The organism is Agromyces allii (genome assembly GCF_009749385.1).
GTDB lineage: Bacteria > Actinomycetota > Actinomycetes > Actinomycetales > Microbacteriaceae > Agromyces > Agromyces allii.
Genome location: NZ_WBIN01000001.1, coordinates 343,452 through 549,743 on the forward strand (window position 1 = coordinate 343,452; position 206,292 = coordinate 549,743).

The following is a 206,292-nucleotide window of genomic DNA, read 5'->3' on the forward strand; positions in this document are numbered from 1 at the left end:
TCGGCTCGACGTAGTGCTTCTCGCCGACGTCGCCGTAGCAGAGGTGGAACCCGACCTCGACGTCGTCGGGCACGTGCGCGGCCTGTGCGACGGCACGCTCGATCACGCCCGCCCAGACGTCGTCGAACCACGGCAGGTATCCGGCACCGTCGCCCTTGAAGTAGCCGGCGTTCTCGATGTAGCCGAACTCGACCGCGCTGTCCCACTGGATCGCAAGCGCCGCATGCGGAATCGCCTCGAGGATCCGGTCGAGCTCGGCGAACAGCGCCGCCTCGTACACCGGCTCGAACCGGGCGCGGTCCTCGCTCACGATGAAGGCTCCCACGACTGCCGCGGGAGTCGGAAGCGACACCTGGAAGCGCGTCTCGGGCGCGATCGCACCCTCCGCGCGCAGACGGTCGAAGACGCCCCACGATTCGATCGCGGCATCCGCATAGCCGAGGTTCGGCAGCACGAGATCGGATGCCTCGACCCCGTCGCTGATGCGCAGCGGGCGCACGTCGAGCACGCCGCCGATGAGGTAACCGGGCTCGCCGACCCGCTCGAGGCCCTCCGTCGGGGCGAGACGGTTCGGCTGCCACGCGATCCAGTGGAAGCGCTCGCCGACCTCGCCGTCGGGGATCCGGCGGACCCGATCGCCGAGGATCTCGGCGGCCGAACGCATGGTGGTCTCGGCGTCGGGCAGGTTGATGCTGCCGACGAGGTGCACGCCCTGGGGCTTGGTCATGGGGATGCTCGCTTTCCTGCGGGCGCGGTCTCGACCGACGCCGTCGTCTCGGGAACCGCAGGCCGTGCCGGTGGGACCGGACGCGAGGCTTCGTTTCAACCTGCAGACGACTGAAACTCTGCCAGAGGGTTGGCCGTCCGGACAAACCGGATGTCGTCGCGCGACGCACACCGTCACACGGCGCGCGACCGGGGGGATCTCGCTTCGGTGCTCCCGCTGGGATTCGAACCCAGACTGCGGCGAGTTTAAGTCGCCTGCCTCTGCCGATTGGGCTACGGGAGCGCGACGCCGCCCGAAGGCGACGTCGCGTCATACCTGCTTCGCTGCGAGCCTACTTGGCGGCAGCAGCCTCTGCCTTGGGCTTCGACTCGGCCTTCGCCTTGGCGGGAGCCTTCTCGGCGGCCTTCGGCGCGGCGGGCGCCTCTGCCGGAGCCGCGGCGACCGCGGGCTTGGGACGAGCGGCGAACGCCTCGAACGCGGCGCGCGGCTGCTGGAGCGCGCTCAGCGAGACGAGGTCGCGACCAAGGAAGAAGTTGTTCACCCAGCCCCAGAACACGCGGAACTTGCGCTCCCAGCTCGGCATCGCGAGACCGTGGTAGCCGCGGTGCGCGAACCAGGCGATGAGGCCCTTGAGCGCGATCTTGCCCGACTGGAACACGCCCGAGCCGATGCCCAGACCCGCGACCGCGCCGAGGTTCTTGTGGAAGTACTGCTTCGGCTCCTCGCCGCGCAGGACGGCGACGATGTTCTTCGCGAGCAGCTTGCCCTGACGGACCGCGTGCTGCGCGTTCGGCACGCAGTAGCCGCCGACACCGCCGCCCGTGAGGTCGGGGACCGCCGAGATGTCGCCGGCAGCCCAGGCGTCGGCCACGATGTCGTCTTCGTCGCCCACGCGGAGGTCGGCGCGCGTCTTGATGCGGCCGCGCTCCTCGACCGGGAGGTCGCTCGTGCGGACGATCGCCGGGTTGGCCATGACGCCCGCGGTCCAGACGATGAGGTCGGACTCGAAGCTCTCACCGGTCGACAGCTCGATGACGCCGTCGACCGCGCTCTGCAGCTGCGTGTCGAGGTGGATCTCGGCACCGCGCTGCGCGAGGTGCTTGATGACCCAGTGGCTGGTCTCGAGCGAGACCTCGGGCATGATGCGGCCCATCGCCTCGATGAGGTGGAAGTGCGTGTCGTCGAACGAGAGCTGCGGGTAGAACTCGAGCAGCGAGCTCGCGAACGAACGCAGCTCGGCGAACACCTCGATGCCCGCGAATCCGCCGCCGACGACGACGAACGTGAGCAGACGGTCGCGCTCGGGACCGGCCGGGAGGTTCGAGGCCTTGTCGAAGTTCGTGAGCACGCGGTCGCGGATCGCGACGGCCTCCTCGATCGTCTTCAGGCCGATCGCGTTGTCGGCGATGCCCGGGATCGGGAACGTGCGCGAGACGGCGCCACCGGTGACGACGACGACGTCGTACTCGAACTGCCAGGACTCACCGACCTCGGGCGTGATGGTCGCCGACTTGGACGCGTGGTCGATGCCGGTCACCTTCGCGGTGACGACGTTCGTCTTCTTGAGGTGGCGACGCTGGGCGACGACCGCGTGACGCGGCTCGATCGAGCCGGCAGCGACCTCGGGAAGGAACGGCTGGTAGGTCATGTACGGCAGCGGGTCGACGATCGTGACCTCTGCCTCGCCGGCACGCAGCCACTTCTCGAGCTTCCACGCCGTGTAGAACCCCGCATAGCCACCGCCGACGATGAGAATCTTGGGCACGGTGAATGGACTCCTCAGTTTCTGATGGTTGCGATCACTGCTCGCGAGTGCGAGCGGCCCGCCTGGTATGCCGAGCGGCACCGATGCCCAACAGCGCTGCTAGCGTACCAAATCCCGCGACCAGTGAGAGCGGGAGGGTGATGTAGGCCAGGGTCCACGGAGTCGGCAGCAGGGTCTGCGTCTCGACGTCGACGGGCTGCGGAGGGTCGGCGATCGGCACGATCACCTGATCGTCGGGGGCATCCGTCTCGACCGGGGTGTCGGCCCGACGGTGCAGCGTGATCCACGCGGACAGGCTGCCCAGCGGGTTCTCGGCGACCGGATCGACCTTCGCCGTGAGCGACGCGACCGGGTCGATGATGCCCCAGCCGTACAGCGGACTCGGCACCTCGTGGCCGTTCGGATCCGCGGTCGCCATGAGGCGTTTGATGACGTTCGCCGCGTCGAGGTCCGGATACTCCGCCCGGATCAGCGCCACCAGGCCCGAGACGAGCGGCGCAGCACCGCTCGTGCCGCTCCACACCGCGTGCGACCCGTCGGGCAGGACGCCCACGAGGTCTTCGCTGGGCGCGGCGACGGCCAGCGTGATGCCCTGAGAACTCGCGTCGAAGCTCGCGTTCTTCTCCTTGTCGACGCCCGCGACCGCGACGACGCCCGGGATCGTCGCCGGCGCGCCGACCTCGCTCGTGCCGCTGCCGCGGTTGCCGGCGGCGGCGACCACCACGACGTCGTGCTCGAACGCGTACTGGAACGCCTCGTCCCAGCTCTCGGGCCAGGTCTGCGTGTTGCGCGTCAGGGACATGTTGATCACGTCGGCACCGTGGTCGACCGCCCACTTCACGGCCTCGGCGATCTGGTCGTCGTTCGACTTGTCGGCACCGGTCTCGACGCCGAACGCGACCGACACCGTGAGCAGGTCGGCCTCGGGCGCGACGCCGATCACGCCGTTGCCCGCGCCGGTTCCTCGGCCCGCGAGCAGCGAGGCCACCATGGTGCCGTGCGTCGGGTTGTCGCCGACCGGCGTCTGCCCGTCGGGAGTGCCGATGCCCGAGACATCCGTGCCTCCCTTGACGACGCCGCGCAGCTCGGCGACGTTGCCGTTCACGCCGGTGTCGATGACCGCGACCGTGACGCCCTTGCCCTTCGTGGTGTTCCACGCGGTCGTGAAGCCGTAGTCGGCCAGCCAGTACTGGTAGTCGCGCACGGTGTCGGCCTGCGCGGGAGCGGCCCCCGCGAGCGCCACGACGGCGCCCACGGCGACGGCTGCGACCAGCCGGGCGACCGTGCGTGCGGCGGTCACGCCGACTCGCGCCCGTCGGAGTCCGAGCCGCCGACTCCGCCGGACCCGGCGAGGCCGGCCGCCGCATCGACGTCGTCGACGCCGTAGTCGGGGCACTGGCACACGTCGGGCGACCACGTCGACCGCTCGAGCGCGATGTCGCCGATCGGGTTCGCGCCTGGACCCGCCGAGAGCGAGTGCGCGACGACCGCGTGCAGGCACTTCACACGCGTCGGCATGCCGCCCGCCGAGATGCCGACCAGCTCGGGCACCACGCCGAACGACTCGCGGTCGTCGAGGTAGTCGCGGTGCGCCTGCGCGTAGCCCTCGGCGACGGATGCGTCGGCCGCGAGCAGCTCGTTGCACTCGACCATGAGCTGGGCGGCCTCGAGGAAGGACATCGCCGACGTCGCCGCAGGATGCGACAGGTAGTAGAACGTCGGGAACGGCGTGCCGTCGGCGAGCCGCGGCGACGTGGCCACCACGGTCGGCGCACCGCACACGCAGCGAGCCGGAATGCCCACGACGTCGCGGGCCTGACGGCCGAGCTGGGCGGACACGATGCGGATGTCCCGCTCGGTCACGGGGTCGAACGGCGGTCGCGTCATCCGGCACCTCCTGCTGCGGGCGCGAGGCCCGCGGTCATCACGGAGGAGAGGATCGTGCTCATCCAGTCCCCCTTCGTTTCGGTCACGTCTGCCGAGACCTCGGTCGTGGCATCCGCCCTGGCCGCCTCGGATCGATCGTCGATGACGAGGTAGCTCACCTCGCCAGGCATCACGTACGTCAGCCGCTCGCGCGCCTGGGTCGTGATGAAGGTCTCGTCGTTCCAGCGCTCGCGCTCGTCGCGCAGGCGCTGCACCTCGGACTCCTGCTGCGAGACCGTGGCCTGCAACTCGGCGATCTTCTGGCGCTGTTCCGCGAGCTGCGCGATGGTCGGTGCGAGCACCACGAGCGCGAGCACGAGGACACCCATCATGATGAGCGAGAAACCTGAGAATCGGATGCCGCCGAGCCACCCGGCTGCGCTCCGCCCCGCGGAGGCGCGCGGCGGCGTGGGCTTGCCGGCCGGCTTCGCGCGCGACACGGCGGGTCGTGCGGAGGTCGTGCTCTTCGCCCGCGGCTTGGAGGCGGCGGGGGCGGGAGCGGACTTCGAGGCTGCGGCCTTCGACGGGCCGGCGGCCTTCGAGGTGTTCGCTGGCTTCGAGGTGTTCGCGGACTTCGAGGTGTTCGCGGACTTCGCCGCCGCTGAGGGCCTCGCCGTGGTCGCGGGTTTCGCCGGTCTCTTCGCCATCACCCCTCCTCACCTCACCCCGTGCATCGCCTGACCCCGGACGCGAACCGGCGGGGGCGGCCATTCGGCCACCCCCGCCAGTCTGTGCAGTCGGAGCCGATCAGGCCGTGAACCGCGGGAACGCCGAGCGACCCGCGAACACGCCGGACTCGCCGAGCTCTTCTTCGATCCTCAGGAGCTGATTGTACTTGGCGACGCGCTCGCTGCGGGCGGGCGCGCCAGCCTTGATCTGACCCGCGTTCGTCGCGACCACGAGGTCGGCGATCGTCGTGTCCTCGGTCTCGCCGGAGCGGTGCGACAGCATGGCCGTGTAGCCGGAGCGCTGCGCGAGGCTGACCGCGTCGAGCGTCTCGGTGAGCGTGCCGATCTGGTTGACCTTCACGAGCAGCGAGTTGGCGACGCCGCGACGGATGCCGTCGGCGAGCCGCTCGGGGTTGGTGACGAACAGGTCGTCGCCGACGAGCTGCACCTTCGAGCCGAGCGCCTCGGTGAGCGACTTCCAGTTGTCCCAGTCGTCTTCGGCGAGCGCGTCTTCGATCGTGACGATCGGGAAGTCGCGCACGAGCTCCTCGTAGTAGCCGATGAGCTGGTCGGCCGACCAGTCCTTCTGGTCGAGGCGGTAGACGCCGTCCTTGAAGAACTCGGTCGCCGCGACATCCAGACCCAGTGCGATGTCCTTGCCGGGGGTGAAGCCGGCCTTCTCGATCGCCTTGACGAGGAACTCGAGGCCCTCGCGGTTGCTCGGCAGGTCGGGCGCGAAGCCGCCCTCGTCGCCGAGGCCCGTGGCGTAGCCCGCCGCCTTCAGCTCGCCCCGGAGGGTGTGGTAGACCTCGGTGCCCCAGCGGAGGGACTCGGAGTAGGTCTCGGCGCCGATCGGCGCGAGGAAGAACTCCTGCATGTCGATGCCGTTGTCGGCGTGCTCGCCGCCGTTGATGACGTTGAACAGCGGAACGGGCAGCACGTGCGCGTTCGGGCCGCCGAGGTAGCGGAACAGGGGCAGGTCGGCCGAGTCGGCCGCGGCCTTCGCGACGGCGAGGCTCACGCCGAGGATCGCGTTGGCGCCGAGCTTGGACTTGTTCGGGGTGCCGTCGGCTTCGATGAGCGCGGCGTCGACGAGACGCTGGTCGCTCGCGTCGAGGTCTTCGACGGCCGGGCCGAGCACGTCGAGCACGCCGTCGACGGCCTTCAGCACGCCCTTGCCCAGGTACCGGCTCTTGTCGCCGTCGCGCAGCTCGTACGCTTCGAACGCACCGGTCGAGGCGCCCGAGGGCACCGCCGCACGGGCGAGGGAGCCGTCGTCGAGCAGGACCTCGACCTCGACGGTCGGGTTGCCGCGAGAATCCAGGATCTCGCGTGCGCCTACAGCTTCGATGAATGCCACAGTGAACTCCTCTGTGATGGGTATGTGCGGTGGACGACTCCGTCGTGATCCGCAGGCCAGTCTAGTGAGGCTCGCTCAGGCATGACGTTCCACGTCGCCCTCCGCGCTGCTCGCACGGGGCCTCGAGAAGTCGCAGATGGCGACTCCAAGGGCCGCATCATCGCCATCCGAGACTTCTCGAGGGGGTCAGCTGCCCCGACAGCGCAGTGCGATGACATCTCGAACTCGCGCGACGAAGTCGGCAGGGTCGACGAACAGGTCATGTGACGTCACCCGGATGACCGCCCATCCGGCGGCCTCGAAGTCGCGCTGCCGACGGATGTCGCGCTGCCACTGCGATCGACTCGTCCGGTGCCCGTCGCCCTCGTACTCGAGAACGATTCGCCAGCGCTCCCATTTGAGGTCGGGATGGAGGACCAGTCCGGCGCGTACCGGCGTCGGATCGTTCGCGATCGGCTCGGGGAGATGGTGCTCGACGAGCAGCAGCCGCGTGAGCGACTCGGGTCGAGACTCCGCTCCGACGCGAACGCGGAGCAACGCCCACGCGAGATTGCGTGCACCTCGCCCGCTGCCCCATGTCCGCACGGCACCACGGAGGTCGTCGAGCGTCGCCAGCGCCGACGCCCGGTTCCGGCCTCCGCGCCGCCCGGTCACGAGGGCGTCCCCGACGGCGCCGAGATCCTCCCGCCGCAGCGAAGCGGCGAGCTGACACCACACGATGGCGGGTGGCACGACGGGCAGCCCGTGGACGACGCGGATCGGAACCGCCGTGCGGGTCGTATGACCGGTCACGCCGCGGGAACGCGGTCGCGCCGAACCGATTCTGGCCAGGACGTGCACGGATCGCGAAGGGCTGGGAAGCGGAAGGCCGTACAGCCCCGCGGCGGTCTCGTGGCTGAAGGCATCGCCCTGTCGCAACAGTGGCTCGTAGGCACGACAGCGATCGAGCACGGCCTCGAGGTCGAGCCCGACGGCGCGCACCCCGGTGAACGGACGCTGCACGTCACGTCCGCGGAGTCGGCTTCGCGTCGCCTCGTGGAAGTGCACGTCGGAGGCGAGGAACGCGGCACCCTGCAGATGCGAGGGCAGCCTGGACGCGGGAACCATGCCATCGATGCTGCTGGACCCCCGCGATTCGCGGGCAAGCTCTCCACAGCCCCGCAACCCGACACCATCGAGACGTCGCAGATGGCGACAATCAGCGCACGGATGTCGCCATCTGCGACCTCTCGCGGAGAGGCCGGGCGGGCGGCGGGTCAGGCGGTGAGGTCGCGGAACGCGAGGGACGCGGCATCCGTCGTCTCGAGGGTCACGTTCGCGACGGCGTCGAAGCCGTCGGCCGTGACGCGCTCGAACAGGGCGCGTGCGTTCTTCACGCGGCGCTCGAAGCGCACGCGGGTTCCGGATGCCACGAGCTCGTGCTTGAGCTTCAGCAGCGTCGCGGGCTCCACGGCGGGGTCGTAGACCAGCACGACCGAGCGGGGGCGGCCCTCGTCGCGCACGGCGAGCAGGTCGACGATGCGCTCGAAGCCGATCGAGAAGCCGCACGCCGGCACGTCTTGGCCGAGGAAGCGGCCGATCATGCCGTCGTAGCGGCCGCCGCCGCCGAGGGAGTAGCCGAAGTCGGGGTGAGCGATCTCGAAGATCGTGCCCGTGTAGTAGCCCATGCCTCGCACGAGGGTCGGGTCGAACTCGATCTTCGCGTGCGGCATGGTCTGGCGCAGCGCGAGCAGGTCGGCGTACGCGTCGCGGTCGAGCCAGGTGGGCGGCGGCACGACGCCGTCGTACAGGTGCCAGTCGGCGGTGGTGAGCGCCTCGAGCTCGGCCGCGACATCCGCCCCGTCGTCGACGATGCCGAGGTCGCGGAGCTCGGCCGCGACTCCCCCGGTGCCGATCTTGTCGAGCTTGTCGATCGTGATGAGCGCGCGCTCGCGAAGCTCTTCTGCCACACCCCAGGAGCCGAGGATGCCCTGCAGGACTCGCCGGTCGTTGAGGCGGATCGTGCAGCCGCCGAGGCCGAGCGCGTCGAGCGTCGCGACCGTCGCGGTGAGCAGCTCGAGCTCGGCGAGCGGACCCGCCTCGCCGATGATGTCGATGTCGCACTGCACGAACTGGCGGTAGCGGCCCTTCTGCGGTCGCTCGGCGCGCCACACGGGCGCGATCTGGATCGAGCGGAACACCGGGGGCAGCGCCGCGCGGTGCGTCGCGTAGAACCGCGCGAGCGGCACGGTCAGGTCGTAGCGGAGGCCGAGGTCGGCGAGTGAGAGGGCGTCGCCTGATGTCGCGGCCGCCGTCAGGTCGTCGGGCGTGATGCCGCGCTTCATGACCGCGAACGCGAGCTTCTCGTTGTCGCCGCCGAGGCCGGCGTGCAGGCGGGACGCGTCTTCCATGACGGGCGTCTCGATCTCGTCGAAGCCGTGCGACGAGTAGACGCCACGGATCACGCCGAGCGCGTGCTCGCGACGGGCCTTCTCGGCGGGGAGGAAGTCGCGCATTCCGCGCGGAGGGGTGACGGTTGCGGCCATGCCGTCCATTCTTCCAGCACCGCGGCGCGGCTCACGAACCGTCGGCGCGGCTCACGAACCCGCGGCGACCTCGGCCGACCGCACCTCGTCCTCGAACGCGCGCACGGCTCCGCGCAGCGCGCGCTCGGCATCGAGGCCCTGCGCCTTCGCCGACGCGGCGAGCGCGAACAGCAGGTCGCCGAGCTCGGCCTCGGTCGCGGGAGCCGTGACGTCGCGCGCGGCATCCGACCCGACTCCGGCCTTCTCGGCCTTGGCGAGCACCTTCTGGGCGAGTGCGAGCGCGGGCATGCCGCGCGGCACGCCGTCGAGCACGCTCGTGCGGTGCGGCTTCTCCTCGGCCTTGAGATCCTCCCAGAACGCGACGACATCTTCTGCCGTCGACGCCTCGCGATCGCCGAACACGTGCGGATGCCGCGACACCATCTTCGCCGTCATGTGCCGTGCGACGTCGTCGATGTCGAAGCGCTCGCCGTCGGTGTGTACGGCGATGTCGGCGTGGAAGAGCACCTGGTAGAGCACGTCGCCGAGCTCCTCGATCATCTCGGCGCGGTCGCCCGACTCGATCGCGTCGATGAGCTCCCAGCTCTCCTCGACGAGGTACTGCACGAGGCTCTCGTGCGTCTGGTCGGCGTCCCACGGGCATCCGCCGGGCGCACGCAGCAGGGCGACCGTGGCGATGAGCTCGTCGAGCCCGGGATGGGGCGACTCGACCGAGGATGCGGCTGTGTGCGTCATCCGTTCAGCCTAGGCACGCGCCGCTCGATTCGACCACGGGTCGGGCGAACTCGGCGGCCGACGCGACACCCGGCTCAGTGGATCGCCGCGAGCGCGACGCCGACGGCGAGGAACAGCGAGCCGAACACGCGGTTCAGCACCGTCTGCCCGCGCGCCGACCTCGTCACCCGGCGGAACGACCGGGCCGCGACGGCGAAGAAGCCCCACATCACCGCGACGTCGACGAGGATCACGGTCGCGGCGACGACGAGGTACTGCGGCAGCAGCGGCTCGCCGGGGCGGATGAACTGCGGCAGGAACGCGAGGAAGAACACGATCGCCTTCGGGTTCAGCAGGTTCACGAGCAGACCCCGGCGGAACAGCGACCAGCCCGACTCGCCGGCGGGCGAATCGACGGTCGATGCGACATCCGCGCCGTCGTCGCCCTCGACCACGGGCTTCGCGAGGAACTGCCGGATGCCGAGGTAGACGAGGTAGGCCGCGCCCGCGTAGCGGATCGCGTCGAACGCGACCGGCGAGTTCGCGACGAGCACGCCGAGGCCGGCCGCGACGATCACGATGTGCACGACGAGGGCCGCCTGCTGCCCGAGGATGCCCCAGAACGCACGGCCGAGACCGACCTTCAGGGCGTTGCCCATGGTGTTGATCGCACCCGCTCCGGGGGTGAACGAGATGACCACGCTCGCCGCGAGCAACGCGACCCAGACCGAGAACGACACCGCACGAGTGTACGTGCCCGATAGGCTTCCACGAGGAGTGCCGGGAAGTCTGGTCGGCCGGCGGGAGACCGCCGCAATCGCCCCGTCGACGCCTGCACACCATCGCATCCGCGTCGCACTCATGATCGGAGTGCCCCATGAACGTCCTCAGGTCCGAACGCTGGGCGGCCGTGCTGCTGCTCGTGGCCGCGATCCTCGGGCTCGTGCTCGCAAACCTGCCGTTCGGCTCGAGCCTGATCGACCTGCTCGACGCGCACATCGACCTGCCATGGCTGGGGCTCGACCTCTCGGTCGGCCACTGGATCAGCGACGGCCTGCTCGCGGTGTTCTTCTTCATCGTCGCCGTCGAGTTGAAACGCGAACTCGTCATCGGCGAGCTGAACACGCTCTCGAAGGCGCTGCTGCCGGCCATCGCGGCGCTCGGCGGCGTGGTCGTGCCGGCGCTGATCTTCGTGGGTTTCACGGCCGGCACCGACACGGTCGGCGGCTGGCCGATCCCGACGGCGACCGACATCGCGTTCGCACTGGGCGTGCTCGCCGTGTTCGGCCGGTTCATCCCGACGCGGGTGCGCGTGTTCCTGCTCGCGCTCGCGGTGCTCGACGACCTCATCGCGATCCTCATCATCGCGTTCTTCTTCACGGCCGACGCGAGCATGGCGTACCTCGGGCTCGCCGTGATCGCGATCGCGCTCTTCGGGGCCGTGAGCCGCATGCTCAAGCCGCGTTCGGCGTGGATCCTCTCGCGTCGCCCGCAGTGGCCGATCATGGCGGTGCTGTGGGTGCTCGCCGTGCTGGCCTGGTACTTCATCCTCCAGTCGGGCGTGCACGCCACGATCGCCGGCGTCGCGCTCGGCTTCGTGATGGCGCGCCGGCCCGGCGGCCGCGCGGTGCATGGGCTCGAACCCGTGTCGAACGGCGTGATCCTGCCGCTGTTCGCGCTCTCGGCGGCGATGGTCGCGATCCCGCAGGTGGCCGTCAGCGAGCTCTCCCCCGCCTTCTGGGGCATCGTCGTCGGCCTGCCCGTCGGCAAGCTCGTCGGCATCATGCTCGCGGGCGGCCTCGGCCTGCTCGTCGCGAGGCGTCGAACGGGTGCGACACTCACGATCGGCGATCTCGCGATGGTCGGCGCGCTCGGCGGCATCGGCTTCACGGTCTCGCTGCTCATGAACGAACTCGCGTTCGCCGGCACCCCCGAGGTCGCCGACGAGGGCACGCTCGCCGTGCTGCTCGGTTCGGGCATCGCGATCGTGCTGGCCGGCATCGCCGTGACCGTGCGGTCGCGGCAGTACCGAGCCGAGGGTGCGGTCGGCGGCCCGGGCGGCCCGTTCTCACGCTGAGCGGATGCCGCGGGGCAGCCGCTCCCGGCTAGGCCGCGCCGCCCGCCGCGGGCGTCGCGCCCGTGGACTCGGCCGCTTCGGGCAGCGGGAAGATCGCGGTGATGAGGTTCGACACCCACTCGATGAGGTCGGCATCGGCCGGCATCTCGCCGCCGCGCACCGGGAACGGCACGAGGATCACGTCGCTTGCGGCCACGAGCTTCGCGCCGGGGTACATGCGCTCGAGGCGCACGCGCCGTGAATCGGGGATGTTCGCCGGGCCGATGCGGAGCTTGGTGCCCGTGGCGATCACGTCGGAGAGCCCGGCGAACTGGGCGAGCCGTCGGAGCCTCGAGACCGCGACGAGGTTCTGCACGGCCTCGGGCGGGGCGCCGTAGCGGTCGACGAGCTCGTCGAGCACCTGGCCGATCTGCTCGTCTTTCGCGGCCGGACCGCTCGCCGCGGAGAGCTTCTGGTACGCCTCGAGGCGCAGGCGCTCGGAGTCGACGTAGTCCTCGGGGATGTGCGCGTCGATGGGCAGCTCGAGCCGCAGCTCGGTCTGCCCCTCGGCCACGTCGCCGCGGAAGGTCGAGACGGCCTCGCCGATCATGCGCAGGTACAGGTCGAAGCCGACGCCGGCGATGTGCCCGGCCTGCTCGCCGCCGAGCAGGTTGCCCGCGCCGCGGATCTCGAGGTCTTTCAGCGCCACCTGCATGCCGGAGCCGAGGTCGTTGTTGGCCGCGATCGTCGAGAGTCGGTCGTGCGCGGTCTCGCTGAGCGGCTTCGCCGGGTCCCACAGGAAGTACGCGTAGGCGCGCTCGCGCCCACGGCCGACGCGGCCGCGCAGCTGGTGCAGCTGGCTGAGGCCGTACTTGTCGGCGCGGTCGATGATGATCGTGTTCGCGTTGGAGATGTCGAGCCCGGTCTCGATGATGGTCGTCGAGACGAGCACGTCGAACTTTCGCTCCCAGAAGTCGTTCACGATCTGCTCGAGCACATGCTCGTTGAGCTGGCCGTGCGCGACCGCGATGCGCGCCTCGGGCACGAGCTCCGACAGCTGCGCCGCGACCCGGTTGATCGACGAGACGCGGTTGTGCACGAAGAAGACCTGCCCCTCGCGGAGCATCTCGCGGCGGATGGCGGCCGCGACCTGCTGCTCGGAGTAGGGGCCGACGAAGGTGAGGATCGGGTGCCGGTCTTCGGGCGGGGTCGCGAGGGTGGACATCTCGCGGATGCCCGTGACGGCCATCTCGAGGGAACGCGGGATCGGCGTCGCGCTCATCGCGAGGATGTCGACGTTGGTCTTGAGCTTCTTCAGCGCGTCCTTGTGCTCGACGCCGAACCGCTGCTCCTCGTCGATGATGACGAGGCCCACGTCTTTGAACACCACCTTCTCGGTGAGGATGCGGTGCGTGCCGATGACCATGTCGACCGTGCCGTCGCCGAGGCCGGCGATGGTCTCGCGCGCCTCCTTGTCGGTCTGGAAGCGGCTGAGGGCGCGCACGTGCACGGGGAACCCGGCGAAGCGCTCGGTGAAGGTCTCGAGGTGCTGCTTCACGAGCAGCGTCGTCGGCACGAGCATCGCGACCTGCTTGCCGTCTTGGATGGCCTTGAACGCCGCACGCACCGCGACCTCGGTCTTGCCGAAGCCGACATCGCCCGCGAGCAGGCGGTCCATGGGGATCGGCCGCTCCATGTCGGCCTTGATCTCGTCGATGGTCTGCACCTGGTCGGGCGTCTCGGTGAACGGGAACGCCTCTTCGAGCTCGTGCTGCCACGGGGTGTCGGGGCCGAACGCGTGGCCCTTCGCCGCCATGCGCGCCGAGTAGAGCTTCACGAGCTCGACGGCGATGTCGCGCACGGCCTTGCGGGCGCGGCCCTTGGCCTGCGCCCAGTCGCTGCCGCCCATCTTGGAGAGCGAGGGAGCCTCGCCGCCGACGTACCGCGAGAGGAGGTCGAGCTGGTCGGTCGGCACGAACAGGCGGTCGCCCGCCTGGCCGCGCTTGGAGGCCGCGTACTCGAGCACGAGGTACTCGCGCACGGCCTTGGGCTGCTGGGCGATGCCCGCCCTGCGGCTCGGGCCGGTGGGGCGGCTGCCGGTCGCGACCTCGCGCTGCACCATCTCGACGAACCGGCCGATGCCGTGCGTCTGGTGCACGACGAAGTCGCCGGCCTTGAGCTGCAGGGGGTCGACGACGTTGCGCCGCCGCGGCGCGAGCTTGGCGCTGCGGCGCGCCTCGTAGCCTGCAGCGCGCCCGTAGAACTCGGCCTCGGAGAGGAGCCCCAGCTTGACCTCGGGCACCTCGAATCCACGTGCGGCGCCCGCGCGGACGAGGTACGCGACACCCGGCTCGAGCTCGTCGGGCACGGCCTCGACGGTGCGCGCCGCGAACCCGGCCTCGGAGAGCACGTCGCGGGCGCGTTCGACGAGCCCCTGGCCCTCGGATGCCACGACGAGGCTCCAGCCGTCGCGCAGGCGCTGCCCGACGTGCTCGACCGCACCCGCGACGTTGCCCGCGAAGCTCGGCATGGCGTCGGCCGCCACGCGCACGTACTCGGATGCGAGGCGGGACGCGGACTCGGCCGCCTCACCGCCGGCCGACGCCGCGACGACGGCCGCGGCATCGCCCATGTCGAAGTTCGTGAAGGTCCACCAGGCGCGGTTCGGGTCGGGTTCGCCCGGCGCGCTGAACAGCACGGCCTCACGGAACTCGCGCACCGTGAGGAAATCGCCCGAGGCGAGGTCGATCGGCGCGTCGGCGCCGGCCGTGGCCGCGCTCCAGGCCGCACCGAGGAACTCGCGGTTGGTCTCGGCGAGGCTGACGGCACGACCCGAGACGCGCTCGGGGTGGAGCACGGCGACGGCCGCGCCGACCGGCAGGTAGTGCGCGAACGAGACGAGGCGTTCGAGCAGCGCGGGCGCCAGCGACTCCATGCCCTCGACGGGGATGCCCTCGGCGACCTTCTCGAGCATGCCGGCCATGCTCGGGAACTCGTGCACCATCTCGCGGGCGCGCTGGCGCACCGACGGCGTGAGCAGCAGTTCACGGCTGGGCGCGAGCTCGACGCGCTCGATGACGTCGGGCAGCGAGCGCTGGTCGGCGACCGAGAACGCGCGGAGCTCTTCGACCTCGTCGCCGAAGAACTCGACGCGCACCGGGTGGTCGGCGGTCGGGGGGAACACGTCGAGGATGCCGCCGCGGAGGGCGAACTCGCCACGCCTCGAGACCATGTCGACGCGCGCGTACGCGAGGTCGACGAGCGTGCGCGAGATCTCGGGCAGGTCGTAGCCGCGACCGCCCGGCACGAGTTCGATGGGCGCGTGGGCGGTGAGGTTGTCGGCGAGCGGTTGCAGGGCGGCGCGCACCGAGGCGACCACGACAAGCGGATGCCGCGAGCCGGCCGCCTGCCAGTCGTGCATGCGTCGGAGGGCGTGCAGCCTGCGGCCGACGGTCTCGGCCGACGGGCTGAGGCGTTCGTGCGGCAGGGTCTCCCATGCGGGGAACTCGAGCACCTCTGCGCCGTCGAGGTACGGCGCGATCGCGGTGCGAACCTGTTCGCCCTCGCGGCTCGTCGCCGTGATGACGAGCAGCGCCGGCGCGAGCCCGGCCTCGGTGCGGCGCTGCAGCAGGCCGGCCAGCAGCGGCGCGTCGATGCCGTCGGGCGCCGAGAAGTCGGCGCTCCGCAGGGCTTCGCCCAGGGCGCGGTCGATCGTGGAGGCGCGCGAAAGCGCCGTGTTCAAGCCCTGCAGAATCACCATGCGAGTCTACGCGCGGCCTCCGACACGGCCGCCGCCCGGCCACGACGGGACGGCGGTCGGGTTACGGTCGGTGCCGCCCGATACGATGGGCGCCGCACCGAACCCCCTGGAGGACACCCCGTGATCACTGCCGCCGCCGACGGATCCGCCCTCGGAAATCCCGGCCCCGCCGGGTGGGCCTGGTACGTCGACGACGACCGCTGGGGCGCAGGTGGCTGGAAGCACGCGACGAACAACCAGGGCGAGCTGAAGGCCGTGCTCGAACTCTTCCGCGCGACCGCGCACCTCGACGACGAGCTCCTCGTGCTGTGCGACAGCCAGTACGTCATCAACTGCATCACCAAGTGGATGGCCGGCTGGAAGCGCAAGGGCTGGCGCAAGGCCGACGGCAAGCCCGTGCTGAACGTCGAGCTGCTGAAGGAGCTCGACGACGAGCTTGTCGGCCGCCGCTACCGCTTCGAATGGGTCAAGGGCCACGTCGGCCACCCGATGAACGAGGCCGCCGACACGCGCGCCCGCGCCGTCGCCGAGGCGTACCGCAGCGGCAAGCCGGTGCCGTCGGGCCCGGGCTGGCGCGACGAGGTCGGCGGGGCGGATGCCGCGGCATCCGCCGGACCGATCGACGACGTCGAACTCGAGCTCGACGCGGCATCCGTCATCGACGCGTCCGTGCCGGTCGTCGCCGACGCGGCCGCAGACGCCGACGACGACGCGCTGTTCTCGTTCGACGACGCGCCCGACGCCTGGCACCAGCTCACGGTCGAGCTCTCGACCGAGGAGCACGACCGGCTGCACCGACTCGCCCGCGCCGCCGGCACCTCGCCCGAGGAGTACCTGCGCAGCCTGATCTGATTCGGATGGGGCGTGCCGGTCGCCGGCACGCCGCCGCGAAGGGCGATCAGGCCGGCGAGTGGAACTTCTGCTGCGCCGCCACGAGACCCAGGTCGGCGATCGCCTCGACGGCGTCTGCGGCATCCGAGATCAGGTTGGGCAGCGTCGCACGCTCGGCGCCTGAGAAGTCCTTGAGCACGAAGTCGGCCGCGTCCTGGCGGCCGGGCGGGCGCCCGACACCGACGCGCACGCGCGTGAAGTCGACGTTGCCGGTGGCCTTCAGGATGTCGCGGAGGCCGTTGTGCCCGCCGTGCCCGCCGCCGGCCTTCAGTCGCACGGTGTCGAACGGGATGTCGAGCTCGTCGTGCACGACGATGAGCCGGTCGGGCTCGAGGCCGTAGAACTTGAGGAGCGCCGAGACCGGCCCGCCCGAGGTGTTCATGTACCCGTTCGACTTCGCGAGCACGAGCTTGGGGCCGCCGGGGCGCAGGAAGCCCTCGGCCACGCGCGACGGCGTCTTGTGCGTCTTGAAGCTCGCGCCGATGCGGTTCGCGAGCTCGTCGACGACCATCTGCCCGACGTTGTGCCGGTTGGCGGCGTACTGGGCTCCGGGATTGCCGAGGCCCACGACGAGCCAGGTGTTCGCGGCCACGGTGGGGTCTTCCTTCCGGCGGAGGCGGAACAGGTCGGTCAGGCCCATGCGGTCGTCTCCGTTCGTTGCTGGGCGAGCTCCGCTCGCGAGTCGGTGGGTGCCGGCGCTGCGCCCGGATGCGGGCGGTAAGTGGTGCTGCCTGCGCCCGAACGGGAACGGGCCCGCGGCCCGCATCCGAGCGTACCCGGATGCGATGCCGCAGGCCCGATCGGCGTGCGTGCGCTGAGATTACTCGGCGGCAGCCTCTTCGGAGGGAGCCTCGGCAGCAGCCTCGGTCTCGGCCTCTTCGGCCTCTTCGCCGAGGTCGGCCTTCTGCGGGGTGTGCACGTTGACGACGAGCGAGTCGCCGTCGGTGATGAGCGAGGCGCCCTTGGGCAGCTCGACGTCCTTGGCGTGGATCTGCGAGCCCTCTTCGAGGCCCTCGACCGAGACGACGACGCTCTCGGGGATGTGGGTCGCCTCGACCTCGAGGAGCAGGGTGTGCGAGTCGACGTCGGCGATGGTGCCGGCGGCGGTCTCGCCCTCGAGGTGCACGGGGACCTCGACCTGAACCTTCTCGCCCTTCTTGATGACGATGAGGTCCATGTGCTCGATGATCTGGTGCACGGGGTCCTTCTGGACGTCCTTGACGAGCACGAGCTGGCTCTTGCCCGCGATGTCGAGGTCGAGCACGGCGTTCGCCTTGCGGATGAGCAGCGCGACCTGGTGGCCGGGCAGCGTGACGTGCTGGGGCTCGGTGCCGTGGCCGTAGATCACGGCGGGGATCTTGCCCACGGCGCGGATCTTGCGGGCAGCGCCCTTGCCGAACGCCTCGCGGACGTCTGCGGTGACCTTGTTGTCGTCAGCCATGATGTTTCTCCTTGCGGGCGCAGTCGGCCCAGATCGTGTGTCTGATGTCTTCAACTCGAACGCCGCTGCATGCACGATGCGCGGATGCGTGAGGAAATAGCCGTGGAGCCTGCTCCCACCGCGTCGATCACGGATGCCGCATGCCGCCCGATCTCTCGGTTGGCCGGGGCATCCCTCGCCGAAGTTCGCAGGCAAGTCTACCCGATGTCGCGCGGCGCGGAATCGCCCGCGTCGCGACGCTCACTCGCCGGTGAAGTCGAGCAGCACCTTCGACGAGACGGAGGCGTCGGCTGCGACGCCGAACGCCTCGATCGCCCGGTCGGCGGGGAGCACGTGCGTGACGATGCCCGAGACGTCGAGCGAGCCGTCGGCGAGCGCCGCGATGACGTCGTCGAACTCGTCGGCGAAGCGGAACGAGCCGACGATCGTGAGCTCGCGCGTGATCGCGGTGGCCACGGCTGCGGGAACGTCGCCGGCGCGCTGGAGTCCGAGCAGCACCACGGTTCCGCCGCGGCGGGCGGCCTCGATCGCACTCGCGAGGCCGGGCACGGTGCCGCTCGACTCGACGACGACGTCGGCGTTCAGCTCGGCGACGGCCGCGGCATCCGTCGCCGGGAGCGTGCTCGCGCCGTGCTGCTCGGCGATCCGCCGCGGCAGGTCGTGCAGGTCGGTGGCGATGACCTCGGCGGCGCCGTGGTGGCGGGCCACGGCGACGACGAGCTGGCCGATGGGTCCGGCGCCGATGACGAGCACGCGCTTGCCGCGCACGTCGCCCGCGCGCTCGAGGCCGTGCCAGGCGACGGCGGCCGGTTCGGCGAGCGCGGCCACATCGAGGGGCAGGGCGTCGGGCACGGCGTGCAGCAGGCGTGCGGGCAGTGCGACGCGGCGGGCGAACCCGCCCTGCGTGTGCGGCAGGTGCAGCGCCGAGCCGAGGTAGCTCGACGCGGGCGCGAGGTTCGGGCGGTCTGCGGGCCAGGGCGTGCGCCCGTCGCCGTGCGGCGTGAGCGGGTGCACGGCGACGCGCGTGCCGGCCGCGGGGCCGGTTCCGTCGGCGGCGGCCACCACGACGGTGCCCGCGATCTCGTGGCCGAGCACCATGGGCTCGCGCAGCACCGAGGCGCCGGCGGCACCGTGGCGCCAGTAGTGCAGGTCGGAGCCGCACACGCCGCCGAAGGCGATCTCGAGCACCGCCTCGTCGGCTGCGGGCACGGGTTCGGGCAGCGCTTCGATGCGCAAGTCGTCGGCCGCGTGGGCGACGACGCCGAGGTTCGGCATGGGTCCTCCGAGTTCTGGGCGCCGGTCAGCGCGTTGGGGTGACGAGTCGCACGCCGGCGACCACGATCTCGACGACGGCGCCCGGATCGATGGGGGCCTGCGAGGTCGGGGCTCCGGTCATGACGACGTCGCCCGGGCCGAGCGTGGTCCACTCGGCGAGGTACGCGAGGCACGCACGCGGCGACGACGGCAGCGCGCGACTGCTGGTCGCGCCCGCGGGCACGCCGTCGACGAAGAACTCGAGCGACACGTCGTCGAGGTCGGCCCCGGTGTCGATCACCGGGCCGAGGGGCGTGTACCCCTCCCCCGCCTTGGGCTCGAAGTTGCGCGGGTCGACCGCCGCCCGGTCTGGGCTCGACAGGTCGTTCACCGCGGTGACGCCCAGCACGTACTCGTGCGCATTCTCGGCCGTGAGCCCGGTCGTCTCCCGGCCGATGACGAGCGCGATCTCGCCCTCGGCGACGGTCGTGCCCGCGTCGCGGCGCAGCGTCACGGGGACGCCGGATGCCACGACCGACCGCGGGCTCTTCAGCCACGCCTGCACGGGCGAGGCGTGCTCGGGCCCGTTCTGCGCGATGCCCACGACGACGAGCGGCGTGCACGGAGGGAGGAGCTCGCCGAGGATCGGGGCACCGGCGTCGACCGGTCCCCTCCCCTCGGCGAACGCGGTGTAGGGGTCCTCGATCGGCACCCAGCCGTCGACGGACTCCCGAACGTGGACCGGCCCGGCGGGCGTGGCGAGTCTGGCAATGCGCATCAGACCACCGCCGTCATGCCGCCGTCGACGTAGATCGTCTGGCCGTTCACGAAGTCGCTCGCGCTGCTCGCGAGGAAGACGAGGGCGCCGACGAGGTCGTCGACCTCGCCCCAGCGCCCGGCTGGGGTGCGCCCCCGCACCCACGCCGAGAACGTCTCGTCGGCGACGAGCGCCTGCGTGAGCTCGGTCGCGAAGTACCCGGGGGCGATCGCGTTGGCCTGCACGCCGTGCGGCGCGAGGTCGGCGCAGAGCCCCTTCGTCAGCATCACGATCGCCCCCTTCGTCGCCGCGTACGGCGCGATCGAGGGTCGGGCGAGCTGGGACTGCACACTGCCGATCTGGATGAGCTTGCCCGAACCGCGCTCGATCATGCCGCGGGCCACGCGCCGCGAGAGGTGGAACGCGCTCGAGAGGTTCGTCTCGACGAGCTCATGCCAGTCGGCGTCGCTGAACTCCGCGATCGGCGCCCGGCGCTGGATGCCGGCGTTGTTCACGACGATGTCGGGCGTGCCGAGCTCGGCCTCGACGGCGGCGATGCCCGCGTCGACCGCCGCGGCATCCGTCACGTCGAAGACGGCGCTGAGGGTGCGCGCGCCGGTCGCGGAGGCGATCTCGTCGGCCGTGCGCGCCGCCTTGGCCGCGTCGCGACCGTGCACGACGACCGTGGCGCCGGATGCCGCGAGGCCCGCGGCGAGCGCCCGCCCGAGGCCCTGGCTCGACCCCGTGACGAGCGCGGTGCGCCCGGTCAGGTCGAAGGCGGCGGGGCCGGTCACCACTGGATCGTCCGGATCGAGAGCGTGGTCGCGTCGACGTCGTCGCCGGATTCGGTGCTCGAGACCTTGATGGCGTCGTCGGTGCGGGTGAGGTCGCGGCGGAGCGTCTCGGGCACGAGGAACGTCGACGCCGTGGTGATGAGCGCGAGCACGACCATGTAGATCGCGAGCAGGATCCAGTTGCCGCCGCTCACGGCGATCAGGTAGGCGCCGAGCACACCGGCGACGCCGCCGGCCAGCACGGCCGAGAGCTCGCGCGCCATCGCGACGCCGAGGTAGCGGTGACGGTTGCCGAAGAGTTCGGGCAGCATGGCGCACTGCGGGCCGAGCATGGTGTTCACGGCGATGCCGATGCCGACCGCGACCGCGGCGATCGCGATGGGGTAGCTGCCGAGCGAGATGAGCCACCACGCGGGCACCGCGTAGAGCAGCATGAACACGGCGCCGAAGCGGTAGACCTTGCGGCGGCCGACGCGGTCGGAGATCGCCCCCGTGAGCGGAACGGTGAAGATGCCGAGCAGCGAGCCGAACGTGACGCCCCAGGTGAGCAGGCTCTTGTCGGCCTCGGGGCCGACGACCGACACGAAGAAGGCGAGCGCGAGCGCCTGGAACATGTACGAGCCGCCGTTCTCGGCCATGCGCAGGCCGATGCCCACGATGACGCCGGGCAGGCCCTTCGTGAAGATCTCCTTGACGGGCTTCTCGGCGATCTGCTCGTGCTTCTCGAGCTCGACGAAGGTCGGCGTCTCCTTCAGGCGCATGCGGATGAAGAGCGCGACGAGGATCAGCAGGAACGACGCGAGGAACGGCACGCGCCAGCCCCACGTGAGCAGCGCCTCCTCGGGCAGCAGCGTGATGAGGCTGAACACGAGCGCGGCGAGCAGCGTGCCGGCCTGGATGCCGATGAACGGCAGCGACGAGAAGAAGCCGCGGCGGCGCACGGGGGCGTACTCGGCCATCAGCACGGTCGAGCCGGCCTGTTCGGCACCCGCTCCGAACCCCTGCAGCAGGCGCATCGTGACGAGCAGGATCGGCGCCCAGATGCCGATGGCCTCGTAGGTCGGCAGCAGGCCGATGGCGGTCGAGGCGCCGCCCATGAGCATGATCGTGACGACGAGCACCCACTTGCGGCCGAGCCGGTCGCCGAGGCGCCCGAAGAAGAGGCCGCCGAACGGGCGGGCGAGGAACCCGACGCCGTAGGTGGCGAACGCGGCGACGGTGGCCATGGCCGGGTCGTCCTGGGGGAAGAACAGCACGTTGAAGATGAGCGCCGTCGAGAGCCCGTAGAGCGCGAAGTCGAAGTACTCGAGCGCACTGCCGATGCTCGACGCGTAGGTCGCGCGCTTGAGGTTCGCGGCGTACTCGGGATCGTCGTTCACCGCGGTGGGTGCGGGGGCGGTACCGGTCATGTCCCATCTCCTTTGATCGGCTCGCGGGTGTCGCGATGACGGCCACTGTATCAACGTGTTGTACGCAGTTCAACCCCTTGAACAAGATTCGAGCGAGCGGATGCCGGTGGCGCGCGTCCGGGCGCGACGAAGCACGCCGTGTCGCACGGCGTGAACGACGGTGGCCGGATGCCGCGTGCGGGCGTCAGCCCTCGGCGCTCCCCCGAGCGCGGCCCGTCAGCCCCGGCTGCGCCCGGCGCTCAGCGGGTTCGTGAGCCGGGCGGCGGCGTCGACGAGCGCGGCGGCGACCGACGCGACCCGGCCGGGCGTCGCCTCGGCGACCGGCAGCGCGACGCCGAGCGCGAGGCTCGGGTCGCTCGGCGCCCAGCCCTCGAGCGGCACGGCGACCCCGACGATGCCGGGGAAGGACTCCCCGTCGTCGAGCGCCCAGCCGCGATCGCGGGCCGCGGCGAGCTTCACGAGCAGGTCGGGGATGTCGCGGATGCTGCGATCGGTGAGCCGTGGGAACGGCGCCTGGTCGGCGAGGAGCGCCGTGACATCCGCATCGTCCATCGGCATGAGCAGGGCGTTGCCCGTGGCACTGAGGGCCGCCGGCAGACGCGACCCGAGGGGGGTGCCGAAGCGCACGCTGCGCGAGCCCTCGTGCCTGGCGAGGTAGAGCGCCTCGGTGTCATCGAGCATCGCGACCTGCACGACCTCGTGCACGAGCACGGGCGAGGTCTCGCAGACCGTGTAGAACTCGCGCACCTGGCTGAACTGCGACGCGTACGCCCCGCCGAGCTCGATCGTGCGGCGACCGAGCTGATAGCCCAGCGGCACGCGCTGCACCATCATGGCCGCCTCGAGCGCGAGGCAGAGGTTCGCGGTCGAGGACTTCGCGAGGCCGAGGCCGCTCGCGATCTCGGTGAGGGTCAGGGGCCCGGATGCCTCGGCCAGCAGCCCGAGGATGCGCAGGCTGCGCGTGACGGCGGGCGCGGGGTCGCGCCCCTGACGGTCGGCCTTCGCGTCGGACTCCTCGGACATGCCGCCCCTCTCGTCCGCGGGACCCGCGGGATCAGTAGAACTCGACCGTGTCGACCACGCTGCGCATCGGCAGGCCGTCGAGCAACCGGGAGGCGTCGTCGGCGAACCGCCGCGCGATGCGCTCCTCCTCCTTGCGCGAGAGCGCCGCGGTGTGCGGACTCACGAGCACCGACGGGTGCGACCACAGCGGCGATGCCGCCGAGAGCGGCTCGGACTCGAAGACGTCCAGTGCGGCGAAGCCGACCCGCCCGTCGTCGAGCGCCGTGGTGAGCGCCGCCTCGTCGATCACCGTACCGCGCCCGACGTTCGCGACGATGACGCCGGGCCTGACGGCGCGGAAGACGCGCTCGCCGAGGAGGTGATGCGTGGCCTCGGTGCCGGGCAGCGTCGCCACGATCGCGTCGACGTGGGCGACGGCGTCTTCGAGCTCGTCGATCGGGATGAGGCGGTCGACGCCCTCGACGGCGTCGCCGCTGCGCGTGGTGCCCCAGACCCGCGCGCCGAGCGCGCTGAAGCGTCGTGCGCACTCGGCGCCGATGCCGCCGAGGCCGACCACGAGCACCGTCATCTCGTCGAGTTGGCGCATCTCCCACCGCTCGGGCCACTCGCGTGCCTGCTGGTCCGCGGTGAGGCGCGGCAGGTGCTTCGCGCCGGCGAGCACGCCGAACAGGGCGAACTCGGCGAGCGGGCCGCCGTGCACGCCCGCGCTCGTGGTGAAGGCGACGCGGTCGAGCTGCTCGCGTTCGAGGCCGGCCGCCTTGACCTGGCTGCCCCCGCCCGCGGCCATCGTCATCACCCACCGGAGGTTCGGGTTCGCCTTCGCCGTGCGTGCGAGCGCCGCCGGGTCGACGTCGGGAATGCCGAAGAGCACCTCGGCGGAGTCGATCATGGCGTCGAACGCGGCCTGCTCGTCGGCCGTGCGCACGTGCTCCGGGTCGCCCGACCAGTCGGCGGGGCCGCGCATCGGATGCGTCAGGGAGTGGTCGCGCACGAGGTCGATGCGCGGCTCGAGCTCTTCGATGAGCCGGCAGTGCGCCTCGGAGAGCGGCACTGCGACCACGGCTCGCAGGCGGTTCTGGGTGTCGGGCATCCGGTCTTCCCCTTCATTGCGGTCTGGCGACCGAGCGGCGCGGGCCCACGGGCCCCTCCGGCGCGGTCAGCACCCCCAGCATAGCGGAAGTTCAGCATATTGAACCCTGTACGACAGGTTGACGCTGAGGTACACTGCTCGCATGTCCAACGCCGAACATCCCGTTCCAGCCGCCGTCACGCCGGGCGGCGCACCCGACGAGGCACCCGACGACGCCTTGATCGGCGTCATCGGACTCGGCTCCATGGGCGCGCCGATGGCCCGCCGCCTCCTCGCCGCCGGGCGCCGCGTCGTGATCACCGCCCGCCGCCCGCGGCCCGACCTCACCGACCTCGGAGCCGAATGGGCCGAGACCCCGCGCGAGCTCGGCCGCCGCGTCGACGCCGTGCTCGCGATGCTGCCCGACCTGCCGCAACTCGACGAGGTCCTCGACGGATCCGACGGGCTGCTGGCCGGCCTGCTCGAACGCGGCCGCGACGGAGACGGCGCGCGCGACGCCCTGCTGCTGGTCGGATCGACCTCGTCGGCGCCGCAGGTGCGCGACCTCGCCGAGCGGCTCGCCGCGGCATCCGATGGTCGCATCCACGTCGTCGACTGCCCGGTCTCGGGCGGAGAAGACGGCGCGAAGGCCGGAACGCTCTCGATCATGCTCGGCGGCGACGAGGCCGACGCGACTCGCGCCGCGACCCTGCTCTCGCCCTGCGGCACCCCCGTGCACCTCGGGCCGCTCGGCGCGGGCGAGGTCGCGAAGGCGTGCAACCAGCTCATCGTCTCGGCCACGATCCTCGCGCTCGGCGAGGCCGCCGTGCTCGCCGAGCGATCCGGGCTCGACCTCGAGGCGCTCTTCGGCCTGCTCGCCGGCGGCTACGCCGGATCGAACCTGCTCGCGAGCCGAAAGGACAAGCTCGTCACGGGCGACGACTCCCCCTCCGGCGTCGCCGAGTACATGGTCAAGGACCTGCGCTTCGCCGCCGAGGCCGCCGCGGCCACCGGCACCGACCCCGTGCTGCTCCCGACCCTGCGCGCGGCGTTCGACGAACTCGTCGAACGCGGACTCGGCGGCCGGGACATCTCCGTCGCCCGACGATTCATCGCCGAGCGGTCGCTGTGACCGCGTCGACGACGAGCGGTCGTCGACGACCTCTCAGCAACAGCGCGCAACGGTGAGCCTCGCTCACAGTACGCTTGAGACATCCCCACCCAACTTCACGAGGAGTGTGTTCGTGCCTGAAGCCGTAGCCAACATCGGAGTCGTGGGACTCGCCGTCATGGGGTCGAACCTCGCCCGCAACCTCGCGAGCCGCGAAGGCAACACGGTCGCCGTGTTCAACCGCTCCTACGAGCGCACCTCGACCCTGCTCGAAGAGCACCCCGAGGCCGGCTTCGTCGGCGCCTCGACCTACGACGAGTTCGTCGCCTCGCTCGCCAAGCCCCGCACCGCGATCATCATGGTGCAGGCCGGCAAGGGCACCGACGCCGTCATCTCCGAACTCGCGAGCCGTTTCGAGCCGGGCGACATCATCGTCGACGGCGGCAACGCGCTCTTCACCGACACCATCCGTCGCGAGAAGGCCGTGCGCGAGACCGGCATCAACTTCGTCGGCGCCGGCATCTCCGGCGGCGAAGAGGGCGCCCTCAACGGCCCCTCGATCATGCCCGGCGGCTCCGACGAGTCGTGGGTCACCCTCGGCCCGATCCTGAAGTCGATCGCCGCGGTCGCCGAGGGCGAGCCCTGCGTCACGCACATCGGCCACGACGGCGCCGGCCACTTCGTCAAGATGATCCACAACGGCATCGAGTACGCCGACATGCAGCTCATCGCCGAGGCCTACGACCTCATCCGCCGCGGCACGGGCAAGTCCCCCGCCGAGATCGCCGAGGTCTTCGCCGAGTGGAACAAGGGCGAACTCGAGTCCTACCTCATCGAGATCACCGCAGAGGTGCTCAAGCAGGTCGACGCCGAGACCGGCAAGCCCCTCGTCGACGTCATCCTCGACGAGGCGGGCTCGAAGGGCACCGGCGTCTGGACGGTGCAGACCGCCCTCAGCCTCGGCACCCCCGTCTCGAACATCGCCGAGGCCGTGTTCGCCCGCGGCCTGTCGTCGCACCCCGAGCAGCGCGCCGCCGCGAAGGGCCTCGCCGGCCCCGACGAGGCCGACCGCATCCCGGCCGACCAGGTCGACGCGTTCATCGAAGACGTGCGCCTCGCGCTCTACGCCTCGAAGATCGTCGCCTACTCGCAGGGCTTCGACGCGATCCGCGCCGGCGCCGTCGAGTACGACTGGAACATCGACCTCGGCGCCGTGTCGAAGATCTGGCGCGGCGGCTGCATCATCCGCGCGCAGTTCCTGAACCGCATCGCCGACGCCTACGACGAGACCCCGAACCTCGAGCTGCTGCTCTCGGCGCCGTACTTCGCCGAGGCGTTCACGCGCGCGCAGGCCGCCTGGCGCCGCGTCGTCGTGCGCTCGGTCGAGACCGGCATCCCGGCCCCGGCGTTCGGCTCGTCGCTCGCGTACTACGACGGCCTGCGCGCAGACCGCCTGCCGGCAGCGCTCGTGCAGGGCCAGCGCGACTTCTTCGGCGCGCACACCTACAAGCGCATCGACAAGGAGGGCGTGTTCCACACCCTCTGGTCGGGCGACCGCACCGAGATCGCCACGACTCCCTCGACGCACTGACCCGCCCTCGCGGGTAACCTTGGCCCCGGGCGGAAGCCCGGGGCCACGTGCGTTCCAGCCGGGCCGTCCCGGGCTCCGGCCGGACCGACGACGAGTGAGGGTGCATGCGCAAGCCGAACTGGCAGAGCGAGGGCGAAGACCCCGACTACCGCTTCACGCTGGCGAACGAACGCACCTTCCTCGCCTGGATCCGCACGGCGCTGGCGCTGCTCGCGGGCGGAGTGCTGCTCTTCGAGTTCGCCCAGCAGATCGGACCGCGCGTCGTCGTGCTGATCCTCGCGCTCGGACTCGCCGTCGTCGCAGCCGTGCTCGGCGGTCTCTCGTATGTCCGCTGGCGCGGCAACGAGATCGCCATGCGCACCGGCAGGCCGCTCCCCCGGAGCCTCGCGATCCCCCTCCTCTCGACCATCGCCCTCCTGGCGGCGGCCGTGATCGCCGTGCTGATCCTGGTCTCCGGCTGAGCCGCGCATGTCCGCCGACACGAGCGCAGCAGTGCCCCGCGATCCCGGGCTCCAACCCGAACGCACCTCGCTGGCCTGGAGCCGCACCGGGCTCGCGATCGCCGTGAACGCCGTGCTCGCGCTGCGCAGCGGGTTCAGCTCCGAACAGCCGGCCCTCGCCGTCGCCGGAGTCGCGCTCTTCGTGCTCGCCGCGGTCGCGGTCGCGCACGGCACCGTGCGTCGGCGACAGCTCGATGCCCGGCACGAGCCCGTGCCGCCCTCCCCCGTGGTGATGCTCGGCGTCGCCGCCACCGTCCTGCTCGCGGCCCTCGCGGGCATCATCTCCATCTCGATCGAGGCCACCCGATGACCGACGACCATCCCGAACTCGCGGGTTACGAGCCCGTCGACCCCCCCCGACGCCCCGGACGCCAGCGCGCCATGCGCATCGCGGTGATGCTGGCACTCGCCGGCATGGTGCTCCCGATCGTGCTGTCCACGTTCTCGGTCGCGACCTCGACCGCCCGTTCGTCCTGCGCGACGTTCGCACTCGCTGCCGCGGGCGCCACGGGCGGTGAGCTGTCGACGGATGCCCCGTTCGAGCTGTTCGCCGACGGCGGGCCGGGCTGGCAGTGCTACGTCACGACCGAGAACGGCTCGCGCCACCACATCGCCAACTTCGGCCTCTTCCCGGCCGCCCCGCGCTACGGCGTCGGCACGCCGACCTGATCGAGGTCGGAGCCCGCGAGGGGTCAGTCGGCGTCGCGGTGCGGTGCCTCAGCGCCCGCAACCTCGGTCTCGGGCTCGTGCTCGACCTCGGGCTCGGCCTCGAAGAACACGCGCTTGTAGGAGCGCCCGTCTGGCAGCGTCACGGTGCGGGCCTCGACGAGGCCGCGGTTCACGCGCTGGTAGATCGCGTTCGGCGTCACCCCGAGCCGTTTCGCAGCCTCGGAGACGCTCTCGCCCGGCAGGTCGGTTGGCACGCTCGACGGGCGTTCGCGCTTGCGACGCCGGCTCGCCTCCTGGCGGTCGGCGATCGTGTCGTCGTCGCCGGCCCAGCGGTACTTGGCCGCCGAGGCGCTGAGCCCGGCGGCGTCGGCGATGTCGTCCCAGCTCGCGCCGGTGTCGACCGCCTCGCGCGCGGCCTCGAGCGCGGCGGGGTCTGCCTCGAGCGCCGCCACGAGCGAGCGGATGCCGCGCAGCCGGTCGAGCGGCGGAACCCGGCCGGTCGATCCGTGCCCGCCGTCGAGGGCCGCGAGCGCCGCGAGGGCGGCCGCGGCATCCGGAGACAGGAACGACGACACGGGCGTGCTCCGGCTCAGCCGGCCTGGAGGCGGTTGCGCACCTCGCGGCGGAGCACCTTGCCGATGAGCGAACGCGGCAGTTCGTCGACCTCGACGATGCGCTTGGGCACCTTGTACGGCGTGAGTCGCTCGCGCGCGAACTCGCGGATCGCGGCCTCGTCGAGGCGCTGGCCGTCGGCGAGCACGACCGCGGCGACGACCTGCTCGCCCGAGTGCTCGTCGGGCAGGCCGACGACCGCGACGTCCTCGATGCCGGGGTAGGTGCGCAGCGCCTCCTCGACCTCGGTGGGCGCGACGTTGAAGCCGCCCGTGATGATGAGCTCCTTGATGCGGTCGACGACGTGCACGAAGCCCTCGGCGTCGATCGAGACGATGTCGCCCGTGCGGAACCAGGGGGTGCCGCCGTCGGGATCGGCGACGAACACGGCGTCGGTCTCTTCGGGCTTCTTCCAGTACCCCTGGAACACCTGCGGGCCGCGCACGACGAGCTCGCCCTCGCCGCCGGCCTCGACGTCGGCGGTGGGGTTCTCGGGGTCGACGACGCGGCACTCGGTCGACGGGAGCGGCAGGCCGATCGTGCCGGCCTTGCGATTGCCGGCGACCGGGTTCGCCGAGATGACGGGCGAGCACTCCGACAGGCCGTAGCCCTCGACGAGCACGCCACCGGTCGCGGCCTCCCAGGGTTCGACGACCGCGGGGGTGAGCGCCATCGCGCCCGAGATCGCGATCTGGATGCCCTCGAGCGAGACGCCCTTGGCCGCGGCCGCCTTGGTCAGGCGGTCGTAGATCGGCGGCACGGCGGGCAGGAAGGTCGGCGGACGCTTCTTGATGACCGGCAGCACGAGGTCGGGGTCGAACTTCGGGAACAGCACGAGGCGCGCGCCCATGCTCATCGCGAACGTGAGGCAGAGCGTGAGCCCGTAGGCGTGGAACATCGGCAGCACCGCGTAGACCACGCAGTTGCCGCGCTCGATCGTCGGCACCCAGGCGCGCGACTGCGCCGCATTCGCGAGCAGGTTGAGGTGGGTGAGCGTCGCACCCTTGGGCGAACCGGTGGTGCCGCTCGTGTACTGGATGAGCGCGACATCGGATGCCTCGGGGGCGACGATGTGCGCGTCGATGCGGTCGGCGTCGACGAGGTCGGCCCACGTCGCGGTGCCCTTCGCGCCCGAGGTCAGGGCCGCGCGGGACTCGCGGGCCTTGGCGATCGGCAGCTTGAGCGCGGTGCGCGTGAGGAACGGCATCGCCCGCGTGACGTCGACCGAGACGACGTGCTTGACGCCGAGGTCTGCGGGGAAGGCGAGGACCGTCTCGACGACGTTGTCCCATGCGATCGCGAACCGCGCGCCGTGGTCCTCGAACTGGTGTCGCAGCTCTCGGGGCGTGTAGAGCGGGTTGTGCTCGATGACGATCGCGCCGAGTCGCAGCACGGCGTAGAACGCGACGATGTGCTGCGGGCAGTTCGGCAGCACGATGGCCACCGTGTCGCCCTTCTGCACGCCGAGCAGGCGCAGCCCCTCGGCCGCGCGCTCGACCTGCTCGCCGAGCTCGGCGTAGGTGGTCTCACGGCCGAAGAACTCGAGGGCGACGCTCGCCGGGTGCTCGGCGACCGAGGTCGCGAGCAGGTCGTAGAGCGAGCCCTCCGGCAGTTCGAGGTCGTGGGGCACGCCTTCGGCGTACCCGGCGAGCCACGGTCGCGGGGTCGTGATCGTCATCGGAGGTTACGCAGCCCCGTCGAACATGCTCGTGACCGAGCCGTCTTCGAAGACCTCGTGGATGGCGCGGGCGAGCAGCGGCGCGATGGGCAGGACCGTGAGGCGGTCCCAGCGCTTGTCTTCGGGAACCGGCAGCGTGTCGGTCACGACGACGCGGTCGATGAAGTCGGACTGCAGGATCTCGGTCGCAGGCGGCGAGAACACGGCGTGCGTCGCGGCGACGACGACGCCGATGGCGCCGGCGTCCTTCAGGGCCTCGGCCGCCTTGACGATGGTGCGGCCGGTGTCGATGAGGTCGTCGACGAGCAGGCAGACGCGGCCCTTCACGTCGCCGACGATCTCGTGCACCGAGACCTGGTTCGGCACGAGGGGGTCGCGGCGCTTGTGGATGATCGCGAGGGGCACGCCGAGCTTGTCGCTCCAGATGTCGGCGACGCGCACGCGGCCCATATCGGGCGAGACGACCGTCAACGTCGACGGGTCGAGCGAGTTCTTGAACTCCTCGAGCAGCACGGGCATCGCGAAGAGGTGGTCGACGGGCCCGTCGAAGAAGCCCTGGATCTGGGCGGCGTGCAGGTCGATCGACATGATGCGGTCGGCGCCGGCCGCCTTGAAGAGGTCGGCGACCAGGCGCGCGGAGATGGGCTCGCGTCCGCGACCCTTCTTGTCTTGACGCGCGTAGGGGTAGAACGGCGCGACGACGGTGACGCGCTTGGCCGAGGCGCGCTTGAGCGCGTCGAGCATGATGAGCTGCTCCATGAGCCATTCGTTGATCGGCGCGGTGTGCGACTGGATCACGAACGCGTCGGAGCCGCGCACGCTCTCGTCGAAGCGCGCGTAGATCTCGCCGTTGGCGAAGGTGCGCGCGTCGGTCGGCACGAGCTCCGACCCGAGTTCGGCGGCGATCTGCTCCGCGAGCTCGGGGTGCGCGCGCCCCGAGACCAGCACGAGCCGCTTCGATCCGGTGGTTTCGATTCCCGACATGTGGTGTGTCCTCTCCACCTGCGTACGGCTGGTGCGTTTCAGTCGGCGTCGGAACCGGATGCCTCGGCCGCGGCATCGGCGGCGTCGGCCGCCGCTGAACCGGCCCGGTGCGTCTGGACCCACCCCTCGATGTTGCGTTGCGGTGCCACGTTCACGGCGAGCGCGCCGGACGGGACGTCTTTGCGGACGACGGTTCCGGCGGCCGTGTAGGCGCCGTCACCAATCCTAACGGGCGCGACGAACACCCCGTGAGACCCGGTGCGCACGTGCGACCCGACGTCGGAGTGGTGCTTGCGCACGCCGTCGTAGTTGGCGAAGATCGAGCCCGCGCCGATGTTGGAGTGCTCGCCGATGGTCGCGTCGCCGACGTACGAGAGGTGCGGCACCTTGCTGCCGGTGCCGATCTGCGCGTTCTTCGTCTCGACGAAGGCGCCGATCTTGCCGTCGGCGCCGAGCACGGTGCCGGGGCGCAGGAACGAGAACGGGCCGACGGTCGCGCCGGCGCCGATGACGGCGAGCGTCGCGTCGGTGCGGCGCACGTCGGCGTTCTCGCCGACCTCGCAGTCGGTGAGGGTCGTGTCGGGCCCGACGACCGCGCCGGTCTCGATGACCGTGGCGCCCTTCAGCTGGGTGCCGGGGCGGATCGTGACGTCTTGCGCGATGCGCACGGTGAGGTCGATCCACGTCGTGGTCGGGTCTTCGATCGTGACGCCGTTGAGCTGCCATCCGCGGATGATGAGGGCGTTCAGGCGCGCGGCCGTCTCGGAGAGCTGGGCGCGGTCGTTGATGCCGGCGACGAGCCACGGCTCGCTGACGGGCACGGCCTCGACCTCGGAACCCGCGGTGCGGAGCAGCTGGATCACGTCGGTGAGGTACTTCTCGCCCTGCGCGTTGTCGGTCGTGAGGTTCGCGAGCTGGTCGCGCAGCGCCGAGGCGCCGAACGCGTAGATGCCCGCGTTGATCTCGCCGATGCCGCGCTCGGCCTCGTTCGCGTCCTTCTGCTCGACGATGCGGTCGAACTGACCGGCGGTGTCGCGCACGATGCGACCGTAGCCGGTGGGGTCGTCGTAGAGGGCCGACATGACGGATGCCGCCGCGGCGCGGCCGCGGTGCAGTTCGAGGAATCCGGCGAGGGTGTCGGCGTTCAGCAGCGGCACGTCGCCGTTCAGCACGAGCACCTCGCCGTCGAAGTCGGCGGGGAGCGCCTCGAGCGCCTGTTCGACGGCGCGGCCGGTGCCGGGCATCTCGTCCTGGTCGACGATGCGCGTGCCGGGCAGCTCGGCCTCGACGGCGGCGGCGACCAGGTCGCGCTCGTGGCGCACGACGGCGATGACGTGGGCGGCGTCGAGCGCGCGGGCCGTGGCCAGCACGTGTCCGACGACGGGGGCGCCCGCGAGCGGGTGCAGCAGTTTCGGGGTCGAGGACTTCATGCGGGTGCCCTGGCCTGCGGCGAGCACGATGATGGCGAGCTTCTGGTCCATGCTCCGCCACCAGGATTCGAACCTGGACCGAACAGCTCCAAAGGCTGTCGTGCTGCCGTTACACTATGGCGGACCACCCGGGCGCGGGGCGCACGAGCGCCCTCCAGTCTGCCAGACGTGCCGCCGTGTTCGATGCGTCCGCCGCGGCACGCGCCCGGCCCGGTTCGCGCGATACTGGGTGGATGACGCATGCCGACGAGGTCGACCGCATCGTCGAGGACTGGGAGCGCGAACGCCCCGACCTCGACTTCGCACCCCTGCAGGTGCTCTCGCGCGTCGCCCGCCTCTCGAAGCACCTCGATCGGGCCAGGCGTCAGGCGTTCGCACGCTCCGAACTGGAGTCGAGCGAGTTCGACGTGCTCTCGGCGCTGCGCCGCGCGGGCTCGCCGTTCCGCCTCTCCCCCAAGCAGCTGCTGCAGCAGACCCTCGTCTCGAGCGGCACCATGACGAACCGCATCGACCGGCTCGTCGAGCGCGGTCTCGTGAGCCGTCAGACCGACCCGAACGACGGCCGCGGCATCCTCGTCGAGATGAGCCCGGCGGGTCTCGCCCGGGTCGACGCGGCGATCACGCGGCTCGTCGACGCTGAGTCCGAGCTGCTCTCGGGCCTTCCGGCGGGTGAGCAGAAGCGCCTCGCCGGGCTGCTCCGCAAGCTGAGTCTCGGCTTCGACTGAGCCCGAGTCGGCTGCCCGCGGCATCCGTCGGGCTTCGCCGTTCTCTCGTGTTGATAATGATTTTCATTAACGATAGCGTTCCCCGCATGATCACCGCTCGAAGACCGCACCGACTCCACTTCCTCACCGCCGCGCCCGCGCTCCTCGCCGTCGCCGCACTCGCCGCCTGCGCCTCGCCGTCCGGCGAAGACGGCGGCGCGTCCGCCGAGGCATCCGGCACCGCCCCGTCGTCGAACGCCGAGCGCGAGGTCGCGACGACGCGCATCGTCGCGGCCTACGACGGCGGCGTGCTCGTGCTCGAGGGCGACTCGCTCGAGCTCGTCGCCGACCTCCCGATCGACGGCTTCCTGCGCGTGAACCCGGCCGGCGACGGCCGACGCGTGCTCGTGTCGACCGACGATGCGTTCGAGGTGCTCGACACGGGTGTGCGCGTCGAGGCGCACAGCGACCACGACCACTACTACGCCACCGACCCTGGTCTCACCGGCCTGTCCTTCCCCGCCGAGCACCCCGGCCACGTCACGACGAACGCCGGCGTCACCGCGCTCTTCGCCGACGGCACGGGCGAGGCGCTGCTCTACGACGAGGGGGCGCTGCGCAACGCCGACGAGCCCGACGACGTCGACGCCGTCGTGCACGAGAGCGCCGAGGCGCACCACGGCGTGGTCGTGCCGCTCGCCGGCGGCGGCCTGCTCACGACGCTCGGCGACGAGAGCGCGCGCACCGGTGCCGCGGTCCTCGACGCGGCGGGAGCCGAACTCGCCCGCATCGAGACCTGCCCCGGCGTGCACGGTGCGGCGATCGCCGCCGACGACACCGTGGTGCTCGGCTGCGAGGACGGCGCGATCATCTGGAGCGACGGCGCGTTCGCCGAGGTGCAGGCGCCCGACGCCTACGGCCGCATCGGCAACCCGTCCGGCAGCGCCCTGTCGACCGTCGTGCTCGGCGACTACAAGGTCGACCCCGACGCCGAACTCGAGCGCCCGACGCGCGTGAGCCTCATCGACACCGAGTCCGCGACCCTCCGGCTGGTCGAGCTCGGCACGAGCTACACCTTCCGCTCGCTCGCTCGCGGGCCGAACGGCGAGGCGCTCGTGCTCGGCACCGACGGGGCGATCCACGTGCTCGACCCCGCGACGGGCGAGGTCGTCGAACGCATCGACGTGGTCGAGGCGTGGACCGAGCCGAGCGAGTGGCAGCAGCCCCGGCCGTCGCTCGAGGTGCACGGGCACCGCGCCTACGTGACCGATCCGGCGGCTTCCGCACTGCACGTCGTCGACCTCGGCACGGGAGCGATCACCGCGAGCGCCGAGCTGCCCCATGTGCCGAACGAGCTGTCGTCGGTCGGCGGCTGAACGAGTCGGGGGGGGGGGGGGGGGCGCCGGGGGCGGGCCCCCCGCGCCCCCCCCCCCGCTCGTGCCGGTCGAACGGCGCTCAGCGGCGCATGACCTTGCGAGCCAGCCAGTTGCCGAGGAACTGGACCACCTGCACGAGCAGGATGATGAGCAGCACCGCGGCCCAGGTCGCCGCGGGCTCGAACTGCCGGTAGCCGTAGACGAGGGCGAAGTTTCCGAGACCGCCGCCGCCGATGTACCCGGCGACCGCCGTCATGTCGACGATCGCGACGAGCACGAACGTGTAGCCGAGGATCAGCGGACCGAGCGCCTCGGGGATCACGACCGTGCGGAGGATGCGGAACGGCCCGGCGCCCATGGCCTTGGCCGCCTCGACGACACCGGGCGAGACGGTCACCAGGTTCTGCTCGACGATGCGCGCGATCGCGAAGGACGACGCGATCGAGAGCGTGAAGATGAGCGCGTCGTTGCCGATGCCCGTGCCGATCACGAGCCGGGCGAACGGTTGCGCGACCGCGATGAAGATGATGAACGGGATCGGTCGGAAGAAGTTGATGACCACGTTCAGCACCGTGAAGACCACGCGGCTGGCCAGCAGGCCGCCCGCACGCGTCGCGTAGAGCACGATGCCGAGGACAAGCCCCATGGCGCCACCGATGAGCAGCGTGAACGCCACCATGTAGAGCGTCTCGCCGGCGGCGGTCCAGAATTCGGGGCCGAGTTCGAACAGGCGATCCATCACGCCACCTCCGTCACGTCGATGCGTTCGCCGATCTTCGCGAGCGCCGCGTCGATCGCGGCCCCTTCGCCGCGCACCGCGAGGGTGAGGTGCCCGAACGCCCTGCCCTGGATGTCGTTGATGCCGCCGTACACGAGCTCGAATTCGATCCCTGCCGTCGCGAGGTCGACGAAGACCGAGGCCTGCGACGCGTCGCCGTCGCGGAACGAGAGCGTGACGATGCGCCCCTCGTGGCGCTCACGGAGCACCGCGAGCTCGGCGGGCGAGGGCACGCCCTTGACGACCGTCGAGACGAATCGCTGCGACGAGGCGTTCTGCGGGTCGGAGAACACGTCGAACACGTCGCCGTTCTCGATGACCCGGCCGCCGTCCATGACCGCGACCTTCGTGGCGATCGACTGGATGACGTCCATCTCGTGCGTGATGACGACGATCGTGACGCCGAACTCGCGGTTCACGCGCTTCAGCAGCGCGAGCACCTCCTGCGTCGTCTCGGGGTCGAGGGCGCTCGTGGCCTCGTCGGCGAGCAGCAGGCGCGGCGAGGTCGCGAGCGCCCGGGCGATGCCGACGCGCTGCTTCTGGCCGCCCGAGAGCTGCTCGGGGTAGCTGTTGGCCTTGTCGGTCAGGCCGACGAACTCGAGCATCTCGTCGACGCGCAGCCGGATCTCGGACTTCGTCCACCCGGCCACGGTGAGCGGGTAGGCGACGTTCTTCCACACGGTCTTCGACGTGAACAGGTTGAACTGCTGGAAGATCATGCCGATGCCGAGGCGGACGCCGCGGAGCTCGCGCTCGGGCATCGCCGTGAGTTCGCGGCCGTCGAACGTGATGCTGCCGGAGGTCGCCGGTTCGAGCGCGTTGATGAGGCGCACGAGCGTGGACTTGCCCGCGCCCGAGTAGCCGATGATGCCGTAGACGTCGCCCGGCTCGATGTCGAGGCTGACGGCGTCGACGGCGACGACGGGCGCGCCCGACCGGTCGGCGGGCGGATACGACTTCGTGACGTCGGTGAGGCTCACGAGGGCCATGGAGTGCTCCTTCCAGCACGCGCGAAGCGGGCGACGGCACCCCGTGGGGTTCCGTCGCCCGCTCGCGCGGACGATCCGCTCTCGCGGATGTCGATGATCAGCCCTTTGCGGCCTTCGTGTCGGCCTCGACCTTGGCGAGCGAGTCCTTCAGGTCGGCGACCGGGGTGACGACCGGAACGCCGGTGCCGCCCGAGGCCTCGACGAGGCCGGCCTGCACGTCGGCGTCGGTCTGGAAGATGTCGACGAGCTTGAGGTACGTCTCGTTGTTCGCGTCGTCGGCGCGCGTCGCGAAGATGTTCACGTACGGCAGCGCGTTCGGGTCGGTGGGGTCGTCCTTCGCGATGGCGTCGCTGAAGGTGAGGCCCGCGTCTTCGACGAAGTCGTTGTTGATGATCGCGGCGGCGACGTCGGGCAGCGAGGTCGGGGTGAGCGACGCCTCGAGCGCGGTGACCTTGACCTTCGACTTGGCCTCGTCGATGTCGGCGAGGTCGGAGAAGATCGTGCCGCCGCTCTTGAGCGTGATGAGGCCGGCCGACTGCAGCACGAGCAGGCCGCGGGCCTGGTTCGACGCGTCGTTCGGAACGGCGACGGTCTCGCCCTCCTTGATGTCGGCGACGTCGTCGTACTTCGTCGAGTAGAGGCCGAGCGGGTAGATCGCGGTCGAGCCGATGGGCGTGAGGTCTTCGCCGGCCGAGACGTTGTAGTCGGCGAGGTACACGATGTGCTGGAACTGGTTGAGGTCGAGCTCGCCCTCGGTCGTCGCGGGGTTCGGCTGCGCGTAGTCGGAGAAATCGACGATCTCGATGTCGATGCCGGCCTTCTCGGCGGCGGTCTCGAATGCGGCCCACTGGGGGTCGGCCTTGCCCACGACGCCGATCTTGATGACGTCGTCAGCCGAGGAGGCTTCGCCTGCGGAGGCGCAGGAGGCGAGGCCGAGCACGAGGGGGACGGCTGCGAGTGCGGCGATGAGCTTGGTGCGGCGGAGTGCCATGAGTGTTCCTTTCACGTCGGCGCGCGCGTTCTGATGCTGATGGCTGTGGAGCAGGCATGGCTCCGCCACGGTCGGTCACAGTGGGGGCTTCGATGCCGCGAACGCGGGCGCACTCCTACGCTAGGCGAAGATTCTTCTCTCGAATGCCGCCATGGACACGAAACGTCATAGATCCTGCGAGGTCAGGCTTCGAGAATCTCAGATACTTCGAGCCAGCGGGTTTCGAGGTCAGCGACGGATGCCTCGAGCGCGCGCAGTTCGTCGCCGAACGTCCCGAGGCCCGCGTAATCGGACTGATCGTGGCGGGCCAACTGCTCGTGCTTCGCGGCGATCTCGGACTGCAGCTTCTCGAGCTTGCGGTCGATCGCCGAGAGCTCCTTCTCGGCGGCACGCCGTTCGGCGCCCGCGAGGGCGGGTGCGGCCGGCGCGGACGGCTTCGCCGAGGAGGCGGCAGGCTCGGCGCCCGCCCCACCCGACGTCGAGGCCGGCGCTGCACCCGTCGACCCGGAATCGGCACGACGCGCGTCGGACGCATCGCTGCGGCGCGCGGCATCCGTCGCCTTGCGCAGTTCGAGGTACTGGTCGACGCCGCGGGGCAGGTCGCGCAGGTGCCCGTCGAGGATCGCGAGCTGGCGATCGGTGACGCGCTCGATGAGGTAGCGGTCGTGCGAGACGACGAGGAGCGTGCCCGGCCAGGTGTCGAGCAGGTCTTCGATGGCCGCGAGCATGTCGGTGTCGAGGTCGTTCGTCGGCTCGTCGAGGATGAGCACGTTCGGCTCCTGCAGCAGGATCAGCAGCAGCTGCAGGCGGCGCTTCTGCCCGCCCGAGAGGTTCTTCACGGGCGTCGAGAGCTGCGCGTTCGTGAACCCGAGCCGCTCGAGCAGCTGGCCGGGCGAGAGCTCCTTGCCCGCGACCTCGTAGCTCGTGCGCTGCTCGGCGACGACCGCGGAGACGCGCTGGTCGGCCCACTCGGCGAGCTCGGACAGCTCCTGGCTGAGCGTCGCGATGCGCACGGTCGTGCCGCGCTTGACCTTGCCGGCCGTGGGCTTCACGGCACCGGTCACGAGGCCGAGCAGCGTCGACTTGCCCGCGCCGTTCACGCCCAGGATGCCGGTGCGCTCACCGGGCGCGATGCGCCACTCGACGTCGCGCAGCACGGTCTTCGTCGCGGGAGTGCCCGCCGCGGCATCGGCCACGGGGTACTCGACGGACACGTCGATGAGGTCGACGACGTCTTTGCCGAGACGCGTGACCGCGAGCCGGTTCAGCTCGATCGGGTTGCGCACGGGCGGTTCGTTCTCGATGAGCTGGTTCGCCGCCTCGATGCGGAACTTCGGCTTCGACGTGCGCGCGGGCGCACCGCGACGCAGCCATGCGAGCTCCTTGCGCATGAGGTTCTGCCGCTTCGACTCGGAGGCCGCGGCCATGCGGTCCCGCTCGACGCGCTGCAGGATGTAGGCCGCGTAGCCGCCCTCGAAGGGCTCGACGATGCCGTCGTGCACCTCCCACGTCGCCGTGCAGACCTCGTCGAGGAACCAGCGGTCGTGGGTCACGACCACGAGCGCGCCCTGACCGGAGGCCCAGCGCTGCTTGAGGTGCCCGGCGAGCCAGGCGATGCCCTCGACGTCGAGGTGGTTCGTCGGCTCGTCGAGGAACACGACGTCCCAGTCGCCGACGAGCAGCGCGGCGAGCCCCACGCGGCGGCGCTGGCCGCCCGAGAGGCTCGAGATCTGCGCATGCCAGGGCACGTCGGCGAGCAGCCCGCCGATCACGTCGCGCACCTTCGCGTCGCCCGCCCACACGTGCTCGTCGATGCCGCCGACGACGGCCTCGGCGACCGTCTGGCCCGGGTCGACGACGTCGGCTTGATCGAGCATGCCGATGCGGATGCCGCGACGCATGGTCACGCGCCCGCCATCGGGTTCGATGCGGCCGGCCAGGAGCTTCAGCAGCGTGGACTTGCCGTCGCCGTTGCGGCCGACGACGCCGATGCGGTCGCCCTCGTCGATGCCGAGGGTGACCTCGTCGAAGACGGTGCGCGTCGGGAATTCGAGGTGCAGGCGCTCGGCGCCCAGAAGATGTGCCATGTCCCGTCGAGCCTAGTCGTCGAGCCTGAGCGTGCGTCGCGCACCAGCGCGGCGGGCGGCCGCGTGGGTCGGCGCGGCGCGGGCGCGTCAGTTCGGCAGCACCCGCGCGCCGTGCACCGCACCGTGCACGTGGATCGCGTGCAGCCGCGCGGCCGAGAGCGCGACCTGCAGCTCGAGCGCCGAGTCGGCGTCGGGGGCGAGGAACGCGATGGTCGGTCCGGAGCCAGACACGAGACCGGAGAGGGCGCCGTGCGACTCGCCCAGCTCGAGGATGCCGCCGAGCCCGGGCGCGAGCCGGAGCGCCGCCTCCTGGAGGTCGTTGTGCAGCGACTGCGCGAGCAGCACGGGGTCGCCGGCGCGGAGCGCCTGCAACACCTCGGCGTCGACGACGGGCGAGCGCGGCACGTTGCGGCCGTCTTCGGCGCGGATGCGGTCGAGCTCGCCGTAGACGCCGGGCGTCGAGAGCCCGAACTCGGCGACCGCGAGCACCCAGTGGAAGGATCCGGTGGCCAGCGCAGGGCTCAACCGGTCGCCGCGACCGGTGCCGATCGCGGTGCCGCCCGTGAGCGAGAACGGCACGTCGGCGCCGAGCTGCGCCGCGAGGGCGAGCAGGTCCTCCTTCGGCAGGGCCGTGCCCCAGAGGGCGTCGCACGCGACGAGGGTGGCCGCGGCATCCGCCGACCCACCGCCCATGCCGCCGGCGATCGGCACGTGCTTGTCGATCTCGAGCCGGACGCCGCCGGAGACGCCGGTCGCGCGGGCGAGCAGCTTCGCGGCGCGGATCGCGAGGTTGGAGCCGTCGGTCACGAGGCCCGACGTGTCGATGCTGCCGCCGAACGCGACGCTGAACTCGTCGTCGGGCCAGGCCCGGACGTCCTCGTAGAGCGACACGGCCTGATACGCGGTCGCGACGTCGTGGTAGCCGTCGGGCTGCACGTCGCCGACGCGCATGAAGACGTTGATCTTGCCGGGCGCGCGAACGTGCACGGCCTCTTCGGTCCACGCGATCGTCATCGGGTCACGCCTCTCCGGCGGCCCGGGCGATGCGCAGGAAGTCGTCGATCACGAGCTGCTCGCCACGGGACTCCGGCGAGACGCCGGCGCGTTCGAGCACCTCGCTCGCGGCCGCGGCCGACCCGCCGAGCACGCCCGAGAGCGACTGGCGGAGCATCTTGCGTCGCTGCTGGAACGCGGCGTCGATGATCGCGAACGTCGCCCGGCGCTCCTCGACGGTGCCGGGCTCGGTGCCGCGCTCGAAGCCGACGAGCACCGAGTCGACGTTCGGCACGGGCCAGAACACCATGCGCGAGACCTGGCCGGCCGTGCGCCAGGTGCCGTACCAGGCGGCCTTGAGGCTCGGCACGCCGTAGACCTTCGATCCGGGTTCGGCGGCGAGTCGGTGCCCGACCTCGGCCTGCACCATGACGATGCCCGACCGCAGCGAGTCGAAGTGCTCGAGCAGGTGCAGCAGCACCGGCACCGAGATGTTGTACGGCAGGTTCGCGACGAGCCGCACGGGCTCGCCCGGGAGTTCGGTGACGAGCAGCGCGTCTTGGGTGACGACGGTCAACGAGGTGCCCGGCTGCATGACGCCCGCGGTGTGCGGCAGCTGCGCGGCGAGGCGCTTGTCGATCTCGACGGCGATGACGTCGGCGCCGGCCTCGAGGAGTCCGAGCGTCAGCGACCCGAGACCGGGTCCGATCTCGAGCACGGTCTCGCCCGACTGCACGCCGGCGACCTGCACGATGCGACGCACGGTGTTGCCGTCGTGCACGAAGTTCTGGCCGAGCTTCTTGGTCGGCGTCACGTCGAGGAGCTCGGCGAGGTCGCGGATCTCGGCGGGCCCCAGCAGGCGCGCGATCGCGGGCGCCCCCTCGGCCTCGTGCCGGTGCGCGTTCACGCCTCGCACCTCATGCCGCGCACGCCGCGAACGCCGGACGCACCGGACGTGCCGCGGCCGATCGGTCGTTCACTCCCCCACACGGGCTTCATCCTCCCACGAGCCGTACACGCGGCGCGTGTTCGACGCGAGATCGGCGCAGAGCTCGTCGAGGTCGGCGCCGAGCACGTCGGCCATGAACCGCACCGTGTGCGGCACGAGGTACGGCGCGTTCGGTCGCCCGCGCAGGGGCGCCGGGGTGAGGTACGGGGCATCGGTCTCGACGAGGATGCGGTCGCGCGGTGCGACCCGCAGCGCGTCGCGCAGGTTCTCGGCGTTCTTGAACGTCACGTTGCCCGCGAACGAGAGGTACCAGCCCTCGGATGCCGCGAGCCGCGCCAGCTCCTCGCCACCCGAGAAGCAGTGGAACACCGTGCGTTCCGGTGCGCCGACGCGTCGCAGCGTCGCGACGACGTCGTCGTGCGCGTCGCGATCGTGGATCTGCATGGCCACGTCGTGCCGCTTGGCGATGTCGATGTGCGCCTCGAACGCCCGGAACTGCGCGGGTCGCCCGTCGGCCTCGGTGCGGAAGAAGTCGAGCCCGGTCTCGCCGACGGCGCGCACGCGCGGCTGCGCGGCGAGCTCGTCGATCACGGCGAGCGCGTCGTCGAGCGCGCCCGCAGCCTCGAGCTCGGGCGCCTCGTTGGGGTGCAGGGCGACGGCCGCCAGGAGGCGCGGCTCGCGCGCGGCCATCTCGGCCGACCAACGGCTCGTCGCGACATCCGTGCCGACCTGCACGGCACCGACCACGCCGACGGATGCCGCGCGCTCGAGGTGCTCGTGCACGCTCAGCGGCAGCGCGCCGTCGGCGATCTCGAGGTGGGTGTGGTTGTCGTAGACGCCGACCGCGAGCCCGTCGGGGACGGGCGGGTACTCGACCGGGCGGCCGCCGTCGGCGCGCGTGCGGAGGTGCTCTGAGCTCACCGGACGGAGCTCACTCTGCCGTTTCGATGCGCGGGAACAGCGCTTCGAGCGCCGCGACCTGCGTGCCGGGCTTCCAGGTGTTCGCCTGGTCGATGCGCTGCTCCTGCACGGTGCCCTCGGCGCCGAGCGCCGACCAGAGCTTCGCCGTGGCCTTGGGCAGCACGGGCGAGAGCAGCACGGCGAGCGTGCCGAGGCCGTGGTAGGCGGTGGCCAGCACGGTCTCGAGGCGTTCGCGATCGGCCGGGTCCTTGGCGAGGGCCCACGGCTCCTCGGACGTGATGTAGCCGTTCAGCGCGTCGACGAGCTCCCACGTCGCGGCGAGCGACTCGTGGATCGCGATGCGGTCGATGGCCGACCACGCGGAATCGGTCGCCTTCGCCTCGAGCGCGACGATCGCCTCGTCGGCCTCGGTACGGGCGCCCGCGGTCGGCACGGCGCCGTCGAAGTACCGCGTGATCATCGCGATCACGCGCGAGGCGAGGTTGCCGAAGCCGTTCGCGAGCTCGGCCTGGTAGCGCGCCGAGAGGTCCTCCCATGAGAACGAGCCGTCTTGGCCGAACGCGATCGCGCGCAGGAAGTAGTAGCGGAACGCGTCGGAGCCGAACACGTCGGTGATCTGCTCGGGCGCGATGCCCGTGAGCTTGGACTTCGACATCTTCTCGCCGCCGACGAGCAGCCAGCCGTGTCCGAAGACGCCGCGCGGCACCTCGAGCCCGGCGGCCATGAGCATCGCGGGCCAGATGACCGCGTGGAAGCGGAGGATGTCCTTGCCGACGACGTGCTGCGCGGGCCAGCGGCTCGCGAACGCCTCGTCGTCCTGGCCGTAGCCGGCGGCGGTGATGTAGTTCAGCAGCGCGTCGAACCACACGTACACGACGTGCGACTCGTCCCACGGGACCTTCACACCCCAGTCGAAGGTCGAGCGCGAGATCGACAGGTCGTCGAGGCCCTGCCGCACGAACGAGACGACCTCGTTGCGCGCCGACTCGGGCTGGACGAAATCGGGGCGCTCCTCGTAGAGGGCGAGCAGGCGCTCGGCGAACGCCGACATGCGGAAGAAGTAGTTCTTCTCGTGCAGGAGCTCGACCGGCTTGGAGTGGATCTCGCACACGAGCTGGCCCTCGTACTCGCCCGTTCCCGGAACGAGCTGCGACTCGGTCTTGTACTCCTCGCAGCCGACGCAGTAGTAGCCCTCGTACTCGCCCGTGTAGATGTGCCCCTCGTCGAAGAGGTGCTGCAGGAACCTCTGCACGTTCTCCTCGTGGCGCGCGTCGGTCGTGCGGATGAAGTCGTCGTTGGCGATGTCGACGGTCTCGAGCAGCGGCTTCCAGGCCTCGGCGACGAGCTTGTCGGCCCATTCCTTGGGGGTCACGCCGTTGGCCGTCGCGGTGCGCAGGATCTTCTGGCCGTGCTCGTCGGTGCCCGTGAGCATCCAGGTGCGCTCGCCCGCCTGGCGGTGCCAGCGCGCGAGCACGTCGGCGGCCACCTCCGTGTACGCGTGCCCGATGTGGGGCACGTCGTTGACGTAGAAGATGGGCGTGGTGACATAGAACGAGGAGGCATCGGCCATGCCCTCAATCCTACGGGCGAGCGGATGCCTCGACTGCCGCGTTACTCGCGCCCCAGGGCGTCGGCCTCCTCACGTCGGTGGGCCTCCCGTTCGGACGTCGCCCGCTCGTGCGCCTCGCGTCGGCGACGACGGACGCTGCCGTCGCCGATGGCCGACGGCACGGCCTCCTCGACGTCGACGTGGGCGTGGTCGGTCGCGACGCCCAGCGTGACGTCCTGTTCCTTCAGCTCGGGCACGACCACGCGCTGGTTGGGGTAGTCGACGACGCGCATGCCGAGCACGATCTTGCCCGGAGCCTCGCGCTTCTCGAGGGCGCGGTAGGCGTCGGCGACCCGGGCGAGCGGGAAGACGTCGGCGATGGGAAGGCGGATGCGCCTGGCCGACACGAGCGCCGCGACCCGGCTGAGCGCGACCACGTCGCCTGCAGGCGCGCGCACGGCGTCGTCGCGCTCGACGGCGTCCCAGTCGGTGAGCGTGAACACGCGTGACGGGTGCACGCCGAGTGCCCTCGCCTCGCCGGCCTCGCCGCCGAGGAAGTCGAGGAACACGCTCACCGGATGCGGGGCGAGCTCGCGCACCCGCCCGGCGAGGTCGGGCCCGTACGCCACGGGGATCACCCCGAACTGGCGCAGGAAGTCGAACCGCGCGTCGGGCGCCGTGCCGATGACGCTCGCCCCCCGGAGCCTGGCGAGCTGCGCGGCGAGGCAGCCGATGCCGCCGGCGGCCGCGGTGACGACGACGGTGTCGTTCGGTTGCAGGTTCAGCCCCTCGATCACGGTCCAGGCCGTGGTGCCCGCGGTGTAGAGCGATCCGGCGACCTCCCACGAGAGCGCGGGCGGGCGCTCGATGAGGTTCGCCACCGGCACGACGACGTGGGTCGCCTGGGCGCCGCGCTCGACGAACCCGAGCACCTCGTCGCCCCGCTCGAACCGGGAGACGCCCGGCCCGACCGCGATCACCTCGCCCGCGAGGTCGCGCCCCTGGCCGGATGGCGGTTCGACCCGCCAGCGCTCGGGGTGCTCGCCGCGACGGATCGCGCTCTCGACGGGATTGAGGCCGGCCGAGTACACCTCGACGAGCACCTCGCCCTCGCCGGGCTCGGGTGTGGGCATCTCGACGATCTCGAGCACCTCGGGTCCGCCGAACGTTGCGAACCTGACTTCGTGGGCCATGTCGCACCTCCCTGTGCGTGGTCCTCCCATTCTCCGCCAAATACCCCCGAAATGGTGACAGATGCTCGGGATTCCCAGACGCGGCCCAGTCTCGCGACGGCCCGCCCGCCCGTTCAGCTCGAGCGTGCGGCGAGCGCGGCCTCGTAGAGATCGCGCTTGCCGAGTCCGGTCTCGGCGGCCACGAGCGACGCGGCGTCCTTCAGACGGGTTCCGGATGCCGCGAGCTCGAGCACGCGGTCGAGGGCCGTCGTGGCATCCGGAGCCTGCTCCTCGGCCCCGGCGACGACGATGCAGATCTCGCCGCGGACGCCGGCCGCCGCCCACTCGGCGAGCTCGCCGAGCCCGCCGCGACGCACCTCCTCGTACAGCTTGGTGAGCTCGCGGCACACCGCCGCCTGACGGTCGGCGCCGAAGGCCTCGGCGAGCGCCGTGAGGCTGGCGGCCAGGCGCGACGGTCCCTCGAAGAACACGAGCGTCCGACGGTCGCCCGCGAGCTCGGCGAGGCGGCGCGACCGGTCGCCCGCCTTGCGCGGCAGGAACCCCTCGAACGAGAACCGGTCGGTCGGCAGTCCCGCCACGGCGAGCGCGGTGATGACCGCGCTCGGGCCGGGGATCGCCGTGACGTCGACGCCCGCGGCGACCGCGGCCTGCACGAGCGGGAACCCCGGATCGGAGACGGTCGGCATGCCGGCGTCGCTCAGCACGAGCAGGTCGGTGTCGCGCGCGAGCTCGACGAGCTCGGCGGCCTTCTGCCGTTCGTTGTGCTCGTGCAGCGCGATCAGGCGCGGCCGGTTGGCGATGCCGAGACCCGCGAGCAGGCGCTGGGTGACCCTCGTGTCCTCGGACGCCACGACGGTCGCCTCCTCGAGTGCTTCGCGCAGGCGCACCGACGCGTCGCCGAGGTTTCCGATGGGCGTCGCCGCGAGGATGATCATGCCCCCAGTCTCCCGCACCACGCGCTGTGGAGTGTCGCTTCACCGCCGCTCCGCGCGGGTTACTCTGGGGCGCATGACTTCAGGAGCGGATGCCGCGGGCGACCCCGACACCCGGCCCGTCGCCGCCGAGCAGCCCGCCGCGGCATCCGTCGCCCTCGAGATCGGCCCGGCGCCAGAGGGTGAGCTTTCTGCACCGGCCCGGCCGGAGGCCGAGGGCGACGCCGAAGGGGTCGCCGCTGCGTCCGGCGCCGACGCGATGCCCGACGCCGATACCGGCGTCGACGCCGAGGTCGACGCCGACGTCGAACCCGAGCCGGCGCCCGAGCCGCGCGGCACGCGCCTCGACGACTGGTGGGCGCGCACGCTCTCGACCCCGCGCCGCCGGGCGCTCTGGTACTGGGGCGGTCCGGCCATCGTCGTGCTGCTCGCCGCCGTCCTGCGCTTCTGGAACCTCGGGCATCCGCAGGCGATCGTGTTCGACGAGACGTACTACGTCAAAGACGCATGGACCCTCCTGAACAACGGGTACGAGTCGACCTGGCCCGATGGCGCCGACGAGCAGTTCGCGAACGGCGACACCGACATCTTCACCGACGACCCCGCGTACGTCGTGCACCCGCCGCTCGGCAAGTGGATGATCGCCCTCGGCATGGGGCTCGTCGGCGGCGCCGAGAGCGCGTTCTGGTGGCGGGCGACGACCGCCCTCGCGGGCACCGCGGCCGTGTTCATCCTCATGATGGTCGCGCGCAGGCTCTGGCCGTCGACGATCCTCGCGGTCATCGCCGGACTCCTCTTCGCCGTCGACGGCAACGCCATCGTGATGTCGCGCGTGGCGCTGCTCGACAACTGGGTCATGCTCTTCGCCCTGCTCGGGTTCTGGTTCGTGCTCCTCGATCGCGCCTGGGCTCGCGACCGCCTGCAGCAGGGCCTCGACGCGGCTCGCGCCTCCGGTTACGACCCGCACTACGGGCCCGCGCTCTGGGCGCGCCCGTGGGTGATCGCCGCGGGCGCCGCCTTCGGCGCGACGACCGCGGTGAAATGGTCGGGCCTGTGGTTCCTCGCGGCGTTCGGGGTGTACCTCGTGATCGTCGACACGCTCGCCAGGCGACGCGCGGGCGTGCCGTTCTGGGCGACGGCCGCGATCCTGAAGCAGGGACCGGTGACCTTCCTGCTCTACGTGCCCGTCGCGTTCGTCGTGTACCTCGCCTCGTGGACGGGCTGGCTCACGACCGACGGCGGGTACGACCGGCACTGGGCCGACGACCCTGCAAATCAGGCGTCGGGGTTCTTCTCGTGGGTTCCGCCCGTGCTGCAGAGCCTCTGGCACTACCACCAGTCGGCGTACAGCTACCACATCGGCGTGCACGCGGAGCACCCGTGGCAGTCCAACCCGCTCACGTGGCTGTTCATGATCCGGCCGACGAACATGTACTTCGCCTCGACCGACGACGGGTCGGGCGGGTGCGGCGCCGACACGTGCTGGTCGTCGATCATCGGCATCGGCAACCCGCTCATCTGGTGGGCGGCGGCCATCGCGTGCCTCTACCTCGTGTACCGGCTCGCCCGATACCGGGAGTGGCAGACCGGACTCATCCTGCTCGGGCTCGCCGCCGGGTACCTGCCGTGGCTCATGTACCTCGACCGCACCGTCTTCCAGTTCTACTCGATCGCGTTCGAGCCGTACATGATCCTCGCGCTCACCGCGGTCGCCGGGCTCATCCTCGGCAGCCGCGACGACGTCTGGTGGCGACGAGAACGCGGCATCGCGACCGTCGGCGTGTACCTCGTGCTCGCGGTGCTCGTCTCGGCCTTCTTCTACCCCCTCTGGACCGGCATGCCGATCACGCCCGACTTCCGGCAGCTGCACTTCTGGCTGCCGTCGTGGGGCTGACCCCGCTCCGCTGAGCGGGTGCCGAGCCCGATCGGCGCACCCGCGGGGCTCGGCTAGCCTGTTCTGATGCGCGAACGGATGCCGGGGCTCGCGGTCGCGGCCTCCGCGGCCGTCATCGCGTGGCTCGTGCACCTCGCGCTGCCCGGCCTGCCGCTGCTCACGGGCGCGGTCGCGCTCGGCATCGTCGTGGGCCAGGTGCCCGCGGTGCAGCGTCGTCTCGACGGAGCGCTCGCACCGGGTCTGCGCACCGCGTCGCGCAGCCTGCTTCGCGCGGGCATCGTGCTGCTCGGCCTGAAGCTGAGCCTCGTCGACATCGCGAACCTCGGCTGGGTGACGATCGCCACGACGGTCGCCGTCGTGCTGCTGACGTTCGTCGGCACCATCGGGCTCGGGCGCGCGCTCGGACTGCCCGGGCACCAGCCCCTGCTCGTCGCGAGCGGCTTCGCGATCTGCGGCGCCTCGGCGATCGGCGCGATGGGCTCGACCGTGCGAGCGCGCGCCGAGGATCAGGCGGTGCCCGTGGCGCTCGTGACGCTGTGCGGGACGCTCGCCATCGCCGTGCTGCCCGCGCTGTGGCATCCGCTCGGCCTGTCGAACGTGGAGTTCGGCCACTGGGTGGGCGCCGGCGTGCACGACGTCGGCCAGGTCGTCGCGACCGCGCAGCTCGGCGGCCCGGCCGCGCTCGCGATCGCGGTCGTCGTGAAGCTCACGCGCGTGCTGCTGCTCGCGCCGATGGTCGCCGTCACGGCCGCGGTCGAACGCCGCAGGCACGTCGCCGCAGACGGACCGCGCCCGCCGATCGTGCCGCTGTTCATCGCCGGGTTCCTCGTGATGGTGCTCATCGCGTCGTTCGTGCCGGTGCCCGCCCCCGTGCTCGACGCGGCGGATCTCGTGCAGACCGCGCTGCTCGCCATGGCGCTGTTCGCGCTCGGCGCGTCGATCCGGTTCGCCGACCTCGCCGCCACGGGGTGGCGGGCGCTCGTCGTCGGCCTCACGTCGTGGGCGCTCGTCGCGACCCTCGCCTACGGCGCGGTGCTGCTCGGCTGATCCAGTTCGCCCGCGTTCACCGCCCGCGCCCTCCTCTGTCCATCCTTCGCAGCCCGCCGACTCTCCGGATCCGACAAGGCCAGTTCCGCCTCATCGATGAGGCGGAACTGGCATATCGAATTCGTCGGGACGAGTACTCGACGAGGAACCGTTCGAGGTCTTGGCCGAGACGCGCGTCGGCCCGTGGTTCGCTGAAAACCCTGAGCCCGACTCCGACGACTCGCGAGTCGAGTAGACGCGCGACATCTGCCGGCTCAGCGCGCCGAGAGCACGAGCTTGCCGCGGATCTCGCCGGCCAGGTAGGCGCGCACCGCGCTCTGGACGTCGGCGAGCGGCACGATCCGGTCGATCATCGGGCGGATGCGGCCGTCGGCGAGCAGCGCCACGAGCGCCTCGAGGTCTTCGGCGCTGCGGGCTGCGGCGAGCGGCTTCAGCGACGCGTGCATGAACGGCCCGCGCAGCATCGCCCCGAGCAGCCGCGGGATCGGCCCGAGCAGCCCGTCGCCGCCTCCCGCCGAGAGCACCACGGTGCCGCCGCGCCGCGCGAGCCGGGCCAGGCGACTCAGCGACTGGGCTCCCGCGAGGTCGAACACGGCGTCGTACGCACCGTCGGGCTCGGCCTCAGCCCACGGCGAGGCATAGTCGAGCACGCGGTCGGCGCCGAGCGCGCGCACGTGGTCGCCCTTCGCAGCGCTGGCGACGCCCACGACCTCCCATCCGGCGAGGGCGGCGAGCTGCACCGCGAATCCGCCGACGCCGCCAGAGGCGCCGATGACGAGCAGGCGCGGGCGCTCGCCCGACGCGGCGACCGGCTGCGCGGGATCGATGCCCGCGAGCCGCAGGCCCTGCAGGGCGGTGCCGGCCGAGACCGGCAGCGTCGCGGCATCCGCGAACCCGACGGCGTCGGGCACACGCACCGCGAACCGGGCGGGCAGCGCGGCGTACTCGGCCCAGCCGCCCTGCGACACCTCGCCGCAGACGCGGTCGCCTACGGCGAACCCGGTCACCGACGAGCCGACCGCCGCGACCGTGCCGGCGATGTCGCGGCCGACCGTCGGCACGCGGGGCCTCCGGAGTCCGAAGATCGCCCGCATGAGCTTCGGCTCGCCGCGCATGACCCGCACGTCGCCCGAGGCGACGTCGACGGCGTGCACGGCGACGAGCACCTCGTCGGCCTTCGGCACGGGTGCCGTGACGGTCTCGAGTGCGAGCACCTCAGGGCCGCCGTAGCGGCGTTGAGCGACCGCCCGCATGGCGGTCGTGGTGGGCCGCCCGGCGGCCTGCGTGTCTGACTTCGTCTCGTTCATGGTCGTTCACTCCCCCTCGGGGTACTGGAAGACGTCGTCGAGCGGCACCCCGAAGACCCGCGCGATCTGGAAGGCCAGTTCGAGCGACGGCGAGTACCGGCCCTGCTCGATGGCGATGACGGTCTGGCGGGTGACCCCGATGCGACCGGCGAGGTCGGCCTGGGTCATCTCGCCATGGGCGAACCGCAGTCCGCGGATGGCGTTGGTCACGCGCGTGGGCTTCACCATTCCTGGAACCCCCCGGTGCGGTAGGCCGCCAGTTTGGTGAGGCTCGCGAGGATGCCGCTGATCACGAAGCAGAGGTACACCGCGTTGGCGATCCAGAACCAGTCGACCTCGAACCAGGCCAGGATCAGGGCGGCCAGCGCGCCGATGACGACGAACGAGTTGCCGACGCGATCGCCGGTGCGCTCGATCTCGCGGTCGCGCTGGTCTGCGCGGTACGTCTCGCTGGGCGCGACGATCTCGATGAGGATGCGCGAGACGATGCCCGCGACGATCGCGCCGCCGATGGTCCACACCATCGGCCACACGTAGTCGACGTCGGGGATCGGCGTGCCCACGAGCCGCGGGAACATGATGCCCAGGTAGACCGCGTAGCCGATGACGGCGATCGCCAGGAACGACCAGACGCCCTTCTCCTCGTACGACATCGTCTTCTCCTCGATTCGTGTCAAGAATCCTTGACACACCGAATGTAAGACATTTCGTACGCAAGGTCAAGCATTCTTTACATGCTCGAACGACGGAGAGCGGATGCCGGCAGCGCCGCCGACATCCGCTCCGTCACCGCGCCCGCGGCGAGCGCTAGTGGCTGCCCGCGTCGACGAACTTCAGGCCGACGACGCAGCCGACGAGGCCGACGAGCAGCGCGAGCTTCGCCCACGAGACATCCGTGTCACCCGTGACCATGGCCCAGACGACGGTGAGGGCGGCGCCGATGCCGACCCAGACCGCGTAGGCGGTGCCGGTCGAGATGTCGCGCATGGCCCACGCGAGGCCGCCCATCGAGGCGACGAGCGCGACGCCGAAGATGATCGACGGCCAGAGCTTCGTGAAGCCCTCGGACTTGCCGAGTGCGGTGGCCCAGACGGCCTCGAGGACACCGGACGCGATGAGAACGATCCAAGCCATGACTGCTCAACTCCTGAGCCAGTCTTGTCGCGTTCCGGGTACTGGGTGCCCTCGTCCGGATGCCGCAGTGCGCGGCGTTCCCGAAAGACTACCGGGGCATCCTGCTCAAACCCTGTGCAGTCGAGTGCGCAGGCGCGGCCAGATGCCCGGTTCAGGCGTGCGCGACCTCGGCGAAGTGCTCGACCACCGGGAAGGGCTCGTAGAAGCGGTGCAGCAGCGCCCGCCACCGCTCGTACTCGGGCGAACCTCGGAACCCGACCTCATGCGCCTCGACGCTCTGCCAGTGCACGAGCAGCAGGTAGGTCGACGGTGACTCGATGCCCCGCGAGAGTGTCAGGTCGACGAATCCGGGCATCGCGGCGATGATGTGGCGGGCCTCGTCGAACGCGGCCTCGAACTCCCCCTCGAGACCGGGCATCACGGGCAGCAGCGCATGTTCGAGGATCATCGGGCCAGCGTAGCCGTCGCCTCGCACGCGGCGCCCGACGGCCGCACCTCCGCCCCTCCGCCCCTCCCGGGCGACGCATCCGATGGACGCCGCGACGGCGCGGGTCTAGCATCGGCCTCGTCCGCACCGCCGTCGAGGACGACGGACCATCGGGGAGGTCGCCATGGACACGTCATCGAACACGCCGTCGTACGCCGAGCTCGACGCGATCATCGATCGGATCGGCGAGGCGAAGGCTCCGCCCGCAGGGGCGTCGGCGAAGGACGCGGAGGAGCGCTTCGAGGCCGCACGGAAGAACGCCGGACTCGCCCGCGCCCTGCTCGCCGACGGCGCCGTCGATGCCGATGGGCTCGACGCGCTCGCCGAGCAGCGCTCCGACGAACGGCGCAAGCGCGTCGTCGCCGGCCATCGGAGGGCCGTCGACGCGTCGGCCCGCAACTGGGAGCAGCTGACCGGGCTGACGCCGGCCCTGCCGGTGGATCCCGGCTCCACCAACGTCATCATCGACCGTCCGACGTTCATCCGGTCGTTCGCCGGCGCGGGGGCGGTCGTCGATTCCGAGATCGGGTCGCTCGACAGCTGGGCGCGCTACCGATTCGATGCATCGACCGGCAGTTCGTTCGCCGAGACGGGCGCCGGTCGGCTGAGCTTCTTCACGCTCTGGCAGAACCCGCGCAACGCCCAGACGCTCGTGAACGCGGGGGCCCGTCTCGTCGTGAACGCCCGGGTCTCCGCCGATGCCGACTGGAACGGCGTCGCCGCCTGGTTCATCACCGGGTCGGAGGCGCGGGCCACGGTTCGCGCCCGCACGACCGTGTGGTCGGTCGCGAACTCGGCCGTGAACGGCATCGTGCACGACGAGATCCTCGCCGACGTCGGCGCGGCCGGGGGCTTCTTCGGCGACGACGACGCGACGACGATCGCGTTCAACGAGTTCCTCGTCGCGAGCGCCTTCCCGGTCGGCGCGCGCGAGTTCATCCTGGTCGAGGTCGAGCTGCTGACCGAGTTCGTCGTCGAGAACGGGTCGGTCTCGCTCGACGCCGAGAGCGGCGAGTTCCGCATCTCGGTGCCGCACCTGATCTTCACGCTCACCTGAGGCGGCGAGCCGGGCCGCCGACTCGAGCGCGAGGCGTCGCGCCGCGGCATCCGAGACATCCTCGCGGTCTGATTGCTCTGCATTACGGATGCCGGCGGCGGGCGCCCGCGGCATGACTACCGTTGCCGTATGGCAGACCGCGAATACGGCTTCAAGACCCGCGCCATCCATGCGGGCAACATCCCCGATCAGGTGACGGGCGCTCGCGCCCTCCCGATCTACCAGTCGAGTGCGTTCGTCTTCGACGACACCGCAGATGCCGCGGCGCGCTTCGCGCTGCAGAAGTACGGCAACATCTACTCGCGCCTCGCGAACCCGACGGTCGCGAGCTTCGAGGAGCGCGTCGCGAGCCTCGAGGGCGGACTCGGCGCCGTCGCCACCGCCTCGGGCCTGGCCGCGCAGTACATCACGTTCGCGAGCCTCGCGGGCTCCGGCGACCACATCGTCGCCTCGGCCAACCTCTACGGCGGCTCGATCACCCAGCTCGACGTCACGCTCCGCCGCTTCGGCATCGACACGACGTTCGTGCGCTCCTCCGACCCGGCCGACTACGCGGCCGCGATCACCGACAAGACGAAGGCGCTCTTCGTCGAGACGATCGCGAACCCGTCGGGCGAGATCGCCGACCTCGAGGGCCTCGCCGACGTGGCGCACGCCCACGGCATCCCGTTCATCGTCGACTCGACCATCGCCACCCCGTACCTCAACCGCCCGATCGAGTGGGGCGCCGACATCGTCACCCACTCGGCGACGAAGTTCCTCGGCGGGCACGGCACGACCCTCGGCGGCGTCGTCGTCGAGTCGGGTCGCTTCCACTGGCACTCCGAGAAGTTCCCGCTCTTCGGCCAGCCCGTGCCGAGCTACGGCGGACTCGAGTGGTCGGGCAACTTCGGCGAGTACGCCTTCCTCACGCGCCTCCGCGCAGAGCAGCTGCGCGACATCGGCCCCGCGCTCGCACCGCACTCGGCGTTCCTGCTCGCGCAGGGCGTCGAGACGCTGCCGTACCGCATCCAGGCCCACATCGACAACGCCCGTGCGGTCGCCGAGTGGCTCGAGGCCGACTCGCGCATCGAGAACGTCTGGTGGGCGGGCCTGCCGAACCACCCGCACCACGACCGCGCGCAGAAGTACCTGCCCAAGGGTGCGGGCTCCGTGTTCAGCTTCGAGGTCAAGGGCGGCCGCGCCGTCGGCCAGAAGCTCATCGAGTCGGTCAACCTCGCCTCGCACCTCGCGAACATCGGCGACGCGAAGACGCTCATCATCCACCCGGCGTCGACGACGCACGCGCAGCTGACCGAGCAGCAGCTCGTCGACGCGGGCGTGCTTCCGGGCGTCGTGCGGATTAGCGTGGGCATCGAAGACGTTGAAGACATCATCGACGACCTCGACCAGGCCCTCACGGCCGCGACTGGAGCAGCACGATGAGCACTGCACTCGACACCGACACCACGACGGATGCCGCGGCATCCGAAGACCTCGAGACCGTTCGCCTCGTCAACGGCCTCTCGTGCGACCTGCCCGCGAGCTCGCCGCTCGCGAAGCTGCTGAAGTCGCAGCGCACCTGGGTCGGTCCCGACGCCAAGGCGCGCCTGCGCATCCTGAACGCGGCGAAGTCGGTCGCGATCGTCGGCGCCTCGCCGAAGCCGCAGCGCTCGAGCTTCTTCGTGGGCACGTACCTGCAGCAGTCCAGCGACTACCGCCTCTACTTCGTCAACCCGATGGAGAAGGAGATCCTCGGCCAGCCCGCCTATGCGAGCCTGAAGGACCTTCCCGAGGTGCCCGACATCGTCGTGGTGTTCCGCCGCGGCAGCGACATCCCGCAGGTGATCGACGAGGTCGTCGCCGCAGGCGCGAAGACCGTCTGGGTGCAGCTCGGCATCTGGAACCAGGACGCCGCGTACTACGGCGAGGAGCAGGGCCTCACGGTGGTCATGGACCGCTGCATCAAGGTCGAGCACGCCCGGTTCCACGGCGGACTGCACCTGCTCGGCTTCGACACGGGCCAGATCACGGCGCGCAAGACGGTGCGCTAGGTCCGCCGCCGCGACCGCGCACGCTCCCGATGCCCCGGAACCGCTCGGTTCCGGGGCATCGGCGTTTCGAGGCGGTTGGCTCCGGGCGGCGGCGCGGGCCGGGTGTTCCCGCGCGGCGGATTCGCCGCGACATCCGCCCGATCAGCCGCCCCGGCCGTGCAGCGCCCGCGTGAACAGGCCGTCGAACAGGAACAGCGCGAACGCCGCCGACCCGATCAGGGGCGCGAGCACGACCACCGCGCCCGCGATGATGAGGGCGCTCAGTGAGCCCCGACCGTAGGCGACGGCCTCGCTCGGCTCCAGGTCGGGAAGGATCGTCTCGCGGTGCCGCACCGCCCACGCCCACTGCAACCAGCTGCACAGGATCGCGAGGAAGAACGTGACCGGCATCGCGAGACGCCCGGCGAGGAAGTCGGAGTACTCCGTCGTGAGGTTCGTCGCGAAGGGCACGAGCACGATGAACAGCAGCCGCCCGTTGTTGAGCCAGACCATCGTCGCGTCGACGCGCGGAATGTGCTCGAACTGCTGCACGTGCACCATCCACAGCAGGCACAGCAGGACGAAGCTCAGCACGAAGTTGAGCAGCAGCTCCCACAGGCCGCCGAAAGCCGACCACATCTGCGCGTCGGACGTGACCTTGCCGAGCGAGTGCGACGTCAGGTCGAGCACGAGCAGCGTCGCCGCGATCGCGAAGACCCCGTCGGTGAAGGCCTCGAGGCGGGCCGTGCGCTGCGTCGCGGCCGGATGCCGCCGCTGCCTGATCGCCATGCGTACAGGGTAGCGACGCCGTCGCCCGACAGCCGACTGCCGCGGTGGAGGCAACCGGCGGACCGCGCCGCGGATCAGCCCGGATCAGCCCGGATCCACCCGGGATCCGCGGACTCAGCCGACCCGCTGGAGCGCCCGCTCACGACGCGCGGCGACCCGCGAACCGGACTCCTTGCGCGTCATTCGCCGCAGCACGACGGGTGCCGCGACGAGCCCGGCGACCGCCCACGCCCCGAGCACGACGGCGGTCTCGACGGGGCGCCAGGTGCCGCCGACCTCGAGCGCGGCCGCCGACTCGGGCAGCAGCGCGGAGCGCATGCCGAGGCCGAGCCAGTAGACGGGGAAGACCTGGGCGGCGCCGGCGACCCAGGCCGGCAGCGCCGAGATCGGCGCGAAGACGCCCGAGATCGCGATGAGCGCGAGCACGGGCAACGAGACGTACCCGGCGCCCCGCGAGCTCGAGACGAGCGAGCCGAGCACCGCACCGATGCCCTGGGTCGCGATCAGACCCAGCAGGAGCACCCACGCGAACGTGAGCCACGACCCCGGCCGCCCGAGGGCGAGTCCGTCGACGAAGAGCAGTGCCGGGCCCAGCACGATCGCGAGATACGCGAGGATCGTCGCCGAGATCTGCACGGACTTGCCCACGAGGTACGCCGGAATGCCGTTCGGCGTGATCCTGGCCCGCAGGAGCGAGCCGTCTTCACGGTCGGCGGCGAGCTGCTGCACGACGAGGAGCATGCCGAGCGCCACGAACATGCCGAGCGCGCCCGGCAGGATGTACGTGTCGAGCGTGGCGCCGCCGCCGCCGATCGGCACGTCGCGCACGAGGAAGAGGGCGACGAGCGTGACGAGGGGCCAGAGCAGCTGGCCGATCAGTTCGGCGCCCGTGAAGGCCTGCCGCAGCTCGATCACGCCCTGCGAGACTCCGGCGTGCGCGATTCCGCCACGCGCGCCGATCGACGTGAGGCTCATCGGCCGACCTCCGCCGGGTCGTGCGCGTCGGCTTCCGCTCCGGCACGGACACCCGCATCGGGCGATTCGGCGGCCCGGACGATGCCCAGGTAGGCGTCTTCGAGCGAGGCCCGGCGCACCTCGAGGTCGCTGACGCCCTGTTCGTGCCGCAGCAGCAGTCGCCGCACGAAGGCGGTCGCATCGGGCACGTGACGCGCGAACGGCCGCCCCTCGAACGACCAGCGCACCTCGTCGTCGCCGACGATCCGGCGTGCCAGCTCGTCGGTGGTGCCGTCGGCGACGATGCGTCCGTCGGCGAGGATCACGATGCGGTCGGCGAGCTGCTCGGCCTCGGCGAGGTCGTGCGTGGTCATGAGCACCGTCGCTCCGAACTCCCGCGTGACACGGCGAACGAGCTCGTGGAAGTCCCGACGCGCCTCGGGGTCGAGCCCGGCCGTCGGCTCGTCGAAGAACACGAGCTCGGGTCGCCCGACGAGGCCGATCGCCACGTCGAGTCGGCGGCGCTGGCCGCCGGAGAGTGCCCTGACCCGTTGCTCCGACTGCTCGGTAAGCCCGACGGCGGCGAGCAGCGCGTCGACGTCCCATGGCCGCGGCATCCGCTCGGTGGCGAAGGGGGCGTACAGCGACCCCTGGTACGCGAGGAGTTCGCGCACGCGCCACTTGGCGTGGTCGCGCCAGGACTGGAGCACGACGCCCACGCGGGCGCGCCACCGCTCGTCGGCGTGCGCCGGATCGAGGCCGAGCACCGTGACGTGGCCGGCCGATCTCATGCGCAGCCCCTCGAGGATCTCGACGGTGCTCGACTTGCCCGCGCCGTTCGGGCCGAGGAGCACGAGCACCTCGCCCCACCGCACCTCGAACGAGACGTCGCGGAGCACCTCGCGCTCGCCGTACGCCATCCGGAGTCCGTCGACGGCGATCACCGCGGGCTCGCGAACCGCGGCCTCGGTCACCGCAGCGCCTCGAGCCTGGCGACGAGTGCGCCCCGGTCGACGCCGGCGTACGCGAGCGCCCGGGGAACCGTGCCGAGGTCGGCACGGAGCACGCCCACGAGCGCATCGGCGACGGCGAGCCGCTCGCGCTCGGCCCGCGGGCGGGCACGGCGAACGCGGAAGTTGCCCCGACTCAGCGCTTCGCGGATCGACGTTCCCCAGCCCGGGCGGGCGTCGCGAGCGGCGATCAGGCGTTCGTCGGCGACGGGTTCGATGCCCGCGGCGGCCAGCGCGTTCTCGCGTTCCACGCGCAGCGCCGCCTCGACGCCGGCGTGGTCGAGCCCGACCTCGGCCAACGTCGCGGCGGCGACATCGTCGCTCGCGGAGATGGCGAGGAGCAGGTGCTCGGCCTCGACCTTCGTCGCGCCGCGACATGCGGCCTCGTCGATCGCGCCGAGGACGACGGACTTCAGGGTCGCGCCGAGATCGTCGTGCAGCAGCTCAGGCATTGCGCCTCCTCAGGTCGAGCCCGGCTCCCTCGAGCCGGCGGTGGTGCTTCTTGTGCACGGCCTGGCGGGTGACGCCGAGTCCTTCGGCGACCTGCGTCCAGCTCCAGCCGGCACGCATGGCCCGTTCGACGGCGGCGTCTTCGAGTCGGTCGGCGAGTTCGCGCAACGCGACGACGGCAGCGAGGTCGGAGGCCTCGGATCCGGTGGGGTCTGGGCTCTGCATCGTCGGAGGCGGGGGTGGCGGCGGGGTCATGCAAGCAACTTACGTTGCTTAACTCCGGCTGTCAACCAGAGTTGCTAAAGTCCGATTCGGATGCCGCGGCATCCGCTCGTGCACTACTGCCCCGAATCGCCCCAGAACGCGACGAGCGCGTCGGTGATCTGCTCGCGCACCTCGGCGTCGGGAATCGTGGCCACGCCGTCGCCCGGCTGCACGCCGTAATTGCCGAAGCTCGCGTGGTTCGCACCCTCGATCTCAACGAAGGTCGCGTCGGCGGGCAGCAGGTGCGCGGCGCCCTCGATCTTGTCGGGCGTGCTGAGGGCGTCTTCGCTGCCCGAGATGCTGAGCACCGCGAGGTCGGTCCCGCTCACGTCGTTCGAGCAGTACGAGCCGAAGAACACGAGACCCGCGACGTCCTCGTCGTCGGCCGCCAGCATGCAGGCCTTCACGCCGCCGAGCGAATGGCCGCCCACATACCACTCGTCGACGTCGGGTGCGTGGCTCGTGAACGTCTCGAGCGGCCGCTGATCGAAGAACGCGAGGTTCAGCGTGGGCTTGGTGATGACGACGGTCGTGCCGGTCTCGGCGGCCGCGTCGACGAGCTTCGCCATGTACGCGTAGGGGTCGACCTTGGCGCCGGGGATGAACACGAGTCCGCGATCGGATGCCGCGTCGACCGGGGTCATGACGACCGAGTCGTCGAACGACTCGATGCTCACCCGGTCGTCGGTCCACGCCTCGAGGGCCGCAGGCCGCTCGCCCTGCATGACGATGTTGGCCCACACGAGGAAGCCCACCACGAGGAGCACGAGCACCGAGAGCAGGGCCACCAGCACCCGGATGACGCGGCGCCCCGTCGAGCGGTCGGATGCGGGCTCGTGCGAAGCGGCGTTCGTCATGCCTCGAGTCTCGCAGTTCGGGCGCCTCGGAGGGTCAGCCTTTCGATCGGTTCTCCCCCACGTGACCGGAGATCCGCGTCAGCGCCGTTCGACCGAGTTGCCGCTGCCGCTGACCCGCACCGGCTGCGGGTCGTTGCCGGCCTCGACGCTGTTCTCGTCACCGGCGATCTCGACCGAGCCCACGATGTCGGCCTCGAGGTCGTTGTCGTTGCCGGCGATCGAGATCGAGGCGATCGTGCGCGCCTCGACGCCGTTCTCGTCGCCCTTGACCGTGACGGCCCCGAGTCCGGCACTCGACTCGATGTCGTTGTCGCGGCCCTCGACGCTGAGCGACGTGCTCGCCGCCATGCGCACGTCGAGGTCGTCGCCGCGCACGATCACCTCGGCGCAGTCGCCGACCACGTCGTAGCGCACGTCTCGCCCGTCGAGCGTCACGCTCGACGCTTCGGCGCAGGAGACCTGCTCGCGGCCTCCGCCGGTCGAGCCGCCGGTCGGGCCTCCGGTCCCGCCGGACCCGTCGCCCTGCCGGATGCCCGGGAACGCGCACCCCGCCAGCACCAGCACCCCTGCGAGCGCGAACGTCGACTTCGTCAGTCTGCTCATGTCTTCCCCCTGCACCCAGCCTAGACAGGCCATGGAGGGCGGGGCCGGGAACGCGCCTCCGACCGCCCCGGCGCGAGGAGTCGCGCGGGTAGGCTCGTGCCGTGCCGCACACCGCCCCCGCCGAGCCGCCCCGCGTGCGGGTGCTGGGCCCGATCTCGATCGAGGGCCCCGACGGCACGCGCGTCGAACCGCCGGGAGCCCTCGCGAAGGCGCTCATCGCCGTGCTCGCGGTGCTGCCGCGCGAAGCCGGCGGCGGGGTCGGCGTCGATGCGATCGTCGACGAACTCTGGGGCGGCGCGCAGCCCCGCAACGCCAGGGCCGCGCTGCAGACCCTCGTCAGCCGGCTGCGCGCCGTCGCCGCCGACGGCGTGCTGCGTTCGGTGCCCGGCGGGTACGCGCTCGGCGTCGGTACCGCGCAACTCGACCTGACGCTCGCCGCAGAGCTGGCGACGGATGCCTCGGCCGACCCGCTCGCGCTCGATCACGCCCTGGCGCTCTGGCGCGGCGAGCCCGGCACCGACCTGGGCGACGCCCCGATCGCCGAGGCGCTCGCCGAACGGGCGGCCGCCACGAGATCCGCGCTGCTCGAGCACCGTGCGCGCCTGCGCGCCGAGGACGGCGACCACGCCGGCGCCGCGGCCGACCTCGGCGTGCTGCTCGGCATGCACCCCCTCAACGAGCAGCTCGTGGAGGCCCAGCTGCGCGAGCTCGCGGCATCCGGGCGCCGTGCCGATGCCCTCGCGACCTTCGCCGCCTTCCGCGAACGCCTCGCCGACGAGCTCGGCGTCTCGCCGTCGGCGCGCCTGGTGGCGGCGAACGCCGAGCTGCTGCGCGACGAGCCGGTGCAGACGCCCGTCGCGCCCGCTCGTCGGCGTGTGGGCGTGCGCGCCGCTCCGAACGAGCTCATCGGCCGCGGCGACGACCTCGAGGCCGTCGAGGCCGCACTTCGGCGGCACCGGCTCGTGACGATCCTCGGGCCCGGCGGCCTCGGCAAGACCCGCCTCGCGCAGGAGCTCGCGTTGCGCTCCGACGCGCCGACCGTCGTGGTCGTCGAGCTCGCGAGCGTGCGCACCGACGACGATGTCGCGCTCGCGCTCGGCTCGGCGCTCGGCATCCGCGAGGCGAGCGCCGGCCAGCGCATCGGCGAGACGCCCGTCGTGCGCCGCGACGTCCGCACGCGCATCGCCGAGTCGCTCGCCGAGCGGCCGACGCTGCTCGTGCTCGACAACTGCGAGCAGATCGTCGACGGCGTCGCGACCTGGACGGCCGAGCTCCTGGCCGCGGTGCCGACGCTGCAGGTGCTCGCGACGAGCCGCAGTCCGCTCGCGATCGGCGCGGAGCAGGTCTACCCGCTCGCGACGCTCGCGACCCTCGCCGACGCGACCGGCGACCCCGCGACCGAACCCGGACCGGCCGCACGCCTGTTCCTCGAGCGCGCCCGGGCGGCCCGCCCCGCGGCATCCCTCCCCCTCGACGTCGTGCAGCGCCTCTGCGACCGCCTCGACGGCCTGCCGCTCGCGATCGAACTCGCAGCCGCCCGCGTGCGCTCGATGAGCGTCGAGCAGATCGAGGCCCGGCTCGCCGACCGGTTCACGCTCCTCGCGGGCGGCGACCGTTCGGCGCCCGAGCGCCAGCGCACGCTCTCCGCGGTCATCGAGTGGAGCTGGGCCCTGCTGACGCCGGCCGAGCAGTCCGCCCTGCCGCGGCTCGCGTGGTTCGTCGACGGTTTCTCGACCGAGGCCGCCGAGGCGGTGCTCGGCACGGCCGACGCGGTCTGGGTGCTCGACGGGCTCATCGCGCAGTCGCTGCTCGCCGTCGGCGACGACGCGCTGGCGCAACCGCGGTTCCGCATGCTCGAGACCGTGCGCGAGTTCGGGCAGCTGCGGCTCGACGAGCCCGAGCGGGCCGAGGTCGCGGCGGCCATGGCCGACTGGGCCTCGACGTTCGCACGGCACTCGCTCGGCAACCTGCGCGGCCCCGCCCAGCTGCGCACCTTCGCGGCGATCGCGGTCGAGCAGGACAACCTCGTCGCGGTGCTGCGCACGGCCATCGAGCACCGCGACGCGCCGACCATCACGTCGGTGTTCGCCGCGCTCGGCTACTTCTGGACGGTGCGGAGCGCCCATTCCGAGATCCTCGCGCTGAGCGACGCCGTGCTCGAGGCGACGAGGGGCACCCGACCGGATGCCGCGCACGCCGAGGCGGCCACACTCGGCCTCATCCTCATCGCCGGCACGAACTTCGCCGCGGACACGCCCATCGGCCTGCGCGCCCTCGCCCGCCTGCGCGCGGTCGTGAAGCTCGGGCACCCGGCCGCACCGTGGATCACGGCGATCAGCGGGTTCCTGCTCGCGATGCCCGACCTCGAGCGCGCGGGCCGGCTCATCGCCGAGATGAGCGACGCCGACGACCCCGAGACCGCACTGCTCGCCAACATCCTGCAGTCGCAGTTCACCGAGAACGAGGGCGAGCCCGCGCTCGCCGCCGAGCATGCGCTGCGCACCCACGAGCTTGCAGCCGAGGTCGGCGACGCCTGGGCGTCCGCCATGTCGGCGCTCATGCTCGCCGAGCTCGCCGGGCAGCGCGGCGCCTCGGACGAGGCGCTCGAGTGGGCGACCGAGGCGCACGCCGGCATGGTGCGGCTCGAGGCGACGCAGGACCTCCTGCAGATCGACTGGATGATCACGAGCCACCTGATCTCGGCGGGCCGCCTCGACGAGGCCGAGGCCCGGCTCGTCGTCCAGGCGGCCGACGACCGGATCACGAGCGACGGCATCCCGCAGGCGATGACCGCCGAGCTCGGGCTCGTCGAGATCGCCCGGCTCCGCGGCGACACCGACGCCGCGCTCGCACGCGTGCCGCGCGTGCTCGCGCAGTTCACGGTCGCGCGCCAGCGCTCCTCGCCGTGGTACCAGATCATGCACGCCACGCTCGTCTCGGGCGGCGTGCAGTCGGGCTGGCCCGAGGGCCGCATCGCCTCGTGGGCCGAGCTGATGCGTCGACGCACGGTCGCCGCGCTCCGCGTGCGCGGCGACTACTTCACCGATCGACCGGTGCTCGGCACCGTGGCCGCGGCCTGGAGCGCCTGGGCCGTACGGCACGCGACCCTCGAGACGCGCGCCGTCGAGACCTTCGCGCTCGCCGAGGTGCTGCACTCCCGTCAGGATCTCCCCGCGCTGCGGCTCGAGAACATCGCCGTGGTCATCGCCGACCACGCGGGCGCCGAGCGCCTGGCCGCCGCGCGCGCCGCGGCATCCGTACTCTCGAACACCGAACGCACGGAACGGGCTCGCGCGGTGATCGCGGAGCCCGTTCCCCTGCCGCCGGTCGAGTAGGGCGGAGCCTGTCCCGACCGGTGCGGCGTCACGCCTTGCGCATGTACGCCCGCACGGTGAGCGGTGCGAACACCGCGACGATGACGGCCGCGCCGAGGAGCGAGAGCCAGGCGTCGCCGCCGAAGGTGCCCGCGTCGAACAGCTCGCGCACCGCGGTGACGAGGTGCGACACGGGGTTGATGTTCACGAACCACTGCAGCCAGTCGGGCATGGTGTCGGCCGGCACGAACGCGTTCGAGAGGAACGTGAGCGGGAACAGCACGAGCATCGAGATGCCCTGCACGCTCGAGGCGGTGCGCGCGATCACGCCGAAGAAGGCGAAGATCCAGCTGATGGCCCACGAGCAGGCGATGACGAGCACGGCGCCGCCGACGACGCCGGCCGGGCCGCCGTCGGGGCGGAGGCCCATGATGAAGCCCATCGTGATGGTGAGCGTCGTCGCGATGAGGTACCGCACGGTGTCGGCGAGCAGCGCCCCCGACAGCGGCGCGATGCGGGCGATGGGCAGCGACCGGAACCGGTCGAACACGCCCTTGTCCATGTCTTCACGCAGCTGCGTGCCCGTCACGATCGACGTCGTGATGACCGTCTGCACCAGGATGCCCGGGATGATGATCGGCAGGTAGCTCTGCACGTCGCCGGCGATCGCACCGCCGAAGATGTACGTGAACATGAGCGTGAAGATGATCGGCTGCAGGGTCACGTCGAACAGCTGCTCGGGCGTGCGCTTGATCTTCAGCAGGCCGCGGTACGCCATCGTGAACGTGTGCGAGATGGTCTCGGGGATCGAGACGCGGTTCTTGAGGGCGCGGTCGGCGCCCGGGGTGATCGGCGACGCGGTGGTCGCCCTCTGGTCGAGTGTCGTGGTCATGCGCGGCTCCCTTCGAGCTCGGCGGATGCTTCGGACTCCGCATCGTCGGTGTCGACGCCGTGTCCGGTGAGCGTGAGGAACACCTCGTCGAGCGTCGGCTTCTGCACGCTCATCTCGGCGAGGTGGATGCCCTCGTCGCGGAGCGTCACGAGCAGCTCGATGACGAGGTCGGGCTTGTTCATGGGGGCCGTGATGCGGCCGGCCTCGGGCGAGACCGTCGCCGCGACGCCGAGCACGCGCTGGATCGCGACGCGCACGTCGTCGGCGTCGCCGGGGCTCGCGAGCCGCAGCTCGAGCGTCGACTCGCCGACCGACGCCTTGAGCTCGTTCGCGGTGCCCTCCGCGACGACGCGGCCACGGTCGATGACCGCGATGCGGTCGGCGAGCTGGTCGGCCTCGTCGAGGTACTGGGTCGTGAGCAGCACCGTCGAGCCCGACGACACGAGTCGGCGGATCGTCTCCCACATCTGGATGCGGGTGCGCGGGTCGAGGCCCGTCGTCGGCTCGTCGAGGAAGATGAGCGGCGGCTGGGCGATGAGGCTCGCGGCGAGGTCGAGGCGACGGCGCATGCCTCCCGAGAAGTTCTTGAGCGGTCGCTTCGCGGCGTCGGTCAGCCCGAACTCCTCGAGGAGCTCGTCGGACTTGCGGCGCGAGGCCGACCCGCTCAGGCCGTGCAGCCGCGAGAACAGGTAGAGGTTCTCGCTCGCCGAGAGGGTCTCGTCGACCGAGGCGTACTGGCCGGTGACGCCGATGAGCTGGCGCACGACCTGCGACTCGCGCTGCACGTCGTGGCCGAAGATGCGGGCGTTGCCGCCGTCGGGTCGCAGCAGGGTCGCGAGCATGGAGATCGTGGTGGTCTTGCCGGCGCCGTTCGGGCCGAGCACGCCGTAGACGGTGCCGGTCGCGACGCGGAGGTCCACGCCGTCGACGGCGCGGTTGGATCCGAAGGTCTTCACGAGGCCCTCGGCCTCGACGGCCCAGCCGCGGGTGGCGGCGGTGTCGTGTGAAGTGAATGTGGTCATGCCGACCATGTTCCGCGCCGCTGCTCACACGGGGCTTTCACGGCGCTGACACCGCGGTCGGCGCGATGTGAGGGGCGGATGCCGCGGGTGGGCGTCAGGGGCCGGCGGCCGCCGCAGCAGGGACGGGCCCCACCGCGGCGGAGCCCGTCCCATCGAATTCGGTGCCGGCGTTCGTCAGGCCGCGAGCGCCTCCTGCCACTCGATGAGGTCCGCGATCTTCGCGACGAGCACGTCGTCCTGGATGCCGTGCGCCTTGCCCTTGGCCTTCTTCAGCACGTGGATCGCCCCGTCGTGGTCGCCCGCGTCGGCCGCCGCCTCGGCGGTGTCGAGGTAGGCGGTGACATCGCCGGCGAGCTTCTGGTTCTTCTTCGATTCGCCCGCGAGATCGTCCAGCAGCCCGTCGACCTCGCCGAACGTCACGCAGTCGCCGCCGCCGGTCAGCGTGCCGGCGGTCCACTCGATGCCGCCCAGCACGTGGCTGAGGAACAGCGGGTCGGTCCACGAGGCGTCCGTGTGGCCGGCGCCCTCGTACCAGGAGCGGCCGCCCTCGAAGTTCTGGCACCACGCGATCGGGTGGTCGGCGCCCATCGCGCCATTGCCGGGGTTGTACGTCGACTCGTCGAGCGTGATGAGCACGTGCACGTCTTCACGGGGGTTCGCCGTGAAGTTGTACCACTCGTCGAAGCGCACCCACTCGGCGGGCAGCATGGTCGTCGACGGATGCCCCGGGCTCTCGACGCGCATGGTGGCCGTCTGCTGGGCGGGGTGGTTGCGGAAGCGGGCGCTGCCGCCGGTGAGCTCGCTGTACCACGGCACGGTGTGCATCGAGTCGGTCGCCGCGTGGAGCCCGACGTAGCCGCCGCCACCGCGGATGTAGCCCTGGAACGCGGCGAGCTCGGTGTCGTTCAGCAGGCGCGGACGGTTGGGGTCGAGGTTGTTCGTCGCGTCGACCGGCGACGCGAAGATGATCGTCGCGTACTTCGACAGGTCGGCCGCGGTCGTGAACGGCGAGCTCGGGAGCGTGAGCGCGGGCTGGCCGGGCGAGCTGCCCTGCGGCGGATCCCAGACGTCGACGCCGAACCCGTGCTGTTCGCCGAGGTCGATGATCGCGCGCGTCGTGTCGTCGATGTGCGAGTGGCGGAAGCCGAGGGTCTCCCCCACGACGAGCACGTCGTACTCGTCGTCGGCGGCGTTCGCGGGGACCGCCGCGATGCCGAGGCTGAGCGTGACACCGACGGCGCAGAGCCCGGTGATCGCAAGTCGGACGTGTTGCTTCATAGGTCGTTCTCCCCTTCGAGTGGACCGTGGATCGCGCTGGACCGTTCGTCGCGCAACGGGTCAGCAGAATATGTTGCCTTGTACGACATATTTTCAGGCCTGAGACTATTCCCCGCGCCCGATCGATGTCAACGATCGATATCCATTAGTCGTCGCCCGGGCGCGCGGCTTTCATCTGCGCCTCAGCAGAAGTACCGAGGCGTGACAGCACGGCCGCGTCACGGGGGTTTCCGCGACGATCCCCTCGATCCGCGCACGATTCTGCGACCCAGCGGCGAATCCGTGCGCCACCTGCGACGTAGCCTTGAGGCGTGACAGCGTTCGTCTCGGCCCTCGATCTCTTCTCGATCGGCATCGGCCCCTCGAGTTCGCACACCGTCGGTCCCATGCGGGCCGCCCGAGCATTCGCCGACCGGCTCGTCGACGACGGCCTGCTCGAGCAGGTCGACCGCGTCACGTGCACGCTCTTCGGCTCGCTCGGCGCCACCGGCCTCGGCCACGGCACGCCCGACGCGGTCGTCGCCGGCCTCCGAGGTCTGCGACCCGACGACTGCGACCCCGACGACGTGCGCAACGCATGGACCACGCTCGGCGAGGGCGCCGAGGTGCTGCTCGCGGGGCGGCATCCGATCACCATGTCGAGCGAGGACGTGGCGTTCGCGCCGCGCACGCGCCTGCCGGGGCACCCGAACGCGATGACCCTGCAGGCGTGGCACGGCGACGACGCGCTGCCGCTCGTCGAGGAGACGTACTACTCGGTCGGCGGCGGGTTCATCCGGCGCGACGGCGACGCGCCGCAGGAGTCCGAGGTCGTGCGCTACCCCCTCGCCTACTCCAACGCCGCCGAACTGCTCGAGCTCTGCGAGCGCCACGGGGTGTCGATGTGCGACATCGTGCGCTCGAACGAGGTCGCGCTGCACGGCGACGAGGGCATCGACGCGGGTCTCGACGCGATCTGGGCGGCCATGGCCGTGTGCGTCGAGCACGGGCTCGACACCGCGGGCACGCTGCCCGGCGGCCTCGGGGTCAAGCGCCGCGCACCCGATGTGCGCCGTCGCCTCGAGGCGTACGACCGCGACGAGGCCGCGCACCCCGGTGCCCGCGACACCTCCACCGAGTGGCTGCACGCGTTCGCGCTCGCCGTGAACGAGGAGAACGCCTCGGGCGGGCGGGTCGTCACCGCCCCCACGAACGGCGCCGCCGGCATCATCCCCGCGGTCGGCCACTACTACCTGCGCTTCGTCCCCGGTGCGGATGCCGCCGGCATCCGCCGATTCCTGCTCACGGCTGCGGCGATCGCGTCGCTCGTCAAGCGCAACGCGTCGATCTCGGGGGCGGAGGGCGGGTGCCAGGCCGAGGTCGGATCGGCGTGCGCGATGGCCGCGGGCGCGCTCTGCGCGGTGCTCGGCGGCACACCCCGACAGGTCGAGAACGCGGCGGAGATCGCCATGGAGCACCATCTGGGCCTGACCTGCGACCCGGTCGGCGGGCTCGTGCAGGTGCCGTGCATCGAGCGCAACGCGATCGCGTCGTCGACCGCGGTCTCTGCCGCACGGCTCGCGCTGCACGGCGACGGCACGCACCTCGTCTCGCTCGACACGGTCATCGAGACCATGCGCCAGACCGGCCTCGACATGAAGTCGAAGTACAAGGAGACGAGCCTCGGCGGACTCGCCGTCAACGTCGTCGAGTGCTGAACGGGCCGCGCAGGCGGTGTCGCGCGCTGCGCGGCCCGGGTCGGTCGCGGCTCGTGCCGTCTCGGTCGGCGCCCGCTCGGCGGTCCGGGCTCAGCAGGCGCAGGTGATGCCGGTGTCGATCGTCGTGACGGATGGCGCGGCGCCCGTCGTGGCGTCCGCCCCCGTGAGCCCGGCCGGCGCGACGTTCGTGAGCCCGTCGGGCAGGCGCTGCGCGAGGCCATCGGCGGTGTCGAACGCGAACCCTTCGCGTACCCAGTACTCGAAGCCGCCGATCATCTCCTTCACCGGGTAGCCGAGCGTCGCGAACTCGAGCGCCGACCGCGTCGCGCCGTTGCATCCGGGGCCCCAGCAGTAGACGACCACGGGCGTGCCGATCGGCACGACGGATGCCGCGCGCAGGCCGATGTCGCGACGCGGCAGGTGCACGGCGCCCGGCACGTGCCCCTGCGCCCAGGCGGCGTCGTTGCGCGTGTCGATGAGCACGAACGGCTCGCCGTCGGCGAGTGCGGCGTGCACGTCGGAGACGTCGGCCTCGAAGCCGAGGCGTCCGCGGAAGTGCGCGATCGCGTCGACCGGGGATGCGACGTGCTCGAACAGGGTTGCGATGGCCGTATCTTGCGTCATGCCTCGATGCTGCCACCGCACTGCCGGGGAACGGTCATGAAATCCGGACGCCGACCCGCGACATCCGGCCAGACTGCTGCCGCTCAGGCGGGCGTGAGGAACGCGGTCGCCGCCGCCGCGAGCGCCGTGAGGTCGTCGACGTGCGAGAGCTCGCGCGCCGAATGCATCGAGAGCAGCGGCGTGCCGACGTCGACCGTGCGGATGCCGAGACGCGTGGCGCTCAGCGGGCCGATGGTCGAGCCGCACGGGATCGCGTTGTTCGACACGAACGGCTGGAAGCGCACTCCCGCCTGCTCGCACGCGCGCGCCCAGAGCGCCGAGCCGTGCGCGTCGGTCGCGTACTTCTGGTTGGCGTTGAGCTTCAGCAGCGGGCCGTCGCCGAGGTGCGGGCGGTTCACGGGATCGTGCCGCTCGGGGTAGTTCGGGTGCACGGCGTGGCCGGCATCCGAGGAGAGCAGCCACGACGCCGCGAAGGCCCGGCGGCGGTCGTGCTCGTCGGCGCCGAGGCCGGCGGCGATACGTGCGAGCACGTCGACGAGGAACGGGCCGCTCGCACCCGAGCGCGACTCCGAGCCGAGCTCCTCGTGGTCGAAGGCCGCGAGCACGCTGACATGGTCGGATGCCGCGTCGTCGCCGGCCGCGAGCAGCGCGACGAGTCCGGCGTGCACCGAGGTCAGGTTGTCCTGACGGCCCGCCGCGAAGAAGACGTCGTCGAGGCCGAAGCGCGCGGGAGCCGCCGTGTCGGCCACGAGCACGTCGTGCCCGGCGATCTCGTCGACCTGCAGGCCGGCGATGCCCGCGAGGTGCGCAAGCACGTCGCCCGCGGCCCCTGAGCCCCAGATGGGCTGCAGGTGACGCTGGCGGTCGAGCGTGAGGCCCTTGTTGACCTCGCGGTCGAGGTGGATCGCGAGCTGCGGGATGCGCAGCAGCGGGCCGGTGCGCACGAGGTGCTCGGTGCCGTCGGCCGTCACGAGCCGGCCCGCGAGCTCGAGCTCGCGGTCGAGCCACGAGTTCAGCAGCGGACCGCCGTAGACCTCGACGCCCGCCTGCAGCACGCCCTCGGAGCTCGTCGAGGCGCCCGGCTTCAGCTTGAAGGACGGCGAATCGGTGTGCGCGCCGATGATGCGGTACGCACTGGTCGCGGTCGCGGCTTCGGGCTGCACCCAGGCGATGACGGCGCCGTCGCGCACGACGACACGTCGGCCCGGGCCGGCCGGCCATTCGTCGCGCTCGTCGAGGCGTTCGAATCCCGCAGCGACGAGGCGTTCGGCGACGGCGACCGCCGCGTGGTACGACGACGGCGATTCGCGGATGAACGCGGAGAGGTCTTCGACATGGGCGTCACGTTCAACGAGGGGCATGGGTCAATCCAACACCGTGCCCGCGGCCCGCGCGAACCGGCGGCCGTCCCCGCCGGTCGAGGAGGCGCCGCGGCGCCGTCTCGAGACCACGACGGGCAGGAGCGACCTTCAGGCGAAGCGCACGCTCTGCTGCAGGCGCGTGCGCACCTCCATGACCTCGGCGCCGCCGATGAACGGCGACCCCGGAATGCCCTCGCGGATCGCGCTCGCCACCCGCGACGCCCGGGCGAGCACGACGACCGCACCGCGATTGGTGCCGCCGACCTGCAGGGGCTCGTCGGCGAACTCGTCGGGCACGACGACGATGAGCCCCGTCGGCTTGACCTTCGCCGCACGACCGATGGCCTTGGCCCTGGCGGCCAGCGCCCGGATCGGTCGTTCGCCGGCGAGCGCCTCGCCGATGAGCTCGCCGCGGCGGAAGCGCACGGGCCCGCCCCAGTCCTCGGACTGGATCGCGAACAGGCCGGTCGGGCCGAGCACGAGATGGTCGAGCTTGGGCGGCAGGCCGTGGCCCGCGGCATCCGTCGCCAGATCGTGCCAGACCGTGAAGGCGATGCCGAGCGTCGAGAGCGATCGAGCCGTCGCCTCCTCGGCGAGCGCGTCGGCGAGGAGGTGCCGGATCTCGCGGGGCGCCCGGCGCACGAGCGTCGGGTCGTAGGGGTCGGGGATCTCGTCGCCGAGGCCGACCCATTCGCGGATGCCGTCGAGGTAGCGCTGCCGGGTGAGCCCGCCGGGGTGCCCGTAGGAGCGAGCGAGCGGACGCGAGTCGCGCGGCGGGCGCGGCGGCGCGGGAGCCCACGTCGCCCGCGTGGGCTCGGCCATGGACTCGGCGCCGCGGCCGCCCCGGTCGAATGCAGCCCGTGCTGCGGGCGTGCCGACGAGGGTCCACGCGCGCTGCACGGCGTCGAACTGCGTCGTCGATCCCCCGGTGTCGGGATGCGCGTGCCGGAGCGCACGCCGGTAGGCGCGTCGGAGTTCGTCGTCGTTCGCGTCGGCGCGGACCCCGAGCACCTCGTACGGTGAGGCGGAGAGCGGACTGTCGGGCATGGGCTCGCTTTCGTTGTGCGCAGACGAGAATACCGCCGACCGACTGCGATACGGCCGTGCCCGACGCAGGCGCGGCGCGTGGCGCGGCCTGCCGCCGGAGAGCGCGAGGGCCGGCCCCGAGTTCGGGAGACCGGCCCTCGACGGGTGGATCAGGCGATCAGCCGACGGGCACGACGGCCGACGACCCCTTCACGATCGTCTGGTAGCCGCTGAGCGTGCCCGTGACCAGGACGGAGACCGCCGTGCCCTTCTGCGCCGTCGCGAGCTGGTAGGTCGACGCGGTCGCACCCGGGATCGCGGTGCCCCCCGCGTACCACTGGTACGTGAACGCCGTGCCGGTCGTCCAGCTGCCGGTCTTCGCAGTGAGCGTCGAGCCGACCTTCGCCGTGCCCGAGATCGTCGGCGTCGCCACCGTCGCGACCTTCGGCGTCACCTCGGACGTCTTCGTGATCGTCGGATACCCCGACAGGGTGCCCTTCACCGCGAGGGTGATCGTCTTGCCCGCGTGCGCAGTCGTGAGCGTGTAGGCCGACGCGGTCGCACCCGAGACCGCCGCACCGTTCACGTACCACTGGTACGTGAACGTCGTGCCGGTCGTCCACGCGCCGGTGTTCGCCTTCAACGTCGACCCGACTGCGATCCACTCCGAGATCCACGGCGTGGCGACCGTCGCGACCTTGGCCGTCGCAGCCGACGTCTTCGTGATCGTCGGATAGCCCGACAGCGCGCCCGTCACCGCGACCGTGATCGCCTTGCCGGCCTGCGCGCTCGTGAGCTTGAACGTGGAGGCCGTCGCACCCGAGATCGCCGTGCCCGAGGCGTACCACTGGTACGTCAGCGCGGTGCCGGTCGTCCACGTGCCGGTCGTCGCCGTCAGCGTGGATCCGACGGTGAGCGTGCCGGAGATCGTCGGCGTCGAGGCCGTCGCGACCGTCACCGTCGCAGCCGACGTCTTCGTGATCGTCGAGTAGCCCGACAGCGTGCCCTTCACGGCGACCGTGATCGTCGTGCCCTCCTGCGCGGACGTCAGCTTGAACGTCGACGCCGTCGCACCCGAGATCGCCGTGCCGGACGCGTACCACTGGTACGTGAACGTCGTGCCGGTCGTCCACGTGCCGGTCTTCGCCGTCAGCGTGGAGGCGACCTCGGCGGTTCCCGAGATCGTGGGCGTCGCGACCGTTGCGACGTTCGCCGTCGCCGCCGAGGTCTTCGTCACCGTGGCGTAGCCCGACAGCGTGCCCTTCACCGCGACCGTGATGGTCTTGCCCGCCTGGGCGGACGTGAGCTTGAACGTCGAAGCCGTGGCACCGGTGATCGCGGCCCCCGAGGCGTACCACTGGTAGGTGAGCGCGGTGCCGGTCGTCCATGCGCCGGCAGTCGCGGTGAGCGTCGATCCGACGGCCGCCGTTCCGGCGACGGTCGGGGTGGTCGCGGTGGCGACCTTCGCGGTCGCAGCCGACGGCTTGACGGCACGCGTGTTCCCGCCGAGCTTGCCGGTGACGGTGACCGAGACGGTCTTCCCGGCCTGCGCGCTCGTGAGCTTGAACGTCGACGCCGTGGCACCGCTGATCGCGGTGTCCGAGGCGTACCACTGGTAGGAGAGCACGGTGCCCGCGGTCCAGGTTCCGGTCACGGCCGTGAGCGTCGAGGCGACGGCCGGGGTGCCGGAGACCGTCGGCGTCGGGGCCGCATAGCCGTCGGCCTGGGACGGGCCGATGCCCGCGCTGCGTCCGGTCGCGGGTTCGTACCCCGCCAGGGTGCCGGTGACGACGACCGCGACGAGCCGTCCCTGCTGCGCCGAGGTCAGCACGAACGTCTTGCCGGTTGCACCGGCGATGTTCGTGCCGGAGGCGGTCCACTGGTACGTGAACGTCGTTCCCGTCGGCCAGGTGCCCGGCACGGCGGTCAGTGTCGCGCCGGTGACCGTGGTGCCCGTGGTCGAAGGCGTGCCGGCCGTGATGAACCCCTTCGAGATCGTGCCGACCTGGATGACGTCGGTCGCCGAGACGTATCCCGCCTTCTCGCCGACGAACCGGACGCTGACGGAGGCGCCGACCACGGATGCGGTCGGAGTGTACGTCGACGAGGTTGCGCCGGCGATCGCCGTGCCGTTCGCGAGCCACTGGTACGAGACCGTGTCGGGCTGCGTCTCCCAGGTGCCCGTGACCTGGAGCACCGAGCCGACCTGACGCGATCCGATCACGTTCAGGCTGGGCGTCGTGAGGCCGGCCGACACGTCCGCATCGAACCCGGTGAGCGCGCCCCCGGTGACCTCGATGCGCGTCGCCGAGCCGATGTCGCCCTGCAGCTTCCAGTACTGGTCGCGGTAGATGCCGGTATTGAACTGGAGTGTGTAGGTTCCTGCCGCGAGCCCCGAGAGCTCGTACGGTCCGTCCGCCGGGACGTGCTGGTACCCGACCTGCGACCACTGGCCGCTGCCGTCGAGCCTCCAGGCGATGACGTTCGCCCCGCTCTCGGGTACGGCGGACAGCGTTCCGGCGATCGATCCGGCCTGCGCGAGCGTCGCGTCGATGCCCGTCGCCCGCTGCCCGACGGCCACCGTGACGGTTTTCGCGGACGCGAAGTCGACCGCGCCCCCGTACCAACCGGGCAGCACCGAGGGTGCGTTCCACGCCCGGAACTCCACCTTGTAGGTCCCTGCGGCGAGTCCGGACACGACGAAGTCACCCTGCGGGGTCACCGAACCGCCGACCGAGCTGTTGTCGGCTGAAGCCTCGTACACGCCGACCGAGAGGCCCGCGGTGGCAGGGTCGATCCCCGCCGGCAGCGTGATGCGCCCCGAGATGCTCGACGTCCCGGTTCCGACCGCGTGGGCGGGCTGCGCAGAGAACGCGATGGCCGACATGACGAGCGCGATCACCGCGCTCATGACGACCCAGGCGCGTCGGCGCGTGGTCACGAAAGCGTTCACAGGATGCCTCCCAGCGTTGCGATGCGTCCCGGTGCATGATCGGCACGGGCACGACCTCGAGCCGGTCTCGTCGGCCGGCTGAAGTCATTGAACCACAGGCGGAGAACGGCCTCCGATTCGAGCCGTCCGAGATGACGAACGGTGTTGGCCGACGGGCGGAGCACCGCTGCAGCGCCCTCCCTCCGCCGCCGACACGGGGTGCGCCGCCGCGCCGCCTCCCGCACCTGAGGTTTCCTCGCCGATAGACTCCGGCCGGGCGGCCAGGGCCGCGGACGGAGGCGAACCATGATCGAGGTCAACTACTGGGCCGTGCTCCTCGCGACGCTGTCGACGATGATCGTCGGCTCGTTCTGGTACACGCCGGCGGTGTTCGGCAACTACTGGATGCGCGTCGCGAAGGTCGACATGGAGGACCGCAGCGCCGTCGGGCCGATCCTCACCACGCTCCTCGTGAGCTTCATCTCGGCGTGGGTGCTCGCGGTCGCGGTCACCGTCACGTGGACGGCGCTCGGCGGCAGCTTCCTGCTCGTGGCGCTCACCACGGCGCTGCTCGCCTGGGCGGGGTTCACAGCGGCGCGGTTCATCACGCACGACGCGTTCGAGGGGCGACCCGCCGGGCTCACGATCCTGAACATCGCGCACGAACTCGTCACGTTCGTCGTCATGGGGCTCATCATCGGTGCGTGGCCGCCGGCCGGCACCGTCTGACGCTGCCGGGACCGATGGTCTCGATACGCTTCGCTACTCGACCGGCGGAGCCGGGTCCGGGTCCGGGTCCGCGAAGCGCAGCATCCCGTCGTCGACGAGCGTGCGCACGGCGGGCAGCAGCTCCGCGGCGAGCGCCGCCGCATCCACCTCGAGCAGATGCGCGATCGCGGCGATGATCTGCCCGACCTCGAGGTCGCCGTCGCAGGCGCCGACGAGCGCGGCGAGCCCCGTGTCGAGCGTGATCGCCCGCCCGAACCCGCCGCCCTGGCGCAGCAGCATCGCGGTCGGGTTCTCGTCGCCTGGCCAGTGGTGCCGTTCCTCGGTGACGTCGGGTGCGACCACGAGCCGCGCCCCCGCGAGCTCGACATCGTCGAGTCGCGCCTGCGCGTCATGCGCGACGAGGCAGTCCGAGAGATGCGACCCGAGCGTCGCGCCGTCGCCGCCGAGCGGTCCGAGCAGGCGTTCGAGACGCGCGAGACGAGGGGCGTCGGATGTCGCCGGCCGGCGCAGCAGCACGTATCCGAACCCGACCTGCCGCACCCCGCGGTCGGCGAAGTCGTCGAGCCAGGCGTCGTAGAGCCGATCGAACTCGGCGCCCGGCCGGGTGCCGCCGTCGCGGATCCACGTCTCGGCGTACTCGGTGACGTGCTGCACCTCGCGCTCGACGATCCAGTGGTCGAGGCCGCTGCGCTCGACCCAGTCGGCGACGCGGTCGAACGCGTCGTCGCGGCCGCGGTACTCCCAGTTGCCGAGCAGCTGGGCGACGCCGCCGGGCTCGAGGTGCGCGCCGACCCCCGTGATCACGGCCTCGACGATGCCGTCGCCGACCATGCCGCCGTCGCGGTAGTCGTACTCGGGCACGCCGTCGCGGCGCGGCGTGATGACGAACGGCGGGTTCGAGACCACGCGGTCGAAGCGTTCGCCGGCGACCGGCTCGAAGAGGCTCCCGAGGCGGAACTCGACGCCGTCGATGCCGTTCAGCTCCATGTTCATGCGCGCGATCTCGAGCGCCCGCACCGAGATGTCGGTCGCGACGATGCGCTCGGCGAACCGCGACGCGTGCATCGCCTGGATGCCGCAGCCGGTGCCGAGGTCGAGCACGCTGGCCGCGGCATCCGGGATCATCAGGCCCGACAGGGTCGACGAGGCGCCGCCGACGCCGAGCACGTGGTGCTCGCCGAGGGCATGGCCGAGCGCGAGTTCGCCGAGGTCGGAGAGGATCCACCAGTGCCCCGCGCCGCGCGCGTCGGTGAAGGCGTAGGGCCGCAGGTCGAGCAGGGGGCGGATGCCGGTGGCCGCCGCCTCCGCCCGCCCGGCGTCGTCGACGTGTGCCGCCTCAGGGGCCGTGCCGACCAGCCCGAGCTCGATCGCCCCGTCGACCCCGAGCGCGGGCAGCGCGTGCGCGAGCTCGGCGCGCGGAACGGTCAGCCCGAGCACGAACAGCTCGGCGAGGGTCGCGAGGTCGGCGGATGCCGCGTGCTCGGCGCGCCTGGCGTCGAGCACCCGCCTCGCGGGCACGCGCTGTGCGCGGTGCAGCGCGGCCGCCGCTTCGGCGCCCCACAGCGACTCGAGCGACGCGACGTGGAACCGCGCGGACTCGAGGTCGTCGCGCAGGCGCCCGAGCAGCTCAGCCCGGCGCTCGGCCGTCGCGGTGCCGGTGCGGTCGGGGTCGAAGGCCTGGTGCGCGTCCATCCGTCCATTCAACCAAACGCCGCGCGGGCACGACCGGTGTCATCGGGCGTCACGCCCGTGACATCCGATGTCCATCTGGGGTGACGCCCCGTAACCCGCGCGACACACGGCCCCCGTAGCGTTGGTTACGATCGAGACAGCGAGGGGAGGTCGCCATGACACACGCGACGATGCTGGAGAACCTGCGGCAAGACGCCAGAGACGAGCTCTCTGCGCTCATCGAGCTGCGATGCCGACTCGGTGAGGACCCGTGGGTCTTCCTGCCCGACCTTCCGTCGGTCGACGAGCAGGTGGTCGCCACGCTCCGCGAGGAGCGCCTGCACGACGAGCGGTGGATCCCGGCACGGGCCCGCGCCTATCACCCCGCCGCGCGCGAGGGTGCGGCCGCGAAGTTCGAGTTCGACCTCCTGCGCGAGATCGCGCTCGAGCACCCCGAACTGAGCTCGGCCGTGTGGAAGGTGCTCGACCGGGTTCCGTCGGCCTGGTAGCCCGGGAGCTCGGTCAGCCCGGGAGCTCGGTCAGCCGGGCCGCGCGCCGCTGCACGCGCATCCACGTGATGAACCCGAGGATCGTGAACGCTCCGTAGAACAGGTACAGGAACGCCGACGCGTAGTACCCCGCGCTGATGAGCAGCGGAACCCCGACGAGGTCGACCGCGACCCAGATGAGCCAGAACTCCGTCCAGCCCTTGGCCATGCCGTAGGTCGCGAGCAGCGACCCCATGAAGATCCACGCGTCGGCCCACACGGGTTCGAACGAGCCGAGCGCCCGGAAGATGGGCGTGAGCACGAGCGTGCCGCCGACCATGCCGACGCCGAGGAGCACGCGCACCTTCCAGCCGGCCCATCGCGGCTCGACGGCCGGGGTGTCGCCACCGCCCGCACGTTGATGCTGCGACCAGCGCACCCAGCCGTAGATCGACACGATGATGAACATGACCTGCCGAGCGGCCTGCCCGAGCAGGTTCACGGGGTTCGGGGTGTCGAACACCGCGCCGAGGAACACCGTGAAGAGCAGCGCGTTGCCGACGATGCCGACGGGCCACGCCCAGATCTTGCGCCGCAGTCCGCCGAGCGCGCTCGCGAGGCCGAACAGGTTGCCGACGATCTCGCGCCACAGGATCACCTGGTCGCCGATGACGAGTTGCGCGTCGAACAGCCACTCGATCGGGTTCACGGGACGGTGCTCCCCGAGTCGGTGCTCCCCGATGCCTCGGTTCCGGATGCCGCGGGCCGGCCGCGCTTTACCCGGAGCCGGGTCGCGAGCCCGGCGATCGCCCGCCATCCGAGCAGCAGGAGTGCGAGCGTGAGGGTCGCGACGATGACGAACGCGATCGCCGTGCCCTGACCGGATGCCGCGCGCAGCAGCATGCCGACGACCACGGCCGCGACCCAGACGACGACCCCGGTCGGCCAGACGGCGAGCGGGCGACGCCACGCGCGTGCGACGAGCCAGCCGACCGCGGCGCCGGCGAGGAACGGCCAGGCCGTGCCCCAGACGCCCATGAGGTCGAGCCCCTCGGCATGGCTGCTGCGACCGATGACCGCGAACACGATCACGAGCACGACGTCGAGCGCCGCCGCGAGCACGACGGTGCGGACGCCGGTCGCCCGCTGCGGATCCGAGGGTGAAGTCACGCCCTCATGGTACGGCCCGACCGATCCCGGGTTCACCGGTGCGCTCCGCACGAGCTCGGCCGGAGATGCTGGACACTGGAACGGTGCCCGTCATCACCGCCGTGCTCGGCGACATCACGACGCAGGACGTCGATGCGATCGTGAACGCCGCGAACAACGGCATGCGCGGCGGCGGCGGCGTCGACGGCGCAATCCACCGGGCCGGCGGCCCGGCGATCCTCCGGGACTGCATCGCGCGGTTCCCCGACGGGCTCGCGACCGGCGACGCCGGGTGGACGACGGCCGGAGCGCTGGGTGATCCACACAGTCGGCCCGAACTTCGCCGCCGGACAGCGCGATCGTTCGCTGCTCGTGTCCTGCTACCGACGATCGCTCGAGGTCGCCGAGGAGCTCGGTGCACGCACGGTGGCATTCCCGCTCATCAGCGCAGGCGTCTACGCGTGGCCCCTCGACGATGCGGTCGCGGCGGCCGTCGAGACGATCGAGTCGACGCCGACCCGCGTCGACGAAGTGCGGATCGTCGCATTCTCCGACGCCGCGTACGACCGGGTGCGCAACGCGCTTCGGGAGCGCGACCCACGCTGAGCCCGAGCGACGCGCCGAGAACCGAGGCGAAGCCAGGCGGAGTCGTTCGCGCATCGCCTCTGCCAGTTGCGCCTCAGCGTTGAGGCGCAACTGAGATAGGGCAGGGGCGATCGATCGATCAGCCGAGGACCGCGAGCGCCGCGAGATCGACTGAAGCGTGCACGGGCAGCGCGCACACGAACGATGCGCAGCGATAGGCCGAGGGCGCGCCGCGCAGCGCAGTGCGGCCCTCGAACAGCTCGAATCCGGCCGCCGCGAAGGCGCTCGCCTGGGCCTCGGTGACGATCGCCGTGAGGGATGCCGCATGCCGACGGCTCTCGGCCACGAGCTCCTCCTCCGATGCGGGCGTCCTGGCCGCGGCATCCGGAACCGGGTCGGGGACGACCGTCACGAGCTGCACGAGCGGCGCGTCGAGGCGCGCCATGAGGGCGAGCGAGCCGCCGAAGGCGATGGGCCGGGTCACGGCGATGCCGGCGACCTCGCCCATCGCGCCGCGAGCGAGCCCGAGATACGCCTCGCCCGCTCCGAGCGCGAAGAGGCGCCACGCGGCATCGGCGCAGGCCGTGAGTCCCGACGGCGTCGCGCCCTCGGCGGGATCCGACGGGAGGGCGAGTCCACGCGCCGCGAGCACGGGGTCGGCTCCGCCCGGTGCGGCGAATCCCGATGCCGTGGTGGCACCGTCGATGAGCGCGCGTGCCGTCACCGCGTACGACGCCGCTCCCGTGGCGAGCGCGAGGTCGATGAGTCCGCCGGCCAGCATGCCCACGTCTTCGAGGGTGGCCACGGCACCGGAGACCTCACCGCCGAGCGACGCGCGCACGAGCGTGCCGTCGGCACGCAGATGCAGGGCGAGCACCGCGTCGGCGGCTCGCCGTGCGGACTCCACGGCGGCGGCGCCGTCGGATCCGCCGAGCACGGCCCCGAATCGGGCGAGCGCCCCGATGGCGAGTCCGTTCCAGCCCGCGAGCACCTTGTCGTCGAGCGCGGGCGGCGGCTGCGACCTCCGCTCGTCGCGCGTGAGGGCGTAGTACCCGCCCTCGGTGCGCGCGCCGTCGACCAGGCTCTCGGAATCCTGCGCGCTCGCGAACCCGCCCGACGAGAGTTGCATGACCTCGCGAAGGAAGTCGGCGACCCCGGCGGCGAGCGCACCCAGCTCATCGCGCGACGCCGACCCCGCGGCATCCGCGCCGGTCAGGAGTTCTGCGAGCACGCGCAGCAGCAGCGCGTTGTCGGTGAGCATGCGCTCGTAGTGGGGCTCGCTCCAGTCGGCGCGCGTCGCGTAGCGGAAGAACCCGCCCTCGACCGGGTCGCGGAGCGGCGAGCGGCCCATCGCGAGCAGGGTGCGCTCGGCGAGCGCGCGCCCCTCGGCGCCGGACGCGACGAGGAAGTCGAGCACGGGCGCGACCGGGAACTTCGGCGCACCGCCGAATCCGCCGTGCACCCGATCTTCATCGGCGGCGAGCGCCGAGACCGCGCCGGCGAGTTCGACGGCCCCGGGCAACGCGCCCGAGGTCGAGGCGACGGATGACGCGGCCAGCGCCTCGGCCACGGCACCCGCGGTCTCGTCGAGCTCGTCGCGGCGCTCGCGCCAGGCATCCGTGACGGCGACGAGCACGTCCATGAACGCGGGAACGCCCTGCACCGCCCGCGGCGGGAAGTACGTGCCCGCGTAGAACGCGCGCCCCTCGGAGGTCGCGAACGCCGTGAGCGGCCAGCCGAGCTGCTTCGTGAACGCCGACGCCGCCGCGAGATAGCTCGCGTCGACGTCGGGGTGCTCCTCGCGGTCGACCTTGATCGCCACGAAGTGCTCGTTCAGGTACGCCGCCACGGCGGGGTCGCTGAAGCTCTCGCGCGCCATGACATGGCACCAGTGGCAGGTCGCATAGCCGATCGAGACGAGCACGGGCACGTCGCGCTCACGGGCCGCCGCGAACCCCGCCTCACCCCACGGGTACCAGTCGACGGGGTTGTCGGCGTGCGAGCGCAGGTACGGGCTGAGCGCCGCGGCGAGTCGATTCATCCGCTCAGTTGACCTCGTCGGGGTGCGAGCTCACGCGGCCCTCGCGTTCGAGGCCTGTAATCGCGACCATCTCGTCGCTCGTGAGCTCGAAGCCGAACACGTCGAAGTTCTCGGCCATGCGCTCGCGGCGGTTCGACTTCGGGAACACCACGTGGCCGCGCTGCAGGTGCCAGCGGATGACGACCTGCGCGGGCGTCACCCCGTGGGCGGCGGCCGCGGCGGTCACCTCCGGCAGCTCGAGGAGGGGGTACTTGCCCTGCCCGAGCGGGCCCCATGCCTCGATCACGATGCCGCTCGACTCGGCGAACTGGGTGGTCGCGCGCTGCTGGTGGTACGGGTGCAGCTCGATCTGGTCGACCGCGGGCACGATGCCGGTCTCGGTGATGATCCGCTCGAGGTGGTGCGCGAGGAAGTTCGAGACGCCGATCGACCGGGTGCGGTCGGTGTCGCGCAGCTGCTCGAACGCCCGCCAGGTCTCGACGTAGCGGTCGCGTGCGGGCGTCGGCCAGTGAATGAGGTAGAGGTCGACGTACTCGAGCCCGAGTCGTTCGAGGCTCGCGTCGAACGCGTCGCGCACCTTCGCCGCATCGCCCTGGTCGTCGTTCCAGAGCTTGGTCGTGATGAACAGCTGTTCGCGCGGGATGCCGGAAGCCGCGATCGCGCGCCCGACGCCCTCCTCGTTGCCGTAGATGCGAGCCGTGTCGAGGTGACGGTAGCCGACCTCGAGCGCGTCGCTCACGATGCGTTCGGTCTCGCCCGGATCGACCTTGAACACCCCGAACCCGAGCTGGGGGATCGAGAATCCGTCGTTGAGCTGGACACGGGGAACGAGCTGATCGGTCATGCCTCCATCCCATCACGGGCGTCGTGACGGCGACAGGGGTTGCGCCGAGGGCGAAGCCGGAGCGCGACGCCCGCACCGCCCGCACGCGACATACGATGGAGGGCTGATGTCGACGCCTGCGCAGATCCCCGTGATCACCTACCCCGCCGAACTGCCCGTCTCGGGGCAGCGCGAGGAGATCGCGCGCGCCCTGCGCGAGAACCAGGTCGTCATCGTCGCGGGCGCGACCGGCTCGGGCAAGACCACGCAGCTGCCGAAGATCTGCCTCGAGCTCGGCCGCACGTCGATCGCGCACACGCAGCCTCGTCGCATCGCCGCACGCACGATCGCCGAGCGCATCTCCGAGGAGCTGCAGGTCGAGCTCGGCGACCTCGTGGGCTACCAGGTGCGCTTCACCGACAAGGTGAGCGATGCGACGCGTATCAAGGTGATGACCGACGGCATCCTGCTGAACGAGATCCACCGCGACCGCGACCTGCGCAAGTACGACACGATCATCATCGACGAGGCGCACGAGCGCAGCCTCAACATCGACTTCCTGCTCGGGTACCTCAAGCGTCTGCTCCCCCGCCGACCCGACCTCAAGGTCATCGTCACGAGCGCGACGATCGACCCCGAGAGCTTCGCGCGGCACTTCGCGAGCGAGACGGATGCCGCGGGCGCGCCGCTGCCCGAGCCCGTGCCCGCCCCCGTGATCGAGGTCTCGGGCCGCACCTACCCCGTCGAGGTGCGCTACCGCCCGCTCGTCGCCGAGCAGGGCGCGGGCGCCGGTGGCGACGACAGCGACGACGAGGGCGCCGCGGCCGACGACAAAGACGTGCAGCGCGGCATCCTCGACGCCCTCGACGAGCTCGACCGGGAGTCGTCGGGCGACGTGCTCGTGTTCCTCTCGGGCGAGGGCGAGATCCGCGACGCCGAGGCGGCGGTGCGCGCGCACTACGGCACGGCCCGCGGCGGGCGGGGCGGCGAGACCGAGGTGCTCCCCCTCTACGGGCGCCTCTCGTCGGCCGACCAGCACAAGGTGTTCGAGCCGTCGAAGGTCGCCGGCCTGCGTCGACGCGTCGTGCTCGCCACGAACGTCGCCGAGACGAGCCTGACGGTGCCCGGCATCCGCTACGTCGTCGACGCGGGCACCGCGCGCATCAGCCGATACTCGGTGCGCTCGAAGGTGCAGCGACTGCCCATCGAGGCGATCTCGCAGGCGTCGGCGAACCAGCGTTCGGGCCGCTCGGGCCGCACGAGCGACGGCATCGCGATCCGCCTCTACTCCGAAGACGACTTCGAGCGCCGGCCCGAGTACACCGACCCCGAGATCCTGCGCACGAACCTCGCGGCCGTGATCCTGCAGATGGCATCGCTCGGCCTCGGCCCGATCGAGGAGTTCCCCTTCCTCACGCCGCCCGACGGGCGCGGCATCCGCGACGGCCTCGACCTGTTGCGCGAGCTCGGCGCCCTCGAAGACGACCGCGGCGACCGGGCCGGGCGCGGCGAGCGGGCCGCTCGGGCAGAAGACGACGAGCGAGCGGATGCCGGTGGCGGGCGCGGTCGCGACCGCGGCGACCGCGACCGCACGGCCGCCCGTGGCCCGCAGCTCACGCGCATCGGCCGGCAGCTCTCGCGCCTGCCGATCGAACCCCGCTTCGCCCGCATGGTGCTGGAGTCCAAGACGCAGGGCGTCTCGCGCGAGGTGCTCGCGATCGTCGCGGGCCTGACCGTGCAGGATCCGCGTGAACGCCCGCTCGAGCGGCGCGAGGTCGCCGACGGGTTCCATGCCAGGTTCGTCGACCAGACGAGCGACTTCCTGACGCTGCTGAACCTCTGGAACCACCTCGAGGCCAAGCAGCGCGAGCTCTCGGGCAGCGCGTTCCGGCGCATGTGCAAGTCGGAGTACCTGAACTACCTGCGCATCCGCGAGTGGCAGGACCTCGTGCGCCAGTTGCGCAGCCTCGCGAAGCCGCTCGGCCTGCATATCGCGAACGAGGCGGGCGAGCCCAACGGCGACGGCATCCACCGAGCGCTCCTCGCGGGCCTCCTCTCGCAGATCGGCCTGCGCGACGACTCGAAGACCTCGACCGGTCGCGGCGGAGCGGGCTCGGCGCGAGAGTCCGAACGCAAGGGCCGTCGCCAGCAGGCGGAGTTCGTGGGCGCCCGCAGCACGCGCTTCGTGGTGTTCCCCGGTTCCGCGCTCGCGAAGAAGCCGCCGGCCGCGATCATGAGCGCCGAGCTCGTCGAGACGAGCCGGCTCTTCGCCCGGACGAACGCGGCCATCGATCCGGCGTGGGCCGAGCAGCTCGCGGGCCCGCTCGCGAAGCGCTCGTTCAGTGAACCGCGCTGGGAGCGCCGCCAGGGCTCGGCCGTCGCCGACGAGAAGATCACGCTGTTCGGCGTGCCGATCGTCGCGAAGCGCCGCATCCAGCTCTCCCGCGTCGACCCCGAGCTGGCGCACGAGCTGTTCGTGCGCCACGCGCTCGTCGAGGAGGACTGGGACTCCGGTCGCCTCGACCGGCGCGTCTTCGGCTTCGTGCGCGCCAACCGCGAACTGCTGCGCCAGCTCGGCGAGGTCGAGGAGCGCACGCGCCGCCGCGACATCCTCGTGGGCGACGAGACGGTCATGCGCTTCTACGAGACTCGGGTGCCGGCGGATGTCGCCGACGTGCGGGCGTTCGAACGCTGGTGGCGTGCCGAGCACCGTCGAAACCCCGACCTGCTCACGATGACGCGCGCCGACCTGCTCGGCGACGACGCCGTGGCCGACTCGGGCGACGGGTTCCCCGACCGGTGGAAGCAGGGCGACCAGACGTACTCGCTCTCGTACCGGTTCGAACCCGGCACCGACGACGACGGCGTGACCGTGGTGGTGCCGATCGTGCTGCTGCCGCGCATCAGCCCCGCCGGTTTCGACTGGCAGGTGCCCGGCCTCCGCGACGAGCTCATCACGGCGCTGCTGCGCACCCTGCCCAAGGTGATCCGCCGGCAGGTCGTGCCGGCGGCCGAATGGGCCGCGAAGATCGCCGCCGAACTGCCCTCCGGCCCCGAGCGCGGTGAGGGGCGCGACGCGTTCACGGCCGTGGTCGGGCGCACGATCCGCGCGCTGACCTACGCGCCCGTCGACCCGAGCGACTTCGACCTCGAGCGCGTGCCGCCGCACCTGCGCGTCACGTACCGTGCGGCCGACGAGCGCGGCCGCACGCTCGGCACCTCCAAAGACCTCGCCGCCCTGCAGGCGAAGCTCGCCGACCGCACGCGCGAGGCCGTCGCGAAGGCGATCACGGCGACTCCGGATGCCGGTGGCCGACGCCGACCCGGTCGTGACGCGGCATCCGGCCCGGCGTCCGACGCCCGCCGCGGGGCGCCCGCGACGCCGCCCGCCGCGGTCGATCCCGCGCTCGCCGAGCGCTCGGGCATCACGGCGTGGGAGTGGGACGACCTGCCCGCCCACCTCGACACGCGTCAGGCCGGCAACGTGATCCGCGCGTACCCCGCGCTCGTCGACGAGAAGACGGGCGTGGCGCTGCGGCTCGTGGCCACGGCCGAGGAGCGCGATCGGGCGTCGCGCCGCGGCATCCGTCGCCTGCTCGTGCTCGCCACGCCGACGCCCGTCGCCTACGTGCAGGAGCACCTGTCGAACGACGAGAAGCTCGCCCTCGCCACGAGCTCCTACACGGGAACGCGCGCGCTGCTCGACGACTGCGTCGCGGCGTGCGTCGACGCCGAGCTGCGGGCCAGGCACCCCGACGGGCTCCTCCGCACGCGCGAGGAGTTCGAGGCCGTGCGCGACGCCGTCGCCGCAACGATCATGGACCGCATGTTCGAGACCGTCGCACTCGTCGCCCGCATCCTCCGCACGGCGCGCGAGGTCGACCGGGCGATCTCGAAGGCGTCGAGCATCAACCTCATGTCCTCGCTCGGCGATGCGCGCGCGCAGCTCGAGGGCCTCGTGCCCGCCGGGTTCGTGTCGGCGACCGGCCTCGAGCGGTTGCGGCACCTGCCGCGCTACCTCGACGCGATCGCCGCGCGCATCGCGAAGCTCGTCGAGAATCCCGGCCGCGATCGGCAGGCGATGAACCAGTTCACGCCGTCCTTCGAGGCGTTCGAGGCCGCGGGCGGGCGGGTGCCGATCGACCCCGAGGCGCCCGAACGGCTCGTGCGCGTGCGGTGGATGCTCGAGGAGCTGCGCGTCAGCCTCTTCGCGCAGGAGCTCCGCACCGCCGAATCCGTCTCGCCGCAGCGCATCGCGAAGGCGCTCGCGGGCTGACGCCAGCAACCGACGCGGCGTCCACCCGCGCGCGCCGGACGCGCCCCGACGTACCCTCGCCCGCGGCATCCGCCTCGATAGAGTGGTGCCACCGTGGCCAGCTACACCGATCTCCTGAAGACCCCGGGCGTCGCTCGCATCATCGCCGCCCAGCTCACCGCGCGCTTCCCGTCGGGCATGCTCTCGCTCGCGTTCCTGCTGCACATCGAGCAGACGACCGGGTCGTACGGCTCGGCGGGCCTCGTGCTCGCGGCCACGTCGATCGGCCAGGCGATCGCGGGCCCGCTCACGAGCCGGCTCATGGGCCGCCTCGGCATGCGCCCGGTGCTCATCGTCACCACGATCCTGTGCGTCGCGGGCATCGTGTCGATCGGGCTCCTGCCGTTGACCGTGCCGCTCTACATGACCGTCGGCTTCATCACGGGCCTCGCGACGCCGCCCGTCCAGCCGGCCGTGCGCACGATCTACCCGAAGATGGTCAACTCCCGCCAGCTGACCCCGCTCTTCTCGCTCGACGCGTCGGCTCAGGAGATCATCTGGGTCGTCGGCCCGGTCATCACGACCCTCGTCGCGACGCAGATCGGCACGATCTGGGCGATCATGCTCGCCGCGGTGCTCATGGTCATCGGCGGCGCGTGGTTCATCAGCTCGCCCGAGCTCGGGCGCGTGCGCATCCCGCGTTCGAAGCGCAGGTTCGGCGTCGTGCTCAGCCGGCCGGCCGTGCTGCTCGCGACCGTCGTCGGGTTCCTCCTCATCGGCGCGTGCGCCGCGGTCGAGGCCGGTGTCGTCGCGGTGTTCGGCCATGGCGGGCCCGAGGCCGGACTCGTGCTCGCGATCTTCTCGGTCGGATCGCTCGCCGGCGGCCTGCTCTTCGGACACATCCCGATCGGCCCGTGGGCCACGGCCCGCCGCATGTTCATCGTGTTCGCGGGCATGGCGCTCGCGGCGTTCGTCATGGACTTCTGGTGGCTCTCGGCGACCCTGTTCATCGCGGGCATCGGCATCGCGCCCGCCCTCGCCGTGCTGTTCTCGATCGTCTCCGCGAGCGTGAAGTTCTCCGACACGGCCGAGGCCTACGGCTGGGTCGGCACCGGACAGCTCATCGGCGCCGCGCTCGGCTCGGCGCTCGCGGGCTTCTCCATCGACGGCTACGGCGCACAGGGCGCGTTCTGGATCGCCGCGGGCTTCGCGTTCGTGGGCGTGCTCGTGCCCGCGCTCGGCCGCCGATGGCATCCCGACCTGCGGGGCCGCGACGCGAGCCCGATCCCCGACACCGAACCCGTGCCCATGCAGCCGAGCTGATCGGAGCTCCCGTGACCGACGCCCCACTCCCCCTCGCCCCCCGGCTCGACCTCGCCGGCGGTGCCCGCATCCCGCAGCTCGGCTTCGGGCTCTACAAGGTGCCCGCGACGGATGCCACGGGCCTGGCGCTCGCGGCCATCGACGCCGGCTACCGGCACCTCGACACGGCCGCGTTCTACGCGAACGAGGCCGAGGTCGGGCAGGCCGTGCGCGAGAGCGACGTGGCCCGCGAAGACCTCTTCGTCACGAGCAAGGTCTGGCGCGACGACAACGGGTACGACGCGACGCTGCGCGCGTTCGACGTCTCGATGCGGAACTTCGGCCTCGAGACGCTCGATCTCTACCTGATCCACTGGCCGGTGCCGTCGACCGATCTCTACGTCGACACGTGGCGCGCGCTCGTGCGGCTCCAGTCCGAGGGCCGGGTGCATTCGGTGGGCGTCTCCAACTTCCACGTGCACCACGTCGATCGCATCGTCGCCGAGACCGGCGTCGCGCCGGCCGTCAACCAGGTGGAGCTGCACCCGTGGCTGCCGCAACGCGAGCTGCGCGACGACCACGCGGCACGCGGCATCCGGGTCGAGGCGTGGTCGCCGCTCGCGCGCGGGCGCGTGCTCGACGATCCGACGCTCGCACTCATCGCCGCCCGCCACGACCGGAGCCCCGCGCAGGTCGTGCTGCGCTGGCACGTGCAGCAGGGCGTCATCGCGATCCCGAAGGCCTCGTCGCCGGCCCGCCTGCGCGAGAACCTCGACGTGTTCGACTTCGAGCTCGACGAGGTCGACCTCGCGGCGATCGCGGCCCTCGAGTCGGGCGAGCGAACGGGCCGCGACCCCGACTTCGACTGAGCGCGGCGCCGCCCGACACTCGGCGCCGACTGCCGCCGAACGAGCGGGCGACGCGGTTCGTTGGGGCCGTTCGACGACTCCCAGCAAAGCGCAATGCGATCGTGATCGCACTCCCAGTCGGCGCCCAGACAGCGGGTTCGCGCTCGGCGCTACGGTGTGCGCATGAGAGCCTCGCAGCGCAGCACCCGCATCGGAGTCGAGCGTCATCAGCAGTCGACGGCAGAAGCCGGCGACCACCGGCATCCGCTCGCCCGAAGGCGACGACGCGGCGCCGTCGCACCGATCGCGGGTGCCGGCGCCGTGCTGCTGATCGCCCTGCTCGCCGGCTGCTCGGCCGGCAGCGACGCGTCGATGTCGCAGCAGGCCCCTGCGCTCGACGCACCGGCCGGTGCCGAGTCGCTCGACGGTGCGGTGACGCTCGACGCCGAAGCGGGCGCCGACGCCGACGCCTCGTCGAGCGCGGTCGAGGCCGAACGCAGCGTGGTCACCACGGGCGACGTGCGCATCACGGTCGACGACCCGGTGGATGCCGCGGCCGAAGCGGTGCGCATCACGCAGCAGGCGGGCGGGCGCGTCGACCAGCGCACCGAGAACCCCGGGCCGACCGGCGACCCCGAGTCGGCCTCGGCGTCGCTGACGCTTCGCATCCCGGCCGACCGGCTCGACCCCGTGCTCGGCGAGCTCCGCGAGCTCGGCGACGTCACCTCGGTCACCATGGACGCGACGGACGTCTCGCAGCAGCACGACGACCTCGATGCCCGCATCAGCGCCCTCGAGACCTCGATCGGGCGCATGACGGCCCTGCTCGCCGAAGCGAAGGACATCGGCGACCTCATGGCGATCGAGTCCGAGCTCACGACACGACAGGCCGACCTCGACGCGCTCGTGCAGCAGCGCGACGGGCTCGACGACCGCATCGCCTACTCGACCCTGACCGTCGGGTTCTCGACGGTGCCGGTCGTGGTCGCGCCGGAGCCCGCACCCGAGGGCTTCTGGGGAGGACTCGTCACCGGATGGAACGGCCTGCTGCTCTTCCTCGGCTGGGCCGGCGTGATCATCGGCGTGCTGCTGCCGTGGCTGCTCGCCGGGCTCGTCGTCGCCATGGCCGTCCTCGCCGTCCTCCGGCTCGTTCGCGGGCGCGGCACCCGAGCGACGGGTGCCGCGGCGGGCGCCGCAGCGGCCGATGCCGGGGCCGGCGGGCCGGCCGACCCGCCCGCGGAGCCCGCCGCCTCGGGTGCTTCGGAGGCCGCGGCATCCGACCGAGACCTCGCGCCCCGGGCGTAATCTGGCGACGTGACCGCGACGACGCCCCCCGAGACCCTGCTCGACGACGACCTGCTCGAACGCTTCCGAGAGCGCGCCGCGCGCTACGACCGCGACAACGTGTTCTTCGACGAGGATCTCGCCGAGCTGCTCGAGATCGGCTACCTGCGCGCGCTCGTCCCGACGCGGTTCGGCGGGCTCGGCTGGGGGCTCGACGACGCCGTGCGCGGGCAGATGCGCCTCGCCGGCGCCGCGCCCGCGACGGCCCTCGCCGTGAACATGCACCTCGTGTGGACCGCGGTCGCGAAGATCCTCGCCGATCGCGGCGACGACACGCTCGAGTTCCTCCAGCGCGAGGCCGGCGCCGGCGAGGTCTTCGGGTTCGGCATCAGCGAGGCCGGCAACGACCTCATGCTGTTCGGTTCGAGGACCACGGCCGACCCGCAGCCCGACGGCGGGTACCGCTACGCGGGCCGCAAGATCTTCACCTCGCTCTCGCCCGCGTGGACCAGGCTCGGCACCATGGGGCTCGACACGACGTCGGCCGACGCCCCGAAGCTCGTCTACGGCTTCATCGACCGCGAAGACCCCGACGTGAAGATCCTCGACGACTGGGACACGCTCGGCATGCGCGCGAGCCAGAGCCGCACGACCGTGCTCGACGGCGCGTACGCGGCAGCCGACCGCATCGTGCGGCGGCTCGACCCGGGGCCGAACGCCGACCCGCTCGTGTTCGGCATCTTCGCGAGCTTCGAGCTGCTGCTCGCCTCGGTCTACGCGGGCATCGGCGCGCGTGCGCTCGACCTCGCGGTGGCTGCGGCGCACCGGCGCACGTCGATGAAGCGCGACGGCGCGCCGTACGCCCACGACCCCGACATCCGCTGGCGCATCGCGGATGCCGCGCTCGCCCAGGAAGCCCTCGAACCGCAGCTGCTGGCCGTCGCCCGTGACCTCGACGGGCTCGTCGACCACGGCTCGAAGTGGTTCGCGAAGCTCGTCGGCGTGAAGATCCGCTCCACCGAGACCGCGAAGCAGGTGGTCGACCAAGCCGTGCGCGTCGCCGGCGGATCGAGCTACTTCGCCGGATCCGAGCTCGGGCGGCTCTACCGCGACGTGCTCGCGGGCATCTTCCACCCCTCCGACGACGAGTCGGCGCACTCGACCGTGGCGAACGCCTGGCTGGGGCCGATTCCCGAGTGACGGGCGGCGCGACGCGGCATCCGCTCGGTAGACTGCCCTCGTGCGGTGATCACGCCGCGAGTTCGTCGAGGAGGTCGTCGTGAGCGCCGTTCTGTTCATCATCGCCATGGCCGTGTTCGTGTTCGGCATGTGGCTCATGGGCAACGCCACGCACATCGTCGGGTTCGAGGCGATCGTGTTCTTCGCCGGGATCGTGTGCATCGCGATCTCGATGGCGATCCCGATGAGCTTCCTCGGCCGAAGCGACCGGGCCTGAGCACCGCCCGATGACCCTCCCCGCGCAGGACACCCGCGTCACCTACCCGTCGGGCGAGCTCGTCCAGCGCGCCGTCGTGCTGCACGTCGAGCCCCTCGCCGACGGGCGGGTCGCCGTGCTGACCGATGTCACGAGCTTCCACCCGGTCGACGCGGCCTGGCCCGACCAGCCCGCCGACGTCGGCACGATCGCCGTCGACGGCACCGAGTCCGCCGTGCTCGACGCGGTGGTCGCCGCGACCGACGGCACCGACCTCTTCGTCGGCTCCGACATCCCCGTGCGCAAGGGCACCGAGGGCTGGGCCTTCCTCGTCGCGCACCTGGTCGACGCGGGCGCCGCGATCGCGGAGGGCGACGAGGTCGTCATCACGGCCGATCCTGCGGCGCGGCACGCCCTCTCGCTCGGCCACACGGCCTGCCACGCGGCATCCCTCGCCCTGAACGCGGCCCTCGAGTCACGGTGGTCGAAGCCGGCTCGCACCGACGCGCTCGGCCGCCCCGACTTCGACGGCATCGCGATCGCGTCGAGCCGCATCGAGCCGTTCGGATCGGTCGACCGGTACCGCCTCAACAAGTCGCTGCGCCGGGCCGGGTTCGATGTCGCGAGCCTCGTCGACGAAGACCTCGACGTGCTCGCCCAGACCGTCACGGCCACGGTCGTGTGGTGGATCTCCTCCGGCTCCCCCGTGCGCGTCGACCGTGCCGGCGACGCACTCACCGATCGACGCACGTGGGTCGCCGAGCTGCCCGACGGCACGGCCGAGATCCCCTGCGGCGGCACGCACGTCGGCTCCCTCGGAGCCCTCGGCGAGGCCCGCATCGCCTTCGAGCTCGTCGACGACGAGGGCACGCCCGTGCTCGAGATGCGCACGCGCGTCACCGGCTGAGGCCGGGCACGCGCGACGCGCCGCCGCCGGGCTTCGCCGAACCGGACGGACGCCCCCTCAGCGGGGTTACGATATCCGCTGTGGGTATTCGCATCGAGAAGGTCGACCTGCCGGGCATCGGCGTGCGTCACGACCTGGTGACCGAAGGCGGGCGTCGCATCAGCGTCGTCTCGCACCGCGACGGCGAGCGCGATCTCGGCGTCTTCGACCGTGACGATCCCGACGCGTGCCGCGACTCGATCCAGCTGAACGACGACGAGGCGGCGGCGCTGGCCGACGTGCTCGGCGCCTCGGTCATGCTGAGCCGACTCACGAGCCTCAGCGACGAGACCGCGGGCCTCTACACCGAGCAGATCGCCCTGCCGACCGATTCGCCGTATCTGAATCGCACGCTCGGCGAGACGAAGGCCCGAACCCGAACGCACGCGTCGATCGTGGCGATCGTGCGCGACGGCACGATCATCCCCTCCCCGACGCCCGCCGACCACCTGCGGGCGGGCGACGTCATCGTCGCCGTCGGAACACGAGAAGGACTCGACGGAGTAGCCAAGCTGCTCGCCAACGGCCCCGACTGATCGCCGGGCGCCGCCGATGCACGACACCACACTGCTGCTGATCGAAGTCGGCGCGCTGCTGCTCATCATGAGCCTGGCCGGGCGCCTCGCCCTGCGCATCGGCATGTCGCCGATCCCGTTCTACCTGGTCATCGGACTCGCGTTCGGCGAGGGCGGCCTCGTTCCGCTCGACGCGAGCGCGGAGTTCCTCGAGGCCGGCTCCGAGATCGGCATCATCCTGCTGCTCGCCCTGCTCGGGCTGGAGTACACGGCGACCGAGCTCTTCGAGAGCCTGAAGTCCGCTCGCGCGGCGGGCATCGTCGACGCGCTCATGAACGCCGTGCCGGGCGCGCTCGTCGCGCTCATCATGGGCTGGGGTCCGCTCGCGGCGGTGGCCCTCGCGGGCGTCACCTGGGTGTCCTCGTCGGGCGTGGTCGCCATGATGCTGCGCGACCTCGGACGCCTGTCGAACCGCGAGACGCCCGCGATCCTCGGCGTGCTCGTGATCGAAGACCTGGCGATGGCGTTCTACCTGCCCGTGCTGTCGGCGCTCGCGGTCGGCGCGACGTTCCTGCAGGGCGCGGTCGGCGTCGCGATCGCCCTCGCCGTCGTGAGCGTGATCCTCTTCGTCGCGCTGCGGCACGGGCACATCGTGTCCAGGCTGTTCCCGGCCGACCAGTACGAGCCGCTGCTGCTCGGCGTGCTCGGCCTCACGATGCTCGTCGCCGGGCTCGCCGCGCAGGTGAGCGTGTCGTCCGCCGTGGGCGCGTTCCTCGTCGGCATCGCCCTGTCGGGCCGCGTCGCCGCGAACGCGAGCCGGGTGCTGACGCCGCTCCGCGACCTGTTCGCGGCCACCTTCTTCGTGTTCTTCGGCATCACGTCCGACTCGTCGTCGCTCTGGTCGATGGTGCTGCCGGCGTTCGTGCTCGCGGTCGTCACGATCGCCACGAAGGTCGTGACCGGCGCCTACGCGGCCAGGCGGGCGGGCGTCGGAACCCTCGGCCAGTGGCGTGCGGGCTTCACGCTCGCACCCCGCGGCGAGTTCTCGATCGTCATCGCGGGCATCGCGGTCGCCTCGGGGGCCGCGCCCGAACTCGCGCCGCTCGCGACCGCGTACGTGCTCATCACGATCATCTCGGGCACGTTCCTCGCGAGGGTCCCGGATGCCGCGTGGTTCCGCGCGATCGTGCGGCGTCGCGCCGCGCGGGCGACCGCGGCCGCCGCCGGGTAGGCGACGACCCCGGCGACGCGCCGCTACTCGACCGTCGAGGAGCGCTCGGCCGCGGCATCCGCCCGGTCCTGCGCTGCGAGCTCCCGCGCGGCGGCGAGATCTGCCTCGATGTCGACGTCGGCCGCGAGCAGTTCGCGCACGCGCGGCACGACCTGGGTCGCGTAGCGCTCGATGCTGCCCATGATGGCCTCGTGCGAGAGGCCGCCGTTGGAGACCTTCATGTCGAAGCGCGTCGCACCGGTGACGCGCAGGGCGTCGGCGATGCGCTTCGCGACGGCCTCGGGCTCGCCCGCGTAGAGCGCGCCGTTGACGGCTTCGCTCTCGAAGTGCCCTCGGGTCGTCGGGCCCCAGCCTCGTTCGGCGCCGATCTTGTTCATCATGGCCTCGTAGTGCGGCCAGAGGGTGTCGAGCGCCTCGGCACGCGAGTCGGCGATGAAGCCGGGCGAGTGGATCGCGACGGGCTGCGGCTCGTGCCCGAACTGGTCGAGCGCGCGACGGTAGAGATCGGCAAGCGGCGCGAAGCGGGCCGCGCTGCCGCCGATGATGGCGAGTACGAGGGGCAGGCCATAATGCGCGGCGCGCACGACCGACTCGGGGCTTCCGCCCACGCCGATCCACGTCTTCAGCGAGCCGTGCTCGACGGTCGGGAACACGAGCTGGTCGGTGAGTGCGGGGCGCAGCTTGCCGCTCCACGTCACGGGCTCCTGCGGCAGCAGCGCGGCGAACAGTTCGAGCTTCTCGTCGAACAACTCCTGGTACTGGGCGAGGTCATAGCCGAAGAGCGGGAACGACTCGATGAACGACCCGCGCCCGAGGATCACCTCGGCGCGTCCGTTCGAGATGCCGTCGAGGGTCGCGAAGCGCTGGTGCACGCGCACGGGGTCGTCGCTGCTCAGCACGGTGACCGCCGATCCGAGGTGGATGCGCTCGGTGCGGGCTGCGATCGCGGCGAGCACGACCTCGGGTGCCGAGACGGCGAACTCGTGCCGGTGGTGCTCGCCGACGCCGAAGAAGTCGAGTCCCAGCCGGTCGGCGAGCACGCCCTCCTCGACGACATTGCGCAGCACCTGCGCGTGCGAGAGCTTCGCGCCGTTGGCGTCGAGGGTGATGTCGCCGAACGTGTCGACGCCGAACTCGTAGTGGGTCATGCTGTTTCCGCCTTCATCCGTATGCATTCGCATAGATCAACCGGGACTCCTCCGAGGCTATTCCCGCACCGCGACGGCCGCACCCCTCGGTCGGGCGGATGCCGCGCGGCGACGTCGCGGGGCACCTCGCCGGGAATGCCGCATCCGCCCGATCGGTTGCACCCGATGCACACGCATGGAACCGCTCGGATCCGCAGGGGCGTGCGCGCGAGAATGGAGACATGCACGTGGCAGACCGGCCGTCGATCGGCATCTTCGGAGCGGGCAAGGTGGGCACCGCCCTCGCCCGCCTGCTCGTGGCATCCGGATACGAGGTCGTGATGGCGGGCTCGCCGCGCCAGACCGCACTCGACCTGCTCGTCTCGGTCGTCGCCCCCGGCGCGAAGGTCGCGTCGCCCGACGCGCTCGTCGCCGGGTCGGACGTGATCATCGTGGCCGTGCCGTTCGGCAAGGGCGGCACCGTGCCGTGGGACGACTTCGACGGCCGCATCGTGGTCGACGCCATGAACTACTGGCCGCCCGTCGACGGCCACATCGCCGAGATCGACGCCGACGAGCGCTCGACGAGCGAGATCAACGCCGCACGCAACCCGAACGCCCGCGTCGTCAAGTCGCTGAACCACCTCGGCTACCACGAGATGGAGGACGACAGCATGGATGCCGGCTCTCCCCTGCGCCGCGCGCTCGCGGTCGTCGGCGACGACGCCGAGGCGCGAACGGTGCTCGCGCGCATCATCGACGACCTCGGCTTCGACGCGGTCGACGGCGGGCCGCTCGCCAACGGACGCGCGCTCGAGCCGGGGCATCCCGCGTTCGGCCGCGAGCTCGGCGCCGGCGAGCTGACCGCGCTCGTGGCTCCCGCCGCGGATCTCGTGGCCTGACGAGCGGCACCGCCCGTGGCCTGAGGCGGTCCGATCGCGTCGTACGCTGGGTCGCATGCCCGACTCCCCCACGGCGCCCGCACAGCCCGCACCGCCCGCACAGCCGTCCCCGCCCGCGCAGCCCGCTGTCCCGACCGTGCGCTCCGGCGCCCCCGAGCGCCTCTCCCGCATGATCGCGCTGCCGACGGTCTCGGCCGAGCTCGAGCAGCGCGGCATGGCCGACTTCGACGCCTTCCGCGACCTCCTGGCCGAGCTCTACCCGCTGACCCACGAGCACCTCGCGTTCGAGCAGGTGCACCCACTCGGCCTCCTCTTCCATTGGAAGGGCGCGAGCGACGCCGACCCGATCGTGCTCATGGCGCACTACGACGTCGTGCCCGCGGTCGAGGCCGACGGCTGGACGTTCCCGCCCTTCGAGGGCCGCATCCACGACGGATCGGTCTGGGGCCGCGGCGCGCTCGACGACAAGGGCCCGATGCTCGTGCTGCTCGAGGCGGTCGAGAACCTGCTCGCCGACGGCGTCACGCCCGCGCGCGACGTGTATCTCTCGTTCGGCGGCAACGAGGAGGATCACGGCAGCGCCGGCAAGGCGATCGCCGACCTGTTCCAGGAGCGCGGCATCACGCCCTGGCTCGTGCTCGACGAGGGCGGTGCGGTCGTCGACGCGCCGCTCCCGTTCGTCGCCGTGCCGTCGGCGATGGTCGGCGTCGGCGAGAAGGGCATCGTGTCGCTGCGCCTCGAGGCCGAGAGCAAGGGCGGGCACGCCTCCGCCCCGCCCACGCACACGCCCACCGACCGCATCGCGCGCGCGGTGCACCGTCTGCACCCCAATCCCTTCCCGAAGCGCGTTCCGGTCTCGGCGCGCGCGATGCTGCGCAGCTTCACGCCGCACACGAAGGGCGCTCCCAAGCTGCTCCTGCAGGCCCTCACCGCGCTGCCGTGGGTCACGGCCCGCGTGTTCGCGCGGCTCGGCGGCGAGCCCGCGGCGATCGTGCACACGACCGTCGCGGCGACCATGCTCGAGGGCGGCACGGCGCACAACGTGCTGCCGTCGCAGGCGGCCGCCGTGCTGAACCTGCGCATCGCGCCCGGCGAGACGGTCGCGGGCACGGCCGCGCGGGTGCGCCGCGTCATCCGCGATCCGCACGTCAGCGTCACCGTGCTCGACGGCAGCGAGCCGTCGCCCGAGTCGGCGACCGACAGCCCCGCCTTCCACGCGATCGAGGCGGCCGTCGCAGCCTCGTACCCCGAGGCGATCACCGCGCCGTACCTCGTCATGGCCGCCACCGACTCGCGCTGGTTCCACCGGTTCTCGCCCTCGGTGTTCCGGTTCGCGCCGCTCGCCATGACCGCCGCGCAGCGCGCCGCGATCCACGGCGTCGACGAGTCCGTCACGTTCGACAGCCTCGAACGCGGCGAGCGGTTCCACCGCGCGCTCATCGCCTCGCTCACGGCCTGAGGGCCGCCCGCCCCGCACCATGGCGAACGGATGCCGCGACGCGCCGTCGCGGCATCCGCCCAGGTGTGACCGAAGCGTGATCAATCGGGGCCGATCTCGGAACGGGAGCGCTCCCACGAGGGCTTAGGGTGAATCCACCCCAACCCGAAGGAGCCCCCGATGCCGCGTGCCGTCAGCCTCGGACCACTGGCCGCGATCGTCGGCTTCCTCGCGTTCGTCGAGTTCACCAGCGGCATCCTGCAGGGCTTCTACACGCCCATGCTCACCGACATCGCGCGCAACCTCGGCATCCACGACGCCGACGTGAACTGGCTCGAGGGCACGCAGCTCATGCTGTCGGCGCTCGTCGTCCCCGCGTTCGCGAAGCTCGGCGACATGGTCGGCCACAAGCGCATGCTCGTGTGGTCGACGGCCATCACCGCGGCCGCGTCGTTCGTGCTGCCGTTCACCGACTCGTTCGCCGTCTTCCTGGCGGCCTGGGCGCTGCAGGGCTTCTACGTGGTCTGGCTGCCCCTCGAGATCGCGTTGATCTGGTCGCGCTCGCGTCGGGCCGGGCACCCTGCGTCGCTCACGATGAAGTCGGCCGGCGTGCTCGTCGCCGCGCTCGAGATCGGCGCCATCTCCGGTGCCCTCGCGGGCGGCGCGCTGATCGACGTGCTCCCGCTCACGACGGTGCTCCTGATCCCCGCGATCGCGGTCACCGCGTGCTTCTTCGTCATCCTGTTCGGCGTGAAGGAATCGCCCGAACTCACGGGCGGCCGCCTCGACCTGGTCGGACTCGTGCTCATCTCCCTGGCGCTGCTGGCCGTCACCGGAGGCCTCAGCTTCCTGCGCCTCAACGGCGTCGCCGACCCGCTGTCGTGGGGGCTCATCGTGCTCGGCATCGCCCTCGGTGCGGCGTTCGCACGGTTCGAGCTCCGCCACGACGACCCGCTCATCGACGTGCGCATGTTCGCGTCGCCGTCGCTTCGTCCGATCTTCATCACCGCCGGCCTGTTCGGCGTCAGCGTGCTCGGCGCCCAGGCCCCGCTGTCGACGTTCGCCCGCACCGACCCCGAGGTCTACGGCTACGGGCTCGGCACGCAGGGCTTCCAGACCTCGCTCCTCATCGGCGTCTACCTCATCGCGATGATCGCCGGCGCCCTCTCGTACTCCTCGATCGCGCGCAGGCTCACGCCCCGCATCACGCTCATGCTGGCCTCGTCGCTCGTCGCGATCGGCTACCTGCTGTTCGTGCCGCTGCACGACACCTACGCGCAGACGCTGACGAACATGATCATCGCGGGCCTCGGCTCGGGTGCGCTCGTCGCCGCCCTGCCGGCCGCAGCCGCGGCCGCCGCACCGTCGACGCAGACCGGTGTCGCCACGGGCCTCACGAACTCCGTCAAGACCGTCGGCGGGGCGATCGCCTCCTGCGTGTTCGGCATCGCGCTCGCGAGCCACGTCATCGGCGGATCGGGCGCAGAGGGTGCCGAGGGCACCGCCGGCTCGCTCTCGGGCTACCTCACCGTCTGGATCGTCTGCGGCCTCACGGCGGCGGTCTCGGTCGTGCTGCTCGCGTTCGTGCCGAAGCTCGCGTTCTCCGACGCCCCAGAGGTGCAGGAGCCCGCTGCCGTAAGCTGACGCCGTGCGCGAAGGGGGCGCGAGATGACGGATGCCGCTGGGCTGATCGCCGAGCTCGAGACCATCGCCACGCCCGAGGAACGGCAGAAGTACACGAGGTTCTTCCCGCCCGACGACTCGGCGCCGTTCATCGGCGTGCGCATGGGCCAGGTGTTCGAGCTCGCCAAGACAGCCCTCGACCTGCCCGTCGCCGAACTCGAGGCGCTGCTCGAGCAGTCGACGCACGAGGTGCGCGCGCTCGCCTGCAGCATCATGGGCAAGTCGGCTGCCCACCGCCGCACCTCGGAGTCCCGACGGCACGAGCTCTACGACCTCTACCTGCGCCGCCACGCCCGCATCGACCAGTGGGACCTCGTCGACCTCGCCGCACGCGATGTCGTCGGCGGCTGGCTGCTCGAGCGCGACCGCGCGCCGCTCCGCCGGCTCGCGGCATCCGGAGCCTGGCCCGAACGACGCACGGCGCTCGTGGCGACGTTCGCGTTCCTCAAGCGCGGCGAGCTCGACGACGCCTACGCGATCGCCGAACCGCTCGCAGCCGACCAAGAGCCCTACGTTGCGAAGGCGCTCGGATGGGTGCTCCGCTCGGCGGGCGACCTCGATCGCGCGCGACTGACGGCGTTCCTCGAGCCGCGGGCGGCGGGCATGCCGCGGGTCGCCCTGCGTGCCGCGCTCGAGCACTACGACAAGCCCGAGCGGGCGCACATCCTCGCGATCGGCTGACCCGGTCTGCTTCGCGAGCGGCTGAGCCGGTCGGGCGCCGCACCTGCTGGCGGTACCCTCGTCAGCCGACCGCCGCGGCCCCGTCGTCCTGCGCTCGTCGTCGCCGACGCGAGCCGAGGTCGGCCACGCCGATGCCGAACGCGACCGCGATGAGCACGGCCACCGCGAGCATGCCGTACGCGTAGGCGTGGTGGTAGACCTCGAGGTCGGGCTTGCCGTCGGACTCCCGGTAGATCGTCGAGTAGAAGAGCGAGAGGGTGATCGCGGTGCCGATCGCGGTGCCGATGCGCTGTCCGAGCTGTCCGACCGATCCGGCGAGCCCGCCCTGCTTCACCGGGATGTCCATGAGCGTGAGCGTCTGGTTCGGCGAGACCACGAGACCGCCTCCGGCGCCGGCGATCGCCATCGCGCCGGCCATCGCCCACGGCGTGACGCCGGCGGGCGTCGTGATGGCCACGAGCACGAGCAGGCCGATGCCGACGAGCAGCAGCACGAGGCCCGCGACGACGAGCGGGCGTCCGAGCCGATTGACGAGGTTGCCGCCCACCCATGAGGCGACCGCGCTGACGAGCGCGAACCCGATGCTCACCATGCCCGCGTACACGGCCTCGAGCCCGAGTCCGTCCTGGAGGTAGAGCGTCGTGAGCAGGAACATCGAGGGGATCGCCGCGAAGTACACGCTCGCGAGCGAAATGCCGTTGCGGAACGACGCCACCCCGAAGAGCGGGAGCGGCACGAGCGGCTGCCTCCCGGATGCCGCGTACCGCCGTTCCCACGCGAGGAACCCGATGAGCCCCAGCACGAAGACCACGAGCACCCACCACCGCGCCGGGTTGTCTTCGGGCGAGCCCGTGGTGAAGAGGAACGGCCACATGAGCGCGAGCACGGTGACCGCGAAGAGCGCGAGGCCGACGGGGTCGAGCGAGAGCGGCTCGTCTGACGGGCGACGCGTGACCGGGAGGAACCAGATCGCGAGCACGAGCGCCACGATCACGAGCGGCACGTTGAGCAGGAAGATGCCGCGCCATCCGTCGGTCGGGCCGCCGATTGCGATCATGAGCCCGCCGAGCGTCGGACCGAAGGCGGTGGCGAGGCCGATGACCGCGCCGAAGAGCCCGAACGCCTTGCCGCGCTCCTTGCCGCGGAACAGTTCCTGGATGATGCCGAGCACCTGCGGCATCTGGATGCCGGCCGCCACGCCCTGCAGCAGGCGGGCCACGAGCAGCACCGTGATGTTCGGCGCGATAGCCGCAACCAGGCTCGTGACGAGGAAGAGGGTGAGGCCCGTGACGAACAGCGTCTTGCGCGATCGCTGATCGCCGATGCGCCCGGCCGGCACGAGCGTGAGGCCGAACGTGAGCACGTACCCCGCGACGATGAGCTGCAGCTGCGTCGCCGAGGCGTCGAACGCCGCCTCGATCGACGGCAGTCCCACGTTGACCTTCGACAGGTCGAGGATCGTGAGCGCGGCGACGCCGACGCAGATCCAGTACGCCCGCCACCGGTGCTGCTCGGAGACGGGGATCGACCTGGTGAGCGGTGGCTGCGACATCCCAGCCAGACTACGCCCGCGCCCGCGGCTCGCGACCGATCAGCACGGCCGGACATGCAGAAAGCCCCGGATTTCTCCGGGGCTTTCCAGCTCTGGTGGACCCAGGGGGATTCGAACCCCCGACCTTCTCATTGCGAACGAGACGCGCTACCAACTGCGCCATGGGCCCGAGCGAGTACGAGCCTATCACCACCGAAGCAGTGGTTCTGACCACTGCGGGCGACGGCTCCGCTCGACGCTCAGCCGACCTTGCGTCGACGCTGCAGCACGGCGTCGAGATCGCCGAAGCGACGCTGCGGCTCGCCGACCACGCCCATGCCCGCGTAGGGGCTGGCGGGCTCGGGAGTCACCGCAGCCGAGGTCGCGGATGCCGCGGCCGGCGCCGTGGCCGCGGGTGCGATCGTCGGAACGGGCGTCGCGAGTTCGTCGATGCGCTTCGCACGCTCGGCCTCGGCCGCGAGGCGCTGCAGTTCGGCAGCAGCCTCGATCGACGCCATGGCGGTCGCGGCGATCGTGCCGCGCGAGAGCGTGAGCGGCTTCGGCAGCGGCTGCGGCGTCCAGCCCTCGTGCGGCTCGGCATCGGCCGGCAGCTCGACGGGCTCGAACGGCTCGGCGACGGGGCGCGCGACCGGCACCGCGACCGGCGCCGCGGTGCGCACGCGGGCGAGGACTGCGAGTCCGGCGAACGCGGCCACGACGAGCGCTCCCCCAGCCACGGCGACGAGCGGCGAGGCCCCGAACGCGAGCGCCACGAGTCCGCCGACGGTGGTCAGCAGGCCGACGAGCAGGAGCAGCGAGCAGAGCGCACGGCGACGTCGCCGCACCCGGCGAGAGGCGACGGACGCGCCTGCGGCCGAGCGAGGTGCCGCGGCATCCGTCGGCACGACCTCGATCGGCTCCGTGAGCGTGCGAGCGCGCGCCCGCGCCTGCGCCCTGGCGGCGGCCTGCGCCTCGTCGACGACGGCGGCAGCCGCATCGGCAGCGACCGCTGCCGCCTTGCGCTCGGCGATCGCGAGCCGCTCGGTCGTCTGCGCCTCGAGGCGGGCCGTGCGCTCCTGTTCGCGCAACGCCCGCTGGTGCAGCGCGATCTGGCGGGCGTTGGCCTCGATCACGACGGGCTCGGGCGTCTCTGCGGTCTCGGCGAGGATGCGGAGCGTCTGCTGCAGCCGAACCGCGTTGCGCTCGGTCGCGAGGTACTGCCGACGGCGGAGCCAGATGGGCATGAGGTACGCGATCCACAATGCCGCGGCCACTGCCACGAGCAGACCCCCGCCGATCACTCCCATACGAACACGCTAGGTCACCGCCGACCGATGCCGGGGGCGGTTGCGGGGTGTGTCAGTGATCTGATAGCCGAAGTGGCTGCGCCGCGGCGGTGCGGTCCTCGGCCGGGATGCGCGCGGCGTCGACCGGGGCTCGTCCGTCGCGCCACCGCCGGAGCACCCCGCCCGGAACCTCCTCGGCGACGAGCGCGAACGAGAAGTGGTCGCGCCACGATCCGTCGATATGGATGAAGCGCCGGCGCAGGCCCTCGTACCGGTACCCGAGCTTCTCGACGACGCGCAGCGACGGTCCGTTCTCGGGGCGGATGCAGATCTCGATGCGGTGCAGGCGCAGCACCTGGAAGCAGTAGTCGGTCGCGAGCGCGACCGCGGTGGGCGTGATGCCGTGCCCCGCGGCGCTCTGCGCGACCCAGTAGCCGATCGACGCCGACGAGAGCGACCCGTACGCGATGGACGAGACGTTCAGCTGCCCGACGATCTCGCCGTCGACCTCGAGGAGGAACGGCAGCGCGTGACCGGCCCGCGCGTGCGCGAGCAGGTTGCGGATGCTCGCGCGCGTGTCGATGATCGAGCTGCCGCCCGGGTAGGTCGCCTCCCACTGGCGGAGCCATGCACGGTTGTCGAGCAGCACCCGCTCGAGCTGCTTCGCGTCGCGCGCCCGGATCGGGCGCACGACGAGGTCGCCGTCGCGGAGCGTCGGGATCACCGCGGCGGGCATCGTCAGTCGCGCCCGAGGCCCGCGACGTACTCGGCCAGCCAGGGCTTGAGCTCGGGTCCGAGGTCTTCGCGGTCGACGGCGAGCTGCACGACGGCCTTGATGTAGTCGAGCTTGTCGCCCGTGTCGTAGCGGCGGCCGCGGAACACGACGCCGTAGACGCCGCCCGTGCCCTCGACGTCTTCCGCCATCTCCATGAGCGCGTCGGTGAGCTGGATCTCGCCGCCCTTGCCGGGCTCGGTGCGCTCCAGCACGTCGAACACGTCGGGCTTCAGCACGTAGCGGCCGATCACCGCGTAGTTCGAGGGCGCGACCTCCTTCGCGGGCTTCTCGACGAGGCCCGTGATGCGCACGACGTCGCCCTCCTCGGTCTCCTCGACGGCGGCGGCGCCGTAGAGGTGGATGCTGTCGGGGTCGACCTCGAGGAGCGCGACGACCGTGGCGCCGCGCTGGGCGTGCACCTCGAGCATGCGGGTCAGCAGCGGGTCGCGCGCGTCGATGAGGTCGTCGCCGAGCAGCACGGCGAACGACTCGTTGCCGACGTGCTTGCGGGCGCGCAGCACGGCGTGGCCGAGGCCCTTCGGGTCGCCCTGGCGTACGAAGTGCACGTCGGCGAGGTCGCTGGACTCCTTGACCTTCGAGAGCTTGGAGTCGTCGCCCTTGGTCTCGAGCGTGTGCTCGAGCTCGGTGACCCGGTCGAAGTGGTTGGCCAACGCGTTCTTGTTGCGGCCGATGATCATGAGCACGTCGTCGAGCCCCGCGGCGACGGCCTCTTCGACGACGTACTGGATGGCGGGCTTGTCGACGACCGGCAGCATCTCCTTCGGCATCGCCTTGGTGGCGGGAAGGAATCGAGTGCCGAGTCCGGCTGCCGGGATCACTGCCTTGGTGATGCGTTCAGTCATGCGCTTCAGCGTATCCGGAAGCCGCTACCGGCGCGGCTCCGAAATCTGAACATCGTCTTAGGATGAGGGGCATGTCCGACGATCCGTCTGTCCAGAAGCGGATTCTGCGCGCCGAACTCCGCGAACGCCGGCAGAACATGTCCGCCCTCGAACGGCGGCACGCGACCGAGGGCTTCACGGCCAGGCTCGAAGAACTGGTCGGGTCGACGGATGCCGCGTCGGTCTCGTGCTACCTCTCGATGCCGTCCGAGCCCGACACGCGCCCGTTCGTCGAGTGGGCCGAAGCCCACGGCATCCGCGTGCTGTTCCCCGTCACGCGCGAAGACGGGCTGCTCGACTGGACCATCGGCGAGGCCGACGACGAGGTGCTCGGCCTCCACGGCACGCCGGAGGCGGTCGGCGAACTGCTCGGTCCGATGGCCATCAACGACGTCGACCTGATCATCGTCCCGGCCGCCGCGATCGACCGCACGGGCATGAGAATGGGCTGGGGTCGGGGCTATTTCGACAAAACCGTCGGATCAATGGGAAAATGTCCTCCGGTGTACGCCGTGGTCTTCGACAGCGAGTTCGTCGAAGACGTTCCGCGCGAGGTGCACGATCAGCCGGTCAACGGCGTCGTCACCCCGACGCGCATCCACGCGTTCTGACCGGCGTCGCACCCCCTCGAACCGAAAGTCCTTCATGCCCACGTATTCGTACCGCTGCACCGAGTGCCGCAACGCCTTCGACATCCAGCAGTCCTTCACCGACGACAGCCTGACCGTCTGCGAGTCCTGCGGGGGTCCGCTGCGCAAGGTGTTCAACTCGATCGGCGTCACCTTCAACGGGTCCGGCTTCTACCGCACCGACTCGCGTTCGGGCAGCTCGGCGGTGCCCGCGGCGAAGAGCTCGTCGGGCGACTCGTCGAAGGGGTCGTCCTCTGGTGGCTCCTCGTCGGGCTCGTCGGGCTCGTCGGGCGGCTCGTCGTCGTCGGGTTCGTCTTCGGGCGGTTCGACCGCTAGCGTGGCCTAGACCTGATCGACGAGACAGCAGGGGGCGACGTGCTGAAGGGTTTCAAGGAGTTCATCCTCCGGGGCAACGTGATCGAACTGGCCGTCGCGGTCGTGATCGGCACCGCGTTCACGGCCGTGGTGACCTCGATCGTGAACAACCTCATCAACCCGCTCATCGGGGCGATCTTCAACGCCCAGAGCCTCGATACGGCATGGCCCGTGACCATCCCGTCGATCACGGGCGAAGACGCGACGATCCATTTCGGGGCCGTGGTCGGCTCCATCCTGTCGTTCCTCATCATCGCCGCGGTCGTGTACTTCGTGTTCGTCCTCCCGATGAACACGCTCAAGGAGCGGGCCGAGGCCAAGCGCAAGGCCGGCCGGCCCGACCCCGACGAGCCCGAGTCGGAGCTCACCCTGCTGTCCGAGATCCGCGACCTGCTCGCGGAGCGCCCGACCGGTGAGGCGCACCAGCCCAAGCACTGAGGCAGGACCGAACTTCGAGAAAGCCGCCGCACCCAGGCAGCGCGATCAGCGCGTCAGCCCCAGTGCGGCGGCTTCTCGCGTCTCAGGCGCTCGTCTTCAGGGCGAGCGGATGTCGCGCGCCCGGCGTCCTCGTCATCGGCGCTCGCGTCGCGCCCGGGCACCGGGGCCTCGGGCGTCGGATCCGTGCCGGGCGCCGGCGTCAGCCGTGCGCGTCGGGCGCGGCCCTTCGCCCGCTCGACGCGTTGGCGGTCGTCGTTCATGCGGATGCGGCATCCGGCGGCAGCACCGGAGGCTTGCCGAGCAGCGTCGCGACCCGGTCGGCGACCGCCTCGGGGTTGCCGAAGAGCTCGAAGCTGTGCACGCGCAGGTAGTGCCAGCCGAGGCGGCGCAGCACGTCGGGGCGCAGGCGCAGCGACTCGCGCAGGCTGTACCCGGTGAGCACCTCGTCGGTCTCGACGACGACGGCCTTTCCGGCGTTCGCCGCGGCGAGGGCGAGCCGGCCGCGGTGCCCGGAACTGACGCGGATTCCGCGACGCTCGAGCCTGGCCGCGAGGTCGTCGAGCATCGAGGCGCCCGAGGTCCCGTTCGGCTCCTCGGCCGCGCGGCCCTCGGTCTGGCTGAGGATGCTCGCGAGCGCGAGCACGCCGTGCGACTGGCGCTCCTCGTCGATGTCGTCGGGCCGGAACGCCGAGACGATGTCCATCGACCGGCGGGCGCGGGTCATGCCGACCGCGAGCAGGCGGTCGCCGCCGGGTTCGCCGAGCGACCCGAAGTTCGAGAGCAGGCGGCCGTGCGGGGTGCGACCGTAGCCGACCGAGAAGATGACGCGGTCGCGGCTCTGCGCCACGGACTGCTCGAGCGTGAGCACCGTGAACGGTTCGGCGCGATCCTTCAGGATGAAGTCCGAGAGGTCGGTGCGCTTGGCGAACGCCGCGAGCACGGCCTGATGCACGCGAGCAGCGTGGCGGGTGCTCGCGGTGACGACCATGAGCGATTCGCGTGGACGCTTGACGGCGTGCTCCATGACGAGCTCGACGACCTTGGCGACCTCGGAGTCGATGCTCTCGACGGTACCGGTGACCTGGTCGGGCAGTCCGTTGCCGCGCACGTAGTGCAGGCCGAGGCTGCCGTGCCCGAGGAAGCTCCCTGCCCAGGGCAGCGACTCGATGCGTCCGCCGTAGAAGCGCCGGTTCACGAGCTCCGCCAGGTCCTCGCCTCCGGCGCGGTAGCTGCGGGTGAGCGTCATGGTCGGCAGCAGTTCGCCGAGGCGGGCGAGCGCCGAGTCGGCGTGCAGCGCGTCGACCCCGTCGGATTCGTGCTCGGCGTCGGCTGCGGCATCCGTCGTCGCATCGGGGTCGTCGAGACCGGTCTCGAAGATGGTGGGGGTCTGCGTCACGGGGTCGCCGAACGCGACGATCTGCCTGGCGCGTCGGATCGCGCCGAGGTTCTCGGCCATGGTCGTGGAGCCGGCGTCGACGAGGATCACCGTGTCGAACGTGATCGACGGGTCGATGGCGGCGACGTCGTAGGGCGAGGCGAGCCAGATCGGCGCGAGCGCGCGGAAGAGGTGCGGGGTGTCGTGCTGGAGCTTCGCCGCGTCGACGCGGTCGCCCCTGAGCATGCGCTTGAGGTGCCCCGCCTCTTCGGGGTGGTCGACGAGCGCGACCTTCCAGTTCTCGCCGAGATGCCAGGCGAGCTGCGGGCCGGCCGACGACGCGTGCGCCTCGTCGACGAGCCGGAAGTCGCCTTCGAGCCGGTCGAGCAGCGCCGTGTCGGCGCCGAGCAGCGCCGTGTCGGTCGCGAGCATCTGCTCGAGCACCGACTGCCACCAGGCGAGCTCGAGTTCGGCGGCGACGATCTGCTCCGGCACGTGGCGCTTGGCGAGGTCGACGAGCAGGGGGTCGAGGCCGAGGTCGCGCAGCGTGCCGAGCAGCGCCGTGCGCTCCTGCAGGTTCGCGAGCACCTCGGACTCCGCCGCGAGCCCGGTGAGCATCGTCGTGAGGTCGCGCACGGGGCGCGCGGCCAGCCGACGCGGAGTGCCCGTGAGCCCGAGCGGCCCGTCGAGCACGCCGAGGTCGTTCTCGACCGAACGGTGCGCGACGTGCACGTCGTCGAGCCCGACCGGCACGCCGGGGATCGAGCCGGCCTCGGAGTAGCGCTGCCAGAGCGTGCGCTGCTGCTGGATGCCGCGGAGGGCCGCGTTGAGATCGGTGACGTGCACCCCGGGGCGCACGTACTCCAGCGCGTGCCGACGCAGTCGGCGACGGTTCGCGCCCGACATGCCGGGCGAGTCGCGGCGGGGCGACGTCGCCGCGATGAGCTCGCCGAGCGGGCGGTCGTAGACCGAAGGGCGGAACCGGTCGAGCGTCTCGCGCACGTCGAGCAGCAGGCGCAGGAACACGCCGAGCTCGGCGACCGACTCGAACGTGCGAAGGCGGGTCTGCGCGATGAGCGAACGACCGCGGTCGATGAGGCGCGGCACGTCGACGTTGCTGAGGCGCTTCGCGAGTTCGTGGGCCTCGGTCGCCTCGGCCGACGACGCGAACGATGCGCCGTACCAGGGCGAGTCGCCCGGGCCGTACTTGAACTCGCCCAGTGCAGCGGCGCGCACGAGGTCGCGCGAGACCTTCTCGCGGCCCTCGGCGAGCGCCGAGAGCGATGCGTGCGAGAGGCGCGCGGTCGTCGACGGGGCGCCGGGCAGCAGCGCGAGTCGGGCCAGCTCGCCGAGCGCGTCGAGCACCGAGACCTTGAGTTCGGGCTCGGGCCGAGTGAGCGCCGAACGGTAGTCGACGAGCGCCTTGCGCAGCCGCACGAGCGCGTCGTCGACGTCGGCGACCCTGGGCCGCTCGACCTTCTCGTTGCGCGAGATCGACGTGATGAGGTCGCGCCGCAGGCTCGCCGTCGTCACGGCCGCTCCCCCGAGCCCGACCTGGCCGAGCCGGTGCACGATGCCGTCGAGGCTCGCGCGTCGCGCCCCCACGACGAGCACGCGACGGTCCTTGGCGACGAGCGCACCGACCGCGTTCACGATGGTCTGCGTGCCGCCGGTGCCGGGCAGCGTCTTCACGACGAGCGACGTGCCCGCCTCGATCTCGGCGACGACGCGTTCCTGCTCGGGATCCGCGTCGAGCAGCAGCGTGTCGGTCGACGGCGGCCGTTCGTCCTGCGGCACCGGGCGAACGCGTTCGCCGCCGCGGGCGAAGGCCGCCCGTGCGGTCGGGTTGCCCGCGATCGCGTCGATCAGGGGATGGTCGGGCTCGGCGGCATCCGCTGCCATCGAGGGGCCGACCTCGGCGAAGGAGGAGACCACGAGGCGCGGCGCGACCTGGAACCACGGCAGGTGGCTCGTGAGCCCGCGCAGCCGGTCGATCACGGGCTGCGGCTTGAAGACGCCGTTCGTGATCGCGAGCGCCACGAACGCGTCGGCGTCGAGCGTGATCTGGAACTGCTCGCGCAGCTCGCGGGCGAGCGCCGGGTTCAGGAACGGCTGCCCCTTGAGCTTCAGCTCGAAGTCGCGGCCGTATCGGCGGATCGCGAGCGGGCGCAGCAGCACCGGGGCGAGGAACTCCTCGCCGCCGTTGCGCCACGATGCGAGGCCGATCGCGAGGTGCACGGCTTCGACGCCGCGCACCGAGCGCAGCTCGACGCCCTTCTGGGTGATCTCGGCGGCCGCGAGGCGCGCGTTGCGCAGGGCGAGCTCGTCGCGGATGAGGCTCGAGAGCAGCGTCGAGCGCCCGGTGATGAACTGGGGCAGGCCGCCGGGGTGCGTCGTCGAGAGTTCGATGCGCGTGCGCGGCGTGTCGACGAACCGCACGAGCGGCGATCGGCCGCCGACGGTCTCGAGCTCGCGCTGCCAGCGGCGCCAGGACGGCTCGGCGACATTGCCTGCGACGAGTTCGGGGTCGCCGAGGCTGAGGCTGTGAGGGCTCGTGAGGTTCTGAGACATCGCTTCCGGGGTGGGTTCTTCGGCCGCGGCATCCGTGTTCGCGTCGAGGACCAGGTCCTCGTCTTCGTTCCGTTCGAGCCGCCGCACACGGACACGATAAGGCCAGCACGCCGGATTCTTGGGATGCAGCGCCGTTCGAAGCGGCTTCGGATACCCCATGGGTATCGTGATAGCCTCGACCGCCCCGCCCGCGCCCCGCCGAACGCGCGGCACCGACCCGAAGGACCGCACCACGATGCAGGAGATCACCCCCACCGAAGTGAACGAGCTCGACGGCGTCGTCATCCTCGACGTGCGCGAACCGCACGAGCTCGAGCGCGCCCGCATCGACGGCGCCCTGCACATCCCCCTCGGCGAACTCGTCGCCCGGGTCGACGAGGTGCCCCGCGACGCGACCGTCTACACGCTCTGCCACATCGGCGGTCGCAGCGCGCAGGCCGCGGCCTACCTCGAGAGCCTCGGCATCGACACCGTCAACATCTCGGGCGGCATCGTCGAATGGCACCGCCAGGGCATGCCGCTCATGCTCGGCAGCACCGAGTGACGACGGCGACGGATGCCGCGGCGGCCGTGGCCGCATCGGCCGACGTCGCGCCGGGCTCCGACGCTCAGGCCTCCGATGCGCAACGTCGCATCCTCAATCGACTGAAGCGTGCGCGCGGGCAGCTGAACGCCGTCATCGACGCCGTGGAGTCCGGATCCGACTGCCGCACGGTCGTGACGCAGTTGTCGGCGGTCTCGAGCGCGCTCGACAAGGCCGGTTTCGCGATCATCGCCACGGCGATGCGCGACTGCCTCGACGACGAACGCCCGGGCGCGGCATCCGACGCCCGAGTCCATCGAGCCGACCGGCTCACGGTCGACGAGCTCGAGAAGCTGTTCCTCACGCTCTCCTGAGCCGCCGATCGCCGGTCGCCGATCGAGGAGCGAAGCGTCTCGTCTCGAGAGGCGACCGGGCGACCGGGCGACCGGCACGGGCATCACGGCGCGGTCTGCAGCTCCAGCCCGTGCGCGAGCGCGACGCCCTCGTTGGTGAGGCGACCGCCCGTGGCGTTCAGGCCCTTCGCGAGCGCGGGGTCCGCGGCGAGCGCGGCCTGCCAGCCGAGGTCGGCGATGCGCACGGCGTAGGGCAGGGTGGCGTTCGTGAGCGCGGGCGTCGATGTCGCGGGCACCGCACCGGGCATGTTCGCGACGCAGTAGTAGATGGCATCGTGCACGCGGAAGGTGGGCTCGGCGTGGGTCGTCGGGCGCGAGCCCTCGAAGCAGCCGCCCTGGTCGATCGCGATGTCCACGAGCACGGCGCCGGGGCGCATGCGGGAGACCATCTCGTCGGTGACGACCTTGGGCGCCGCGGCGCCGGGCACGAGCACGGCACCCACGACGAGGTCGGCGTCGGCGACCTGCCGGGCGATCTCGTACGGCGACGACGCGAGCGTCTTGATCCGGTGGTCGTAGCGGGCGTCGAGCTCGCGCAGCTTCGGCAGCGAGATGTCGAACACGGTCACGTCGGCGCCGAGGCCGAGCGCGGTCGCCGCCGCCTGCTCCCCCGCGACACCCCCGCCGATGACGACGACCTTCGCGGGCGAGGTGCCCGGAACGCCCGCGAGCAGCACGCCGCGTCCGCCCTTCGAGGCGAGCAGCTCGGCCGCGCCGACCTGCGGTGCGAGTCGGCCGGCGACCTCGCTCATGGGCGTGAGCAGCGGCAGCGAGCGGTCGGCGAGCTGCACGGTCTCGTACGCGATCGCGGTGACGCCCGAGTCGAGGATCGCACGCGTGAGCGGCAGGTCGGCCGCGAGGTGCAGGTAGGTGAAGAGCGTGAGGTCTTCGCGGAGGAATCCGTACTCGGCCTCGATGGGCTCCTTGACCTTGAGCACGAGCTCGGCCGACCAGGCCTCGGCCGCGGTGGCCGCGATCTCGGCGCCGGCGGTCACGTACTCGTCGTCGGTGAAGCCGGCGCCGGTGCCCGCACCGGACTGGATGGCGACGCGGTGGCCGCGCTGCACGAGCGTGTGCACGCCGGCCGGCGTCATCGCGACGCGGAATTCGTTGTTCTTGATCTCAGCAGGCACGCCGATGTACATGGGGGCTCCGAACGATATGGGACTGTACCTCTGATTTTCGCCGCTTATGCGTCGGATCGAAAGGTGCACCGCACAGAATTCGGTAGAGTTGCGATACTCGATTCGAATGTTCGAAAGGATGCCGCGCCATGATCGATGCGCCGCAGATCAGCACGACCGTGCAGGCCGGCGCCGGTTCGGCCGGCACCGGTTCGGCCGGCACCGTCGCCGGGCCGGCCGACCTCGACGAGGTCGACCGCGCGATCATCGCCCGCCTGCACGACAACGCGCGCATTCCGAACGTCGATCTCGCCAGGGCCGTCGGCATCTCGCCGTCGACCTGCCTCGCCCGCGTGCGCTCGCTCCGCGAACGCGGCGTCATCGTGCGCTACACCGCCGAGATCAACCCGATCGCACTCGGCTTCACGCTGCAGGCGCTCGTGAGCGTGCGCATCCGGCCGGGTGCGCGCCACCTGATGGAGCAGATCTCCGACGAGCTGCGACGCGAACCCGAGGTCGCGCAGCTGTTCTTCCTCGGCGGCACCGAGGACTTCCTCATCCACGTGCGCGTGCGCGACAGCGAGCACGTCCGACAGTTCGTGCTGAAGAACCTCTCGGCCAACCCGGCGGTCGCGCTCACCGAGACGAACCTCGTGTTCGAGCATCACACCGCGCTGTCGGCCGGTCTCCGCGCGGTGATCTGAGCCGGCCCGCCGAACCGCCGCGCAGGCGGCGGGGTCGGCGCACCGGCAGGGTCAGCGCACCGGCAGGATCTGCGACAGGTCGAGCCCGTCTGGCGACTCGAGTTGCTCGTACGTGCACGACGCGGCATCCCGATCGGTGCGCCACCGCTTGAACTGGGCCGTGTGCCGGATGCGGTCGCCCTCCATCTGGCTGTAGCCGACCTCGACCACGAGCTCGGGTCGCAACGGCACGAACGACAGGTTCTTGCCCGCCGACCAGCGGCTCACCGCCCCCGGCATCCGCGATCCCTGCTGCGCTTCGGCGTCGGCCCATTCGCCCCACGGATGCCGCGACAGGTCGTCTTCGATGTAGGGCTCGAGCTCGGTCACGAGACTCGCCCGCTTCGCCATCGTGAAGGATGCCGCGACGCCGACGTGGTGCAGTCGCCCGTCGCCGTCATAGAGGCCGAGCAGCAGCGAACCCACGATGTCGCCCGACTTGTGCCAGCGGAACCCCGCCACCACGCAGTCCGCGGTGCGCTCGTGCTTGACCTTGAACATCGTGCGCTTGTCGGGCAGGTACGCACCGTCGAGCGGCTTCGCGACGACCCCGTCGAGGCCGGCCCCCTCGTATCGGGTGAACCACTCGCGCGCCTCGGCGAGATCCGCGGTCGCCGGCGTCACGAAGACGGGGTCGGATGCCGCGGCGAGCGCGGTCTCGAGCAGCGCGCGTCGCTCGCCGAACGGTCGGGCCATGAGGTCGTCGTCGCCGAGCGAGAGCAGGTCGAATGCGACGAACGAGACCGGCGTCTGCTCGGCGAGGAGTTTCACGCGCGACGCCGCCGGGTGGATGCGCTGCTGCAGCGCGTCGAAGTCGAGGCGCCCGTCGCGCACGAGGATGATCTCGCCGTCGACGACGCACCGCTCGGGCAGGTTCGCCCGCAGCGCCTCCACGAGCTCGGGGAAGTACCTCGTCATGGGTTTCTCGTTGCGGCTGCCGAGCTCGATCTCGTCGCCGTCGCGGAACACGATCGTGCGGAACCCGTCCCACTTGGGCTCGACGTGCCCGACGTCGGGGATCTCCTTGACGGCCTTCGACAGCATGGGCGAGACAGGAGGCATCACCGGCAGATCCATCCGTCCATCATGCTCCGTCCGAGCCGGTTCGCCCAGACCCCGGCGCGATCCGTTCGACGGCCGGCAGCGGCATCCGAGGACCCGCAGGTCAAGCCCTCCGGAAGTCCGGGTTCATGGCGTATGGTCTATTGCGGTCGCCCCCGACGACGTGGCCGACCAGAACGAGGAAACATGTACCACCGCATCACCACCGCCGCGTCCGCGCGCACCACGACGGCCCTCCCGGCCACCGCGCTGCCGCCCATCGGGACCTGGTGGACCCTGCTCGACCGGGGTCTCCAGCGGGAGATCCTGGCGAACCCCACCGCGCCGCTGCGCCCGTTCGTGGTTCGCCGCGTCTTCGAGATCTGCGGGCTCGGCGTCGACGGCCCGCCCGTTCACGGCCTTCGTCTCGGCGCGAACGAGCGGGCGTACATCGCCGGGTGGGCTCACGCCGTCGACTGGACCTGATCCGCTCGGACCTTGCCCTTCACCAGGAAGATCGCGACGATCGCGACCACGAGGTAGACGACGTTGAAGACGCCGGCGATGCCCAGCAGCGCCGCGTCACCCGTCGTCGCACCGTGCGCGTCGACACCGCCGGTCGCCAGGAACGTCGTCGGGTCGGTCGCGCCGTGCAGCAGCATGGCCCACACGATGCTGCCCGTCACGCGCATCACGAGGTACATCATCGTGCCGAACCCGAACGTGTAGACGACGGTCAGCAGCACCGCGATCGGCTCCTGCCCGGTGAGGATGTTCACCGAGTGCAGCAGCGCGAAGATGAGCGACGAGAGCACCATGACGACCTTCTCGCCGTAGCCGCCCCTGCGGAGCAGGTTCACGGCCAGGCCGCGGGTCAGGAGTTCCTCGGCGAACCCGATGAACAGGCCGACGAGCAGCATGGTCGGCACGACGCCGGGCGCGTAGGCCGCGTAGTCGGTCGCGACGGCGCGCAGGACGATCGGGATCACGACGAGCGCGACCACGATCCACATCCACCAGCTGCCCGTGACCGGCTGGCGTCCGAAGATCTCGCGAGTCCAGCCCACCGTCCACACGAACAGCAGCGCGACGAGCCCGCCCAGCAGCACCGGGAGTCCGAGGCCGAAGAACACGGACTGGGGATCGGCGAAGAGGTCGTCGGGATCGACGAGGCCGCCGAAGCGGGCTCCGTCGAGGAGCGAGAACAGCTGGTAGACGACCATGTACGCCAGGGCGAGGGCGAACGCCCTCCACCATCCGCCGCGATTCCAGAATCGTCGCCAGCCGTTCGCCGTGCCGGTCGCCTCGGAGGTCGTCATCTCAGCCCTTCGTCGTGCGCCGAGAGCCGTACCGCCCAGGGCCGCTCCTCAATCATGGGCGTGCGCGACGAGACGCGTCGAATCGCCACTCCGTGAGATGATCTCGCAGCGACGAACCGGTTCCGTCGCGATTCCCGAGCAGGTGAGGAGCGGATGCCGTGACCGTCGAGGTGCGCGACGACGCACTGTTGAGCGATGCCGTGTTCGAGGCATCCGGTGCCGGCGATCGCGAACTCGAACGCCTCGTGACGTGGGTCCGGCACCGGTACGGGCTGCTGCTCGCACCGGTCGACGCGATACGTCTGCTCGGCGAGGACCCGACGGGCAACACCCTCAGGATCGACGGGCGCGAGGTCATGATCGGCACGCCCGCGTCGAACGAGCCCGGCGATGGATTCGCGCTCGTCGAGCCCGGCACGCGAACCGAGCTCGCGGTCCGTCGCCACGGACCTCCGCCTGGCTGGCGCACGGTCGAGGCGACGGGCGGCGGTGGGCCCGACCCCCGACGGCGGGCGCCCCGGCGCCGGCCGCCCCGGCGCCCGGCCCCGGTCCCGGTCCGCGATTCGCGGGTCGGCCACGTGATCGGCGTCGTCTCGCTGGCCGTCACGATCGGGGGCGTGCTCGCGGCGTCGACCGCGAAGATCGCCGGCCACTTCCTTCCCGAGGTGTTCCCGAATGGCGCGCTGCCGCTCTGGGCGGTCCTCGTGTGGGGTGCCTGGCTCGTCGCCGCGGCACTCGCGACGTTCGCCCCGTCGACCTGGTTCGTCGCCCCGCGTTCACGGGGTGTCCTCGTCGAGGCCTCGCCCGAGGCGTCGATCCTGCACGCCTTCGCCGCGACCGCCATGCTCGCCGTGCTGATGCTGCCGGGCAAGCAGGGCACGGGCCACCTCATCCCCGAGTACGGCTGGGGCGTCGGGCTCGGCGTGGGCGCACTGCTGCTCGGCTGGTGGTCGTGGCGGAGGGCGCGCACCGCCACCCGATGAGGTGCGGCGCCGAGCACCACGCAGACGGTGCCCCTGGAGGGACTCGAACCCCCAACCCTTTCCTTAGGACGGAACTGCTCTTCCATTGAGCTACAGAGGCTGACCGGAAAAGCCTACCCGAGTCGGTCAATCCGACTGACCGTCGGGATCGGCGTGCACGCACCCCGGCGGCTCCGAATTGCCGCTCAGGGTGAAGTCCTCGCATGTCAGGAAGAACCGCTGGTTGGCGCCGAGCACGAAACTGGCCACCATGATCGCGGCGATCGCGGTGATGCCGATCACGACCGTGCCCCCGCGAGAGCCCGTGACGCAGGTCGGGCCAGAAGATCCCGGCCAGCACCCAGAGCGTGAACGGCACGCCCGCGAGCGCCACGACGAACGCGAGCAGGTCGATGAACCCGATCACGAGGTCGTCGCCCGCATCGGGCACGAACGACAGCACCAGCCAGAGCGTCGGCACCGAGAGCGCGATGAGACGTCGGGTGCGGTGCGGGAACGGCCTCGGCTGGAACGCGACCACGAAGAACGCCCCGGTCGAGGCGACCCAGACCATCAGCACCTGGTCGAAGAACAGCTCGCCCCACGCGCCGAGCGTGAACGCCGGCCACCAGACCGACAGGCTCGCGGCGACGACGACGAGGCCGTGCAGCGGGCGGCGAGCGCGCGGCGCCGCGACCGTCGACTCGTCGTGCTCCCCCATGGCCACCCCCTGCCCGCCATTGTGCCGACGCGGCGCCCGAGACCGGCGGTGGCGCGCTGGCCTCGTCGACCGCGATAGCCTTTCCGTCGGTGTTCGACGCGACCCGACATCCGGTCCGTCGCAGTCGCACCACGACGAGCGGAGAACGATGAACGGCGACGGCACGAGGTTCTGGATCGGGGCATCGACGGTCGGCGCTCTCGGGTCGCCCGCACGCGGCATCCGCTCGCTGGATGTCTCGGCCGACGGCGTCACGACGCTGGGCGAGCCGGTCGCGGTCGGCGAGAACCCGATGTACCTCGCCGTCTCCCCCGCCGGGGTGCTCGGCATCGTGCACGAGCTCACCGAAGGGCGCGTCTCGACGTGGTCCCTCGAGGGCGACACCGTGCAGCCGTTCGGCGGCAGCGGCGCAACCGGGGCGGCCGACCCATGTCACATCGCGTTCGATCCGCGCGGTGAGTGGGCGTTCGCCGCCAACTACTCCGGCGGGCGGGTCACGGCGCATCGGGTGGATCCGGATGCCGCGGCCGACGCCTCGATCTCCTTCGCGTTCAGCGGCTCGGGCCCCGACGCCTCACGGCAGGAGTCCTCGCACCCGCATCAGGTCGTGCTCGACGAGACCCGATCGCGTCTCCTCGTGCCCGACCTCGGATCGGATCGCATCCGCGTCATCGGCCTCGACGCCGCGTCAGGCGCGATCGCCCGTGCCGACGGCGATGCCGACGACATCGCGGTGCACGCCGGTGCCGGCCCGCGGCACCTGGTGGTGGTCGGCGATCTCGCGATCGTCGCGAACGAGCTCGACCGCACGGCGAGCGTCCTCGACCTCGTCGAAGGGCGCGAAGTGGCGTGGTTCCCCGTCGACGACCGGGTGACGGCGCGCGGCCTCGGACTCTCGGCGATCCGGGCGACTCGGGCGGGCACGATCGTCATCGGCGACCGCGATGCCGACGCGTTGGTCGCGCTGCGGCTCGACGCCGACGCCCGCACGCTCGAGCGCGCGGGTTCGGTCGCCACGGGCGGGCACCACCCGCGAGACCTGCACCTCACGCACGACGAGCGGTTCGCCCTGGTCGCCGATCAGGCGTCGGACTCGATCGCCGTCGTCGCGCTCGAGGCCGGGGTTCCGACGCGGGTCGTCGCGACGGTCGCCACCCCCGCGCCCGGATGCCTGGCGCGCCTGCCCTGACGCGAGCGGTCAGTTGTAGCCGAGCACCACGATCGCGGACGTCGTAGGCGAGAGCTCGTCGACGAATGCGCTCTCTTCGAGTCGCGTGTCGTCCGAGGGTTGCGTCATCGCGGTCACCTGTCTCTGCGTGGGATGGTTCACCACGCTACGGGAGGACGCAGCGGACTTCACTGTCCGCGTCGTCCAACTTTGCATGCACTGTTCGCCAGATTGTCACAGTCGGGCGAACTCCAGCGCACGCACCCGGGCGACTCAGCCGGGCGGGTACAGGTACAGCGCGTCGGCCTTGGCGATGGTGCGCCGGTGGTACGAGTGGTCGGAGTTCTGGTTGTACTCCTCGATGTTCACCGTGCCGTCGCCGTTGATCGATTGCACATAGGCGACGTGGTTGTACGGGAACCAGGCGACGGCGCCGACCACGGGCTCGCTGCTCGTGGGCCAGCCGTGCGCGACCCACTCGTCGGCCCACACGTAGGCGCTGCCCGAGGCGAGGTTCGACCAGTCGTACTTGAAGGGGGCGCTCGTGGATCCCGCATCGCGGTTCAGGCGCCAGGCGACGAAGTCGACGCATTCGCGGTAGTAGTACCGCAGCGGCGAGAGCCCTCCGCCGTAGTCGTCGGGGATCTGGTCCCACCAGGGGTAGTCGTCGCCCTCGGCCTTGACCGTGTAGATCGCGTAGCTGCCCGAACCGCGCGAGGCGAGTTCTGCGGCCCAGGCGGCCTGTGCCGCCTCCTCTTCGGAGAGTGCGGCCTCGTCGATCTCGGCCTTCGTGGTGACGGCGTAGGCGTCGGACGAGATGGGCGCACCGCTCGCGACCGCGGGAACGTCGAGGTCCTGCGCCTCGGCGACCGCGAAGCTGAACGCGCCGGAGGGTTGGAAGAGGTCGCCGCCCGGCATGAACGCGTAGGCGGGCATCGCGACGGTGCCGAAGATGGCCGGCACGACGAGCAGGGTCGCGAACACGCGTGCCGGGCCGGTGCGGCGCACGTTCACGGGCTTGCGGAACGCGGTGGCGGCAGCGGGGCCGCCTGCGGGATTCGTCGCGACGGGGGCGGATGCCGCGGCCGAGCGTCGAGCGCGACGCTCGTTCACGGCGGCTCCCCCGCCCGAACGCCCGGTGGAGGCGGATCGGCGCGGGCGGGCCGACTCGGCCGCGCGCCGCTGCGAGCGCGACGGCTGCTCGGCGTGGTCTTCGTGCAAAGTCGATCCTCCGGACACCGCCCGGCCTGATGGCTCGGGTCGTGTTGACGTGCGTCGTCACGCGGTCGGGTGCTCCGGCGACTCGTTCCACCTTAGGGGAAAGGGTCGCTCGAAGTCATCTCGCGATCGCCGCGGTGATGCTCCCGATCAGTTCAGGCCGCGGTGGAGAGGTACTCGTCCCACTGCGGGAGCGTGCGCTCGAACCCGCGCACGACCCAGCTGCGCCCGTGCGGCATGCGCGGCGTGAAGCGGAGCTCCCAGCCCATCTCGGCGGGCGTGTGGTCGCTCTTGATGTTGTTGCAGCGCAGGCAGCACGCGACGAGGTTCTCCCAGGTGTCGCGTCCGCCGCGGGAACGGGGCAGCACATGGTCGATGGTCGCGGCCGATCGACCGCAGTACGCGCAGCGGTGCTCGTCGCGGCGCAGCACGCCTCGCCGACTCACGGGAACGGCGTGCACGCGTGGCGTGCGCACGTATCTCGTGAGGATGATCACGCTCGGTCTCTGCCACGAACCGCTCGCGGCGCACACGGGGTTGCCCTCGTCGTGCTGGATCACGGTGGCCTTCTGGTTCATGACCAGCAGCAGGGCTCTCTTGAACGAGATGACGGCGAGGGGCTCATAGCCGGCGTTGAGCACGAGTGTGCGCATGGAGTGCCTTTCGATCGGGGCTGGATGGCTTCCAGCCGCGTGAACGGGTCGACGCTCCGACGGCGCTGCGGCCGCTCGATGGCACGGGTGGGGCGGATGCCGGTGGCCGCCGAGAAGCGCCCCGAAAACGCAGAACGGGCACCGTCATGAAGACAGTGCCCGTCGAAACGTCGGCTCGTGCGGTACTCGGCTGACTACTGCGCCGTTGGTGGAATTGCGCGCGCGCATCCGCGGAATGGATGCTGCACGTGCGAACCATCGGCGTTCCCCTCGCCCGGATCTCGGATCGTCAGAGCTTCAGGCTACGGCATGAACGCCGCGGAGGGGCATCCCTCCGCGGCGTTCACAGGCCGTGTCACACGATGTTCACCGATCAGATGCCGATGCGGACGATCGTGTAGTCGCTCGTCCAGATCGGCTGCACGCGCACCGAGGCGCCCTCGTAGGGTGCGTGCAGGATCATGCCGTTGCCGGCGTAGAAGCCGTCGTGGCCGTCCATGATCACGAGGTCGCCGGGCTGCGCGTCGGCCTCGGAGATGACGGTTCCCATGGCGCCCTGCCCTGCGGAGGAATGGGGCATGCCGACGCCGAACTGCGCGTAGACGTACATGACGAAGCCCGAGCAGTCGAAGCCGGCGGGCGTGGCGCCGCCGTAGACGTAGGGCGTGCCGATGTACTGCGTCGCGACGTTGTAGACGCTGGCGAGGTCGAAGCTCGGGTACGGCGGGTTCGCGAGGAAGTCACCGACCGACGGGCCCTCGTACGACGCGGCGTAGGAGGTCATCGCGGTCTCGGCGGCGACGCGCGCCGCTTCGGCCGCGGCCGCGGCCTCTGCCGCCTGGCGCTCCGCCTCGGCGGCCGCGTCGATCTCGACCTTCGTGACGGCGGCGAAGCCGTCTTTCGTGACGGGCGCCGCGATGACGTCTTCGGCGACGTCGACGGACTGGGCCTGCGCCTTCGTCATCCGGGTCTCGGCGCTCGTCGCGAACTGCGGCCCGGTGCTGCCGGGCGCGAACGCGTAGGCGGGGATCGCGATGGTGCCGACGATGCCCGCGGCGATCGTCATGACGGCGACGTTCGCGACTCCGCCGCGGCGGAGCCTGCGGGTCGATGGGAGCGGTCGCGCGGCGACGGCCGGTGCGACGGTGGTCTTGGGTTCGGGGTTGACGCTCGGGACGACGACCTTCGAGGCGGTGCCCCGCTTCGGTGACGTGAAACGGCGGCGTGGGGTGAATCGAGCCAAATCGGGTTCCTCCACCGCCCCACGGAGTCGGGACTCCGTCTCACCTGGTGCGCTCGAGGCGCGTCTTCGTCCTGAACCGGGCGGTGAGTGCCGAGGGGCGATCCCGATCCTGGTCCGACGACCGGCTTCGTGCCGTCGAACTCGACCGAGAATACGCGAGGGATGCTTGAATGTCACATTCCGATCACGGTTCGCCGCGATCCCTTGTGAATTCTCAGGTTCATTCCTCGTTCATTCCGCGACGAAGATGTGCCCTGCGACCTCGTTCGGGAGCTCGAGGGCGCCCTCGACGCCCTCGACCTCGACGGCGACGTATGCGCCGCTGCGCGTGAAGGTCGCCGAGGCGCCCGGCATGATGCCCGCCTGCTTGAGCTGGAGCAGGAGTTCGGGGTCGAACTGCACGGGCTCGCCGAGGCGTCGCACCACGCCGTGCAGCGCGGAATCGCGTTCGGCGATGGCGTCGGTGACGCGCACGACACCCGACATGAACGGGTCGGCGGGCTCGAGCCCGAGCTCTTCGAGGCCCGGGATCGGGTTGCCGTACGGGGATTCCTTCGGCTCGCCGAGGATCTCGATGAGGCGACGCTCGACCTGCTCGCTCATGACATGCTCCCAGCGGCATGCCTCGTCGTGCACGTACTCCCACTCGAGCCCGATGACGTCGGCGAGCAGCCGTTCTGCGAGACGGTGCTTGCGCATGACGTGCACGGCCTTGCTGCGGCCCTCTGCGGTCAGCTCGAGGTGGCGGTCGTCGGAGACGACCACGAGTCCGTCGCGCTCCATGCGGGCGACCGTCTGCGAGACGGTGGGCCCGGAGTGGCCGAGGCGCTCGGAGATGCGGGCGCGAAGCGGCACGATGTGCTCTTCTTCGAGGTCGAGAATGGTGCGGAGGTACATCTCCGTCGTATCGATGAGATCGGTCACCAGCAAACCCTCCTGTCGCAGCCCGTCATCAAGCCTAGCCCGCTGCAGAGGCTCGATAGACTTCCGTGCATGCCGAGCATCGTGATCCCCAGCGACCTCCTGCCCGCCGACGGACGATTCGGCTGCGGCCCCTCCAAGGTCCGCCCCGAACAGCTGGCGCACCTCGCCGCCGAGGGCCCCGCGCTGCTGGGCACCTCGCACCGCCAGGCCCCCGTCAAGAACCTCGTCGGCCGCGTCCGCACGGGCCTCTCCGACCTCTTCTCGCTGCCCGACGGCTACGAGGTCGTGCTGGGCAACGGCGGCTCCACCGCGTTCTGGGACGCCGCGGCATCCGGCCTCATCGAGCGCCGCGCACAGCTCAGCGCCTTCGGCGAGTTCGGCCAGAAGTTCGCCGGCGCGGCGGCCGCCCCCTGGCTCGAGGCCCCCGATGTGCGCAAGGCGCCCGCCGGCACCCGCTCGAACCCCGAGGCCGTCGCCGGCGTCGACGTGTACGCGTGGCCGCACAACGAGACGTCCACCGGCGTCATGGCGCCGGTGAAGCGCGTCGCCGGCGACGAGGGCGCGCTCACCGTCATCGACGCGACGAGCGCGGCTGGCGGCGTGGCCGTCGACCCGAACGAGTTCGACGTCTACTACTTCGCCCCGCAGAAGAACTTCGCGTCCGACGGCGGCATCTGGTTCGCGCTGTTCTCGCCCGCCGCGATCGAGCGCGTCGAGCGCATCGCGGCGACCGACCGCTACATCCCCGAGTTCCTCTCGTTGAAGAACGCGGTCGACAACTCGCGGCTCAACCAGACGCTCAACACGCCCGCCCTCGCCACGCTGCTGCTCCTCGAGAACCAGCTCGAGTGGATGAACGAGTCGGGCGGCCTCGCCTGGGCCGACGCCCGCACGCGCGAGTCCTCGTCGGTGCTCTACGACTGGGCGGCGCGCACGTCGGTCGCGACGCCGTTCGTCGCCGACCCGGCCGACCGCTCGCAGGTCGTCGTCACGATCGACTTCGACGAGACGACCGATGCCGCGCGCATCGCGTCGATCCTCCGCGAGAACGGCATCGTCGACACCGAGCCCTACCGCAAGCTCGGCCGCAACCAGCTTCGCGTCGCGACCTTCACCGCGATCGAGCCCGACGACGTCCGGGCGCTCACGGCGTCGATCGACTACGTGCTCGAGCAGATCGGCTGACGCCCGTGCGGCTCTGGCTCGCGGAGTCGGAGCGTCGGCCCGATCCGGCGCCCGCCCGAGCCGACGCGCGCAAGGCGGTGCTCGCGGGCACCGCCCTGTGGCTCGTCGCGCTCGTGGTGTGCCTGCTGCTGCGCGACGTGCTCGCGCAGGCCGGGCTGGCGTGGCTGACCTGGGCGTGCGCCGTCGGCGTGCTCCTGGGCGTCGGCGCCCTGGCCGTGGTGCAGGCGATCAGGCGCCGGCGCACGGCTCAGAGCGCGGGCGCCTCGCGCTGAACGTCGACGTCGTCGGAATGCTCGTCGTCGGATTCCTCGTCGTCATCTGACGTCTCGGAATCCCCGGCGGCACTCCCGACCTCGCCCGGCTCATCGTCGCCCGGCTCGTCGAAGCCGTCGAACGCCTCGTCCTCGATGTGGTCGTCGTCTTCGTACTCGTCGTCGGCGTCGATCTCGAGCTCTTCGGACGCATCGTCGAACTCGACGTCGTCGAGCTCGTCGGCCTCGGGCTCCTCGCCGGCAGCACGGGCAGCGGCTGCGGCGACCGCCTGCGCTGCGCGGTAGTCGGCGAGCCGCTCGGACCACGGCACCCACGCGGGGGCGAGCAGGGCACGCTCGCCGGGCATGAGCTGCGTCTCGACGATCGTCGGCTCGTCGTCGTCGACCCGCACGATCGTGACGCTCCAGTGCCAGCCCGGGTACCCGGACATGTCGGAGGCGAAGTGCAGGGTGAGCACGTGCTCGTCTTCGGCGATGTGGCCGATGACGGATCCGACCGTCTCGGGCGCCGTCGTCTCGAGCAGCGCACGACGGGCGAGGTCGACCGAGGCGAGCAGCACGGGGTCTGGGTCGTAGACGACCGGCTCGGGCTCGACCTCGGCCTCGACATCCGCCTCGGCTGCGGCATCCGCCGGCTCGTCGTCGGTTTCGAGGGCATCGTTCGACACGGCCTCGTCGCTCGACGCGGTCTCGTCGCTCGACGCGGTCTCGTCGCTCGACGCGGTCTCGTCGCTCGACGCGGTCTCGTCGCTCGACGCGGTCTCGTCGTCGGCGTCGACCTCGTCGACGGGCAGTACGAGATCGGACGCCGACTCCGCGGCATCCGTCTCGGGTTCGGTGAACTCAGGCATCCAGATCGTCTGCCACCTTGCGCAGCACGGTTGCGACCATGCGCGCCTTGGACTTCTCGGGGTAGCGCCCCCGACGCAGGTCTGCGCCGATGGAGTCGAGGAGCTTGACGACGTCTTCGATGATGATCGCCATGTCGTCGGCGGGCTTGCGGTTGATCTTCGCGAGGCTCACGGGTGCATCGAGCACGCGCACCGAGAGCGCCTGCGCGCCGCGCTTGCCCTCTGCGAGACCGAACTCGAGTCGGCTGCCCGCGCGCACGGTCGCACCGGCGGGAAGAGCGGATGCGTGGAGGAAGACCTCCTGGCCGTCATCGGAGCTGATGAAGCCGAACCCCTTCTCCTCGTCGTAGAACTTGACCTTGCCGGTGGGCATCGTGGAAACCTCGCTCGTGTCGTGGAAGGCGCGCAGGAACGTCACGCGCCGTGTACATCCCAGTCTAGAGTCCCGCCCCTCACGGGGCGGTGCGCTGCCCTATCCTTGCAGAGTGAGCGAAACCCAGCAGTCCGGCAGCCAGCGCATCGAACGCGTCCTCGCGTACATGTTCACGGGCCTGGTGATGCTCTCGGTCGCCGCGTTCATCGCCGTGCTCATCGCGACGATGGTCGGCGTCGCCGAGCACGACGGGTTCAGCCACGGCGTCTGGCCGATCGTGATCATGCTTCCCTGGTTCGGCCTCCCGCTCGCGTTCCTCCTGCTCATCGCCCTGTTCATCGTGCACGCCGTGAACCGCTCGCGCACTGCGCGCGCCCAGACGAACTGATCGGAGACGATGCTCGAACTCGCCGCGCGACTCCGCACGCTGCCCCGCACCGAACTCGAGGCGGCGCTGGCGACGCGTGAGTTCGATGCCTCCGGCATCCGCGATCTCTTCGACCTCGCCGAGGTGCTGCTCGCACCCGATTCGCTCGACCACGTCATCTCGCGGCTCGACCGCCCACGCCTCGCCGCGCTCGCGGCCACCGCGACGCTGACCGCCGATCACACCGGCACCACGGTCGAGGCGGTCGCCGGTGAGCTCGCCCGGCTCGGAGGATCGGCCGAACTCGTGGCAGCGGCGCCGCAGCTCGTCGGCCGCCTCGCCGACTCCCTGATCCTCGTCGCAGACGGGCAGCGCGTGCACCTGCCGGTCGCGGTCGCCTCGAGGCTCGCGGTCCGCATGGAACGCGACATCCCGGGTGCCGCCGAGCTGGCCGCTCCCGCCCCGCCCGTGCTCGTCGGCGTCGACGACGTCGACCGCTCCCTGCTCGACCGGCGCGCGGCCGAGGCCGCCTACGCCACGGTCGCCGCGACCGCCGAGCTCCTCGCCGCCGTCGGCAACCAGCCGGCGCGCGAGCTCGCGAAGGGCGGGCTCACGCTGCCCGACTCCAAGCGGTTGTCCGAAGCCTGCGGCATCGATCTCGAGGCACTGCCCCGGCTGTTCCACCGTGCCGACGAGGCCGGCCTCGTGCTCAGGGACGGCGCCTACTGGCTCGAGTCCGACATCGGCGCCGACTGGGCGCAGCTCGGGTCGGCCGATCGCTGGCAGCGGCTCGCCGAGCAGTGGCTCGCCCGCATCCCGCCGTCGTTGCGCGAGCTCGTCGCGCGTCGAAGCGAATCGATCTCGGCGACCGACCTGCGCGACGACGTGCGTTGGCTCTACCCGGCGGGCGGCAAGTGGCTCGACGACAGCCTCGACCGGCTCGTCGACGACGCCGAGGCGCTGGGGCTCGCCGTGGCGGGCGAACCCGTCGAGTCCGGTCGGCTCGTGCTCACGGGCGACGTGCAACGTGCCGCCGCCCTGCTCGCCGCGCATTTCCCGGCGCAGGTCGCCAAGGTGTACGTGCAGCACGACCTCACCATCGTCTCCCCCGGTCCCCTCGAACCGGCGCTCGACGCCAGGCTGCGCGGCTTCGCCGACGTCGAGGGGCGCGACCTCGCCTCCACGTACCGCGTGAGCGCGGCATCCGTGAATCGCGGTCTCGCGGCCGGCGAGTCGGCCGAGACGATCCTCGAGTTCCTGGGCGAGCTCTCGCTCACCGGCATCCCGCAGCCCGTCGCGTACCTCGTCGGCGAAGCCGCCCGCCGCTTCGGCAGCGTGCGCGTCGCCTCGGCCGACGAGGCCGACCTGCCGGCCCGCACCGTCGTGCGCTCCGACGACGACCAGCTCATCGGCACCCTCGCCGTCGACCAGACGCTGAACGCCGTCGGCCTCCGACAGGTCGGGCCGCATCGCCTGCTCTCGCGCTTCGCACCCGATGTCGTGTTCTGGGCCCTCGCCGATGCGCGCTACCCGGTCGCCGCCGAAGACCACGAGGGCACCATCGTGCGCCTGCGCCGCCATCACCTCGCGCAGTCGCCGACCCCGCCCCCGGCGGGCGACCCGGTCGCAGCGCTCCTCGACAAGCTGCTCGCGAAGCACGACGACGATGCGACCGACGAGGTCGCCTGGCTCGCCAGGCAGCTCGAGGCCGCCGCCCGCGCGAAGGAGACGCTCACCGTCACCGTGCGCATGCCCGGCGGCGCGACGGCCGACTACCTGCTCGCCCCGGCCAGCGTGGCGAACGGGCGCCTGCGTGCGCGCGACCGCAAGGCCGACATCGAGCGCACGCTGCCCCTGTCGGCGATCGCGGCGGTCGCCCCCGCTCCGTCCGGCGTCTGACGTCGGCCCGGAGCACCGTCCCGACACGCACCGACCCGACGAACCCGTCCAGACCTGCCCGGCCCGTCCTGCGCGTCGGCACGCACCGCGCCCGCCCGCGGCATCCGATCGTGCCCGAGTCCTTCGCCTCGAACCGGATGCCGGCGCTGACGAATCCGGCGACGTCGGCGTTGCACCCGCGAACCGGGCGTAAACTCGATGGCTATGTCAGACGGCCCCCTCATCGTGCAGAGCGACCGCACCGTGCTGTTGGAGGTGGCGCACCCGCTCGCGGAGGATGCGCGCCACGACCTCGCGGTGTTCGCCGAGCTCGAGCGCGCACCCGAGCACGTGCACACGTACCGCATCACGCGACTCGGCCTCTGGAATGCCAGGGCCGCCGGCCACACCTCCGAGGACATGCTCGGCACGCTCGAGCGCTACGCGAAGTTCCCGGTGCCGCAGACCGTGTCGGTCGACATGCGCGAGACGGTGTCGAGGTACGGGCGGCTCGTCGTCGACCGCACCGACGACGGCGCCCTCCGCCTGCGCTCCGACGACCTCGCCGTGCTCACCGAGGTCGCGAACGCGAAGCGCATCGCGCCGCTGCTGACCGAGCGCATCGACGACACCGGATTCCTCGTCGAGGCCTGGGCGCGCGGTGCCCTCAAGCAGGAGCTCGTGAAGCTCGGCTGGCCCGCAGAAGACCTGGCTGGCTACACCCCCGGCACCCCGCATCCGATCGACCTCGAGGAGTCGGGCTGGCACCTGCGCGACTACCAGCAGAAGGCGGTCGACAACTTCTTCGACGGCGGCTCGGGCGTCGTCGTGCTGCCCTGCGGCGCGGGCAAGACCCTCGTCGGCGCGGGCGCCATGGCCACGGCGAAGACCACGACGTTGATCCTCGTGACGAACACCGTCTCGGCGCGCCAGTGGCGCGACGAACTGCTGAAGCGCACCACCCTCACGCCCGACGAGATCGGCGAGTACTCGGGGCAGGTGAAGGAGGTCAAGCCCGTCACCATCGCGACGTACCAAATCCTCACCGCCAAGCGGAAGGGCGAGTACGCCCACCTCGCACTGCTCGACGCGCTCGACTGGGGTCTCGTGGTCTACGACGAGGTGCACCTCCTGCCCGCACCCGTGTTCAAGCTGACCGCCGAGCTGCAGGCCCGCCGCCGACTCGGCCTCACCGCGACGCTCGTGCGCGAAGACGGCCGTGAGGGCGACGTGTTCAGCCTCATCGGGCCCAAGCGATTCGACGCACCCTGGAAGGAGATCGAGGCGCAGGGCTTCATCTCCCCCGCTGCCTGCTACGAGGTGCGCATCGACCTCCCGCAGTCCGAGCGGCTCGCGTACGCGGCATCCGCCGACGACGAGCGCTACCGGCTCGCCGCCACCGCGCCGGCGAAGCTCGAGGTCGTGAAGGAGCTCGTGGCCAAGCACCGCGGCGAGCGCATCCTCGTCATCGGCCAGTACCTCGATCAGATCGACGAGCTCGCCGACGCCCTCGGCGCCCCGAAGCTGACCGGCGCGACGCCCGTCGACGAGCGCGAACGCCTCTTCCAGGAGTTCCGCGAGGGCATCACCCAGGTGCTCGTCGTCTCGAAGGTCGCGAACTTCTCGGTCGACCTGCCGGAGGCGACCGTGGCGATCCAGGTCTCGGGCTCGTACGGTTCCCGTCAGGAGGAGGCGCAGCGCCTCGGACGCCTGCTTCGACCCAAGGAGTCCGGCCTCACCGCCAACTTCTACACGCTCGTCGCGCGCGACACCGTCGACCAGGACTTCGCGCAGAACCGCCAGCGGTTCCTCGCGGAACAGGGCTACAGCTACACGATCCTCGACGCGCACGCGCTCGAAGCGGCCTGACGGGCGGCGCCCGCGTCGGCTCAGCCCCGCGCGTAGCGCAGCAGCAGCAGATCCCCCGCGGGGATCGCGTGCACGAGGCGCATCGACCGCGCCGCCTCGCGGGCGCCCTGCACGATGCGGCCGGCCGTGCCGCCCACGAGCAGCGGGCTGAGCGAGAGGCAGACCTCGTCGACGAGGTCGGCGTCGAGCAGCGCACCGAAGAGGTGCGGTCCGCCCTCGCAGAGCACCTGGGCGAGCCCGAGCGCCCCGAGCTGTCGCTGCGCCTCGGCGAGGTCGACCTCGCCGTCGCCGCACACGAGCACGTCGGCGACGTCGGCGAGCGCCGCCCTCCGCGGTTCGGGGGCCGCGGCGTGGGTGACCACGAGCGGGCGCGTCACGGCGCGTTCGAAGAACGGATGCCGCGGGTCGAGGTCGAGCCGCGACGAGACCACGGCGATGCGGGGCTGCTCGGCGAGGTCGTGCGAACGCCGCCACGCGGCATCCGCCCCGTCGACCGAGAGCCCGCCGTACCCCTCGGCGCGCACCGTGCCGGCCCCAACGAGCACGACATCGGCGAGAGCGCGCATGGCCTGCATGGCGAGCCGGTCGCTCGCGTCGCCGAGCCCGCCGCTGCGCCCGTCGACGGTGACCGCCCCGTCGATGCTCGCGACGAAGTTCATGCGGACGCTCGCCCGCTGCCGCTCGGGCAGGGCGTAGGCCGCCAGCAGGTGCTCGCGGTCGACGGCGGCCCCGCCCGTCACTGGTTGTGCTCCAGGAACACGGGCTCGCGCCATCCCTTGATCGCCTCGATCATGCGCATCGCGTCGACCGTCTCGCGCACGTTGTGCACGCGCACGATGCGGGCCCCGCGCAGCACGCAGTAGACCGCCGCCGCGATCGACCCCTCGACGCGTTCGGAGCGCGGGCGCCCGAGGCTCTCGCCGACGAAGTCCTTGTTCGACAGGGCGACGAGCGTCGGATACCCGATCGCGACGATCTCGTCGAGTCGGCGCGTGAGCTCGAGCGAGTCGAGGGTGTGCTTGTTGAGGTCGTGCCCGGGGTCGATGATGATGCGATCGGATGCCACGCCAGCCGCCTCGGCCCGTGCCACGCGTTCGCGCAGGTAGGCGGCGACCTCGACCACCACGTCGCCGTACCGCGGCGACGGATGCGGCGTGCGCGGCGCGGCGAGACTGTGCGTGATGACGACCGAGGCGCCGGTCTCGGCGAGCACCGCCGCCATGCCGGGATCACTGAGCCCGGTGGTGTCGTTGATCACGTGCGCGCCCGCGGCGATCGCGGCCCGGGCGACCTCGGCGTGGAACGTGTCGACCGAGATGACCGCGCCCGCGTCGGCGAGCGCCGCGACGACCGGCACCACCCGGTCGATCTCCTCGGCCACCGGCACGGCGGGGCCCGGTGCGAACTTCGCCCCGCCGATGTCGATCCAGTCGGCACCCTCGGCGATCGCCCGGCGCCCGGCCGTGACCGCGGCGTCGAGCGCGTCGGTGCGGCCCTGGTCGTAGAAGGAGTCGGGCGTGCGGTTCACGATCGCCATGACCGCGACCTCGCGCGCGAAGTCGAACGTGCGCGGACCGATGGTGCGCACCATGCCACCCGCGGCCGGCCACGACGGCCCAGCGCCCGCTGCCGTCCCGCCGGGCGCCGCGGTGGTCACGAGGCGTCTCCGGCGAGCGCGTCGAGCGGCACGGTCGGGTCGGCGAGCTCCTCGCGCGAGACCACGCCCCCCGACCTGATGAGCCGCTGCACCTGCTCGTTCACATCCCACACGTTGACGTTCATGCCGGCCACCACCCGACCGTCGGGCGTCAGCCAGAACACGATGCCCTCTCGTCTCGTCTGGGGTGCGGATGCCGCGGTGAGCGGCACGTCGCCGCGCACGACGACCTCGGCGCCGGCGGCGAGGTCGCCGTAGCCCGAGTACTCCATGCCGAGGTCGTACTGGTCGGTGAAGAAGTACGGCACCTCGTCGAGGACGACCTGCTCGCCGGCGAGCGCACGGCCCGCCGCAGCCCCGCTCGCCAGCGCGTTCGCCCAGTGCTCGACACGAAGGTGCCGTTCGAGCACGGGGTTCCACACCGCGGCCACGTCGCCCGCAGCGAAGACGTCGGCCGCACTCGTGCGGAGCGAGGCATCGGTCACGATGCCGTCGTCGACCCTCAGGCCGGCGGATGTCGCGAGCTCCACGTTCGGGATCGCCCCGATGCCGAACACCACCAGGTCGGCCGCGACCTCCTCGCCCGTGCCGAGGACCACCGCCGCGACCCTGCCCCGCTCGCCGCGGAGCGCCGTGACGGCGGCGCCGCCGCGCACCGTGACCCCGTGCTGCTCGTGGAGCCCTCGGAACATGCTGCCGAGCCCGGTGCCGATCGCCGCCTCGAGCGGCTCGTCGCCGCGGACGACGACGATCACCTCGTTGCCGTACCCGCGTGCTGCCGCCGCGACCTCGAGCCCGATCCAGCCGCCGCCGACCACGACGACCCGCCGGTCGCCTCGGCGGAGCGCCGTGCGCAGTCGCGTCGAATCGGGCAGGGTGCGCAGCACGTGCACCCCGCGGAGCCCGGCCCCCGGGCCGGTGAATGGGCGGGGGCGTGCACCGGTCGCCAGCAGCAGCCGGTCGTAGCGGAGCTCGGAGGTCTCTTCGGCCGTCTCGACGTCGATCGTGTGCGCCGCGGGATCGAGCGCGACCGCCCGTGCGCCGAGCCGCAGTTCGACCCCGTGCCGTCGGTACCAGCGGCGATCATGCGGATAGACGCTGCCCGCGGCATCCGACCCGAGCAGGTAGCCCTTCGAGAGCGGCGGGCGTTCGTGCGGCAGACGGGGCTCGTCGGCCACGACCACGACCTCGCCGTCGAACCCCGCATCGCGGACCGAACCCACCGCCGCAGCAGCCGTCAGACCCCCGCCGACCACGACAACCCGCTCTTCTGACGCCATAGGCCAAGTGTTCCATCCGCACATCGGATTTCACGACCCTCGAAGAATGTTCAGGAAAGTTCCAGCCGGTGCGCAGAAGATGGTCAACATGAGCGATGGACCACGCATTCTCATCGTCGATGACGAGCCCAACATCCGCGACCTGCTCACCACGAGCCTCCGCTTCGCCGGGTTCGCCGTGCGCGCGGTCGGCAACGGCGCCCAGACGATCTCGGCGGTTCTCGAAGAAGAACCGGACCTGATCATCCTCGACGTCATGCTGCCCGACATGAACGGCTTCGGCGTCACCAAACGCCTGCGTTCGGCCGGCTACACGGCGCCGATCCTGTTCCTCACCGCCAAAGACGACACCGAAGACAAGATCACGGGTCTCACGGTCGGCGGCGACGACTACGTCACGAAGCCGTTCAGCCTCGACGAGATCGTCGCGCGCATCAAGGCGATCCTCCGTCGCACGATGCACGCCGAAGAAGACGCCGTCATCCGCACGGGCGAACTCGTGATGGACCAGGACACCCACGAGGTGCTCGTCGGCGACGTGCCCGTCGAGCTCTCCCCCACCGAGTTCAAGCTGTTGCGCTACCTCATGCTGAACCCGAACCGCGTGCTCTCGAAGGCGCAGATCCTCGATCACGTCTGGGAGTACGACTTCAACGGCGATGCCGGCATCGTCGAGAGCTACATCTCGTACCTGCGCCGCAAGCTCGACCAGCACTCGACCGAGCCGCTGATCCAGACGAAGCGCGGGTTCGGGTACATGCTGAAGTCCTCGGCCTCCAAGCCCTGACTCAGGCTTCACCGCCTAGACTCGCCCAGCCATGCAACAGACGATCACCGAGCGGTGGAACCGCATCTCGCTGCGCACCAAGATCACGGGTGTGACGGTGCTGATGCTGACCCTCGGCCTGCTCGTCTCCGGCATCGGCACCGCGGCCATGCTGCGGTCGTACGTCGAAGACCAGATGTCGGCGAAGCTCGGCAGCATCGCCGGCGGCAGTCTCGACAAGTACTTCGTCTCCGACAGCGAATCCGACGCCGCGCCCGACAAGGACTCCCGCTCGTTCTCCGAGAACGACCAGGTGTTCGTGGCGGTCTACGACGCCGCGACCGGCATGCGCGACGGCACCAACTGGGACAACCGGGCGATCGAAGACCTTCCGATCATCCCCGAGACGCTGACGCAAGCCGACGTCAACGCGATCAACTCTCAGAGCTCGGGCAAGTACACGGTGTTCGAACTGAAGGACGCCGACGGCAACAAGACATTCCGAGCGGTCACCGCACTCATGGTGGCCGACCAGCACGGCGTCTACTCGCCGATCATCATCGCGATCTCGTCGAAGGACACCGAGTCGCTGATCGCGGTGTACCTGACGATCTTCCTCGGGTTCGGCATCGGCGTCGTGCTCGTCGGCGCGCTGCTCACGCGCATGCTCGTGACGACGACGTTCACGCCGCTCCGCGAGGTCGAGGCGACGGCCGCCGCCATCGCCGACGGCGACTTCAGCCAACGCCTCGGCGGAGCCACGCCCAACACCGAGGTCGGCCGGCTCAACCGCTCGTTGAACACCATGCTCAACCGCATCGACCGCGCTTTCCGCGACCGCGCGCGCACGATCGACCAGATGCGTCGGTTCGTGGGCGATGCGTCGCACGAGCTGCGCACCCCGCTCGTGTCGGTCCGCGGCTACGCGGAGCTCTACCGCATGGGCGCCCTGCAGACGCCCGAAGACGTCGCCCAGGCCATGGAGCGCATCGAGAAGGAGGCCATCCGCATGGGCGGCCTCGTCGAGGACCTCCTCGCGCTCGCCCGCCTCGACGAGGCGAAGCCGCTCGAACTCGTCGAGGTCGACCTGGTGCCGCTCGCACGCGATGCGGCCCTCGACGCCATGGCCGCGCATCCGGGTCGCACGATCACCGTCACGACGCCCGACGATCTCGCCGCATCGGATGTCGCGTCCGCACCGGCCGGCAGCACTCCGGCCCTCGCCGGCACGACGCCCGACCGCCCGGCCACCGGTGCGATCTCGTTCGCCGGTGCGACGCTCGCGCGCCTGCGCAACCGACGTCCGCGCACGACCGACCCGTCGAACTCCGGCAGCCGTCGCGTGGTCGCCGTGCCCGCCGACACCGCCCCCGCGAAGCGCGCCGCCGGAGCTTCCACCGGCGGCGCCGGTTCGGCGACCTCGGCGAACCGACCGCCCGAGTCCGTTCGCAACGGCGTCCAGCAGGCCGTGGTGCTCGCCGAAGAGAACAAGATCCGTCAGGTCATCACGAACCTCATGGGCAATGCGATGCGATTCACCGCCGAAGACAGCCCGATCGACATCCACGTCAGCGCCGACGCCGCGACGGAGCGCGCGATGATCCAGATCGTCGACCACGGCGAGGGCATCCCCCCGCAGATCCGCGAGAAGATCTTCCAGCGGTTCTGGCGTGCCGACACGTCGCGCACCCGTGAGACGGGCGGATCCGGACTCGGGCTCGCGATCGTGTCCTCGATCGTCGCAGCGCACAACGGCGCGGTCGACGTCGTCGAGACGCCCGGCGGAGGCGCCACCTTCCGGGTGCTCCTGCCGCTCGCCGGCAGCGCCGCCGCACCCCAGCCGGTGTCCTCCGACTGATCTCGACCCGTCGCCGACGACCAGACCGCCGGTGACGCCGTCGGGCACCCGTCCTCCCCCACGGCGTCCGCCATGCGCGCTGCCGCGAAGCCGCGCTCGATCGGATCCGCTTCGGCAGATGACGCCATACCTTGGCGGCATCAACCGAACGAAGGGACCCAAATGTCGAGCTACCACGTCGACGCCGCCCAAGTCTCCGCCGCGACCCAGTCCGTGAGGGGCACCATCGGCCGCATCCAGTCCGAGGTGTCGTCGCTCCTCGGTCAGCTCACGGGACTGCAGTCCTCGTGGTCGGGTCAGGCGGCCACGGCGTTCCAGGGTGCCGTGTCCGAGTGGCGGGCCACGCAGCTGCAGGTCGAGCAGAGTCTCGACGGGCTCAATCAGGCGCTCGGCATCGCGGCGACGCAGTATGCCGAGGCCGAGCAGGCCAACGCGCGCCTCTTCCTCCGCTGAGGCGCAGCGCGTGGTCGGTCCGACCCGAACGGTCGGACCGACCCGGGCGCATCGGACCGGCCCGAAACACGCGGTCGGCGAGCTCGCGGTTCAGCCGAGTGCGATGACGATCGCCGCGGCAACGCTGGCGGCTTCGGCCCGGATGGGCTCCGCGGCCGTGCCTGACGTCGCCGAGAGCACGGACACCCAGGCGCCGCGGACCGGCACGTGGACCGTGCACAGGCCGGTACCGGCCTCGAACGGTTCGCCGTTGCTCCAGCAGCGCACGAGTCCGGCACCATCGGCACCCGGCACGTCGATCGTCGTCAGCTCCCCGCCCGAGGGGATCGTGGCGAGCGCAGCCGCGGTGTCAGGGAGCACGGTGATCCGGCCGCCGAACGCACCGTCACCGCGATACCGGCAGGTGAAGCCACCGGCCGTCAGCAGCGCGACATCCCACCCGTTCGATTCCTCGTACGCGTACCCCACGTCGTACGCGGCCGCGTCGACCGAGAGCGCGGCAGCGAGCGCTTCAGGCGCGAGCATCTCGTCGCAACTCGTGGGCCCGTTCCCCCATTCCGCCGAGAGCGCGGGCAGCGGTTCCAGCGGCGGGACGGCGCCGAGGTGGTCCGAGATCTCGTCACGAAGCGCGATCAGCTGCGGCTGGTCGACGGTTCCGGAGCCGTCCCACGGCATGTCGTATATGTAGAGGTTCACGGCGGTCGTGCCGCTGAACCCCTCCACCTCGCAGTAGTCGTAGATGCACCCGGTGTGCAGGGTTCGCTCGTGAGGCGTCGCAGTCGTACCTCCCTGCGCCGCGAACTCCGCGATGATGCGATCGTCGGCTTCGACCGCATCGGGAACGACCGTGAGCGAGACGCGAACGGCCCCCGTCTCCGCATCGGACCACGAGCACGAGAATCCGCCCGCGGAACCCACCGCGGCGGGCATCTGCACCGTTGCGATCGGGTCGACGTGCGCATATGCACCCGCGACGAGTCCGGAGCCCGCCACGGCCTCGAGGGACTCGACGGCCACGAATCGATCGCATGACGAATCGATGATCTGGAGAGGTCGTACCGGAGCGGGCGTCGCCGTCGCCGTCGCCGTCGCCGGAACCGGATCGGGCGCCGCGCCCACTGATGCGGTCGCGCAACCGGCGAGCAGCGCGATCACGCAGGCCGCCGTCACGGCTGCGGTCGCGACCGGTCGGATCTTCGTCGAGCGCCGTGCGAGACCAGTTCCGTGATTCATTCGTCGTCATCCATGGTCCGAGCGTATGGGCACGGTCGGAGCCCGCCGATAGCTCCGGATATCCATCCGGTAACGGCTTCCGAGGGACGCCCGGCCGCCGCACCCGGCGGGGTGATTCCCGTTCCGGAACACACGTGAGCGACGACGATCGAGCGAGCGCCGCGACCGACGACGAAGGGCGCCTCCGGAACGGAGGCGCCCTTCGCGCTGATCAGGCCGTGACGGCCGAAGATCGGTTCGGACTAGAAGTCCATGCCACCCGTGGGGTCGCCGGCCGGAACCGGGTTCTTCTCGGGCTTGTCGGCGACGACGGCCTCGGTGGTGAGGAACAGTCCGGCGATCGACGCTGCGTTGAGCAGTGCCGAGCGGGTGACCTTCACCGGGTCGTTGATGCCGGCGGCCAGCATGTCGACGTACTCGCCGGTCGCGGCGTTGAGGCCCTGGCCGACGGGGAGGTTGCGCACGCGGTCGACCACGACGCCCGGCTCGAGGCCGGCGTTGAGGGCGATCTGCTTGAGCGGAGCGTCGATCGCGACACGCACGATGTTCGCGCCGGTCGCCTCGTCGCCCGTGAGCTCGAGCTTCTCGAACGCGGTCTTGCCGGCCTGGATGAGGGCGACGCCACCACCGGCGACGATGCCCTCTTCGACTGCGGCCTTCGCGTTGCGGACGGCGTCTTCGATGCGGTGCTTGCGCTCCTTGAGCTCGACCTCGGTGGCCGCACCCGCCTTGATGACGGCGACGCCGCCGGCGAGCTTCGCGAGGCGCTCCTGGAGCTTCTCGCGGTCGTAGTCGGAGTCGGTGTTCTCGATCTCGGCGCGGATCTGCGCGACGCGACCGGCGATGCCCTCTTCGTCACCGGCACCCTCGACGATGGTCGTCTCGTCCTTGGTGATGATGACCTTGCGGGCCTGACCGAGCAGGTCGAGGGTGACGTTCTCGAGCTTGAGGCCGACCTCCTCGGAGATGACCTGGCCGCCGGTGAGGATCGCGATGTCCTGGAGCTGCGCCTTGCGACGGTCGCCGAAGCCGGGGGCCTTGACGGCGACCGACTTGAAGATGCCGCGGATCTTGTTCACGATCAGGGTCGCGAGTGCTTCGCCGTCGACGTCCTCGGCGATGATGAGGAGCTGCTTGCCGGTCTGGATGACCTTGTCGACGATCGGCAGGAGGTCCTTGATGTTCGAGACCTTGCCGTTGACGATCAGGATGTAGGGGTCTTCGAAGACCGCTTCCTGGCGCTCGGGGTCGGTGACGAAGTACGCCGACAGGTAGCCCTTGTCGAAGCGCATGCCCTCGGTGAGCTCGAGCTCGGTGCCGAAGGTGTTCGACTCCTCGACGGTGACGACGCCTTCCTTGCCCACCTTGTCGATGGCCTCGGCGATCAGGGCGCCGATCTCGAGGTCGCCGGCGGAGATGGACGCGGTGGCGGCGATCTCCTCCTTGGTCTCGACCTCCTTGGCGTTGGCGACGAGCTCGGCGGTCACGGCCGCGACGGCCTTCTCGATGCCGCGCTTGAGCGAGATGGGGTCGGCGCCTGCGGCGACGTTGCGGAGGCCCTCGCGCACGAGCGCCTGGGCGAGCACGACCGAGGTCGTGGTGCCGTCACCGGCGACGTCGTCGGTCTTCTTGGCGACCTCCTTGACGAGCTCGGCGCCGATCTTCTCGTACGGGTCGTCGAGCTCGATCTCCTTGGCGATCGACACGCCGTCGTTCGTGATGGTGGGAGCGCCCCACTTCTTCTCGAGCACGACGTTGCGACCGCGCGGGCCGAGGGTCACCTTGACCGCGTCGGCGAGCGTGTTGAGGCCACGCTCGAGACCGCGGCGGGCCTCCTCGTTGAAAGCAATGATCTTTGCCATGTGTGTTTCTCGTCCCTTCTCGGACGTCTCAAAGATTCTTGTTAGCACTCGATTCGAATGAGTGCTAAATCAATTCTGGCACTCGACCGCCACGAGTGCAAGCGAGCGGCCGGCGGCCCCCGCGCGGCTCGCCCGGTGTCCGCTCAGGGCGCGAAGGCGACCGATCCCGTCGTCGGCACGAGCTCGATCCACGTGTTGCCCGGCGCAAGGGTCAGGGCCTCGCCGTTGTCGGCCGTGAACACGATCGGCGCCTCACGGGCGCTCTTCGCCCACGTGCCGTGCGCGGTCCGCCCGTTCACCGAGACCCACACCTCGCCCGTGCCGACCATCACGGTCTTCGGCACCTCTCCGTACTGCCAGTCGATGTCGACCCGCATGGTCACGAGATTCACGGCACGCACCTGGGCGCCCGCGTCGTCGAGGTCGGGCGCGCCCTCCTGCGACCTGAGCCAGACGGATGCCGCGGCATCCCAGCTCCACGACGGGTACCGCTCCTCGGAGAACACCTGCGAGACGCTCGACGTCGTCGCCGCCTTGAAGGCTGGATCGGCGAGCGGATCGGTACCGCCGTAGACGAACTGCACGGGCGGCGGCGGGAGTGCGGCGTTGCGGCTCAGCGCCTCGGCGGCGTCGAGGATCACGTCGTGCGGACCGGGCCGCTCGTCGGCCCGGGAGAACAGTCCGGTGTCGTCGAGGTCGAAGACGAGGTTCACGAGCGGCGTCGCCTGCATCATCGCGACGAACATCTCCTGGCCGCCCGAGTAGGCGATGACGCCGCCGAAGGGGGTCGCGATGTCGGGATCCATCGGCCTGATCGAGCGCACCGGCCCGATCTGGGCCGGCATGTCGGAGTGCCAGACCGCCAGGTAGCGGGTGAGACCGCCCTCGACGAGCTCCTCGAACACGATGTCCGTGCGGTTCAGCGCGACCTGAGGTCTCGCCTCCTCGTGGTTGTCGATCTTCGCGGCGATCGACGGGTGCTGCATCGCCGCCCAGTCGGCACGCGTGCCGCGCAACGGCGCGAACGCCAGGGCCGTCGGTGTCGCGGACTCCCCGATCGGCCGGGCCTCGGCGGTCGGCGTCGGCGTCGCGACCACGGGCTCATCGACGCTGCACCCGACGAGCAGGAGGGCGGATGCCGCGAGCAGCGCCATCTGCGCCTGCCGCCGCCCGGCAGAACCGCCCCGCCTCGCCATGCGCACAGCAAACCACCGCCACCCGCGCAGAACGGTGCGACGCGCCGGGCCGCGAGCCGCGGCATCCGGAACCCCGGCGACCGCCGAAGACGACGATGCGCCGCCGGCGCAGGGCAGGCGGCGCATCGATCACGCGTCTCTCAGGCGGGGCGGACGGCCTCGGCCTGCGGCCCCTTGGACCCCGTGCCGACCTCGAACACGACCGCCTGGCCTTCTTCGAGGACCTTGTAGCCGGCCATGTCGATCGCGGAGTAGTGGACGAACACGTCCTGGCCTCCGTCGACGGTGATGAATCCGTAGCCCTTTTCAGCGTTGAACCACTTGACGGTTCCGTTCGCCATGCGTTGCTCCCATATAGCCGTGTGTCGATCAGCACGTGCGTGTCGCCTGTACCGGGCCTCCGCTTCGTGCCGGCCGGGACCAGGAGGCGGTACCGGGTTGCACGTGTTGGAGCGACCAATTCCAGATCCTAATGACGCGGGTCCGCCCATGAGAAGGGCTGGAACGCAACGAAATGTCGCGGAATGGCAACGATTCGCGCGGGGTCGGCCGTCGTCAGCCGGCGACGCTCTCGGCGTAGTCCGAACCGACGACGAGCACGAGCGGGGTGCCGATCTCGCCGAATTTCGCGTCGAGGCGCACATCGGCCCCGGGGATGGCCTGCGCGACACCGCGGGCTGCACCCTCGAGTTCGGCGCTCGCGTAGTACACGACCGACTCCTTGAGATCGCTCTCGCTCGCGTTCGCAGTGGCGCCGACGGGCACGCCCGCCGCGGTCAGCGCGTCGGCCGCCGTCGCCGCGAGCCCGCTCGTCTCGGTGCCGTTCAGCACCGTCACGGGCATGTCGGGGGCGATCGTGGGCTCGGCGGTCACGACGGGCGTCGCCGACGGGGTGGGTGCGGCCTGCGAGAAGTCGAGTCGGTCGTTCGCGACGACGACGGCACCGATGCCGAGGCCCGTGAGCACGACCGTGGCGAGCGCGGCCCAGCCGAACGCGAGCCAGCGAGCTCCCCGGCGCTGGGGCGCGCGGTGGGCGCCGACGCGCTCGATGCCGTGCGGGATGGTGTCGAAGCGATCTCGAGGGGAGTTCTGCGCCATGGGTCCAGTCGGGGGTCGGGGCCTGCTCAGTCGAGCGTGCGGCCGTTCGAGAGTGAGCGGCGGGCACGGGTCGCGGCCCGGGCGTCGCGCAGTCGTTGCAGGCGCTTGACCAGCATGGGGTCGTGCCGGAGCGCCGCCGGCGAGTCGATCAGCTCTCCGAGGATCCGATAGTAGCGGGCCGCCGACATGGCGAACTCGTCGCGGATGCCCTCGGCCTTCGCACCGGGCTGCTGCCACGCGTGCGCCTCGAACGCGAGCACCCGCAGCGCCAGGTCGTCGAGCGGTGCGTTCGGATCGTCGCGAGAGGTCTGCCCGAGACTCATCGTGCACCTCCCGCGGCGACGGCGTCGCCTTCGCGTCACATCCTAGGGATGCCTCGCCGTGAGGGTGCCGAGCGTCTGCGGCGTGTGTGTGCGCGGCCTCTGCAGACCTGCGACGATGGAGACATCCGCAGTTCTGGAGGGAACCCCATGGCGTATCAGGTCGAGAAGTCCGACGACGAATGGCGCGAGCAGCTCGGTGACGAGCAGTTCCAGGTGTTGCGCGAGGCCGCGACCGAGCGCCCGTGGACGGGCGAACTGCTCGACGAGGAACGCGCGGGCGTCTACGCGTGCGCGGCATGCGGCTCCGAGCTGTTCAAGAGCGGCACCAAGTTCGACTCCGGCTGCGGATGGCCGAGCTTCTACGAGTCGGTGCGCCCCGAAGCGGTGCAGCTCATCGAGGACACCTCGCTCGGCATGGTGCGCACCGAGGTGCGCTGCGCGAACTGCGGTTCGCACCTCGGGCACGTGTTCCCCGACGGGTTCGGCACGCCGACCGGCGACCGCTACTGCATGAACTCCATCGCGCTCGACTTCACGCCAGAGGCCTGAGCGTGCGGCCCGCGCTCGAGGCCGCACTCGTTCGGCGATCGGTCTCGAAGGTGACGGATGCCGCACCCGACGAGGCCGAGCTCCTCGAGCTCCTCGGCGCGGCCGGGCGCGTGGCCGATCACGCCTCCCTGCATCCGTGGCGCGTCATCGCGCTCCGGGGCGCTGCCCGCGAACGCCTCGGATCGGCACTCGCCGAGGCGTCGGGTCTCGAGGCCTCCGATCCGCGGGGTGCCGCGAAGCTCGCGTCGAAGCCGCTGCGCGCTCCCCTGCTGATCGCCGTGGTCGCGGTGCGCACCCCCGACTCCGCAAAGGTGCCCGAGTGGGAGCAGGACGCCACGGCCGCCGGCGTCGCGCACCTGCTGAGCCTGCTGCTCGACGAGGCCGGCTGGGGCGTCATATGGCGCACGGGCCCGCACACGCGGCATCCGGCGGTCTCCGCGGCCCACGGTCTGGCGCCGCACGAGGCCCTGCTCGGCTGGCTCTACGTCGGCGGCAAGCCCGAACGGTGGCGCGCCGAGCGGCGCAAGCCGGTCGACGCCGCCGCGAGGCTCACGACCCTCGGCTGACCGGTCCGCCGCCGGCGGGCTCGGTGCCACCGGCATCGCTACCCGCACGGACTGCACCTGGCGCATCGGATGTCGCATCCGCGCCCGGTGCGCTCGGCGCGACGACGTGCCGGCTGCGCGTCCATCTGGTGCTCGCGACGATCACCGCGACGAGCGCGAGCGCCGCTCCCCCGATCGTGGCGACGTCGACGGTCTGACCGCCGACCGGCACAAGCAGGTCGAGTGCCAGCGCGGCGGTCAGCTGTCCGGCGACGCCCGCGAGCGCGAGCACGAGCACGCCGATCACGCGCACGACCACCGCCTGCACGGCGATGAAGATGCAGCCGATCAGGCCGCCGGTGTACAGCCACGCCTCTGCCGGAAGCGAGGTCGGCCAGCCGACGGAGGACGAGTGCACGACCATCACGACGACGAGCACCGCCGTGCCGACCGTGAAGTTCACGAGCGTCGAGGTCAGTGCGCTCGACGCCGCGACCCGGACGCGACCGTTGACCGCCTGCTGCCACGCCGATCCGAAGCCCGCGGTGAACGGCAGGAGCACCAGCAGCACGGGAGCCGCGCCGCCGATCTCCGATGACAGGGTCCACGTCACGGCCCCGAGGGCGAGCAGTGCTCCGATCGCCCGCGGCGCGGTGAGCGGACGTCGCCCGGCCGGCCCCAGGCCGATCAGGTCGAACACGACGCCGCCGACGGTCTGGCCCGCCACGATCGAGACCGTGAAGAGCGCGACGCCGATGACGCCGGCGGAGAGGCCCTGCGTCGCCACGAACCATGCGCCGGCGACCCCGCCGAGCAGCATCCACCAGTGCAGGCGGCCCGCCCGGAGCTCGGTCGCCACGTTGCGGAACCCCGTGCGCCCCGGCCTCCAGACCGCGAGCGCGACGAGCAGGATCAGCAGTCCGCTGCCGAACGAGATCACGGCGGCGGTGTAGGCGTCGCCGATGGAGGCCGAGAGCTGCCCGTTCACGCGCGACTGGACGGCGGTCAGCGCTCCGCCGATGGCGGCCAGCGCGATCGCGACCCAGGCCGGCATGCCGCCGGCTTCGACGTGGGCGTGGCGATGCTCGGTCGCCGTCGGCGAGGCCTGCGCGGTCGGCGCGGTCGGCGCGGAGGCATCCGGCGCAGCCGCATCGGGAGCAGAGGAGCCCGGAGCAGTGGATTCCGGAGTGAGGGCGTCTTCAGACAAGTGCCGGCTGCGGGACTCGAACCCGCAACCCCCGCTTTACAAGAGCGGTGCGCTACCAATTGCGCCAAGCCGGCGAGGCGAACCTCGGGCCATCTTATCGATGGCCGACCCACCGACCGCGCGGCGAGGCCCGGGATGGGCTCCGCCGCGCGGACCGACTCACTGAGCCGGAGTCGGAGTGGGCGTGGGAGTCGGGGTCGACTCGGCGTCGTTGAACGTCGCGCTCGTGGCCTGCACCACGAACGACTGGAACTCCTGTGCGTCGGTGAGCGAGCCGCTGTACTGCTGGCCGTTCACGAGCACGGTCGGCGTGCCGGTCACGGAGGCGAGCTCGGAGTTCGGGATCGGGCCGGTCAGCGCCCGCGTCGTGGCATCCTGCACCCATGCCTTGAAGCGCACGTCGTCGATGCACGCGTTCACCGACGAGGCGGCGCCGGCGTCGCCCGCGAGCTTCTTGAGGTCGGAGTTGCCGAGGCCGACCGTGCCCTCTTCGGGCTGGTTCTCGAAGAGCAGCGCGTTGTAGTCGAAGAACGCCTCGGGCGAGAGATCGGCCACGCACGCTGCGGCGTTCGCCGCGCGCAGCGAGTACTGGGTGCCGGCCGACTTGTTGGTCAGGATCGCGATCGGGTGGATCTCGAGGGTCGCGGCCCCCGACTCCACCATGGTGCGCATGGCCTCGGAGTTCGTCGTCTCGAACTGGCCGCAGAAGGGGCAGAGGTAGTCGATGTAGGTCACGATGTTCGCGACCGTGCCGCTGTCGTCGGGAACGGTGGCCGTGGGCTCGCCGCCCGCCTTGATGGCCGGGGTCTCGACCGCCGTGATGCCGCCCTCGTCGCCCGCGACCAGCAGGATGCCGTCGCTCGCCATGTTCGCCGGGCCGGGGCCCGCGGGCTTGATGCTGTTGAAGATCAGCCAGCCGACGAGCGCGGCGACGAGCAGCACCGCGACGATGACACCGCCCTGGATCAGGACCTTGTTGCGCTTGTCGCGCTTCTTCTGCTCTTCGCGAAGGACTCGAGCCTTCTCTCGGGCCGCCTCACGGCGTTCGTTGCGGGAGGCACGAGGCTCATTGGATCCGACGTTGGTCATCGATGGTCACTCCGGGTCGCTGTGTGGGCGCGCGCGTACTGCGAACGCACCCACGATAGTAGGAACGGTGGCTGGGAATCAGCCACACGAGCGGCTCATCCCGCGTTCGGCCGCTGCTCGGCGGGCGCTCAGCCCGCTCATGGCGCGCTCGGGGCCCGCTCGGGGCGCGCTCGCAGGCGAGTACCACGAGCGGATGCCGCCGGCCGACGCCGAATCGGCCGTTCGCGTCGCGCATGCAATACTGAGGGAGCGTCGACGATGACGCAGTCCATCACTACGGATCGTCCGGCACGTACCTGCCGGTGAAGGAGAAGCACGACCATGGCATCAGTCACGTTCGACAAGGCCACCCGCCTGTACCCCGGCGGCACCCGCCCCGCCGTCGACCAGCTCGACCTCGACGTCGCAGACGGCGAGTTCCTCGTGCTCGTCGGGCCCTCGGGTTGCGGCAAGTCCACGTCCCTCCGCATGCTCGCCGGCCTCGAAGAGGTCAACGACGGCAACATCTTCATCGGCGACCGCAACGTCACCGACGTGCCGCCGAAGGACCGCGACATCGCGATGGTCTTCCAGAACTACGCGCTCTACCCCCACATGACCGTGGCCGAGAACATGGGCTTCGCGCTCAAGATCGCCGGCGTCGGCAAGGAGGAGCGCGCGGCTCGCGTGCTCGAGGCCGCCAAGCTCCTCGACCTCGAGCCCTACCTCAGCCGCAAGCCGAAGGCCCTCTCCGGCGGCCAGCGTCAGCGTGTCGCCATGGGCCGCGCGATCGTGCGCCAGCCCCAGGTCTTCCTCATGGACGAGCCGCTGTCGAACCTCGACGCCAAGCTCCGCGTGCAGACCCGCACCCAGATCGCGTCGCTCCAGCGCCGCCTCGGCGTCACCACGGTCTACGTCACGCACGACCAGACCGAGGCGCTCACCATGGGCGACCGCATCGCCGTGCTGAAGGACGGCCTGCTCCAGCAGGTCGGCACCCCGCGCGACCTCTACGAGAAGCCGCAGAACGTCTTCGTCGCCGGCTTCATCGGCTCCCCCGCGATGAACCTCTTCCACGCCGACCTCACCGAGAGCGGCGTGCTGTTCGGCACCGCGACGGTCCCGGTCGACCGCGACGTCCTCTCCGAGGCTTCGGCGAAGAGCGCGACCATCGGCGTGCGCCCCGAGGACATCACGGTCTCCGCGGTTCAGGGCGAAGGCCTCGCGGTCGACGTCGACCTCGTCGAGGAGCTCGGGGCCGACGGCTACCTCTACGGCCACTCCACGGTCGAGGGCAAGCGCACCGACATCGTCGCCCGCGTCGACGGCCGCAGCCACCCGAACGCCGGCGACCGCGTGTACCTCACGGCCACGCCGAACCACGTGCACCTGTTCGACATCGAGTCGGGTCTGCGCCTCGGCAACAAGGCCGTCGTCAGCTGACGATCGTCGCACGGACGAACGATGCCGGCCGGGCCCATGGCCCGGCCGGCATCGGCGTTTCCGACTACGCTGAACCACGATGAGCGGCTCACTTTCGATCACGTCGGCCACGACCGACCCGGCTCTGCTCGACCTGCCGTGGCACCTGCCGCTCGAGGCATGGCCGAACGAGAACATCGCCGCGCTGCCGAAGGGCATCTCGCGACACCTCGTGCGCTTCGCGCATCTCGCGGGTCACGTCGTCGCGATCAAGGAGACGACCGCCGAGATGGCGCGCGGCGAGTACGAGATGCTCCGCACGCTGCAGCGCCTCGAGGTCCCGTGCGTCGAGCCCGTCGCCGTCATCACGAACCGGTCCGACGCCGAGGGCGATCCGCTCAAGCCCGTGCTCGTCACCCGGCATCTGCGCTTCTCCCTCCCCTATCGCGCGCTGTTCTCGCAGACGCTGCGCCCCGACACGGCCACGCGTCTCGTCGACGCGCTGGCGCTGCTGCTCGTCCGCCTGCACATCATCGGCTTCTTCTGGGGCGACGTCTCCCTGTCGAACACGCTGTTCCGCCGAGACGCGGGTGCCTTCGCGGCGTACCTCGTCGACGCCGAGACCGGCAAGCTCTACGAGGGCGGCCTCTCGAACGGCCAGCGCGAGAACGACCTCGAGATCGCGCGCGTGAACATCGCCGGCGAGCTGCTCGACCTCGAGGCCGGCGGCCGGGTCGCCGACGAGCTCGATCCCGTGCGCATCTCGAACGGCATCGTCGACGCGTACCGCAGCCTCTGGAGCGAACTCACCGGCTCGGAGTCCTTCTCGTCGGCCGAGCGCTGGCGCATCAACGAGCGCGTGAGCCGCCTGAACAAGCTCGGGTTCGACATCGAGGAGCTGGCGATCCGCACTGACGCGCAGGGCACGACCGTGCGCATCCAGCCGAAGGTCGTCGATGCGGGCCACCACCAGCGACGCCTGCTGCGCCTGACGGGGCTCGACGCCGGCGAGAACCAGGCCCGACGCCTGCTGAACGACCTCGACTCCTACCGCGCGAGCTACGGCAAGGGCGAGCTCGACGAGGAGATGGTCGCCCACGAGTGGCTCGTTCGGGTGTTCGAGCCGGTCGTGCGGGCGATCCCGAGCGAGCTGCGCGGCAAGCTCGAGCCGGCCGAGGTGTTCCACCAGCTGCTCGAGCACCGGTGGTTCCTCGCGCAGAAGGCGGGGCACGACATCCCGCTCGCCGAGGCCGTGGCGTCGTACATCAACAACGTGCTGCGCCACCGCCGCGACGAGGCGACCGTCATCGGGCCGACGACCGGCACCATCACGACGTCGATCGACGTGGTGCCCCTCGACACCTCCGCCGTCGCGGTGGTCGACCCCGACGACGAGGACGACTGGCGGCTCAAGGTCTGAGCAGCACGACGGCATGACGAAGGGGACCTCCGATCGGAGGTCCCCTTCGTCGTGCTCGGCCCGAAGGCCGAGGCCGTCGGCCTACTTCTCGGCGCGGAGCTTCGAGATCTCGTAGAGCGTGACGGATGCCGCGATGCCGGCGTTGAGCGACTCGGTCGCCGCGCTGATCGGGATGGAGACGATCGCGTCGCAGGTCTCGGCGACGAGGCGGGACAGACCCTTGCCCTCGCTGCCGACGACGACCACGATGGGCCGTTCGGCCCACGACAGGCCGGGCAGCGACACGTCGCCGTCGCCGTCGAGGCCGAGCACGAACACGCCGCGCTCCTTCAGCGCCTTGAGCGTCTGCGTGAGGTTCGACGCCATGGCGACGGGAACCCGTGCCGCGGCGCCGGCCGAGGTCTTCCAGGCGCCGGCGTTGACGCCGACCGAGCGGCGCTGCGGCACGATGATGCCCTGTCCGCCGAACGCCGCGGTCGAGCGGATGATGGCGCCGAGGTTGCGCGCGTCGGTGATGCCGTCGAGCGCGACGAACAGCGGGGTCTCGTCGCGGGCGATGACCTCGTCGAGGAGCTCGATCGGGTGCGCGTACTCGTACGGTGGCACCTTGAGCGCGAGGCCCTGGTGCACGCCGCCCTCGCCCGCGAGGCGGTCGAGCTCGGGGCGCATGACCTCGAGGATCGGGAGCCCGCGGTTGGTGGCGATCTTCATCGCCTCCTTCACGCGGTCGTCCATCTCGATGCGCGCGGCGACGTAGAGGGTCGTCGCGGGGATGCGCGTGCGCAGCGCCTCGACGACGGAGTTGCGGCCCGTCACGATCTCGGACTCGTCACCCGACTTCGATCGGCGCGATGCGCCGGAGGCGCCGCGGGGGGCGCCGGGTCGGCCGCCGCCCTGGCCGGCGACCTTGGCGCCGGGCTTGCCCCTGCCGCCGGATGCGGCGAAGCGCTCCTGGGCGGCCTTGCGCTTGCCTGCGGGGTGCCATGCGCGGTCTTCGGCCTTCGGGGTCGGTCCCTTGCCTTCGAGCGCCTGGCGCCCCTGGCCTCCGGATCCGACCTGCTTGCTCTTCGCCTTGCGCACGGCTCCGGCGCGCGGCTTGCTGCTGCCCTTCATGATTCCAAGCTCCAATGTGTGCCGGTCTGGCTGTCTTCGATGGTGATGCCCGCTGACGAAAGTTCGTCGCGGATGCGGTCTGCGGCTGCGAAGTCCTTCGCTGCACGTGCCGCCTGGCGATCCTCGATGAGTCTGGTCACGAGGGTGTCGAGGGCGGATGCCGCGGGCGCGGCGTCCGGGCTCCACCTGGCGTCGCGGGGGTCGATGCCGAGCACGCCCGCCATTGCGGCGACCTGCCCGTGCAGCGCCGCGGCGTCGTGGAGTTCGTCGGCGTCGAGCGCCTGGTTGCCGGCGCGGACGGTGTCGTGCAGCACGGCGATCGCCTGCGGCACGCCGAGGTCGTCGTCCATGGCCGCGGCGAACGCGTCGGGGATCACGGGGGCGCCGACGCCCTCGTAGCGGGTGCCGGCGAGGCGTCGCTCGACGCGCTCGAGGAACGTGCGGATGCGATCGACGGCCGCCTCGGCCTCGGCGAGCGAGCCGGGCGAGTAGTCGAGCGTCGAGCGGTAGTGCGCGGCTCCGAGGAGATAGCGCACCGCGAGCGGCGAGGCGAGTTCGAGCAGCTCGGCGGCGAACACGGAGTTGCCGAGCGACTTGGACATCTTCTGTCCGCCCGTGTTCACGAGTCCGTTGTGCACCCAGTACCGGGCGTAGCCGTGACCGGCCGCCGTGGACTGCGCGAGCTCGTTCTCGTGGTGCGGGAAGCGCAGGTCGAGCCCGCCGCCGTGGATGTCGAACTCGGTGCCGAGGTAGCGGCTGGCCATGGCGGAGCACTCGATGTGCCAGCCGGGCCGGCCGTCGCCCCACGGGGACGCCCACGACGCGGACTCGGGTTCGTCGGCCTTGCGGCCCTTCCAGAGGGCGAAGTCGCGGGGGTCGCGCTTGCCGCGCGGGTCGGCGTCGGCGGCAGCCTCCATGTTGTCGCGCGCCTGGCGGGTGAGCTCGCCGTATGTGGGCCAGCTCGCGGTGTCGAAGTAGACGTCGCCAGAGGCATCCGGAGCGGCGTAGGCGTGCCCGCGCTCGATGAGCCGGGCGATCAGCTCCTGCATCTGCTGCACGCTCGCGGTGGCGCGCGGCTCGTACGTCGGGGGCAGGATGCCGAGCGAGGCGTAGGCGGCCTGGAACTCGAGCTCGACGCGGTAGGCGAGCGCCCACCACTGCTCGCCCGTGGCGGCGTCGAGGATCTTGTCGTCGATGTCGGTGACGTTGCGCACGAAGGCCACGTCGTAGCCCCGGTACGAGAACCAGCGGCGCAGGATGTCGTAGACGAGCGCGCTGCGGAGGTGCCCGATGTGCGGGCTCGACTGCACGGTCGGTCCGCAGACGTACATGCCCACGTGTCCCTCTTGCAGGGGCACGAAGTCACGCAGGGCCTGGGCCTTCGAATCGTAGAGTCGCACGGTCACCCGGCAAGCCTACCGGCGCACGGCTGAACGCCCGGTCGGCGCGACGATCAGGGCGCTGAGAGCAGCGCGGTGGCGAGCGCCGAGACCCCCTCGCCGCGGCCGGTGAAGCCGAGGCCGTCGGTCGTGGTCGCCGCGACCGAGACGGGTGCGCCGAGCACCCGGGAGAGCAGCGCCTCGGCCTCCGCACGGCGGGGCGAGAGCTTCGGGCGGTTGCCGACGACCTGCACCGACACGTTCACGATGCGGAATCCGGATGCCTCGACGAGTCGCCGCGTCTCGGCGAGGAACACCTCGCCGTGGGCGGCGGCGAATCGCGGGTCGGCCGTGCCGAAGATCGCGCCGACGTCGCCGAGGCCGGCGGCCGCGAGCAGCGCGTCGCAGATCGCGTGCGCGGCGGCGTCGCCGTCGGAGTGGCCCGAGAGCCCGCGCTCCCCCGGCCATTCGAGGCCCGCGAGCCAGAGCGGGGTGGCCGGATCGTCGGCGAACGCGTGCACGTCGACGCCCGTTCCGACCCGGATGCCGGGTGCGACCGCCGGCCGAGGAGACGAGCCCTCGGCCTCGTCGCGCAGGTGCTGCTCCGCGCGTCGCAGGTCTTCGGGCACCGTGATCTTGAACGCCCGGGCGTCGCCAGGCACGAGGTCGACCGTGATGCCGGCCGCCGCCGCGATCGCGGCGTCGTCGGTGTACTCGTACGACGGGTCGGCGGCGGCGAACGCGTCGTCGAGATCTTCGCGTGGGAAGCCCTGCGGGGTCTGCACCGCCGAGAGCACCGACCGGTCGACCGTCGCGACGACGTGGCCGCCCTCGATGCGCTTGATCGTGTCGACGACCGGAAGACCCGGCACGATGCCGTGCCCGCGCGATCGCACGGCCGCGACGACCTCGTCGAAGACGAGCGACGGCGTGAGCGGGCGGGCCGCGTCGTGCACGAGCACGGTGTCGACGAGGCGCGGCAGTGCGGCGAGTCCGGCCTCGACCGACTCCTGGCGCGAGGCGCCGCCCGGCACCACGTCGAGCGGGGCGGATGCCGCGGCCGCGACATCCGCGAACCGTTCACGCACCTCGGCGACCCGGTCGGCGGGGGCGACGACGACGACGTGCGGCGTCTCGCGCATGCCGAGCACGGCATCGAGCGCGATGCCGAGGATGGACGAACCGCCCAGTGGAACGAAGGCCTTCGGCTCGGCGTGGCCGAGACGCGTGCCGCTGCCCGCGGCGACCAGGATGACGGCGACGGTCGACGAACTCATGCTCCGAGCCTAGCCAGCATCGAACGGTGCGAGCGCGTCAGGGCAGCACAACGGCACCGCGCCCCGGATGGGTCGCGGTGCCGTTGGAGACGCTAGGAGGCGAGGACCTCGTCGAGGACCGTCGATGCGGCCTCCTCGTCGGTCTTCTCTGCGAGCGCGAGTTCGGAGATGAGGATCTGCCGCGCCTTGGCGAGCATGCGCTTCTCACCCGCGGACAGGCCGCGGTCCTGGTCGCGGCGCCACAGGTCGCGCACCACTTCGGAGACCTTGATCACGTCGCCGGAGGCGAGCTTCTCGAGGTTCGCCTTGTAGCGGCGGGACCAGTTGGTGGGCTCCTCGGTGAACGGGGCGCGAAGCACCTCGAACACCTTGTCGAGGCCGTCCTTGCCGATGACATCGCGAACGCCGACGAGATCGACATTCTCTGCGGGAACCTCGATCACGAGGTCTCCCTGCGTGACGTTCAGCTTCAGGTATTTCTTGGTCTCGCCCTTGATGACGCGGTCTTTGACTTCGATGATCGTCGCGGCTCCGTGATGCGGGTACACGACGGTTTCGCCAACCTCAAAAAGCATGAATGTATGTCCTTCCGGCAACTTTCAGGATATCACACTCGTGTTCGTGCTAAGGTTCCGCCGCTCGCTCGCAGGCCCGCGCGCGCCGTTGCGCTACACTCGGATTCGATTCCCGTGCGCGTTTCAGACGGTCGCGCACGCCTGTACTTGGAGGTTCTGTGAAGGCGCGTCTCGCGGCATCCGCTGTTCTGGCCCTGGGTCTCGCCATCGGCGCGACCGGCTGCTCGATGGTCACCTACCAGGCGACGACCGAGCACTACGACGCGAGCGACGGCGTCTCGATCACCGTCGGCGAGCTCGACCTGCGCAACATCCTCGTGGTGAGCGAAGACGGCGTCGACGGCAACCTCGTCATGACCGTGATCAACCCCGGCGACGACGACAAGACCCTCAAGATCGAGGCCGGCTCGGCCACGCAGGAGCTCGAGGTCGAGGCGCACTCGACCGTCGTGCTCGGCGGCGAGGAGACCGAGCCGCTGCTGCTCGAGGGCATCGACGCCGAGGTCGGCGGCCTGACCCCGATCTTCTTCCAGTACGCGAGCGTCGAGGGCATCGAGAAGAAGGTCCCCGTGCTCGACGACCGCCTCTACGAGGGCCTCGCCCCGTAGGCATCCGGGCTTCGCGCCCGTCAGACGCACACGAAACGGCTCCCGCCTCGGCGGGAGCCGTTTCGCATGGGCCCGGGCTCCCGGAGCCCGCCGTTCACGCCTCGAAGCGGTAGCCGAGCCCGCGCACGGTCACGAGCTGCACCGGTTCCGACGGCTGCTTCTCGATCTTCGAGCGGATGCGCTTGATGTGCACGTCGAGGGTCTTCGTGTCTCCGAAGTAGTCGGAGCCCCAGACCCGGTCGATGAGCTGACCGCGGGTCAGCACGCGTCCGGGGTTGCGCATGAGCAGCTCGAGCAGCTCGAATTCCTTGAGCGGCATGGGCACGGGCTCGCCCTCGACCTCGACCGTGTGCCGATCGACGTCCATGCGCACGCGCCCGCCCTCGATGAGCGACTCGTCGAAGTCGTCGGCGTCGATGCGCCGGCGGAGCACCGCACGGATGCGCGCCAGCAGCTCGCGCGTCGAGTACGGCTTCGTGACGTAGTCGTCGGCGCCGAGCTCCAGCCCGACCACGATGTCGATCTCGGAGTCCTTCGCCGTGAGCATGATGATCGGCACGTTCGAGCGCGCCCGGATCTCGCGGCAGACCTCGGTTCCGGGGAGCCCGGGCAGCATGAGGTCGAGCAGCAGCAGGTCGGCACCCCCTCGGTCGAACGCCGCGATCGCCGACGGGCCGTCGGCGGCGACCTCGATCTCGTACCCCTCGCGTTCCAGAAGGAAGCTCAGCGGGTCGCTCAGCGCGATCTCGTCCTCGACGAGCAGGATGCGGGTCACAGGGTGTCTCCTCGGTCAGGAACGGCGCCGTGCGCCGCCCCGGTGGTGATGTCGGTCATGGGACGGGGTGCGCCGAGCGCGCGGAACGCGGCGCGGCGGTGGGTTCGGACGAGGCGCGCCCGCCCGCGGCATCCGTCACCGGGGTCGGCTGCTCCGCGAGCGGGAGCCTGATCGTGAAGGTCGAACCGCGCTCGGGCGTGGACCAGACCCGGACGTCGCCGCCGTGGTTCTGCACGGTGTGCTTGACGATGCTGAGGCCCAGCCCCGAGCCCCCCGTGTTGCGCGAACGCGCCTGGTCGACCCGGAAGAAGCGTTCGAACACGCGGTCGAGATCGTCGCGCTGGATGCCGATGCCCTGATCGGTGACCGAGATCTCGACCGTGTCGCCGGTGACCTTGACGCCCACGCCGACGCGACCGCCCTCGCTCGAGTACGCGATCGCGTTCGACAGCAGGTTGTGCACGGCCACCACGAGCAGCGACCGATCGCCGTAGACCACGGCCGAACGTGACGCCCGCACCGCGATGGCGACCTTCTTCGCCGTCGCGACGATGCGGTTCTGATCGACCGCGTCGGCGACGACGTCGTCGAGCCGCACGAGCACATCGGGCCGCAGCGCATCGCGCGCCTGGAGCCGCGAGAGCTCGATGACCTCGCTGGTGATGTGCGCGAGGCGCGCAGCCTCGGTCGAGAGACGGCCCGCGAACCGTCGCACCTGATCGGGTTCGTCGGCGGCCTGGTCGAGTGCCTCGGCGAGCAGGCTGACCGACGCGATCGGCGTCTTCAGCTCGTGCGAGATGTTCGCGACGAAGTCGCGCCGCACGTCGTCGAGCCGGTGCGACTCGGTGCGGTCGTCGGCCAGGAGCAGCACGAACCGCGTTCCGAGCCGGGCCACGAGCACGCGCAGCCGCATGGTCGACTCCCCGTACGGACCGCGCGCGAGCGTGAACTCGTCGGCCACGGTCTCGCCCGATCGGCGAACGGATGCCGCGAGCTCGAGCAGTTCGGAATGCACGAGGGCACCGCCGCGCACGAGTCCCAGCGCGAGCGCACCGGGCGACGCCTGGAGCACGTTGTTCGAGGGATCCAGCACGATGCCGGCGGACTCGAGCACGTCGAGCACCTGCTCGACCCCGTCGGGGATCGTGGGTGCGATGACCTGCGCAGCACGAGCGCCGCGGCGCTCGGCCATGTGCAGCAGGAGAAGGAAGCCGGCCCCGAGGAACGCGCCGAGGGCGAGCGCGCCGAGGACCAGCCAGATGGAGTCCATACTCTGTAGCGTAACCACACCTCGGAGCCCCGATCCGCGAAAAGCCGGCCCCCGCGACGGTAGGTTAACGAGTGTTCAGGTCTACGGCACCCGGCGTTCACCTTCTCGGGCGACGATGTGCTGGTCCGGTGCGACCTCCGGTCCGATCCCGCGTGCGCGCTGCGCGCGCACCCGAAAGAGGATGTTTCGTTTATGCGTGAGGTGTTCCAGCAGGAGCTTCAGGAAGTCCAGGAGCGACTCGTCGAGATCGCAGAGCTCGTCGCCACGTCGATCGACAAGGCGACGCGGGCGTTCAACGAGTCCGACGTGAGTCTGGCCGAGGAGGTGATCGCCGACGACCACCGCATCGACCAGGCCGCGCAGGAGCTCGACGAGCTCGCCATCACGATCCTCGCCCGCCAGTCGCCGGTCGCCCGCGACCTGCGCACGGTCGTGAGCGCGCTGCGCATCAGCGCCTCGCTCGAGCGCATGGGCGACATGTCGACCCACATCGCCCAGCTCGCGCGGTACCGCTTCCCCGACAAGGTCGTGCCCAAGCGCCTGCGCAGCACGTTCTTCGAGATGGGCGCGCTCGACGTCGAGATCGCGCAGAAGCTCACCCAGCTGCTGCGCACCGAAGACGTCAAGCTCGCCGAGGAGATCCGCAACGAGGACGACAAGGTCGACGACCTGCACCTCTCGGTCTTCGACACCGTGCTCGGCGAGAAGTGGAAGGGCGAGGCGGCCGACACGGTCGACGCGACCCTCGCGAGCCGCTACCACGAGCGCTTCGCCGACCACGCGGTCTCGATCGCGAAGAAGGTCCAGTACCTCGTGACGGGCGACTGGGATCCCGACATCAGCGCGGGCCTCTAGCAGGCGCGAGCACGCATGACGAAGGGCCGGGGATTCCTCCCCGGCCCTTCGGTCGTCTCGGGCGGCGGCGTGCGTTCGGCGCCGCCGCCCGAGACCGACTACTTCTTGCCCTGCGCGGCGACCGCTGCGGCGCCGGCTGCGGCGGCCTCGGGGTCGAGGTAACGGCCGGGAGCGAGCGGCGTGAAGTCGTCGCCGAGCTCGTAGACCAGCGGGATGCCGGTGGGGATGTTCAGCTCGGCGATGTCGTCGTCGCTGATGCCGTCGAGGTGCTTGACCAGCGCGCGCAGCGAGTTGCCGTGGGCCGTGACGAGCACGGTCTTGCCCGCGGCCAGGTCGGGCACGATGCCGTCGTGCCAGTAGGGCAGCATGCGGTCGATGACGTCTTTCAGGCACTCGGTGCGGGGCAGCTCGTCGTCGGCGAGGCCGGCGTAGCGGGCGTCGCCCACCTGCGAGTACTCGGCGTCGTCCGCGAGCACGGGCGGGGGCACGTCGAACGAACGGCGCCAGAGCTGGAACTGCTCGGGGCCGTACTTCTCGAGCGTCTCGGCCTTGTCGAGGCCCTGCAGGGCGCCGTAGTGGCGCTCGTTGAGCCGCCAGGTGCGACGCACGTCGATCCAGGCGCGATCGGCGACGTCGAGCGCGATGTTCGCGGTCTGGATGGCGCGGGTCAGCACCGAGGTGTGCAGCACGTCGGGCAGCAGGCCCGACTCGGCGAGGAGTTCGCCCGCACGGGCGGCCTCGGTGCGTCCGAGTTCGCTGAGCCGAACGTCGACCCATCCGGTGAAGAGGTTCTTCTGGTTCCATTCGCTGTTGCCGTGGCGAAGCAGCACGAGGGTGTGAGGCATGCCACCAGCCTAGCCGTGAGGCATCCTCCGTCCTCGCCGCCCGTCGATCGACGTCACCTGAGCGGATGCCCCGGCCGCCGGTCGTGCGGATGCCGCGGCCGTGTGCGGCTGGCAGACTTGACCCATGCCCGCGGATGCCTCGCCCCACCCCCGGCGGCTCCGACCCGGGCATCTCCGACCGGGTCAGCGCGTGGGCACCGTGACCCGCGGCACCACGAACACGAACCGGCTGCGCCGCGTCGACCGGTGGATCGCGGCGCACCCCGCGCTCCTGCACGCCGTCGACCCGTTCGTCGTCGACCTCGGCTACGGCGCGAGCGGCGTCACGACGCTCGAGCTCGCCGCGCGTCTGGCGCACGTGCGATCCGGCGTGCACGTGCTCGGCCTCGAGATCGAACCCGAGCGGGTGCGCGTCGCACGCGAGCAGCTCGCCAGGGTGCGCGCCGGCGAGCTCCACTTCCCCGCGCACCTCCGGGTCGACTTCGCCGTCGGCGGGTTCGAGGTGCCGGTCGCCGGCGGCGCCAGGCCCGCCGTGATCCGCGCGTTCAACGTACTGCGGCAGTACGACGAGACGGAGGTCGCCGCGGCCTGGGCGTTGATGCGATCGAGGCTCGCGCCGGGCGGCCTGCTCGTCGAGGGCACCTGCGACGAACTCGGTCGGGTGTCGAGCTGGGTCGGCCTCGACGAGTCGGGGCCCCGCACCTTCACCGTGAGCCTGCGCCGTTCCGGCCTCGAACTGCCATCGGTCGTCGCCGAGCGACTGCCCAAGGCGCTCATCCACCGCAACGTGCCGGGCGAGCCCATCCACGCGCTGCTCGGCGACCTCGACCTGGCGTGGCGCACGCACGCGGCGATGGCCGTCTACGGACCGTCGCAGCGGTGGATCGCGACCGTCGCGACCCTGCGCCACGAGGGGTGGCCGATCATCGGCGGCCCGCGCCGTGCGCGACTCGGCGAGCTGACCCTGCCGTGGTCGGCCGTCGCCCCGCTCGACTGAGGTCGCTCGTCAGGGGCGGGCGCCGAGCCGAGGCAGTCGTGGCACGTCGACGGCGGAGGCCGCGTCGGCCGGGACGATCTCGACCTGGGCGGCCGCGACATCCGTGCCGTGGCTCTCGACGATGAGCGGGAGGTCGGCCGGAACCTGGCGCTTGATGACCGCGAGCGCGACCGGGCCGAGCTCGTGGTGCATGGTGCTCGAGGTGATGTGGCCGACGACGCGCCGCTCGGGCGCCTCGCCGGGGAGCGGCTCGGGGCGCACCTTCTCGCCGATGACCTCGTCGCCGGGCGCCGGCAGCACGGTGTCGCTGCCGTCGAGGTGCAGCAGCACGAGCCGCCGCGGCGGCCGACCGAGGTTCAGCACCTTGGCCACCGTCTCCTGGCCCTTGTAGCAGCCCTTGCCGAGGTCGACCGCGCTCTGCAGCCAGTCGAGCTCGTGCGGCAGGCTGCGCTCGTCGACCTCGGTCGCGAGCCGCGGACGCCAGGCGGCGATGCGGAGCGCCTCGGCGGCGAGCGAACCTGCGACCTCGACCCGGCCCGCCCGCACGGCCGCGGCGGCCTCGGCGAGCGCGTCGCGAGCGACGATGCGCTCGATGAAGTGCCAGTCGGATGCCGGATGCCCGGCGTCGCGCGCATACCGGTGCGTGCCGGGGACGCGGGTCGACCACGGGTCGTTCCAGTCGAGCGCCACGCCGGAGGGCGCGGCGGCCGGGACGGCCGCGTCGAGTGCCGACGTGGACATCGCGCCGAGCACGGCGAACTCGTCGGAGCGGTCGGCCACCTCGACGCGGAGCATGAAGCGCATGCGGTCGAGGAAGGACGCCAGCGGCGCAGCATCGGCCCCCTCGACGATCAGCCAGGTGGTCTCGCCGTCGTCGAGCGCATGCACGACGTGCTCGATGCGGCCGGAGGCGTCGAGGAAGAGCGCCTCGATGCCGTCGCCCGGACGCAGCCCGGAGAACGACTGGCTGGCCATGGAGTGCAGCCAGGAGAGTCGGTCGGGGCCGGCGACGGTGACGACGCCGCGGTCGGAGAGGTCGACGATCGCGGTGCCGCGCTCGAGGTGGCGCTGCTCGACGATCGGGTTGCCGTAGTGGCCCGGGCCGGCGACCGAGTCGTCGACGTCTTCGGCGGGCACGGCACCGGGCAGCCCGAGGAACGGGGAGGTGGTCATCAGTCGACCTTCGCGAGACGGGCGGAGGCGTGGGTTCTCAGGTCTTGGCCGAGGGCCGCGATGTCCCATGCCCAAAGGAGGTGGTTCTCGACGAGCCCGTAGAGGCGCGTGGCGGCCGCGTACTCCTTCGCACCCGCGCCGCGCATGACGGCGTCGGTCGCGAGGTCGATGCGGGGGCCCTTGACCTCGCCGAGATAGAGCTCGGAGACGCCGCCCGGATGCACGAGCGAGACCTCGAGGTCGAACCCGCCGTCGGCGTTGCGGAGCGCCTCGACGTCGTCGGGCGTGCGGAACCGCGGCTCGCCGATGCTCGGCAGCAGCGCCGGACCCGGGTCGCCGTCGGCGAGCTCGCGGGCGATGCGCCAGTAGCCGGTCTCGGTCGCGAGCGGACGGGGGTCGCCGTCGGGCTCCTCGGGGAACAGCCAGGTGTACGACGTGTAGTTCAGGTGCGGAAGACCGTCGTGGCTGAAGCTGATGCGCTGCCCGAACTCGGACGTGACCTTCTCGTCGCCGACCTTGTAGTCGAGGACGCCCGAACCCTCCCAGACTCCGAGGAGCCACGAGAGCGGGACGAGTTCTGCCGGCAGGTCGACCGGAAGCTCGATCATCGCCACGCCTTCACCAGCGCTTAGCGCTGGCCCTTGAAGAGCTTGTAGACCACGACGCCGCTGATCCACGCGATCGCGAGGCTCGCGAGACCGAGCAGACCGATGAAGAGGAGTTCGAGAGCGAGCAGCTGCGACATGCTGAGAGTCTATCCGTTCGATCCAACGGTGTCGGCCGATGGGCCGGTCTTCGCGATGCCGGCCCTCAGGCCGCGAGGGTCGGCGCGACGAGGAGCGCCGCGAGCGCGACGACGACGACCGCACCGCCGACGCTGGCGCTCGCCCGCACGACGTAGCCCGCGGGGCGCCGCGTCGCGAGCTGCACCACGAGGGCTCCGACCACGCTCGTCGCGAGCACCACCCCGAGCGCGTCGTAGACGCCGAGCGCATCGGTGTCGCCCAGCCAGGCCGTCGTGCCGCCGTATGCGAGCGAGATCACGACCACGGAGCCGACGAGCGCGATCGCCCAGACGACGCCGATGGCGAGCCATCCGCCCCTCGAATCGGTCTCCGCCTGCATGTCGTCCTCTTCGTGTCGGCCTCGGGCACGTCGTGTCCCGTAGTATTGACGAACCTTACTCCTGGAGTGTGTGCGTGGCGCAGTTGCTGATCCTGTCGCCGGCGGCTAACGAAGAAGTTCTTCCGGCGCTTTCACTTCTGACTCACCGAATGCGGATCATCCCCGCTTCGCCTGAGCAGCTGGTCAGAGCGCCCGAAGCAGACCTCGTCTTCCTCGACGCCCGCACGAACCTCGCCGCGGCGAAGGCTCTCGCGCAGATCCTGCGAACGACGGGGCTGTCCTCGCCGCTCCTGCTGATCGTCACCGAGGGCGGGCTCACCGCGGTCACGCCCGACTGGGGCGTCGACGACGTCGTGCTCGAGCACGCCGGCCCCGCAGAGGTCGACGCCCGCATCCGGCTCGCGCTCGGTCGCGCTGCGGCGACGCAGCCCTCCGAGCGCATCCAGACCTCGGGCGTCGTGATCGACGAGGCCAGCTATTCGGCGAAGGTGCACGGTCGCACGCTCGACCTCACCTACAAGGAGTTCGAACTCCTGCGATTCCTCGCGGCGCACCCCTCCCGGGTGTTCACGCGCGAGCAGCTGCTCAGCGAGGTCTGGGGTTACGACTACTTCGGCGGCACGCGCACGGTCGACGTGCACGTGCGACGCCTGCGGGCCAAGCTCGGCGATCTCGACAGCCTCATCGGCACCGTCCGCAACGTGGGCTACCGCTTCAACGTGCACGAAGACGACGAAGGCGCTCCCGTCACGACGCGTTGACACGGTGTTCATCGCCCGAATCCCCGTGAATGGCATTATGAGGGGATGACCACCGACAGCGCCCTCGACGGCGACCGCACGGCGAGCGACTTCGACGACGACTTCGAACCATTCGACATCGAAGGCGCCCCCGACCTGCCGGCCGAGCGCTACCTCGACCGCGAGCTCAGCTGGCTGGCCTTCAACAAGCGCGTGCTCGAACTCGCCGAGGACCCCACCCTGCCCGTGCTCGAGCGCGCGAACTTCCTCGCGATCTTCGCCTCGAACCTCGACGAGTTCTTCATGGTGCGCGTCGCTGGCCTGAAGCGCCGCATCATCACGGGCCTCGCGGTGCCGACCAACGTCGGCCGTTCGCCCGTCGACGTGCTGAGCGACATCTCGAAGCAGGCCCATGAGCTCCAGAACCGGCACGCGGCCGTCTACCAGGAGCTCGTGAAGCCGGCTCTCGCCGAGGGCGGCATCGAGGTCGTCACATGGGACCGCCTCGGCGTCGATGCGCGAGACCACCTGCGGGACTACTTCTCGAGCCAGATCTTCCCGGTGCTGATGCCGCTCGCGGTCGACCCGGCGCATCCGTTCCCCTACATCTCGGGGCTCTCGCTGAACCTCTCGGTGCGCGTGCGCAACTCGCGCACCGGCCGCCAGGAGTTCGCCCGCGTCAAGGTGCCGCAGATGCTCCCGCGCTTCGTGCGCGTCGATCCGACCGAGTCGATCGAGAACGCCAGGTACATCACCCTCGAAGACCTGATCGCCAACCATCTCGGCGACCTCTTCCCCGGCATGGAGATCCTCGAGCACCACGTCTTCCGCGTCACCCGCAACGAAGACGTCGAGGTCGAGGAGGACGAGACCGAGAACCTGATCAAGGCGCTCGAGAAGGAGCTCCTCCGACGACGGTTCGGCCCGCCCATCCGTCTCGAGGTCTCCGACGACATGGACGACGTGACCCTCGGGCTCCTCGTGCGCGAGCTCGACGTGACCGAGCAGGAGGTCTACCGACTGCCCGCGCCGCTCGACCTCGGCGGGCTGTTCGACCTGTCGCGGCTCGACCGGCCGGAGCTGCACTACCCGACGCACGTGCCCGTCACCGCGGCGCAGCTGCAGCCGTCCGACACCAACCTCCGCGCCGACATCTTCAAGGCCGTCTCGCGGCGCGACGTGCTGCTGCACCACCCCTACGAGTCGTTCGCGACCAGCGTGCAGGCCTTCCTCGAGCAGGCGGCGGCCGACCCCGACGTGCTCGCCATCAAGCAGACGCTCTACCGCACCTCGGGCGACAGCCCCATCGTCGAGGCGCTCATCGACGCCGCGGAGTCCGGCAAGCAGGTGCTCGCGCTCGTCGAGATCAAGGCCCGCTTCGACGAGCAGGCCAACATCACGTGGGCGCGCAAGCTCGAGAAGGCCGGCGTGCACGTGGTGTACGGACTGGTCGGCCTGAAGACCCACTGCAAGCTCGCGCTCGTGATCCGCCAGGAGAAGGGCACCCTGCGCCACTACTCCCACATCGGAACGGGCAACTACAACCCGAAGACCAGCCGCATCTACGAGGACCTCGGGCTGCTCACGGCCGACGACCAGGTCGGCAAGGACCTGACGCGCCTGTTCAACGAGCTGTCGGGGTACGCCATCGAGAAGAAGTTCAAGCGCCTGCTCGTGGCACCGCTGCACCTGCGCAAGGGACTCCTGAAGCTCATCGCCAACGAGATCGCGAACGCGAAGGCGGGCAAGCCGGCCGGCATCCGCGTCAAGGTGAACTCGATCGTCGACGAGGCCATCATCGACGCGCTCTACCGGGCATCGAACGCCGGGGTCAAGGTCGAGGTCTGGGTGCGCGGCATCTGCAGCCTCCGGCCCGGGGTCCCCGGCCTCAGCGAGAACATCACCGTGCGCTCGATCCTCGGCCGCTACCTCGAGCACTCGCGCATCTTCTCGGTGGTCAACGGCGGCGACCCGCAGATCTACATCGGCTCGGCCGACATGATGCACCGCAACCTCGATCGGCGCGTCGAGGCGCTTGTGCGCCTCACCGACCCCGGCCACATCTCCGACGTCAGCGCGAACTTCGATCGCGCCATGGACGACCGCACGAGCTCGTGGCACCTCGAGGGCGACGGCACCTGGACCAGGCACGCGGTCGACGAGACCGGTCGTCCGCTCGAGGACCTGCAGTCCTCGCTCATGGCCGAGATCGGCCCACGCAGTCGATCGGGTCTTCGCCGATGAGCCCCGAGACCGCGGTCTACGCGGCGGGCGCCGTGTGCTGGCGCATCATCGACGGCCGCATGCACGTGCTGCTCATCCACCGCACCGTGCATGGCGACGTCACGATCCCCAAGGGCAAGGTCGACCCCGGCGAGACGCTCCCCCAGACCGCCGTGCGCGAGATCCAGGAGGAGACCGGGCTCGAGATCGCGCTCGGCGTGCCCCTCGGAGTCTCGCGCTACCTGATGCCGAGCGGGCGCGAGAAGGTCGTGCACTACTGGGCGGGCGAGGTCAGCGACCACGCCCTCCAGCACTCGACCTTCAAGCCCAACGGCGAGGTCGCCGCGCTCGAATGGGTCACCATCAAGCGCGCCCGCGGCTACCTCACCTACGCCCCGGATGTCGAGATCCTGGAGAACTTCGCCGCACTCGTCGACCAGGGCGTGACGAGCACGTTCGCCCTGCTGCTCGTGCGCCACGGCAAGGCGCTCGCGCGCAGCGGCTGGAAGGGCGAGGACGCGGCGCGCCCGCTCGCCGCGCGCGGCGTCACGCAGGCCGCCGATCTGGTCGACACGCTCGCGGCCTGGCGGCCCGAGCGCATCTTCTCGAGCCCCGCGATCCGCTGCGTCACGACCGTGCGCCCGCTGTCGGCGGCCAGGTCGCTGAAGGTCAGGCTGAAGCCGGGCATCAGCGAAGACGCCTGGGCGACCGGCGAGGCCGAGATCCGCCGGGTGATCGGCAAGCGCATCCGTGCGGGCCGCTCGGCCGTCGTGTGCAGCCACGGCCCCGTGCTGCCCGAGATCATCCGCGAGATCTCACTCGCGACGGCGACGCCCCTCGGCTCGTACGTGACGGATGCCGCCGAGCTCGAGCCCGGCGGATTCAGCGTCGTGCACGTGTCGAAGACGAACTCGGGTTCCGGCGTCATCGCGATCGAGACGCACGCGCCGAGGGTCTGACCCCGGCTCCCTTCCAACCCCGGAGGCACTGCGGGCGGGCGGAAGATCCGCGGGATTCCGCGGGTCTTCCGCACCGGACAGCGGTCGTTCACCTTCCGTTCACCGCTGTGGCGCAAGCTCGTAAGGCGGGCTGCATAGCCTCGCAGGCGGGTCGGCACCCGGCCCCAACCTGCACACAATCCCCGGAAGGGAACCTCACGTGAACCTCAAGCGTTTCGGCCTGCCCGCCGTCGTCGCCGTCACGGCTGCGCTCGCGCTCAGCTCCTGCGCCACGAACGAAGGCGGCGCCGCCGCTCCCGAAGAGTCGGCATCGACGCTCTCGGGCACCATCAACGCAGCCGGCGCCTCGTCGCAGGGCAGCGCCCAGGAGGCCTGGATCGCAGCGTTCCAGACCGCCAACACCGGCGTCACGATCAACTACGACCCCTCGGGCTCCGGCGCGGGTCGCGAATCCTTCATCGCGGGCGGCGTCGACTTCGCCGGCTCCGACTCGTACCTGAAGGACGAGGAGCTCGCGGGCGAATTCGGCTCCTGCGCTCCCGACACCAAGGCGATCGACCTCCCGGTCTACATCTCCCCGATCGCGCTCATCTTCAACATCGAGGGCGTCGACGAGCTCAACCTCGACTCGGCCACGATCGCGAAGATCTTCAAGGGCGAGATCACCACCTGGAACGACCCCGCGATCGTCGCGCTGAACCCCGACGCGACCCTGCCCGCCGCGAACATCACGGCCGTGCACCGCTCCGACGACTCGGGCACCACGAAGAACTTCGCGGACTACCTCTTCCAGACCGCTCCCGACGTGTGGGACGCCGAGCCGGCCGACCCGTTCCCGTACCAGACCGGTGAGGGCGCGCAGGGCACCTCCGGCGTCGTCGACGCCGTCACCAACGGCGTCAACACCATCGGCTACGCCGACGCTTCGCGCGCCGGAGACCTCGGAGTCGCGAACATCAAGGTCGGCGAGGAGTTCGTCGGCTACACGGCCGAGGCCGCCGCAGCCGTCGTCGCCGAGTCGCCGCTGGTCGAGGGCCGCGAGGCCAACGACCTCGCGATCGCGCTGGACCGCACCACGACCGACCCGTCGCACTACCCGCTCGTGCTCGTGAGCTACGCGATCGTCTGCCAGGAGTACGCCGACGCCGCCCAGGGCGAGCTCGTCAAGTCGTACGTCAGCTACATCGCGAGCGCCGACGGCCAGGCCGTCGCCGCCGAGCAGGCCGGTTCCGCACCGCTCTCGTCCGAGCTGTCCGACAAGGTCTCGGCTGCACTCGAGACCGTCAAGTAGCACCCGCTGCCCGGCCCGGTCGCCCGCCATTGCGCGTGGCGACCGGGTCGGGCAGGCTTGGCGCGCAGGCATCCGCCAGTACGTCGCATCCGTTCCCATCGATCAACGCAGGAAGACCCGGCCATGACGTCAGCCCCACCGGCATCCGCGATCACAGCGAAACCTCGACCCGGCGACCGGGTGTTCTCAACTGCGACGGTCGTGGCTGGAACCCTCATCCTCGTCACCCTCGCCGCAGTGGCGATCTTCCTCGTCGCTCAGTCGCTGCCGGCCTTCACGGCCGAGTCGGCCGACTTCAAGGGCGACGCCGACAACTTCTGGCAGTACGTCGGGCCGCTCGTGTTCGGCACGCTCTGGGCTGCGGCCCTCGCCCTCATCATGGCGATCCCGATCGCGCTCGGCATCGCACTGTTCATCTCGCACTACGCCCCGCGCCGGCTCGCACAGGGACTCGGCTACGTGGTCGACCTGCTCGCCGCCGTTCCCTCGGTGGTCTTCGGCCTGTGGGGCATCTCGGTGCTCGCCCCGGCCGTGCAGCCCTTCTACACCACGCTGACCGAGTGGTTCGGCTGGTTCCCGCTCTTCGCCGGCCCCGTCTCGGGCACCGGCCGCACGATCCTCACCGTGGCCGTGGTGCTCGCGGTCATGGTCCTGCCGATCATCACCGCGCTCTGCCGTGAGGTCTTCCTGCAGACCCCGGTGCTGCACGAGGAGGCGGCGCTCGCACTCGGCGCGACCCGCTGGGAGATGATCAAGCTCGCCGTGCTGCCGTTCGGGCGCCCCGGCATCATCTCGGCCGCGATGCTCGGCCTCGGCCGCGCACTCGGCGAGACGATGGTCGTGGCCATGGTGCTCTCCCCCGCGGCCATCATCTCGTTCGCGCTGCTGCAGTCGCAGAACCCGACCACCATCGCGGCGAACATCGCCCTGAACTTCCCCGAGGCCCACGGCGTCGGGGTCAACATCCTCATCGCGACGGGCCTGATCCTCTTCGTGATCACCCTCGCCGTCAACATGATCGCCCGGTACATCGTCGACCGGCGCAAGGAATTCTCGGGAGCGAACTGATGAGCGTCCTCACCTCGCCCCCCAAGTCGCCGGTCGGCACGCCGGTCGCCAACTCGCTCACGGCGGGCAAGCTGCCCCGCTACACCGCGGTCTACGTGCTCATCGGATGCATCGCCGTGATGTCCCTGGTCTTCGCGATGATCGCGGTGGCGGCCGGGAGCGACTTCAACATCGTCGCGTCGGTCTTCCTCGGCGTCGTCGCCTACGTGGTCGTCATCTGGGTGCTCTCGCGGGCCGTCGAAGGGCCGCGCAAGGCGTCCGACCGACTCGTGACCGCGCTCGTGGCCACCGCGTTCACCATCGCCCTGCTGCCGCTCATCTCGGTCGCCTACACGACGATCGTCAACGGACTGCCGCGCTTCGACATCCAGTTCTTCAGCGAGTCGATGCGCAACGTCGTCGGCCCCGGCGGCGGTGCGCTGCACGCGATCGTCGGCACCCTGCTCGTGACCGGCATGGCCACGCTCATCTCGGTTCCGGTCGGCCTCCTCACGGCGATCTACCTCGTCGAGTACGGCCGCGGCCGGCTGAAGCACGCCATCACGTTCTTCGTCGACGTCATGACCGGCATCCCGTCGATCGTCGCGGGCCTGTTCGCCTTCGCGTTGTTCGCGCTCATCACCGACGACCCCGGCATCCGCTTCGGATTCGGCGGATCGGTCGCGCTCTCGGTGCTGATGATCCCGGTCGTCGTGCGCTCGAGCGAGGAGATGCTGAAGCTCGTGCCGAACGAGCTGCGCGAGGCCGCCTACGCGCTCGGCGTGCCGAAGTGGCTCACGATCCTCAAGGTGGTGCTGCCCACCTCGATCGCCGGCATCATCACGGGCATCATGATCTCGATCGCCCGCGTCATCGGCGAGACCGCGCCGCTGCTCATCATCGCCGGCTTCACGACGAGCATGAACTACAACCTGTTCGCCGAGCGGATGATGACGCTGCCCGTGTTCGTCTACACGCAGTACGCCAACCAGGGCGCCGACACCCAGGCCTACATCGACCGCGCGTGGGCCGGAGCGCTCACGCTCATCCTCATCGTCGCCCTCCTGAACGTCATCGCCCGCATCGTGGCCAAGGTCTTCTCGCCGAAGACCGGCCGCTGACCGCCCGGCACGACCAGACCTGAATCCAACCCGAGCCCAGAGAGAAGCGAAGCTCCCAGTGTCCAAGCGCATCGAAGTCAACGACCTCAACGTCTACTACAGCAGTTTCCTCGCGGTCGAGGGCGTCTCGCTCGAGATCGAGCCCCGCACGGTGACGGCCTTCATCGGCCCGTCCGGCTGCGGCAAGTCGACCTTCCTCCGCACGCTGAACCGCATGCACGAGGTCATCCCCGGTGCCCGTGTGCAGGGCGAGGTGCTCATCGACGGCAACAACCTCTACGACTCCGCCGTCGACCCGGTGCTCGTCCGCCGTCAGGTGGGCATGGTGTTCCAGCGTCCCAACCCGTTCCCGACGATGTCGATCAAGGAGAACGTGCTCGCGGGCGTGCGCCTGAACAACAAGCGCATGTCGAAGGCCGACGCCGACGACCTCGTCGAGAAGTCGCTGCAGGGCGCGAACCTCTGGAACGAGGTCAAGGATCGCCTCGACCGTCCGGGCTCGGGCCTGTCGGGCGGCCAGCAGCAGCGTCTCTGCATCGCGCGCACGATCGCCGTGTCGCCCGAGGTGATCCTCATGGACGAGCCGTGCTCGGCCCTCGACCCGATCTCGACGCTCGCGATCGAGGACCTCATCGAGGAGCTCAAGCAGGAGTACACGATCGTGATCGTGACCCACAACATGCAGCAGGCCTCGCGCGTGAGCGACAAGACCGCGTTCTTCAACATCGCCGGAACCGGCAAGCCCGGCAAGCTCATCGAGTACGACGACACCACCACGATGTTCTCGAACCCGTCGGTCAAGGCCACCGAGGACTACGTCTCCGGTCGCTTCGGTTGATCGCACGCGGCGTCTGACACGCCGGCGTCGAACGACGGATGCCCCCGGAGCGAACTCGCTCCGGGGGCATCCGGTGTTTGAGGTCTGCCGTTCTCGTGATGCGCTTCGCGCTACGAGGCCGGCCGCCGCGGGGTCAGCAGGCGCCCTGCTTCTCCCACGGGCCCCACTGCTCGGCGCCGGGGGTGTTGTTCTGCGTCCACCACTTGGCCTTGTAGGTCGAGCCGCTGTAGCTGACGACCGCACCGCCGCTGTAGGCCGTCGCCGCGGACCAGGCCGCCGCCGTGCAGGTGCCGGGGTTCGTCGGCGGCGTCGTGGGCGGAGTGGTCGGAGGCGTCGTCGGCGGGGTCGTGGGCGGCGTCGTGGAGCATGCTCCGACGAGCCCCCACACGTCGTTGGTGCCGGGCGTGTTGCCCTGCGTCCACCACTTCGCCGCGTACTCGGAGCCGTTGTACGACACCTTCTGGCCGCCGGTGTAGATCGTCGCGGCGTTCCAGGCCGCCGCGGCGCACTCGCCCGGGTTGGTCGGCGGGGTCGTGGGCGGCGTGGTCGGCGGCGTGGTCGGCGTCGTGCTGCCGACCGGGTCGCTCGCCGGGCCCTTCTTGGCGGCGCGGAGCTTGTCGGCGAGGGTGCCGACGAGGTCGCCGTTGCGGTCGCCGTCGAGCTCCCACCACATGCCGCCGCCGAGGCCCTGGTCGACGATGTACTGCGACTTGCGGGTGGTCGACTTGACGCTGTCGTAGCTCCACCACTGGTTGCCGTCGTAGCGCCATGCCGCGCCGAGCGCGGCGTCGTAGTACTCGGTGCCGAGGGTCTTCAGCTTGTCGTAGTCCTCGTTGCCCTTCTCCCATGTTCCGGGCGCGGCATCCGTCGCGGCCGTCCACGCGTTCGAGGACTTCGCGCCCTGCCAGCCGCGACCGTAGGCCGCGAGCCCGATGCCGAGCTGCTTCGGATCGATCCCGGTCTTCAGGTACTCCTTGACGGCCTTGTCGACGCTGAAGCGCTGCGCCGGCGCCCGGGTGTCGGCCGGGTCGTCGAAGAGGTTCGCCTGGTGGCCGACGAGGGTCGGGTTCCACGCGCCGTGGAGGTCGTAGCCCTGGATGTTGCCGTAGTCGAGGTAGCGGAACTTCTCGGGGTCGTTCCAGCCGCCCGAGGCGATGTCGGCGGGGTTCGCCGGGAGGAAGGCGGAGAGCTGGTACGGGTGCCCGTTCTCAGCGGTCAGTGCGTCGACCTGGGCGCGGAACTCCTTCAGCAGCAGCGTGAAGTTCGTCTTGTCGTTGGCGGTGTCGACGTAGTTGCCGACCTCGCCGTTCGGCGATCCGGGCCACTCCCAGTCGATGTCGATGCCATCGAAGACGCCGGCGGCGGCACCTGCGCCGCCCCGACCGTCGATCACGGGCAGGTTGCCGCGCAGGTACAGGTCGACGCAGCTCTTCACGAACTTCTTGCGCGAGGCATCCGTCGCCGCGGCCTTCGAGAAGTTCTTCGACCAGGTCCAGCCGCCGAGCGAGATCATGACCTTGAGCTTGGGATGCTTCGCCTTCAGCTGCTTGAGCTGGTTGAACGATCCGGCGAGCGGCTGGTCCCACGTGTCGGCGGTGCCCGCGACCGAGTTCGCCGCGGTGTAGCCCATGCCGAAGTCCGCCCACGCGTCGCCGGCGCCGTCGGACCCGTTGGGGCCCGTGCCCTGCGCCTTGTTCGCGATGAAGCACTCGAGCGTCTGGTAGTTGATGTTGCCGAACGAGTAGTTGATGTGGGTGAGGTCGGCGGCCGTGCCCGACGTCTCGAGCTGCTTGGCCTGGAACGCGCGGCCGTAGACGCCCCACTGGGCGAAGTAGCCGACGTTGCGGTACCCGTTCACGGCACTCGGAGCCTGTTCGGGGGCGGCGGCGGCCGGCAGGGCCGAGCCGACCGCGGCGAGCCCGGCGACGAGCGCGCCGGTGGCGACGGCGGCGAGCGCCGTGCGCAGGCCCCGTCGCGTGCTTCTCTGTGTCTGCATGGTGTCCTTCGTCGAGGGAGGATCGGGCGCGGTCGCGCCCCTCGAGGTCACGGTACGAGCGGATGCCGCGGCACGGCGTCCGCACGATCCACATCGTTCGCCGTGCACGCGAGGGAGCCGAGTACGTAGGACTACGTACTCGGCTCCGGGAACCCGACATGGCGCGGGGGCGCCGCGTCGGACGCAGGTGGAACGGGCGGGGACGATGGACGCGCCCCCGCCCGCGACATCCGGACGACGACGAGGAGGGCGTCGCCCGGATGCGGTCAGCAGGCCGTCGCGGTGCCCCAGACGTCGTTGGTGCCCGGCGTGTTGCCCTGGGTCCACCACTTCGCCGTGTACTCGGCCCCGTTGTACGAGACCTTCTGGCCGCCCGTGTAGATCGCCGTGGCGCTCCACGCGGTCGCGCCGCAGGTGCCCGTGCCGCCGGTGCCCCCGGTGCCACCCGTGCCCGCGACCGGCTCCACGACCGTGACGCCGCGCGGCAGGTCGGAGAGCGTCGCGAAGGTCTCGGTGCCGACCTTCACGCGCAGGTTCGAGATCTCGGTCATCGGCAGCCGCCACGAGAGCTTCGTGAACACGCTGCCGCCCGCGGGGATGCCGCTGGACGGGACCTTGATCGTGTACGTGTGGAAGTCGCCCTTCAGGCCGCCCACGTTCGAGCCCGTGTGGTCGCTGGAGACCTTGGTGATGCCCCAGCCGTTCTGTTCGCCCATCGCGCCGGTGTCGCTCGTCGCGGTGTCGAACGTGATCGTCGAGCCCGCGGGGATCGCGGTCTTCGACCGGTTCGTGAACGTCACCTTGGGGTTGATCGGGTAGTTGCTGTCGCCGAGCGCGAAGTCGCCGAACTTCACCTGCAGGTCGATCGCCTTCGTGGGCATCGGCACGTTCGCCTTCGTCGCGTCGTACGGCGTCGACGCGGCGAAGCGGTCGTGCAGCAGCGACACGAGCGTCGAGCCCATCTCGTACTGGCCCTTCTGGGTGTTGTACGAGTAGTCGCCCGCGAGCTCCCAGATCATGGCGCCGCCGATGCCGTTGTCGGCGATGTAGTCGGCCTTCGCCGCGATCGCCTGGTTCGAGTCGCCCGAGAGGAAGGTCTTCGTGGTCGCGTTCCACCACCACTCGGTCTTCGTGACCGAGTCGAAGTGGTGGGTGTACGTGCCCGTGATCGACGACGGCGCACCGTATGCCGACGTGTAGTCGCCGACGACGCCCTTCTGCAGGTTCAGCACGTGCCAGATCGGGTTCGCACCCGCACCGACCTCGGCGCCGGTCTTGTCGAGGTCGTGCCAGAGGTTGTTGATGCCGACCGCACCGTTGCCGCACTTGGAGGTGCCGCCGATGGTCGGACCCGTGCCCGGCGGGCACTTCGTCTGGTCGGCGAGCGGCGCCTTGCCGTAGAGGCCGTTGGTGCCGCCCTGCACGCCGTCCCAGCCGCGGGTGTAGAACGGCAGGCCGACGTTGATGCGACCGGCCGGCATCGCACCGCGGAAGTAGTGGTACGCCCAGTCGGTGTTGAGGTAGCCGATGTTGCTGTACGCGCCGTACACGCCGCCCGCCGCGAGCTCGGGGTCGTTGCCGTCGTCGAAGAGCGGGCCGTTGCCGCCGACGTAGTCGTTCCACGAGCCGTGCAGGTCGTAGCTCATGATGTTGACGTAGTCGAGGTACGGGGTCACCTGATAGACCTCGGCGCCGCGCAGCAGCCATCCGGATGCCGGTGCCGCGACGGTCAGCAGGTAGTGCTTGCCGTCGGCCGCACCCGCGCGGTCGAGCTTCTCGCGGAGCGTCTTCATGAGCGACTCGTAGCCGGCCCACAGCTTGGCGCGGCGGGGCTCGGAGAACGCGAAGTCGTCGGGGCTTCCGGCCTTGCCGTTGCTGTTCGCGTACTCGTAGTCGATGTCGACGCCCTCGAAGCCGTACGTGCGGATGAACTGCACCGCGCTATCGGCGAACGCGTCGATCTTGGCCTGCGAGTCGGTCATCGTGTAGAAGCCGCCGTCGGCGACGCGGTCGCCGGCGGCATCGAAGTAGCCGCCGGTCTCGGCCCAGCCGCCGACCGAGACGAGCGCCTTCACGCCCGGGTTGGCCTTCTTGTACTTCGTGAGCAGGTTGAAGTGCCCCTTGTAGGGCAGCATCGGGTCCATCTCGGCGCCCGCGACGCCCGGCCACGTGAGGTCGGTCGCGGCGTTGCCGGCGACCGTCTGGTTGACCGAGACCTTGCCCTGCTCGTCGATGTGCGCGAAGGCGTAGTTGATGTGGCTGAGCTTCTTCCACGGGATGTCGCTCGCGAGGTACTTGGGGGCGCCGTTCACGCCCGTGCGCCAGCTCGTGAAGTAGCCGATGACGCGGTTCTTCAGCCCGTTCGGCAGCTTCTCGCGGCCCTGCTCGTCGTAGATCGTGCAGTAGGGCACGTCGACGCCGGGGGTCTGGTAGAGCCCGTCGGGGCGGCACTTCTCGTCGGGGTTCGTGGTCCAGGGGGTGCCCGTTCCGGGCTCCGGGGTCGGGGTCGGCGTCGGGGTCGGCGTGGGCGTCGGCGTCGGAGTCGGTGTGGGCGTGGGGGTCGGCGTCGGCTCGGGCGTCGTGCCGCACGCGCCGTTGCTCGCCCACGGCCCCCATTGCTCGGCACCGGGGGTGTTGCCCTGGGTCCACCACTTGGAGGTGTAGTTGGCGCCCTGGTACGACGCCTTCGCGCCGCCGACGTACTGCGTGGTCGAGTTCCACGCGGGGGCGCAGGCTTCAGCCGCGTTGGCGGTCGCCGCGGGGATCAACGCCGCCAGCAGCAGACCGACCCCGGCGACCGCGGTGACGAACCGCGTGCGCGTGAGAGTGGGAGTTCGCATGTCGTTCCTGTCTGAGTCGAGAGGTGACCCGCACAGACGCGGGCAGCCCGACGCTACGACGCGGGGCGGCTCGGCGAATCAGCGGATCCACGCATACGCAGGACTACGTACGTGACGACGAGAGGCGCCCGCGCATGCGGTGCGCGAGCACGGTCAGTTCGACCCTGGAGTGCACCGCGAGCTTCGTGAAGACGCGCCCGACGTGCACCTCGACGGTGCGCACCGACACGTAGAGCTGCGACGCCGCCTCGCGGTTCGAGCAGCCCTCGACGACGAGCATCGCGACCTCGAGCTCGCGTTCGGTGAGCACGTCGGCCCACGCGCTGCGGCACTCGCCGAGCACGTCGTCGTCCTCGTCGTCTTCGAGCCGATCGGATGCCGCGACGGCACGTTCCTGCGCCGACCGACCGTCGGTCGTGGCGGGCGCGGGGCGCTCCGGCCGCGCCTGGGGTGCGGCGGACCGCGGCCGGTCGGCCGGCATCCGGGCGTCGCCGGCCACGTCGACGGAGGCTGCCGCGCCCGCGCCCGCGCCCGACGCCGGGATGCCCGAGGCGGCGACGCCGTACGCGGTGACGCCGTACTCCGCGACACCACGGCGGGCCGCGATCTGCGCGATGCGCTCTGCGGCCACCGCGCGCAGCCACCCGACCGCCCCGCAGTCGGCGAACAGGTGCTCGGCCGCGACGAGGTGCCTCCCGGCCCGGTCGACCGCGCCGAAGGCGGAGCACGCTCGAGCGAGCATGAGCTCGGTGCGAGCCCGCTCGTACGGCGAGCGGATGGCGCGTGCGCGATCGGCGACGGCCGCGTACTCGGCGTCGAAGCCCCGCCGGTCGATGCCGCGCATGCGGTGCCGGAGTTCGCTCGCGAGGCGAGCGTCGGGCGGGCGTCGCGCGATGCCGGCGCCGCCGGCCTCGAAGCCCCCGGGGCCGGCCGCGGTTCTCGATGTCGAGGCGTCTTCGGCCGCGGCGTCGAGGCCGGGGATGTGCAGCCCGCAGCCGAAGCCGCCTCTGGCCCGCTCGTCGGCGAGCGCCACGAGGGTCTCGGCCTCCGAGCGCCGGCCGAACAGATGCGCCTCGACCGCGCGATCGATGAGGTCTTCGCGCCGCACCCCGGACGCGGACTGCGGCAGGCTGGCCTCGACGGCGCGAGCCCATGGCCCGATCTCGCCGGTCCCGATGAGTTCGAGGCGCCTCGCCAGGGCGGCCCCGAGGCCGCCGAACGTCAGGGCGATCGGCAGGTCGCACGCGGCCTGCCGCAATCCGTCGGCGGCCCGCCGCACCTCGCCCGCCCAGAGGTCGAGCAGTGCGACGGCCACGGCGCGCTCGGCCCGGAGCAGTGCGGAGCGTTCGAAGCCGGCGACGGTCGAGCGGGGATCCGGGGCAACGTCGCGCCGCGAGCCGAGCCACCGCATCGCAGCGGTCGGATCGCCCGCGAGCCCGAGCTCGAGCGCGATGGCGACGGCGTGCAGGCCGCCGAGCACGGTGCCGTCGGCCGCGCGCTCCGACGCGACGCGCCGCGGATCGGGCGCGGACGCCGCGGCGACCTGCTCGTCGTCGGCGCGGTCGACCTCTGCGAACGCGTCGCCGGCGAACAGCGCGCACCAGGCGCGCCCGACGAGCCACTCTCCGTCGGCCAGACCGTACTGCTCGATGAGCGCTCGCGCCTGTGCGAGACGGCGGGCGGCGCGCTGCGCGGCCCCACGCTCGGCGAGCAGCCCCGCTGCGATCGCCGTCGCACGGACCAGTGCGGGCAGGTGGCACGCCGCCACCGTGGCCCCGAGGGCCGCGGCACACTCGGCCTGCTCGAGCTGCGCGTCGAGCTCGGGCTCGGCCACGTCGCCACGCAGCAGTGCGGTCGCGAGCAGGTAGTCGCCCAGCACGTTCGCACGGCTGCACTCGTCGCCGTGGGTCAGCACGGCGCCGAGCCAGCGCTCCGCATCTTCGACGAATCCGCCGTGGAGTGCGGCGATGCCGGCGACCCGGCGGGCGATCACGGCCTGGCCGCCCGTGGCGTGGCTCTCGGCCTCTCGGGCGACGGCATGCGCACGCTCGGCCTCGCCCGCGGCATCCGCCCGTTCGGCGATCTCGAGCAGCGGTGCGACGAGGTCGGGCGACCCCTCGAGCGTGGCGAGCGAACGATGCCAGACCACGTGTTCCTCGACCTCGAGCACGACGTACGCCTCCGCGAGCGAGCCGTGCGCCGCGGTGCGCTCGGCGAGCGAGGCCTCGGCGTGCACCCAGACGCGCATGCGCGGGTCGGCGAAGGCGAAGTGACCCGCCACGAGCAGCAGGTGCCGGCTCAGTTGTCCGTCGACGAACTCGGCCATCGGGCGACCGCACGCCGTGAGCAGCACGTCGATGCGATCGTCGGTGCAGACCGCCGCGATGACGAGCGCCTGACGCTCCCACGCCGCGAGGTTGGCGCCCTGGGGTTCGACCGCTGCCGTGATCGCCGGCACGAGCGGGAGCGGGTCGGGAAGCACCGCGAGACCCAGTCGCTGGGCCGCACGCAGCATGGTCGTGACCTCGATGATCGCGTCGGCGTCACCGCCGAGACCGAGGCCGAGACGCGAGGCGACGTGCGGCGCGACCACGAGCCGGTGCCGCGCGAGCAGCTCGATGATGGCGTTCGAACTCTCGAAGGCCTCGACGTTCGAGCGGTGACGTGGATCCGTACGTGAAGTCTCGTCCATGGGTTGCATCGGCCCTCCGCTCGCTCACTTCACTGATCGCGTGCGGTTATGTTAGCAACGTTTACAAACGCGCGTCGAGAGGGAATTCACCCGCGCGCAATTCCCCGTTCAGGGGACGCCGATCGACGCCCGGAGGCGCCCCGGGCGTGCAACCGCTCTCACGGCTCAGTCGCGCGGTTCGAGGAGGTAGGCGTTGAACGCGCGCGTCGTCTCGAGGTCGAACGGGAACGCCGCGCCGTCGAGCTCGGTGACGCCCGCCGCGAGGCGCACGCTCGAGACCAGCCAGATCGCGTCGGCCGTGCCGAGCTCCTCGGTGCGGATGTCGCGGTACGAGGTCTCGCGCCCGGTCTCGGCGAGATGGTCGAACAGGCTCATCTGCGTGGTGCCGTGCAGGATCGCGCCCGACGGTGCGGGCGTCGAGTAGACGTCGCCGTGCCGAAGGATCACGCTCGACGTCGGCCCCTCCATGACGAACCCGTCGGACGAGATGAAGATCGTGTCGTCGGCGCCGCGCCGGTGCGCCTCCCGCAGCGCGGCCATGTTCGTGGCGTAGCTGAGCGTCTTCGCGCCGAGCAGCAGCCACGGGGCCTTCGCGGCCGCGTCGTGCGCGTACCCGCGATCGAGCGTGACCACGCTGATGCCCTGCTCGCGCGGGCGGCTGAAGTCGGCGGCGGGCGCGGCGTGCAGCCACGCGGTCGGCGCCGGGCCGTGCTCGACGCCACGGCTCAGCACGAGCTTCAACGCGAACTCCCCGGTGGCGGGCAGCAGCTCGACCGCTCGGGCGATGGCCGCGCGCCACTGCGCGAGGTTCGGCTCGGGCAGCTCGCAGATCACGGCGGAGTTGCGCAGCCGATCGAGGTGCGGCCCGCTCTCCTGCGCATGCCCGTTCGTCACCGAGATGGTCTCGAACACGCCGTCGCCGCGTTGCGTCGAGAGCTCGCCGACGCGAAGGGCCGGGGCATCGGCCGGCACCTCGCGAAAGGTCGACGCGAGGTCGTCGACACGGGCATCCGCGGGCAGCGGCTCGAGCAGCAGGGTGACGGTCATGCCTCGATGCTACGCGGATGCCGCGGGGCGGCCGGCACTCGTCGTCGGCCGGCGAACGCCTCGCGAGCTCGTCGGCGGGGTGGACACCGCCTCGCCCGGACGACCGCGAACGGCCGAGGGCATGAGGAGGCCGGCCGCAGGAACGCCTCTCGGCGCGAGGCCGCTCGGAGCGGCGAATATTGGAGCCCGGGGTTACTGCGGCCGGCCACGTCAAGTGTAAACGAGGCGAGGCGGTGCGGTATTCCGTGCGTCCCGAACGCTCGCCTCGGGCGACACCGCGTCGAGCCGATTCAGTCGAGCGCGTCGCGCCGCCACAGCCGCGCGCAGGCCGCGAACTCGTCGGCCAGTTGCGTGAGCCGCAGGGCACGCTGGGTCAACTCGCGCGGACGGTCGGGATGCACGTGGTCGGCCGCATCGGCGTCGTCGGCGAGGCTCGTGTAGCCCACCCCGACGAGCCGGCAGAACGCGGCGGCCCGATCGAGCGCGACGGCGAAGTCGCCGACGAACAGTCCGTGCAGGATGCGGTCGGCGAGTTCGCGCACCTCGTCGGGTCCGGCCGGAACCGGGGCGCCCGCGACGACCTGGTCGATCGTGTGCGACACCTCGGCTCCGCGCTGGTAGCCGAGGCTGACGCCCTGCGGATCTTGGCGGATGAGCGTGCGCAGCAGGTAGACCCGCCAGAGCGCGCCGGGCAGGCTCTTCGCCGAGGCTTGCGCCCACAGCTCGGCGATCGCGTCGATGCCGTGCTCGTCGGTGTACGAGATGAGACGCGCGACGACCTGCGGGTCGGGGTCCTCACGCACGCGTGCGAGGAGCGCCGCGGCCGTGTCGTGGGCCATGCGGCTGAGCCGAGCGGGGTCTTCGCCGCCCAGGTACGAGTCGAACACGTGCGGCGGGAACTTGGTCGGACGGTGGAAGGAGTCGTCGGAAGCCATTGCCGCCAAGGGTACCCGCTCGGCCTCGGCGCCCGCCCGAGGTCGTCCCTCCGCGCTCTCGCCGCATTGCACGCACGGCACACGGGCCGACGCGTTCGCGCGCCCCCAGCGAGCGCGAACCGGGCCTGCGCACCGGGTAATGTGGTCACGCGGGCCTCTAGCTCAGTTGGCAGAGCAGCGGACTTTTAATCCGCGGGTCGTGGGTTCGAGCCCCACGGGGCCCACCGTGATCACCGGCGCAGACTGCCGAATCGACGGCTCAGGCTGCCGAACTCGGCGATTCGATCGTGATCCGGCTCGATCGGATGACCCGGGACACCGTCTGGCGGGAGTTCGCCCTCGTTCGAAGGTGGCGCTCCCGCCCCGACGGCCCCTCCCCAAGTGTCCCCTTGGTCCGCACGACTCCGTGCGAATTGGGACTCACCGTACGCTCCTGCACGCGTGAACACCAGTGTTTTCCCGGGGATTTTCGGCGCCGATCGACGGATGCCGCGGCGCCCCGCGCGCACTCGCTCGCGTGAGAGCGCGACCACGCACGGGAACGCACGCGAGGTCGCGCGAAGCGTCGGATCGGCGCGAGAACCGCGCCGATCCGCGCAGCATTCAGCCGACGATCGACCGCAGCCCCGACATCAGCGCGATGCGCTCCGCCGAGTTGCGCGCGAGCGGCGTGACCGCGAGGGTGGTGACGCCCGCCTGCCGGAACGCCGCGACGCGTTCGGCGACCTCCGCGGGCGAGCCGATGAGCGAGATCGCGCGCACGAGGTCGTCGGGCACGGCGGCCACGGCCTCCTCGCGGCGACCCTCGAGGTAGAGGTCCTGGATGCGCGCGGCATCCGCCTCGAAGCCGTAGCTCGCGACGAGGTCGTTGTAGAAGTTCTTGCCGCGCGCGCCCATGCCGCCCACGTAGAGCGCGAGCTGCGGCTTGGCGGCCGCGAGGGCGAGGGCCGTGAGGTCGGGGTCGTCGGTGATCGCCAGCGCGGGGCTCGCGAACACGTCGAGCGGGGCGAGGTCGGCCGACCGCTTCGCCGTGCCTGCGGCGAGCGCGTCACCCCAGACATCCGTCGCCTTCTCGGGGTGGAAGAACATGGGCAGCCAGCCGTCGGCGATCTCGGCGGTCTGCTCGACGGACTTCTGGCCGAGCGAGGCGACCGTGATCGGGATGCGCTCGCGCACGGGGTGGTTGATGAGCTTCAGCGGCTTGCCGAGCCCGGTGCCTTCGCCGGCGGGCAGCGGGATCGAGTAGTTGCGCCCCTGGTGCACGACCGGTTCGCGCCGCCAGGTCATGCGGCAGATGTCGATGATCTCGCGCGTGCGGCCGAGCGGCGCGTCGTAGCGCACCCCGTGGAATCCCTCGATGACCTGCGGCCCCGAGGCGCCGATGCCGAGCTCGAACCGGCCGTTCGAGACGTAGTCGAGGCCGGCCGCGGTCATGGCCGTCAGGGTCGGCGTGCGCGTGTACAACTGCAGGATGCCGGATGCCAGCGTGATCTCCGAGGTGCGCGCCGCGAGGAATCCGAGCTGGCTGACGGCGTCGAACGAGTACGCCTCGGGCACCGCGATGAGGTCGACGCCCGCCTGCTCGAGTTCGGCGACCTCGTCGGCCACCTCGCGGAACCCGCCCGCATAGTTCAGGAACATCCCGACGCGCATGTCACTCCTCATCGTGTAATCGGCCGACGATCGCGGCCTCTCCGAGGCTAACCGACGGCCTCGCGCGGGCGACGGGAGATTGTGCGCGGGCCACGAGCCTGCGGCGGCGGTCGCGCGATCGGTGGTGGGAAACCGTGAACCGCGCGTCCCGGAACCGCGCGTCTCGCAGCATGCTCGAAGGCGGATGCCGCAGGCTGGAGGTTCGCGCCGACCGACGGCGCGGCCGACGCGAACGGCATGCCGGCGGCATCCGACGCGCTCGACGGACGGAGGACCATGGGCTGGAGCCTGCTGCTCGACGTGCTGCTGGTGCTCGTGTTCATCGGCGCCGTCGTGAACGGGTACCGCACGGGCCTGCTGCGCACGGCCGCGGGCCTGATCGGCGTGCTGCTCGGCGCGGTCGCCGCCGCGTTCGTGATGCCGTGGGTCATGGGACTGGTCTCCGCGCCCGAGTGGCGCGCACCGGCGGCCATCGGCGCGGCGCTCGTGCTGATCTCCATCGGCGGGACGGCCGGCGGCGCGCTCGGCGCGGTCCTCGGCCGAGGGGCCGTGGCTGTGAAGCTCGGCGTCGTCGACCGGATCCTGGGCGCCGTCGGCAACCTGCTCGTGACGGTGTTCGTGGTGATGCTCGTCGCCTCGGGCGTCTCGGCCATGGGCGTGCCGGTGGTGTCGCCCGCGATCGCCGGTTCCCGGGTGCTCGGCACGATCGAGGCGCTGACGCCCACGCCGGCGCAGCGGTTCCTCGCCGAGGTGCGATCCGCAGCGGTCGGCGAGGCCCTCCCCTGGCTCGTCGATGTGCTCGAAGTGCCGGCCGAGGCCCCGACGCTCCCGTCGGGCGGCGTCGACGATCCCGAGATCGCGCAGGCCGCGGCATCCGTCGTCCGGGTCACCGGCACGGCCTTCGAGTGCGGGGTCTCGATGTCGGGAAGCGGGTTCGTGATCGCGCCCGGCCGCATCGTGACGAACGCGCATGTCGTGGCCGGGGTCGACGAGCCGGTCGTCGAGACGCCGGGCCTCGCCGCCCGTTCCGGCTCGATCGTCGCCTTCGACGCCGACCTCGACCTCGCGATCATCGCCGTCGACGGGCTCGACGCGGCGGCGCTGCCGGTGACGGATGCCGCGGCGGGCGCGGATGTCGCGGTGGCGGGCTACCCGTTCGGCGGTCCGCTCGAACTCCGGCCCGGTCGGGTCATGTCCGTGGGATCGGTGACCTTCCGCGAGGCCGACGGCACCTCGACGCGCAACGTCATGACGCTCGCGGCCGACGTCGACCACGGCAACTCGGGCGGCCCGGTGCTCACGGGCGACGGCACGGTCGCGGGCGTCGTGTTCGCGAAGTCGGAGGCCGTCGACAACGTGGGCTTCGCCATTCCGGTGTCGACGCTGAACGCCTTCGCGGGCGACGCGGCGTCGCTCGACCGGGCAGTCGACTCGGGCAGCTGCTCGACGGACTGAGCCCGACGAACCTCGCGTGCTTCCGGGCGGGCGAGGCTACTCGGCGGTGAACCCGGCGAAGTGGATGCCCCACGAGAGCTCCCACGCCTCGCCCGGGTCGAGCCAGCGGAGGCCGCGACCCGAGTTGAACGCCTCGGCGGGCGCGGTCATCGGTTCGATCGCGATGGCGACCTGGCCGTCTTCGCCCGGGAATCGGTGGGTCGTGTAGACCTGCACGTAGGCGAACTCGTCGTCGGCCCGGATCGAGACCGTGCGGCCGTCGGGAGCGGTGAGCGAGTGCACCACCTCGCCGTCGCGGTCGACGACCTCGCCGAAGGCGTCGTCGAGCGACAGGTCGGCCACGCGGCGCCCCTCGCGGAGGTCCCACTCGGTGCCGTCGACGGGCACCTCTCCCGTGGGCAGCAGGCGGTCGTCGACCTCGATGTGGCTCGCGGCGTCGAGCTTCAGCACGAGTTCGCCCGTGGGCACGCCGCCGATCTTGAGGTAGGGATGCGTGCCGATCGCGACCGGCGCGGCCTCGCCGCCGAGGTTCTCGATGTGGTGCGTGACGCGCAGCCCGTCGGCGACGAGTTCGTAGTGCACCGCGGTCTCGAGCAGGAACGGGTAGCCGAGCTGCGGGTAGATGTTCGCCGCGAGGGTGACCGAGTCGCGCTGCTGGTCGACGACGCGGTACTCGGCGTAGCGGAGCAGCCCGTGGATGGCGTTGTTGAACTTGGGCTCGGTGATCGCGAGGCGGTGCTCGAGCCCCTCGTCGTCGCGCCAGACGCCGTCGCGGATGCGGTTCGGCCACGGCACGAGCACGATGCCGGCGCCCATGGGCGTGACCTCGTCGTCGGCATACGGCGGAACGAGGTCGATGCCGTTGATGCTGAGGGTGCGGATGCCGGCGGCCACGGACGTGATCGTCGCGTGGAGGTCACCGCTCGCGGTCGAGGTCTCGAGCACGAACTGCTCGCCCGTGGGAAGCGTCATGCCTCAACTCTAGGGTTCATCCCTCAACTCTAGGGTCTCGCGCGATCGCCGTCGCGAGGCCGGCCTCGCGCAGTTCCGCGATGAGCGGGGCGGGTGCCGCGGCATCCGTGATGAGCGTGTCGAAGGCGTCGACGGCGGCGATGCGGCCGAGGTGCACCTCGCCGAGCTTGGTGGCGTCGGCGACGACGATCGAGCGCGCCGAGGCCCTCAGCATCAGGGTCTTGACCGAGGCCTCCGGCAGGTTCGCGTTCGTCACGCCGTGCACCGGGTCGACGCCGTTGCAGCCGATGAAGGCGAGGTCGACGTGCACCTCGTCGAGCATCGAGCCGGCGAGCGGGTGCACGAGCGAGTGCTGCTTCGGGCGCAGGCTCCCGCCGGTGACGATGACCGTGAACCGCGGGATCTCGGGTTCGAGCTCGAGCGCGATCGACAGCCCGTTGGTGAACACCGTGAGGTCGTCGAGATCGGTGCGGGCGCGCAGGGCTCGCGCGATCTGGAGCGTCGTCGTGCCGACGTCGAGGATCACGCTCTGCCCGCTGCGCACGAGCGAGGCGGCGTGCACGCCGATCAGGCGCTTCGGTTCGACGGATGCCGCGAGCGCCTCTTCGAAGCTCGGTTCGCGTTCGGGGCGCTCGGCCTCGATGAGCGAGCCGAGCGGAACGGCGCCGCCGTGCACGCGCCGGATCGAGCCGCGGCGCTCCAGCGCGTCGAGGTCGGCCCTGGCCGTGACGGTCGTGACGCCGAAGACGCTGCTGAGCTCGGCGACGCGCACGAATCCGCGTTCGACGACGAGGGCGAGGGCGCGCTCACGCCGTTCGGGGGCGGGGAGTGCGGGGAGCGCGGCCTGCACGGCCGGCGCCGGGGCAGGGCCGGTCGCGGGCAGTGGCTCGTGCGCGGCATCCGTCATGTCCGTATCCTCTGCGAAGGCGACGGGTTTTGCAATACGAAACCCGGTTGTTTGCAAAACGAAAATCGCGTAGGGTGGCCGCGTGCTTGACACCGAACCGGTCTTCGACCCCGCCATCGCCGTGCGCCCCGCGAAGCTCGCCGACGGCCGCGACCTCATCTACTTCGACGACGTCGACACGACGCTCGACGCCGCACGGTCGGTCGACGCCCGCACGCTCGACCCGCGCCCCGCGAACGCGCACATGCGGCAGGACCCGCTCACCGGTGAATGGGTCTCGATCGCGGCCGCACGCCAGAACCGCGTCATGCTGCCGCCCGCGCACCTCGACCCGCTCGCCCCGCAGACGCCCGACAACCCGTCCGAGATCCCGAGCGTGTACGACGTGGCCGTGTTCGAGAACCGCTCCCCCTCGTTCGGCCCCGCCCTCGCCGAGCCCGACGCCTCCGACGCCGAGGCGCTCGCGGACCTGCGCCGCATCGGCCTCGAGCGCACGAAGACCTCGATCGGCCGCTGCGAGGTCGTGTGCTTCAGCCCCGCGCACGAGGGCTCGTTCGGCTCGCTCTCGCGCTCGCGCGCACGCACGGTGATCGAGGCGTGGGCGCACCGCACCGCGGCGCTCTCGGCACTGCCCGGCGTGCAGGAGGTGTTCCCGTTCGAGAACCGCGGCCGCGAGATCGGCGTCACGCTGCCGCACCCGCACGGCCAGATCTACTCGTACCCCTACATCACCCCGCGCACCGAGCGCCTGCTCGCCGCGATCGACGACTACGGGCCCACGCTCATGGGCGACATCCTCGAGCGCGAGCGCAACGGCCCCCGCGTGCTGCTCTCGGGCGAGCACTGGACGGCGTTCGTGCCCTTCGCCGCGCGCTGGCCCATCGAGGTGCACCTGCTGCCCCACCGCCACGTGCCCGACTTCGCCGCGACGACCCTCGACGAGCGCGACGAGCTCGCCGGCCTCTACCTGCAACTGCTGCGCGGCATCGACAAGTTGTACGACTCCCCCACTCCGTACATCGCGGCCTGACACCAGGCGCCCGTGCACGAGCACCGCGACGACGTGCGGCTCATGCTGCAGATCACGAGCCCGCGCCGCGCGGCCGACAAGCTCAAGTTCCTCGCCGGCTCCGAAGCCGCCAAGGGCGCCTGGATCGGCGACGTCGCCCCCGAGGCCGCAGCCGAGGCGCTCCGCACCGCGATCGCGGCCGCCGCGAGCGACGAGACGAGCGCCGCCACGCCGACCGCCGCGAACGCGAAGACCACGACGACGGATGCCGCGGCATCCGCACCGGCATCCGAGACCGAAGGACCCCGAGCATGACCGAGACCCCCGTCGAGACCGTGACGCGCGGCTTCATCGAACGCTACGGGCACGAGCCCGTCGGCGTCTGGTCGGCCCCCGGACGCGTGAACCTCATCGGCGAGCACACCGACTACAACGACGGCTTCGTGTTCCCGTTCGCGATCGACCAGCGTGCGAGCGTCGCGCTCGGCATCCGCGCCGACCGGCTCATCCGGGTGTCGTCGACGTTCGCCGACGAGCCCGTCGAGCTGCATCTCGACGACCTCGCCCCCGACGCGGTCGAGGGCTGGGCGGCCTACGCGCTGGGCGTCGCCTGGGCGCTCGGCGAGTTCGGCGCCGACCTCGAGCACGTCGGCGGCGTCGACCTGCACATCTCGAGCACGGTGCCCGTCGGCGCCGGCCTGTCGTCGTCGGCCGCGATCGAGAGCTCGGTCGCGCTCGCGCTCGACGAGCACTGGGGTCTCGGCCTCGACCGCCCGACGCTCGCGAAGGTGGGCCAGCTCGCCGAGAACCGCGTCGTGGGCGCTCCCACGGGCATCCTCGACCAGTCGGCCTCGCTGCTGTCGCACGCCGACGCGGCCGTGTTCCTCGACTGCCGCAGCCTCGACGCCGAGGTGATCCCCCTCGGACTCGTCGGCGACGGCCTCTCGATCCTCGTCATCGACACGAACGTGTCGCACGCCCACGCCACGGGCGGCTACGCGGCCCGGCGCGCCTCGTGCGAGGCCGGCGCACGCGAGCTCGGCGTCGACTCGCTGCGCGACATGCACCTCGACGACCTCGAGCGCGCCGCGACCGTGCTCGACGACGAGACGTTCCGGCGCGTGCGCCACATCGTCACCGAGAACCAGCGCGTGCTCGACACCGTTCGCACGCTCCGCGAACAGGGCGCCGGCGCGATCGGCCCGCTCCTCGACGCCTCGCACGTGTCGATGCGCGACGACTTCGAGATCACCGTGCCCGAGGTCGACCTCGCCGTCGAGACCGCGCAGGCCAACGGCGCGATCGGCGCCCGCATGACGGGCGGCGGCTTCGGCGGCTCGGCCATCGCGCTCGTGATCGACGCGCTCGTTCCCGTCATCGAGCGCGAGGCGAAGGCCGCGTTCGCCGCGCAGGGGTACCGCGAGCCCACGACGTTCGTCGTCCGGCCCAGCGAGGGCGCCCGCCGCGACGCGTGAGCTCCGCCCCGGCGACCTCGCCGAGGTCGCCGCAGGGGCTCAGGCCCCGGGCGACGCCCACTCCTCGGCGAGGATCGCGTAGGTGTACCCGTCGACCCACCCGAGTTCGGCGTGCCACGAATCGCGCACGCCGTGCTGCTCCCGTCGCATGCCGAGCTTCTCCATGACCCGCCACGAGGCGTGGTTGTCGGCGAAGCAGCCGGCCGTGACGCGGTGCAGCCCGAGCTCGTGGAACGCGAGGTCGAGCAGCGCCCCGGCGATGTCCGTCGCGAATCCGCGCCCGGCGTATGCGGGGTCGACGAGGTAGCCGAGCAGGCCCTCGGACCTGCGCCACACGTCGCCGTCGAACTGGCCCATGCCGTCGTGCACGTCGAGCGAGCCGGTGGCCACGACACGGCCGTCGAGCACGGCGACGACGGCGTGCTGGTCGGGATCCTCGACCGCGTCGAGCCACGCCTTCGCGAAGGCCTCGGGCTCGACGGTCGTGCGCAGCAGCCACCGGGTCACCTCCGGCCGGTTGCGCCAGGAGAGCACGCCGTCGAGGTCGACGCGCGTGGGCGGCCTGAGCTCGAGTTGGCCCGCACGCCGCGGCCATGCCACGCCGGGACCGGTCACCGTTCGCCCTTCGGCGCCTCGACCGCGTGCGGCGTGCCGCCCGTGATGCGCACGAGTTCGTCGAAGGTCGTCGGGAACACCGTCTTGGCGTGCCCGGCGGCCGCCCAGACCTCGTCGTAGCCGGCGAGGTCGACGTCGACGAGCGTGCGCACGGGCGCCGGATGCCCGACCGGTGCGACGCCGCCGATGACCTGCCCCGTGGCGTCCTTGACTGCCTCCTTCGACGCGCGCCCGATGACGCCGCCGAGCTGCGCCCCGAGCCAGTCGGTGTCGACCCGGTGCGCACCCGAGGTGAGCACCAGGATCGGGTCGCCGTCGAGCGTGAAGACCAGCGAGTTCGCGATCTGACCGACCTCGACGCCGAGCGCGGCGGCGGCCAGCGGGGCCGTCGTGACGGCGTCGTCGAACCAGACGATCTCGGGCGAGAGCCCGTGGCCGGCGAGCGTCTCGGTGACGCGGTCGACGGCGGGGTGCGAGGGGGCGGTCATGCCTCGATCCTACGAACGCGAGCGGATGCCGCGCGCCACCGCCGCGACATCCGCATGGCGTAGGGTGCCGACCGTGACCGACCGCCCCGCCCTCGCCCGACGCCTCGGCCTGCGCGACGCGGTCGTCATCGGCCTCGCGTCGATGATCGGCGCCGGCGTGTTCGCGGTGTGGGTGCCGGCCGCCCGCGCCGCCGGGCCCTGGCTCGTCGCGGGGCTCGCCGTCGCGGCGTTCGTGGCGTTCGCGAACGCGAGCTCGACGGGCCAGCTCGCCGCGCGGTACCCGGAATCGGGCGGCGCCTACCGCTACGGACGCGAACGGCTCGGCGAATGGCCCGGGTTCCTGGCGGGGTGGGGGTTCGTGATCGGCAAGACGGCGAGCTGCGCCGCCATGGCGCTGACCGCGGCCGCCTACCTCGTGCCCACCGCGTGGGAGAAGCCGGTCGCCGTGCTCGCGGTGCTCGTGCTCGCGGGCGTCAACCTGCTCGGGGTGACGCGCACGGCCCGCACGGCCGCGATCATCGTGACGGTCGTGCTGGTGGTGCTCGGGCTCGTCATCATCGGCGGGGCCGTCGGACTCTCGCAGGTCGGACCGCCCGAGCACCTGCCGGCCGCCGCGCCAGACCTCGGCTGGTACGGGGTGCTGCAGTCGGCCGGACTGCTCTTCTTCGCGTTCGCAGGCTACGCGCGCATCGCGACGCTCGGCGAGGAGGTGCGCGACCCCGAGCGTACGATCCCGCGCGCGATCGCCACCTCGCTCGGCATCGTGGTCGCGCTGTACGCGGTGCTCGCGGCGCTGCTCCTGCTCGTGCTCGGACCTGCCGCACTGGCCGCATCCGACGGCGCGCCGCTGACCGACCTCGCGGTGGCGAGCGGCTGGGCGTGGCTCGCTCCCGTCGTGGCGGCCACCGCGGCGGTCGCCGCGTTCGGCGCACTGCTCGCACTCCTCGCGGGCATCGGCCGCACCTCGCTCGCGATGGCGCGCGACCGCGAGCTTCCCGCGCCGCTCGCCTCGGTGCATCCGCGCACGCAGGTGCCGTGGGTCGCCGAGATCGCCGTCGCCGCGGCGATCGTCGTGCTCGTGCTCGTCGTCGACCTGCGCGGCGCGATCGGTTTCAGCTCGTTCGGCGTGCTCGCCTACTACCTCGTCGCCAACGCCGCGGCCCTCACGCAGCCGAAGGCGGAACGCCGGGCTCCGCGCTGGCTGAGCGCGGCCGGGGCGATCGGATGTCTCGTGCTCGCCGCCACCCTCCCCATCACGGCCATGCTCGGCGGGCTCGCGGTGTTCGCCGTCGGCGCCGCGTACCGGCTGCTGCGCCTGCGGGTCGCGACGCGACGGCGAGGCGACGGCGAGCGGGCCGGCGGCAGTGAACCCGCCGGCGGCCCGCGGCTAGGCTGACGCCATGAGCGCCGACCCCACCGCCCGCATCCTCGCCATCGCCGGAGTCCCGGCGCCGACCCTCGACGCGACGGCGTTCGTCGCGGCCGGCGCGGTGCTCGTGGGCGACGTGCGCCTCGCCGCGAACGCGAGCGTCTGGTACAACGCGGTGCTGCGCGCCGAGGCCGAGCCGATCACCGTCGGCGAGCGCTCGAACCTGCAGGACACCGTCGCCTGCCACGTCGACCGGGGCTTCCCGCTCGTGCTCGGCACTGGCGTCTCGGTCGGGCACGGTGCGGTGCTGCACGGCTGCACCGTCGAAGACGACTGCCTCGTCGGCATGAACGCGACCGTGCTGAACGGCGCCGTCATCGGCGCCGGGTCGCTCGTCGCGGCCGGTGCCGTGGTGCTCGAGGGCACCGTGGTCCCACCGGGTTCGCTCGTCGCGGGGGTTCCCGCCAAGGTGCGTCGCCAGCTCACCGAAGACGAGCAGGCCGGCATCCGGCGCAACGCCGAGTCATACCTCGGCCATGTCGAGCGGCACGCGTCGCGCGTCGGCTGAGGTCTCCGTCGTCCATCCGGGGCGGCGCTGCGACACCACGTCCGGTGCGCCCCCGCGCACGATCCGCGATCGCAGGCGCCGAACGCGACGCACGGCCCCGCGGGCCGGGACTCCGACACCCCAGGCCAGCGTGCCGAGCAGGCTCCGGTCGTGCTCGCCGAGCATGCGGCGCCGCTCGAACGCCGAGCGCAGCACGCCGCCCGACAGGTCCCGGCGCCTCGGCAGGCGCCGCAGCGGCACGAGCTCGCGCGCCTCGACGAAGGACTCGAGACGGCGCACCCAGTCGGCCGCCTGCACGGCGTGGAAGTAGTTGTCGGCCAGCCACGCGGCATCCGCGGTCCTGAACCGGCCGTCGACGAGATCGGCCGTCGACCCGAGCAGCCCGGAGCCCTCGAAGACGATGTTGATCATGGCCGAGGAGACGCCGTAGTCGTCGATCACGAGCGCGGGCAGGCCGAGCGCGACCGCCTCGAGCACGGCCGTCGAGCTCACCGTGACGAGGGCGACGGCGGTGGCGAGCTTCTCCGCCATCGGCCCGTCCTCGACCACGAGGTTCGCGGGCGGGTCGACCTCGGGCATGAGGTCGGCGTAGTCGAAGGTCTCGTCGTGCGTCTGCGCCTCGCCGCGGCGGGCGCGCACCTTCACGACGACGCGCTGGTCGGGGCGCCGTCGGGCGAGCTCGGCGAGCGCTCCGAGCAGGTGCACGCGATCCTCACGGGCGGCGGGCACCTTGGCCTGCGTCGCGAAGACGAGGTCGGTGCGCGCGGGCGCATCGACCGGAAGGGCGGATGCCGCGGGCGCGACCCCGGCCGTCGACACCACGTCGGGCGTGGGTGCCGCGTCGGCCGCGGCATCCGTCGCCTCGCCGGGCGCACCGGCGAGGAACGGCAGCGTCGCGAGGGCGAACGTCGTGCCGAGGCCGAGCTCGGCCGCGTTCGCACGGAACTCGCGCACCTCGCGGCGGCTGTGCAGAACGATGAGGTCGGTCTGCTCGCGGTAGACCACGGCCTTCGGCACCGCCGGGATCGTGAGTCCGGGGAAGCCGCTCACGAGCACGGGCCGGTTCGCGCGCCGTTCCAGGAGCGGGGCGACGACGCGCACGAACGGGCCGCGGAGCGACAGCAGCACCGCATGCGGATCGAAGACGTCGAGCAGTCCGTCGAGGTCGTCGAGGTGCACGACCCTCGCGCTGGCGGCGGAGAACCGCGTGCCGGCGAGCGCGTGCCGGAGCTGCGTGGGACTCGGCTGCACCGGCGAGGCGAGCACCACGAGCTGCACCCGCCAGGACGACGGCAGCGTCGAGGCGAGGGCGGCGCCCCACTTCACGTAGGAGTCGGAGTCGGCGATGACGAGCAGGCGCCGGCCCCCGGCATCCGTCGCCCGGGACCGGTCGAACATCACGCGGGCACCCGGCGGAGCTTCGCGCGCGGCGCCTCCTCGCCGGGGAACACGCGCTTGACCCCGTCGCCCATGGCGTCGCCGATGATGCGGATGTCGCGCACGAGGTGCTCGAAGCCCTGCGGCTCGAGCGACGCGGCCTGGTCGGAGCCCCACATGGCGCGGTCGAGCGTGATGTGCCGCTCGACGGCGACGGCCCCGAGGGCGACGGCGGCGAGGGAGATCTGCAGGCCGCGCTCGTGGCCCGAGTACCCGATGGGCACGCCGGGATAGCGCGAGCGCAGCGTCTCGATCATGCGCAGGTTCGCCTCGTGCTCGGGCATCGGGTAGCTCGACGTGGCGTGCAGGACGACGAGCCGCTCGCGGTCGAGGCGGTCGACGGCGCGGTCGATCTCGTCGATCGTCGACATGCCGGTCGAGAGGATGATCGGCTTGCCCGTCGCGGCGAGCGCGTCGAGCAGGTCGAGGTCGGTGATCGAGGCCGAGGCGACCTTGTGCGCGACGACGTCGAGCCCCTCGAGGAACGCGACCGAGGGCACGTCCCACGGGGAGGCGAACCAGTCGACGCCCGCGCGCATCGCGTACGAGGCGATCTCGAGGTACTCGGCCTCGCCGAACTCGACGCGGTGGCGGTACTCGAGGTAGGTCATCGTGCCCCAGGGCGTCTCGCGAGGCACGTCGCGCATGTGCTCGGGCGTCGCGATCTCGGGCGTGCGCTTCTGGAACTTCACGGCCTGCGCACCCGCCTCGACGGCCACGTCGATGAGCCGCTTCGCGATCTCGACGTCGCCGTTGTGGTTGAGGCCGATCTCGCCGATGACGTAGACGGGGTTTCCGGGGCCGATCAGGGATCGTCCGATGCGCACCGACATATGCTGCTCCTCGAGGTCAGCGCGCCGAAGCGCGCGCGTGGTGGTGGTTCGTGGTGTCCCGCGCATGCGCGGCGAGGTGCCTCGCCGCATGCTCGCGCGAGGCGATGACGAGATCGGCGATCTCGCGCACGGCTCCATGGCCGCCCGTGCGGTCGAGCACGTGCCGGGCGGCGGCGAGCACGTCGGGCACGGCGTCGCGCACCGCGACGGGCCAGCCGACGAGGTCGAGCGCGGGCAGGTCGTTGCGGTCGTTGCCGACGTAGGCGATGCGGTCGAGGCTGATGCCGCGGGCCTCGGCCCAGTCGGCGAGCGCCTCCCCTTTCGCGTCGACGCCGTGCAGGCATTCGACGCCGAGCTTCTCGGCGCGCCTCGCGACGACGGGGTTCGCTTCGGCGCTGAGGATCAGCACGGGCACGCCCGCGGCGCGCAGCCGTGCGACGCCGGCGCCGTCGCTGCGACTCACGCGCACCGACTCCCGGCCGAGGGTGTCGACCCACGCCGTGTCGTCGGTGTGCACGCCGTCGAAGTCGGTGACGACCGCGTCGACGTCGACGATCGGATGCCGCGGGTCGCCGAGCGCCTCGTTCGCGGCGGATGCCGCGTCGACGGCCGGCGCGAGCAGGCGTGCGCGCGCGAGGTCGTCGGCGTCGTCGATCTCGATCGCGTGCGCCGGATCCACCGGCGCGATGCCGACCCGGCCGAAGAAGCGGTGGCCCGCCTGCACGAACCCGTCGGCGCGCATGACGTAGAACGCGCCCGTCTCGGCGTACTCGGGCTCGCGGTCCTGTCGTCGCGGGCGGGCGGATGCCTCGTGGTTGACGCCGACGGCACCGGCGGCCGTCTCGCGCCAGAGGAAGACGTGGCTCGCCACGGCCGAGAAGACGACGTCCTCGTCGCCGCGCTGCACGCGTTCGACGGCGAGGTCGAGCGCGGCCGGGTCGAGGAACGGCGAGGTCGCCTGCACGAACACGAGCACGTCGGGGCGGGCGCCCGTGTGGGCGGCGACGCTGTGCAGCGCGTGCAGCAGCGCGGACTCCGACGTGGCGGTGTCGCCGGCCAGGTCGGCGGGCCGGCGGATGACGCCCGCGCCGGCCGCCTGCGCGACCTCGGCGATGCGGTCGTCGTCGGTCGAGACGAGCACGGCGTCGATGCGACGGGCCGCGACGGCCGAGCGTACGGCCCTCGTCACGAGCGGAACGCCGCCGACCTCGGCGAGGTTCTTGCCCGGCAGCCCCTTCGAGCCGCCCCGCGCCGGGATCACGGCGATCACCCGCGGGTCGGGGTGCATGGCGCGACCCGAAGGCCGCCCGTCTTCGAGCATGCTGCGACGCTACGGTCGGCCGCTTGCCGCGCCCTTGCCGCCGGATGATCGCCCGGTGAACGACGAGCGACCGGCAGGCGACCTGCGCCTGCGCCCCCTGAGACGACGGATGCCGCGGGCGTCGGCCCGCGGCATCCGTTCGTGCTCGGTGGTCCGACCTACCGGAGCTCGGCCGCCTTGACGACGTTCGCGAGCAGCATGGCGCGGGTCATCGGGCCGACGCCGCCGGGGTTCGGCGAGAGGTGGCCTGCGATCGCGGCGACCGCGGGGTCGACGTCGCCCGTGAGGCGGCCCTTGCCCGTGGTCGGGTCCTCGACGCGCGTGATGCCCACGTCGAGCACCGCGGCGCCCGGCTTGACCCAGTCGGGCTTCACCAGGTGCGGCACGCCGACGGCGGCCACCACGATGTCGGCGCGGCGCACCTCGGCGGCCAGGTCGACCGTGCGCGAGTGCGTGAGCGTGACCGTCGCATCGAGCCCCTTGCGGGTCAGCAGCAGGCCGAGCGGACGCCCGACCGTGATGCCGCGACCGATGACCGCCACGTGACGGCCCGCGATCGGAACGTCGTAGCGCTGGAGCATCTCGACGATGCCCGCGGGCGTGCACGGCAGCGGCGAGGCGAGCTCGCCCGCGACGCCGAGCACGAGCCGCCCGAGGTTGGTCGGGTGCAGTCCGTCGGCGTCCTTGTCGGGGTCGATGAGCTCGAGCATCGCGTTCTCGTCGTGGCCGGCGGGCAGCGGCAGCTGCACGATGTATCCGGTGACCTCGGATGCCGCGTTCAGGTCGGCGATCGCGGCGCGCACGTCGGCCGGGGTCGCCGTGGCCGGCAGGTCGACGCGGATCGACTCGATGCCGACCTCGGCGCAGTCGCGGTGCTTGCCCGCGACGTACGACCGGGATCCGGGGTCGTCGCCGACGAGCAGCGTGCCGAGTCCGGGCACGACGCCCTTCGCGCGGAGCGCCGCGATGCGCGAGGCCAGCTCGGACTTGACGGCCGTCGCCGTTGCGACGCCGTCGAGCGTGATGGCGGTCATCGGCGGCCTACTGCGCGAGGCCGGGGTAGAGCGGGAACGCCGCCGTGAGGGCCTCGACGCGCGAACGCAGCTCCGCGACATCCGCCTCGCCCTGTAGCGCGAGCGCGATGACGTCGGCGACCTCGGTGAACTCGGCGTCGCCGAAGCCGCGGGTCGCGAGCGCCGGGGTGCCGATGCGCAGGCCCGAGGTGACCATCGGCGGGCGCGGGTCGAACGGCACCGAGTTGCGGTTCACGGTGATGAGCGCCTCGTGCAGGAGGTCTTCGGCCTGCTGGCCGTCGATCTTGGAGTTGCGGAGGTCGGCGAGCACGAGGTGCACGTCGGTGCCGCCCGTCAGCACGTCGACGCCGGCCGCGCGCGAGTCGTCGGCCGTGAGGCGGGCCGCGAGGATCTGCGCGCCGCGGATGGTGCGCTCCTGACGGTCCTTGAACTCCTCGGATGCCGCGATCTTGAACGCCGTGGCCTTCGCCGCGATGACGTGCATGAGCGGGCCGCCCTGCTGGCCCGGGAACACGTTGGAGTTCAGCTTCTTCGCGAGCTCGGTGTCGCGCGAGACGATGAAGCCCGAGCGGGGGCCGCCGATGGTCTTGTGGACCGTGCTCGACACGACGTCGGCGTAGGGCACGGGCGACGGGTGCAGGCCCGCGGCCACGAGGCCGGCGAAGTGCGCCATGTCGACCCAGAGCTTCGCGCCGACCTCGTCGGCGATCGCACGGAACGCGGCGAAGTCGAGGTGACGGGGGTACGCCGACCAGCCGGCGATGATGACCTGCGGCTTGTGCTCGAGGGCCTTGTCGCGCACGACGTTCATGTCGACGAGGAAGGTCTCGGGGTCGACGCCGTACGAGACGGCGTTGTAGAGCTTGCCCGAGAAGTTCAGCTTCATGCCGTGCGTGAGGTGGCCGCCGTGCGCGAGCTCGAGGCCGAGGATCGTGTCGCCGGGGGTGGCGATCGCGCTCAGGACGGCTGCGTTCGCGGTGGCGCCCGAGTGGGGCTGCACGTTGGCGTACTCGGCGCCGAACAGGCTCTTCGCACGCTCGATCGCGAGCGACTCGGCGATGTCGACGTACTCGCAGCCGCCGTAGTAGCGGCGGCCGGGGTAGCCCTCGGCGTACTTGTTGGTGAGCACCGACCCCTGCGACTGCAGCACCGAGACGGGAACGAAGTTCTCGCTCGCGATCATCTCGAGGTAGTCGCGCTGGCGACCGAGCTCGAGCTCGAGCACCTCGGCGATCTCGGGATCGACCTCGGACAGGGGGGCGTTGAAAACGGACTCGGCCAAGACTGGCTCCTTCAGTGACGGTACGGACCAAACGAGGGTTCCTCGTCGCGCGACTCGCGCGACGAGGCATCCGTACCGGCCCAGGCGTGCGGTCGATACCTGCCAGTCGCTCCCCGATGGGAATCCATCTCAACGCCAGTCGCGACCCCGCAAGCATAGCAACGGATGCCGCGCGCGCGCGTGGCGGATCCGCACCGACCCTCTGTCGTCACGGCCGCGGTGATGACAAGATGGGAGCACGCCGCTGTGTTAGGAATCCTTCGCATTCCCGTGCGGAGACCGAGCACCCCGAGGACGCATGCCACGACGCACCCGCACCGCCGCACGTCGACTCGTGAGCGCCGCCGCGCTCGCACTCGCACTCGCGGCCACGACGACCCTGACCGCGTGCACCGCACCGGCCCAGAACGGAGAATCCATGACCGGCATCGTGCCGGCGCCGATCAGCGCCGACTACCCCGACCGGGCGCCCTTCACGCTCGACTCCGACACGCGACTCGTCGCCACGGGCGAGGGCGCCGCGGCGGTCGCCGAGACCTTCGCCGCGTTCGCACGCGTGTCGACGGGCTTCGAACTGCCGGTGGTCGAGGGCTCCGGCGAGTCGGATGCCGCGGCATCCGACATCGCGTTCGTGATCGCCGACGGCGAGGCGCCCGACGACGAGCCGTTCGGCGCGGCCGAGGGGTACACGCTCGAGGCCGGATCCGACGGGGTGCGCCTCGCGGCAGAGACCCCTGCCGGACTCTTCCGGGCCAGCCAGTCGCTGCGTCAGCTGCTGCCCGCCGAGATCGAGCGGACGGATGCCGCGAAGCCGCCCGCCGACGGATGGCGCGTGCCCGCGGCATCCGTCACCGATGCACCGCGTTTCGCCTACCGTGGGTCGATGCTCGACGTGGCGCGACACTTCTTCCCGGTGGAGGACGTGCTCGACCACATCGACCGCATCGCGCTGCTGAAGCTCAACGTGCTGCACCTGCACCTCACCGACGACCAGGGCTGGCGCCTGCAGATCGACTCGTGGCCCGAGCTCACGGGCATCGGCGCCTCGACCTCGACCGGTGGCGACGGCGGCGGCTTCTACACGAAGGACGACTACCGGCGCATCGTCGAGTACGCCGCCGAGCGGTTCGTGACGGTCGTGCCCGAGGTCGACCTGCCCGGCCACACGAACGCGGCCCTCAGCGCGTACCCCGAGCTGAACTGCGACGGCGTGGCGCCGAAGCCGTACGAGGGCGTCGAGGTCGGCTTCTCGTCGCTCTGCGCCTCGCCCGAACGCGCCGAGGCGACCGACCGGTTCCTCGCCGACGTGCTCGGCGAGCTCGCCGAACTCACCCCCGGCCCGTGGCTGCACGTCGGCGGCGACGAGTCGCTCGCCACGTCCGAGGCCGACTACCTCGACCTCGTGCGCCGCATCACCGCCGCGGGCGCCGCGACCGGCAAGACGCTCATCGGCTGGCACGAGATGGGCGCGTCGCGCGACCTGCCGGCCGGCACGATCGGCCAGTACTGGGACTTCGTGACCCCGCGCGAGGACGCGGCCGCGCTCACGACCTCGTTCGTCGAGCAGGGCGGCGGCGTCATCCTCTCCCCCGCCGACGTCGCCTACCTCGACATGAAGTACCCCGACGACCCCGACGGCCCGCTCGGCACCAAGCTCGGACAGCTGTGGGCCGACGGACCCACGACGCTCGAGGAGTCGTACGCCTGGGAGCCGACGGCGATCGTGCCCGGCCTCGCGGAGGCCGACATCCTCGGCGTCGAAGCCCCCGTCTGGACCGAGACGATCAGCACCTCGCCCGACCTCGAGTTCATGGTGTTCCCCCGTATCGCGGCGGTCGCCGAGATCGCCTGGTCGCCCGCTCCGGCCGACGGCGGCTCGCGCGACGGGGCCTCCTTCGCCGGGCGCCTCGCATCGCTCGGCACCCATCTCGACGCGCTCGGGGTCTCGTACCGCAAGGTCGGCGGGGTGCCCTGGGCCGAGTGAGCCCGCGCGCGCCCGTCGCGCGCGCTGATTTCGGACGTGCGGATGCCGCGGGCCGGCCAATGTCCGCCGACGCCCGCAAGCGGCATCCGCCCGTTCACCGTGCTCCGACGGGAGGAGTACGGCGCCGCGGGAGGACTCGACACTGCAAACCGCCCTCCCCTGGCGCCGATCTCCTCCCGTCGCGTCGAGAGGAAGCGACAGCACTCGTCCTCCACGAGCGGCACCTCGACCCGCGAACGCACAGGCGCTCGCTGCGCGTCAGCCTGGGTCTTCGCCGCGCCGGATCATCGAGCATGCACGTCGGAGACTGGATCGACCACGCGGGCGGCATCGCCCACACGAACGACGCACTGCGAGCCGGATTCACCCGGTATTCGATCAAGGCCGCGGTCGACGCACGAGTCGTGCGCCGCATCCGCAGAAGCTGGCTCGCCACAGTGAACGCCCCGTCGTCGCTCGCGGCGGCAGCGTGGTCCGGCGGACGAGTGGCCTGCCTCTCGGCGGCATCGCACCACGGACTCTGGACCCTCGACGACGAGCGATTCCATCTCGCGGTGCCACCGCATTCGGGTCATGTCCGACGGGGCGGCGCCCTCGTGCACTGGAGCACCGGGCCCATCCCGATCGCACGCACGACGCTCGTCGAACCCGTGGTCAACGCGCTCTGGCAGATCGCGGACTGCCGGCCGTTCGAGCATGCCCTCGCCACGTGGGAGTCGGCGATCCGGTCGGGCCAGATCTCCGTCGATCTGCTCGATCGCCTTCCGATGACCAGCGCGGCCGGCCGTGCCGTCCGATCCGCGTGTTCCCAGCTGTCGGACTCGGGCATCGAATCGATCCCGGTCGCGCGGCTCGCGCGCATCGGGATCACCGTCGCACAGCAGGTCGTGCTCGACGCGCACGCGGTCGACGGTCTCATCGGTGATCGACTCGTACTGCAGATCGACGGCTACGCGTTCCACCGCACGGCCGAGCAACGGCAACGCGACATCGCCGCCGACCGGAGGCTGCGCCTCATGGGCTACACCGTGTTCAGAATCGGCTACGCGGACGTGCTGAACGACTGGGAGCGGGTCGAGCTCGAGATCTGCACGGCGATCGCCCAAGGCCTGCATCTCGCTCGAAGCGACGACGTGCAGGGAGGAGTTCGGCACGAGCGGAGGCGCAGGACCGCGCGAGCGGTCCTCCCGACGCGTTGATCTCCTCCCGTCGGGTTGGTGTTCGCGGGCGCCGAGGGACCGGGGCAGATGCCGCGGCGGGCTGCAGCGGCATCCGCCCCCTACTTGACGCTGCCCGCCGTGAGGCCGCCGACGAGACGCTTCTCGATGAGCATGAACAGCACGACCACCGGGATGATCGCGACGATCGAGACGCCGAACACGTAGTGCCAGCTCGTCTCGTACTGGCCGACGAACTTCGTGAGGGCGACCGACAACGGCTGGTTGCCGGCGGTCGAGAGGATCACGAGCGAGGCGGCGAACTCGTTCCAGCAGGCGACGAAGGTGAACACGATCGCGGTCACGATGCCGGGCCAGACGAGCGGCAGCTGGATGCGGAAGAGCACCGTCATGCGCCCGGCGCCGTCGATCTGCGCGGCCTCGTCGATCTCCTTCGGCACCCCGGCGAAGAACGAGTGCATGATCCAGACCGCGAACGAGAGGTTGAACGCGGCGTTGATGAAGATCATCGCCGCCCAGGTGTCGACGAGGTCGAGCGCCACGAACTGCCGGAACAGGCCGGAGGTGAGCACCGCGGGCTGCAGCATCTGCGTGACGATCACGAGGAAGAGGAACAGCATGCGTCCGGGGAACAGGAACCGCGCCGTGTAGTACGCAGCGGGCATCGCCACGAGGAGCACGAGCAGCGTCGCGAAGACCGCGATGACGATCGTCGAGATGAGGTTCTGCACGAGCGGCGTCTCGGGTGTGGACCACATGGTGATGTAGTTCTCCCAGTGCCATTCCTGGGGGAAGTACGTCGGGTCGACCGAGCGGATCTGCGCCTTCGTCTTGACGGATCCGAAGAACATGATCGTGTACGGGAGGATGAAGATCGCGAGCACGACGAGGCCGCCGAGCATGCGCAGCAGCACGCGTCCGAGCGGGATCTGGTCTTCGGTGTAACGGCGCTTGCGAACCGGGCCTGAGCCGCGATCGGATGCTCCGTGGCCGGCGTCGGCGGCGAGCATGGCGCGGGTCTCGGTGACGGTCATCGCTCAGACCTCCTTCATGGGCTTGACGACCCGGACGTACACGGCGACGATCACGATGACGATGAGGAACGCGACGACCGAGAGTGCGCTCGCGACGTCGATCTTGTGCTGGTTCTGGATGTACTTGAAGATCAGCGTCATGATCGTGTCGGCGTCGTAGCCCGGGATCGAGCCGGTCATGACCTTCAGGATCGGCAGCGAGTTGAACACGTTGATGATGTTGATGAGCACCGCCACGCTGAGGGCGCCGCGGAGCTGCGGCAGCACGATCGAGAAGTAGGTGCGCACGGGCCCGGCGCCGTCCATCTTCGCGGCTTCGACGATGTCGCCCGGCACGGTCGCGAGGCCGGCGAGGATCGTGTAGGTCGTGAACGGCAACGACACGAACACGGCGACCACGATCGCCCAGGCGAAGGCCGTGTCGGGGTTGCGGGTCCATCCGTAGCCCTCGGGGGTGTCGACGAGGCCGACGTCGACGAGGAACTTGTTGATGATGCCGAAGTACGGCTCGAGGCCGTAGTAGACGACCATCGTGGTCATGACCACGGAGGCCGCCCACGGGATGATCACGGCGAGACGCACGATGCGACGGCCCGGGAACGCCTTGTCGAGCAACTGCGCGAGCACGAGCGAGAGCAGCACGGTCACGGCGACGACGACGACGACCCACACGATCGTGCGGCCGAAGATCGGCCAGAAGTAGGGGAAGTTGAACACCTCGACGAAGTTGTCGAAGCCGACGGACCCCTTGTCGATGCCCGACTGCGAGATGTCGCGCGTCGAGTTGAAGAACATGACGACGGCCGGGTACAGCACGACGCCGAAGATGAGGATGAGGGCCGGGCCGATCCACGGCAGCGCCTTGAGGAGGTCGCGGCTCCGGCCGCCACGCGTGCGACCGGCGGGTTCGGGGGCGGCGGATGCGCGGTCTGCGCCGCCGCCGCCGCGATCCGACCCGCCGGGGCGGGGGCGGCCGTCGGCCGCCCCCGCCGGGGTCGATGACACATCTGACGTGGTGCTCATGAGTGGGTGGTCACCGATCCCTCCGGGTCGTACTGGTCAGTGCTGGTACTGCTGGTGGTGCTGCCCGCACGAGGCGGGCGGGCAGCACCCGGCGAGGATCAGCTCGCGTCGGCCTGCGCCTGGATCTCGGTGAGGACGTCCTGGGCCGGCTTCGTCTGCAGCTGTCCGAAGAGCGCCTTGAATGCACCGTCGGTCGCCTGCCACTTGGGGTTGGTGCTCGGGTAGAACTGCGCGTCGGGCAGGACCTCGAGGAACGGCGCGAGTGCCTCTTCGGACGAGAGCTGCTCGGCGCCCGACTTCGTGACGGGGAGGAAGCCTTCGGCCTGCACCCACGGCACGTACACGTCGGCCGTGTAGTAGTAGTCGAAGAACTTCGTGATCGCGTCCTGCTTGTCGCCGTCGTTCTGGAAGGCCATGAGCTGGTCCATCACGCCGAGGGTGAACGGCGAGCCGTCCTTCGTCGGGATGGGCACGATCGAGTAGTCGAGGTCGGGGTTGTTGTCCGCGATCTGACCGACGGTCGGCGGGAGGCCGACCTGCATGCCGATCTTGCCCTGGATGAAGATGTCCATGAGCGGCGAGCGGTCGGTGGATCCTGCGTCGGCCTGGGTCGCACCGGCGTCGATCATCTTCTTGATCTGCTCGGCGCCCGGGAGGTTCGCCGGGTCGTCGACCGTGATCGAGGTGGCGTCGCCGAACGTGCCGCCGCCGCCCCAGAGCCACACGGCCGCCTCGGCCTGCGCCTCCTCGGAGCCGAGCGGCATGCCGTAGCCGGCGACGCCGCCGCCGAGCGCGGAGACCTTGGTGGCTGCGTCGAGCAGTTCGTCCCAGGTGGTGGGCGCCTCGACCCCGGCCTGCTCGAGCAGGGTGTTGTTCACGAACAGCGCGCGAGCAGACGCGATGAGCGGCAGGGCGTAGGCCGTGCCGTCGACCTCGGCGTTGGCGAGGAACGAGTCCTGGAAGTCGGAGTAGGTGTCGGCAGACACGACGTCTTCGGCCGGGTAGAGCAGCCCGTCGGCGGCGAAGCCGGCGAACGCACCGCCGTTGTAGACGTCGGGCGCCTCACCCGCCTGGATCTTCGTGGCGAGCACGGACTCGAGGTTGTCCCACGACTGCACCTCGAGCTTGACGTCGATGTCGGTGTTCTCGGCCTCGAACCCCGTGATGACGTCCTCCCAGAGGCCCTGGGTCGCGTCGGAGTAGCTGGGGACGAGCAGGTCGATCGTGGTCTTGCCCGACGCGCTGTCGTCGGATCCTCCGCCGCCGAACCCGCACGACGCGAGTGTCAGCGAGGCCGTGGCCGCGAGCGCGACCGCTGCGCTGAGACGCAGTGACTTCTTCATGGATGCTTTCCTCACTCTGATGGGTGGTGCACCGGCGTCGACGAGCCTCACGCCACGGTGCGTGTGTTCGGATCGAGCATGTTCGAGCACCGAAGGGTGCACGAAATGCTGTTTCCTGAACGTTTCTCGGAACAAACGAGCAGTTACGTTCATTCGATTCCGAAAACTTACGACTCCGCTCCCGAGGCCGTCAAGCCTTTGTCTTCGATCGTTACCGAATTTGTTCAGGAACTTCACAAACCAGCCGTTGTGACGCCGTTGTCGCGAAACGCGCGTTGGGGTGATCATTAGACAGCATTGGCACTCATCTGCAATCATCAAAACATCACGATCACCACATGACCTCGAGACGCCACATCAGGAGCTGCACACGTGACCACGACGCCGACCCACCAGCCCGCCGCCCACATGGCCGCCGAGCTCGAATCCCAGCCGCAGACGTGGGCGCGAGCCGCGGCGCTCGTCGACGAGCAGCGCGCCCTGCCTGCTCGAGGCGCGCGCATCGCCGTCATCGGGTGCGGCACCTCCTGGTTCATGGCCCAGTCGTACGCCTGGCTCCGCGAATCCGGCGGACACGGCGAGACCGATGCGTTCACGGCCTCCGAGGCCTTCGTCGACCGCGGCTACGACGCTGTCGTCGCCCTCACCCGGTCGGGCACGACCACCGAGGTGCTCCAACTCGTCGAGCATCTGCGTGGGCGCGTTCGCACCGTCGGCGTCATCGGCGACCCGACCTCCCCGCTCGTCGGCCTCGTCGACGACGCGATCACGCTCCCGTTCGCCGATGAGCAGTCGGTCGTCCAGACCCGCTTCGCGACGACCGCCCTCGCACTCTTCCGCGCCTCGCTCGGTGAAGACCTCGATCAGGCGATCACGGATGCCGCGGCCGCCGTCGCCGAGTCCCTCGACCCCGGCCTCGTCGACGCCGAGCAGTACTCGTTCCTCGGCCAAGGCTGGTCGGTGGGGCTCGCGCACGAGGCCGCCCTGAAGATGCGCGAGGCCTCGCAGTCGTGGACCGAGTCGTACCCGTCGATGGAGTACCGCCACGGACCGATCGCGATCGCCGCGCCCGGTCGCGTGACCTGGCAGTTCGGTGACGCGCCCGTCGGCCTCGCCGACGACGTGCACGCGACCGGCGCGCGCTTCGAGGCCGGCACGCTCGATCCGATGGCCGAGCTCGTGCGTGCGCAGCGCGTCGCGCTGGCCCGGGCACGCGCTCGCGGCCTCGACCCCGACGCACCTCGCAACCTGACCCGCTCCGTCATCCTCGACGCCTGATCATGACCGCCGACGAGCTCTCCCCCGCACTCGGACCGGGCGCCGCGGTGCTCGCGTTCGACGTCGGCGGCACCGACACCAAGTCCGCGCTGATCGATCGGGCGGGGCGCGTGCTGGGCCTGCGGCGCACGGCGACCCCGATCGATCCGGCCGACCCGGCGGCGTCCGTCGTGGGGTCGCTCACCGACCTCGCTCGGGTCCACCTCGCCGAGCGGCCCGACCTCGAGCCGGTCGCGGTGGGGCTCAGCGTTCCGGGCATCGTCGACGAGGCCGACGGCATCGGCGTGTTCGCCTCGAACTTCGGATGGCGCGACGCGCCGATCCGCGCACTCGGCGAGCGCGCGCTCGGGCTGCCGGTCGCTTTCGGACACGATGTGCGTGCCGCGGGCGACGCCGAGCGACGCCTGGGCGCGGCACGGGGGTACGACGACGTGATCGTGCTCGCCATCGGCACGGGCATAGCGGGCTCGATCCTGCTCGGCGGTCGGCCACTCGTCGGCGGCGGGTTCGCCGGCGAGATCGGGCACTCGCTGGCAGACCCGCACGGGGAGCGGTGCGCCTGCGGGGCGATCGGATGCCTCGAGACCATCGCCTCGGCGGGCGCGATCGCCCGGCGGTACACCGCGGCATCCGGCGTCGCCGTCGACGGGGCGCGCGCGGTGCTCGCCGCAGCCGCGGCCGGCGATGCCGTCGCCGCCGGCGTCTGGAACGACGCGCTCGACGCCCTCGCCGACTCCCTCGCCCGCCTCACCGCGACGATCGCCCCGCAGGCGGTCGTCATCGGCGGCGGACTCTCGCAAGCCGGAGCCGCCCTGTTCGGGCCCCTGCGCGAGCGGCTCGACGCTCGCCTCAGCTTCCACCGTCGACCCGAACTCGTGCGCGCCGAGCTCGGCGACGACGCCGGGCTGCTCGGCACGGCGCTCGCGGCACGCGATCTCGCCGACCGAGGCACCGACCGGCCCGCCGACCGACCCGCCGACGGGGGCCGGTCGTGATCCTCACCGTGACGCCGAATCCTGCGCTCGACCTCACGTGGCACGTCGAGCGACTCGTGCCCGGCGAGACGCACCGGGTTCCCGCGGGCGCATCCCGCGCCGGCGGCAAGGGCGTCAACGTCGCACGCGTGCTGCATGCGCAGGGGGTCGACGTGCTCGCGCTGGCGACCGCGGGCGGTGCGACCGGCGACGAGTTCGCCGCCGACCTGGTCGCGAGCGGCGTTCCGCACGAGCTCGTGCCGGTCCGGGGCGCGACACGCCGCAGCATCGCCATCGTCGACACGGATGCCGCGCACACCGCCGTGCTCAACGAGCACGGTTCGCCGCTGTCGTCCGACGAGGCCGCCGCGCTCGACGCCGCCGTGCTCGACGCAGCGCAGCAGGCCCGCGACGCCCGGGCCGAACACGGCGAGGCCGGCGAGGGCGACGAACGCGACGGCCGCGGCGAGCGCCCGCCCGCGACATCCGGGGCGCATCCGAACAACCTCGACGGCCGTGAACTCGATGTGGTCGTGATCTCGGGCAGCCTGCCGCCCGGCTATGCCCCCGAGCGGCTCGGGGCCCTCGTGACGGCACTGAACGCCGCCGGGCTCCGGGCGATCGTCGACACGAGCGGGCCGGGGCTGCTCGAGGCCGCGCGCGCCGGCGCCTATGCGCTGAAGCCGAACGGCGAGGAGCTCGCCGCGGCGACGGGTCTCACCGACCCCGAAGCCGGGGCACGGCGACTGCTCGAGCTCGGCGCGACGCTCGTCGTGGTCTCGCTCGGCGGCGACGGGCTCCTGCTCGTCAGTCGCGCCGAGGCGGGTCGGCCGGTTCGCGCCCGGCTGCCGCGCGTCCTGCGCGGCAACGCGACCGGAGCCGGCGACGCCGCCGTCGCCGCGATCGCCGCGACCATCGCCGAGTCGATCGCGTTCGACGCCGATTCGCCTCGAGCGGCGGACGCCCGCCGCCGTCTGGCGCGGAAGGCGGTCGCGTGGTCGGCATCCGCAGTGCTCGTGCCGCTCGCGGGAGAGCTGTCGCCCGAGCATGCGGCGCTCGAGGCCGAGGTCGTCGTCGACCCGCCACGAACCGCGCCGACCGAGCACCCCGATCGCCCACGGAACACCGCCGGCGCCGAGACCACCGACACCACCGACGACACCGAGACCGCCGAGGACCCCGCATGACGCTCGCCCCCACCCGCCGCCTGCTCGACGAGGCGGTCGCCGCACGACGTGGACTCGGCGCCTTCAACGTGCTGCACCTCGAGACCGCGGAGGCGCTCGTCGCCGCGGCCGAGCGGACCGGCCTCCCGGTCGTGCTGCAGCTCTCGGAGAACTGCGTGAAGTACCACGGGGGGCTGACGCCGATCGCGGTGGCGACGCTGGCCGTGGCCGAGGCGTCGAGCGCGCAGGTGGCCGTGCACCTCGACCACGCCGAGGACCCCGAGCTGGCGCTGCGCGCGATCGACCTCGGATTCGGCTCGGTCATGTACGACGGCGCGAAGCTCGCGTTCGAGCAGAACGTCGCCACCACGCGACGCGTCGTGGCGCACGCCGCCGCCGCGGGCGTGCTCGTCGAGGCCGAGCTCGGCGAGATCGGCGGCAAGGACGGCGCCCACGCGCCCGGCGTGCGCACCGACCCCGACGAGGCCGCACGGTTCGTCGACGAGACCGGTGTCGGCGCGCTGGCCGTGGCCGTCGGCTCGTCGCACGCCATGACCGAGCGGTCCGCCGCGATCGACCTCGACCTCATCTCCCGGTTGCGCGACGCCGTGCCCGTGCCGCTCGTGCTGCACGGATCGTCGGGCGTCGCCGACGACCTGCTCGTCGCCGGCATCCGCTCCGGGCTCGTGAAGGTCAACGTCTCGACGCACCTGAACGCGCAGTTCACCGACGCGATCCGCACCTACCTCGACGCGCACCCCACGGCCGTAGACTCGCGGAAGTACGTCGCCGCCGGGCGCGAGGCGGTCGCCCTCGAGGCAGCCCGCCTGCTCGAGCTCTTCGGATCCGCCCGAAAGGACCCCAACGGATGAACCGTGCCGAGCGCCTCAGCGCCGTGCTCGACCTGCTCGCCGAGAACAGCCAGGTCGAGGTCGAGCAGATCGTCGACCGCCTGGGCGTCTCGCCGGCGACGGCCCGACGCGATCTCGACGCGCTCGCCCAGCAGCAGCTCCTCACGCGCACGCGCGGCGGCGCGGTCGCGCACTCGGTCGCCTACGACCTGCCGATCCGCTACAAGAACCAGCAGAACCCCGACGCGAAGGCCGCGATCGCGCGGGCCGCGAGTGCGCTCGTGCCGCGCGGCGCCGTGATCGGCCTCTGCGGCGGCACGACGTCGACGGCGATCGCCGACGCCCTCATGGCCCGCGCCGACATCATGGAACCGGCGCCCGACCCCGGGCTCACGGTCGTGACGAACGCCCTGAACATCGCGATGCAGCTCTCGATGCGCCCGCAGATCAAGACGGTCGTCACGGGCGGCGTCGTGCACTCGCGCTCCTACGAGCTCGTCGGCTCCTACGTCGACGCCGTGCTCGGCAACGTCACCCTCGACCTCGCGTTCATCGGAGTGAACGGCATCGACCCGATCGTCGGCCCGACCTCGCACGACGAGCGCGAGGCGGCGGTCAACACGCTCATGGCCTCGCGCGCAGCGCACGCCGTGATCGTCGCCGACTCGTCGAAGATCGACAAGCGCGCGTTCGCCGCGATCGGCCCGCGACGGCTGTTCACGACCGTGATCACCGACGAGGGCGCGACTCCCGAGCAGCGCCAACGGCTCAGCGAGCACGGCTACGACGTTATCGTTGCCTCGTGAGCACCGGCACGACCGTCATCCATTCCGCGCGCCTCGTGCGCCCCACGGGCATCGTCGACGACGCGTGGGTGCGGTTCGAGGGCGATCGCGTCGCCGCGGTCGGCACCGGCGGCGACTGGGTCGACGGCTCGGCTGCGGCATCCGACGTCCAGGTGACGGATGCCGCGGGGCGGCTGCTCGCGCCGGGGTTCATCGACCTGCACTGCCACGGGGCCGGCGGGGCCGCCGCCGACGAGGGCGTCGAGGCCATCGAGCACATCCTCGCCGTGCACAACTCGCACGGCACCACGCGCAACGTGCTCTCGCTCGTGACGGCGTCGATCGACGACCTCGTCGCGCAGGTGCGCACCATCGCGGCCGTCAGCGCCCGCGACCCGCGGCTGCTCGGCTCGCACCTCGAGGGGCCGTTCCTCGACCACGGATTCCGCGGCGCCCACGACCCGGCGCTGCTCAGGGCGGCCGATGCGGCATCCGTCGACCGACTGCTCGAGGCCGGCGACGGCACGCTCCGGCAGATCACGATCGCCCCGGAGCACGAGGGCGCCGCCGCGGCGATCGCCCGGTTCGTCGACGCCGACGTGCGCGTCGCGGTCGGCCACACGAGTGCCGACTTCGACACCGCGCTCGCGGCCTTCGACGCCGGGGCCTCACTGCTCACGCACGCGTTCAACGCCATGCCGCCCATCCACCACCGCATGCCGGGGCCCGTCGTCGCGGCGATGCACGCCCCGCACGTGACGCTCGAGCTCATCAACGACGGCGTGCACGTGCACCCCGACGTCGTGCGGCTCGCGTTCGCCGGAGCCCCTGGCCGCATCGCGCTCATCACCGATGCGATGGCGGCGGCCGGTTCGGCCGACGGCCGCTACATCCTCGGCTCGCTCGAGGTCGACGTCGTCGACGGCGTCGCGCGCCTCGTCGACGGCGGTTCGATCGCCGGATCCACCTTGACGCTCGACGTCGCGCTCCGGCGCGCGGTCGCCGTCAGCGGCATCCCCCTCGAGACCGCGGTCGCGGCGCTCACCGAGGTGCCGGCCGCCGCCATCGGGCGCGCGCACGATCTCGGGCGCCTCGAGGCCGGCTACGCGGCCGACGCCGTGCTGCTCTCCGACGACCTCGCGGTCGAGCACGTGTGGGGCGCCGGAACCCGACTCGTCTGACGCCTCCGGACGGGCGCGACGATCGTCCACGGCGGCCGCGGCTCGGCTCGACTCGGCCGCACGGCGGTCGGGGCTCGCTCTGCCGCTCGGCGGTCTCGGCTCGAACGGGTCGACTGCGCCTCGAGAGCGGGTCCGCAGGTGTGTTCCCCTTCACCTCCGGACCCGCTCAGGCGATCGGATCATCGCCCCCACGACGTGCCGATCCTGGCGTCCGATCGGTACGGGGTTGGGGTCCCCGCACCGATCGTCCGCAAGGGCGCCCATCGGATGCCCTCACCTATGAGACGCTGCAGCGCCCGATTCATGACGCGGTTCCTGAGGAAATCTGGTGAAATAGCCCTACCCGTCCTGAATCGCGTCATGATCGGCCCCTCGACGCGTCTCTCAGATGAACCCCCGCACGCCCGACACCCGAAGGAGGCGGCATGGCACGCCTGCGCGAAGAACCGTCCGCCGACGCCGCCCTCATCGAACGTGTGCGCACGGGCGACCGCACCGCCTACGGCGAACTCTGGAACCGCCACGCGGCCGCGGCACGCACCGTGGCCCGCTCGTACAGCTCGCTCGACCCCGACGACCTCGTCTCCGAATCCTTCACCCGCATCTACGACATGCTGCTCGCGGGCGGCGGCCCGCAGGGCGCGTTCCGGCCGTACCTGTTCACGACGATCCGCAACACCGCCGCGAGCTGGGGCCGCGCACGGCAGGAGACCAACCTCGAGACGCTCGAGTCGTTCGAAGACCCCGCGACGAGCGAGGCCGCGACCCTCGACGCGCTCGACCGGTCGACGACCGCGCGCGCATTCCGCTCGCTGCCGACGCGCTGGCAGGAGGTGCTCTGGTACTGCGAGGTCGAGGGCATGACGCCGCAGCAGGTCGCCCCGCTCGTCGGCATGAGCGCCAACAGCACCGCGGCACTCGCCTACCGGGCCCGCGAGGGCCTCCGCCAGGCCTGGATCCGCGCCCACCTGCGCGACGCGAAGACCGAACCCGAGTGCGGCTGGAGCATCGAACGGCTCGGCACCTACGCGCGCGGCAAACTCGGCAATCGCGACACCGCGCGACTCGAGAAGCATCTCGACGAGTGCGCCAAGTGCACGATCATCGCGGCAGAGGCGCGCGAGGTCGGCTCGCGGCTCGCCCTGGTGCTGCTCCCGCTCGTCGCGGGCGTCGGTGGAGCCACGGCCTACTCCGCCTGGCTGTCGCAGGGCGTTCCGGTCGCCGACTTCGCGCTCGGCGCAGGCGGAGCGGGCGTCGTCTCCGCTGCAGCAGGCACGGGCTCGGGCTCGGGAGCCGGCGGCGCAGCGGCGTCGGCCGGCGCCTCCGGCACCGGCGCCGGCGGCTCGGGCGGAGCCGCCGGAGGCACCGCC

At 71.4% G+C, this 206,292-nt stretch carries 189 protein-coding genes, 6 tRNA genes, 2 pseudogenes and 2 riboswitches (1 of these 199 cut by a window edge); of the genes and pseudogenes, 79 read left to right on the forward strand and 118 right to left on the reverse strand.

Going from position 1 to position 206,292, the window contains the following annotated elements; all coding sequences use genetic code 11:
• From GQR16_RS01535 to GQR16_RS01585, 11 genes are all read right to left on the reverse strand, one after another.
• A protein-coding gene (locus tag GQR16_RS01535; protein WP_157413378.1) for a uroporphyrinogen decarboxylase/cobalamine-independent methonine synthase family protein crosses the window boundary here: on the reverse strand, positions 1-727 show its 5' portion. It extends 341 nt beyond the left edge of the window; the window shows 727 of its 1,068 coding nt (coding positions 1-727); it begins with the start codon at positions 725-727; its stop codon lies beyond the left edge, outside the window.
• 208 nt (positions 728-935) lie between these two features.
• Positions 936-1,009, reverse strand: a tRNA-Leu gene (locus tag GQR16_RS01540).
• Between the two features lie 49 nt (positions 1,010-1,058).
• Positions 1,059-2,492: an NAD(P)/FAD-dependent oxidoreductase gene (locus tag GQR16_RS01545; protein WP_157413379.1), complete on the reverse strand. Its 1,434-nt coding sequence runs from the start codon at positions 2,490-2,492 to the stop codon at positions 1,059-1,061.
• Between the two features lie 34 nt (positions 2,493-2,526).
• On the reverse strand, positions 2,527-3,792 hold the full coding sequence (locus tag GQR16_RS01550) for a S8 family serine peptidase (RefSeq protein WP_157413380.1): 1,266 nt from the start codon (positions 3,790-3,792) through the stop codon (positions 2,527-2,529).
• Complete coding sequence (locus tag GQR16_RS01555) at positions 3,789-4,379, reverse strand: DUF501 domain-containing protein (RefSeq protein WP_157413381.1); 591 nt, start codon at positions 4,377-4,379, stop codon at positions 3,789-3,791. The genes GQR16_RS01550 and GQR16_RS01555 overlap by 4 nt, the downstream gene beginning before the upstream one ends.
• On the reverse strand, positions 4,376-5,065 hold the full coding sequence (locus tag GQR16_RS19830; RefSeq protein ID WP_246200391.1) for an FtsB family cell division protein: 690 nt from the start codon (positions 5,063-5,065) through the stop codon (positions 4,376-4,378). Before GQR16_RS19830 ends, GQR16_RS01555 begins: the two co-directional genes overlap by 4 nt.
• Before the next feature lie 100 nt (positions 5,066-5,165).
• Complete coding sequence (gene eno, locus GQR16_RS01565) at positions 5,166-6,446, reverse strand: phosphopyruvate hydratase (RefSeq protein ID WP_157413382.1); 1,281 nt, start codon at positions 6,444-6,446, stop codon at positions 5,166-5,168.
• A 186-nt stretch (positions 6,447-6,632) separates the two neighbouring features.
• Positions 6,633-7,448, reverse strand: a complete 816-nt coding sequence (locus tag GQR16_RS01570) for an endonuclease domain-containing protein (RefSeq protein ID WP_170298390.1) — start codon at positions 7,446-7,448, stop codon at positions 6,633-6,635.
• Between the two features lie 254 nt (positions 7,449-7,702).
• Entirely contained in the window at positions 7,703-8,971 is a 1,269-nt protein-coding gene (gene hisS / locus GQR16_RS01575) for a histidine--tRNA ligase (protein ID WP_157413384.1), read from the reverse strand.
• A 51-nt stretch (positions 8,972-9,022) separates the two neighbouring features.
• Positions 9,023-9,706 carry a nucleoside triphosphate pyrophosphohydrolase gene (mazG, locus tag GQR16_RS01580; protein ID WP_157413385.1) on the reverse strand — a complete coding sequence of 228 codons (684 nt, stop codon included), beginning with the start codon at positions 9,704-9,706 and terminating at the stop codon, positions 9,023-9,025.
• A gap of 74 nt (positions 9,707-9,780) precedes the next feature.
• Entirely contained in the window at positions 9,781-10,425 is a 645-nt protein-coding gene (locus tag GQR16_RS01585) for a LysE family transporter (RefSeq protein ID WP_157413386.1), read from the reverse strand.
• 137 nt (positions 10,426-10,562) lie between these two features.
• On the opposite strand from GQR16_RS01585, the gene GQR16_RS01590 reads away from it, so the two are divergent.
• The gene (locus GQR16_RS01590; protein ID WP_157413387.1) at positions 10,563-11,762 is read left to right on the forward strand and encodes a Na+/H+ antiporter NhaA; all 1,200 of its coding nucleotides are present in this window, start codon (positions 10,563-10,565) and stop codon (positions 11,760-11,762) included.
• A gap of 28 nt (positions 11,763-11,790) precedes the next feature.
• On the opposite strand, the gene mfd is transcribed toward GQR16_RS01590, so the two are convergent.
• Complete coding sequence (mfd, locus tag GQR16_RS01595; protein ID WP_157413388.1) at positions 11,791-15,498, reverse strand: transcription-repair coupling factor; 3,708 nt, start codon at positions 15,496-15,498, stop codon at positions 11,791-11,793.
• Positions 15,499-15,621: 123 nt separating this feature from the next.
• Between mfd and GQR16_RS20145 the strand changes: the two genes are divergently transcribed.
• Positions 15,622-16,353, forward strand: a complete 732-nt coding sequence (locus GQR16_RS20145; protein ID WP_157413389.1) for an RNase H family protein — start codon at positions 15,622-15,624, stop codon at positions 16,351-16,353.
• 46 nt (positions 16,354-16,399) lie between these two features.
• Here GQR16_RS20145 and pth read toward each other — a convergent pair whose 3' ends face one another.
• From pth to GQR16_RS01640, 8 genes are all read right to left on the reverse strand, one after another.
• Positions 16,400-17,032: an aminoacyl-tRNA hydrolase gene (gene pth, locus GQR16_RS01605; RefSeq protein ID WP_157413390.1), complete on the reverse strand. Its 633-nt coding sequence runs from the start codon at positions 17,030-17,032 to the stop codon at positions 16,400-16,402.
• Positions 17,033-17,212: 180 nt separating this feature from the next.
• Entirely contained in the window at positions 17,213-17,833 is a 621-nt protein-coding gene (locus tag GQR16_RS01610) for a 50S ribosomal protein L25/general stress protein Ctc (protein WP_157413391.1), read from the reverse strand.
• Positions 17,834-18,073: 240 nt separating this feature from the next.
• Complete coding sequence (locus tag GQR16_RS01615; RefSeq protein ID WP_157413392.1) at positions 18,074-19,108, reverse strand: zinc-binding dehydrogenase; 1,035 nt, start codon at positions 19,106-19,108, stop codon at positions 18,074-18,076.
• 25 nt (positions 19,109-19,133) lie between these two features.
• Positions 19,134-19,865 carry a fumarylacetoacetate hydrolase family protein gene (locus GQR16_RS01620; protein WP_157413393.1) on the reverse strand — a complete coding sequence of 244 codons (732 nt, stop codon included), beginning with the start codon at positions 19,863-19,865 and terminating at the stop codon, positions 19,134-19,136.
• A complete protein-coding gene (locus GQR16_RS01625) occupies positions 19,865-20,638 on the reverse strand; it encodes an SDR family oxidoreductase (RefSeq protein WP_425482602.1) in 774 nt (257 codons plus the stop codon). Before GQR16_RS01625 ends, GQR16_RS01620 begins: the two co-directional genes overlap by 1 nt.
• A complete protein-coding gene (locus GQR16_RS01630; protein ID WP_157413395.1) occupies positions 20,635-22,047 on the reverse strand; it encodes an MFS transporter in 1,413 nt (470 codons plus the stop codon). The genes GQR16_RS01625 and GQR16_RS01630 overlap by 4 nt, the downstream gene beginning before the upstream one ends.
• 216 nt (positions 22,048-22,263) lie before the next feature.
• Positions 22,264-23,070 carry an IclR family transcriptional regulator gene (locus GQR16_RS01635; protein WP_157413396.1) on the reverse strand — a complete coding sequence of 269 codons (807 nt, stop codon included), beginning with the start codon at positions 23,068-23,070 and terminating at the stop codon, positions 22,264-22,266.
• Positions 23,071-23,101: 31 nt separating this feature from the next.
• Positions 23,102-24,160 carry a D-2-hydroxyacid dehydrogenase gene (locus GQR16_RS01640; RefSeq protein WP_157413397.1) on the reverse strand — a complete coding sequence of 353 codons (1,059 nt, stop codon included), beginning with the start codon at positions 24,158-24,160 and terminating at the stop codon, positions 23,102-23,104.
• Positions 24,161-24,302: 142 nt separating this feature from the next.
• Between GQR16_RS01640 and GQR16_RS01645 the strand changes: the two genes are divergently transcribed.
• The 5 genes from GQR16_RS01645 (at position 24,303) to GQR16_RS01665 (ending at position 28,010) form a co-directional block, all read left to right on the forward strand.
• The gene (locus tag GQR16_RS01645) at positions 24,303-25,271 is read left to right on the forward strand and encodes an NAD(P)-dependent oxidoreductase (RefSeq protein WP_157413398.1); all 969 of its coding nucleotides are present in this window, start codon (positions 24,303-24,305) and stop codon (positions 25,269-25,271) included.
• Between the two features lie 112 nt (positions 25,272-25,383).
• Positions 25,384-26,841 (forward strand): NADP-dependent phosphogluconate dehydrogenase, encoded by a 1,458-nt coding sequence (gndA, locus tag GQR16_RS01650; RefSeq protein ID WP_157413399.1) that lies wholly within the window; start codon positions 25,384-25,386, stop codon positions 26,839-26,841.
• A gap of 104 nt (positions 26,842-26,945) precedes the next feature.
• Complete coding sequence (locus tag GQR16_RS01655) at positions 26,946-27,302, forward strand: YidH family protein (protein WP_157413400.1); 357 nt, start codon at positions 26,946-26,948, stop codon at positions 27,300-27,302.
• Positions 27,303-27,309: 7 nt separating this feature from the next.
• Complete coding sequence (locus GQR16_RS01660) at positions 27,310-27,651, forward strand: DUF202 domain-containing protein (protein WP_157413401.1); 342 nt, start codon at positions 27,310-27,312, stop codon at positions 27,649-27,651.
• Positions 27,648-28,010 carry a hypothetical protein gene (locus tag GQR16_RS01665; protein WP_157413402.1) on the forward strand — a complete coding sequence of 121 codons (363 nt, stop codon included), beginning with the start codon at positions 27,648-27,650 and terminating at the stop codon, positions 28,008-28,010. Before GQR16_RS01660 ends, GQR16_RS01665 begins: the two co-directional genes overlap by 4 nt.
• A 23-nt stretch (positions 28,011-28,033) precedes the next feature.
• Here the strand turns inward: GQR16_RS01665 and GQR16_RS01670 are convergent, their stop codons facing one another.
• From GQR16_RS01670 to GQR16_RS01690, 5 genes are all read right to left on the reverse strand, one after another.
• Positions 28,034-28,585, reverse strand: coding sequence for a hypothetical protein (locus tag GQR16_RS01670; RefSeq protein WP_157413403.1), 552 nt, complete (start codon positions 28,583-28,585; stop codon positions 28,034-28,036).
• A 14-nt stretch (positions 28,586-28,599) separates the two neighbouring features.
• Positions 28,600-30,300, reverse strand: a complete 1,701-nt coding sequence (locus GQR16_RS01675; protein ID WP_157413404.1) for a long-chain-fatty-acid--CoA ligase — start codon at positions 30,298-30,300, stop codon at positions 28,600-28,602.
• 6 nt (positions 30,301-30,306) lie between these two features.
• On the reverse strand, positions 30,307-31,284 hold the full coding sequence (locus tag GQR16_RS01680) for a ribose-phosphate diphosphokinase (protein ID WP_157413405.1): 978 nt from the start codon (positions 31,282-31,284) through the stop codon (positions 30,307-30,309).
• A gap of 38 nt (positions 31,285-31,322) precedes the next feature.
• Positions 31,323-32,765 carry a bifunctional UDP-N-acetylglucosamine diphosphorylase/glucosamine-1-phosphate N-acetyltransferase GlmU gene (gene glmU, locus GQR16_RS01685; protein ID WP_157413406.1) on the reverse strand — a complete coding sequence of 481 codons (1,443 nt, stop codon included), beginning with the start codon at positions 32,763-32,765 and terminating at the stop codon, positions 31,323-31,325.
• Between the two features lies 1 nt (position 32,766).
• Positions 32,767-32,838, reverse strand: a tRNA-Gln gene (locus GQR16_RS01690).
• 109 nt (positions 32,839-32,947) lie between these two features.
• On the opposite strand from GQR16_RS01690, the gene GQR16_RS01695 reads away from it, so the two are divergent.
• On the forward strand, positions 32,948-33,439 hold the full coding sequence (locus tag GQR16_RS01695) for a MarR family winged helix-turn-helix transcriptional regulator (RefSeq protein ID WP_157413407.1): 492 nt from the start codon (positions 32,948-32,950) through the stop codon (positions 33,437-33,439).
• Between the two features lie 86 nt (positions 33,440-33,525).
• Positions 33,526-34,794 carry a zinc metallochaperone AztD gene (gene aztD, locus GQR16_RS01700; RefSeq protein ID WP_157413408.1) on the forward strand — a complete coding sequence of 423 codons (1,269 nt, stop codon included), beginning with the start codon at positions 33,526-33,528 and terminating at the stop codon, positions 34,792-34,794.
• A 79-nt stretch (positions 34,795-34,873) separates the two neighbouring features.
• Here the strand turns inward: aztD and GQR16_RS01705 are convergent, their stop codons facing one another.
• The 10 genes from GQR16_RS01705 to rsmI all read right to left on the reverse strand — a co-directional run bounded on the left by GQR16_RS01705 (position 34,874) and on the right by rsmI (position 46,179).
• A complete protein-coding gene (locus GQR16_RS01705) occupies positions 34,874-35,533 on the reverse strand; it encodes a methionine ABC transporter permease (protein WP_157413409.1) in 660 nt (219 codons plus the stop codon).
• Positions 35,533-36,561: a methionine ABC transporter ATP-binding protein gene (locus GQR16_RS01710; RefSeq protein WP_157413410.1), complete on the reverse strand. Its 1,029-nt coding sequence runs from the start codon at positions 36,559-36,561 to the stop codon at positions 35,533-35,535. Before GQR16_RS01710 ends, GQR16_RS01705 begins: the two co-directional genes overlap by 1 nt.
• A gap of 97 nt (positions 36,562-36,658) precedes the next feature.
• A complete protein-coding gene (locus GQR16_RS01715; protein WP_157413411.1) occupies positions 36,659-37,552 on the reverse strand; it encodes a MetQ/NlpA family ABC transporter substrate-binding protein in 894 nt (297 codons plus the stop codon).
• A 182-nt stretch (positions 37,553-37,734) separates the two neighbouring features.
• Positions 37,735-39,639: an ABC-F family ATP-binding cassette domain-containing protein gene (locus tag GQR16_RS01720; protein WP_157413412.1), complete on the reverse strand. Its 1,905-nt coding sequence runs from the start codon at positions 39,637-39,639 to the stop codon at positions 37,735-37,737.
• Positions 39,640-39,726: 87 nt separating this feature from the next.
• Entirely contained in the window at positions 39,727-40,653 is a 927-nt protein-coding gene (locus GQR16_RS01725; protein ID WP_157413413.1) for a 4-(cytidine 5'-diphospho)-2-C-methyl-D-erythritol kinase, read from the reverse strand.
• A gap of 4 nt (positions 40,654-40,657) precedes the next feature.
• Positions 40,658-41,500 (reverse strand): 16S rRNA (adenine(1518)-N(6)/adenine(1519)-N(6))-dimethyltransferase RsmA, encoded by an 843-nt coding sequence (rsmA, locus tag GQR16_RS01730; RefSeq protein ID WP_157413592.1) that lies wholly within the window; start codon positions 41,498-41,500, stop codon positions 40,658-40,660.
• A gap of 108 nt (positions 41,501-41,608) precedes the next feature.
• Positions 41,609-42,502, reverse strand: coding sequence for a TatD family hydrolase (locus GQR16_RS01735; protein WP_157413414.1), 894 nt, complete (start codon positions 42,500-42,502; stop codon positions 41,609-41,611).
• A gap of 10 nt (positions 42,503-42,512) precedes the next feature.
• Positions 42,513-44,072 carry a methionine--tRNA ligase gene (gene metG / locus GQR16_RS01740; protein WP_157413415.1) on the reverse strand — a complete coding sequence of 520 codons (1,560 nt, stop codon included), beginning with the start codon at positions 44,070-44,072 and terminating at the stop codon, positions 42,513-42,515.
• Between the two features lie 41 nt (positions 44,073-44,113).
• The gene (locus GQR16_RS01745) at positions 44,114-45,244 is read right to left on the reverse strand and encodes an NADP-dependent oxidoreductase (RefSeq protein WP_157413416.1); all 1,131 of its coding nucleotides are present in this window, start codon (positions 45,242-45,244) and stop codon (positions 44,114-44,116) included.
• 113 nt (positions 45,245-45,357) lie between these two features.
• Positions 45,358-46,179 (reverse strand): 16S rRNA (cytidine(1402)-2'-O)-methyltransferase, encoded by an 822-nt coding sequence (gene rsmI / locus GQR16_RS01750; protein ID WP_157413417.1) that lies wholly within the window; start codon positions 46,177-46,179, stop codon positions 45,358-45,360.
• A 73-nt stretch (positions 46,180-46,252) separates the two neighbouring features.
• Between rsmI and GQR16_RS01755 the strand changes: the two genes are divergently transcribed.
• Complete coding sequence (locus GQR16_RS01755; RefSeq protein ID WP_246200392.1) at positions 46,253-48,070, forward strand: dolichyl-phosphate-mannose--protein mannosyltransferase; 1,818 nt, start codon at positions 46,253-46,255, stop codon at positions 48,068-48,070.
• A 66-nt stretch (positions 48,071-48,136) separates the two neighbouring features.
• Positions 48,137-49,117, forward strand: coding sequence for a YeiH family protein (locus tag GQR16_RS01760; RefSeq protein ID WP_157413418.1), 981 nt, complete (start codon positions 48,137-48,139; stop codon positions 49,115-49,117).
• Between the two features lie 254 nt (positions 49,118-49,371).
• On the opposite strand, the gene GQR16_RS01765 is transcribed toward GQR16_RS01760, so the two are convergent.
• The 5 genes from GQR16_RS01765 to GQR16_RS01785 all read right to left on the reverse strand — a co-directional run bounded on the left by GQR16_RS01765 (position 49,372) and on the right by GQR16_RS01785 (position 52,006).
• Positions 49,372-50,424, reverse strand: coding sequence for an NAD(P)-dependent alcohol dehydrogenase (locus GQR16_RS01765; protein ID WP_157413419.1), 1,053 nt, complete (start codon positions 50,422-50,424; stop codon positions 49,372-49,374).
• A gap of 6 nt (positions 50,425-50,430) precedes the next feature.
• Positions 50,431-50,652, reverse strand: a complete 222-nt coding sequence (locus GQR16_RS01770) for a helix-turn-helix transcriptional regulator (protein ID WP_055856484.1) — start codon at positions 50,650-50,652, stop codon at positions 50,431-50,433.
• Entirely contained in the window at positions 50,646-51,077 is a 432-nt protein-coding gene (locus GQR16_RS01775) for a hypothetical protein (RefSeq protein ID WP_157413420.1), read from the reverse strand. The genes GQR16_RS01770 and GQR16_RS01775 overlap by 7 nt, the downstream gene beginning before the upstream one ends.
• Positions 51,078-51,231: 154 nt before the next feature.
• On the reverse strand, positions 51,232-51,558 hold the full coding sequence (locus GQR16_RS01780; RefSeq protein WP_157413421.1) for a DMT family transporter: 327 nt from the start codon (positions 51,556-51,558) through the stop codon (positions 51,232-51,234).
• A gap of 14 nt (positions 51,559-51,572) precedes the next feature.
• Positions 51,573-51,639: riboswitch (guanidine-III (ykkC-III) riboswitch) on the reverse strand.
• A 70-nt stretch (positions 51,640-51,709) separates the two neighbouring features.
• The gene (locus GQR16_RS01785) at positions 51,710-52,006 is read right to left on the reverse strand and encodes an antibiotic biosynthesis monooxygenase family protein (RefSeq protein WP_157413422.1); all 297 of its coding nucleotides are present in this window, start codon (positions 52,004-52,006) and stop codon (positions 51,710-51,712) included.
• 163 nt (positions 52,007-52,169) lie between these two features.
• Between GQR16_RS01785 and GQR16_RS01790 the strand changes: the two genes are divergently transcribed.
• From GQR16_RS01790 to GQR16_RS01800, 3 genes are all read left to right on the forward strand, one after another.
• Positions 52,170-53,102, forward strand: coding sequence for a hypothetical protein (locus GQR16_RS01790; protein ID WP_157413423.1), 933 nt, complete (start codon positions 52,170-52,172; stop codon positions 53,100-53,102).
• 129 nt (positions 53,103-53,231) lie between these two features.
• On the forward strand, positions 53,232-54,527 hold the full coding sequence (locus tag GQR16_RS01795; RefSeq protein WP_157413424.1) for an O-acetylhomoserine aminocarboxypropyltransferase/cysteine synthase family protein: 1,296 nt from the start codon (positions 53,232-53,234) through the stop codon (positions 54,525-54,527).
• Positions 54,524-55,135, forward strand: coding sequence for a CoA-binding protein (locus GQR16_RS01800; RefSeq protein WP_157413425.1), 612 nt, complete (start codon positions 54,524-54,526; stop codon positions 55,133-55,135). The genes GQR16_RS01795 and GQR16_RS01800 overlap by 4 nt, the downstream gene beginning before the upstream one ends.
• Positions 55,136-55,276: 141 nt before the next feature.
• Here GQR16_RS01800 and GQR16_RS01805 read toward each other — a convergent pair whose 3' ends face one another.
• The 7 genes from GQR16_RS01805 to GQR16_RS01835 form a co-directional block, all read right to left on the reverse strand.
• On the reverse strand, positions 55,277-55,903 hold the full coding sequence (locus GQR16_RS01805; RefSeq protein WP_157413426.1) for a TMEM175 family protein: 627 nt from the start codon (positions 55,901-55,903) through the stop codon (positions 55,277-55,279).
• 114 nt (positions 55,904-56,017) lie between these two features.
• Positions 56,018-56,878 carry an ABC transporter permease gene (locus tag GQR16_RS01810; protein ID WP_157413427.1) on the reverse strand — a complete coding sequence of 287 codons (861 nt, stop codon included), beginning with the start codon at positions 56,876-56,878 and terminating at the stop codon, positions 56,018-56,020.
• On the reverse strand, positions 56,875-57,831 hold the full coding sequence (locus GQR16_RS01815; protein ID WP_246200393.1) for an ABC transporter ATP-binding protein: 957 nt from the start codon (positions 57,829-57,831) through the stop codon (positions 56,875-56,877). Before GQR16_RS01815 ends, GQR16_RS01810 begins: the two co-directional genes overlap by 4 nt.
• On the reverse strand, positions 57,828-58,319 hold the full coding sequence (locus GQR16_RS01820; RefSeq protein ID WP_157413598.1) for a Clp protease N-terminal domain-containing protein: 492 nt from the start codon (positions 58,317-58,319) through the stop codon (positions 57,828-57,830). The genes GQR16_RS01815 and GQR16_RS01820 overlap by 4 nt, the downstream gene beginning before the upstream one ends.
• Positions 58,312-58,542 (reverse strand): hypothetical protein, encoded by a 231-nt coding sequence (locus GQR16_RS01825; RefSeq protein ID WP_157413428.1) that lies wholly within the window; start codon positions 58,540-58,542, stop codon positions 58,312-58,314. The genes GQR16_RS01820 and GQR16_RS01825 overlap by 8 nt, the downstream gene beginning before the upstream one ends.
• 113 nt (positions 58,543-58,655) lie before the next feature.
• Positions 58,656-59,438 carry an alpha/beta hydrolase gene (locus GQR16_RS01830; protein ID WP_157413429.1) on the reverse strand — a complete coding sequence of 261 codons (783 nt, stop codon included), beginning with the start codon at positions 59,436-59,438 and terminating at the stop codon, positions 58,656-58,658.
• Positions 59,439-59,516: 78 nt separating this feature from the next.
• Complete coding sequence (locus GQR16_RS01835) at positions 59,517-60,041, reverse strand: hypothetical protein (RefSeq protein WP_157413430.1); 525 nt, start codon at positions 60,039-60,041, stop codon at positions 59,517-59,519.
• A 101-nt stretch (positions 60,042-60,142) separates the two neighbouring features.
• Here GQR16_RS01835 and GQR16_RS01840 point away from each other — a divergent pair, with 101 nt between their 5' ends.
• The gene (locus GQR16_RS01840) at positions 60,143-63,376 is read left to right on the forward strand and encodes an ATP-binding protein (RefSeq protein WP_157413431.1); all 3,234 of its coding nucleotides are present in this window, start codon (positions 60,143-60,145) and stop codon (positions 63,374-63,376) included.
• A 28-nt stretch (positions 63,377-63,404) separates the two neighbouring features.
• Here GQR16_RS01840 and GQR16_RS01845 read toward each other — a convergent pair whose 3' ends face one another.
• The 3 genes from GQR16_RS01845 to GQR16_RS01855 form a co-directional block, all read right to left on the reverse strand.
• Complete coding sequence (locus tag GQR16_RS01845) at positions 63,405-64,247, reverse strand: ABC transporter permease (RefSeq protein WP_157413432.1); 843 nt, start codon at positions 64,245-64,247, stop codon at positions 63,405-63,407.
• Positions 64,244-65,269 (reverse strand): ATP-binding cassette domain-containing protein, encoded by a 1,026-nt coding sequence (locus tag GQR16_RS01850; protein ID WP_157413433.1) that lies wholly within the window; start codon positions 65,267-65,269, stop codon positions 64,244-64,246. The genes GQR16_RS01845 and GQR16_RS01850 overlap by 4 nt, the downstream gene beginning before the upstream one ends.
• A 174-nt stretch (positions 65,270-65,443) precedes the next feature.
• The gene (locus tag GQR16_RS01855) at positions 65,444-66,547 is read right to left on the reverse strand and encodes a ThuA domain-containing protein (RefSeq protein ID WP_157413434.1); all 1,104 of its coding nucleotides are present in this window, start codon (positions 66,545-66,547) and stop codon (positions 65,444-65,446) included.
• A gap of 311 nt (positions 66,548-66,858) precedes the next feature.
• On the opposite strand from GQR16_RS01855, the gene GQR16_RS01860 reads away from it, so the two are divergent.
• Positions 66,859-68,244: an L-serine ammonia-lyase gene (locus GQR16_RS01860; RefSeq protein WP_157413435.1), complete on the forward strand. Its 1,386-nt coding sequence runs from the start codon at positions 66,859-66,861 to the stop codon at positions 68,242-68,244.
• Positions 68,245-68,334: 90 nt separating this feature from the next.
• Here GQR16_RS01860 and GQR16_RS01865 read toward each other — a convergent pair whose 3' ends face one another.
• The 4 genes from GQR16_RS01865 to GQR16_RS01880 form a co-directional block, all read right to left on the reverse strand.
• Positions 68,335-68,868, reverse strand: coding sequence for a rhodanese-like domain-containing protein (locus GQR16_RS01865; protein ID WP_157413436.1), 534 nt, complete (start codon positions 68,866-68,868; stop codon positions 68,335-68,337).
• Between the two features lie 83 nt (positions 68,869-68,951).
• Positions 68,952-70,229 (reverse strand): M18 family aminopeptidase, encoded by a 1,278-nt coding sequence (locus GQR16_RS01870; RefSeq protein ID WP_157413437.1) that lies wholly within the window; start codon positions 70,227-70,229, stop codon positions 68,952-68,954.
• 108 nt (positions 70,230-70,337) lie between these two features.
• Positions 70,338-71,276 carry a DnaJ domain-containing protein gene (locus GQR16_RS01875; protein WP_157413438.1) on the reverse strand — a complete coding sequence of 313 codons (939 nt, stop codon included), beginning with the start codon at positions 71,274-71,276 and terminating at the stop codon, positions 70,338-70,340.
• A 157-nt stretch (positions 71,277-71,433) separates the two neighbouring features.
• A complete protein-coding gene (locus GQR16_RS01880; protein ID WP_157413439.1) occupies positions 71,434-74,196 on the reverse strand; it encodes a beta strand repeat-containing protein in 2,763 nt (920 codons plus the stop codon).
• A 297-nt stretch (positions 74,197-74,493) separates the two neighbouring features.
• On the opposite strand from GQR16_RS01880, the gene GQR16_RS01885 reads away from it, so the two are divergent.
• Positions 74,494-74,916: a DUF1761 domain-containing protein gene (locus tag GQR16_RS01885; RefSeq protein ID WP_157413440.1), complete on the forward strand. Its 423-nt coding sequence runs from the start codon at positions 74,494-74,496 to the stop codon at positions 74,914-74,916.
• A 33-nt stretch (positions 74,917-74,949) separates the two neighbouring features.
• Here GQR16_RS01885 and GQR16_RS01890 read toward each other — a convergent pair whose 3' ends face one another.
• Positions 74,950-76,608, reverse strand: coding sequence for a DUF7059 domain-containing protein (locus GQR16_RS01890; protein ID WP_157413441.1), 1,659 nt, complete (start codon positions 76,606-76,608; stop codon positions 74,950-74,952).
• Between the two features lie 155 nt (positions 76,609-76,763).
• Here GQR16_RS01890 and GQR16_RS01895 point away from each other — a divergent pair, with 155 nt between their 5' ends.
• Positions 76,764-77,096: a hypothetical protein gene (locus GQR16_RS01895; RefSeq protein ID WP_067874622.1), complete on the forward strand. Its 333-nt coding sequence runs from the start codon at positions 76,764-76,766 to the stop codon at positions 77,094-77,096.
• 13 nt (positions 77,097-77,109) lie between these two features.
• Here the strand turns inward: GQR16_RS01895 and pnuC are convergent, their stop codons facing one another.
• Positions 77,110-77,784: a nicotinamide riboside transporter PnuC gene (pnuC, locus tag GQR16_RS01900; RefSeq protein ID WP_157413442.1), complete on the reverse strand. Its 675-nt coding sequence runs from the start codon at positions 77,782-77,784 to the stop codon at positions 77,110-77,112.
• Positions 77,781-78,245 (reverse strand): DUF3054 domain-containing protein, encoded by a 465-nt coding sequence (locus GQR16_RS01905; protein WP_157413443.1) that lies wholly within the window; start codon positions 78,243-78,245, stop codon positions 77,781-77,783. Before GQR16_RS01905 ends, pnuC begins: the two co-directional genes overlap by 4 nt.
• Positions 78,246-78,445: 200 nt before the next feature.
• On the opposite strand from GQR16_RS01905, the pseudogene GQR16_RS01910 reads away from it, so the two are divergent.
• A pseudogene (locus GQR16_RS01910) lies at positions 78,446-78,830 on the forward strand (macro domain-containing protein); the annotation flags it as partial.
• A gap of 118 nt (positions 78,831-78,948) precedes the next feature.
• Here GQR16_RS01910 and GQR16_RS01915 read toward each other — a convergent pair.
• Together GQR16_RS01915 and GQR16_RS01920 are read right to left on the reverse strand one after the other, a co-directional pair.
• The gene (locus tag GQR16_RS01915) at positions 78,949-80,850 is read right to left on the reverse strand and encodes a thioredoxin domain-containing protein (protein ID WP_157413444.1); all 1,902 of its coding nucleotides are present in this window, start codon (positions 80,848-80,850) and stop codon (positions 78,949-78,951) included.
• 4 nt (positions 80,851-80,854) lie between these two features.
• The gene (locus GQR16_RS01920) at positions 80,855-81,694 is read right to left on the reverse strand and encodes an aldo/keto reductase (protein WP_157413445.1); all 840 of its coding nucleotides are present in this window, start codon (positions 81,692-81,694) and stop codon (positions 80,855-80,857) included.
• 106 nt (positions 81,695-81,800) lie between these two features.
• On the opposite strand from GQR16_RS01920, the gene GQR16_RS01925 reads away from it, so the two are divergent.
• From GQR16_RS01925 to GQR16_RS01960, 9 genes are all read left to right on the forward strand, one after another.
• On the forward strand, positions 81,801-85,949 hold the full coding sequence (locus tag GQR16_RS01925) for a DUF3418 domain-containing protein (RefSeq protein WP_157413446.1): 4,149 nt from the start codon (positions 81,801-81,803) through the stop codon (positions 85,947-85,949).
• A 93-nt stretch (positions 85,950-86,042) separates the two neighbouring features.
• Positions 86,043-87,251 (forward strand): MFS transporter, encoded by a 1,209-nt coding sequence (locus GQR16_RS01930; protein WP_157413447.1) that lies wholly within the window; start codon positions 86,043-86,045, stop codon positions 87,249-87,251.
• Between the two features lie 11 nt (positions 87,252-87,262).
• Positions 87,263-88,099, forward strand: coding sequence for an aldo/keto reductase (locus GQR16_RS01935; protein ID WP_246200394.1), 837 nt, complete (start codon positions 87,263-87,265; stop codon positions 88,097-88,099).
• A gap of 162 nt (positions 88,100-88,261) precedes the next feature.
• The gene (locus GQR16_RS01940) at positions 88,262-89,383 is read left to right on the forward strand and encodes a DUF4349 domain-containing protein (protein ID WP_157413449.1); all 1,122 of its coding nucleotides are present in this window, start codon (positions 88,262-88,264) and stop codon (positions 89,381-89,383) included.
• 9 nt (positions 89,384-89,392) lie between these two features.
• Complete coding sequence (locus tag GQR16_RS01945; RefSeq protein WP_157413450.1) at positions 89,393-90,562, forward strand: acyl-CoA dehydrogenase family protein; 1,170 nt, start codon at positions 89,393-89,395, stop codon at positions 90,560-90,562.
• 79 nt (positions 90,563-90,641) lie between these two features.
• On the forward strand, positions 90,642-90,818 hold the full coding sequence (locus GQR16_RS19550) for a hypothetical protein (protein WP_170298391.1): 177 nt from the start codon (positions 90,642-90,644) through the stop codon (positions 90,816-90,818).
• Positions 90,819-90,828: 10 nt separating this feature from the next.
• The gene (locus GQR16_RS01950; RefSeq protein ID WP_157413451.1) at positions 90,829-91,704 is read left to right on the forward strand and encodes an alanyl-tRNA editing protein; all 876 of its coding nucleotides are present in this window, start codon (positions 90,829-90,831) and stop codon (positions 91,702-91,704) included.
• An 80-nt stretch (positions 91,705-91,784) separates the two neighbouring features.
• Positions 91,785-92,279: a cation:proton antiporter regulatory subunit gene (locus GQR16_RS01955; RefSeq protein WP_157413452.1), complete on the forward strand. Its 495-nt coding sequence runs from the start codon at positions 91,785-91,787 to the stop codon at positions 92,277-92,279.
• A gap of 16 nt (positions 92,280-92,295) precedes the next feature.
• On the forward strand, positions 92,296-93,489 hold the full coding sequence (locus GQR16_RS01960; protein WP_157413453.1) for a cation:proton antiporter: 1,194 nt from the start codon (positions 92,296-92,298) through the stop codon (positions 93,487-93,489).
• Between the two features lie 23 nt (positions 93,490-93,512).
• On the opposite strand, the gene GQR16_RS01965 is transcribed toward GQR16_RS01960, so the two are convergent.
• A complete protein-coding gene (locus GQR16_RS01965; RefSeq protein ID WP_157413454.1) occupies positions 93,513-94,637 on the reverse strand; it encodes an LLM class flavin-dependent oxidoreductase in 1,125 nt (374 codons plus the stop codon).
• Positions 94,638-94,735: 98 nt separating this feature from the next.
• Between GQR16_RS01965 and GQR16_RS01970 the strand changes: the two genes are divergently transcribed.
• The 4 genes from GQR16_RS01970 to GQR16_RS01985 all read left to right on the forward strand — a co-directional run bounded on the left by GQR16_RS01970 (position 94,736) and on the right by GQR16_RS01985 (position 99,320).
• Positions 94,736-95,518 (forward strand): NADPH-dependent F420 reductase, encoded by a 783-nt coding sequence (locus GQR16_RS01970; protein ID WP_157413455.1) that lies wholly within the window; start codon positions 94,736-94,738, stop codon positions 95,516-95,518.
• 55 nt (positions 95,519-95,573) lie between these two features.
• A complete protein-coding gene (locus GQR16_RS01975) occupies positions 95,574-96,977 on the forward strand; it encodes a M20/M25/M40 family metallo-hydrolase (RefSeq protein WP_157413456.1) in 1,404 nt (467 codons plus the stop codon).
• A 159-nt stretch (positions 96,978-97,136) separates the two neighbouring features.
• Positions 97,137-98,600, forward strand: coding sequence for an MFS transporter (locus GQR16_RS01980; RefSeq protein ID WP_157413457.1), 1,464 nt, complete (start codon positions 97,137-97,139; stop codon positions 98,598-98,600).
• Positions 98,601-98,624: 24 nt separating this feature from the next.
• On the forward strand, positions 98,625-99,320 hold the full coding sequence (locus tag GQR16_RS01985; protein ID WP_157413458.1) for a DNA alkylation repair protein: 696 nt from the start codon (positions 98,625-98,627) through the stop codon (positions 99,318-99,320).
• Positions 99,321-99,381: 61 nt separating this feature from the next.
• Here GQR16_RS01985 and GQR16_RS01990 read toward each other — a convergent pair whose 3' ends face one another.
• From GQR16_RS01990 to galU, 5 genes are all read right to left on the reverse strand, one after another.
• Positions 99,382-100,872 (reverse strand): MFS transporter, encoded by a 1,491-nt coding sequence (locus tag GQR16_RS01990; protein WP_157413459.1) that lies wholly within the window; start codon positions 100,870-100,872, stop codon positions 99,382-99,384.
• A gap of 93 nt (positions 100,873-100,965) precedes the next feature.
• Positions 100,966-101,041 (reverse strand) — tRNA-Ala (locus GQR16_RS01995).
• 70 nt (positions 101,042-101,111) lie between these two features.
• Positions 101,112-102,158, reverse strand: a complete 1,047-nt coding sequence (locus GQR16_RS02000) for a hypothetical protein (protein ID WP_157413460.1) — start codon at positions 102,156-102,158, stop codon at positions 101,112-101,114.
• Positions 102,159-102,210: 52 nt separating this feature from the next.
• Entirely contained in the window at positions 102,211-102,873 is a 663-nt protein-coding gene (locus GQR16_RS02005) for a GNAT family N-acetyltransferase (RefSeq protein ID WP_157413461.1), read from the reverse strand.
• A gap of 2 nt (positions 102,874-102,875) precedes the next feature.
• Positions 102,876-103,775 carry a UTP--glucose-1-phosphate uridylyltransferase GalU gene (gene galU, locus GQR16_RS02010; RefSeq protein ID WP_157413462.1) on the reverse strand — a complete coding sequence of 300 codons (900 nt, stop codon included), beginning with the start codon at positions 103,773-103,775 and terminating at the stop codon, positions 102,876-102,878.
• Positions 103,776-103,846: 71 nt separating this feature from the next.
• Between galU and GQR16_RS02015 the strand changes: the two genes are divergently transcribed.
• Genes GQR16_RS02015 through mscL form a run of 3 tightly spaced genes read left to right on the forward strand, consistent with a single transcriptional unit; the run spans position 103,847 to position 105,256 of the window.
• A complete protein-coding gene (locus GQR16_RS02015) occupies positions 103,847-104,425 on the forward strand; it encodes a 5-formyltetrahydrofolate cyclo-ligase (protein ID WP_157413463.1) in 579 nt (192 codons plus the stop codon).
• A 34-nt stretch (positions 104,426-104,459) separates the two neighbouring features.
• Positions 104,460-104,789, forward strand: coding sequence for an FmdB family zinc ribbon protein (locus GQR16_RS02020; protein WP_157413464.1), 330 nt, complete (start codon positions 104,460-104,462; stop codon positions 104,787-104,789).
• 29 nt (positions 104,790-104,818) lie between these two features.
• Entirely contained in the window at positions 104,819-105,256 is a 438-nt protein-coding gene (gene mscL / locus GQR16_RS02025) for a large conductance mechanosensitive channel protein MscL (protein ID WP_157413465.1), read from the forward strand.
• Positions 105,257-105,309: 53 nt separating this feature from the next.
• On the opposite strand, the gene GQR16_RS02030 is transcribed toward mscL, so the two are convergent.
• Complete coding sequence (locus tag GQR16_RS02030; RefSeq protein WP_157413466.1) at positions 105,310-105,516, reverse strand: hypothetical protein; 207 nt, start codon at positions 105,514-105,516, stop codon at positions 105,310-105,312.
• The gene (locus GQR16_RS02035; RefSeq protein WP_246200435.1) at positions 105,513-109,202 is read right to left on the reverse strand and encodes an AAA family ATPase; all 3,690 of its coding nucleotides are present in this window, start codon (positions 109,200-109,202) and stop codon (positions 105,513-105,515) included. Before GQR16_RS02035 ends, GQR16_RS02030 begins: the two co-directional genes overlap by 4 nt.
• Positions 109,203-109,359: 157 nt before the next feature.
• Between GQR16_RS02035 and GQR16_RS02040 the strand changes: the two genes are divergently transcribed.
• Together GQR16_RS02040 and GQR16_RS02045 are read left to right on the forward strand one after the other, a co-directional pair.
• On the forward strand, positions 109,360-109,746 hold the full coding sequence (locus GQR16_RS02040; protein WP_246200395.1) for a rhodanese-like domain-containing protein: 387 nt from the start codon (positions 109,360-109,362) through the stop codon (positions 109,744-109,746).
• Positions 109,743-110,099 (forward strand): metal-sensitive transcriptional regulator, encoded by a 357-nt coding sequence (locus GQR16_RS02045; protein WP_425482603.1) that lies wholly within the window; start codon positions 109,743-109,745, stop codon positions 110,097-110,099. Before GQR16_RS02040 ends, GQR16_RS02045 begins: the two co-directional genes overlap by 4 nt.
• Before the next feature lie 83 nt (positions 110,100-110,182).
• Here the strand turns inward: GQR16_RS02045 and ald are convergent, their stop codons facing one another.
• Complete coding sequence (gene ald / locus GQR16_RS02050; protein WP_157413468.1) at positions 110,183-111,283, reverse strand: alanine dehydrogenase; 1,101 nt, start codon at positions 111,281-111,283, stop codon at positions 110,183-110,185.
• A gap of 128 nt (positions 111,284-111,411) precedes the next feature.
• On the opposite strand from ald, the gene GQR16_RS02055 reads away from it, so the two are divergent.
• Positions 111,412-111,966, forward strand: a complete 555-nt coding sequence (locus GQR16_RS02055; protein WP_157413469.1) for an Lrp/AsnC family transcriptional regulator — start codon at positions 111,412-111,414, stop codon at positions 111,964-111,966.
• A gap of 51 nt (positions 111,967-112,017) precedes the next feature.
• Here the strand turns inward: GQR16_RS02055 and GQR16_RS02060 are convergent, their stop codons facing one another.
• Positions 112,018-113,082 carry an ATP-dependent DNA ligase gene (locus GQR16_RS02060; RefSeq protein WP_157413470.1) on the reverse strand — a complete coding sequence of 355 codons (1,065 nt, stop codon included), beginning with the start codon at positions 113,080-113,082 and terminating at the stop codon, positions 112,018-112,020.
• A 171-nt stretch (positions 113,083-113,253) separates the two neighbouring features.
• On the opposite strand from GQR16_RS02060, the gene GQR16_RS02065 reads away from it, so the two are divergent.
• The gene (locus tag GQR16_RS02065; RefSeq protein WP_157413471.1) at positions 113,254-113,532 is read left to right on the forward strand and encodes a hypothetical protein; all 279 of its coding nucleotides are present in this window, start codon (positions 113,254-113,256) and stop codon (positions 113,530-113,532) included.
• On the opposite strand, the gene GQR16_RS02070 is transcribed toward GQR16_RS02065, so the two are convergent.
• Positions 113,511-114,365: a CPBP family intramembrane glutamic endopeptidase gene (locus GQR16_RS02070; protein ID WP_157413472.1), complete on the reverse strand. Its 855-nt coding sequence runs from the start codon at positions 114,363-114,365 to the stop codon at positions 113,511-113,513. The genes GQR16_RS02065 and GQR16_RS02070 overlap by 22 nt on opposite strands.
• A gap of 158 nt (positions 114,366-114,523) precedes the next feature.
• On the opposite strand from GQR16_RS02070, the gene GQR16_RS02075 reads away from it, so the two are divergent.
• Positions 114,524-115,348, forward strand: coding sequence for a hypothetical protein (locus GQR16_RS02075; RefSeq protein ID WP_157413473.1), 825 nt, complete (start codon positions 114,524-114,526; stop codon positions 115,346-115,348).
• A 28-nt stretch (positions 115,349-115,376) separates the two neighbouring features.
• Here GQR16_RS02075 and GQR16_RS02080 read toward each other — a convergent pair.
• Positions 115,377-115,448, reverse strand: a tRNA-Arg gene (locus GQR16_RS02080).
• Positions 115,449-115,474: 26 nt separating this feature from the next.
• Positions 115,475-115,630 (reverse strand): hypothetical protein, encoded by a 156-nt coding sequence (locus tag GQR16_RS19840; RefSeq protein ID WP_246200396.1) that lies wholly within the window; start codon positions 115,628-115,630, stop codon positions 115,475-115,477.
• A gap of 65 nt (positions 115,631-115,695) precedes the next feature.
• On the opposite strand from GQR16_RS19840, the gene GQR16_RS02090 reads away from it, so the two are divergent.
• Positions 115,696-117,237: a lactonase family protein gene (locus GQR16_RS02090; RefSeq protein ID WP_246200397.1), complete on the forward strand. Its 1,542-nt coding sequence runs from the start codon at positions 115,696-115,698 to the stop codon at positions 117,235-117,237.
• Between the two features lie 252 nt (positions 117,238-117,489).
• Here the strand turns inward: GQR16_RS02090 and GQR16_RS02095 are convergent, their stop codons facing one another.
• The 4 genes from GQR16_RS02095 to GQR16_RS02110 form a co-directional block, all read right to left on the reverse strand.
• Positions 117,490-118,437 (reverse strand): CHAP domain-containing protein, encoded by a 948-nt coding sequence (locus tag GQR16_RS02095; protein WP_157413475.1) that lies wholly within the window; start codon positions 118,435-118,437, stop codon positions 117,490-117,492.
• Positions 118,438-118,589: 152 nt separating this feature from the next.
• Positions 118,590-119,087, reverse strand: coding sequence for an HNH endonuclease (locus tag GQR16_RS02100; protein ID WP_055856330.1), 498 nt, complete (start codon positions 119,085-119,087; stop codon positions 118,590-118,592).
• 373 nt (positions 119,088-119,460) lie between these two features.
• Positions 119,461-120,330: a C40 family peptidase gene (locus tag GQR16_RS02105; RefSeq protein ID WP_157413476.1), complete on the reverse strand. Its 870-nt coding sequence runs from the start codon at positions 120,328-120,330 to the stop codon at positions 119,461-119,463.
• A 231-nt stretch (positions 120,331-120,561) separates the two neighbouring features.
• Positions 120,562-121,254 (reverse strand): iron-dependent transcriptional repressor DtxR, encoded by a 693-nt coding sequence (locus GQR16_RS02110; RefSeq protein ID WP_157413477.1) that lies wholly within the window; start codon positions 121,252-121,254, stop codon positions 120,562-120,564.
• Positions 121,255-121,323: 69 nt separating this feature from the next.
• Here GQR16_RS02110 and serC point away from each other — a divergent pair, with 69 nt between their 5' ends.
• The gene (gene serC, locus GQR16_RS02115) at positions 121,324-122,439 is read left to right on the forward strand and encodes a phosphoserine transaminase (RefSeq protein WP_157413478.1); all 1,116 of its coding nucleotides are present in this window, start codon (positions 121,324-121,326) and stop codon (positions 122,437-122,439) included.
• A gap of 5 nt (positions 122,440-122,444) precedes the next feature.
• Positions 122,445-122,711, forward strand: a complete 267-nt coding sequence (locus GQR16_RS02120) for a DUF2530 domain-containing protein (RefSeq protein ID WP_170298394.1) — start codon at positions 122,445-122,447, stop codon at positions 122,709-122,711.
• Here GQR16_RS02120 and GQR16_RS02125 read toward each other — a convergent pair.
• Together GQR16_RS02125 and GQR16_RS02130 are read right to left on the reverse strand one after the other, a co-directional pair.
• The gene (locus tag GQR16_RS02125; RefSeq protein WP_157413479.1) at positions 122,687-123,562 is read right to left on the reverse strand and encodes a DUF3027 domain-containing protein; all 876 of its coding nucleotides are present in this window, start codon (positions 123,560-123,562) and stop codon (positions 122,687-122,689) included. The two genes, GQR16_RS02120 and GQR16_RS02125, sit on opposite strands and share 25 nt — an antisense overlap.
• Complete coding sequence (locus GQR16_RS02130) at positions 123,555-123,935, reverse strand: cold-shock protein (RefSeq protein ID WP_067881610.1); 381 nt, start codon at positions 123,933-123,935, stop codon at positions 123,555-123,557. The genes GQR16_RS02125 and GQR16_RS02130 overlap by 8 nt, the downstream gene beginning before the upstream one ends.
• Positions 123,936-124,047: 112 nt before the next feature.
• On the opposite strand from GQR16_RS02130, the gene GQR16_RS02135 reads away from it, so the two are divergent.
• The 3 genes from GQR16_RS02135 (at position 124,048) to GQR16_RS02145 (ending at position 128,049) form a co-directional block, all read left to right on the forward strand.
• Complete coding sequence (locus GQR16_RS02135) at positions 124,048-124,323, forward strand: multidrug ABC transporter ATPase (RefSeq protein ID WP_157413480.1); 276 nt, start codon at positions 124,048-124,050, stop codon at positions 124,321-124,323.
• Between the two features lie 9 nt (positions 124,324-124,332).
• Positions 124,333-126,201 (forward strand): helicase-associated domain-containing protein, encoded by a 1,869-nt coding sequence (locus GQR16_RS02140; RefSeq protein WP_157413481.1) that lies wholly within the window; start codon positions 124,333-124,335, stop codon positions 126,199-126,201.
• A gap of 204 nt (positions 126,202-126,405) precedes the next feature.
• A complete protein-coding gene (locus GQR16_RS02145; protein ID WP_157413482.1) occupies positions 126,406-128,049 on the forward strand; it encodes a DNA repair helicase XPB in 1,644 nt (547 codons plus the stop codon).
• A gap of 20 nt (positions 128,050-128,069) precedes the next feature.
• Here the strand turns inward: GQR16_RS02145 and GQR16_RS02150 are convergent, their stop codons facing one another.
• From GQR16_RS02150 to GQR16_RS02160, 3 genes are all read right to left on the reverse strand, one after another.
• On the reverse strand, positions 128,070-128,789 hold the full coding sequence (locus GQR16_RS02150; protein WP_211373406.1) for a pyrimidine reductase family protein: 720 nt from the start codon (positions 128,787-128,789) through the stop codon (positions 128,070-128,072).
• A complete protein-coding gene (gene folP / locus GQR16_RS02155) occupies positions 128,786-129,640 on the reverse strand; it encodes a dihydropteroate synthase (protein ID WP_157413484.1) in 855 nt (284 codons plus the stop codon). Before folP ends, GQR16_RS02150 begins: the two co-directional genes overlap by 4 nt.
• A gap of 62 nt (positions 129,641-129,702) precedes the next feature.
• Positions 129,703-130,986 (reverse strand): NAD(P)/FAD-dependent oxidoreductase, encoded by a 1,284-nt coding sequence (locus GQR16_RS02160; protein WP_157413485.1) that lies wholly within the window; start codon positions 130,984-130,986, stop codon positions 129,703-129,705.
• 88 nt (positions 130,987-131,074) lie between these two features.
• On the opposite strand from GQR16_RS02160, the gene GQR16_RS02165 reads away from it, so the two are divergent.
• The 3 genes from GQR16_RS02165 (at position 131,075) to GQR16_RS02175 (ending at position 134,063) form a co-directional block, all read left to right on the forward strand.
• Complete coding sequence (locus tag GQR16_RS02165; protein WP_055860832.1) at positions 131,075-131,773, forward strand: response regulator transcription factor; 699 nt, start codon at positions 131,075-131,077, stop codon at positions 131,771-131,773.
• 31 nt (positions 131,774-131,804) lie between these two features.
• Entirely contained in the window at positions 131,805-133,610 is a 1,806-nt protein-coding gene (locus GQR16_RS02170) for a sensor histidine kinase (protein WP_157413486.1), read from the forward strand.
• Positions 133,611-133,772: 162 nt separating this feature from the next.
• Positions 133,773-134,063 carry a WXG100 family type VII secretion target gene (locus GQR16_RS02175; protein WP_157413487.1) on the forward strand — a complete coding sequence of 97 codons (291 nt, stop codon included), beginning with the start codon at positions 133,773-133,775 and terminating at the stop codon, positions 134,061-134,063.
• Positions 134,064-134,153: 90 nt separating this feature from the next.
• Here the strand turns inward: GQR16_RS02175 and GQR16_RS02180 are convergent, their stop codons facing one another.
• Positions 134,154-135,080 (reverse strand): hypothetical protein, encoded by a 927-nt coding sequence (locus tag GQR16_RS02180; protein WP_157413488.1) that lies wholly within the window; start codon positions 135,078-135,080, stop codon positions 134,154-134,156.
• A gap of 22 nt (positions 135,081-135,102) precedes the next feature.
• Between GQR16_RS02180 and GQR16_RS02185 the strand changes: the two genes are divergently transcribed.
• The gene (locus GQR16_RS02185; RefSeq protein WP_157413489.1) at positions 135,103-135,291 is read left to right on the forward strand and encodes a hypothetical protein; all 189 of its coding nucleotides are present in this window, start codon (positions 135,103-135,105) and stop codon (positions 135,289-135,291) included.
• 247 nt (positions 135,292-135,538) lie between these two features.
• On the opposite strand, the gene groL is transcribed toward GQR16_RS02185, so the two are convergent.
• The 5 genes from groL to GQR16_RS02210 form a co-directional block, all read right to left on the reverse strand.
• On the reverse strand, positions 135,539-137,158 hold the full coding sequence (gene groL / locus GQR16_RS02190) for a chaperonin GroEL (RefSeq protein WP_157413490.1): 1,620 nt from the start codon (positions 137,156-137,158) through the stop codon (positions 135,539-135,541).
• Positions 137,159-137,301: 143 nt separating this feature from the next.
• Positions 137,302-138,354, reverse strand: a complete 1,053-nt coding sequence (locus GQR16_RS02195) for a DUF3048 domain-containing protein (RefSeq protein WP_170298395.1) — start codon at positions 138,352-138,354, stop codon at positions 137,302-137,304.
• Between the two features lie 140 nt (positions 138,355-138,494).
• Positions 138,495-138,695: a cold-shock protein gene (locus GQR16_RS02200; RefSeq protein WP_116081101.1), complete on the reverse strand. Its 201-nt coding sequence runs from the start codon at positions 138,693-138,695 to the stop codon at positions 138,495-138,497.
• Positions 138,696-138,909: 214 nt separating this feature from the next.
• Entirely contained in the window at positions 138,910-139,452 is a 543-nt protein-coding gene (locus GQR16_RS02205) for a LytR C-terminal domain-containing protein (RefSeq protein ID WP_157413492.1), read from the reverse strand.
• 26 nt (positions 139,453-139,478) lie between these two features.
• Positions 139,479-139,775 carry a DUF3263 domain-containing protein gene (locus GQR16_RS02210; protein ID WP_157413493.1) on the reverse strand — a complete coding sequence of 99 codons (297 nt, stop codon included), beginning with the start codon at positions 139,773-139,775 and terminating at the stop codon, positions 139,479-139,481.
• A gap of 147 nt (positions 139,776-139,922) precedes the next feature.
• On the opposite strand from GQR16_RS02210, the gene msrB reads away from it, so the two are divergent.
• Complete coding sequence (msrB, locus tag GQR16_RS02215; RefSeq protein WP_157413494.1) at positions 139,923-140,324, forward strand: peptide-methionine (R)-S-oxide reductase MsrB; 402 nt, start codon at positions 139,923-139,925, stop codon at positions 140,322-140,324.
• Between the two features lie 2 nt (positions 140,325-140,326).
• Positions 140,327-140,890, forward strand: coding sequence for a nitroreductase family protein (locus GQR16_RS02220; RefSeq protein ID WP_157413495.1), 564 nt, complete (start codon positions 140,327-140,329; stop codon positions 140,888-140,890).
• Here GQR16_RS02220 and GQR16_RS02225 read toward each other — a convergent pair.
• The 3 genes from GQR16_RS02225 to GQR16_RS02235 all read right to left on the reverse strand — a co-directional run bounded on the left by GQR16_RS02225 (position 140,874) and on the right by GQR16_RS02235 (position 143,165).
• The gene (locus GQR16_RS02225; protein ID WP_246200399.1) at positions 140,874-142,076 is read right to left on the reverse strand and encodes a DMT family transporter; all 1,203 of its coding nucleotides are present in this window, start codon (positions 142,074-142,076) and stop codon (positions 140,874-140,876) included. The two genes, GQR16_RS02220 and GQR16_RS02225, sit on opposite strands and share 17 nt — an antisense overlap.
• 1 nt (position 142,077) lies before the next feature.
• Positions 142,078-142,150, reverse strand: a tRNA-Thr gene (locus tag GQR16_RS02230).
• A gap of 85 nt (positions 142,151-142,235) precedes the next feature.
• Complete coding sequence (locus GQR16_RS02235; protein WP_157413496.1) at positions 142,236-143,165, reverse strand: thioredoxin domain-containing protein; 930 nt, start codon at positions 143,163-143,165, stop codon at positions 142,236-142,238.
• Positions 143,166-143,486: 321 nt separating this feature from the next.
• On the opposite strand from GQR16_RS02235, the gene GQR16_RS02240 reads away from it, so the two are divergent.
• A complete protein-coding gene (locus GQR16_RS02240; protein WP_067874475.1) occupies positions 143,487-144,587 on the forward strand; it encodes an ABC transporter ATP-binding protein in 1,101 nt (366 codons plus the stop codon).
• Between the two features lie 79 nt (positions 144,588-144,666).
• On the forward strand, positions 144,667-145,986 hold the full coding sequence (locus GQR16_RS02245; protein ID WP_157413497.1) for a DUF4032 domain-containing protein: 1,320 nt from the start codon (positions 144,667-144,669) through the stop codon (positions 145,984-145,986).
• Positions 145,987-146,067: 81 nt separating this feature from the next.
• On the opposite strand, the gene rlmB is transcribed toward GQR16_RS02245, so the two are convergent.
• From rlmB to GQR16_RS02265, 4 genes are all read right to left on the reverse strand, one after another.
• Positions 146,068-147,099: a 23S rRNA (guanosine(2251)-2'-O)-methyltransferase RlmB gene (gene rlmB / locus GQR16_RS02250; RefSeq protein ID WP_157413498.1), complete on the reverse strand. Its 1,032-nt coding sequence runs from the start codon at positions 147,097-147,099 to the stop codon at positions 146,068-146,070.
• Positions 147,096-148,505 carry a cysteine--tRNA ligase gene (gene cysS, locus GQR16_RS02255; protein ID WP_157413499.1) on the reverse strand — a complete coding sequence of 470 codons (1,410 nt, stop codon included), beginning with the start codon at positions 148,503-148,505 and terminating at the stop codon, positions 147,096-147,098. The genes rlmB and cysS overlap by 4 nt, the downstream gene beginning before the upstream one ends.
• Before the next feature lie 47 nt (positions 148,506-148,552).
• A complete protein-coding gene (ispD, locus tag GQR16_RS02260) occupies positions 148,553-149,755 on the reverse strand; it encodes a 2-C-methyl-D-erythritol 4-phosphate cytidylyltransferase (protein ID WP_157413500.1) in 1,203 nt (400 codons plus the stop codon).
• A gap of 92 nt (positions 149,756-149,847) precedes the next feature.
• The gene (locus GQR16_RS02265) at positions 149,848-150,330 is read right to left on the reverse strand and encodes a CarD family transcriptional regulator (RefSeq protein ID WP_067874458.1); all 483 of its coding nucleotides are present in this window, start codon (positions 150,328-150,330) and stop codon (positions 149,848-149,850) included.
• Between the two features lie 158 nt (positions 150,331-150,488).
• Between GQR16_RS02265 and GQR16_RS02270 the strand changes: the two genes are divergently transcribed.
• The gene (locus tag GQR16_RS02270; RefSeq protein ID WP_157413501.1) at positions 150,489-150,938 is read left to right on the forward strand and encodes a hypothetical protein; all 450 of its coding nucleotides are present in this window, start codon (positions 150,489-150,491) and stop codon (positions 150,936-150,938) included.
• Between the two features lie 94 nt (positions 150,939-151,032).
• Here GQR16_RS02270 and GQR16_RS02275 read toward each other — a convergent pair whose 3' ends face one another.
• Complete coding sequence (locus GQR16_RS02275) at positions 151,033-151,713, reverse strand: response regulator transcription factor (protein WP_067874452.1); 681 nt, start codon at positions 151,711-151,713, stop codon at positions 151,033-151,035.
• Positions 151,714-151,768: 55 nt separating this feature from the next.
• Entirely contained in the window at positions 151,769-152,983 is a 1,215-nt protein-coding gene (locus GQR16_RS02280) for a sensor histidine kinase (RefSeq protein WP_157413502.1), read from the reverse strand.
• A 192-nt stretch (positions 152,984-153,175) separates the two neighbouring features.
• Here GQR16_RS02280 and phoU point away from each other — a divergent pair, with 192 nt between their 5' ends.
• Entirely contained in the window at positions 153,176-153,838 is a 663-nt protein-coding gene (gene phoU / locus GQR16_RS02285) for a phosphate signaling complex protein PhoU (RefSeq protein ID WP_157413503.1), read from the forward strand.
• A gap of 98 nt (positions 153,839-153,936) precedes the next feature.
• Here phoU and GQR16_RS02290 read toward each other — a convergent pair whose 3' ends face one another.
• Positions 153,937-154,683: a phosphoglyceromutase gene (locus GQR16_RS02290; RefSeq protein WP_157413504.1), complete on the reverse strand. Its 747-nt coding sequence runs from the start codon at positions 154,681-154,683 to the stop codon at positions 153,937-153,939.
• Positions 154,684-154,873: 190 nt separating this feature from the next.
• On the opposite strand from GQR16_RS02290, the gene GQR16_RS02295 reads away from it, so the two are divergent.
• Complete coding sequence (locus tag GQR16_RS02295) at positions 154,874-155,680, forward strand: class I SAM-dependent methyltransferase (protein ID WP_157413505.1); 807 nt, start codon at positions 154,874-154,876, stop codon at positions 155,678-155,680.
• A 9-nt stretch (positions 155,681-155,689) separates the two neighbouring features.
• Here GQR16_RS02295 and ygfZ read toward each other — a convergent pair whose 3' ends face one another.
• The 3 genes from ygfZ to GQR16_RS02310 form a co-directional block, all read right to left on the reverse strand.
• Complete coding sequence (gene ygfZ, locus GQR16_RS02300; RefSeq protein WP_157413506.1) at positions 155,690-156,853, reverse strand: CAF17-like 4Fe-4S cluster assembly/insertion protein YgfZ; 1,164 nt, start codon at positions 156,851-156,853, stop codon at positions 155,690-155,692.
• Positions 156,853-157,461, reverse strand: coding sequence for a nitrobindin family protein (locus GQR16_RS02305; protein WP_157413507.1), 609 nt, complete (start codon positions 157,459-157,461; stop codon positions 156,853-156,855). Before GQR16_RS02305 ends, ygfZ begins: the two co-directional genes overlap by 1 nt.
• Before the next feature lie 202 nt (positions 157,462-157,663).
• Positions 157,664-157,978 (reverse strand): hypothetical protein, encoded by a 315-nt coding sequence (locus tag GQR16_RS02310; RefSeq protein ID WP_157413508.1) that lies wholly within the window; start codon positions 157,976-157,978, stop codon positions 157,664-157,666.
• Between the two features lie 74 nt (positions 157,979-158,052).
• Between GQR16_RS02310 and GQR16_RS02315 the strand changes: the two genes are divergently transcribed.
• The 7 genes from GQR16_RS02315 (at position 158,053) to pstB (ending at position 166,197) form a co-directional block, all read left to right on the forward strand.
• Positions 158,053-158,739, forward strand: coding sequence for a response regulator transcription factor (locus GQR16_RS02315; protein ID WP_246200401.1), 687 nt, complete (start codon positions 158,053-158,055; stop codon positions 158,737-158,739).
• 45 nt (positions 158,740-158,784) lie between these two features.
• A complete protein-coding gene (locus tag GQR16_RS02320) occupies positions 158,785-160,962 on the forward strand; it encodes an RNA degradosome polyphosphate kinase (protein WP_157413510.1) in 2,178 nt (725 codons plus the stop codon).
• Positions 160,959-161,900: an NUDIX hydrolase gene (locus tag GQR16_RS02325; protein WP_157413511.1), complete on the forward strand. Its 942-nt coding sequence runs from the start codon at positions 160,959-160,961 to the stop codon at positions 161,898-161,900. The genes GQR16_RS02320 and GQR16_RS02325 overlap by 4 nt, the downstream gene beginning before the upstream one ends.
• Positions 161,901-162,099: 199 nt before the next feature.
• Positions 162,100-163,191 (forward strand): phosphate ABC transporter substrate-binding protein PstS, encoded by a 1,092-nt coding sequence (pstS, locus tag GQR16_RS02330; protein WP_157413512.1) that lies wholly within the window; start codon positions 162,100-162,102, stop codon positions 163,189-163,191.
• 123 nt (positions 163,192-163,314) lie between these two features.
• A complete protein-coding gene (pstC, locus tag GQR16_RS02335; protein ID WP_157413513.1) occupies positions 163,315-164,259 on the forward strand; it encodes a phosphate ABC transporter permease subunit PstC in 945 nt (314 codons plus the stop codon).
• Positions 164,259-165,359 carry a phosphate ABC transporter permease PstA gene (gene pstA, locus GQR16_RS02340; protein ID WP_157413514.1) on the forward strand — a complete coding sequence of 367 codons (1,101 nt, stop codon included), beginning with the start codon at positions 164,259-164,261 and terminating at the stop codon, positions 165,357-165,359. The genes pstC and pstA overlap by 1 nt, the downstream gene beginning before the upstream one ends.
• Positions 165,360-165,417: 58 nt before the next feature.
• Positions 165,418-166,197: a phosphate ABC transporter ATP-binding protein PstB gene (gene pstB / locus GQR16_RS02345; RefSeq protein ID WP_157413515.1), complete on the forward strand. Its 780-nt coding sequence runs from the start codon at positions 165,418-165,420 to the stop codon at positions 166,195-166,197.
• Between the two features lie 133 nt (positions 166,198-166,330).
• Here pstB and GQR16_RS02350 read toward each other — a convergent pair whose 3' ends face one another.
• The 5 genes from GQR16_RS02350 to GQR16_RS02370 all read right to left on the reverse strand — a co-directional run bounded on the left by GQR16_RS02350 (position 166,331) and on the right by GQR16_RS02370 (position 175,707).
• On the reverse strand, positions 166,331-168,193 hold the full coding sequence (locus tag GQR16_RS02350) for a glycosyl hydrolase family 18 protein (protein ID WP_170298396.1): 1,863 nt from the start codon (positions 168,191-168,193) through the stop codon (positions 166,331-166,333).
• 266 nt (positions 168,194-168,459) lie between these two features.
• Positions 168,460-171,033, reverse strand: coding sequence for a glycosyl hydrolase family 18 protein (locus GQR16_RS02355; protein ID WP_157413516.1), 2,574 nt, complete (start codon positions 171,031-171,033; stop codon positions 168,460-168,462).
• 103 nt (positions 171,034-171,136) lie between these two features.
• Positions 171,137-173,725 carry a helix-turn-helix transcriptional regulator gene (locus GQR16_RS02360; RefSeq protein ID WP_157413517.1) on the reverse strand — a complete coding sequence of 863 codons (2,589 nt, stop codon included), beginning with the start codon at positions 173,723-173,725 and terminating at the stop codon, positions 171,137-171,139.
• 165 nt (positions 173,726-173,890) lie between these two features.
• Positions 173,891-174,772 carry an aminodeoxychorismate lyase gene (locus GQR16_RS02365; protein ID WP_157413518.1) on the reverse strand — a complete coding sequence of 294 codons (882 nt, stop codon included), beginning with the start codon at positions 174,770-174,772 and terminating at the stop codon, positions 173,891-173,893.
• Positions 174,773-175,062: 290 nt separating this feature from the next.
• A complete protein-coding gene (locus GQR16_RS02370; RefSeq protein WP_157413519.1) occupies positions 175,063-175,707 on the reverse strand; it encodes a DNA-directed RNA polymerase subunit beta in 645 nt (214 codons plus the stop codon).
• A 151-nt stretch (positions 175,708-175,858) separates the two neighbouring features.
• On the opposite strand from GQR16_RS02370, the gene GQR16_RS02375 reads away from it, so the two are divergent.
• Positions 175,859-175,931: transfer RNA gene (locus GQR16_RS02375), tRNA-Lys, on the forward strand.
• Between the two features lie 379 nt (positions 175,932-176,310).
• Here the strand turns inward: GQR16_RS02375 and GQR16_RS02380 are convergent.
• A complete protein-coding gene (locus GQR16_RS02380; protein ID WP_157413520.1) occupies positions 176,311-177,360 on the reverse strand; it encodes an LLM class F420-dependent oxidoreductase in 1,050 nt (349 codons plus the stop codon).
• A 237-nt stretch (positions 177,361-177,597) separates the two neighbouring features.
• Here GQR16_RS02380 and GQR16_RS02385 point away from each other — a divergent pair, with 237 nt between their 5' ends.
• The gene (locus GQR16_RS02385) at positions 177,598-178,815 is read left to right on the forward strand and encodes a MarP family serine protease (RefSeq protein WP_157413521.1); all 1,218 of its coding nucleotides are present in this window, start codon (positions 177,598-177,600) and stop codon (positions 178,813-178,815) included.
• A 36-nt stretch (positions 178,816-178,851) separates the two neighbouring features.
• Here the strand turns inward: GQR16_RS02385 and GQR16_RS02390 are convergent, their stop codons facing one another.
• Together GQR16_RS02390 and GQR16_RS02395 are read right to left on the reverse strand one after the other, a co-directional pair.
• A complete protein-coding gene (locus tag GQR16_RS02390) occupies positions 178,852-179,787 on the reverse strand; it encodes an aldose 1-epimerase family protein (RefSeq protein ID WP_157413522.1) in 936 nt (311 codons plus the stop codon).
• A gap of 16 nt (positions 179,788-179,803) precedes the next feature.
• A complete protein-coding gene (locus tag GQR16_RS02395; protein WP_157413523.1) occupies positions 179,804-180,694 on the reverse strand; it encodes a DeoR/GlpR family DNA-binding transcription regulator in 891 nt (296 codons plus the stop codon).
• A gap of 82 nt (positions 180,695-180,776) precedes the next feature.
• Between GQR16_RS02395 and galT the strand changes: the two are divergent.
• A pseudogene (galT, locus tag GQR16_RS02400) lies at positions 180,777-182,018 on the forward strand (galactose-1-phosphate uridylyltransferase).
• The gene (galK, locus tag GQR16_RS02405; protein ID WP_157413524.1) at positions 182,015-183,178 is read left to right on the forward strand and encodes a galactokinase; all 1,164 of its coding nucleotides are present in this window, start codon (positions 182,015-182,017) and stop codon (positions 183,176-183,178) included. The pseudogene galT and the gene galK overlap by 4 nt, the downstream one beginning before the upstream one ends.
• Before the next feature lie 39 nt (positions 183,179-183,217).
• On the opposite strand, the gene GQR16_RS02410 is transcribed toward galK, so the two are convergent.
• Complete coding sequence (locus tag GQR16_RS02410; RefSeq protein WP_211373407.1) at positions 183,218-183,793, reverse strand: GNAT family N-acetyltransferase; 576 nt, start codon at positions 183,791-183,793, stop codon at positions 183,218-183,220.
• Positions 183,790-184,281 (reverse strand): YbaK/EbsC family protein, encoded by a 492-nt coding sequence (locus GQR16_RS02415; protein ID WP_157413525.1) that lies wholly within the window; start codon positions 184,279-184,281, stop codon positions 183,790-183,792. Before GQR16_RS02415 ends, GQR16_RS02410 begins: the two co-directional genes overlap by 4 nt.
• 25 nt (positions 184,282-184,306) lie before the next feature.
• Here GQR16_RS02415 and GQR16_RS02420 point away from each other — a divergent pair, with 25 nt between their 5' ends.
• A complete protein-coding gene (locus GQR16_RS02420) occupies positions 184,307-185,677 on the forward strand; it encodes an APC family permease (protein ID WP_211373414.1) in 1,371 nt (456 codons plus the stop codon).
• A gap of 4 nt (positions 185,678-185,681) precedes the next feature.
• On the forward strand, positions 185,682-186,218 hold the full coding sequence (locus tag GQR16_RS02425) for a gamma carbonic anhydrase family protein (RefSeq protein WP_157413526.1): 537 nt from the start codon (positions 185,682-185,684) through the stop codon (positions 186,216-186,218).
• Here the strand turns inward: GQR16_RS02425 and GQR16_RS02430 are convergent.
• The 5 genes from GQR16_RS02430 to glyA all read right to left on the reverse strand — a co-directional run bounded on the left by GQR16_RS02430 (position 186,174) and on the right by glyA (position 192,125).
• A complete protein-coding gene (locus GQR16_RS02430) occupies positions 186,174-187,616 on the reverse strand; it encodes a DUF6716 putative glycosyltransferase (protein ID WP_343032891.1) in 1,443 nt (480 codons plus the stop codon). The genes GQR16_RS02425 and GQR16_RS02430 overlap by 45 nt on opposite strands.
• Complete coding sequence (locus tag GQR16_RS02435; protein WP_157413528.1) at positions 187,616-188,488, reverse strand: N-acetylneuraminate synthase family protein; 873 nt, start codon at positions 188,486-188,488, stop codon at positions 187,616-187,618. The genes GQR16_RS02430 and GQR16_RS02435 overlap by 1 nt, the downstream gene beginning before the upstream one ends.
• A 16-nt stretch (positions 188,489-188,504) precedes the next feature.
• On the reverse strand, positions 188,505-189,809 hold the full coding sequence (locus tag GQR16_RS02440) for an acylneuraminate cytidylyltransferase (RefSeq protein ID WP_246200403.1): 1,305 nt from the start codon (positions 189,807-189,809) through the stop codon (positions 188,505-188,507).
• Between the two features lie 158 nt (positions 189,810-189,967).
• Positions 189,968-190,843, reverse strand: a complete 876-nt coding sequence (locus GQR16_RS02445) for a bifunctional methylenetetrahydrofolate dehydrogenase/methenyltetrahydrofolate cyclohydrolase (RefSeq protein WP_157413529.1) — start codon at positions 190,841-190,843, stop codon at positions 189,968-189,970.
• A 7-nt stretch (positions 190,844-190,850) separates the two neighbouring features.
• The gene (gene glyA, locus GQR16_RS02450; RefSeq protein ID WP_157413530.1) at positions 190,851-192,125 is read right to left on the reverse strand and encodes a serine hydroxymethyltransferase; all 1,275 of its coding nucleotides are present in this window, start codon (positions 192,123-192,125) and stop codon (positions 190,851-190,853) included.
• Positions 192,126-192,196: 71 nt separating this feature from the next.
• Positions 192,197-192,278, reverse strand: a riboswitch (ZMP/ZTP riboswitch).
• 145 nt (positions 192,279-192,423) lie between these two features.
• Between glyA and GQR16_RS02455 the strand changes: the two genes are divergently transcribed.
• Complete coding sequence (locus GQR16_RS02455; protein ID WP_246200405.1) at positions 192,424-194,109, forward strand: family 20 glycosylhydrolase; 1,686 nt, start codon at positions 192,424-192,426, stop codon at positions 194,107-194,109.
• 293 nt (positions 194,110-194,402) lie between these two features.
• The gene (locus GQR16_RS02460) at positions 194,403-195,308 is read left to right on the forward strand and encodes a DUF559 domain-containing protein (protein WP_170298397.1); all 906 of its coding nucleotides are present in this window, start codon (positions 194,403-194,405) and stop codon (positions 195,306-195,308) included.
• Between the two features lie 80 nt (positions 195,309-195,388).
• On the opposite strand, the gene GQR16_RS02465 is transcribed toward GQR16_RS02460, so the two are convergent.
• The 3 genes from GQR16_RS02465 to GQR16_RS02475 all read right to left on the reverse strand — a co-directional run bounded on the left by GQR16_RS02465 (position 195,389) and on the right by GQR16_RS02475 (position 198,687).
• Positions 195,389-196,321, reverse strand: a complete 933-nt coding sequence (locus GQR16_RS02465; protein ID WP_211373408.1) for a carbohydrate ABC transporter permease — start codon at positions 196,319-196,321, stop codon at positions 195,389-195,391.
• Positions 196,322-196,324: 3 nt separating this feature from the next.
• A complete protein-coding gene (locus tag GQR16_RS02470; protein WP_157413532.1) occupies positions 196,325-197,344 on the reverse strand; it encodes a carbohydrate ABC transporter permease in 1,020 nt (339 codons plus the stop codon).
• Positions 197,345-197,442: 98 nt separating this feature from the next.
• Positions 197,443-198,687: an extracellular solute-binding protein gene (locus tag GQR16_RS02475; protein WP_157413533.1), complete on the reverse strand. Its 1,245-nt coding sequence runs from the start codon at positions 198,685-198,687 to the stop codon at positions 197,443-197,445.
• A gap of 408 nt (positions 198,688-199,095) precedes the next feature.
• Between GQR16_RS02475 and GQR16_RS02480 the strand changes: the two genes are divergently transcribed.
• The 7 genes from GQR16_RS02480 to GQR16_RS02510 form a co-directional block, all read left to right on the forward strand.
• On the forward strand, positions 199,096-199,965 hold the full coding sequence (locus GQR16_RS02480) for an SIS domain-containing protein (protein WP_157413614.1): 870 nt from the start codon (positions 199,096-199,098) through the stop codon (positions 199,963-199,965).
• Positions 199,966-199,967: 2 nt separating this feature from the next.
• Entirely contained in the window at positions 199,968-200,960 is a 993-nt protein-coding gene (locus tag GQR16_RS02485) for an ROK family protein (protein WP_157413534.1), read from the forward strand.
• Entirely contained in the window at positions 200,957-202,126 is a 1,170-nt protein-coding gene (locus tag GQR16_RS02490) for a 1-phosphofructokinase family hexose kinase (protein WP_157413535.1), read from the forward strand. The genes GQR16_RS02485 and GQR16_RS02490 overlap by 4 nt, the downstream gene beginning before the upstream one ends.
• Positions 202,123-202,977 carry a class II fructose-bisphosphate aldolase gene (locus tag GQR16_RS02495; protein WP_157413536.1) on the forward strand — a complete coding sequence of 285 codons (855 nt, stop codon included), beginning with the start codon at positions 202,123-202,125 and terminating at the stop codon, positions 202,975-202,977. The genes GQR16_RS02490 and GQR16_RS02495 overlap by 4 nt, the downstream gene beginning before the upstream one ends.
• A complete protein-coding gene (locus GQR16_RS02500) occupies positions 202,974-203,762 on the forward strand; it encodes a DeoR/GlpR family DNA-binding transcription regulator (protein WP_157413537.1) in 789 nt (262 codons plus the stop codon). The genes GQR16_RS02495 and GQR16_RS02500 overlap by 4 nt, the downstream gene beginning before the upstream one ends.
• On the forward strand, positions 203,759-204,922 hold the full coding sequence (nagA, locus tag GQR16_RS02505; protein ID WP_157413538.1) for an N-acetylglucosamine-6-phosphate deacetylase: 1,164 nt from the start codon (positions 203,759-203,761) through the stop codon (positions 204,920-204,922). The genes GQR16_RS02500 and nagA overlap by 4 nt, the downstream gene beginning before the upstream one ends.
• Positions 204,923-205,347: 425 nt before the next feature.
• A partial coding sequence (locus GQR16_RS02510) for a sigma-70 family RNA polymerase sigma factor (protein WP_157413539.1) occupies positions 205,348-206,292 on the forward strand: 945 nt, incomplete at its 3' end.

Excerpts from the sequence above, each read along its gene's own strand:
- GQR16_RS01785 (WP_157413422.1), bottom strand. The coding sequence starts at position 52,006 with ATGATCCTCGAACATGCGCTGCTGCCCGTGATGCCCGGTCTCGAGGGG.
- phoU (WP_157413503.1), top strand. The coding sequence starts at position 153,176 with ATGCGTGAGGTGTTCCAGCAGGAGCTTCAGGAAGTCCAGGAGCGACTC.
- GQR16_RS01760 (WP_157413418.1), top strand. The coding sequence starts at position 48,137 with ATGCGCGAACGGATGCCGGGGCTCGCGGTCGCGGCCTCCGCGGCCGTC.
- ald (WP_157413468.1), bottom strand. The coding sequence starts at position 111,283 with ATGTACATCGGCGTGCCTGCTGAGATCAAGAACAACGAATTCCGCGTC.
- GQR16_RS01640 (WP_157413397.1), bottom strand. The coding sequence starts at position 24,160 with ATGCCCGACACCCAGAACCGCCTGCGAGCCGTGGTCGCAGTGCCGCTC.
- GQR16_RS01825 (WP_157413428.1), bottom strand. The coding sequence starts at position 58,542 with ATGCAGAGCCCAGACCCCACCGGATCCGAGGCCTCCGACCTCGCTGCC.
- pstA (WP_157413514.1), top strand. The coding sequence starts at position 164,259 with ATGAGCGTCCTCACCTCGCCCCCCAAGTCGCCGGTCGGCACGCCGGTC.
- GQR16_RS02265 (WP_067874458.1), bottom strand. The coding sequence starts at position 150,330 with ATGCTTTTTGAGGTTGGCGAAACCGTCGTGTACCCGCATCACGGAGCC.
- GQR16_RS01665 (WP_157413402.1), top strand. The coding sequence starts at position 27,648 with ATGACCGACGACCATCCCGAACTCGCGGGTTACGAGCCCGTCGACCCC.
- GQR16_RS02415 (WP_157413525.1), bottom strand. The coding sequence starts at position 184,281 with ATGACCGCCCCCTCGCACCCCGCCGTCGACCGCGTCACCGAGACGCTC.
- groL (WP_157413490.1), bottom strand. The coding sequence starts at position 137,158 with ATGGCAAAGATCATTGCTTTCAACGAGGAGGCCCGCCGCGGTCTCGAG.
- GQR16_RS02240 (WP_067874475.1), top strand. The coding sequence starts at position 143,487 with ATGGCATCAGTCACGTTCGACAAGGCCACCCGCCTGTACCCCGGCGGC.
- glmU (WP_157413406.1), bottom strand. The coding sequence starts at position 32,765 with ATGGACCAGAAGCTCGCCATCATCGTGCTCGCCGCAGGCCAGGGCACC.
- GQR16_RS02170 (WP_157413486.1), top strand. The coding sequence starts at position 131,805 with ATGCAACAGACGATCACCGAGCGGTGGAACCGCATCTCGCTGCGCACC.
- GQR16_RS01710 (WP_157413410.1), bottom strand. The coding sequence starts at position 36,561 with ATGGCCCTCGTGAGCCTCACCGACGTCACGAAGTCGTATCCGCCCGCC.
- GQR16_RS02445 (WP_157413529.1), bottom strand. The coding sequence starts at position 190,843 with ATGACCGCCATCACGCTCGACGGCGTCGCAACGGCGACGGCCGTCAAG.
- GQR16_RS01990 (WP_157413459.1), bottom strand. The coding sequence starts at position 100,872 with ATGTCGCAGCCACCGCTCACCAGGTCGATCCCCGTCTCCGAGCAGCAC.
- GQR16_RS01590 (WP_157413387.1), top strand. The coding sequence starts at position 10,563 with ATGAACGTCCTCAGGTCCGAACGCTGGGCGGCCGTGCTGCTGCTCGTG.
- GQR16_RS02015 (WP_157413463.1), top strand. The coding sequence starts at position 103,847 with ATGTCCGACGATCCGTCTGTCCAGAAGCGGATTCTGCGCGCCGAACTC.
- GQR16_RS01850 (WP_157413433.1), bottom strand. The coding sequence starts at position 65,269 with ATGACCACATTCACTTCACACGACACCGCCGCCACCCGCGGCTGGGCC.
- GQR16_RS01890 (WP_157413441.1), bottom strand. The coding sequence starts at position 76,608 with ATGGACGCGCACCAGGCCTTCGACCCCGACCGCACCGGCACCGCGACG.
- GQR16_RS02235 (WP_157413496.1), bottom strand. The coding sequence starts at position 143,165 with ATGACCAACGTCGGATCCAATGAGCCTCGTGCCTCCCGCAACGAACGC.
- GQR16_RS01705 (WP_157413409.1), bottom strand. The coding sequence starts at position 35,533 with ATGGATCGCCTGTTCGAACTCGGCCCCGAATTCTGGACCGCCGCCGGC.
- GQR16_RS01855 (WP_157413434.1), bottom strand. The coding sequence starts at position 66,547 with ATGAAGCAACACGTCCGACTTGCGATCACCGGGCTCTGCGCCGTCGGT.
- GQR16_RS01875 (WP_157413438.1), bottom strand. The coding sequence starts at position 71,276 with ATGCCCGACAGTCCGCTCTCCGCCTCACCGTACGAGGTGCTCGGGGTC.
- galU (WP_157413462.1), bottom strand. The coding sequence starts at position 103,775 with ATGACTGAACGCATCACCAAGGCAGTGATCCCGGCAGCCGGACTCGGC.
- GQR16_RS02325 (WP_157413511.1), top strand. The coding sequence starts at position 160,959 with ATGAGCCCCGAGACCGCGGTCTACGCGGCGGGCGCCGTGTGCTGGCGC.
- GQR16_RS01680 (WP_157413405.1), bottom strand. The coding sequence starts at position 31,284 with ATGTCGGGAATCGAAACCACCGGATCGAAGCGGCTCGTGCTGGTCTCG.
- ispD (WP_157413500.1), bottom strand. The coding sequence starts at position 149,755 with ATGAGTTCGTCGACCGTCGCCGTCATCCTGGTCGCCGCGGGCAGCGGC.
- GQR16_RS02070 (WP_157413472.1), bottom strand. The coding sequence starts at position 114,365 with ATGACGACCTCCGAGGCGACCGGCACGGCGAACGGCTGGCGACGATTC.
- metG (WP_157413415.1), bottom strand. The coding sequence starts at position 44,072 with ATGGCCGATGCCTCCTCGTTCTATGTCACCACGCCCATCTTCTACGTC.
- GQR16_RS02365 (WP_157413518.1), bottom strand. The coding sequence starts at position 174,772 with ATGACCGTCACCCTGCTGCTCGAGCCGCTGCCCGCGGATGCCCGTGTC.
- GQR16_RS01885 (WP_157413440.1), top strand. The coding sequence starts at position 74,494 with ATGATCGAGGTCAACTACTGGGCCGTGCTCCTCGCGACGCTGTCGACG.
- GQR16_RS02125 (WP_157413479.1), bottom strand. The coding sequence starts at position 123,562 with ATGCCTGAGTTCACCGAACCCGAGACGGATGCCGCGGAGTCGGCGTCC.
- GQR16_RS19830 (WP_246200391.1), bottom strand. The coding sequence starts at position 5,065 with ATGGCGAAGAGACCGGCGAAACCCGCGACCACGGCGAGGCCCTCAGCG.
- GQR16_RS01620 (WP_157413393.1), bottom strand. The coding sequence starts at position 19,865 with ATGCGCATTGCCAGACTCGCCACGCCCGCCGGGCCGGTCCACGTTCGG.
- GQR16_RS01845 (WP_157413432.1), bottom strand. The coding sequence starts at position 64,247 with ATGACCACGACACTCGACCAGAGGGCGACCACCGCGTCGCCGATCACC.
- GQR16_RS02205 (WP_157413492.1), bottom strand. The coding sequence starts at position 139,452 with ATGGCGCAGAACTCCCCTCGAGATCGCTTCGACACCATCCCGCACGGC.
- GQR16_RS01630 (WP_157413395.1), bottom strand. The coding sequence starts at position 22,047 with ATGACCGGTACCGCCCCCGCACCCACCGCGGTGAACGACGATCCCGAG.
- GQR16_RS01895 (WP_067874622.1), top strand. The coding sequence starts at position 76,764 with ATGACACACGCGACGATGCTGGAGAACCTGCGGCAAGACGCCAGAGAC.
- GQR16_RS01765 (WP_157413419.1), bottom strand. The coding sequence starts at position 50,424 with ATGAACGAGACGAAGTCAGACACGCAGGCCGCCGGGCGGCCCACCACG.
- GQR16_RS01820 (WP_157413598.1), bottom strand. The coding sequence starts at position 58,319 with ATGCCTGAGCTGCTGCACGACGATCTCGGCGCGACCCTGAAGTCCGTC.
- serC (WP_157413478.1), top strand. The coding sequence starts at position 121,324 with ATGCCGAGCATCGTGATCCCCAGCGACCTCCTGCCCGCCGACGGACGA.
- GQR16_RS02165 (WP_055860832.1), top strand. The coding sequence starts at position 131,075 with ATGAGCGATGGACCACGCATTCTCATCGTCGATGACGAGCCCAACATC.
- GQR16_RS01655 (WP_157413400.1), top strand. The coding sequence starts at position 26,946 with ATGCGCAAGCCGAACTGGCAGAGCGAGGGCGAAGACCCCGACTACCGC.
- pstC (WP_157413513.1), top strand. The coding sequence starts at position 163,315 with ATGACGTCAGCCCCACCGGCATCCGCGATCACAGCGAAACCTCGACCC.
- GQR16_RS02065 (WP_157413471.1), top strand. The coding sequence starts at position 113,254 with ATGTACCACCGCATCACCACCGCCGCGTCCGCGCGCACCACGACGGCC.
- folP (WP_157413484.1), bottom strand. The coding sequence starts at position 129,640 with ATGGTGCGCACCATCGGTCCGCGCACGTTCGACTTCGCGCGCGAGGTC.
- GQR16_RS01745 (WP_157413416.1), bottom strand. The coding sequence starts at position 45,244 with ATGGCCCACGAAGTCAGGTTCGCAACGTTCGGCGGACCCGAGGTGCTC.
- GQR16_RS01555 (WP_157413381.1), bottom strand. The coding sequence starts at position 4,379 with ATGACGCGACCGCCGTTCGACCCCGTGACCGAGCGGGACATCCGCATC.
- GQR16_RS01795 (WP_157413424.1), top strand. The coding sequence starts at position 53,232 with ATGGCAGACCGCGAATACGGCTTCAAGACCCGCGCCATCCATGCGGGC.
- GQR16_RS02305 (WP_157413507.1), bottom strand. The coding sequence starts at position 157,461 with ATGATCGAGCTTCCGGTCGACCTGCCGGCAGAACTCGTCCCGCTCTCG.
- GQR16_RS01780 (WP_157413421.1), bottom strand. The coding sequence starts at position 51,558 with ATGGCTTGGATCGTTCTCATCGCGTCCGGTGTCCTCGAGGCCGTCTGG.
- GQR16_RS02245 (WP_157413497.1), top strand. The coding sequence starts at position 144,667 with ATGAGCGGCTCACTTTCGATCACGTCGGCCACGACCGACCCGGCTCTG.
- GQR16_RS01965 (WP_157413454.1), bottom strand. The coding sequence starts at position 94,637 with ATGACCCACTACGAGTTCGGCGTCGACACGTTCGGCGACATCACCCTC.
- GQR16_RS02185 (WP_157413489.1), top strand. The coding sequence starts at position 135,103 with ATGATCTGGAGAGGTCGTACCGGAGCGGGCGTCGCCGTCGCCGTCGCC.
- GQR16_RS01870 (WP_157413437.1), bottom strand. The coding sequence starts at position 70,229 with ATGCCCCTCGTTGAACGTGACGCCCATGTCGAAGACCTCTCCGCGTTC.
- GQR16_RS02175 (WP_157413487.1), top strand. The coding sequence starts at position 133,773 with ATGTCGAGCTACCACGTCGACGCCGCCCAAGTCTCCGCCGCGACCCAG.
- GQR16_RS01660 (WP_157413401.1), top strand. The coding sequence starts at position 27,310 with ATGTCCGCCGACACGAGCGCAGCAGTGCCCCGCGATCCCGGGCTCCAA.
- GQR16_RS02060 (WP_157413470.1), bottom strand. The coding sequence starts at position 113,082 with ATGGATCTGCCGGTGATGCCTCCTGTCTCGCCCATGCTGTCGAAGGCC.
- GQR16_RS02040 (WP_246200395.1), top strand. The coding sequence starts at position 109,360 with ATGGGTATCGTGATAGCCTCGACCGCCCCGCCCGCGCCCCGCCGAACG.
- msrB (WP_157413494.1), top strand. The coding sequence starts at position 139,923 with ATGGCGTATCAGGTCGAGAAGTCCGACGACGAATGGCGCGAGCAGCTC.
- GQR16_RS01950 (WP_157413451.1), top strand. The coding sequence starts at position 90,829 with ATGACCCTCCCCGCGCAGGACACCCGCGTCACCTACCCGTCGGGCGAG.
- GQR16_RS02280 (WP_157413502.1), bottom strand. The coding sequence starts at position 152,983 with ATGGACTCCATCTGGCTGGTCCTCGGCGCGCTCGCCCTCGGCGCGTTC.
- GQR16_RS01755 (WP_246200392.1), top strand. The coding sequence starts at position 46,253 with ATGACTTCAGGAGCGGATGCCGCGGGCGACCCCGACACCCGGCCCGTC.
- GQR16_RS01940 (WP_157413449.1), top strand. The coding sequence starts at position 88,262 with ATGAGAGCCTCGCAGCGCAGCACCCGCATCGGAGTCGAGCGTCATCAG.
- GQR16_RS01805 (WP_157413426.1), bottom strand. The coding sequence starts at position 55,903 with ATGGCGATCAGGCAGCGGCGGCATCCGGCCGCGACGCAGCGCACGGCC.
- GQR16_RS02495 (WP_157413536.1), top strand. The coding sequence starts at position 202,123 with ATGACGCTCGCCCCCACCCGCCGCCTGCTCGACGAGGCGGTCGCCGCA.
- mazG (WP_157413385.1), bottom strand. The coding sequence starts at position 9,706 with ATGACGCACACAGCCGCATCCTCGGTCGAGTCGCCCCATCCCGGGCTC.
- GQR16_RS02005 (WP_157413461.1), bottom strand. The coding sequence starts at position 102,873 with ATGCCCGCCGCGGTGATCCCGACGCTCCGCGACGGCGACCTCGTCGTG.
- GQR16_RS02485 (WP_157413534.1), top strand. The coding sequence starts at position 199,968 with ATGACCGCCGACGAGCTCTCCCCCGCACTCGGACCGGGCGCCGCGGTG.
- GQR16_RS02145 (WP_157413482.1), top strand. The coding sequence starts at position 126,406 with ATGTCAGACGGCCCCCTCATCGTGCAGAGCGACCGCACCGTGCTGTTG.
- GQR16_RS02100 (WP_055856330.1), bottom strand. The coding sequence starts at position 119,087 with ATGCGCACACTCGTGCTCAACGCCGGCTATGAGCCCCTCGCCGTCATC.
- GQR16_RS02360 (WP_157413517.1), bottom strand. The coding sequence starts at position 173,725 with ATGGACGAGACTTCACGTACGGATCCACGTCACCGCTCGAACGTCGAG.
- GQR16_RS02435 (WP_157413528.1), bottom strand. The coding sequence starts at position 188,488 with ATGTCGGTGCGCATCGGACGATCCCTGATCGGCCCCGGAAACCCCGTC.
- GQR16_RS01790 (WP_157413423.1), top strand. The coding sequence starts at position 52,170 with ATGGACACGTCATCGAACACGCCGTCGTACGCCGAGCTCGACGCGATC.
- GQR16_RS02195 (WP_170298395.1), bottom strand. The coding sequence starts at position 138,354 with ATGGCGAGGCGGGGCGGTTCTGCCGGGCGGCGGCAGGCGCAGATGGCG.
- GQR16_RS01800 (WP_157413425.1), top strand. The coding sequence starts at position 54,524 with ATGAGCACTGCACTCGACACCGACACCACGACGGATGCCGCGGCATCC.
- GQR16_RS01610 (WP_157413391.1), bottom strand. The coding sequence starts at position 17,833 with ATGGCTGACGACAACAAGGTCACCGCAGACGTCCGCGAGGCGTTCGGC.
- GQR16_RS02320 (WP_157413510.1), top strand. The coding sequence starts at position 158,785 with ATGACCACCGACAGCGCCCTCGACGGCGACCGCACGGCGAGCGACTTC.
- GQR16_RS01715 (WP_157413411.1), bottom strand. The coding sequence starts at position 37,552 with ATGGCACTCCGCCGCACCAAGCTCATCGCCGCACTCGCAGCCGTCCCC.
- rlmB (WP_157413498.1), bottom strand. The coding sequence starts at position 147,099 with ATGAAGGGCAGCAGCAAGCCGCGCGCCGGAGCCGTGCGCAAGGCGAAG.
- GQR16_RS02350 (WP_170298396.1), bottom strand. The coding sequence starts at position 168,193 with ATGCAGACACAGAGAAGCACGCGACGGGGCCTGCGCACGGCGCTCGCC.
- GQR16_RS02035 (WP_246200435.1), bottom strand. The coding sequence starts at position 109,202 with ATGTCTCAGAACCTCACGAGCCCTCACAGCCTCAGCCTCGGCGACCCC.
- aztD (WP_157413408.1), top strand. The coding sequence starts at position 33,526 with ATGATCACCGCTCGAAGACCGCACCGACTCCACTTCCTCACCGCCGCG.
- GQR16_RS01695 (WP_157413407.1), top strand. The coding sequence starts at position 32,948 with ATGACGCATGCCGACGAGGTCGACCGCATCGTCGAGGACTGGGAGCGC.
- galK (WP_157413524.1), top strand. The coding sequence starts at position 182,015 with ATGACCGAGACCCCCGTCGAGACCGTGACGCGCGGCTTCATCGAACGC.
- GQR16_RS01975 (WP_157413456.1), top strand. The coding sequence starts at position 95,574 with ATGCCCGACTCCCCCACGGCGCCCGCACAGCCCGCACCGCCCGCACAG.
- GQR16_RS02390 (WP_157413522.1), bottom strand. The coding sequence starts at position 179,787 with ATGACGCTTCCCACGGGCGAGCAGTTCGTGCTCGAGACCTCGACCGCG.
- GQR16_RS01835 (WP_157413430.1), bottom strand. The coding sequence starts at position 60,041 with ATGAGCAGACTGACGAAGTCGACGTTCGCGCTCGCAGGGGTGCTGGTG.
- GQR16_RS01615 (WP_157413392.1), bottom strand. The coding sequence starts at position 19,108 with ATGCCGAACCTCGGCGTCGTCGCCCACGCGGCCGACGACTTGCGCATC.
- rsmI (WP_157413417.1), bottom strand. The coding sequence starts at position 46,179 with ATGATCATCCTCGCGGCGACGCCCATCGGAAACCTCGGCGACGCGTCG.
- GQR16_RS02310 (WP_157413508.1), bottom strand. The coding sequence starts at position 157,978 with ATGCAGGCGGAGACCGATTCGAGGGGCGGATGGCTCGCCATCGGCGTC.
- GQR16_RS02480 (WP_157413614.1), top strand. The coding sequence starts at position 199,096 with ATGGCCGCCGAGCTCGAATCCCAGCCGCAGACGTGGGCGCGAGCCGCG.
- GQR16_RS02140 (WP_157413481.1), top strand. The coding sequence starts at position 124,333 with ATGCTCGAACTCGCCGCGCGACTCCGCACGCTGCCCCGCACCGAACTC.
- GQR16_RS02475 (WP_157413533.1), bottom strand. The coding sequence starts at position 198,687 with ATGAAGAAGTCACTGCGTCTCAGCGCAGCGGTCGCGCTCGCGGCCACG.
- GQR16_RS01775 (WP_157413420.1), bottom strand. The coding sequence starts at position 51,077 with ATGTCGTACGAGGAGAAGGGCGTCTGGTCGTTCCTGGCGATCGCCGTC.
- pth (WP_157413390.1), bottom strand. The coding sequence starts at position 17,032 with ATGGGCCTGACCGACCTGTTCCGCCTCCGCCGGAAGGAAGACCCCACC.
- GQR16_RS01920 (WP_157413445.1), bottom strand. The coding sequence starts at position 81,694 with ATGACCGATCAGCTCGTTCCCCGTGTCCAGCTCAACGACGGATTCTCG.
- GQR16_RS02370 (WP_157413519.1), bottom strand. The coding sequence starts at position 175,707 with ATGGCTTCCGACGACTCCTTCCACCGTCCGACCAAGTTCCCGCCGCAC.
- GQR16_RS02380 (WP_157413520.1), bottom strand. The coding sequence starts at position 177,360 with ATGCGCGTCGGGATGTTCCTGAACTATGCGGGCGGGTTCCGCGAGGTG.
- GQR16_RS01635 (WP_157413396.1), bottom strand. The coding sequence starts at position 23,070 with ATGTCCGAGGAGTCCGACGCGAAGGCCGACCGTCAGGGGCGCGACCCC.
- GQR16_RS02210 (WP_157413493.1), bottom strand. The coding sequence starts at position 139,775 with ATGAGTCTCGGGCAGACCTCTCGCGACGATCCGAACGCACCGCTCGAC.
- GQR16_RS02290 (WP_157413504.1), bottom strand. The coding sequence starts at position 154,683 with ATGCCTCACACCCTCGTGCTGCTTCGCCACGGCAACAGCGAATGGAAC.
- GQR16_RS02020 (WP_157413464.1), top strand. The coding sequence starts at position 104,460 with ATGCCCACGTATTCGTACCGCTGCACCGAGTGCCGCAACGCCTTCGAC.
- GQR16_RS02430 (WP_343032891.1), bottom strand. The coding sequence starts at position 187,616 with ATGTTCGACCGGTCCCGGGCGACGGATGCCGGGGGCCGGCGCCTGCTC.
- GQR16_RS02385 (WP_157413521.1), top strand. The coding sequence starts at position 177,598 with ATGCCGGCGGCATCCGACGCGCTCGACGGACGGAGGACCATGGGCTGG.
- GQR16_RS02030 (WP_157413466.1), bottom strand. The coding sequence starts at position 105,516 with ATGAACGACGACCGCCAACGCGTCGAGCGGGCGAAGGGCCGCGCCCGA.
- GQR16_RS02130 (WP_067881610.1), bottom strand. The coding sequence starts at position 123,935 with ATGCCCACCGGCAAGGTCAAGTTCTACGACGAGGAGAAGGGGTTCGGC.
- GQR16_RS01810 (WP_157413427.1), bottom strand. The coding sequence starts at position 56,878 with ATGAGCCTCACGTCGATCGGCGCGCGTGGCGGAATCGCGCACGCCGGA.
- GQR16_RS02455 (WP_246200405.1), top strand. The coding sequence starts at position 192,424 with ATGCCACGACGCACCCGCACCGCCGCACGTCGACTCGTGAGCGCCGCC.
- GQR16_RS02425 (WP_157413526.1), top strand. The coding sequence starts at position 185,682 with ATGAGCGCCGACCCCACCGCCCGCATCCTCGCCATCGCCGGAGTCCCG.
- GQR16_RS01830 (WP_157413429.1), bottom strand. The coding sequence starts at position 59,438 with ATGACGAACGCCGCTTCGCACGAGCCCGCATCCGACCGCTCGACGGGG.
- GQR16_RS01970 (WP_157413455.1), top strand. The coding sequence starts at position 94,736 with ATGCCGCGCGGCGACGTCGCGGGGCACCTCGCCGGGAATGCCGCATCC.
- GQR16_RS02395 (WP_157413523.1), bottom strand. The coding sequence starts at position 180,694 with ATGACGGATGCCGCGCACGAGCCACTGCCCGCGACCGGCCCTGCCCCG.
- GQR16_RS01645 (WP_157413398.1), top strand. The coding sequence starts at position 24,303 with ATGTCCAACGCCGAACATCCCGTTCCAGCCGCCGTCACGCCGGGCGGC.
- GQR16_RS02460 (WP_170298397.1), top strand. The coding sequence starts at position 194,403 with ATGCACGTCGGAGACTGGATCGACCACGCGGGCGGCATCGCCCACACG.
- GQR16_RS02200 (WP_116081101.1), bottom strand. The coding sequence starts at position 138,695 with ATGGCGAACGGAACCGTCAAGTGGTTCAACGCTGAAAAGGGCTACGGA.
- GQR16_RS02160 (WP_157413485.1), bottom strand. The coding sequence starts at position 130,986 with ATGGCGTCAGAAGAGCGGGTTGTCGTGGTCGGCGGGGGTCTGACGGCT.
- GQR16_RS01960 (WP_157413453.1), top strand. The coding sequence starts at position 92,296 with ATGCACGACACCACACTGCTGCTGATCGAAGTCGGCGCGCTGCTGCTC.
- GQR16_RS02420 (WP_211373414.1), top strand. The coding sequence starts at position 184,307 with ATGCCGCGCGCCACCGCCGCGACATCCGCATGGCGTAGGGTGCCGACC.
- GQR16_RS01865 (WP_157413436.1), bottom strand. The coding sequence starts at position 68,868 with ATGACGCAAGATACGGCCATCGCAACCCTGTTCGAGCACGTCGCATCC.
- GQR16_RS01675 (WP_157413404.1), bottom strand. The coding sequence starts at position 30,300 with ATGACGATCACGACCCCGCGACCGTGGCTCGCCGGGTACGCCGAAGGC.
- GQR16_RS01770 (WP_055856484.1), bottom strand. The coding sequence starts at position 50,652 with ATGGTGAAGCCCACGCGCGTGACCAACGCCATCCGCGGACTGCGGTTC.
- GQR16_RS02470 (WP_157413532.1), bottom strand. The coding sequence starts at position 197,344 with ATGAGCACCACGTCAGATGTGTCATCGACCCCGGCGGGGGCGGCCGAC.
- GQR16_RS02355 (WP_157413516.1), bottom strand. The coding sequence starts at position 171,033 with ATGCGAACTCCCACTCTCACGCGCACGCGGTTCGTCACCGCGGTCGCC.
- GQR16_RS01720 (WP_157413412.1), bottom strand. The coding sequence starts at position 39,639 with ATGGCACATCTTCTGGGCGCCGAGCGCCTGCACCTCGAATTCCCGACG.
- GQR16_RS01725 (WP_157413413.1), bottom strand. The coding sequence starts at position 40,653 with ATGACGATCGCGTGGACCGAAGAGGCCGTGCACGTTCGCGCGCCCGGC.
- GQR16_RS01985 (WP_157413458.1), top strand. The coding sequence starts at position 98,625 with ATGACGGATGCCGCTGGGCTGATCGCCGAGCTCGAGACCATCGCCACG.
- hisS (WP_157413384.1), bottom strand. The coding sequence starts at position 8,971 with ATGGCCGCAACCGTCACCCCTCCGCGCGGAATGCGCGACTTCCTCCCC.
- ygfZ (WP_157413506.1), bottom strand. The coding sequence starts at position 156,853 with ATGACCACCTCCCCGTTCCTCGGGCTGCCCGGTGCCGTGCCCGCCGAA.
- GQR16_RS02000 (WP_157413460.1), bottom strand. The coding sequence starts at position 102,158 with ATGGGAGTGATCGGCGGGGGTCTGCTCGTGGCAGTGGCCGCGGCATTG.
- GQR16_RS02440 (WP_246200403.1), bottom strand. The coding sequence starts at position 189,809 with ATGCTCGAAGACGGGCGGCCTTCGGGTCGCGCCATGCACCCCGACCCG.
- GQR16_RS01915 (WP_157413444.1), bottom strand. The coding sequence starts at position 80,850 with ATGAATCGACTCGCCGCGGCGCTCAGCCCGTACCTGCGCTCGCACGCC.
- GQR16_RS01925 (WP_157413446.1), top strand. The coding sequence starts at position 81,801 with ATGTCGACGCCTGCGCAGATCCCCGTGATCACCTACCCCGCCGAACTG.
- GQR16_RS01980 (WP_157413457.1), top strand. The coding sequence starts at position 97,137 with ATGCCGCGTGCCGTCAGCCTCGGACCACTGGCCGCGATCGTCGGCTTC.
- GQR16_RS02465 (WP_211373408.1), bottom strand. The coding sequence starts at position 196,321 with ATGACCGTCACCGAGACCCGCGCCATGCTCGCCGCCGACGCCGGCCAC.
- GQR16_RS02500 (WP_157413537.1), top strand. The coding sequence starts at position 202,974 with ATGAACCGTGCCGAGCGCCTCAGCGCCGTGCTCGACCTGCTCGCCGAG.
- GQR16_RS02055 (WP_157413469.1), top strand. The coding sequence starts at position 111,412 with ATGATCGATGCGCCGCAGATCAGCACGACCGTGCAGGCCGGCGCCGGT.